226 protein-coding genes, 4 tRNA genes and 5 pseudogenes (2 of these 235 cut by a window edge) are annotated in these 224,811 nt (G+C 65.1%); 128 read left to right on the top strand and 107 right to left on the bottom strand.

The annotated features are described in order from the left end of the window. Window positions 1-658, top strand: partial view of a heme biosynthesis protein HemY gene (locus ACEN98_RS25140; RefSeq protein ID WP_413387599.1) — the 3' portion only. Its footprint begins 539 nt before the window's first position; only the last 658 of its 1,197 coding nucleotides appear in the window; the start codon falls outside the window, past its left edge; the stop codon is at window positions 656-658. 3 nt (window positions 659-661) lie between these two features. On the opposite strand, the gene ACEN98_RS25145 is transcribed toward ACEN98_RS25140, so the two are convergent. Next, window positions 662-853 carry a hypothetical protein gene (locus tag ACEN98_RS25145; protein WP_413387600.1) on the bottom strand — a complete coding sequence of 64 codons (192 nt, stop codon included), beginning with the start codon at window positions 851-853 and terminating at the stop codon, window positions 662-664. Between the two features lie 275 nt (window positions 854-1,128). On the opposite strand from ACEN98_RS25145, the gene ppa reads away from it, so the two are divergent. After that, window positions 1,129-1,665 carry an inorganic diphosphatase gene (ppa, locus tag ACEN98_RS25150; protein WP_413339843.1) on the top strand — a complete coding sequence of 179 codons (537 nt, stop codon included), beginning with the start codon at window positions 1,129-1,131 and terminating at the stop codon, window positions 1,663-1,665. 61 nt (window positions 1,666-1,726) lie between these two features. Here ppa and ACEN98_RS25155 read toward each other — a convergent pair whose 3' ends face one another. The 10 genes from ACEN98_RS25155 to ACEN98_RS25200 all read right to left on the bottom strand — a co-directional run bounded on the left by ACEN98_RS25155 (window position 1,727) and on the right by ACEN98_RS25200 (window position 12,589). Then, window positions 1,727-3,184 (bottom strand): PA domain-containing protein, encoded by a 1,458-nt coding sequence (locus tag ACEN98_RS25155; protein ID WP_413387601.1) that lies wholly within the window; start codon window positions 3,182-3,184, stop codon window positions 1,727-1,729. Beyond that, on the bottom strand, window positions 3,171-3,560 hold the full coding sequence (locus tag ACEN98_RS25160) for a post-PEP-CTERM-1 domain-containing protein (RefSeq protein ID WP_413387602.1): 390 nt from the start codon (window positions 3,558-3,560) through the stop codon (window positions 3,171-3,173). The genes ACEN98_RS25155 and ACEN98_RS25160 overlap by 14 nt, the downstream gene beginning before the upstream one ends. A 13-nt stretch (window positions 3,561-3,573) precedes the next feature. Then, entirely contained in the window at window positions 3,574-4,236 is a 663-nt protein-coding gene (locus tag ACEN98_RS25165) for a choice-of-anchor J domain-containing protein (protein ID WP_413387603.1), read from the bottom strand. Between the two features lie 225 nt (window positions 4,237-4,461). Next, a complete protein-coding gene (locus ACEN98_RS25170; RefSeq protein WP_413387604.1) occupies window positions 4,462-5,532 on the bottom strand; it encodes a branched-chain amino acid ABC transporter permease in 1,071 nt (356 codons plus the stop codon). A 1-nt stretch (window position 5,533) separates the two neighbouring features. Continuing rightward, the gene (locus tag ACEN98_RS25175; RefSeq protein WP_413387605.1) at window positions 5,534-6,556 is read right to left on the bottom strand and encodes a branched-chain amino acid ABC transporter permease; all 1,023 of its coding nucleotides are present in this window, start codon (window positions 6,554-6,556) and stop codon (window positions 5,534-5,536) included. Window positions 6,557-6,563: 7 nt separating this feature from the next. Further along, window positions 6,564-7,289, bottom strand: a complete 726-nt coding sequence (locus tag ACEN98_RS25180) for an ABC transporter ATP-binding protein (protein WP_413387607.1) — start codon at window positions 7,287-7,289, stop codon at window positions 6,564-6,566. Between the two features lie 22 nt (window positions 7,290-7,311). After that, on the bottom strand, window positions 7,312-8,073 hold the full coding sequence (locus ACEN98_RS25185) for an ABC transporter ATP-binding protein (protein ID WP_413387608.1): 762 nt from the start codon (window positions 8,071-8,073) through the stop codon (window positions 7,312-7,314). Between the two features lies 1 nt (window position 8,074). Continuing rightward, entirely contained in the window at window positions 8,075-9,268 is a 1,194-nt protein-coding gene (locus ACEN98_RS25190; RefSeq protein WP_413387609.1) for a substrate-binding domain-containing protein, read from the bottom strand. A 44-nt stretch (window positions 9,269-9,312) separates the two neighbouring features. Further along, entirely contained in the window at window positions 9,313-10,203 is an 891-nt protein-coding gene (locus ACEN98_RS25195; protein ID WP_413387610.1) for an alpha/beta fold hydrolase, read from the bottom strand. A 91-nt stretch (window positions 10,204-10,294) separates the two neighbouring features. Beyond that, on the bottom strand, window positions 10,295-12,589 hold the full coding sequence (locus ACEN98_RS25200) for a TonB-dependent receptor (RefSeq protein ID WP_413387611.1): 2,295 nt from the start codon (window positions 12,587-12,589) through the stop codon (window positions 10,295-10,297). Between the two features lie 344 nt (window positions 12,590-12,933). Here ACEN98_RS25200 and ACEN98_RS25205 point away from each other — a divergent pair, with 344 nt between their 5' ends. Together ACEN98_RS25205 and ACEN98_RS25210 are read left to right on the top strand one after the other, a co-directional pair. After that, entirely contained in the window at window positions 12,934-13,854 is a 921-nt protein-coding gene (locus tag ACEN98_RS25205; protein WP_413387612.1) for a LysR family transcriptional regulator, read from the top strand. Beyond that, window positions 13,851-14,438 (top strand): GNAT family N-acetyltransferase, encoded by a 588-nt coding sequence (locus tag ACEN98_RS25210; protein ID WP_413387613.1) that lies wholly within the window; start codon window positions 13,851-13,853, stop codon window positions 14,436-14,438. The genes ACEN98_RS25205 and ACEN98_RS25210 overlap by 4 nt, the downstream gene beginning before the upstream one ends. A gap of 25 nt (window positions 14,439-14,463) precedes the next feature. Here the strand turns inward: ACEN98_RS25210 and ACEN98_RS25215 are convergent. Continuing rightward, a pseudogene (locus tag ACEN98_RS25215) lies at window positions 14,464-14,787 on the bottom strand (CbbBc protein); the annotation flags it as partial. Between the two features lie 81 nt (window positions 14,788-14,868). On the opposite strand from ACEN98_RS25215, the gene ACEN98_RS25220 reads away from it, so the two are divergent. Beyond that, window positions 14,869-15,135, top strand: a complete 267-nt coding sequence (locus ACEN98_RS25220; protein WP_413387614.1) for a hypothetical protein — start codon at window positions 14,869-14,871, stop codon at window positions 15,133-15,135. A 64-nt stretch (window positions 15,136-15,199) separates the two neighbouring features. Here ACEN98_RS25220 and ACEN98_RS25225 read toward each other — a convergent pair whose 3' ends face one another. Continuing rightward, a complete protein-coding gene (locus ACEN98_RS25225) occupies window positions 15,200-16,345 on the bottom strand; it encodes a GNAT family N-acetyltransferase (RefSeq protein WP_413387615.1) in 1,146 nt (381 codons plus the stop codon). Between the two features lie 27 nt (window positions 16,346-16,372). Here ACEN98_RS25225 and ACEN98_RS25230 point away from each other — a divergent pair, with 27 nt between their 5' ends. After that, window positions 16,373-18,427: an NAD(+) synthase gene (locus tag ACEN98_RS25230; RefSeq protein WP_413387616.1), complete on the top strand. Its 2,055-nt coding sequence runs from the start codon at window positions 16,373-16,375 to the stop codon at window positions 18,425-18,427. 44 nt (window positions 18,428-18,471) lie between these two features. Continuing rightward, window positions 18,472-18,810 (top strand): P-II family nitrogen regulator, encoded by a 339-nt coding sequence (locus tag ACEN98_RS25235; protein ID WP_036236923.1) that lies wholly within the window; start codon window positions 18,472-18,474, stop codon window positions 18,808-18,810. 116 nt (window positions 18,811-18,926) lie between these two features. On the opposite strand, the gene ACEN98_RS25240 is transcribed toward ACEN98_RS25235, so the two are convergent. The 5 genes from ACEN98_RS25240 to trxB form a co-directional block, all read right to left on the bottom strand. Further along, a complete protein-coding gene (locus ACEN98_RS25240) occupies window positions 18,927-19,532 on the bottom strand; it encodes a trimeric intracellular cation channel family protein (RefSeq protein WP_413387617.1) in 606 nt (201 codons plus the stop codon). 25 nt (window positions 19,533-19,557) lie between these two features. Further along, window positions 19,558-21,000, bottom strand: a complete 1,443-nt coding sequence (locus ACEN98_RS25245; RefSeq protein WP_413387618.1) for an ATP-binding protein — start codon at window positions 20,998-21,000, stop codon at window positions 19,558-19,560. Next, window positions 20,961-21,473: a hypothetical protein gene (locus tag ACEN98_RS25250; protein WP_413387619.1), complete on the bottom strand. Its 513-nt coding sequence runs from the start codon at window positions 21,471-21,473 to the stop codon at window positions 20,961-20,963. Before ACEN98_RS25250 ends, ACEN98_RS25245 begins: the two co-directional genes overlap by 40 nt. A gap of 155 nt (window positions 21,474-21,628) precedes the next feature. Further along, entirely contained in the window at window positions 21,629-22,294 is a 666-nt protein-coding gene (locus ACEN98_RS25255; protein WP_413387620.1) for a Smr/MutS family protein, read from the bottom strand. Between the two features lie 49 nt (window positions 22,295-22,343). Continuing rightward, window positions 22,344-23,297, bottom strand: coding sequence for a thioredoxin-disulfide reductase (gene trxB, locus ACEN98_RS25260; protein WP_413345516.1), 954 nt, complete (start codon window positions 23,295-23,297; stop codon window positions 22,344-22,346). 189 nt (window positions 23,298-23,486) lie between these two features. On the opposite strand from trxB, the pseudogene ACEN98_RS25265 reads away from it, so the two are divergent. The 4 genes and pseudogenes from ACEN98_RS25265 to ACEN98_RS25280 form a co-directional block, all read left to right on the top strand. Next, window positions 23,487-24,107 (top strand): annotated as a pseudogene (locus ACEN98_RS25265) (DNA translocase FtsK 4TM domain-containing protein); the annotation flags it as partial. A gap of 465 nt (window positions 24,108-24,572) precedes the next feature. Continuing rightward, a pseudogene (locus tag ACEN98_RS25270) lies at window positions 24,573-26,120 on the top strand (DNA translocase FtsK); the annotation flags it as partial. A 102-nt stretch (window positions 26,121-26,222) separates the two neighbouring features. Then, window positions 26,223-26,813 (top strand): outer membrane lipoprotein chaperone LolA, encoded by a 591-nt coding sequence (lolA, locus tag ACEN98_RS25275; protein ID WP_413389085.1) that lies wholly within the window; start codon window positions 26,223-26,225, stop codon window positions 26,811-26,813. Window positions 26,814-26,889: 76 nt separating this feature from the next. Beyond that, a complete protein-coding gene (locus tag ACEN98_RS25280; RefSeq protein WP_413387621.1) occupies window positions 26,890-28,197 on the top strand; it encodes a replication-associated recombination protein A in 1,308 nt (435 codons plus the stop codon). Here ACEN98_RS25280 and ACEN98_RS25285 read toward each other — a convergent pair whose 3' ends face one another. Continuing rightward, window positions 28,198-28,731: a DUF421 domain-containing protein gene (locus tag ACEN98_RS25285; RefSeq protein ID WP_413387622.1), complete on the bottom strand. Its 534-nt coding sequence runs from the start codon at window positions 28,729-28,731 to the stop codon at window positions 28,198-28,200. It lies immediately after the preceding gene. Window positions 28,732-28,856: 125 nt separating this feature from the next. Here ACEN98_RS25285 and serS point away from each other — a divergent pair, with 125 nt between their 5' ends. The 4 genes from serS to ACEN98_RS25305 all read left to right on the top strand — a co-directional run bounded on the left by serS (window position 28,857) and on the right by ACEN98_RS25305 (window position 32,999). Beyond that, complete coding sequence (gene serS, locus ACEN98_RS25290) at window positions 28,857-30,152, top strand: serine--tRNA ligase (protein WP_413344082.1); 1,296 nt, start codon at window positions 28,857-28,859, stop codon at window positions 30,150-30,152. A 74-nt stretch (window positions 30,153-30,226) separates the two neighbouring features. Next, window positions 30,227-30,316: transfer RNA gene (locus tag ACEN98_RS25295), tRNA-Ser, on the top strand. Between the two features lie 327 nt (window positions 30,317-30,643). After that, complete coding sequence (locus ACEN98_RS25300) at window positions 30,644-31,984, top strand: glycoside hydrolase family 5 protein (RefSeq protein WP_413387623.1); 1,341 nt, start codon at window positions 30,644-30,646, stop codon at window positions 31,982-31,984. Window positions 31,985-32,003: 19 nt separating this feature from the next. Beyond that, window positions 32,004-32,999, top strand: coding sequence for a 2-hydroxyacid dehydrogenase (locus ACEN98_RS25305; protein WP_413387624.1), 996 nt, complete (start codon window positions 32,004-32,006; stop codon window positions 32,997-32,999). A 58-nt stretch (window positions 33,000-33,057) separates the two neighbouring features. Here the strand turns inward: ACEN98_RS25305 and ACEN98_RS25310 are convergent. Then, a tRNA-Ser gene (locus ACEN98_RS25310) sits at window positions 33,058-33,147 on the bottom strand. A 262-nt stretch (window positions 33,148-33,409) separates the two neighbouring features. On the opposite strand from ACEN98_RS25310, the gene ACEN98_RS25315 reads away from it, so the two are divergent. The 3 genes and pseudogenes from ACEN98_RS25315 to ACEN98_RS25325 all read left to right on the top strand — a co-directional run bounded on the left by ACEN98_RS25315 (window position 33,410) and on the right by ACEN98_RS25325 (window position 34,345). Beyond that, window positions 33,410-33,880 (top strand): hypothetical protein, encoded by a 471-nt coding sequence (locus ACEN98_RS25315; RefSeq protein WP_413389086.1) that lies wholly within the window; start codon window positions 33,410-33,412, stop codon window positions 33,878-33,880. Further along, a pseudogene (locus ACEN98_RS25320) lies at window positions 33,774-34,094 on the top strand (autoinducer binding domain-containing protein); the annotation flags it as partial. The gene ACEN98_RS25315 and the pseudogene ACEN98_RS25320, both read left to right, overlap by 107 nt. Beyond that, window positions 34,028-34,345, top strand: coding sequence for a response regulator transcription factor (locus ACEN98_RS25325; protein ID WP_413389087.1), 318 nt, complete (start codon window positions 34,028-34,030; stop codon window positions 34,343-34,345). The pseudogene ACEN98_RS25320 and the gene ACEN98_RS25325, both read left to right, overlap by 67 nt. A gap of 107 nt (window positions 34,346-34,452) precedes the next feature. On the opposite strand, the gene ACEN98_RS25330 is transcribed toward ACEN98_RS25325, so the two are convergent. Together ACEN98_RS25330 and ACEN98_RS25335 are read right to left on the bottom strand one after the other, a co-directional pair. Continuing rightward, window positions 34,453-35,451: an SLAC1 anion channel family protein gene (locus tag ACEN98_RS25330; RefSeq protein ID WP_413387625.1), complete on the bottom strand. Its 999-nt coding sequence runs from the start codon at window positions 35,449-35,451 to the stop codon at window positions 34,453-34,455. A gap of 111 nt (window positions 35,452-35,562) precedes the next feature. Then, a complete protein-coding gene (locus tag ACEN98_RS25335; RefSeq protein WP_413387626.1) occupies window positions 35,563-36,519 on the bottom strand; it encodes a methyltransferase in 957 nt (318 codons plus the stop codon). A gap of 195 nt (window positions 36,520-36,714) precedes the next feature. Here ACEN98_RS25335 and ACEN98_RS25340 point away from each other — a divergent pair, with 195 nt between their 5' ends. The 5 genes from ACEN98_RS25340 to ACEN98_RS25360 all read left to right on the top strand — a co-directional run bounded on the left by ACEN98_RS25340 (window position 36,715) and on the right by ACEN98_RS25360 (window position 41,751). Further along, window positions 36,715-36,897, top strand: coding sequence for a hypothetical protein (locus ACEN98_RS25340; RefSeq protein ID WP_413344471.1), 183 nt, complete (start codon window positions 36,715-36,717; stop codon window positions 36,895-36,897). 36 nt (window positions 36,898-36,933) lie between these two features. Then, window positions 36,934-37,803, top strand: a complete 870-nt coding sequence (locus tag ACEN98_RS25345) for a neutral zinc metallopeptidase (protein ID WP_413387627.1) — start codon at window positions 36,934-36,936, stop codon at window positions 37,801-37,803. Window positions 37,804-38,022: 219 nt separating this feature from the next. Beyond that, the gene (locus ACEN98_RS25350; RefSeq protein ID WP_413344467.1) at window positions 38,023-39,207 is read left to right on the top strand and encodes a zinc-dependent alcohol dehydrogenase; all 1,185 of its coding nucleotides are present in this window, start codon (window positions 38,023-38,025) and stop codon (window positions 39,205-39,207) included. Window positions 39,208-39,216: 9 nt separating this feature from the next. After that, window positions 39,217-39,783, top strand: a complete 567-nt coding sequence (locus ACEN98_RS25355) for a hypothetical protein (protein WP_413387628.1) — start codon at window positions 39,217-39,219, stop codon at window positions 39,781-39,783. A gap of 201 nt (window positions 39,784-39,984) precedes the next feature. Next, the gene (locus tag ACEN98_RS25360; protein WP_413387629.1) at window positions 39,985-41,751 is read left to right on the top strand and encodes a M4 family metallopeptidase; all 1,767 of its coding nucleotides are present in this window, start codon (window positions 39,985-39,987) and stop codon (window positions 41,749-41,751) included. A 12-nt stretch (window positions 41,752-41,763) separates the two neighbouring features. Here ACEN98_RS25360 and ACEN98_RS25365 read toward each other — a convergent pair whose 3' ends face one another. The 3 genes from ACEN98_RS25365 to ACEN98_RS25375 form a co-directional block, all read right to left on the bottom strand. Beyond that, window positions 41,764-43,986 (bottom strand): alpha-galactosidase, encoded by a 2,223-nt coding sequence (locus tag ACEN98_RS25365; protein ID WP_413387630.1) that lies wholly within the window; start codon window positions 43,984-43,986, stop codon window positions 41,764-41,766. 67 nt (window positions 43,987-44,053) lie between these two features. Further along, window positions 44,054-44,764: a M23 family metallopeptidase gene (locus ACEN98_RS25370; RefSeq protein WP_413387631.1), complete on the bottom strand. Its 711-nt coding sequence runs from the start codon at window positions 44,762-44,764 to the stop codon at window positions 44,054-44,056. Window positions 44,765-44,785: 21 nt separating this feature from the next. After that, the gene (locus tag ACEN98_RS25375) at window positions 44,786-45,769 is read right to left on the bottom strand and encodes a L,D-transpeptidase family protein (RefSeq protein ID WP_413387632.1); all 984 of its coding nucleotides are present in this window, start codon (window positions 45,767-45,769) and stop codon (window positions 44,786-44,788) included. A 105-nt stretch (window positions 45,770-45,874) separates the two neighbouring features. Here ACEN98_RS25375 and ACEN98_RS25380 point away from each other — a divergent pair, with 105 nt between their 5' ends. Both ACEN98_RS25380 and ACEN98_RS25385 read left to right on the top strand, forming a co-directional pair. Next, window positions 45,875-46,174: a 2Fe-2S iron-sulfur cluster-binding protein gene (locus tag ACEN98_RS25380; RefSeq protein WP_413387633.1), complete on the top strand. Its 300-nt coding sequence runs from the start codon at window positions 45,875-45,877 to the stop codon at window positions 46,172-46,174. A gap of 229 nt (window positions 46,175-46,403) precedes the next feature. Then, window positions 46,404-47,321, top strand: a complete 918-nt coding sequence (locus ACEN98_RS25385) for an alpha/beta hydrolase (RefSeq protein WP_413387634.1) — start codon at window positions 46,404-46,406, stop codon at window positions 47,319-47,321. Window positions 47,322-47,385: 64 nt separating this feature from the next. Here ACEN98_RS25385 and ACEN98_RS25390 read toward each other — a convergent pair whose 3' ends face one another. Beyond that, a complete protein-coding gene (locus tag ACEN98_RS25390) occupies window positions 47,386-48,279 on the bottom strand; it encodes an alpha/beta hydrolase (protein ID WP_413387635.1) in 894 nt (297 codons plus the stop codon). Between the two features lie 96 nt (window positions 48,280-48,375). On the opposite strand from ACEN98_RS25390, the gene ACEN98_RS25395 reads away from it, so the two are divergent. Continuing rightward, window positions 48,376-48,555 carry a hypothetical protein gene (locus ACEN98_RS25395; protein ID WP_413342671.1) on the top strand — a complete coding sequence of 60 codons (180 nt, stop codon included), beginning with the start codon at window positions 48,376-48,378 and terminating at the stop codon, window positions 48,553-48,555. A 22-nt stretch (window positions 48,556-48,577) separates the two neighbouring features. Further along, window positions 48,578-48,739, top strand: coding sequence for a hypothetical protein (locus ACEN98_RS25400; RefSeq protein ID WP_413342669.1), 162 nt, complete (start codon window positions 48,578-48,580; stop codon window positions 48,737-48,739). Between the two features lie 62 nt (window positions 48,740-48,801). On the opposite strand, the gene ACEN98_RS25405 is transcribed toward ACEN98_RS25400, so the two are convergent. After that, on the bottom strand, window positions 48,802-49,008 hold the full coding sequence (locus ACEN98_RS25405; protein ID WP_413342667.1) for a hypothetical protein: 207 nt from the start codon (window positions 49,006-49,008) through the stop codon (window positions 48,802-48,804). Between the two features lie 159 nt (window positions 49,009-49,167). On the opposite strand from ACEN98_RS25405, the gene ACEN98_RS25410 reads away from it, so the two are divergent. Continuing rightward, window positions 49,168-49,305 (top strand): hypothetical protein, encoded by a 138-nt coding sequence (locus ACEN98_RS25410; protein WP_181158819.1) that lies wholly within the window; start codon window positions 49,168-49,170, stop codon window positions 49,303-49,305. Window positions 49,306-49,374: 69 nt separating this feature from the next. Next, a complete protein-coding gene (locus ACEN98_RS25415; protein WP_413387636.1) occupies window positions 49,375-49,737 on the top strand; it encodes a hypothetical protein in 363 nt (120 codons plus the stop codon). 82 nt (window positions 49,738-49,819) lie between these two features. Here the strand turns inward: ACEN98_RS25415 and ACEN98_RS25420 are convergent, their stop codons facing one another. The 3 genes from ACEN98_RS25420 to ACEN98_RS25430 form a co-directional block, all read right to left on the bottom strand. Further along, the gene (locus ACEN98_RS25420; RefSeq protein WP_229470454.1) at window positions 49,820-50,032 is read right to left on the bottom strand and encodes a hypothetical protein; all 213 of its coding nucleotides are present in this window, start codon (window positions 50,030-50,032) and stop codon (window positions 49,820-49,822) included. 130 nt (window positions 50,033-50,162) lie between these two features. Then, entirely contained in the window at window positions 50,163-52,994 is a 2,832-nt protein-coding gene (locus ACEN98_RS25425) for an EAL domain-containing protein (protein ID WP_413387637.1), read from the bottom strand. Between the two features lie 94 nt (window positions 52,995-53,088). Then, window positions 53,089-53,868: a fused MFS/spermidine synthase gene (locus tag ACEN98_RS25430; RefSeq protein ID WP_413387638.1), complete on the bottom strand. Its 780-nt coding sequence runs from the start codon at window positions 53,866-53,868 to the stop codon at window positions 53,089-53,091. A 77-nt stretch (window positions 53,869-53,945) separates the two neighbouring features. On the opposite strand from ACEN98_RS25430, the gene ACEN98_RS25435 reads away from it, so the two are divergent. The 8 genes from ACEN98_RS25435 (at window position 53,946) to ACEN98_RS25470 (ending at window position 62,556) form a co-directional block, all read left to right on the top strand. After that, on the top strand, window positions 53,946-54,221 hold the full coding sequence (locus ACEN98_RS25435; protein WP_413387639.1) for a hypothetical protein: 276 nt from the start codon (window positions 53,946-53,948) through the stop codon (window positions 54,219-54,221). A 7-nt stretch (window positions 54,222-54,228) separates the two neighbouring features. Then, window positions 54,229-55,401, top strand: a complete 1,173-nt coding sequence (locus ACEN98_RS25440) for a GGDEF domain-containing protein (RefSeq protein ID WP_413387641.1) — start codon at window positions 54,229-54,231, stop codon at window positions 55,399-55,401. Between the two features lie 151 nt (window positions 55,402-55,552). Further along, the gene (locus ACEN98_RS25445) at window positions 55,553-56,497 is read left to right on the top strand and encodes a hypothetical protein (protein ID WP_413387643.1); all 945 of its coding nucleotides are present in this window, start codon (window positions 55,553-55,555) and stop codon (window positions 56,495-56,497) included. Window positions 56,498-56,581: 84 nt separating this feature from the next. Continuing rightward, window positions 56,582-57,373, top strand: a complete 792-nt coding sequence (locus ACEN98_RS25450) for a substrate-binding periplasmic protein (RefSeq protein WP_413387645.1) — start codon at window positions 56,582-56,584, stop codon at window positions 57,371-57,373. Between the two features lie 40 nt (window positions 57,374-57,413). Next, complete coding sequence (locus tag ACEN98_RS25455; RefSeq protein ID WP_413387646.1) at window positions 57,414-60,596, top strand: response regulator; 3,183 nt, start codon at window positions 57,414-57,416, stop codon at window positions 60,594-60,596. Between the two features lie 45 nt (window positions 60,597-60,641). Further along, window positions 60,642-60,887 carry a hypothetical protein gene (locus ACEN98_RS25460; RefSeq protein WP_413387647.1) on the top strand — a complete coding sequence of 82 codons (246 nt, stop codon included), beginning with the start codon at window positions 60,642-60,644 and terminating at the stop codon, window positions 60,885-60,887. Then, window positions 60,887-62,032, top strand: coding sequence for a two-component system response regulator (locus ACEN98_RS25465; RefSeq protein WP_413387648.1), 1,146 nt, complete (start codon window positions 60,887-60,889; stop codon window positions 62,030-62,032). The genes ACEN98_RS25460 and ACEN98_RS25465 overlap by 1 nt, the downstream gene beginning before the upstream one ends. Window positions 62,033-62,091: 59 nt before the next feature. Then, a complete protein-coding gene (locus ACEN98_RS25470) occupies window positions 62,092-62,556 on the top strand; it encodes a hypothetical protein (RefSeq protein ID WP_413387649.1) in 465 nt (154 codons plus the stop codon). Window positions 62,557-62,563: 7 nt separating this feature from the next. Here ACEN98_RS25470 and ACEN98_RS25475 read toward each other — a convergent pair whose 3' ends face one another. Both ACEN98_RS25475 and ACEN98_RS25480 read right to left on the bottom strand, forming a co-directional pair. Next, complete coding sequence (locus ACEN98_RS25475) at window positions 62,564-62,872, bottom strand: hypothetical protein (protein ID WP_371762533.1); 309 nt, start codon at window positions 62,870-62,872, stop codon at window positions 62,564-62,566. Window positions 62,873-63,089: 217 nt separating this feature from the next. Next, complete coding sequence (locus ACEN98_RS25480) at window positions 63,090-63,737, bottom strand: ABC transporter ATP-binding protein (protein ID WP_413387650.1); 648 nt, start codon at window positions 63,735-63,737, stop codon at window positions 63,090-63,092. A 351-nt stretch (window positions 63,738-64,088) separates the two neighbouring features. On the opposite strand from ACEN98_RS25480, the gene egtD reads away from it, so the two are divergent. The 4 genes from egtD to ACEN98_RS25500 are packed head-to-tail and all read left to right on the top strand — an operon-like array spanning window position 64,089 to window position 68,407. Continuing rightward, a complete protein-coding gene (gene egtD, locus ACEN98_RS25485) occupies window positions 64,089-65,057 on the top strand; it encodes an L-histidine N(alpha)-methyltransferase (RefSeq protein WP_413387651.1) in 969 nt (322 codons plus the stop codon). 10 nt (window positions 65,058-65,067) lie between these two features. Next, entirely contained in the window at window positions 65,068-66,291 is a 1,224-nt protein-coding gene (gene egtB / locus ACEN98_RS25490; protein WP_413387652.1) for an ergothioneine biosynthesis protein EgtB, read from the top strand. Next, window positions 66,288-67,217 (top strand): YihY/virulence factor BrkB family protein, encoded by a 930-nt coding sequence (locus ACEN98_RS25495; protein ID WP_413387653.1) that lies wholly within the window; start codon window positions 66,288-66,290, stop codon window positions 67,215-67,217. The genes egtB and ACEN98_RS25495 overlap by 4 nt, the downstream gene beginning before the upstream one ends. After that, window positions 67,217-68,407, top strand: a complete 1,191-nt coding sequence (locus ACEN98_RS25500) for a glycosyltransferase (RefSeq protein WP_413387654.1) — start codon at window positions 67,217-67,219, stop codon at window positions 68,405-68,407. Before ACEN98_RS25495 ends, ACEN98_RS25500 begins: the two co-directional genes overlap by 1 nt. 71 nt (window positions 68,408-68,478) lie before the next feature. Here the strand turns inward: ACEN98_RS25500 and leuA are convergent, their stop codons facing one another. Continuing rightward, the gene (gene leuA / locus ACEN98_RS25505; RefSeq protein ID WP_413387655.1) at window positions 68,479-70,167 is read right to left on the bottom strand and encodes a 2-isopropylmalate synthase; all 1,689 of its coding nucleotides are present in this window, start codon (window positions 70,165-70,167) and stop codon (window positions 68,479-68,481) included. A 481-nt stretch (window positions 70,168-70,648) separates the two neighbouring features. Between leuA and ACEN98_RS25510 the strand changes: the two genes are divergently transcribed. Further along, window positions 70,649-71,293, top strand: a complete 645-nt coding sequence (locus ACEN98_RS25510) for a DUF1906 domain-containing protein (protein ID WP_413387656.1) — start codon at window positions 70,649-70,651, stop codon at window positions 71,291-71,293. Window positions 71,294-71,301: 8 nt separating this feature from the next. Here ACEN98_RS25510 and selD read toward each other — a convergent pair whose 3' ends face one another. Both selD and senB read right to left on the bottom strand, forming a co-directional pair. Beyond that, entirely contained in the window at window positions 71,302-72,357 is a 1,056-nt protein-coding gene (gene selD, locus ACEN98_RS25515; protein WP_413387657.1) for a selenide, water dikinase SelD, read from the bottom strand. A 13-nt stretch (window positions 72,358-72,370) separates the two neighbouring features. Further along, on the bottom strand, window positions 72,371-73,342 hold the full coding sequence (gene senB / locus ACEN98_RS25520; protein WP_413387658.1) for a selenoneine biosynthesis selenosugar synthase SenB: 972 nt from the start codon (window positions 73,340-73,342) through the stop codon (window positions 72,371-72,373). A gap of 39 nt (window positions 73,343-73,381) precedes the next feature. Here senB and senA point away from each other — a divergent pair, with 39 nt between their 5' ends. Continuing rightward, on the top strand, window positions 73,382-74,596 hold the full coding sequence (gene senA / locus ACEN98_RS25525) for a selenoneine synthase SenA (RefSeq protein WP_413387659.1): 1,215 nt from the start codon (window positions 73,382-73,384) through the stop codon (window positions 74,594-74,596). Between the two features lie 62 nt (window positions 74,597-74,658). On the opposite strand, the gene ACEN98_RS25530 is transcribed toward senA, so the two are convergent. Both ACEN98_RS25530 and ACEN98_RS25535 read right to left on the bottom strand, forming a co-directional pair. After that, window positions 74,659-76,230 (bottom strand): DEAD/DEAH box helicase, encoded by a 1,572-nt coding sequence (locus ACEN98_RS25530; protein ID WP_413339071.1) that lies wholly within the window; start codon window positions 76,228-76,230, stop codon window positions 74,659-74,661. 379 nt (window positions 76,231-76,609) lie between these two features. After that, window positions 76,610-77,983, bottom strand: coding sequence for a transglycosylase SLT domain-containing protein (locus tag ACEN98_RS25535; protein ID WP_413387660.1), 1,374 nt, complete (start codon window positions 77,981-77,983; stop codon window positions 76,610-76,612). A gap of 428 nt (window positions 77,984-78,411) precedes the next feature. On the opposite strand from ACEN98_RS25535, the gene ACEN98_RS25540 reads away from it, so the two are divergent. Further along, window positions 78,412-78,981 carry a DUF1415 domain-containing protein gene (locus tag ACEN98_RS25540; protein WP_413387661.1) on the top strand — a complete coding sequence of 190 codons (570 nt, stop codon included), beginning with the start codon at window positions 78,412-78,414 and terminating at the stop codon, window positions 78,979-78,981. A gap of 55 nt (window positions 78,982-79,036) precedes the next feature. Next, window positions 79,037-79,306 carry a DUF1289 domain-containing protein gene (locus tag ACEN98_RS25545; protein ID WP_413389088.1) on the top strand — a complete coding sequence of 90 codons (270 nt, stop codon included), beginning with the start codon at window positions 79,037-79,039 and terminating at the stop codon, window positions 79,304-79,306. Here ACEN98_RS25545 and ACEN98_RS25550 read toward each other — a convergent pair whose 3' ends face one another. Continuing rightward, window positions 79,307-79,813, bottom strand: a complete 507-nt coding sequence (locus ACEN98_RS25550) for a DUF1993 domain-containing protein (RefSeq protein WP_413387662.1) — start codon at window positions 79,811-79,813, stop codon at window positions 79,307-79,309. Between the two features lie 226 nt (window positions 79,814-80,039). On the opposite strand from ACEN98_RS25550, the gene ACEN98_RS25555 reads away from it, so the two are divergent. From ACEN98_RS25555 to ACEN98_RS25575, 5 genes are all read left to right on the top strand, one after another. Further along, window positions 80,040-81,233: a XylR family transcriptional regulator gene (locus tag ACEN98_RS25555; protein ID WP_413387663.1), complete on the top strand. Its 1,194-nt coding sequence runs from the start codon at window positions 80,040-80,042 to the stop codon at window positions 81,231-81,233. Between the two features lie 111 nt (window positions 81,234-81,344). Then, window positions 81,345-82,517 (top strand): helix-turn-helix domain-containing protein, encoded by a 1,173-nt coding sequence (locus ACEN98_RS25560; protein ID WP_413387664.1) that lies wholly within the window; start codon window positions 81,345-81,347, stop codon window positions 82,515-82,517. Between the two features lie 321 nt (window positions 82,518-82,838). Continuing rightward, entirely contained in the window at window positions 82,839-85,874 is a 3,036-nt protein-coding gene (locus tag ACEN98_RS25565) for a TonB-dependent receptor (RefSeq protein WP_413387665.1), read from the top strand. Between the two features lie 78 nt (window positions 85,875-85,952). Further along, on the top strand, window positions 85,953-87,599 hold the full coding sequence (locus tag ACEN98_RS25570; protein WP_413387666.1) for a DUF5597 domain-containing protein: 1,647 nt from the start codon (window positions 85,953-85,955) through the stop codon (window positions 87,597-87,599). 16 nt (window positions 87,600-87,615) lie between these two features. Beyond that, window positions 87,616-89,163: an alpha-N-arabinofuranosidase gene (locus ACEN98_RS25575; RefSeq protein ID WP_413387667.1), complete on the top strand. Its 1,548-nt coding sequence runs from the start codon at window positions 87,616-87,618 to the stop codon at window positions 89,161-89,163. Between the two features lie 6 nt (window positions 89,164-89,169). On the opposite strand, the gene ACEN98_RS25580 is transcribed toward ACEN98_RS25575, so the two are convergent. Further along, window positions 89,170-91,773 (bottom strand): glycoside hydrolase family 3 C-terminal domain-containing protein, encoded by a 2,604-nt coding sequence (locus ACEN98_RS25580; protein ID WP_413387668.1) that lies wholly within the window; start codon window positions 91,771-91,773, stop codon window positions 89,170-89,172. Between the two features lie 253 nt (window positions 91,774-92,026). On the opposite strand from ACEN98_RS25580, the gene ACEN98_RS25585 reads away from it, so the two are divergent. Together ACEN98_RS25585 and ACEN98_RS25590 are read left to right on the top strand one after the other, a co-directional pair. Continuing rightward, on the top strand, window positions 92,027-94,384 hold the full coding sequence (locus ACEN98_RS25585; RefSeq protein WP_413387669.1) for a WD40/YVTN/BNR-like repeat-containing protein: 2,358 nt from the start codon (window positions 92,027-92,029) through the stop codon (window positions 94,382-94,384). 65 nt (window positions 94,385-94,449) lie between these two features. Next, complete coding sequence (locus tag ACEN98_RS25590; RefSeq protein WP_413387670.1) at window positions 94,450-95,028, top strand: hypothetical protein; 579 nt, start codon at window positions 94,450-94,452, stop codon at window positions 95,026-95,028. Between the two features lie 47 nt (window positions 95,029-95,075). On the opposite strand, the gene galA is transcribed toward ACEN98_RS25590, so the two are convergent. After that, window positions 95,076-97,931, bottom strand: a complete 2,856-nt coding sequence (gene galA, locus ACEN98_RS25595; RefSeq protein ID WP_413387671.1) for a beta-galactosidase GalA — start codon at window positions 97,929-97,931, stop codon at window positions 95,076-95,078. A gap of 11 nt (window positions 97,932-97,942) precedes the next feature. Further along, window positions 97,943-100,243 carry an alpha-L-fucosidase gene (locus ACEN98_RS25600; RefSeq protein ID WP_413387672.1) on the bottom strand — a complete coding sequence of 767 codons (2,301 nt, stop codon included), beginning with the start codon at window positions 100,241-100,243 and terminating at the stop codon, window positions 97,943-97,945. A 276-nt stretch (window positions 100,244-100,519) separates the two neighbouring features. On the opposite strand from ACEN98_RS25600, the gene ACEN98_RS25605 reads away from it, so the two are divergent. After that, window positions 100,520-103,678 carry an EAL domain-containing protein gene (locus ACEN98_RS25605; protein ID WP_413387673.1) on the top strand — a complete coding sequence of 1,053 codons (3,159 nt, stop codon included), beginning with the start codon at window positions 100,520-100,522 and terminating at the stop codon, window positions 103,676-103,678. Next, window positions 103,647-105,974 (top strand): molybdopterin cofactor-binding domain-containing protein, encoded by a 2,328-nt coding sequence (locus tag ACEN98_RS25610; RefSeq protein ID WP_413387674.1) that lies wholly within the window; start codon window positions 103,647-103,649, stop codon window positions 105,972-105,974. Before ACEN98_RS25605 ends, ACEN98_RS25610 begins: the two co-directional genes overlap by 32 nt. 32 nt (window positions 105,975-106,006) lie before the next feature. Here the strand turns inward: ACEN98_RS25610 and ACEN98_RS25615 are convergent, their stop codons facing one another. Continuing rightward, window positions 106,007-106,435 (bottom strand): thioredoxin family protein, encoded by a 429-nt coding sequence (locus tag ACEN98_RS25615; protein ID WP_413387675.1) that lies wholly within the window; start codon window positions 106,433-106,435, stop codon window positions 106,007-106,009. A gap of 62 nt (window positions 106,436-106,497) precedes the next feature. Between ACEN98_RS25615 and tsaB the strand changes: the two genes are divergently transcribed. Genes tsaB through ACEN98_RS25635 form a run of 4 tightly spaced genes read left to right on the top strand, consistent with a single transcriptional unit; the run spans window position 106,498 to window position 109,562 of the window. Then, window positions 106,498-107,247 (top strand): tRNA (adenosine(37)-N6)-threonylcarbamoyltransferase complex dimerization subunit type 1 TsaB, encoded by a 750-nt coding sequence (gene tsaB / locus ACEN98_RS25620; RefSeq protein ID WP_413387676.1) that lies wholly within the window; start codon window positions 106,498-106,500, stop codon window positions 107,245-107,247. After that, a complete protein-coding gene (gene rimI, locus ACEN98_RS25625; protein ID WP_413387678.1) occupies window positions 107,244-107,705 on the top strand; it encodes a ribosomal protein S18-alanine N-acetyltransferase in 462 nt (153 codons plus the stop codon). Before tsaB ends, rimI begins: the two co-directional genes overlap by 4 nt. Further along, window positions 107,702-108,637 (top strand): uracil-DNA glycosylase, encoded by a 936-nt coding sequence (locus ACEN98_RS25630; RefSeq protein WP_413387679.1) that lies wholly within the window; start codon window positions 107,702-107,704, stop codon window positions 108,635-108,637. Before rimI ends, ACEN98_RS25630 begins: the two co-directional genes overlap by 4 nt. Then, on the top strand, window positions 108,621-109,562 hold the full coding sequence (locus tag ACEN98_RS25635) for a DUF1853 family protein (RefSeq protein WP_413387680.1): 942 nt from the start codon (window positions 108,621-108,623) through the stop codon (window positions 109,560-109,562). The genes ACEN98_RS25630 and ACEN98_RS25635 overlap by 17 nt, the downstream gene beginning before the upstream one ends. A gap of 179 nt (window positions 109,563-109,741) precedes the next feature. On the opposite strand, the gene lplT is transcribed toward ACEN98_RS25635, so the two are convergent. Further along, window positions 109,742-111,004: a lysophospholipid transporter LplT gene (gene lplT / locus ACEN98_RS25640; RefSeq protein ID WP_413340052.1), complete on the bottom strand. Its 1,263-nt coding sequence runs from the start codon at window positions 111,002-111,004 to the stop codon at window positions 109,742-109,744. Between the two features lie 137 nt (window positions 111,005-111,141). Here lplT and alr point away from each other — a divergent pair, with 137 nt between their 5' ends. The 16 genes from alr to ACEN98_RS25720 all read left to right on the top strand — a co-directional run bounded on the left by alr (window position 111,142) and on the right by ACEN98_RS25720 (window position 128,621). Beyond that, entirely contained in the window at window positions 111,142-112,254 is a 1,113-nt protein-coding gene (alr, locus tag ACEN98_RS25645) for an alanine racemase (protein ID WP_413387681.1), read from the top strand. A 10-nt stretch (window positions 112,255-112,264) separates the two neighbouring features. Continuing rightward, on the top strand, window positions 112,265-113,644 hold the full coding sequence (radA, locus tag ACEN98_RS25650; protein WP_413387682.1) for a DNA repair protein RadA: 1,380 nt from the start codon (window positions 112,265-112,267) through the stop codon (window positions 113,642-113,644). Window positions 113,645-113,730: 86 nt separating this feature from the next. Continuing rightward, the gene (locus ACEN98_RS25655; protein ID WP_413387683.1) at window positions 113,731-114,051 is read left to right on the top strand and encodes a PilZ domain-containing protein; all 321 of its coding nucleotides are present in this window, start codon (window positions 113,731-113,733) and stop codon (window positions 114,049-114,051) included. Between the two features lie 509 nt (window positions 114,052-114,560). Then, window positions 114,561-115,604, top strand: a complete 1,044-nt coding sequence (gene pstS / locus ACEN98_RS25660) for a phosphate ABC transporter substrate-binding protein PstS (RefSeq protein ID WP_413340059.1) — start codon at window positions 114,561-114,563, stop codon at window positions 115,602-115,604. A gap of 194 nt (window positions 115,605-115,798) precedes the next feature. Then, entirely contained in the window at window positions 115,799-116,731 is a 933-nt protein-coding gene (gene pstC, locus ACEN98_RS25665) for a phosphate ABC transporter permease subunit PstC (RefSeq protein ID WP_413389089.1), read from the top strand. Next, window positions 116,731-117,585, top strand: coding sequence for a phosphate ABC transporter permease PstA (pstA, locus tag ACEN98_RS25670; RefSeq protein WP_413387684.1), 855 nt, complete (start codon window positions 116,731-116,733; stop codon window positions 117,583-117,585). The genes pstC and pstA overlap by 1 nt, the downstream gene beginning before the upstream one ends. A 25-nt stretch (window positions 117,586-117,610) precedes the next feature. Then, window positions 117,611-118,417, top strand: a complete 807-nt coding sequence (gene pstB, locus ACEN98_RS25675) for a phosphate ABC transporter ATP-binding protein PstB (RefSeq protein WP_413340069.1) — start codon at window positions 117,611-117,613, stop codon at window positions 118,415-118,417. A gap of 183 nt (window positions 118,418-118,600) precedes the next feature. Continuing rightward, the gene (gene phoU, locus ACEN98_RS25680; protein ID WP_413387685.1) at window positions 118,601-119,305 is read left to right on the top strand and encodes a phosphate signaling complex protein PhoU; all 705 of its coding nucleotides are present in this window, start codon (window positions 118,601-118,603) and stop codon (window positions 119,303-119,305) included. Window positions 119,306-119,308: 3 nt separating this feature from the next. After that, window positions 119,309-120,001 (top strand): response regulator, encoded by a 693-nt coding sequence (locus ACEN98_RS25685; protein WP_413340064.1) that lies wholly within the window; start codon window positions 119,309-119,311, stop codon window positions 119,999-120,001. A gap of 13 nt (window positions 120,002-120,014) precedes the next feature. Further along, window positions 120,015-121,307: a phosphate regulon sensor histidine kinase PhoR gene (gene phoR / locus ACEN98_RS25690; RefSeq protein WP_413340066.1), complete on the top strand. Its 1,293-nt coding sequence runs from the start codon at window positions 120,015-120,017 to the stop codon at window positions 121,305-121,307. A gap of 73 nt (window positions 121,308-121,380) precedes the next feature. Next, window positions 121,381-122,319, top strand: coding sequence for a patatin-like phospholipase family protein (locus ACEN98_RS25695; RefSeq protein WP_413387686.1), 939 nt, complete (start codon window positions 121,381-121,383; stop codon window positions 122,317-122,319). A gap of 43 nt (window positions 122,320-122,362) precedes the next feature. Next, entirely contained in the window at window positions 122,363-122,770 is a 408-nt protein-coding gene (locus tag ACEN98_RS25700) for a heme-binding protein (RefSeq protein WP_413387687.1), read from the top strand. 396 nt (window positions 122,771-123,166) lie between these two features. Continuing rightward, the gene (gene carA / locus ACEN98_RS25705; RefSeq protein WP_413339243.1) at window positions 123,167-124,330 is read left to right on the top strand and encodes a glutamine-hydrolyzing carbamoyl-phosphate synthase small subunit; all 1,164 of its coding nucleotides are present in this window, start codon (window positions 123,167-123,169) and stop codon (window positions 124,328-124,330) included. Between the two features lie 10 nt (window positions 124,331-124,340). Beyond that, a complete protein-coding gene (gene carB, locus ACEN98_RS25710; RefSeq protein ID WP_413387688.1) occupies window positions 124,341-127,571 on the top strand; it encodes a carbamoyl-phosphate synthase large subunit in 3,231 nt (1,076 codons plus the stop codon). Between the two features lie 125 nt (window positions 127,572-127,696). After that, window positions 127,697-128,170, top strand: coding sequence for a transcription elongation factor GreA (greA, locus tag ACEN98_RS25715; RefSeq protein WP_036234141.1), 474 nt, complete (start codon window positions 127,697-127,699; stop codon window positions 128,168-128,170). Between the two features lie 10 nt (window positions 128,171-128,180). Beyond that, complete coding sequence (locus ACEN98_RS25720; protein ID WP_413387689.1) at window positions 128,181-128,621, top strand: DUF4149 domain-containing protein; 441 nt, start codon at window positions 128,181-128,183, stop codon at window positions 128,619-128,621. A 51-nt stretch (window positions 128,622-128,672) separates the two neighbouring features. Here ACEN98_RS25720 and yhbY read toward each other — a convergent pair whose 3' ends face one another. Beyond that, window positions 128,673-129,140, bottom strand: coding sequence for a ribosome assembly RNA-binding protein YhbY (gene yhbY, locus ACEN98_RS25725; protein WP_413387690.1), 468 nt, complete (start codon window positions 129,138-129,140; stop codon window positions 128,673-128,675). A 43-nt stretch (window positions 129,141-129,183) separates the two neighbouring features. On the opposite strand from yhbY, the gene ACEN98_RS25730 reads away from it, so the two are divergent. The 5 genes from ACEN98_RS25730 to ACEN98_RS25750 all read left to right on the top strand — a co-directional run bounded on the left by ACEN98_RS25730 (window position 129,184) and on the right by ACEN98_RS25750 (window position 134,470). Further along, complete coding sequence (locus tag ACEN98_RS25730; protein ID WP_413387691.1) at window positions 129,184-129,831, top strand: RlmE family RNA methyltransferase; 648 nt, start codon at window positions 129,184-129,186, stop codon at window positions 129,829-129,831. 346 nt (window positions 129,832-130,177) lie between these two features. After that, the gene (gene ftsH, locus ACEN98_RS25735; RefSeq protein WP_036234132.1) at window positions 130,178-132,055 is read left to right on the top strand and encodes an ATP-dependent zinc metalloprotease FtsH; all 1,878 of its coding nucleotides are present in this window, start codon (window positions 130,178-130,180) and stop codon (window positions 132,053-132,055) included. A gap of 73 nt (window positions 132,056-132,128) precedes the next feature. Beyond that, window positions 132,129-132,971, top strand: a complete 843-nt coding sequence (gene folP, locus ACEN98_RS25740; protein ID WP_413387692.1) for a dihydropteroate synthase — start codon at window positions 132,129-132,131, stop codon at window positions 132,969-132,971. An 18-nt stretch (window positions 132,972-132,989) separates the two neighbouring features. Beyond that, entirely contained in the window at window positions 132,990-134,330 is a 1,341-nt protein-coding gene (gene glmM, locus ACEN98_RS25745) for a phosphoglucosamine mutase (protein WP_413387693.1), read from the top strand. A 63-nt stretch (window positions 134,331-134,393) separates the two neighbouring features. Beyond that, window positions 134,394-134,470 (top strand) — tRNA-Pro (locus tag ACEN98_RS25750). Between the two features lie 148 nt (window positions 134,471-134,618). Here ACEN98_RS25750 and ACEN98_RS25755 read toward each other — a convergent pair. The 46 genes from ACEN98_RS25755 to ACEN98_RS25980 form a co-directional block, all read right to left on the bottom strand. Then, complete coding sequence (locus ACEN98_RS25755; protein WP_413387694.1) at window positions 134,619-134,768, bottom strand: hypothetical protein; 150 nt, start codon at window positions 134,766-134,768, stop codon at window positions 134,619-134,621. Further along, complete coding sequence (locus ACEN98_RS25760; protein WP_413387695.1) at window positions 134,765-135,271, bottom strand: hypothetical protein; 507 nt, start codon at window positions 135,269-135,271, stop codon at window positions 134,765-134,767. Before ACEN98_RS25760 ends, ACEN98_RS25755 begins: the two co-directional genes overlap by 4 nt. Then, entirely contained in the window at window positions 135,268-135,723 is a 456-nt protein-coding gene (locus ACEN98_RS25765) for a glycoside hydrolase family 73 protein (protein ID WP_413387696.1), read from the bottom strand. Before ACEN98_RS25765 ends, ACEN98_RS25760 begins: the two co-directional genes overlap by 4 nt. Further along, window positions 135,713-135,958 carry a hypothetical protein gene (locus tag ACEN98_RS25770; protein ID WP_413387697.1) on the bottom strand — a complete coding sequence of 82 codons (246 nt, stop codon included), beginning with the start codon at window positions 135,956-135,958 and terminating at the stop codon, window positions 135,713-135,715. The genes ACEN98_RS25765 and ACEN98_RS25770 overlap by 11 nt, the downstream gene beginning before the upstream one ends. Further along, window positions 135,955-136,203, bottom strand: coding sequence for a hypothetical protein (locus ACEN98_RS25775; protein WP_413387699.1), 249 nt, complete (start codon window positions 136,201-136,203; stop codon window positions 135,955-135,957). The genes ACEN98_RS25770 and ACEN98_RS25775 overlap by 4 nt, the downstream gene beginning before the upstream one ends. A gap of 11 nt (window positions 136,204-136,214) precedes the next feature. After that, window positions 136,215-136,619, bottom strand: a complete 405-nt coding sequence (locus ACEN98_RS25780) for a hypothetical protein (RefSeq protein WP_413387700.1) — start codon at window positions 136,617-136,619, stop codon at window positions 136,215-136,217. A 127-nt stretch (window positions 136,620-136,746) separates the two neighbouring features. Then, window positions 136,747-138,864, bottom strand: a complete 2,118-nt coding sequence (locus tag ACEN98_RS25785; protein WP_413387701.1) for a tail fiber domain-containing protein — start codon at window positions 138,862-138,864, stop codon at window positions 136,747-136,749. Between the two features lie 12 nt (window positions 138,865-138,876). Continuing rightward, complete coding sequence (locus ACEN98_RS25790; protein ID WP_413387702.1) at window positions 138,877-140,952, bottom strand: hypothetical protein; 2,076 nt, start codon at window positions 140,950-140,952, stop codon at window positions 138,877-138,879. Between the two features lie 3 nt (window positions 140,953-140,955). Continuing rightward, window positions 140,956-142,275: a hypothetical protein gene (locus ACEN98_RS25795; protein WP_413387703.1), complete on the bottom strand. Its 1,320-nt coding sequence runs from the start codon at window positions 142,273-142,275 to the stop codon at window positions 140,956-140,958. Beyond that, a complete protein-coding gene (locus ACEN98_RS25800) occupies window positions 142,275-142,895 on the bottom strand; it encodes a hypothetical protein (protein ID WP_413387704.1) in 621 nt (206 codons plus the stop codon). The genes ACEN98_RS25795 and ACEN98_RS25800 overlap by 1 nt, the downstream gene beginning before the upstream one ends. Before the next feature lie 4 nt (window positions 142,896-142,899). Further along, window positions 142,900-143,436 carry an aspartyl/asparaginyl beta-hydroxylase domain-containing protein gene (locus tag ACEN98_RS25805; protein WP_413387705.1) on the bottom strand — a complete coding sequence of 179 codons (537 nt, stop codon included), beginning with the start codon at window positions 143,434-143,436 and terminating at the stop codon, window positions 142,900-142,902. Next, window positions 143,433-143,837, bottom strand: a complete 405-nt coding sequence (locus ACEN98_RS25810) for a cupin domain-containing protein (protein WP_413387706.1) — start codon at window positions 143,835-143,837, stop codon at window positions 143,433-143,435. Before ACEN98_RS25810 ends, ACEN98_RS25805 begins: the two co-directional genes overlap by 4 nt. A 127-nt stretch (window positions 143,838-143,964) precedes the next feature. Then, entirely contained in the window at window positions 143,965-144,300 is a 336-nt protein-coding gene (locus tag ACEN98_RS25815) for a hypothetical protein (protein ID WP_413387707.1), read from the bottom strand. Window positions 144,301-144,303: 3 nt separating this feature from the next. Next, the gene (locus ACEN98_RS25820) at window positions 144,304-144,999 is read right to left on the bottom strand and encodes a hypothetical protein (RefSeq protein WP_413387708.1); all 696 of its coding nucleotides are present in this window, start codon (window positions 144,997-144,999) and stop codon (window positions 144,304-144,306) included. Continuing rightward, window positions 144,992-146,395 carry a packaged DNA stabilization protein gene (locus tag ACEN98_RS25825; RefSeq protein ID WP_413387709.1) on the bottom strand — a complete coding sequence of 468 codons (1,404 nt, stop codon included), beginning with the start codon at window positions 146,393-146,395 and terminating at the stop codon, window positions 144,992-144,994. The genes ACEN98_RS25820 and ACEN98_RS25825 overlap by 8 nt, the downstream gene beginning before the upstream one ends. A gap of 3 nt (window positions 146,396-146,398) precedes the next feature. Continuing rightward, a complete protein-coding gene (locus ACEN98_RS25830) occupies window positions 146,399-146,695 on the bottom strand; it encodes a hypothetical protein (RefSeq protein ID WP_413387710.1) in 297 nt (98 codons plus the stop codon). A 12-nt stretch (window positions 146,696-146,707) separates the two neighbouring features. Next, entirely contained in the window at window positions 146,708-147,115 is a 408-nt protein-coding gene (locus ACEN98_RS25835) for a packaged DNA stabilization gp4 family protein (RefSeq protein ID WP_413387711.1), read from the bottom strand. Window positions 147,116-147,117: 2 nt separating this feature from the next. Beyond that, complete coding sequence (locus ACEN98_RS25840) at window positions 147,118-147,414, bottom strand: hypothetical protein (RefSeq protein ID WP_413387712.1); 297 nt, start codon at window positions 147,412-147,414, stop codon at window positions 147,118-147,120. 17 nt (window positions 147,415-147,431) lie between these two features. Continuing rightward, window positions 147,432-148,646: a hypothetical protein gene (locus ACEN98_RS25845; protein ID WP_413387713.1), complete on the bottom strand. Its 1,215-nt coding sequence runs from the start codon at window positions 148,644-148,646 to the stop codon at window positions 147,432-147,434. 4 nt (window positions 148,647-148,650) lie between these two features. After that, on the bottom strand, window positions 148,651-149,118 hold the full coding sequence (locus ACEN98_RS25850; protein ID WP_413387714.1) for a hypothetical protein: 468 nt from the start codon (window positions 149,116-149,118) through the stop codon (window positions 148,651-148,653). A 2-nt stretch (window positions 149,119-149,120) separates the two neighbouring features. Beyond that, window positions 149,121-149,420, bottom strand: coding sequence for a hypothetical protein (locus ACEN98_RS25855; RefSeq protein ID WP_413387716.1), 300 nt, complete (start codon window positions 149,418-149,420; stop codon window positions 149,121-149,123). Next, window positions 149,420-149,818 carry a hypothetical protein gene (locus ACEN98_RS25860; RefSeq protein WP_413387717.1) on the bottom strand — a complete coding sequence of 133 codons (399 nt, stop codon included), beginning with the start codon at window positions 149,816-149,818 and terminating at the stop codon, window positions 149,420-149,422. The genes ACEN98_RS25855 and ACEN98_RS25860 overlap by 1 nt, the downstream gene beginning before the upstream one ends. After that, complete coding sequence (locus tag ACEN98_RS25865; RefSeq protein ID WP_413387718.1) at window positions 149,815-150,114, bottom strand: hypothetical protein; 300 nt, start codon at window positions 150,112-150,114, stop codon at window positions 149,815-149,817. Before ACEN98_RS25865 ends, ACEN98_RS25860 begins: the two co-directional genes overlap by 4 nt. A 76-nt stretch (window positions 150,115-150,190) precedes the next feature. Next, entirely contained in the window at window positions 150,191-151,465 is a 1,275-nt protein-coding gene (locus ACEN98_RS25870; RefSeq protein ID WP_413387719.1) for a P22 phage major capsid protein family protein, read from the bottom strand. Window positions 151,466-151,619: 154 nt separating this feature from the next. Further along, a complete protein-coding gene (locus ACEN98_RS25875; RefSeq protein WP_413387720.1) occupies window positions 151,620-152,519 on the bottom strand; it encodes a hypothetical protein in 900 nt (299 codons plus the stop codon). Between the two features lie 93 nt (window positions 152,520-152,612). Beyond that, window positions 152,613-154,769, bottom strand: coding sequence for a portal protein (locus tag ACEN98_RS25880; protein ID WP_413387721.1), 2,157 nt, complete (start codon window positions 154,767-154,769; stop codon window positions 152,613-152,615). A gap of 332 nt (window positions 154,770-155,101) precedes the next feature. After that, the gene (locus ACEN98_RS25885; protein WP_413387723.1) at window positions 155,102-155,416 is read right to left on the bottom strand and encodes a hypothetical protein; all 315 of its coding nucleotides are present in this window, start codon (window positions 155,414-155,416) and stop codon (window positions 155,102-155,104) included. Beyond that, the gene (locus tag ACEN98_RS25890) at window positions 155,413-155,583 is read right to left on the bottom strand and encodes a hypothetical protein (RefSeq protein ID WP_413387724.1); all 171 of its coding nucleotides are present in this window, start codon (window positions 155,581-155,583) and stop codon (window positions 155,413-155,415) included. The genes ACEN98_RS25885 and ACEN98_RS25890 overlap by 4 nt, the downstream gene beginning before the upstream one ends. A gap of 26 nt (window positions 155,584-155,609) precedes the next feature. Continuing rightward, window positions 155,610-156,839 (bottom strand): PBSX family phage terminase large subunit, encoded by a 1,230-nt coding sequence (locus ACEN98_RS25895; protein ID WP_413387726.1) that lies wholly within the window; start codon window positions 156,837-156,839, stop codon window positions 155,610-155,612. Further along, complete coding sequence (locus ACEN98_RS25900; protein WP_413387727.1) at window positions 156,836-157,129, bottom strand: hypothetical protein; 294 nt, start codon at window positions 157,127-157,129, stop codon at window positions 156,836-156,838. The genes ACEN98_RS25895 and ACEN98_RS25900 overlap by 4 nt, the downstream gene beginning before the upstream one ends. Before the next feature lie 90 nt (window positions 157,130-157,219). Continuing rightward, entirely contained in the window at window positions 157,220-157,393 is a 174-nt protein-coding gene (locus tag ACEN98_RS25905) for a hypothetical protein (RefSeq protein WP_413387728.1), read from the bottom strand. Further along, entirely contained in the window at window positions 157,393-157,623 is a 231-nt protein-coding gene (locus ACEN98_RS25910) for a hypothetical protein (protein ID WP_413387730.1), read from the bottom strand. Before ACEN98_RS25910 ends, ACEN98_RS25905 begins: the two co-directional genes overlap by 1 nt. Window positions 157,624-157,732: 109 nt before the next feature. After that, entirely contained in the window at window positions 157,733-158,311 is a 579-nt protein-coding gene (locus tag ACEN98_RS25915) for a recombination protein NinG (protein ID WP_413387731.1), read from the bottom strand. A 1-nt stretch (window position 158,312) separates the two neighbouring features. Continuing rightward, window positions 158,313-158,555 carry a hypothetical protein gene (locus tag ACEN98_RS25920; RefSeq protein WP_413387733.1) on the bottom strand — a complete coding sequence of 81 codons (243 nt, stop codon included), beginning with the start codon at window positions 158,553-158,555 and terminating at the stop codon, window positions 158,313-158,315. A 50-nt stretch (window positions 158,556-158,605) separates the two neighbouring features. Then, on the bottom strand, window positions 158,606-158,908 hold the full coding sequence (locus ACEN98_RS25925) for a hypothetical protein (protein WP_413387734.1): 303 nt from the start codon (window positions 158,906-158,908) through the stop codon (window positions 158,606-158,608). A 126-nt stretch (window positions 158,909-159,034) separates the two neighbouring features. Beyond that, window positions 159,035-159,241: a hypothetical protein gene (locus ACEN98_RS25930; protein WP_413387735.1), complete on the bottom strand. Its 207-nt coding sequence runs from the start codon at window positions 159,239-159,241 to the stop codon at window positions 159,035-159,037. 2 nt (window positions 159,242-159,243) lie between these two features. Next, window positions 159,244-159,822 carry an endonuclease domain-containing protein gene (locus ACEN98_RS25935; RefSeq protein ID WP_413387736.1) on the bottom strand — a complete coding sequence of 193 codons (579 nt, stop codon included), beginning with the start codon at window positions 159,820-159,822 and terminating at the stop codon, window positions 159,244-159,246. Continuing rightward, window positions 159,819-160,592 carry a hypothetical protein gene (locus tag ACEN98_RS25940; RefSeq protein ID WP_413387737.1) on the bottom strand — a complete coding sequence of 258 codons (774 nt, stop codon included), beginning with the start codon at window positions 160,590-160,592 and terminating at the stop codon, window positions 159,819-159,821. Before ACEN98_RS25940 ends, ACEN98_RS25935 begins: the two co-directional genes overlap by 4 nt. Continuing rightward, a complete protein-coding gene (locus ACEN98_RS25945; protein WP_413387738.1) occupies window positions 160,582-161,427 on the bottom strand; it encodes a hypothetical protein in 846 nt (281 codons plus the stop codon). The genes ACEN98_RS25940 and ACEN98_RS25945 overlap by 11 nt, the downstream gene beginning before the upstream one ends. A gap of 1 nt (window position 161,428) precedes the next feature. Further along, window positions 161,429-161,686 carry a hypothetical protein gene (locus ACEN98_RS25950; RefSeq protein ID WP_413387739.1) on the bottom strand — a complete coding sequence of 86 codons (258 nt, stop codon included), beginning with the start codon at window positions 161,684-161,686 and terminating at the stop codon, window positions 161,429-161,431. Then, window positions 161,683-162,174, bottom strand: a complete 492-nt coding sequence (locus tag ACEN98_RS25955; protein ID WP_413387741.1) for a hypothetical protein — start codon at window positions 162,172-162,174, stop codon at window positions 161,683-161,685. Before ACEN98_RS25955 ends, ACEN98_RS25950 begins: the two co-directional genes overlap by 4 nt. Then, on the bottom strand, window positions 162,171-162,506 hold the full coding sequence (locus ACEN98_RS25960) for a hypothetical protein (RefSeq protein WP_413387742.1): 336 nt from the start codon (window positions 162,504-162,506) through the stop codon (window positions 162,171-162,173). Before ACEN98_RS25960 ends, ACEN98_RS25955 begins: the two co-directional genes overlap by 4 nt. Beyond that, window positions 162,503-162,709, bottom strand: coding sequence for a hypothetical protein (locus tag ACEN98_RS25965; protein ID WP_413387743.1), 207 nt, complete (start codon window positions 162,707-162,709; stop codon window positions 162,503-162,505). Before ACEN98_RS25965 ends, ACEN98_RS25960 begins: the two co-directional genes overlap by 4 nt. 1 nt (window position 162,710) lies before the next feature. After that, a complete protein-coding gene (locus ACEN98_RS25970) occupies window positions 162,711-162,908 on the bottom strand; it encodes a hypothetical protein (RefSeq protein WP_413387744.1) in 198 nt (65 codons plus the stop codon). 72 nt (window positions 162,909-162,980) lie between these two features. Further along, a complete protein-coding gene (locus ACEN98_RS25975) occupies window positions 162,981-163,235 on the bottom strand; it encodes a hypothetical protein (RefSeq protein WP_413387745.1) in 255 nt (84 codons plus the stop codon). A 126-nt stretch (window positions 163,236-163,361) separates the two neighbouring features. Then, a complete protein-coding gene (locus tag ACEN98_RS25980) occupies window positions 163,362-163,598 on the bottom strand; it encodes a transcriptional regulator (RefSeq protein WP_413387746.1) in 237 nt (78 codons plus the stop codon). 35 nt (window positions 163,599-163,633) lie between these two features. Here ACEN98_RS25980 and ACEN98_RS25985 point away from each other — a divergent pair, with 35 nt between their 5' ends. The 3 genes from ACEN98_RS25985 to ACEN98_RS25995 all read left to right on the top strand — a co-directional run bounded on the left by ACEN98_RS25985 (window position 163,634) and on the right by ACEN98_RS25995 (window position 165,452). After that, window positions 163,634-164,068 carry a hypothetical protein gene (locus tag ACEN98_RS25985; protein ID WP_413387747.1) on the top strand — a complete coding sequence of 145 codons (435 nt, stop codon included), beginning with the start codon at window positions 163,634-163,636 and terminating at the stop codon, window positions 164,066-164,068. 651 nt (window positions 164,069-164,719) lie between these two features. Continuing rightward, complete coding sequence (locus ACEN98_RS25990; RefSeq protein ID WP_413387748.1) at window positions 164,720-165,058, top strand: hypothetical protein; 339 nt, start codon at window positions 164,720-164,722, stop codon at window positions 165,056-165,058. Between the two features lie 31 nt (window positions 165,059-165,089). After that, window positions 165,090-165,452: a hypothetical protein gene (locus ACEN98_RS25995; RefSeq protein WP_413387749.1), complete on the top strand. Its 363-nt coding sequence runs from the start codon at window positions 165,090-165,092 to the stop codon at window positions 165,450-165,452. On the opposite strand, the gene ACEN98_RS26000 is transcribed toward ACEN98_RS25995, so the two are convergent. Further along, window positions 165,442-165,696: a hypothetical protein gene (locus ACEN98_RS26000; RefSeq protein ID WP_413387750.1), complete on the bottom strand. Its 255-nt coding sequence runs from the start codon at window positions 165,694-165,696 to the stop codon at window positions 165,442-165,444. The genes ACEN98_RS25995 and ACEN98_RS26000 overlap by 11 nt on opposite strands. Before the next feature lie 195 nt (window positions 165,697-165,891). On the opposite strand from ACEN98_RS26000, the gene ACEN98_RS26005 reads away from it, so the two are divergent. From ACEN98_RS26005 to ACEN98_RS26120, 24 genes are all read left to right on the top strand, one after another. Next, a complete protein-coding gene (locus tag ACEN98_RS26005) occupies window positions 165,892-166,521 on the top strand; it encodes a hypothetical protein (protein WP_413387751.1) in 630 nt (209 codons plus the stop codon). After that, window positions 166,518-166,865 (top strand): hypothetical protein, encoded by a 348-nt coding sequence (locus ACEN98_RS26010; RefSeq protein WP_413387752.1) that lies wholly within the window; start codon window positions 166,518-166,520, stop codon window positions 166,863-166,865. Before ACEN98_RS26005 ends, ACEN98_RS26010 begins: the two co-directional genes overlap by 4 nt. After that, entirely contained in the window at window positions 166,862-167,056 is a 195-nt protein-coding gene (locus tag ACEN98_RS26015; RefSeq protein WP_413387753.1) for a hypothetical protein, read from the top strand. The genes ACEN98_RS26010 and ACEN98_RS26015 overlap by 4 nt, the downstream gene beginning before the upstream one ends. Before the next feature lie 37 nt (window positions 167,057-167,093). After that, the gene (locus ACEN98_RS26020) at window positions 167,094-167,396 is read left to right on the top strand and encodes a hypothetical protein (protein ID WP_413387754.1); all 303 of its coding nucleotides are present in this window, start codon (window positions 167,094-167,096) and stop codon (window positions 167,394-167,396) included. Then, on the top strand, window positions 167,393-167,542 hold the full coding sequence (locus ACEN98_RS26025) for a hypothetical protein (RefSeq protein WP_413387755.1): 150 nt from the start codon (window positions 167,393-167,395) through the stop codon (window positions 167,540-167,542). Before ACEN98_RS26020 ends, ACEN98_RS26025 begins: the two co-directional genes overlap by 4 nt. A 109-nt stretch (window positions 167,543-167,651) precedes the next feature. Beyond that, complete coding sequence (locus tag ACEN98_RS26030; RefSeq protein ID WP_413387756.1) at window positions 167,652-167,831, top strand: hypothetical protein; 180 nt, start codon at window positions 167,652-167,654, stop codon at window positions 167,829-167,831. A 7-nt stretch (window positions 167,832-167,838) separates the two neighbouring features. Then, window positions 167,839-168,417 carry an ERF family protein gene (locus tag ACEN98_RS26035; RefSeq protein WP_413387757.1) on the top strand — a complete coding sequence of 193 codons (579 nt, stop codon included), beginning with the start codon at window positions 167,839-167,841 and terminating at the stop codon, window positions 168,415-168,417. Next, entirely contained in the window at window positions 168,414-168,917 is a 504-nt protein-coding gene (locus tag ACEN98_RS26040; protein WP_413387758.1) for a siphovirus Gp157 family protein, read from the top strand. The genes ACEN98_RS26035 and ACEN98_RS26040 overlap by 4 nt, the downstream gene beginning before the upstream one ends. Window position 168,918: 1 nt before the next feature. Next, the gene (locus ACEN98_RS26045; RefSeq protein WP_413387759.1) at window positions 168,919-169,380 is read left to right on the top strand and encodes a DUF1367 family protein; all 462 of its coding nucleotides are present in this window, start codon (window positions 168,919-168,921) and stop codon (window positions 169,378-169,380) included. Window positions 169,381-169,392: 12 nt separating this feature from the next. Then, complete coding sequence (locus ACEN98_RS26050; RefSeq protein WP_413387760.1) at window positions 169,393-170,604, top strand: hypothetical protein; 1,212 nt, start codon at window positions 169,393-169,395, stop codon at window positions 170,602-170,604. Next, entirely contained in the window at window positions 170,597-170,887 is a 291-nt protein-coding gene (locus tag ACEN98_RS26055; RefSeq protein ID WP_413387761.1) for a hypothetical protein, read from the top strand. Before ACEN98_RS26050 ends, ACEN98_RS26055 begins: the two co-directional genes overlap by 8 nt. Further along, window positions 170,884-172,158, top strand: coding sequence for a hypothetical protein (locus tag ACEN98_RS26060; RefSeq protein WP_413387762.1), 1,275 nt, complete (start codon window positions 170,884-170,886; stop codon window positions 172,156-172,158). The genes ACEN98_RS26055 and ACEN98_RS26060 overlap by 4 nt, the downstream gene beginning before the upstream one ends. Then, window positions 172,155-172,487: a hypothetical protein gene (locus tag ACEN98_RS26065; protein ID WP_413387763.1), complete on the top strand. Its 333-nt coding sequence runs from the start codon at window positions 172,155-172,157 to the stop codon at window positions 172,485-172,487. The genes ACEN98_RS26060 and ACEN98_RS26065 overlap by 4 nt, the downstream gene beginning before the upstream one ends. After that, a complete protein-coding gene (locus tag ACEN98_RS26070) occupies window positions 172,480-173,211 on the top strand; it encodes a hypothetical protein (RefSeq protein WP_413387764.1) in 732 nt (243 codons plus the stop codon). Before ACEN98_RS26065 ends, ACEN98_RS26070 begins: the two co-directional genes overlap by 8 nt. Then, window positions 173,208-174,191 carry a hypothetical protein gene (locus ACEN98_RS26075; protein ID WP_413387765.1) on the top strand — a complete coding sequence of 328 codons (984 nt, stop codon included), beginning with the start codon at window positions 173,208-173,210 and terminating at the stop codon, window positions 174,189-174,191. Before ACEN98_RS26070 ends, ACEN98_RS26075 begins: the two co-directional genes overlap by 4 nt. Next, window positions 174,188-174,589, top strand: coding sequence for a hypothetical protein (locus tag ACEN98_RS26080; protein ID WP_413387766.1), 402 nt, complete (start codon window positions 174,188-174,190; stop codon window positions 174,587-174,589). Before ACEN98_RS26075 ends, ACEN98_RS26080 begins: the two co-directional genes overlap by 4 nt. A gap of 82 nt (window positions 174,590-174,671) precedes the next feature. Then, window positions 174,672-174,860, top strand: a complete 189-nt coding sequence (locus ACEN98_RS26085) for a hypothetical protein (RefSeq protein ID WP_413387767.1) — start codon at window positions 174,672-174,674, stop codon at window positions 174,858-174,860. Window positions 174,861-174,862: 2 nt separating this feature from the next. Beyond that, window positions 174,863-175,063, top strand: a complete 201-nt coding sequence (locus ACEN98_RS26090; protein ID WP_413387768.1) for a hypothetical protein — start codon at window positions 174,863-174,865, stop codon at window positions 175,061-175,063. After that, complete coding sequence (locus ACEN98_RS26095; protein WP_413387769.1) at window positions 175,044-175,457, top strand: hypothetical protein; 414 nt, start codon at window positions 175,044-175,046, stop codon at window positions 175,455-175,457. Before ACEN98_RS26090 ends, ACEN98_RS26095 begins: the two co-directional genes overlap by 20 nt. Further along, a complete protein-coding gene (locus ACEN98_RS26100; protein ID WP_413387770.1) occupies window positions 175,454-175,753 on the top strand; it encodes a hypothetical protein in 300 nt (99 codons plus the stop codon). The genes ACEN98_RS26095 and ACEN98_RS26100 overlap by 4 nt, the downstream gene beginning before the upstream one ends. Before the next feature lie 8 nt (window positions 175,754-175,761). Beyond that, window positions 175,762-175,965, top strand: coding sequence for a DUF4224 domain-containing protein (locus ACEN98_RS26105; protein WP_413387771.1), 204 nt, complete (start codon window positions 175,762-175,764; stop codon window positions 175,963-175,965). Window positions 175,966-176,009: 44 nt separating this feature from the next. Continuing rightward, window positions 176,010-176,996: a tyrosine-type recombinase/integrase gene (locus tag ACEN98_RS26110; RefSeq protein ID WP_413387772.1), complete on the top strand. Its 987-nt coding sequence runs from the start codon at window positions 176,010-176,012 to the stop codon at window positions 176,994-176,996. A gap of 74 nt (window positions 176,997-177,070) precedes the next feature. Continuing rightward, window positions 177,071-177,147 (top strand) — tRNA-Arg (locus tag ACEN98_RS26115). A gap of 89 nt (window positions 177,148-177,236) precedes the next feature. Beyond that, complete coding sequence (locus ACEN98_RS26120; RefSeq protein WP_413387773.1) at window positions 177,237-178,172, top strand: MBL fold metallo-hydrolase; 936 nt, start codon at window positions 177,237-177,239, stop codon at window positions 178,170-178,172. Window positions 178,173-178,176: 4 nt separating this feature from the next. On the opposite strand, the gene ACEN98_RS26125 is transcribed toward ACEN98_RS26120, so the two are convergent. Continuing rightward, complete coding sequence (locus tag ACEN98_RS26125) at window positions 178,177-179,406, bottom strand: family 1 glycosylhydrolase (RefSeq protein ID WP_413387774.1); 1,230 nt, start codon at window positions 179,404-179,406, stop codon at window positions 178,177-178,179. Window positions 179,407-179,647: 241 nt separating this feature from the next. Between ACEN98_RS26125 and ACEN98_RS26130 the strand changes: the two genes are divergently transcribed. The 7 genes and pseudogenes from ACEN98_RS26130 to ACEN98_RS26160 all read left to right on the top strand — a co-directional run bounded on the left by ACEN98_RS26130 (window position 179,648) and on the right by ACEN98_RS26160 (window position 189,471). Next, window positions 179,648-181,741 (top strand): TonB C-terminal domain-containing protein, encoded by a 2,094-nt coding sequence (locus tag ACEN98_RS26130; protein ID WP_413387775.1) that lies wholly within the window; start codon window positions 179,648-179,650, stop codon window positions 181,739-181,741. Between the two features lie 304 nt (window positions 181,742-182,045). Further along, window positions 182,046-182,288 (top strand): annotated as a pseudogene (locus tag ACEN98_RS26135) (DUF1565 domain-containing protein); the annotation flags it as partial. Window positions 182,289-182,315: 27 nt separating this feature from the next. Continuing rightward, window positions 182,316-183,176: a choice-of-anchor Q domain-containing protein gene (locus ACEN98_RS26140; protein ID WP_413389090.1), complete on the top strand. Its 861-nt coding sequence runs from the start codon at window positions 182,316-182,318 to the stop codon at window positions 183,174-183,176. 240 nt (window positions 183,177-183,416) lie between these two features. Then, a complete protein-coding gene (locus ACEN98_RS26145; protein WP_413387776.1) occupies window positions 183,417-184,520 on the top strand; it encodes a polysaccharide biosynthesis/export family protein in 1,104 nt (367 codons plus the stop codon). A gap of 59 nt (window positions 184,521-184,579) precedes the next feature. Continuing rightward, window positions 184,580-186,862, top strand: coding sequence for a polysaccharide biosynthesis tyrosine autokinase (locus tag ACEN98_RS26150; protein ID WP_413387777.1), 2,283 nt, complete (start codon window positions 184,580-184,582; stop codon window positions 186,860-186,862). Between the two features lie 2 nt (window positions 186,863-186,864). Further along, the gene (locus tag ACEN98_RS26155; RefSeq protein WP_413387778.1) at window positions 186,865-188,208 is read left to right on the top strand and encodes a lipopolysaccharide biosynthesis protein; all 1,344 of its coding nucleotides are present in this window, start codon (window positions 186,865-186,867) and stop codon (window positions 188,206-188,208) included. Next, a complete protein-coding gene (locus ACEN98_RS26160; RefSeq protein WP_413387780.1) occupies window positions 188,209-189,471 on the top strand; it encodes a glycosyltransferase in 1,263 nt (420 codons plus the stop codon). 27 nt (window positions 189,472-189,498) lie between these two features. Here the strand turns inward: ACEN98_RS26160 and ACEN98_RS26165 are convergent, their stop codons facing one another. Beyond that, a complete protein-coding gene (locus tag ACEN98_RS26165) occupies window positions 189,499-190,698 on the bottom strand; it encodes an acyltransferase family protein (protein WP_413387781.1) in 1,200 nt (399 codons plus the stop codon). 275 nt (window positions 190,699-190,973) lie between these two features. Here ACEN98_RS26165 and ACEN98_RS26170 point away from each other — a divergent pair, with 275 nt between their 5' ends. The 4 genes from ACEN98_RS26170 to ACEN98_RS26185 are packed head-to-tail and all read left to right on the top strand — an operon-like array spanning window position 190,974 to window position 194,713. After that, window positions 190,974-192,206, top strand: coding sequence for a glycosyltransferase family 4 protein (locus ACEN98_RS26170; protein ID WP_413387782.1), 1,233 nt, complete (start codon window positions 190,974-190,976; stop codon window positions 192,204-192,206). A 41-nt stretch (window positions 192,207-192,247) separates the two neighbouring features. Then, complete coding sequence (locus ACEN98_RS26175; RefSeq protein ID WP_413387783.1) at window positions 192,248-192,844, top strand: sugar transferase; 597 nt, start codon at window positions 192,248-192,250, stop codon at window positions 192,842-192,844. 4 nt (window positions 192,845-192,848) lie between these two features. Continuing rightward, window positions 192,849-194,042, top strand: coding sequence for a DegT/DnrJ/EryC1/StrS family aminotransferase (locus tag ACEN98_RS26180; RefSeq protein ID WP_413387784.1), 1,194 nt, complete (start codon window positions 192,849-192,851; stop codon window positions 194,040-194,042). Further along, on the top strand, window positions 194,039-194,713 hold the full coding sequence (locus ACEN98_RS26185; protein WP_413387785.1) for a membrane-associated phospholipid phosphatase: 675 nt from the start codon (window positions 194,039-194,041) through the stop codon (window positions 194,711-194,713). Before ACEN98_RS26180 ends, ACEN98_RS26185 begins: the two co-directional genes overlap by 4 nt. Here ACEN98_RS26185 and ACEN98_RS26190 read toward each other — a convergent pair. The 11 genes from ACEN98_RS26190 to ACEN98_RS26240 form a co-directional block, all read right to left on the bottom strand. After that, the gene (locus ACEN98_RS26190; RefSeq protein ID WP_413387786.1) at window positions 194,710-195,870 is read right to left on the bottom strand and encodes a right-handed parallel beta-helix repeat-containing protein; all 1,161 of its coding nucleotides are present in this window, start codon (window positions 195,868-195,870) and stop codon (window positions 194,710-194,712) included. The genes ACEN98_RS26185 and ACEN98_RS26190 overlap by 4 nt on opposite strands. 50 nt (window positions 195,871-195,920) lie before the next feature. Next, window positions 195,921-197,030, bottom strand: a complete 1,110-nt coding sequence (gene wecB / locus ACEN98_RS26195; protein ID WP_413387787.1) for a non-hydrolyzing UDP-N-acetylglucosamine 2-epimerase — start codon at window positions 197,028-197,030, stop codon at window positions 195,921-195,923. A 38-nt stretch (window positions 197,031-197,068) separates the two neighbouring features. Further along, window positions 197,069-197,809, bottom strand: coding sequence for a hypothetical protein (locus tag ACEN98_RS26200; protein WP_413337668.1), 741 nt, complete (start codon window positions 197,807-197,809; stop codon window positions 197,069-197,071). 35 nt (window positions 197,810-197,844) lie between these two features. Then, window positions 197,845-198,540 carry a hypothetical protein gene (locus tag ACEN98_RS26205; RefSeq protein ID WP_413387788.1) on the bottom strand — a complete coding sequence of 232 codons (696 nt, stop codon included), beginning with the start codon at window positions 198,538-198,540 and terminating at the stop codon, window positions 197,845-197,847. After that, entirely contained in the window at window positions 198,512-199,642 is a 1,131-nt protein-coding gene (locus ACEN98_RS26210) for a glycosyltransferase family 4 protein (RefSeq protein WP_413387789.1), read from the bottom strand. The genes ACEN98_RS26205 and ACEN98_RS26210 overlap by 29 nt, the downstream gene beginning before the upstream one ends. 25 nt (window positions 199,643-199,667) lie before the next feature. After that, on the bottom strand, window positions 199,668-200,807 hold the full coding sequence (locus ACEN98_RS26215; RefSeq protein WP_413387790.1) for a DegT/DnrJ/EryC1/StrS family aminotransferase: 1,140 nt from the start codon (window positions 200,805-200,807) through the stop codon (window positions 199,668-199,670). Between the two features lie 31 nt (window positions 200,808-200,838). Next, window positions 200,839-201,447 (bottom strand): acyltransferase, encoded by a 609-nt coding sequence (locus ACEN98_RS26220; RefSeq protein ID WP_413387791.1) that lies wholly within the window; start codon window positions 201,445-201,447, stop codon window positions 200,839-200,841. Window positions 201,448-201,449: 2 nt separating this feature from the next. After that, window positions 201,450-202,511 carry a Gfo/Idh/MocA family protein gene (locus tag ACEN98_RS26225; RefSeq protein ID WP_413337680.1) on the bottom strand — a complete coding sequence of 354 codons (1,062 nt, stop codon included), beginning with the start codon at window positions 202,509-202,511 and terminating at the stop codon, window positions 201,450-201,452. A gap of 11 nt (window positions 202,512-202,522) precedes the next feature. Continuing rightward, window positions 202,523-203,851 (bottom strand): nucleotide sugar dehydrogenase, encoded by a 1,329-nt coding sequence (locus tag ACEN98_RS26230; protein ID WP_413387792.1) that lies wholly within the window; start codon window positions 203,849-203,851, stop codon window positions 202,523-202,525. Window positions 203,852-203,902: 51 nt separating this feature from the next. Then, complete coding sequence (locus tag ACEN98_RS26235; RefSeq protein WP_413387793.1) at window positions 203,903-205,909, bottom strand: polysaccharide biosynthesis protein; 2,007 nt, start codon at window positions 205,907-205,909, stop codon at window positions 203,903-203,905. Window positions 205,910-206,293: 384 nt separating this feature from the next. Beyond that, window positions 206,294-207,289 (bottom strand): N-acetylmuramoyl-L-alanine amidase-like domain-containing protein, encoded by a 996-nt coding sequence (locus tag ACEN98_RS26240; RefSeq protein ID WP_413387794.1) that lies wholly within the window; start codon window positions 207,287-207,289, stop codon window positions 206,294-206,296. Window positions 207,290-207,481: 192 nt separating this feature from the next. Here ACEN98_RS26240 and ACEN98_RS26245 point away from each other — a divergent pair, with 192 nt between their 5' ends. The 7 genes from ACEN98_RS26245 to ACEN98_RS26275 all read left to right on the top strand — a co-directional run bounded on the left by ACEN98_RS26245 (window position 207,482) and on the right by ACEN98_RS26275 (window position 214,171). After that, a complete protein-coding gene (locus tag ACEN98_RS26245; protein WP_413387795.1) occupies window positions 207,482-210,430 on the top strand; it encodes a TonB-dependent receptor in 2,949 nt (982 codons plus the stop codon). 297 nt (window positions 210,431-210,727) lie between these two features. Continuing rightward, window positions 210,728-210,895: a hypothetical protein gene (locus ACEN98_RS26250; protein ID WP_371762599.1), complete on the top strand. Its 168-nt coding sequence runs from the start codon at window positions 210,728-210,730 to the stop codon at window positions 210,893-210,895. Window positions 210,896-210,929: 34 nt separating this feature from the next. Next, complete coding sequence (locus tag ACEN98_RS26255; RefSeq protein ID WP_413387796.1) at window positions 210,930-211,094, top strand: hypothetical protein; 165 nt, start codon at window positions 210,930-210,932, stop codon at window positions 211,092-211,094. Between the two features lie 146 nt (window positions 211,095-211,240). Further along, the gene (locus ACEN98_RS26260; RefSeq protein WP_056128071.1) at window positions 211,241-211,615 is read left to right on the top strand and encodes a LiaF transmembrane domain-containing protein; all 375 of its coding nucleotides are present in this window, start codon (window positions 211,241-211,243) and stop codon (window positions 211,613-211,615) included. Then, on the top strand, window positions 211,605-212,312 hold the full coding sequence (locus tag ACEN98_RS26265; protein WP_413387797.1) for a LiaI-LiaF-like domain-containing protein: 708 nt from the start codon (window positions 211,605-211,607) through the stop codon (window positions 212,310-212,312). Before ACEN98_RS26260 ends, ACEN98_RS26265 begins: the two co-directional genes overlap by 11 nt. An 11-nt stretch (window positions 212,313-212,323) precedes the next feature. Then, window positions 212,324-213,424, top strand: coding sequence for a sensor histidine kinase (locus ACEN98_RS26270; protein ID WP_413387798.1), 1,101 nt, complete (start codon window positions 212,324-212,326; stop codon window positions 213,422-213,424). A 3-nt stretch (window positions 213,425-213,427) separates the two neighbouring features. Continuing rightward, on the top strand, window positions 213,428-214,171 hold the full coding sequence (locus tag ACEN98_RS26275) for a LytR/AlgR family response regulator transcription factor (RefSeq protein WP_413387799.1): 744 nt from the start codon (window positions 213,428-213,430) through the stop codon (window positions 214,169-214,171). A 99-nt stretch (window positions 214,172-214,270) separates the two neighbouring features. Here the strand turns inward: ACEN98_RS26275 and ACEN98_RS26280 are convergent, their stop codons facing one another. The 3 genes from ACEN98_RS26280 to ACEN98_RS26290 all read right to left on the bottom strand — a co-directional run bounded on the left by ACEN98_RS26280 (window position 214,271) and on the right by ACEN98_RS26290 (window position 219,038). Further along, window positions 214,271-216,532, bottom strand: a complete 2,262-nt coding sequence (locus tag ACEN98_RS26280) for an ATP-dependent DNA helicase (RefSeq protein WP_413387800.1) — start codon at window positions 216,530-216,532, stop codon at window positions 214,271-214,273. Continuing rightward, window positions 216,529-218,184, bottom strand: a complete 1,656-nt coding sequence (locus ACEN98_RS26285; RefSeq protein WP_413389091.1) for a VRR-NUC domain-containing protein — start codon at window positions 218,182-218,184, stop codon at window positions 216,529-216,531. Before ACEN98_RS26285 ends, ACEN98_RS26280 begins: the two co-directional genes overlap by 4 nt. Before the next feature lie 110 nt (window positions 218,185-218,294). Beyond that, a complete protein-coding gene (locus tag ACEN98_RS26290) occupies window positions 218,295-219,038 on the bottom strand; it encodes a hypothetical protein (RefSeq protein WP_413387801.1) in 744 nt (247 codons plus the stop codon). Between the two features lie 57 nt (window positions 219,039-219,095). Between ACEN98_RS26290 and ACEN98_RS26295 the strand changes: the two genes are divergently transcribed. From ACEN98_RS26295 to ACEN98_RS26310, 4 genes are all read left to right on the top strand, one after another. Further along, window positions 219,096-219,935: a M15 family metallopeptidase gene (locus ACEN98_RS26295; protein WP_413387803.1), complete on the top strand. Its 840-nt coding sequence runs from the start codon at window positions 219,096-219,098 to the stop codon at window positions 219,933-219,935. Between the two features lie 99 nt (window positions 219,936-220,034). After that, window positions 220,035-223,790 (top strand): type VI secretion system membrane subunit TssM, encoded by a 3,756-nt coding sequence (gene tssM, locus ACEN98_RS26300; protein WP_413389092.1) that lies wholly within the window; start codon window positions 220,035-220,037, stop codon window positions 223,788-223,790. Continuing rightward, complete coding sequence (gene tagF / locus ACEN98_RS26305) at window positions 223,787-224,776, top strand: type VI secretion system-associated protein TagF (RefSeq protein ID WP_413387804.1); 990 nt, start codon at window positions 223,787-223,789, stop codon at window positions 224,774-224,776. Before tssM ends, tagF begins: the two co-directional genes overlap by 4 nt. Further along, window positions 224,776-224,811 carry the start of an OmpA family protein gene (locus ACEN98_RS26310; protein WP_413387805.1) on the top strand. 750 nt of this gene lie beyond the right edge of the window, so only the first 36 of its 786 coding nucleotides appear in the window; it begins with the start codon at window positions 224,776-224,778; the stop codon falls past the right edge of the window. The genes tagF and ACEN98_RS26310 overlap by 1 nt, the downstream gene beginning before the upstream one ends.

The raw sequence follows: 224,811 nt of genomic DNA on the forward strand, positions 1-224,811 counted from the left end.
CAGCGGCCAGCGCCATATCCACGCGCTGCAATGGGCCATGAAGGCCAACCAGCAGGCGCGCAACTGGCCCGAGGTGCTGCGTCTGGTGCGCATCCTCGACAAGCGCAACGCCTTGCACCCCGCGCTGTCCGCGCGCCTGCGCGAATTGGCCTACGACGCGCTGCTGTCCGAAGGCGGCCACGACGCCGAATCGATCCGCCGCGTGTGGGCCGGCGTCCCCGCCGGCGACCGGGTGAAACCGACCATCGCGGCGCGTGCCGCGGCTGCCCTGAATGCGCGCGGCCTGCACGACGACGCCCGCGGCATCGTCGAGGATGCCCTGAAAGCCGGCTGGGACGAGCGCGTCGTGCGCGCCTACCGCGAGGCGGCCGGTCCGGAAGGTTCGGCCACGCTGCTGGCGCAGATCGAAAATTGCGAAACCTGGCTGCGCGCCCATCCGAACGATCCGGAACTGGAACTGACGCTGGGTTCCCTGTGCCTGCGCCAGAAACTGTGGGGCAAGGCCCAGCGCTACCTGGAGCAGGCGCTGTCCGACGCCACCGAGCCGCACATGGTGCGCGAAGCCCACCTGAAACTGGCGCAGCTGCACGAGGCGCTGGGCCAGCGCGAAGAGGCCGACAGGCATTACCGGTTGTGCGCGCTGGCGACGGTGCTGTGACCGTCACGCGCGGTGTGCGTCGCGCTTGCCGCGCACGATGATCACGGCCATGTGGCCCGGCGTGCCGATGCTGTTCGCGACCGGGACGGCCGGCGTTGCCCGGGCATCCGGGAGGCGGTCGATGACGATCGATCCGGCGCCGGCGATGGCCAGTGTCGCGATGAAGATGGCTTCCATGTGTTTCTGGATGTTCATATCGTTCCCCTCGGGTTGGTGACGCGGGCGGCTGCCCCGTCGACGACCATCCAGCAGGAGGCGTGCCATCCCGCGATCGGGGGATTCCCGTGGCAAAAGAGGCCTGCCGGGGCGGGACCCCGCCAACACTGTGCTGCCGTGTGTGTGGGCCGGACCAACAGACTGCCTGTTGCGGCGGGCATTTCGGTGCTTACGCGACCTTGTGCGGCGCACAAGCCCAAGGCGATTCGTTATAATCGACCTTTTATTGTTTCCCCAGCAACCAAGGACTATCCATGAGCCTGAATAACGTCAACGCCGGCCGCGATGTGCCGAACGACTTCAACGTCGTCATCGAAATCCCGATGAACGCCGACCCGATCAAGTACGAAGTGGACAAGGAATCCGGCGCGATCTTCGTCGACCGCTTCATGGGTACCGCCATGCACTACCCGTGCAACTACGGCTACATCCCGAACACGATCGCCGACGACGGCGACCCGTGCGACGTGCTGGTCATCACCCCGTTCGCGCTGATCCCGGGCGTGGTCGTGCGTTGCCGCGCACTGGGCGTGCTGAAGATGACGGACGAAGCCGGCGGCGACTCGAAGATCCTGGCCGTGCCGGTCGAAAAAATCCTGCCGGTCTACGCGCACCTGCAAAAGGTCGAAGACGTTCAGGAACTGACCCTGCGCCAGATCCAGCACTTCTTCGAGCATTACAAGGACCTGGAAAAGGGCAAGTGGGTCAAGGTCGAAGGCTGGGAAGGCCCGGACGCGGCCAAGGAAGAGATCCTCGCCGGCGTGAAGAACCACGAGTCGAAGGGCGCATAACTCCCGCCCCTCCGGACGCAAGGGCCGCCACCCCGGTGTGAGCGGCCCTTTGTCGTTTACGTCACCACCCGATGTCGCGCAGCAGCGGGTAGGTCAGGTCGCGCGGCGGCGTCACTTCGTGCGTCAGGTCGGTGTTGATCGCCGGTTCCATCAACTGGTTCGGCTTGGCCTCCGTCGTGTAGTGCGACACGGTCGAGCCCGGCGAGTACGTGGTCGGCGTGTACATCAGGATGCGGCCCGCGCCGTCCGTGCCGGCCAGGCGCGTCGTGTCGAGCCCCAGGCCGGCCACGACGCCCGATTGCGTGCGCGAGCGGCGCTCCAGCGCTGCCTTCAGCCGGATGCCGTCGGCCTGCGTGATGCGCACGGACGGAATCGTGATGCTGGCGTCGTTGCCGCTCATGCCGCCGACGTCGCCCGGCTGGTTGTCCGCCACGACCATGCCCAGCGCACCCGCCGCCTGCACGTTGCGCGCCTTGGTGACGAAGTCGCACGTGCCGCGGTCCACGAGGGCGATGTTGCCGCGCACGGCGAGGCGGTTCACCGCATTCAGCGGATCGCAGGCGAGGCCCGTGCCGGCGGACTGATCGACGACGGGCATCAGCTGGCCGGCGACGGGCGGATTGGACAGCGGCGGGCCGAACGACGCATCGCCCACTGCATAGTTGCCCGCGGCGGTGCCGGCGGCGGCGCCGCTGACGGCCAGGTTCGAGACCGGGTCCAGCACCTGCGGCACGGCCGCCGTCACGATGGGCCCGTTCCAGGACAGCCCGCGCCACGACACGGCCGACGCGGCGCGTTCGGCGTCCGTCATTTCCACCCACAGCTTGCCCGTGCGGTTGTTCAGCAGGTAGTAATCCCAGATCGACGGGATGCCCTGGATCTCGGCGCCCGTCTCGTCGTCGGTGAACGTCTGGAAGCCGAGGCCGTGCGCGAATTCGTGCAGCAGCACCGTGACGAGGTCGATCTGGCTGCCGAACTGGTCGTCGAGGCCGAGGTAGAAGCCGGAGCCGGGCAGGCAGTCGGGGAACAGCCCGAGGCGCGAGTTGAAGCGGGCGATGATGTGCGGCTCGCCCGGCGTCGCAACGTCCTGGCCCGCCAGCTTGCTGGCCAGGGCGCTCGGATACCACGTCGACGTGCGCGGCGCGCCGGGGAAGTCGGACCAGACCTCGTTGGCGCCGGCCGCGCCGAGGACGGCACTCGTGGCCGTGCACGACAGCGGCTCGAACGACGCGCCGATGCGGATCGGCACGCTGCTCGTGAGCGTCGCGCCCCAGATGTCGGCCGCGCGCCGGAATGCGTTCAGGCGCTGCTCGCCAAGCGTCGTGCCGGTATTGCCGCCGACGGGCGCGACCGGGGTGGCGTCGTTGAATCCGACGCCGGGCGCGTTCAGGTTGACGATCACGATGGTGGCCGCGGCCTGGGCCGGGGCGGCCGCGCCGAAGGTGAATGCACAGGCGGCAGCGATGCCGGCGAGGGCGCCAAGGGCCCGTTGCAGGCGCGACGATTCAACGGCTTTCATGCTTCGGCTCCCCGTGGATGTGGTCCGGGTTGTGGTCCAGTGTCTGGCCCTGCACGCATTCGCTCGTCAGCTTGCCGTCGGGACCGCGCGTGACGACTTCGTAGACCATGCTTTTCTCGCCGAGGCGCACGCCGCGCGAGCCGTCGCGGCGGCTCATCGTACCTTGCGCGCGGGGTGCGGCGAGGCCGGCGTTGGCCGGTGCCCTGGCGCGCAGTTCCTTCAGCTCGTCGGCCGTCGGCGCGCGCAACTGGCCGGTCTGCGGATCGCGCACGACGACCATGCCCTCCTGGCCCGCGGCCCTGGCGTGCATCGAAAAGGCCGCCAGCACGCACAGGGCGGCCAGCGTGCCGATGGTGAGCAGTTTTTCCTTGGACATGGCTTCCTCCGGTTCAAAGGCGTGACTGGCGGCGCAGCAGGGTGATCATGCCCAGGCCCAGCGCCAGCATCATCCAGTGCACGGGCTCCGGCACCGCCGTCACTACCGAGACCGTATCGAGGCCGACATAGTTCAGGGTATCGGCCGGTCCCAGGTAGCGGAATGCGAAGCGGCCGTTGCCGCTGTTCGTGATGGTCGCCGTGAACTGCTGCCAGTCCGTCGGGTAGCCGGCCGTGCCGCCGATCGTCGTCAGCAGCGTCGTGAAGTCGGCCATGTCGGTGCCCGTGCCCGCCGCGTAACGCACTTCGAGCAGGTCGTTGAAGCCGGGCAGGGCATCGTGCCGCGTGTAAAAGCTCAGCACCGTGGTGCCGGACAGGTCGAGCACCGGCGTGATCAGCCAGTTGTCGACGCTGCCGCTGCCGTTCGCGGCGCTGAGGAAGTTGGCGGCCGCATAGGCGTCGGGCGCGCCGGACTGGGCGGGGAACAGCGCCGGGTTGCCCTGGAACCACGCGCTGCCGGCCGGCACGCTGTGGTTAACCTGGGCCCATCCGGCAAGGCCCGCCACGTCGTCGAATCCTTCGTTGAGCACTTCGACCCCGGCCGCCCGCGCGGTCGTCGCGCCCAATGCGGCCAGCGACAGCGCGGCTGTCGCGAACAAGGTTTTTACGGGTTTCATGGAAGCCCTTTCATGAAATATGAATGGGCCCATCTTATGAGTCGGATGATAACGACCCTTGATTTTAAGCTAACGAACAGCCTGGACAAAACGGAGGTACCGATACGCGGTCCGGGCGGTGGTGTGTGGAGGGACTTCGGAGCTGCATCGTGGGAACGGGGAGCCGACTCCACGCTATTGCGACCGTAGTCGGTGGGCATCCCGTGCCCACCGACGTAGTGTGATTCAGCGTGCGCGACGGCGCATCCGCAGCTTGCCGACGATGCCGATCGGGAAGAAGTAGATGGAGAGGATGAACAGCATGCCGAGCCACAGCATCCAGCGGTCCGGATGCAGCGCGGCGGCCAGCAGCGGGGCACCGGACAGCATCCCGGAGGCCTGGCCCATCAGGGTCTTGAGATAGTTCTGCGCGAGGATGAACAGCGTGGCGCCCACGACCGCGCCATACATCGTGCCCATGCCGCCGATGACGACGATGAGCAGGATGTCCGTCATCACTTCGAAGCCGAGGCTCGTCTTGGGGCCCACGTAGCGCAGCCACAGGGCCATCAGCGCGCCGGCCAGCGCGGCCACGACGGCGCCCAGCACGTTGGCCCAGATCCGGTAGACGACGGTGCGGTAGCCGAGCGCCTCCGCGCGGAACTCGTTTTCGCGGATCGCCTGCAGCACGCGGCCGAACGGCGAGTTCACGAGCCGCAGCAGGAACAGGAACAGCACGAGGCAGCCCGCGAACACGACGTAATAGGTGACCAGCTTGCCGTCGACGCTGCGCCCGAACAGGTCGTTTTCCATCAGCGTGAAGCCCGGCGACAGGACTTCCGGCACGCTGAACGTGCGGCCGTCCTCGCCGCCCGTGAAGTCGGACAGCTGCGACGCGAGCACGGAGAACGACGACGCGACGGCCAGCGTGATCATCGCGTAGAAGATGGCGCGCACGCGCAGGGCGAACAGGCCGATGACGAACGCAAGGACCACGGTCAGCGCGAGCGCGGCGACGATGCCCGTGACGATGGCGCCCCACGTCGGCTCGTCCACGCTGGCCAGTGCGATGCCGACGCCGTACGCGCCGATGCCGTAGAACATCGTGTGGGCGAACGAGACGATGCCTGTATAGCCGAGCAGCAGGTCGTACGACGCGACGAGCACGATGTAGACGCAGATCGTGGCCGCCGTGTTCAGCGGGCGCGCGCCGGAAAAGAGGAACGGCGCGAACAGCAGGCCGAGCAGGATGACGACGAGGAGGGCGGTCAGCGCGCGGCTGCGCGGCAGGTCGCCGGAGAGAAGCCGGGTCAGCATGTCAATGACGTCCTTTCGAGTACAGGCCGGCCGGGCGCCACAGGAGGACGGCGATCATCAGCACGATGTTCGAGACGAGCGCCACCTTCGGCGCCAGGAAGCCGGCGTAGTTGGCGACGAGCGCGATCAGCAGGGAGCCGATGAAGCAGCCGCCGACGGACCCCAGGCCGCCGATGATGATGACGATGAACGTCAGCACCATGATCTCGCTGCCCATGTGCGCCACCAGCGTTTCCTTGTACAGGCCCCACATGACGCCGCCGAGGCCCGCCAGCGCGGAGCCGGCCGCGAACACGCCCACGAACAGGCGGCGGATGCGGTAGCCCAGCGCCTCGACCATCTCGCCATTCTCGACGCCGGCGCGGATCAAGAGGCCGATCTTCGTGCGGTTCAGGGTGACGAACATCGCGGCGAACACGACGACGCCGACGACGACCGCCAGCAGCCGGTATTTCTCGATGGCCGCCTCGCCCAGGAACACGGCGCCGCGCAACGCGGCCGGCAGCGGCAGGGCGATCTGCTCGGCGCCCCAGATCACGTTGATGAGTTGTTCGGACACGATCATGCCGCCCATCGTGATCAGGATCTGTTTCAGGTGCTGGCCGTAGACGGGCATGATGACGACCCGTTCGAACGCCCAGCCGAGCAGCGCCGTCACGACCATCGCGAGGAGGACCGCGAGGCCCAGCACGCCGAGGTTGGCGAGCAGTGAATCCATCTCGAGCCAGCCGCGCATCGGCAGCAGCACGAACGTCGCGGTGAATGCGCCGACGGAGACGAAGGCGCCATGGCCGAAGTTCAGCACGCTCATCAGGCCGAACACCAGCGTGAGGCCGCTGGCCATGATGAAGATCATCATGCCCATCGCGAGCCCGGCCACCGTCAGGGTGACCCAGGTCGGCAGGCTCATGCAGGGCAGCGCCGCCAGCACGACGGCCGGCACGAGCAGCAGCGGGGCGAGGTCGCGCCGTGCCGCCGGCAGCGGGGTGTCCGCCTGCTGCGCAATAGGTAAGGTTGCACTCATCGTTGTCCTATTGGTGGGAGTCGAGCGACAGGCCCAGCAGGCGCTGCTGCAAGGTCTCGTCGTGTGCCAGGTCGTGCATCAGGCCCGCGTGGACAACACGGCCGTCGTCCATCACGCTCACGCTGTCGCCCAGGGTGCGCACGAAGTTGAAATTCTGTTCGACGAGCAGGATGGTCGTGCTCGTGTCCTTGAGGTCGCGGAATGCCGCCATCAGGCTTTGCACGATGGCGGGTGCGAGGCCCTTGGTCGGCTCGTCCACGAGCAGGAGCTTCTTCGGCTCGACGATGGCCCGGGCGATGGCCACCATCTGCTTCTGGCCGCCCGACAGATTGCCCGCCGGGTAGTTCCAGAATTTCTTCAGCGCGGGGAAGAAGCCGCAGATCCAGTCCACGCGCGCCGCGTCCAGCGGGCCGTTGCGCGCGGCGAGATACAGGTTCTCGCGCACCGTCAGTTCGGAAAATACGGCCATGCTTTCCGGGACGTAGGCGATGCCGGCGCGGGCGATGTCGGGCGTGGACAGCTTCGTGATGTCGCGGCCGTCGAACGTGATCGTCCCGCGGCTGGCCTTCCATAGGCCCATGATGGTGCGCAAGGTCGTCGTCTTGCCGGCGCCGTTGCGGCCCAGCAGCACGGCCAGGCCGCCGCGCGGGACGACGAGGTCGACGCCCTGCAGGATGTGGTACTGGCCGATGTGGGTGTGGACGCCGGACAGCGTGAGGATGGGTTCGGTCATGGGCAGTTTCGTTCTCAGCGTGTCATGCGGGTTCGGGGGTGCCAAGATAGGCCTCCTGCACGATTTTCGATTGCATCACCTCGGCCGGCTGGCCATCCGCCACCAGGGTGCCGTTGTGCAGCACGACGATGCGGTCCGCGAGCGCACGCACGACGTCCATCTTGTGCTCGACGAGCAGGACGGTCCGGTTGCGCTCGGCCTTGACCTGGTGGATCAGGTCGAGCACGACCGGCACCTCGTCCACGCTCATGCCGGCCGTGGGCTCGTCGAACATCAGGATGGACGGTTCCAGCGCGAGCAGGATCGCCACCTCCAGCTTGCGCTGGTCGCCGTGCGACAGCGTGCCGACGAGAGAGGCTCGCTTGCCGCTCATCGACACGCGCTCGAGGTAGTGTTCGGCGCGCTGGATGACTTCCTTGTGGCCGAACCACAGCGACAGCATGCTCATGCCGATGCCGGCGCGGCTTTGCACCGCGAGCCGCACGTTTTCCAGCACCGTCAAATGCGGGAACAGGTTCGTCAGCTGGAACGCGCGCCCGACGCCCAGGCGCGTGCGGCGCGCGGGCCCAAGCCGGGTGACGTCCTGGCCACCCACGAACACGCTGCCGGAGGTCGCGGGGAGCTGGCCCGAGACGAGGTTGAAGTACGTCGTCTTGCCGGCGCCGTTCGGGCCCACGATCACGGTCAGCGTGCCCGGATAAAACTCGGCCGTCATCGCGTTGACGGCCACGTGGCCGCCGAAGCGGATGGTCAAATCGCGCGTGGCGAGCGAAGGCGCGGCCATGTCAGCGTTTGTTCCGCACGGGCAGCGGCAGCTCGCTGGCCGGGATTTCGCGCACCAGTTCCAGCAAGTCCCATTCGTTCTTCTGGTCCTTCTTGATGCGGAAGTGGTACATCGGCTGCAGCGCCTGGTGGTCTTCCTTGCGGAAGGTCATCGTGCCCTTCGGCGTCTCGAACGACATGCCTTCCATCGCCGCCGCCATCTGGTCGCCGTTCCCGGACGGGACTTTCTGCAGCGCCGCGACGACGGCCGCCGCCGCCGCCATGCCGCCTGCCGTGAACATGTCGGGCGGCACCTTGTAGCGCTTCGTGTGCTCGGCCACGAGCCAGTCGTTCATCTTGTTCTTCGGGAAGCCGTAGTAGTAATTGATCGTGCCTTCCGTGCCGGCGTACGCCTTCCACGTCTTCATCACGGGCAGGATGTTGCCGCCCGGGGCGAGCGAGATGCCGTAGCGTTCCGGCTTCATGTCCGCGATCTTGTTCATCGGGTTCGGGCCGGCCCAGACGATCGCCAGTACGCGCGGCTGCGGCTTGTCCTTCAGCGCGTCGAACAGGCGCTGCGTGGGCGCGGTGAAGTCCGTCGCGGCGGCCGGCGCATATTCCTCGTGCACGACGTTCGCCTTGCTGCCCGTGGCGGCCAGTGCTTCCTTGCCGGCCTTGATGGCGTCGCGGCCGAACGCGTAATCCTGCGCGAGGAATGCGACGCTGCCGTTCTTCAGCGTCGACGCGGCGGCCAGCGCATCCTGCATCGAATTGCGCGCGGTGCGGAAGATGTACTTGTTCCACTTGGCGCCCGTGATCTCGTCGGCCACGGCCGGCTCGACGATCAGCACCTTTTTGTATTCCTTCGCGACGGGCAGCATCGCGAGCGCGGCGCCGGACGACGTCGTGCCGACGGCGATGTCGGCCTTGTCGTCGCCATAGGCTTCCGCCAGCAGCGTGCGTGAGAGATCGGGCTTGCCCTGGTCGTCCTTGACGATCACCTTCAGCTTGCGGCCGTTGATTTCCATCTTGCCGCCGGTGAGGTATTCGAGGCCCAGCATGAAGCCGGTCTCCGTTTCCCTGGCATACGATTCCAGCTGGCCCGTCTTGCCGGCGATGAGGGCGACTTTCAGGTCGGGGGCGGCGAGGGCGGAAGCGGTCGCCGTCAGGGCGAAGGCGGCGAACAGGGCGAAGGGCAGGGGTTTTACGTATTTCATCTCGTCTCCTTGAGATGGTGGGCACGGGGTGCCCACCCTACTTTTTAGGGTACTTGGGCCAGGAAATCCAGGATCGCATCGAGTGCGACGGGTTCCGTCAGCATCGGCGCATGGCCCACGTTCGGGACTTCGACGCAGGTCATCGTCGACGCCGCGCGCCGCATCCAGGCGGCCTGGCGTTCTTCGAGCAGGTCCGACAGCGTACCGCGCACGAGCAATACGGGGCGTTCCTGCGCGAGCTTGCGGAACGCCATCCGCAGCGGCAGCGACGTCGGCCTGAGTTTACCGGTTTGCAGCGCGATCGCAATATTCGGGTCGTAGCGCGGCGCCAGCCGGCCGGCGGCGTCCGGGGCGAAGGCGCGGCGCGCCCATTTGTCCCAGTCGGCATCGACGTTGTCCGGGAAGGCGCACGCGTTGATGGCGCGGACGTAGCCGGCGGCGGCGGCCCACGAATCCAACGTAGCCGTCCGGCCCGCGTAGCCGGCGATGCGTGCCAGGCCTTTTTCCGAGATCACGGGGCCGATGTCGTTGATCACGGCGGCGGCGATCAGGTCGATGTGCTTCGCGGCCAGGGTCATCGTGATCAGGCCGCCCATCGACGTGCCGACGAACACGGCGCGCGGGATGTGCTGGTCCGCCATGAACCGGGCGACGTCCCCGGCGTACACGCTCGGCGTGTAGTTGTCGGGATTCGGATCGCGCTGCGACTCGCCGCGGCCGCGCATGTCGAGCGCCAGCACGCGCCGGCCCTGGCGCGCGACGATCGGTGCGAACTCGTCGAAGTCGGACGCATTGCGCGTCAGCCCGTGGATGCAGATCACGGGCAGGCGGACTTGGTCGGCGTCCGCCGCCGGTGCGCCGGCCGCCGCGTAGTCCCGCGCATGCAGCGCGAGGCCGTCGTTGCTCGTATAGCGGATGGAGGTGTAGTTGGCCACGCTGGCGATATCCTGTCGTTCGATGTCCGGTAGTGCGGCGGATGCCGGTGTGGGCGCGTGGCCGGGCGGGCCGGCCACGCGGTGGGGCGAGTCAGAAGCGGTACTCGATCGTCCCCTGCACGGTGCGCGGCGCACCGTAGAAGGCCGTCAGCGTGCCTTCGTTGCCCAGGGTCGGGAACAAATAGCCCGCCGTCTTGTAGTGCACGTCCGACAGGTTCTTGCCGTGCAGGCCGGCGCGGATCTTGCCGTCGGCGCGGGTCCAGACGATGCTGGCGTCGTACAGCTTGTACGCGTCCTGGTCGATCACGGACGGCGTCTCGAACTGGTACGTCTGGCCGCGGTACGACGCGCTGCCGATCAGCGACAGGCGGCCGTTGTAGCCCGCCAGCGGCATCGGCACCTCGTAGGTGGCGCGCAGGTTCGCCGAGTTGCGCGGCGTGTTCTGGAAGTGGCGCTGGTCGGCCACGTTCACGCCCGCCACGATGTACTCGTTGTACTTGGCGTCGATGTAGCTGTACATGCCGGACAGCGAGAATTCCTTCGTCAGGTGGGCCACGGCCTCGAATTCGAAGCCCTTGATCTTGGCCTTGCCGGCGTTGGTCGTGAGGCCCGCGAAGCTGTCGTCCTTGCCGTCGCCGTTCGTGTCGATGGCCACCGAGCCCGGGATCTGCACGTCCTTGTAGTCGCTGTAGAACACGGCCGTGTTGGTCGTGATGCGGCCGCCGTTGAACGAGGATTTCAGGCCCAGCTCATAGGTGCCGATCGTCTCGGGCTTGTAGCCGGCGCGGGCCTGCGCCAGCGAGATCTTCGTGCCGACCACGTTCGTGCGCGGATCGAAGCCGCCGCCCTTGAAACCCTTCGAATACGACGCGTACACGTTCTGCGACGGCGTCGCCTTCCAGCCCAAGGCGATGCGTGGCGTGAACTTCTTGTCCTCGCGCGACAGGTCGCGCAGGTCGGTGTCGGTGCGGAACAGGATCGCGCCCGGGTTGCCCATCTCCGGCGTGCCTTTCATGCCCAGGTAGATCTGGCGGTAGATGTCGGCGTCGCGCTTGTCCACCGTGTAGCGGCCGCCCAGCGACAGCTGCAGCGCGTCGGTCAGGTTGTAGCTGCCGTCGGCGTATGCGGCCCAGGCCTTCGTGTCGATGCTGCCGCTCGTGAAGGTGCTGGTCGGGACGGCGCCGGCGAGGATCGTGTCGAACTTGTTGTACGCGTTCGCGTCGATGTAGTAGACGCCGGCCACGCCCTGGATCTTCGGACCCGTGTAGGTCAGGTTGAATTCCTGGCTGAACTGGCGGTTCGTGTACAGCGCCGGCACTTCCATGTCGACGACGGGCAGGGAATCGAAATCGATCGGCGCCCACGATTTATCCTGGCGCTGCGCGGTGATCGACTTGAACGTCAGCTCGGGCGACACGTTCCACTCGACGGTGGCGGCGACGCCGTGCTGGCGCACCGACTGCTTGTGACCGAGGGCCGTCAGCATCTCCGCATTCGTGTCGTACACGTTCGACAGGATCGGCGCGCCGCTCGTGCGGCCGACGATGAGGCGGTGGCCGTTCTTCGGATGCGAGTCGTCCTGCGTGATGTCGCTGGCGAGGCGGATGAACAGGTCGGGCGTCGGCGTCCATTCGGCCGACAGGCGCGCGGCTTTCAGGTCCTTGTCGTAGTTCGGCGAGCCGTCGAACAGGTTCGTGCCGTAGCCGCCGTGCTTGAAGCGCGCGACCGTGCCGCCCACGCGCAGCTGCTCGTTGACGGGCGTGCTGGCCGTGATGACCGCGTCGCGCTCCTGGTAGTTGCCCAGGGTGCCGCGCAGGCGCACGTCCGTCTGCGGGGCCAGCTTGCGGGTGACGTACTTGACGGCGCCGCCGATGGTGTTGCGGCCGTACAGCGTGCCCTGCGGGCCGCGCAGCACCTCGATGCGCTCGACGTCGTAGATGTCGGCCACGGCGCCTTGCGGACGGGCGAGATAGACGTCGTCCAGGTAGATGCCGACGCCGGATTCGAAGCCGGCCAGCGGGTCGGCCTGGCCCACGCCGCGGATGAACGCGGTCAGCGTCGAATTGGTGGCGCGCGACGCCTTCAGGGTGGTGTTCGGCAGCGCCGTCGCCAGGGCGACGACGTCGGGGACGGCCTGCTTCGACAGCTGGTCGGCGCTGAACGCAGTAACGGACACCGGAACATCCTGCAGCGTTTCCTCGCGCCGGCGCGCGGTGACGACGACTTTCTCGATCGTGCCTTCCGGTGCAGTGACGACACTGCCGGCGGCACCGCTGGCGGCACCCGTGTCCTGGGCGTGCGCGGCGCCGGCGGCACCGCCGGACAGGACGAGCAGGGCGGCAGCCGAGCGCTGGATCAGCTGCTGTTTCTTCTTGCTAAGACGCATTGAGGTCTCCTGATTTTGTTGTGGTGTCATGCGTTCAGTCTTCGCATGCATCACAGTGTGCCTCGGATGAATTTGGCTGAAAAGACAACGCCGCGCCCACAGGGTGTGCATTTATGCACAACGCCGCGGGACGTCCCGTGAGGGGCGGCGCCAGAGGGCGCGGCGTGTCGCGACGTCCGGAAAGCGGGTTTGCTGTGCATACGCAAGCGCTGTTCCGAAAACGTTGCAGCGGCAATGTGCACTGGTGCACAATATGTCACCTTGATATCAAACAACGGTTCCCGAAAAAGCCGCAGCGAATGGCGATCCCATGCGTGGCGGGTCGGAGAATGGGGGAGACGGACATGCACAGCCTGCCGGAATGGACGGACCTGCGGTTTTTCCTGGAGCTGGCGCGCGCCGGCACCCTGTCCGGGGCGTCGCGCCGCCTGGACGTGGAGCACACGACGGTGGCGCGCCGCATCGATCGCCTCGAGCAGCAACTGGGCACCACGCTGTTCGACCGTTCGCGCGAGGGCTACGAGCTGACGGAGATGGGCCAGGCGCTGCTGCCGCACGCCGAAGCGATGGAAGGCGCGGCGCTCGCGGCCACCGAGCAGCTGGGCGGCGCGGAGGTCGCGGCGGCCGGCGTCGTGCGGCTGGGCGTGCCCGAGGTGTTCGGCACGCGGGTCGTCGCGCCGCTGCTCGTGAAGCTGTTCGAGGATCATCCGGATCTGTCGATCGACCTGCTGGCGCTGCCGCGCTTCGCCAACCTCGCCAACCGCGAGGCCGACCTGGGCGTGATGCTCGACCCGCCGTCGACGGGGCGGTACATGGTCACCCGTCTCGCCTCCTTTCGATTTTATTTGTACGCGGCGCCGACCTACCTGGCGAAGCACCCGCCGATCCGCACGCACGCGGACCTGGAGCGCCACGACTTCGTCGACTACGTGCAGGACCGCCTCGCGAGCCGCGAGCTGTCGTACCTGAACGAGCTCGGATTCACGCCGCGCCGCCGGCTGTGCTGCTCGGGCATGACGGCGCAGATCGAGGCGGCATCGCTGGGCATGGGCCTCATGATGGCGCCGCCGTACGCGGTGCCGGACGACGGCCGCCTCGTTCCCGTACTGCCGGGCTTTTATGCCGAGCGCTCGTTCTGGCTCGCGGCACCGACGGACCTGTACCGGCTGCGCCGCGTGAAAGTCGTGTGGGACCTGCTGCGCGACCTGGCCGACAACAATCCGACACTGTGGTGGCACAACGGCGACATGGGGGAGGCGGCATGAACGCGACGACGATCCGCGGCTACATCGAGACCGACCGCGCCGCGGTCAACAAGGTCGCGCTGGCCGCGTTCGCGCAATACGCGGGCGACTACGACGACTGGCCCACGTTCAGCGCGGGCATCGGCCGGATGGCCGACCTGGCCGCGGACGGCGACCTCCTCGTGGCCGAGCGTGGCGGCGTCGTCGCGGGGGCCGTCGTGCATGTGGGGCCGGGACGGCCGCGCAGCGCGATCTATCCGGACGACTGGTCGGTGATCCGCATGCTGGTCGTCGACCCGGCGGCGCGCGGCGGCGGCATCGGCCGCGCGCTCGTCGCGGCCACGCTCGAACGGGCGCGGCGTACGGACGCGCCGGCCGTGGGACTGCATACGAGTCCGATCATGGCGACGGCGCTGCGGCTGTACGAATCCATCGGCTTTCTGCGCGAGCACGACCTGCCGCCCAACCGCGGCGTACCGTATGCGCGTTTTATGCTGCCGGCCGCACACATCCCCGCGGCGCTGGTCAAGCTGGGGACGGCGTCATGCCATCGACACGTCGTTCCCGCGAAGGCGGGAACCCAAGGTTCGCCAGCTTCGCGATAGCGCGTGCAAATTGGGGGGCGACAGTTCATGTGCCGCGGGCCTGGTCCGCCGGATGCAGCGGCACAGGTATCGACTTCGACGTCGGCGTGCCCGCGCCCACGGCCACGCTGTCCAGCGGCACGAGGGGATTCGTCTCCGGATAGCAGGCGCCGACGCAGCCGCGCGGGATGTCGTATTCGACGAGCAGGAAGCCGTCCGCGCGGCGTTCGATGCCGTCGCTCCACACGCTCGCGAAGTCGACCTTGTCGCCCGCATCCAGTCCCAGCATCGCGAGATCGTCGCGGTGGATGAACACGACGCGGCGCATGCCGAACACGCCGCGGTAGCGGTCGTCGAGGCCGTAGATGGTGTGACGGCGCCGGAAGTCGTCGACGGCGGCACGTGGCAGCGCATGTACGACACGTAGGTCGCCGACCGCCACGGCTTCGACGTGCGCGAGCGCATCGCGCAGGCGGGGAGCCTGCGCGCGTGGCAGGCCGTCACGGACCGCATGCTGTCCGCGATCGAGAAGGGCTACTGGAAGCCGGACGATGCGACGCGGCGCCGGCTGCTGGCCGGGAACGCACGCGCGGTCGCGGAAGCAGGTGCCGCGTGCGGATCGGATTCGTGCAGCCGCGCGACGCAGACGTTGCAGCCGCTGCTGGCGGGACGGGCGCTGGCGAGGGCGTGGCGCCGGCGCGGTGTCCTCGAACTGTGACATGATGCGTCGGCTTGGTGGGCACGGGGTGCCCACCCTACGGCAACGTCAACGTTCGCGTCTTCTAACGCGCTTCGGTCCGGAACGGGCTCCGGTCGTTGAGTTCATCGATGTAATCGTCGATGCCGCCGGCCTCCCGTTCCAGGAAGCGCGCGACGGCGTCAAGGAACGACGGGTGCGCGAGCCAGTGCGCGGACCACGTCCGCGTCGGCAGGAACCCGCGCGCCATCTTGTGCTCGCCCTGCGCGCCGCCTTCGAACACCTGGATGCCCTGTTCGATGCAGAATTCCAGCGGCTGGTAATAGGCCGTCTCGAAGTGCAGGCAGGGCACGTGTTCCAGCGCCCCCCAGTAGCGGCCGTACAAGGTGGTCTTGTCGTGCACGACGAGCGATGCCGCGATCGGGTGGCCGTCCCGTTCCGCGATCACGAGCAGCAGGTTGTCCGGCATCGTCTTGCCGATGCGGCGGAAGAAGTCCAGGTTCAAATAGGGCTTCGAGAAGTGTTCGGAATAGGTGTTGCGGTAGCAGCGCGCGAAGAACCGCCATTCCTCGTCCGTGATGGCCGGACCGCGCACCCGGCGCAACGTCACGCCCGCCTCGCGCACCTTGCGCCGCTCGGCGCGGATGTTCTTGCGCTTCTTCTGTTCGAGCGTGGCGAGGAACTCGTCGAACGTGGCGTAGCCCGCATTCATCCAGTGGAACTGCACGCCGCTGCGCAGCAGGAAGCCGGCGTCCGCCAGCTGCTTCGCCTGCTCGTCCGGCGGGAACAGCACGTGCGTGGACGACACGTCCGTCGCCTTCTGCGTTTTCACGAGCACGTCGACGAGGGCCGCCCGCGCGGGCGCATCGCGCGCGAGCAGGCGCGGGCCGCTCACGGGCGTGAACGGGATCGCGGACAGCAGCTTCGGGTAATAGTCGAGCCCATGCTCCTGGTAGGCGTTGGCCCAGGCCCAGTCGAACACGTACTCGCCGTACGAATGGCCTTTCACGTACAGGGGCAGGGCGGCGGCCAGGCGCTCATCCTTGTCATACAGGGCGATGTATTGCGGCTGCCAGCCCGTCTCCGGCGTGGCGCTGCCGGATTCGTGCAGGGCGTGCAGGAAGGCAAAGGACAGGAACGGGTTCGGATCCTGCTGCAGGGCCACGAGGGCATCCCAGTCCGCCTGCCCGATCTCGGACAGAGAAGAAACGATATGCGTGCGATAATTCAAGATGACTTCCGTGAGCTGTTGAGACCTATGGATAAGCGATTCTTCAACCTGTATTCCCATGATTTCGCGCGCGTGGCCGTCGCCAGCCCGCGTTGCAAGGTTGCCGACCCGGCGTTCAATGCGCAGGAAACGATCCGCCTTGCGCGTGAAGCCGCCGAGAATGGCGCCGTGCTGGCCGCGTTCCCCGAACTGGGGCTGTCGGCCTACACGTGCGACGACCTGTTCCACCAGCGCGCGCTGCTCGACGCCGTGCTGGACGCGCTGGCCGAGGTGGTCGCCGCATCGAGCACTCTGCCGCTGGCCCTCGTCGTCGGCGCGCCGCTGCGCGTCAACCACGTGCTGTTCAACTGTGCCGTGGTCGTCGCAGGTGGCCGCATCCTGGGTGTGGTCCCGAAAAGCTACCTGCCCAATTATGGCGAATTTTATGAAAGTCGGCAGTTCAGTCCCGCGGACAACGCGGCCGTCGACCGGATCACCTTGCTGGGCCAGGACGTGCCGTTCGGTCCCGAACAGATCTTCGAGCTCGAGAATCAACCGCTGTTCCGCTTCCATGTCGAGATCTGCGAAGACGTGTGGGTGCCGATCCCGCCGTCCTCGTACGCCGCGCTGGCCGGCGCGACGGTGCTGGTGAACCTGTCGGCGTCGAACGTCGTCGTCGGGAAGAGCGGCTACCGGCACCAGCTCGTGTCGCAGCAGTCCGCGCGTTGCCTGGCGGCCTATCTGTACACATCGGCGGGCCGCGGCGAATCGACGACGGACATGGCGTGGGACGGCCAGTCGCTGATCTACGAAAAGGGCGACAAGCTGGCCGAGTCCGGGCGCTTCCTGGCCGACTCGCACATCATCTTCGGCGACGTCGACCTGGAACGCCTGTCGGTCGACCGCATGCACACGACGACGTTCGCGCAATCGGTGCGCCGCCACGCGCATGAGGTCGAAAAATTCCGCGTACAGAAATTCGCCGTGCCGCTGCCAGTCGACCGGGACCTGCCGCTGGCCCGCCTCGTCGAGCGCTTCCCGTACGTGCCGGCCGACGGCCGCCGCCGCGACGAGCGCTGCACGGAGGTCTACAACATCCAGGTGCAGGCGCTCGTGCAGCGGCTGCAGTCGTCCGGGCACCAGAAAGTCGTCATCGGCATCTCCGGCGGCCTGGATTCGACACACGCGCTGCTCGTCTGCGCCAAGGCGCTGGACAAGCTGGGGCTTCCCCGCACGAACATCCTCGCGTACACGATGCCCGGCTTCGCGACGAGCGAACGCACGCTGCGCCAGGCGCGCGAACTGATGCGCGTCGTGGGCTGCACGGCGCACGAGATCGACATCCGCCCCAGCTGCATCCAGATGCTGAAGGACCTCGGCCACCCGTATGCGGAAGGCGCGGAACAGTACGACGTCACGTTCGAGAACGTGCAGGCGGGCGAGCGCACCAGTCACCTGTTCCGTCTCGCGAACCACCATCATGCGATCGTGATCGGCACGGGCGATTTGTCCGAGCTGGCGCTGGGCTGGTGCACGTATGGCGTGGGCGACCACATGTCGCACTACAACGTCAACGCGAGCGTGCCCAAGACGCTCATTTCCCACCTCGTGCGCTGGGTCGCGGACACGAAGCAGATCGGCGACACGGGCTCCGACGTCCTGATCAACGTGCTGGAGACGGAGATCTCGCCGGAGCTGGTTCCGGGCAAGGTGGGGGAGGCGAACAAGCCGGCGCAGGTGACGGAAGACTTCATCGGTCCGTACGAGCTGCAGGATTTCAACCTGTACTACACGCTGCGCTACGGCTTCGGCCCGGCGAAGGTCGCGTTCCTGTCGTGGAGCGCGTGGCAGGATCGCGCGGCCGGTCCGTGGCCGGAAGGCGGCAGCCCGGCGCGCAACCAGTACGACCTCGCGGCGATCAAGAAAAACCTCGGCATCTTCCTGTGGCGCTTCTTCAAGACGAGCCAGTTCAAGCGCTCGTGCGTGCCGAACGGGCCGAAGGTCGGCAACGGCGGCTCGTTGTCCCCGCGCGGCGACTGGCGCGCGCCGAGCGACTCGGAAGCGACCGTGTGGATGGACCAGCTGGCGAGGATTCCGGACTGACCGGGCACCATGCGATAATCCCGGGAAATTTTTAGGAGATAAACATGAAACAGATTACCTGCGTGATCAAGCCGTTCAAACTGGACGAAGTGCGCGAGGCGCTGGCCGAAGTGAACGTCACCGGCCTGACCGTCACGGAAGTGAAGGGCTTCGGCCGCCAGAAAGGCCACACGGAACTGTACCGCGGCGCCGAATACGTGGTCGACTTCCTGCCCAAGGTGAAGATCGAAGTGGTGGTCGACGATGCGCTGACCGAGCAGGTCGTGGATGCGATCATCAAGGCCGCGCGTACCGGCAAGATCGGCGACGGCAAGATCTTCGTGCAGGAAGTGGAGCAGGTGATTCGTATCCGTACGGGCGAGACGGGGCCGGACGCCGTATAACGTCGTCCCCGCGAAGGCGGGGACCCATACTGAAGCTCCGGCAATCGATACAGTCATGCAGCGTTGGGCGTATTCTGAGGCTCAGCATGGATTCCCGTCTGCGCGGGAAGGACGCACTAGCGCCCCACCCGCATATCGAACCTCCACGCCACCAGCCGGAACACGACGATGAACATCGCGCTGGACCACAGCGCGAAATCGTGCGGGAAGCCGTTCATCCCCAGCAGCAGGAACATCCAGTTGCCGAGGAACGCGCAGATGGCGTAGGGCTTGCCGTCCCTGAACACCATCGGCACTTCGTTGCAGACGATGTCGCGCATCACGCCGCCGAAGATCCCCGTGATCACGCCCATCATCGAGGCGATGAACAGCGGCATGTGCGCGTCCAGCGCGGACGACACGCCCGCCACGGAAAACAGCCCCAGGCCGACCGCGTCGGCGATGACGATCAGCCGTTCCGACACGATCTGGCGCAGCGTGCGGATCAGCGGCGTCGCGACGAGGGCCAGCACGAAGATCAGGATCGCGTATTCCTGGTGGATCACCCAGAACAGCGGCCGTTTATCCAGCAGGATGTCGCGCAGGGTGCCGCCGCCGAATGCGGCGATGAAGGCCACCGTGAACACCCCCACCACGTCCATGCGCTTTCTCCGCGCCTCGATGAATCCCGAGAACGCGCCCACCAGGATCGCAACGATTTCAATGACGGTGATGAGGTGCATGCGGGAGGAGAGGGCCCGGGCCGCGTCAGCTGGCGTTCGGTGCCAGCGGCAGGCGCACGGCGAAGATCACCTTGCCGCCCTCGTGGCGGTAGTCGATCTCGCCCTCGTGCTCGCGCACGATCTGCTGGGCGATGTACAGGCCGAGCCCCATGCCCGTGCGGTTGCGGGGATTGTTCAGCGAGCTGCGCTTGAACGGGTTGAACAGGGCGGCCTCCGTCTCCGCCGGGATCGGCGCGCCCGCGTTCGCGATTTCCAGCACGGCAAGGCCAAGACCGGGACCGTCCCGTGGCGCGAGGCGGATGGTAATCGGCTGGTTCGGTTCGCCGTGGTGGCGGGCGTTGGACAGCAGGTTCGAGATCACCTGGCCGAGCCGGCCGCCATCCGCCAGCACGAACGCCGGCCCGGCGGTGTGCAAATCGTAGATGATGGTCGGATAGGCGAGACGCGCTTCCTCGACCATGTCGCAGGCGAGGGCCGCCAGGTCGACGGGCTGGAGGTCGATGCCGAGCGAGAGGCCGCGGTCGATGCGGCTCATGTCCAGCACCTGGCCGATCATGCGCTGCATGCGGTTGCTGGACGACTGGATGCGCTTGCCCAGCGTGCCCTTGTTGCCGCCGCCGTCCGTGCGTTCGAGGACCATGCCGGCCATGTTGATCGAGTTGAGCGGGTCGCGCAGGTCGTGGCCCAGCATGCCGACCCATTTGCCGAGCCGGGCCTGGATCGCGTCCGGCCACTCCTTCACGGACGTCCGGGTGACGGTGTCGTGCGGCTCGGCCGGCAGCGACGCGACGATGGCTTCGCCCAGCGCCTGGTCGACGCCGCGGCACACGACGCGCCCGTACTGGCAGGCGACGAGCGCCTGCGCATGCGTGGATTCCAGCAGGCCGTCGCCATGCTCGACGAGGGCTTCGAGCGGGTCTTCTTCCAGCAGCAGCGATTCGACGAGGCTCGTGCGCACCTTGGCCGCGTGCTCGACCAGTTCCGCGTCCTCGCGCGCCTCGATGCCTTGCACGGTCGAGGCGATCACCTGCGCGAGCACGTCGGCCGCCATCCGCACGGAGTAGGGCACGCGCTTCGGCGCCATGTGGTGGCACGCGATCAGGCCCCACAGGCGGCCGTGGATGACGATCGACACGCTCATCGACGCGCCCACGCCCATGTTCTGCAGATACTCCACGTGGATCGGCGACACGCTGCGCAGCACGGCGAAGCTCATGTCGAGCGGCGCGCCGCCTTCCGCGCCGAGCAGCGGCACGGCGTGGTAGCCGACGTCGGCGATCATGCGCAGGGTGTTCAGCACGTACAGGCGGCGCGCCTGCGGCGGAATGTCGCCGGCCGGGTAGCGCTGGCCGAGGTAGGGCACGAGGTCGTCGCGGCGTGCCTCGGCCACCACATCGCCCGAATCGTCGCCGCGGAAGCGGTAGGCCATCACGCGGTCGAAGCCCGTGAATTCGCGGATCTGGCGCACGGTGGCCTCCAGCAGGCCGTCGATGCTGCGCTGGCGGCGCAGGCGGTCGATCGACGAGTGCCCTTGATCGCGAACTGGGCCACTTCCGCCATGCTGGCCTCGCGCGTCTCGAATTCGACGAGCACGCGCCGCATGTGCCCGTGCACGACGCAGTCGTATTCGCGCCCGCCGATGGACAGGGCCGCCACCGTGGCCGGCGCGTCGCCGTCCTCCATCGTGGCCAGGCATTCCTGGATGAGTTCAGTCACCGCCCCCGGCAGCCCGAGCGTGCCGAAGGGTTGTCCCAGCGCGGGTTCGTGGTCCATGACGGTGGCGATGTTGGTGCTCCAGCCTTCGACGCGCCCGGCGTCCGACAGGAAGAGCAGGGCGCCATGCGGCTGGATGAAGCCGGGGATATGGATCGGCTCGTCCGCACAATTGTGCAGGCCGACCCGCTGCGGCGCTGCCATCGGTACCGGGCTACTGGACTTCACTCGCTCATCCTTATGCTGGCAGCACCACCTCGGCACTACGTCGTATGCATCTTACCCGTTTCGTCAAATCGGCGCGTATTTCTGACAATAAAACATGCCAATATGGCCATGGTTTAACGGATTTATTCTACGACTTGACAGTGGGAAAGAGTACTTCAATCCAGCAGTGCGGGGCGCAGGAGGACGATCAATGCGCCATTGCCCCCGTCGGCCCGGTTCGCGACGCAGAACGCGACCACGTCGTCCGTCTGCACGAGCCAGCTGTGGACCATGCCGCGCAGGACCGGTTCGCCGCCGGCCGAACCATAGCCCACGCCGTGGATGATGCGCACGCAGCGGATGCCGCGCCGGGTGGATTTGCGGAGATAGGCGTCGACGTGGCGGCGCGCCAGGTCGCGTGTGAGGCCGTGCAGGTCCAGCTCGTCCTCGACGGGCCAGTGGCGCTTGCGCAGCTTTTTCACCACGTCCGGGCCGACGCCCGGCGCCGACCAGCTGAGGGACGGATCTTCGTCGAGGAGGCCGTCCACGTCGAACTGGTCGGACAGCATCGACTCGCGCAGCACGGCGGCCGTTTCTTCTTCCAGGGTGCGGGGACGCGTGGGCAGGGGCTGGCCGCGCGTTTCGAATTCGTGCATCGGGCGCCACACGTAGCGGTCCGACTCGGGCATCTTGACGACGTCCGTGACGGCCGTGCGGAATTCGACGGCGTGCTCGCGCGCGATGCGCTCGCGCTTTTCCCGCTCGGCCTTTTCGATGGCGCGCAGCCTTTCGTCTTCCTTGAGCTTGTCGCGCAGGGATTTCAGTTCAGCGAAGTCCTTCATCGCCATAAAACCTCATCTAGATTCGCCGGGTTGCCCCGGAAACCCGGCGTTACTCCAGGGCTTCCAGGTAACGCTGGGCATCCAGCGCGGCCATGCAGCCCGAACCCGACGACGTGATCGCCTGGCGGTACACGTGGTCCTGCACGTCGCCGGCCGCGAACACGCCCGGGACGTTGGTCGCGGTGGCCATGCCTTCGCTGCCGCCGCGGGTCTTGATATAGCCGTTGTGCATGTCGATCTGGCCTTCGAAGATGCCCGTGTTCGGCTTGTGGCCGATCGCCACGAACAGGCCGTGCACCTTGAGCTCCTTGGTCGAACCGCCGTCCGTCGATTTCAGCTGCAGGCCGGTCACGCCGCTCTGGTCGCCCTTGACCTCGTCCAGCGTCTGGTTCAGTTCCAACACGATCTTGCCTTCTGCGACCTTGGCCATGAGGCGGTCGACCAGGATCGGCTCGGCGCGGAACTTGTCGCGGCGGTGGATCAGCGTGACCTTCGTCGCGATGTTCGACAGGTACAGCGCTTCCTCGACCGCGGTGTTGCCGCCGCCGATCACCGCCACTTCCTGGTTGCGGTAGAAGAAGCCGTCGCAGGTGGCGCAGGCGGACACGCCCTTGCCCATGAATTCCTGTTCGCTGGGCAGGCCGAGGTATTGCGCGGAGGCGCCGGTCGCGATGATCAGCGCGTCGCACGTGAACTCGTGCGAGTCGCCTACCAGCCGGATCGGCTTCTCGTTCAGGTAGGTCGTGTGGATATGGTCGAACACGATCTCGGTATTGAAGCGCTCGGCGTGCTGCAGCAGGCGCTGCATCAGTTCCGGACCTTGCACGCCCAGCGGGTCGCCCGGCCAGTTCTCGACGTCGGTCGTCGTCATCAGTTGACCACCCTGCTCGACACCGGTCACCAGCATCGGACTGAGATTGGCGCGCGCGGCGTACACGGCAGCGCTGTAACCGGCGGGGCCGGAACCGAGGATCAGGACTTTGGCATGTTTGCGAGTGGTCATGTGTGAACTTCTTCTATTGGATGATGCCCGGAAAGTGGGGCCGGGCAGTGCGGGAATCAAGAGGCGTCGAACCCGCGATTATAGTCGATGATGCAAACAAGCATGAATCGTGGGGCCATCGCGGCGCTATATCGCTTAGAATGGTCATCTTTGGGGAATTGTTACCCGGCAGTACCGTTTCACACCGCAATGAGCAAGAATAGTCCATCGACGAGCACGACCTATACTCACAAGCCGCGACCGCCCCGCCAGCCGCTGCCGAACCGGCTCGTGCGCCTGTTGTCGGAGGCGCGGTGGCTGGCCACGGCCGTCGCGCTGTTGTATTTCGTCCTCATTTTGCTCAGCTATAACAAGGCCGATCCGGGCTGGTCGCACGAGAACGCCGTCGCCCACGTCGCCAACCTGGGCGGCCGTGCCGGCGCCTGGCTGGCCGACTTATTGTTATTCATCTTCGGCTTTTCCGCCTGGTGGCTGTGCGTCTGCTTTACGCGCGCCGTGTGGAAGGGCTATCGGCGGCTGCACACCCGGTTCATCGTCCAGGAAGCGGAACAGGAGCCCGAGCACCAGGGCGAGACCCTGATCCGCTGGATCGGCTTCGTGCTGATGTTCGCCGGCAGTGTGGGATTGGAATACCTGCGCATGTGGTCGCTGAAAGTCGAGCTGCCGCGCGCGGCCGGCGGGGTGCTGGGCCAGCTGATCGGCCATTCCGCCCACACCGCATTCGGTTTCACGGGCGCGACCTTGCTCCTGCTGCTGCTCTTCGGCCTCGGTTTTTCCTGGTATTTCCAGGTGTCGTGGCTCGCGGTGGCCGAGCGCATCGGCGAATCCGTCGAGACGACCTGGGACTGGTTCCGCCTGCGCTACGAAGACCGCGAAGACCGCCGCTACGGCGAAGTGGCCGCGAACAAGCGCGATGAAGTCGTCGTGCACGAGCGCGCCAAGTACGTGGAAAAACACGCCGGTTCGCCGGTCCGCATCGAAACGCCGCGCGACGACGACTTCGACGAGGCACAGGACGCCGCGCCGCCGGCGCCGGGCTTCCTCGCGAAGATGAAGGCGAAGGTGAAGGCGCGCGGCGAAGCGAAGCTGGCACGCGCCCGCGCCGAGCCGCAGATCGACGATGCGGAGGCGCCAGCACAGGTGGCCATGGAACCGTCGTTCGACGAGCCGGACGAGGCGCCGCGCGCACCCGCGCCCGTAAAGGCGCCGCTGCCGCCGGCATCCGCGCCCAACCCGTCGCCGATCAAGATCGAACCGGCGATGACGAGCGTGCCGCGCTCGGAACGCGCCGAAAAGGAGCGCCAGTCGCACCTGTTCGAGGTCCACGGCGACAGCACGCTGCCGCCGCTGGCGCTGCTGGACGAGGCGCCGCCCGTCCAGGAATCCGTCGCCGTCGACACGCTGGAATTCACGAGCCGCCTGATCGAGAAGAAGCTGTCCGACTTTGGCGTCGAGGCGAAGGTCGTGGCCGCGTATCCGGGCCCGGTCGTCACCCGCTACGAAATCGAGCCGGCGACGGGCGTGAAGGGCAGCCAGATCGTCAACCTGGCGCGCGACCTGGCGCGTTCGCTGTCGCTGACGTCGATCCGCGTCGTCGAGACGATCCCCGGCAAGAACTACATGGCGCTCGAGCTGCCGAATCCGAAGCGCCAGATCGTGCGCCTGACGGAAATCCTCGGCTCGAAAGTCTATGGCGACAGCGCGTCGAGCCTCACGGTCGCGCTGGGCAAGGATATCGCCGGCAAGCCGGTCGTCGCCGACCTCGCGAAGATGCCGCACCTGCTGGTGGCGGGTACGACCGGTTCCGGTAAATCCGTCGGCATCAACGCGACGATCCTGTCGCTGCTCTATAAAGCCGATCCGGCCGACGTGCGCCTGATCCTGATCGACCCGAAGATGCTGGAGATGTCGGTGTACGAGGGTATTCCGCACCTGCTGGCGCCGGTCGTCACGGACATGCGCCAGGCCGGCCACGCCCTGAACTGGGCCGTGAACGAGATGGAGCGGCGCTATAAACTGATGTCGAAGCTGGGCGTGCGCAACCTGGCCGGCTACAACGGCAAGATCCTTGACGCGGCCAAGCGCGAGGAACACATCCCGAATCCGTTCTCGCTGACGCCGGACGCGCCGGAACCGCTCGATAAACTGCCGACGATCGTCATCATCATCGACGAGCTGGCCGACTTGATGATGGTGGTCGGCAAGAAGGTCGAGGAGCTGATTGCCCGTATCGCCCAGAAGGCGCGCGCGGCCGGCATCCACCTGATCCTCGCGACGCAGCGTCCGTCCGTGGACGTCATCACGGGCCTGATCAAGGCGAACATCCCGACGCGTATCGCGTTCCAGGTGTCGTCCAAGATCGACTCGCGCACGATTCTCGACCAGATGGGCGCGGAAACGCTGCTGGGCATGGGCGACATGCTGTACATGCCGCCGGGCACGGGCCTGCCGATCCGCGTGCACGGCGCGTTCGTGTCGGACGACGAAGTGCATCGAGTTGTAAAACATCTCCAGTCCACGGGCGAACCGAATTACATTGAGGGCATCCTCGAAGGCGGCGTGGCTGAGGATGGCAGCGGCGGCGGTGCCGACGGCGCGCCGGCGGGCGAGGGCGGCGGCGAGTCCGACGCGATGTACGACCAGGCCGTGGCCGTGGTGCTGAAGAACCGCCGGGCGTCGATCTCGCTGGTGCAGCGCCACCTGCGCATCGGTTACAACCGCGCCGCACGCCTGCTCGAGCAGATGGAGCAAAGCGGCATCGTGTCGCCGATGCAGTCGAACGGCAACCGGGACATCCTGGTGCCGGCAACGAACGCCGAGTGACGTCACGCAAACGTCCGCATTCAGCCAGCGTGTGAACGGCCGCGTCGCCAGCGTATAAAAAAAGGAAACCGATAAGTGAACATCAAGCTGAAGACTACTCTGATGGCGGCAACCCTGCTGATCGCCGGCGTGGCCCACGCCACGGCGCTGGACCAATTCAAGACCTTCGTGTCGGGTACGAAATCCGCACGCGGCGAATTCACCCAGACGCAGGTCATGAAGACCAAGACCGGCAAGACGTCCAGCGGCACCTTCGTGTTCGCGCGCCCCGGCAAATTCATCTGGACGTACCGGAAGCCGTACGAGCAACTGCTGCAGGCCGACGGCGAGACGCTGTACCTGTACGACAAGGACCTGAACCAGGTCACGACGCGCAAGCTGGGCGGCGCGCTGGGCAGCTCGCCGGCCGCGATCCTGTTCGGCAGCAATGACCTGGACAAGAATTTCACCTTGGCCGAAGCGGGCACGCACGACGGCCTGGAATGGCTGAACGCGACGCCGAAATCGAAGGACACGACGTTCGAACAGATCGGCATCGGCCTCAAGGACGGCTTCCCGCAGGCGATGGAGTTGAAGGACAACTTCGGCCAGACCGTGCTGCTGAAATTCACGAACGTCCAGCGCAACCCGGCGCTCGGCGCGCAGACGTTCAAGTTCGACGTGCCGAAAGGCGCGGAGGTCGTCAATCAGTAGACCCCGTGCAGTAAGCCACTTGCGCTTTCAACGCGCCGGCCATACATAGGCAGGATGAACTATAACAACGCAGCCCATGGATGACCTTTTCAAGACCGAACCCGCCGCCCCGCTGGCGGAAAGCCTGCGCCCGAAGACGATCGCCGAGGTGATCGGCCAGAGCCATTTGCTGGGCGAGGGCAAGCCGCTGAACCTCGTGTTCAAGTCGGGCCGGCCGCATTCGATGATCCTGTGGGGCCCGCCGGGCGTCGGCAAGACCACGCTGGCGCGCCTCACGGCGAACGCGTTCGACTGCGAATTCATCGCGCTGTCCGCGGTGCTGTCGGGCGTGAAGGACATCCGCGCCGCCATCGAGCAGGCCGAGCACTACCTGGCGTCCGGCCACCACACGATCCTGTTCATCGACGAGATCCACCGCTTCAACAAGTCGCAGCAGGACGCGCTGCTGCCGTTCGTGGAGTCGGGCCTCGTCACGCTGATCGGCGCGACGACGGAAAACCCGTCGTTCGAAGTCAACTCGGCACTGCTGTCGCGCTCGCAGGTGTACGTGCTGAAGGCGCTGAACGACGACGAGATGCGCCAGTTGCTGGAACGCGCGCGCCAGCAGGGCGGCCTGGCGCACCTGCAGTTCGACGACGTCGCCGTGCAAACGCTGATCGGCTACGCGGACGGCGACGCCCGCCGCTTCCTGAACCTGCTGGAGCAGACGAAGACATCGGCGGAGACCGCGCAGACGATTCACATCACGCGCGAATTCGTGGAAAACGCGCTGACCCTGAACGCGCGCCGCTTCGACAAGGGCGGCGACAATTTCTACGACCAGATCTCCGCGCTGCATAAATCCGTGCGCGGCTCGCATCCGGACGCCGCGCTGTACTGGCTGTGCCGCATGCTGGACGGCGGCGCCGATCCGAAATACCTGGGACGGCGCATCGTCCGCATGGCGTGGGAAGATATCGGCATCGCCGACCCGCGCGCCATCCAGCTCGCGAACGATGCGGTCGAGACCTACGAGCGCCTCGGGTCGCCGGAGGGCGAACTGGCGCTGGGCCAGGCCGTCATCTACCTCGCCATCGCCGCCAAGAGCAATGCCGGCTACAACGCGTTCAATGCCGCGATGGCGTTCGTGCGCAAGGACAAATCGCGCGAAGTGCCCGTCCACCTGCGCAACGCGCCGACCAAGCTCATGAAGGAACTGGGCTATGGCCACGAATACCGCTACGCGCACGACGAGCCGCATGCGTACGCGGCCGGCGAAACTTATTTGCCGGACGGCATGCCGGAGCCGGGCTGGTACCAGCCGGTGCCGCGCGGGATCGAGGCGAAGATCGCGGAAAAGCTGGCGTGGCTGCGCAGCCTGGACGACGACGCCCGCACTGACTGACTACAACCCGCGGCGCGGCTGGCTGTCCGTGCCGCCTTCGTCGCGCGCGCCGCGGCGGCGCAGCACCGTCAACTGGCCGTCCGGCTCCAGCCAGGCGCGGCGGACCTGGGCGACGTCCTCGACTTCGTGCTCGTGCAGCATCGCCCGCAATTCCTCGTCGCTGATCAGCTCGCGGCGCAGCGCGGCGTCCTGCTTGACGCCATCCTTGATGATGCAGATCGGCGGCGCCAGCGCGAAGCGGCGGAAGCGGGGAAAGCGGTAACTCAGCCAGTTCAGGCCGTAGCTCCAGCCGATGATGGTGCCGATCAGCAGGAAACCGTCGACGATGGAGAGGTAGTCGCCGGCCATGGCGTTCTGGGCGGCGTCGGCGATGATCACCAGCACGAGCAGGTCGGACAGGCCCAGCGCCCCGGCGTCGCGCCGCACGACGAAGCGGAACAGGCAGAACAGGAAAAGATAGGTCAGCGTGCCGCGCACGAACAGTTCCAGCGGCGGCAAGCTGAACGTAAACAGCGATTCCCAGTCGACATCCATGGACGGCCTCCTGGCCATTGGACTGTCGTGCATGCCCAAAAGATCGGCGCGCGGATGAGGACATGCGCCGCCTACGACTTGGTACAATTGCGGTTTCGATATCCCACCCTGCGACAATCCCGACAATGATAGACATTCAACTCCTCCGCAAAGACATCGACAACGTCGCCGCACGCCTCGCGAGCCGCAAGTACCAGCTCGACGTCGCCGGCTTCAGCGCCCTCGAAGCCGAGCGCAAGGCGATCCAGACGCGCACCGAGGAATTGCAGGGCAAGCGCAACTCGCTGTCCAAGCAGATCGGCATGCTGAAAGGCAAGGGCGAGGACACGAGCGCCGTGATGGCGGAAGTGGCCGGCATCGGCGACGAGCTGAAGGCCAACGAAACCGCGCTCGCCCAGGTGCAGGACCAGCTGGCGCACTTCATGGCCGCGATCCCGAACCTGCCGCACCCGTCGACGCCGGTGGGCCAGGACGAGTCGGGCAACGTGGAAGTCCGCAAGGTGGGCACGCCGCGCGCCTTCGATTTCGAAGTGAAGGACCACGTCGACGTCGGCAGCCCGCTGGGCCTCGATTTCGACACCGCGACCAAGCTGACGGGCTCGCGCTTCGCCGTGATGAAAGGCGGCATCGCCCGCCTGCACCGCGCGCTGGCGCAATACATGCTGGACACGCACACGGGCCAGCACGGCTACACCGAGTGCTACACCCCGTACATGGTCAACGCCGATTCGCTGCGCGGCACGGGCCAGCTGCCGAAGTTCGAGGAAGACCTGTTCGCGGTGAAAAAGGGCGGCGCGGAAGGCGAGGGCGAGAATTTCTACCTGATCCCGACGTCGGAAGTGTCGCTGACCAACATGGTGCGCGACGAGATCGTCGCGCTTGACACCCTGCCGATCAAGATGACGGCGCACACCCCGTGCTTCCGCTCGGAAGCGGGCAGCTACGGCCGTGACACCCGCGGCATGATCCGCCAGCACCAGTTCGACAAGGTCGAGCTCGTGCAGATCGCGCATCCGGAACAGTCGTACGACGCGCTGGAAGAGATGGTGGGCCAGGCCGAGACGATCCTGAAGAACCTGGGGCTGCCGTACCGCGTGATGCAACTGTGCACGGGCGACATGGGCTTTTCGGCCGCGAAGACCTATGACCTGGAAGTGTGGCTGCCGGCGCAGAACACGTACCGCGAGATCTCGTCGCTGTCGAACTGCGAAGATTTCCAGGCCCGCCGCATGCAGGCCCGCTTCCGCAACGCCAAGGGCAAGCCGGAACTGCTGCACACGCTGAACGGTTCGGGCCTGGCCGTGGGCCGCACGCTCGTCGCCGTGCTGGAGAATTACCAGCAGGCGGATGGCAGCGTCGTGATTCCGGAGGTGCTGCGCCCGTACATGGGCGGGCTGGAGCGACTGGCACCGGCGGCGTGATCAAATAGCCCTTCCGTTTTCGCGTGAGGCCGTCTATAATGCGGCCTCACGCGAATACAAGCGACCGGTTACCAGGAGAGGTGGCAGAGTGGTCGAATGTACCTGACTCGAAATCAGGCGTACGGGTGACCGTACCGTGGGTTCGAATCCCACCCTCTCCGCCAGAACAAACAAGGCCCCACCGGGGCCTTTTTTGTTTTGGCGGAGAGAGCAGGGCGCCTGCGCGCCCTGCGCGGTGGGATTCGAAGGGCTGGCCTTGCAAGGCCAGCCCTCTCCGAATCGCCCATCTGCCGTCCGCCTTGCGGACGGCCCCGCGCGCCGAGGGCGCGCGCTGCAAAGCGGGCAAAGCCCACAAAGCCCGCGCCGCTAACACAGCCTCCAAAAATCCTTCAACAATCTGCATATTGTTAGCATTTTCCCGCCAATAGCTATCCTCAAGGCATAAGATTTTTCTACCCTGCAGGTTTATTAGAAATACCTGGGGGAGATCCATGAAAGCCTTGTCCACGCTGTCCGCCGCATTGCTCGCGGCATTGCTCGTCGGTTGCGGCGGCGGCGGCGGTTCCGCATCGCCGGCGACCGCACCGGTTGCCGTGACGCCCACACCGGCGCCTGCACCGGCGCCAACGCCGACGCCGACGCCGACGCCGACGCCCACGCCGACACCCACGCCCGCACCGACCGCAGGCACCTACCCGAGCTACAACACGAATCCCATCCCGGCCGACAGGTCGGGCATGTCGCACGACGCCCAGCAGATCGCGGCATCGATCCGTATCGGTTTCAACATCGGCAATACGATGGAAGCCATCGGCGGCGAAACGGCCTGGGGCAATCCGCTGATCACGAACGAACTCATCCAGACCGTCAAGAAAGCCGGCTTCAACGCGATCCGCCTGCCCGTGGCGTGGGACCAGTACGCGGACCAGAAGACGGGCCAGATCAGCGCCACCTGGCTCGCCCGAGTGAAACAGGTTGTTCAGTATTGTGTCGACAACGATATGTACGTTCTGGTCAACATCCACTGGGACGGCGGCTGGCTGGAAAAGAACATCACACCCGACAAGAAGGATGCCGTGAATGCCAAGCAGAAGGCATACTGGGAACAGATCGCGACCACGCTGCGCGATTTCGACGACCACGTGATGTTCGCCAGCGCCAACGAACCGGCGACGGGCAACGAGCAGAATACCGACGTGCCGACGCTGAAAACGGCAGTCGCCGTCCTGCAGAGCTATCACCAGACCTTCGTCGACGCCGTGCGCTCCACCGGCGGCCGCAACGCCTACCGCGTGCTGGTCGTGCAGGCCCCGGAGACCAACATCGACCTGCTGGTGAAATACATGCCGACGCTGCCGGCCGACAAGGTCGCCGGCCGGATGATGGCCGAGATCCACTTCTACGCGCCGTTCAATTTCGCGCTGATGAACAAGGATGAATCCTGGGGCAAGCAGGCCTATTACTGGGGCGCGGGCAACCACTCGACGACGGATACCGACCGCAATCCGACGTGGGGCGAGGAAGACTACGTCGATGCCCAGTTCGCGAGCCTGAAGACGGCGTTCGTCGACAAGGGCATTCCGGTCCTGCTCGGCGAATTCGCTGCCCAGCGTCGCACGAACCTGACGGGCGACTCGCTGGCGCTGCACCTCAAGTCGCGCAACTACTACCACACCTACGTCGTCAAGAAGGCCCGCGCCAACGGCGTGCTGCCGTTCTTCTGGGACGTCGGGGCACCGGACGACCAGTCGGGCAGCATCTTCGACCGCCGCACGTACCAGGTGCGCGGCCAGGCGACACTGGATGCGTTGATGGCGGGCCTCGCTCCCTGATTGCGCTAGACTGGCGGTCATGAAAACCGCCATCTTCAGTGCCCGTCCGTACGACAAATCGATGCTGTCGGACGCCAACCGGGAAGCCGGCCACGACCTGCGCTTCCTGGAAGACCGCCTGACGCCGTCGACGGCCGCACTCGCGACAGGCTGCGCGGCCGTCTGCGTCTTCGTCAACGACGCGGTCGACGCAGAGGTCCTCGCGCTGCTCGCCCGGCAGGGCACGCGGCTGGTGGCGACGCGCTCCACCGGCTACAACCACATCGACGTCGCCGCGGCGGAACGGCTCGGCATCGCCGTCGTGCGTGTGACGGACTATTCGCCGCACTCGGTGGCGGAATTCGCGGTGGGCCTGCTGCTGGCCGTCAACCGCAAGATCGCCCGCGCGAGCGCCCGCACGCGCGACGGCAACTTCGACCTGCACGGCCTGATGGGCTTCGACCTGCACGGCAAGATCGTGGGCGTGATCGGCACGGGCAAGATCGGCACGATCTTCGCCCGCATCATGACCGGCTTCGGGTGCACGGTGGTCGGCCACGACCGCTACCCGTCGCCCGCCTTCGAGGCGCTGGGCGGGCGCTACGCGAGCATCGACGAACTGCTCGACTGCAGCGACGTCGTCTCGCTGCACTGCCCGCTGACGGAAGAGACACGCCACATCGTGAACGCGGCATCGCTGGCGCGGGCGAAGCGGGGCAGCATCCTCGTGAACACGAGCCGCGGCGGGCTGGTCGACACGGAGGCCGCGATTGCCGCGCTGAAGACGGGGCATCTGGGCGGTCTCGCGATCGACGTGTACGAGCAGGAAGCGAGCCTGTTCTTCCAGGATCTGTCGTCGACGATCATCACGGACGACGTCATCCAGCGGCTGGTGTCGTTTCCGAATGTGATCGTCACCGGGCACCAGGCGTTTTTCACGGTGGAAGCCATCGGACAGATCATGCGGACGACCATCGAGAGTTTGACGGCGTTCGAGCAGGGGAGGGAGTTGGTGAACCGCGTCCCGCTCGGCTGAGCGCCTGCTCTTCCGCCAAAAGAAAAAGGCTCCCGATGGGAGCCTTTTCTTTGAATCCTGGCGGAGAGGGTGGGATTCGAACCCACGGTACGGTCACCCGTACGCCTGATTTCGAGTCAGGTACATTCGACCACTCTGCCACCTCTCCTGGTAACTTTTATCATGCGGTCGTTTCGCGTGAGGCCGAATTATAGACGGTGGGTAAGAGAATCGCAAGCGTCGCCTGTGTGTCTTGTTAGCGCAAAGTAGTAATGTCCCCTAGCATTCGTCGTAGGGGAGGATGGGATAGTGATAATGATGACGGCCAAGGATGTGTTGCGCAGCCAGGTGATGGCCAAGTACTGGAGGGGAAGCTGGATTAGGCGAGCGCGGCGGGAAGGCTGGGCATCAGCGTCCGGCAAGTCAAGCGGCTGAAGCGGCGGATGCTGGACGGGGGAACCGAAGGCTTGTTGAGCCGGAAGCGCGGCAAGCCGCTGGAACGCGCCCAGCTCGACCGGTTCTTCGCGACGTACCCGCACGTGCGCGAGCGCTGGATCGCACTCGATGCGGTCGTGTTTGCCGAATTCATGCGCGCGCGGCTGCACGTCCTCGAACGCCTGGCGCATGCCCACATGATGCGCCTGTCCGGCGGCGCGCCGGTATCGCGGGTCGTCGTGCGATCGAGCCACACGGTCACGTTCGACGCGGCGTTCTTCGATGCGCCCCGCGCGGCGGACCAGTGGGACAACCTGGCTCATGCCCTGCTCACGCCCGAATTCGGTCGCTCCGGTGGCCGTGCTGGACGTCGTCGATGCCGGCTTTCCGAGTGGGTTCGTCGACGGCATCGTCGACGGCCGCGGCCGCATCGCGAGTCCCGTGATCCGCCGCTGGCTGATGGATGACGCGCCCGTCGATTTCGACGAGGCCGCGCGCGCCGCATTCGTCGAGCCGGAGGATGCCGCGTGGCTCGCGTTGTTCCGCCGGCATGGCATGCGCAACATGATGGCCCACGGCGTCAAGGACCTGCACGGCGGCGCGACCCGTTACTTTTGCTTCGCGGGCGTGCCGGACGGCGGGGAAGAAAAGATTCGGCTGCCGCAGCTCATCGTGCCGCACCTGCACGCGGCGCTGCGCACGCACTACCGCCTCAAGGTCCGCGCGCGGGACGTCGATTTCGACGAGGCCGCGCGCGCGAAGTCCTGCAGCTGGTCTGCGTCGGCAAGACCAACGCGGCGATCGGCGCCATCCTCGGCATCAGTCCGTGGACGGTCAAGGTCCATGTGCGCAACTTCATGGCCAAGCTGAACGTCTCGACGCGCGGGCATGCGGCGGCGATGGCGATGAAGAACGGCCTTGTGAGCACCTAACTTTTGATCCGTCGTCCCCGCGGAGGCGGGGACCCAAGTTCTGCCTGCATCGCGATAACGCGTGCATATTGGGCCCCCGCCTGCGCGGGGGCGACGTGTGAGGCTATCTAACTCAGTTCACGAAGCCGACCGCGCACGATGCCGGCCAGCGTCTGCACCGCGAACACGGCGATGACGAGCGTCGCGATGCCGAGGATGAGCAGTGCAATGCCATCCATCACCGGGCTGTCTACCACCGCCGCGTAGCGCAGCGCGGTCACGGCCGAGGCGGCGAGCGGGAAGCTGGCGGCCCACCACGCGACGCGGAACGGCGAGCAGGCCGGCAGGTGCACGAGGCGCGCCAGCAGCACCGGCAGCAGGAACAGATTGACCATCACGAGCCCCTGGGCGAACGCGTCGACGCGGCCGAACGTCGTCGTGTACGCCGAATAGCCCACCGCGAACGGCGCCAGCAGGATCAGCAGCGACGGCTGCAGCGCGGGCGCCAGCGGGTCTTCCGTGATCAGGCGCGACAGCAGCATCGCCAGCAGCGGCAGCGCGAAGAACAGGCCGACGGCGAGGCCGAACACCATCACGCCATGCAGGCCGTCCCAGCGCAGCACGGGCGCGGCCAGCGGGATGTCGAGCATGCCCACGACCGGAACGATCCACGCCGGCGCCACCTGGGCCGGCGTATGGCGCACGGACAGCCAGCGGGTGACGATGGCCCACGCGAACACGGTCATCCCGACGGCGCCCAGCACCCACGCGAGGCGCGCCAGGCCCAGGCTGACGTCGGCCAGCAGGAACGGCAGCAGCAGGAGGCTGATGAGGGGCGTGCCGAACAGATTGCCGCCGACCGGATGGGAGAACTCGGCACGTACCGTGGACCATCCGGCGGCGGCCTTGATGCCGTAGGCGATGGCCAGCACGGCGAAGGTGCCGATGGCGAGGGCGCCGATGGCCTGGCCGATCGCTGCCGGCACGCCGAACGCCTGGTACGCGAGACGCCAGGCGAGGGCCAGGCCCGTGAGGCCCATGACGGCGCCGAACAGGCCGACGGGCAAATAGGACAGGGTGGCCGGAACGGCTGGCGCGGCGGCGGCAGCGGGGCGTGCGGCTTGCATGGTATGCCTCCTCGTGATCGTGCTGAGGAGGTCATTCTGGAGGCGCGGGCACCCGGCCGCCATGCCCGGATGCGGCAGCGTTTTGTCCGATCGTCTCAACCGTGCAGGATCTTACGCGCGCTTGACGGCGTGCAGCCACACGGCCGCGATGCGCTCCACCTGCTCGTAGCCTTCGCAGCCCAGCTGGCCGCCGAAGACGTCCGGGTCGAGTTCCTCGTACGACCAGCCGTCCGTGTCGGCATCGAGGCGGTCGCGGATGGCGGCGAGGAACGGATCGGCGCCGTCGACGATGGCCACGCCCGTGTACAGCAGCAGGCTGCCGCCGGGATGCAGCCGGTCCAGCGCCGCGTGCACGATGCGGATCGACAGTTCGGCGCCGTGCGTGCCCCCGCCGTGGCGGTACGTCAGCTCGTCCGGATCGAGGATGTACGGCGGGTTCGACATGATGAGGTCGAAGCCGCCTTCGATGCCGTCCAGCAGGTCGCTGTGGCAGGGCACGACGTTGTGCGCCCCGTTCAGGCCCGCGTTGACTTCCGCGAGCGCCAGCGCGGCCGGGTTGATGTCGGCCGCGTAGACGGTGGCGTCGGGACAGCGCAGCGCCAGTTCGATCGCGCCCGGGCCGGCGCCGGCCCCGATGTCGACGGCGCGCCGCACCGCGCGGCGCAAGCCCCCGTGCGCACCGAGGACGCGCTTGAGGGCGCTCGTGTAACGGTAGGTGTCGGGACCGAAGAACACGGCGTCCTCGTCGGAAGTGGGCCAGGCCGAGTGGAAGTACAGGTGGTCGCCGATGGTCGAGGCGCGCACGCCGGCACGCCAGCCGTCCGCGCCCTCCGCAACCGCCAGGCCGGCCGCGCGCAGCTGGCCGGCCATGGGCTCGGGCAGCACGCCGGCGCGCCAGGGCCGGCTCCAGCCGAACACGCCGCGCAGGTCGAGGGCCCAGGCATTTTCCGGGCGATTGTTGACCCGGCGGTGCGTGGCGGGGGTGACGGTCACGAAACGGTAGCCGGTGGCCTGTAGACTGCGGCCGAGCGCGGCCAGCGCGTCGTGGTGGGCGAAGGTGGGGGTCATGCGCGCAAGCATGCGCGTTGCCTGTGCCCGCGTCCGTACGGGAGCGCACGGAGACGTGGACAGGCCGTCATGCACGCCGGGTCTGCCATATGGCATGATGCGGCTTATGTGAAAGTTCGAACAGATGCGGCCGCGCGCCGTATGCACAATGGACGGACTGATGCAGGAAGCGTGGCCCTACAGACGAGGATGACCATGAAGACGACGCCGGACGTAACCATTCGCGAGCGACTGGAGCGTGAGGTCCAGCGGGAACGCCACGAACGCCTGCTGCACGACGAAGAGCGCGCCGGCCTGGCGGTGGACGACGAGTTCCGCCTCAAGGATGCGCGCGAAAACATGGGGTCGGTGAAGATCAGGCGTGCCAAGGAGCGCTGACGGTCCTCCGGCTCGACAACAAGCAAGGAGAACATCATGCGTTGGGAAGGCGACAGGCAGAGCGACAACATCGAGGACCGCCGCGGCGGTGGGGGCGGCGGCGGATTCGGCATCGGCGGCGGGACCGTCGGCATCGGCACGATCGTCGTGGCACTGATCGGCTCGTGGTTCTTCGGCGTGTCGCCGTCCACGATCCTGAGCCTGCTGTCGGGCGGCTCCCCGGCCCAGGTCCAGCAGGCGCCGGCGCATCCGCCCGCGAACGACCGCGAGACGCAGTTCGTGCGCACCGTGCTCGGCTACACCGAAGACACGTGGTCGCAGATCTTCCGCGCCAACGGCGCGACGTATTCGCCGCCGCATCTCGTGCTGTACTCGGGCCGCACGCCGACCGGCGGTTGCGGCACGGGCCAGTCCGCCGTCGGGCCGTTCTATTGCCCGGCCGATCGCAAGGTCTACATCGACCTGACGTTTTTCCGCATGATGCAGCAACGCTTCAAGGTGGGCGGCGAATTCACGCAGGCGTACGTGATCGCGCACGAGGTCGGCCACCACGTACAGAACCTGCTGGGCATCTCGGGCAAGGTCGACAGCGCGCGCCAGCACCTGTCGGAACGGGAGGCCAACGCGGCGTCCGTGCGGCTGGAACTGCAGGCCGACTGCTTCGCGGGCGTGTGGGCCTACCACACGAACCAGGCCAAGCAGATCATCGAACAGGGCGACGTCGAATCCGCGCTGAACGCGGCGAGCGCCATCGGCGACGACGCGCTGCAGCGCCAGTCGCGCGGCGAGGTCGTGCCGGATTCGTTCACGCACGGCACGTCGGCCCAGCGCGTGCGCTGGTTCAAGCGCGGCCTGGAGACGGGCTCCGTCGAGCAGTGCAATACGTTCGAGGCGCGCCAGCTCTGACCCGCCTCCGCCTCCGGACAACGGCCGCCGCGTGCGGCCGTTTTCGTTCGTAAAATCAATAAATTTCCTTTTAAAAACAAAGCACTACGAAGCCTCGAAAAAAGCGTTCCGAAACCCCTGTTCGTTTCCGTGCGCCTATCGCCTTCCTTAGCGTTTTGACATACCTTGTTGTCAAGCGCTCGTCCGTTACGGCGAGCCGTCATCCAATGAGGAGGAATTATGCTGGCAATGAATTACCGGGGACCGTATCGCGTCCGCGCCGATTACAAGCCCGATCCCGTCATCGAACATCCGGGCGACGCCATCGTGCGCGTGCTGCGCTCCTGCATCTGCGGGTCCGACCTGCACCTTTACCACGGCATGGTGCCCGACACCCGCGTGGGCCATACGTTCGGCCATGAATTCGTCGGCGAAGTCGTGGACGTGGGCCGCGACGTGCAGACGCTGAAGGCCGGCGACCGGGTATTGGTGCCGTTCAACCTGTTCTGCGGCTCCTGTTTCTTCTGCCAGCGCGAACTCTTCGGCAATTGCCACAACACGAATCCGGAAGCGACGGCCGTCGGCGGCATCTACGGTTATTCGCATACGGCGGGCGGCTACGACGGCGGCCAGGCCGAGTACGTGCGCGTGCCGATGGCCGACGTGGGCCCGTATCCGATCCCCGACGACCTGCACCTGGACGACGCCGTGCTGCTGACCGACGCTCTCCCGACGGGCTACCAGGCCGCCGAGATGGGCGACATCCAGGAAGGCGACACGGTGGTCGTCTTCGGCGCCGGCCCCGTCGGCATCTTCGCCGCGAAAGCCGCGTGGCTGATGGGCGCGGGCAGGGTGATCGTCGTGGACGAGGTCGAGTACCGCCTGGAATTCGTCAAGCGCTTTGCCCAATGCGAGGTCGTGAACTTCCGCGAAGTGAACGACATGGCGGAGCACATCAAGAAGATGACCGACTGGATGGGCGCGGACGTCACCATCGACTGCGTGGGCGGCGACGCGGCCGGTTCCATCGCGCAGACGCTGACGGGCCGCCTGATGAAGATGCAGGCCGGCGCCTCGACCGTGCTGCACTGGGCCATCAACAGCGTGCGCAAGGGCGGCAACGTGTCGATCGTGGGCGTGTACGGCCCGACGTTCAACGCGGTCCCCATCGGCAACGTGGTGAACAAGGGCCTGACGATCCGCGCCAACCAGGCGAGCGTGAAGCGCCACCTGCCGCGCCTGATCGAACACATCCGCGCAGGCCGCATAAACCCGAAAGAAATCATCACGCACCGGGTGCCGCTGGAAGAGGTGGCGGACGCGTACCACATCTTCTCGAGCAAGCTCGACAACTGCATCAAGCCCGTCCTGATCCCGCCGTCGGCGCGCGAAGTCCAGGCCGTGAACGCCACCGCACTGCATTGAGGAGACGCCATGGAACACCAACATCACCATCATGACAGCGACGTGGACCACGTGCATGCGCATCCGCTTCAGGGCGACATGGCCGAAGGCCCGCGCCGTCCAGGCCGCGAGGAGTTGTCGCACATCGAGGGCTGGGGCGCCGACCTCGACCGCAAGAACCGCCCCGCCGTGCCGATGGAACGCACGCCGCCGCGCTTCATCCATGCGCACGACGGCAAGCTGCCGCAGCAGCCGGAAAACGTCGAGGTTCTCGTGTCGACCGAACGGCCCGGCATCACGCCGATCTTCGGCACCGCGCAGCCGCCGACAGGCCTGTCCGGCATGATGCGCCGCCTCGCCTTCAAATGGTCGGAAAACGACCTGCGCCATTGGCTGCTGCTGCTCGCGGCGGACCGCGTGAACGTCGTCGAGGGTATCGGCGAAGACCTCGCCCACGGCAAGGTACCGAACGTGCTGGGCGAAATGGGCATCAAGGCCGAGTGGGAGCACAACCGGGCCGGCCTCGTGAAGAAGGCGGTGCTGGCCGGTGCCGTCGTCGGCACGGCCGTGTACCTGCTGCGCCGGCGCGAGCGCTGATGCGAACATAGGGCTGGCTCTCCGAGCCCTACGCCTGACGCCAACAAACTGCATGCCCCACGCGTGGGCACAGGGTGTCCACCCTACAGACCGCCTCACGGCAGCCGCAAGGCGCCGTGGGGCTCTTTGCGCTTGAGCAAATTCCTTTAAGCGAGCTCGGCCACACTGCATCGGTGTGTCCGCTCAATGAAAGGAAATCTCATGAACAAGCGCAAGATGTTGCTGGCGTCGTTCGGCGCCCTGTCCCTGGCGGTCGTCGTGCCCGCGGGCGCGGCCGGCCCCGGAACGATGAGCCCGGCGGTTGCCGCGTCCCCGCAGCTGGACGCGGCGCTGCTGGCCCAGCTGGACGCGCGCCGCGCCGCGCGCGGGCAGGATGCGCGCTACGGGTATGCGATCGTCGCGCGGCATCCCGGCACGCAGGGCACGCAGGTCGCGCGCGTGGCCCATACGTACAAGAACCTGCGCATCTTCGGCTTCGAATCCGTGCTCGTGCTGGATGCCAACGGCAAGATCCTGTCCGAATCGGATTCCGAGCAGCGCGCCAACTTCGTGAAGGCCGCCGCCGCCGGGCCGGGTTCGGATTTCAGCGTCGTGCCCGCGATCTCGTCGAAGGCCGCGATCGATGCGGCGCTGGCCTCGCTGGGCGCTTCGGCGCGCCACGAGACGCCGCCCAGCGCGGAGCTGATCATCTGGCCCGCGATGCGCACGGAACGCGTGCCGGACGCGCGCGACAAGCAGGAGCAGGAGCTCAACGCGCTCGACGTGCGGGAAGTCGTCGACCACTACGAACTCGCCTACCTCGTGCACACGCGCATGGTCGTCGGCGACAAGCCCGTGTACCACGACACCATCGTGAGCGCGCGCGACGGCGCCATCCTGGCGCAGTGGAGCATGCTGCAGACGGTGGTCGGCGTGGGCCACAGCCAGTACAACGGCGACGTGCCCATCAACACGACGCTCGCCGAGGGCAAGTACAGGATGATCGACGACACCCGCGGCACGGGGGGCACGTTCGGCGCGATGGCGATCACGAACGCGAACCATGGCACGAGCGCGGGCAGCGTCTACGTCAACGATACGAACACGTGGGGCGACGGCAAGCAGTACGTGAACGGCGGCTCGACGACGAACGCGAACGGCCAGACGGCCGCCGTGAACGCGATGTGGGGCCTGATGAACACGTACGATGCGATGAAGAACGTGTTCAACTGGCTGTCGCTGGATGGGCACAACACGGCCACGTACATCGCGGCGCACGTCAACACGGCATACGACAACGCCTATTACAGCGACACGTGCCGCTGCATGTTCATCGGCGACGGCTCCAGCTTCAACAGCCTGGGCTCGATCGACGTCATCGGCCACGAGATGGGCCACGGCGTGACGGCCGCCACGTCGAACCTGACGTATTCGGGCGAATCGGGCGGCCTGAACGAATCGTCGTCGGACATCAACGGCGAGGCCGTCGAAGCGTATGCGCGCGGGGGCGGAAAGGGCGACAGCATCCCGCTCACGGGCAACGACTGGGTGCTGGGCAAGGAGATCAGCAAGTCGGGCACGCCGCTGCGCTGGATGTACCGCCCCAGCAAGGACGGCAGCAGCCCGGACGCCTGGAACAGCTCGATCAAGCGCCTGGACGTGCACTACAGCAGCGGCCCGAACAACCGCATGTTCTACTTCCTCGCGCAGGGCTCCAGCGCGGACAAGGCCGGCGATTATTACAGCAAATACCTCGTCAAGACGCCGGCCGCGATGACGGGCGTCGGGCTCGACAAGGCCTACCGGATCTGGTTCAAGGCGAACACGACCAAGTTCACGTCGAGCACCAATTACGCGGATGCGCGCGCCAGGATGATCGAGGCGGCGGGCGAGCTGTACGGCAAGAACAGCAAGGAAGCCATTGCCGTGCAGCGGGCGTACGCCGCGATCAACGTGGGCGCGGACGTGGACGAAGCGCCGGGGCAGTAAAGACGCACCTCGTCAGGCGGCTTCCAGGACAATGGCCGCGGCCTGGAAGTCGCCGGCGAGGTTGGGCTGGATCCCCTGTCCCATCCAGTAGGCGCCGCTCGCCTGTTTCGGTGTGCGCGGCGCCACGCCGCCTGCGATGGTGCGCAGCGCATACGTCTTCCGTGGGTCGAGCCCGCGCAACCGGATATGGGGCGCCGGATTGCGCATGCCGCCGGAGTGGAGGAAGGCGAAGAGGACCGCCTGGCTGCCGTCCTGCGCGACCGACAGCGTCGCCGACCGTGCCGAGCCGCCCTGCGGCGATATCAACCGGTATAAATTGCCTTGTTGGACGGTTACGCGAATACGCTTGTACTCGGCAATCAGGCGCTTCGCTTGCGCGAAGTCGTTCGCGCTCCAGTGGTTCAGGTTCGCGCCGACCCCGAGCGACCCCTGCATGGACGACAGAAACCGGTATTCCAGCGACGTGGCGCGCTTGTTGACCCAGTTGGGCGAGTCGGTGACCCATGCCATCATGATCGCCGGCGCATAGGCACGGCTGAAGCCATCCTGGATCAACAGCCGGTCGTACGGATCGGTATTGTCGGACACCCAGACCTCGTCGGTCAGGGCCATGATGCCGAGATCGACCCGGCCGCCGCCGCTGGCGCACGATTCGATCTCGACCTTCGGGTGGCGCCGGCGCAGCTCGCCGAGCAGCTTGTAGAGATTGTCCACGTACGTCACGTACAGGCGTTGCTGCTCCGCGGGCGGCACCTGCGGCCAGCCCGGTTCGGACCAGGCGCGGTTATGGTCCCACTTGAGAAAGGCGATGTCGTTCGCGCCGAGCAGCCCGTCCAATACCATGAGAAGGTGGTCGTACACGTCCTTGCGCGCCAGGTTGAGCACCAGCTGGTCGCGGGCTTCGGAGCGCGCGCGTCCCGGAAAATGGATGACCCAATCGGGATGGGCCCGGTACAAATCGCTGTCCGGATTGACCATCTCCGGTTCGACCCACAGCCCGAATTCCATGCCCAGGTCATTGACGCGTTTGATCAGTGGCGTCAGCCCGTTCGGGAATTTCCTGGTGTTGACGACCCAGTCGCCCAGGCCCGCTTTCGAACTGTTGCGCGCGCCGAACCAGCCGTCGTCGACGACGAAGCGTTCGATGCCGATGCTGGCGGCCTTCTCCGCGAGCGCCATCTGGCCCGCTTCGTCGACGGCGAACTCGGTCGCCTCCCACGAATTGTAGAGAACGGGCCGCGGACGGAGCGCCGGCGCGCCCGGCAGGATCCGCGTGCGCTGGTAGCGATGGAACAGGCGCGACGCGCCGCCGAAACCGTCATTGGAAAACCCGGCATGGAACACGGGCGAGGAGAGGCGTTCGCCGGGCTTGAGCCGATACGCGAAATCGAAGGGGTTGTAGCCGGCGGTCACGCGGACGCCGCCGAGCGCATCCATGTCGACACCGATGCGCCACGCGCCGCTCCAGCCCAGTGCGCCGAACCACACGGGGCCGGACTCTTCTTCGGTCATGGCCCGGCTCAGCGCGATCCACGGGTTGGCCTGGTGCGACGTCACGCCCTTGCGGCTCTCGATCACCGTCGCGCCGGGACCGACCGGGCGGGTTTGCAGCGCGAACTCGCCGGCCCAGCGCCCGGTCAGGTACGACACGCGGTAATCGTCGTCGTAAGGCAGGTTGATGCTGGCCGCCGCCATCTGGTCGACCTGGATCCAGCCGTCCGTCCGGTTCTCGACGACGGCACTGCGCGTCAGGATGCCGGTTGCGGCCTCCATCGCATAGGCGAGCGTGACGTGCACGGCGCGACTGACGTCCTTGAGCCTGACCACGAGGCGTTCGCCGTCGAGCTGGTGGTCGACGTAGCGCAGGTCCAGGTCGCGCACGCCGTCGGGGAAGGTGACCTTCAGGGCCGGCTCCACCGTCAGGCCCGCGCCGAAGCCGGGATACTCGAACGGCGTGACGGTGATCGACGTTTCGTTGCTGGAGTTCTCAGCGACCGGCACCGGCGCCGGCAGCGGATCGCCCGGGGCCAGCGCGCTGCCCCAGTACATGGTCTGCAGACGGCCATCCGGGTTGACGCCGAACGCATAGGTGACGGCGCCGCCGTCGAGACGAAAGACGCGTGCCGCGTCGTCAATGGTGGGGCGCGCCCGGGCGGCGTTGCCCATGGTGAGTCCGGCAAGTCCGCCCAGCATGCCCATGCATACGGCGCGACGGCGTCGATCGATCTTCTTCATAGTCTCCTCAGCCAGCGATTTTGTTCATCTTATCGCAATGGCCGAGGAGTGGTCGAAAAGCAAAACTTCAGGGCTGCAGCAACGGATACGGATTGACGGGCGTTCCCTTCCACCACTGCTTGTCGGGCGTCAGCTCGAACACGGCGAAGTGCAGGTGCGGCGCGTTCGGATCGGCATTCCCGGTCGCGCCCACATAGCCGATCAGGTCGCCGCGCCTGACCTGCGCGCCTTCCTGCAGGCCGTCCGCATAGCGGTCCAGGTGCGCATAGTAATAGGCATATTTTTCGGTCGGATCGAACTGGTACACGGTCAGCCCGCCCGGCTTGCTCGTGAACAGCTTCACGATCTTGCCGTCCGCCACCGCGACCACCTTCGTGCCCTTCGGCGCCATGATGTCCAGCGCTTCGTGGTGGCGTTCGGTGCCGCGCGGCTGGTCGTACGTGTCGGCGAGCCTGGAGAACGGCATGCCGTCGACGGGCACGAGCAGCTTGCCCGGCGGGACATTTGGCGCGGGGGCCGTGCCCGCTGCGGCGGCGGGCGTGTCCGGCGCGGCGGGACGCAGCGGCAGGTCGAGTTCCGTGAGGTCGGGCATGACCTGCGGCGCCGGCGGCAGCTTGCCGTCGATGCCGCTGGCGGGCGGCGGCGGCGCGGGCAGGGCACCCGTGTTCGCGGCCACGGCCGGTGCGGTGGCGGGTTCGTGGGGCATCTGGCGCAGCCAGACGAACAGGCCGCCGGCGCCCACCAGCACGCCGAGCAGGAAGGTCATCAACCATCTCATCGCCGTCTCCTTTGTTTCGGTTCAGTCTTGCAGCACGACCTCCGTGCCCGCCTGGACGAGGCCCGCCACTTCCGATGCGCTCCAGTTCGTCAAGCGGATACAGCCGTGCGATTCGCTCTTGCCGACCGAGGCCGGCACCGGCGTGCCGTGGATGCCGTAATGCGGCTTGGTCAGGTCGATCCACACGACGCCGACCGGGTTGTTGGGGCCCGCCGCGACGGTCGTCTTCTTGTCGCCCGGCTTGGCGTCCCAGAACAGTTTCGGGTTGTAGTGGTAGGTGGGGTTGCGGTGCACGCCCTCGATTTTCCAGTTGCCGATCGGCAGAGGATCGTGTTCGCTGCCGCTCGACACGGGATACTGGGCCAGCACGGTGCCGCCGGCGTCCTGCAGCTGCAGGATGCGGGCCTCCTTCGACACGACGACGCGCGCTGCCGCCGCCAGCGCCGGGGTGCCGACGACATTCGGCACGACGATCTGCTCGCCGGCGCGGCCCAGGTCCTTGCCGGGGTTGAGTTTTTCCAGCAGAGCCGGGCTCGCGTGGAATTTCTCGCCGAGACCTTCCGCCGGCGTGGCGTAGCCGAGCGTGGGTAGCTTGGCCTTTTCCATCATGTCGTCCGGCACGGGGCGGAACGGGCCCGCGACGTCGGTGTCGGCCAGCGTGTAGGTCAGCAGGGTCGGCGTCTGGTCGATGTTCAGCGCGTTCCATGTGGCGTCGTCGAGCTTGCCGGTCGGATTCAGGCCGCGCGCCTTCTGGAAGCCGGCCAGCGCCTGGCGCATGTTGGAGCCGTAGGCGCCGTCGATTTCGCCCGGCGAGAAGTGGGCGCGGTCGAGCAGCACCTGGGCGCGCAGCAGCCGCTCGAATTCGGCCGCCTGCGCGGCGGCCGGCTCGGCCTGCGTGGCCGGGGTGGCGGCGGCCGGCTGCGCCTGCGGTTGCGCGGCGCCCGCCGGACCGGCGAGGCCGGCCAGCAGGGCGATCAAAAGGGGAATGCGGGTCGTTTTCAACATGGTGTCCTGCCTGAAATTGCGTTGGCTTCAGGTTAGTGCCGCGCAAGACGGGACTCTGTGCGGGAACGAACCCAGCTTCGTCGGGCCGGCGGTACAATCCGCCGCATGACCATGTTGACCATCACCCTGCAGCCGTCCGGCTGGTCCTTCGACACCGACACGGAGACGACGGTGCTGCACGCCGCCGAACGGGCCGGCATCGACCTGCCCAGCTCCTGCCGCAACGGCACGTGCCGCACGTGCATCTGCCGCCTCGCGCGCGGCACGGTGCGCTATCTCGTGGAATGGCCGGGGTTGTCCCTCGACGAAAAACGCGAGGGCTATATCCTGCCGTGCGTCGCGGTCGCGCAGGACGATCTCGTGGTCGACCAGCGGCTCGCGAAGAAGATCGTGTTTCCCGACTGAGAGCGCCCGGCACAGCTGCAGACCTGCTTCGATAGCAACAGCCTCATGCACTCGGCTGACCAACGTTCGCTATCGGGCCAGGAACTGACCGATTGCCAGGCCGGTACCGGTAACTCATCACGTAGTCCGCTCGGTTCGTCACACGCCTGCCCACTGAACCCCTATCTGATACACACTTCCCGCACAGCCCGGGAAGGGGCGCAAATGTAAATCATTCAAGGGGAAGGCCGTGCGTACATGTTTCTTGATAAGTCTAGTTGTTTTCTTGATAGGCTTCGCGTCTGCCCAAGCTGCGACCTGGCAGCCGTCGCCGGGACATGTGCAGATTGATATTTGGCCTGGTGCAATCCCCAATGCGGTGGCTACCCAGCAGCCGGAAGCGGTCGTCGCTGCGACGGGACACGGTGGATGGGCACAGATCAATGACGTGAGCAATCCAACGATGACCGTGTACTCGCCGAAGGGCGTGAACACCGGAGCCGCTGTCATCGTATTTCCCGGTGGAGGATTCCGAGTCCTGGCCATTGACCTGGAAGGGACGGAAATCTGCGACTGGCTGACATCACGCGGGATTACCTGCGTATTGCTCAAATACCGCGTCCCCGGAGGGAACGACTACTGGGATGAGAAATGTCGATGCAGAATCTTTCCAAAGATACCGCTTGCGCTGCAGGATGCGCAGCGGACCATCAAGCTCGTGCGGTCGAAGGTAACCGAACTGAACCTGAACCCGCGCAAGATCGGTGTCATCGGCTTCTCGGCCGGGGGCTATCTGGTCGCCCAAACCAGCAACATCGTTGCGTCTGCCTACGCGCCAGTCGACGCCGTGGACAAGTTAAGCAGTCGCCCCGACTTTGCTATTGCGCTTTATCCGGGTCACCTGTGTCGCTCTGGAACACTCGAACCAGGCATTCGCGTGACGAAGGAAACACCGCCCACATTTCTATTGCAAGCCTGGGACGATCCGGTCGACCCTATCTGCAATAGCACGCTGTATGCCCGGGCGCTGAATCAGGCGGGCGTACCGGCCGAGGTTCATCTTTTTGCAAAAGGAGGGCACGCCTTCGGTCTTCGGGAGAAAGACCATCCTTTAGCAGCTTGGCCTTCGTTGGTGGAAAACTGGCTCAAGGAAATCGGCGTCCTATAAGTTAGCAAAATCGATGGCGGCTTCGGGCGATAACGGACACACGCTGCGGCCATGGCAGGCCGCGTCAGCGCGCGTCCGGGCCCAGCGCCGACTCGATCGCGCGCAGCACGCGCGGCCACGCGCCCGACGTCGCCGCCACCTCGTCGTAATGGCTGGCGCCCGGCAGGATCACGACCTCCGCGCTGTCGCCGGCCGCACGCGCGCGGGCCGCGAAGTCGTGCGCGACGCGCGGGGGCGAGATCGTGTCCAGTTCGCCGGTGACGAGGATCGTATGGCTGCCGTTCGGCATCAGGTCGCCCGCGTTCGTGTCGGAGAACACGTCCGGCCGGCCCTCGCCGGGCGTGCCGGCCAGTTCGGCGGTCTCGCGGCCGCAACTCGTCTTCAGCAGCGCGGCTTCGCGCCGCAGGTCGGCCAGGCCGCCCAGGCTGACGACCTGGCGCACGGGGACGATGTCCTTGCGGTACAGCGGACTCGACGCGGGGATGCGGGGCCGTGCCGCCAGCCATTGCACGAGCTGGCCGCCGGCCGAGTGCCCGACGGCCACGAGTCGGCCGAGGTCGAGCGGATGTTCCCGGGCCGTGCGCGCGAGCAGGTCGAGGGCTGCGTTCATGTCCTGGTAGGTGCCTGGGTAGCCGCCGCCGGCCTCGTCGACGCGGCGGTATTCCACGTTCCACACGGCGATGCCGCGCGCCGCCAGTGCCCCCGCCACGTTGCGCAGCTGCGTGATGCCGCCGAATTCCTTCGTCCAGCAGCCGCCGTGCACCAGCACGGCCACGGGGAACGGTCCCGTGCCGGACGGCAGGAACAGTTCGGCGTACTGCGACGGCGCGGCGCCGTAGCGCAGGGTGGCGGCGGGCGCGGGACCGGACAGGGCCAGGTAGTCGTCCAGCGTCATCGGGGCGGCATACACGGTAGAGGTCATGGCGAGAGTGAGCGCAAGGGCAGCGAGGCGTGTCATGGGCTCGACTATACCAGCCCCGCACGATTGAAAACCCGCCGCGATCTTCCATGCTAGGCTGCACACAACGTCAACCGCAACCATAGGGAGATCATCATGACCCAATCGAAATCCACAGGCAGCCAGAACAAGCAGTCGGGTAACCAGTCCGAGGAAGACGTCCAGAAACAGAAGGCGGGCGTCAAGGAGAAAAGCAGCCACGACCACATGTCGACCGTGAAGGCCGGCAAGGACAAGGGTGCGGGCGGCGGCGCCAAGCAGAAAGAAGGCCGTTGAGCCCGTTCGCCGGAGAAAATCGATGAGTTTGCCGGAACACGCACATTCCACGCCGGACCCCACGACGCCCGACCCGGAGCTGCCGCCGCCGCAGCCGAGTCCGGATCCGGACGACGTACCGGCGCCGGCGCGCGCACCGGTGAAGGAGCCGGATGCGCCGGAACCGCCCATCAAGGCGGAATAAGCAGGTGAAGGGAACAGGATGGGGCGGACCGTCGTGTCGCCCCATCCTTTGTCACGAGAGGGTCAGGCCTTGCCTGGGGCGGTTTGCTGGTTACCGGCCTGGCCGGCGTCCTGCTTGTTACCCTCATTGCTGCCGCGCTTGGGGATGTCGCGAATCATCTCGTCCGTTTCATGCTGGCCTGGCGAGCGCTCCCCGCTGCCGATGTCCGCTTCGTGCAAATTGGGCGGGGCGTCGGCGCCCGGATCCGGTTTCGGAATGTCGGTTCTCATGGTGTGCTCCATTGCGTTGTCGTGTTGGCGCAATACTAACAGTCCATGTCCGGCCCCGGCGCGCAATAGGATCGCCGATTGTGTACGTTGGCGCACATATATCTTTTAGGAACTTTTTAATAATAGGCTTGAGGCCAACGACTCTCGGAGGAGAAAAGCATGAGCACCACCCTGTACAACAAGATTCCGCTGGGCCGCGGCCCGCTGCTGGGGTCGCACAAGATGCACGCGGCCGTGGCGCTGGGTGTCCTGGCGGGGGCGGGCCTCGTCTGGGCCGCCGTGCGGGCGTTGCGCTGAAGGCCAGACAGGTTGCCGGGACGGCCCGTCGCCGTTACCATGGCGGGCTTGTTCTCTTGGAAAGTGGTAATGAAGAATCTGAAACTGACGGGCGACGAATACGATGCGCTCGAATTCATCCGGCGCGGCGCGAAGACCGACCGCGTCAATGCCTGTGTCGGGCGTAACGCAAAGCGCCTGTCGGGCCTGAAGCTGATCCAGTACGCGAAGAACGGGAGCCTGGCGCTGACGCCGCAGGGGACGGAACTGCTGTTCCTGCGCCGCTGCGTGCAGGCGCTGCGCGCGCTCGAGGCGGACCCGGCGGTGAATGTGGATGACGATGTCGCCCAGTTCCTCAGCCGCAAGTCGCACATTGCGGCGCGGGCCGAGGGCGGGTTCGAATTGACGGAACGTGGTCGCGAGTCGTTGGCAGATATCTCTGCCCAGGAGTAGGGTCGGCACGCCTGTGCCCACGCGGACGCCACGTTACGCGTGGGCTCGGGGAGCCCACCCAACGTATTGCCGACGTCGCGTATTAATTGGTGCGGCGGCGGTTCGGGTACACCAGCGCCCGTACCGCGATCTCCGCCGGCACGCCCATCGCCGCGAGGAATTCCGCGGCGCGCTGCAGCCCCAGCGTGGGAACGGACGCGACGGCCTGGTTGACGAGGTCGCGCGTGCGCATGTCGGTGCGCGGCCTGCGTTCCGCCAGGGTGGCCGTGGCGGTGTCGATATTCAGTTCAGTCATCATCTATGCTCGGTGAGTGTATTGCTAAAGAATCACGGAGTATTGTATGAGAACGATATTGATTAAGCCACAGGAAATTGCACGAAATCTCGCACTTGTCATGCAAACTTAAAGCGGATTCGAGATTTCTTCAGGCGGCGGCCGTCTGCGGCTCGTCTTCCGGGGCCGTCAGGCCGCGTCGCTGGCGTAGCAATTGCTCGAATTCATGGGCCGGGAGCGGCTTCGAGAAATAATATCCCTGCATTTCGTCGCAGCCCTGGTGGCGCAGGTAATCGAGCTGTTCGGCCGTTTCGACACCCTCGGCGATCACGGACAGGCGCAGGTTGTGCGCCAGCGCGATGATCGAGGCGACGATGGCGGCATCGTTGGCGTCGTGCGTGATGTCGTTGACGAACGAGCGGTCGATCTTCAGCACGTCGATCGGGAAGCGCGACAGGTACGAGAAGCTGGAGTAACCCGTGCCGAAATCGTCGATCGACAGGTTCACGCCCAGCGATTTCATGCGGTGCAGCAATTCCACGGCCGGCGTGACGTCGCTCATGAACAGGCTTTCCGTCAGTTCCAGTTCGAGGCAGGACGGATCCAGGCCCGTGTCGTCGAGCACGGCCTCGATGCCCGGCAGCAGGTCGGCCGCGCCGAACTGGCGCGCCGACAGGTTCACGGCCACGCGCAGCTTGCCCAGGCCCGCATCGTGCCAGGCCTTGTTCTGGGCGCACGCGGTGCGCATCACCCAGGCGCCGATCGGCACGATCAGGCCCGTGTCCTCGGCGATGCCGACGAAGCGCGACGGCGGCACCATGCCCAGTTCCGGATGCTTCCAGCGGATCAGCGCTTCCATGCCGACGATGCGGCCCGTCTGCAGGTCGACCTGCGGCTGGTAGTGCAGCACGAATTCGTTGCGTTCGAGGGCGTTGCGCAGCGCGCTCTCGATGCGCACGCGCTCCAGCGATTCCTCGTTCATGGCCGGCGTGTAGAACTGGAAGTTGTTGCGGCCCAGTTTCTTGGCGCGGTACATGGCGATGTCCGCGTGCTCGATCAGGTTCTCGGACGGCGTGCCGTCGCTCGGGAACGCGGCCACGCCGATGCTGCAGGTGACGAAGAACTCCTTGGTGCCCAGCATGACGGGCTGCGCGACGGAGTCCATGACGCGCTGCACGATGTCCGGCGTCAGCGGCTGGTCGTGATGCTCGGACAGGATCACGACGAATTCGTCGCCGGACAGGCGCGCGACGGTATCCGTGTCGCGCAGCGACGAGCGCAGGCGCGCCGCGACCGTCATCAGCAGGACGTCGCCGGCCTTGTGGCCCATGCTGTCGTTGACGTACTTGAAGCGGTCCAGGTCGATCAGCATCACCCAGACCTGGTGGCCGCTGCGGGTGGCGTACGCGACGGCCTGGCCCAGGCGGTCCTGCAGCAGCGAGCGGTTGGGCAGGCCCGTCAGCACGTCGTGCTGGGCCACGTGGTGCACGCGCTGCTCGGTGACCTTGCGCGCCGTGATGTCGCTGCCGGTGCCGCGGTAGCCGGTGAAGCGCCCCGTCTCGTCGAACGTCGGCTGGCCGTTGATGCAGAACCAGCGTTCCTCGCCGTTGTCGTCGACGACGCGGTATTCGAGGTTGCGGAACGGCTCGTGCGCTTCCAGGGTGGCGACGTGGTCGCGGCCCAGTTCCGTGTCCGTCAGCGCCGGCACGTAATCCCAGCGGCGGCGGCCGAGCACGCGCTCGGTGGCGATGCCGGATTTTTCCGTGAAGTCGCCGGTGACGTGGGTAAAACGGAATTCCTCGTCCTGTTCCCAATACCAGTCGGATGACATGGCGACGAGCTGGCGGAAGCGCTGCTCGCTTTCCTGCAGCGCTTTTTCCGTGCGCTTGCGCGCGAGGACGTCGTCGATCAGGCGCTGGTTCGTCAGCTTCAGGTCGGCGGTGCGCTCGCGCACCAGTTCCTGCACTTTCCGCGCGCGCTCGCCGGCCGCCTGCACGAAGGCGCACAGGAGCAGGGTCGACAGCACGCCGCCGGTCAGCAGCAGGGTCGAGCCGAGATGGTCGGCCAGCCACGGGCTGGGCGCGGCGATGGCTTCCACGGTCCACGACTGGCCGCCGACCGTGAAGGTGTTCAGGGCGCGGCCCGTGTAGCCGCCCGACAGCAGCGGGACGGGCGATTCGGACGCCGTCACGTCGCGGCTCGCATAGGCGAGGCGGGCCGGATCGGCGCGGCCGCCGCCATAGAATTTCAACTGGATGCTGTGGTCGTCCAGCAGGCCGGCCCTGGCCAGCGTGGCATTGGCGAGGGTCGGCACGGAGACCACGGCGGCGGTGTCGCCCAGCAGGCGGCCGCCGCGGGCGTACACGGGCATCAGCACTTCGAAACTGGGGGCGCCCGGTGCCTGGGCGATCTGCAGCAGGCTGGTGAGGGCGGCACGGCCGCTCGCCTGCGCCCGCCCGAGGGCGTCCATGACCTGGCGGTTCTGGCTGACGTCCAGGCCGAGGGCGGCCTCGTTACCCTGCATGGGTTCGAGATAGTCGACGACGTGGTAGCGTTCGCGCGCCGGCGCCGCCACCCGCGCGGGGCCGCGCATCTCGCGCACCACGAGGTCGGGCTGGAACTGGCGCAGGTCCGCTTCGAACGCGGCGCGGTCGGCGGCGTCCACGACGCGGTGGAAATTGAAGGCGCGGATGTACGGATTGCGCTGCAGCAGCGGCGTCGTGAAATCGTGGAACTGCGCGCGCGTGACCGGTTGCACGGTCGTGAACAACTGGTTGGTGACGTTCAGCACTTCGACGGCATCATCCATGCCCTGGCGCAGGGCAGCCACACGCACACCGGTTCCCTGTTCGAAGGCCAGCGCCTTGTTGTCGTATTCGAGACGGCTGACGGCAACCGCCAGCACCGCGGTTGCGGCCAGGCCGCCGGCCAGCGTGAGGCCTGCTGCGAGCGTGAGCGAAAACGGCAGTCGGCGACGCGACATCCGGGGTTCCCTATGCATGAAAGATGAGAGCTTGCCCTAAGGCATGAAGAAGCATCAGTTTGTCACAGAAACTCTAGTTTCCGCAAACAAATTGTCACAAGCGGGACCGCGTAGCGCGAAGGTGTGGTAGGGCCAAAACAGATCGCGATGCGATCCAGGCAAGGATGGCTCGAACGGCTAGCCGATTCAATAATCCCAGGCCGATTCCGCGCCGGCGCCGCAGCGCCGTCAGGCGGCGCAGGACGGCATCCGCAGGGGCGTGCAATGCATACACGATGCGGTTGTTGCCCGCGACCTTGTCGAACCAGCAGGTGTGGCCGGCGAACACGGTATCGAGCGCGTCCATCACGTCCGGGTAGCGCGGATCGTACGTGAAGACGTTGGCCACGAGCACGCCGCCGGGCCGCAGCGCGTGACGGCAGTCCGTATAAAAGGGCGTGTCGGCCAGCCTGGGCGGCAGCCCGCGCGCGTCGAAGCCGTCGACCAGAAGTACATCGGCCGAGCCGGGATGCGCGGCCAGCCACTCGGCCGCGTCGGCCTGGACGACCGCGAAGCGCGCGCTGTCGGGCGGCACGTGGAAGGCGTCGCGCAGGGCGATCACGTCGGCGCGGAGTTCGATGACGGTGATGTGCGCGTCGGGAAAATGGCGGTGGCAGAACTTGGCCAGCGAGCCGCCGCCGAGCCCGACCATCACGATGCGGGCGGGAGCCGGCGCGAACAGGACAAACCCCATCATGGCGCGCAAATAGGCCAGCACGAGGGCGTCGGGCCGGGCCAGCAGCATCTCGCTCTGGATGTCGCCGGGGACGAATTCGAGCGTCCGGCGGCCCCGGCGCGTACGTACGAGCGGCGGGGTGGGGCTGTTGTGAGGCATGCCGTCAAGTATAGGTGAACTTGTTGCGGTCGATAGGTTTCTGATAAGCTGGCCGTTGCAGCCCATGCGGAGACCTCATGTTCCTGGACCACCCGACCATTACCGCCACCAACAGCCAGACCGAGCCGGACCGCATCGAGCGCCTGGATCGCGTCTATGGATATGCGATGGCGCTGGCGGACGTGGACGGCAACCCGGGTTTCGTCGAAAAGCTGACCCAGATCCACGACCATAAAGGGACCCTGATCGTGTTCTGGCACGAGCAGCCCACCGAGGCCGAACGGGAGTACTGGGCGCGTGCCTGGTCCAGCCGCGTCGGCGACGGCACGACCGCGGTCGTGCACGAATGCTGAGGTGACGATGGACGCGACCACGATGGTCCTGGCACTGGCACTCGGCAACCTGGCCTTGTGCGCCACCCTGTTTTTCTTCGAACAGTCCGGCCATGCCGGCCGTCCGGCCGTGCCGACGTGGGGCTGGTCGCGCCTCTACCAGGGCGCCGGCTGGCTGCTGCTGGCCATCGGCGCGGCGGGCGTCGTGCCGGAAGGCCTGGCCTTGCCCATTGCCTACGTCCTCGTGTTCACCGGCGTGGCCTGGGAATCCGGTGCCGCGTGGGAACGCGCCGGCCGCCTGCGCTGGCGCCGCGCCACGCTCCCCGCGCTGGGACTGGCGGTCGCCGCCTTCCTGCTGTGCTGGCTAATCGACCCGATCGGCCTGCGCGCCGTGGCCGCGTCCCTGGTCCTCGGCGGCTTTTATTTGTCGCTCGCGGCGGCGCTGGCGCGCGGCTGGGCGGCCGCATCGATGCTGCAACGCTTCCTGGCGCTGGCGACGACCGTGCTGGCCGTCGTCGTGGGCGCGCGCGGGGCGCTCGTGCTGCTGGCGCCCGAGGGCTGGGGCTGGATGACGAGCGATATCCTGCGCCAGCTGCACTCGGGCGCCCTGTATCTGCTGGCCCTCGTCGGCGGCTTCGGCTGGCTGCTGCTGGGCCGCGAGCGCGAACAGGCCGAGCTGGCGCGCCTGGAAATCAACGACCCGCTCACCGACGTGCCGAACCGGCGCGGCTTCTTCCAGGCCCTGGCCCCGTGGATGGCGCTGGCGCGCCGTCCCGGCCAGCCGACCGCGCTCGTCGTGTTCGACCTCGACCAGTTCAAGCGCATCAATGACGGCTACGGCCACCCGGCCGGCGACGTCGTGCTCGCGCACCTGATCAATACGTGCAAGCGCCAGTTGCGCGACAGCGACCTGCTGGGCCGCCTGGTGGGCGTGGAATTCGCGATCCTGCTGCCGCGCACGAACCTGGACGATGCGGCGATGGTCGCCGAGCGCATGCGCACCGCGATCGAAGCGGAGCGCGTCAAGACCGAGCGCGCGATGATTTCATTGACGGCCAGCTTCGGCGTCACGACGATCCGCCCCGACGACAGCACCGTCACCTTGCTGGCCCGTGCCGACGAGGCATTGCGGGTGGCCAAGAAGGCCGGGCGCAACCGGGTCGAAGTGGCGGCAGCCGTACTGGCGCCGGTAGAAGAATGAACGCCCCCGCGCCGGGGCGCGTACGAACACCCGTGTCCGCCATGGCGCCTTGTGCGCGCATGGCTTATGATGATGTGATCAACGATGCTCCTGTCATCGATCCGTCATCCAGCCCCGCTATCGTGGCGCCGTTTTCGACTTCGGAGTCTGCATGAGCACCACACCTCCCATTCACGCCGCACTCGTCCTTGGCTCGGACAGTTTCCGCCTGCTCGTCGGCACCGTCGAGGACGGCGCGCTGCGTCCCCTCGACAGTTTTCATGCGCCGCTGCGGCTGGCCGCCGCGCTGGACGCGCAGGGCTGCCTGAGCCCCGAGGCGATGGACAGCGCCTTCGACTGCCTGCGTACGATCCGCGCGCGCCTGTCCGACCATGCGCTGGCCGCCGTGCGCGTGGTCGCCACGTCGACCCTGCGCATGGCCCGCAACAGCCACCTGTTCCTGCCGGCCGCGCAGCAGCTGCTCGGCCATCCGGTGCACGTGCTGACCGGCGAGCAGGAAGCCGTCCTGACGTATCTCGGCGTGGCCGACGGCACGGCGCACGAAAGCGCGGCGCACGAAAGCGATACGCGCACGCTGGTGCTGGGGATCGGCGGCGGCTCGACGCAGCTTGCGCTGGGCACCGGGCGCCACGTGCAGAAGGTGGCGTCGCTGGGCCTGGGCACGTCGCGGCTGGCACTGACGTTCTTCAGCGGCGGGCGCATCGACGCGGTGTCGTTCGCGGCCGCGATCGCCTCCACGCGCGCCAAGCTGGGCGACGAGACGCCCGCGTTCGGCCCCGGCCGGCGCGACCGCGCGTGCGGCGCGTCCGGCACGATCCACACCCTGGCGCGGCTGCTGGCCGACAACGACCTGGCCGGTCCCATCACGCGCGCCCGGCTCGAGTCGCTCGCGGCGCGCGCGCTCGGCCAGGGCGGCGGCGGGGCGCCGCTGGCCGGCCTCGGTCACTTGCGCCTGCGCGACGTGACGGCCGCGCTGGCCATCCTGCTGGGCCTCATGGAAGAGCTGGAGATCGAGGAACTGGAGGTGCCGAAGACGGGGCTGCGCGCCGGCGTGCTGGCCGAGTTGCGCCACGGCCGCGCCGCGCTGGCGGCTTGACGGTCCAGGTAGGTTTTGACGGCAAGGTCTGGCATACTGTTGTCTGTTTTTAATCATTCTTGCCGCCGCCGCCCTACCCAAGCCATGCTGCGCTTCCTTCGCCACGGATCGATCGCCTGCTGTTTGCTCGTCGGCGCGCCGTCGTTCGCGGCGGGCACCGTGTCCCTGTGTTTCGAACGCCAGGAAGTGCTGCCGTGGCGCACCCTCGACGGCGGCGGCCTGAATTTCGAGCTGCTGGCCGAAGTGGCGCGGCGCCTCGGGCTCACGCTCGATTACCAGAGCATGCCGTGGAAGCGCTGTCTCGCGCAGGTCAAGGCGAACCAGGTCGACGGCGCCTTCGCCGTCAGCTTCAGCCGCGAGCGCCTGGCGCTGGGCGCCTATCCCGGCGTGAAAGGCGGCGATGGCCTGGCCGATCCGGCCCGGCGCATGCACGTCGACCGCTACGTCCTGGTGCGCCGCAAGGGCGGCAAGGTCGACTGGGACGGCAAGCGTTTCGCCAACGTGGACGGCCGCATCGGCTTCCAGCTCGGCTACTCCGTCGGCGACTTCCTGCGCGCCCAGAACGTGCCCGTGGACGAGGGCAGCCAGCAGGCCGACGAACTGGTGCAGAAGATGCTGGCCGGCCGCCTCGTGGCGGCGGCCCTCGGCGGCGGCGACGCGATGCGGCTGATGCGGTCGGCGTACGCCACCCAGATCGAAATGCTGCCCGTGCCGCTGGTCGAGAAGCCGTACTACCTGCTGCTGTCGCACGCCTTCGTCGCGCAGCGGCCGGACCTCGCGGAACGCATCTGGAAGACGATCGAGGACGTGCGCACGAGCCCCGCCTACCGCCGCCGCGAGCGCGAGCTGACCGGCCATCCGGGAGGCGGTCATTAATCCGCTGATCTCCACTGGCGCGCGCCGCCCGGGAGGCCTGGTGCGCGGCCTGGTCGACAGCTGGCGCCAGAACATCGTGTTCCGGCTCGGCGCCGGCATCGTGCTGGCGGTAGCCCTGTCGACGACGGTGTACACGACCTGGGTGATGCATTCGCTGCACCGCGAAGCGAGCGCGCGGCTGGGGGAACGGGTCGAACGCCAGGCCAACGTGGTGTCGCACGCGCTGGCGCGTCCGCTGTTCGACATCAACAGCGCGGCCGTGTCCTCGGTCGTCGATGCGCTGGGCGGCACGCCGGAAGTGATCATGCTGCGCGTGCTGGCGCCGAACGGCATGGTGCTCGCGTCGCTCGGCTCCGGCGCGGACGAGGAGGGCGCCGAACGGGTCCAGCAGAAAGTCGTGTACCACGACGGCAACCGCGAATACCTGGTCGGCTCGATCGACCTTGCGATCTCGCGCCGCCAGATCGACGCGGACCTGCGCCGCCAGATCATCCAGACCGTGCTGGGCAACCTGATCCTCACGCTGGCCATCACCCTGTGCGTGCTGCTGATCGGCCGCCGCATGACGCAGCCGTTCGCCGACATCCAGGAAGCGCTGGAAAAGCTGGCGCGCGGCGAGACCGACATCCACTTGTCCGGCATCGGCCGGCGCGACCAAATCGGCCGCCTGTCCTCGGCCGTGCGGAGCTTCCGCGACACGTTGAACCGGCTGCGGCGCGCCGAGCAGGTGACGAACGGCCTGCTGCGCGAAAAGAGCGTGATCGAACAGCAGCTGCGCGACCTGAACGAAGACCTCGAACAGAAGATCGCCGCGCGCACGCGCGAGCTGCTGGACTCGATGCGCATGGCGCAGGGCAGCCAGGCCAAGCTGCAGGCCATCGTCGACACGGCGCTGGACGCTGTCGTGCGCATGGACCGGCAAGGCCGCATCGTCGGCTGGAACGCGCAGGCGGAAAAGATGTTCGGCTGGAAGGGCGAGGAGGTGCTGGGCCGCGATCTCTCCGAATGCATCGTGCCGGAGCGCCACCGGGCCGCGCACCGCAACGGCCTCGCGCGCTACGAACGGAGCGGCGTGGGCGGGGTGCTGGACAGCCGCATCGAGACGTATGCCCTGCGCCGCGACGGCGTGGAATTTCCGATCGAGCTGGCCATCACGCGCGTCCAGCTGGCCACGAGCGACGACTACGAATTCTGCTCGTTCATCCGCGACATCTCCGAGCGGCGCGAGCGCGAACAGTCGCTCGTCGCGGCCAACGTGCGCGCGGAGGCGGCGAACGTGGCGAAATCCGAATTCCTCGCCAACATGAGCCACGAGATCCGCACGCCGATGAGCGCGATCATCGGCATGGCCTACCTCACGCTGCGCACGGAGCTCTCGCCCAAGCAGCAGGACTACGTCGGCAAGATCCACCGCGCCGCGCTGTCGCTGCTGGGGATCATCAACGACATCCTCGACTTTTCCAAGATCGAGGCGGGCAAGCTGGACGTCGAGCACATCCCGTTCTGCCTGGACGACGTGCTCGCGAACGTGGCCAGCGTGACGAGCCAGAAGGCGGCCGACAAGCACCTGGAATACCTGTTCCACGTGCCGCACGCGATCCCGCGCATGCTCGTGGGCGACCCGCTGCGCCTGGGCCAGGTCCTCATCAACCTCGTCAACAACGCGGTGAAATTCACGCCGGCGGGCGAGCTGGAACTGTCGTGCGTGCGCCTCGACGATCCGGCCGCGGACCGCTTCCGCGACGGTTACGCGACGCTGCGCTTCGCCGTGCGCGACACCGGCATCGGCATGAGCGAACAGCAGCAGGCGAAACTGTTCCGCGCGTTCAGCCAGGCCAACGGCAGCACGACGCGCGAATACGGCGGCACCGGCCTGGGCCTGTCGATCTCGCAGCAACTGGTCGGCCTGATGGGCGGGCGCATCGTCGTCGCGAGCAGCCCGGGCAAGGGCTCGACGTTCCACTTCGACCTCGACTTCCCCCTGTCCGGCGAGCCGGAACGCGTGGCCGTCGCGCCGCCGGAACTGGACGGCGCGCGCCTGCTGCTCGTCGACGATTCCGACGTCGCGCGCGAGATCATGAGCGAAGCGCTGCAGACGCTGCCGCTGCGCGTGGATCTCGCCGCCAGCGGCGCCGAAGCGGAAAGCGCGCTGCTCGCGGCCGATGCGGCCGGCGACCCGTACCGCGTCGTGCTGACGGACTGGCAGATGCCGGGCATGAACGGCATCGAACTGGCGCGCCGCATCGCCGGCAATCCGGCGCTGCGCCATCCGCCGTCGACCGTGCTCGTGACCGCGTTCGGCCGCGAGGAAGTGCAGAAAGAAGCGGAAGCGGCGGGCATCCGCGGCTTCTTGTGCAAGCCGATCGGCCAGTCCGCCCTCGTCGACACGCTCGTCGCCCTGTTCGCGCCGCCGCGCGTATCGAATGCGCGCAGCAGGTTCGAGACGTCGGGCGACCACGCGGCGCGCGTGCTGCTCGTCGAGGACAACCAGGTCAACCAGGAGATCGCGCTGGAACTGCTGCAGGCGCAGAACATCGCGGTGGACGTCGCCGCCACCGGCAACGAGGCGCTGGACATGCTGTACGAAGGCGGCCCGCAGGCCTACGACCTGGTGCTGATGGACCTCGAGATGCCGCAGCTGGACGGCCACGCGGCCACCGTCGAGCTGCGCAAGGATGCGCGCTTCGACAAGCTGCCGATCGTCGCCATGACGGCACATGCGCTGGCCGAGATCCGCGAGCGCTGCCTGCGCGAGGGCATGCAGGACTACATCACCAAGCCCGTCGAGCCGGAGAAGCTGTACGCCACCCTGGCGCGCTGGATCGGCCAGGCCGTGCCGCCGCCGCTGTCGGCCGGCGGTGCCGTCGTGGCGGACGGCCCGACGCTACCCGGCCTGTCGACCGTGTCCGGCATCGACTCCGCGTACGGCCTGCGCCACGTGGCCGGCAACGTCGCGCTGTACGTGCAGCTGCTGGACCGCTTCCGCGCCGCCCAGCGCGACGCGGGCGCCCAGATCCGCGCGGACTACCAGGCGCGCCGCCTGCGCCAGGCGGCCGCGCGGGCGCACACTTTGCGCGGCGTGGCCGGCAACATCGGCGCGCGCGAGCTGCAGACGCTGGCGCAGTCGGTGGAAGAGGGCCTCGGACTGGCGGCGCCCGACCGCGGCCGTCTCGCGGCCGGCGTGCGCGCGCTGGAAGCGGCCGTCGATGCGACCATGGAATAGCTCGACCGCTATTTTGCCCGCGCCGCCATCGCCCCGCCGCCGCCCGTGCCGCCTTCGGTCGCTCCCGATGCGGACGACGCCGCGCTCGACGCCGTGGCCCAGCTCGACCAGCTGCTGGCCGAGTACTCGGGCGATGCCATTGACTACTTCGAGACGGTGCGCGCGCGCCTGGCCGGCGTGCTCGACGCCGAGCACATGGCGCGGCTGGAGCAGCACCTGTCCCGTTACGAATTCGAAGAGGCGCGCCAGCAGTTGCCCGCCGCAACCCGCCCCGATACCGCGGAAACCTGATGAACATTGTCACCACCGAAAAGACGAGCACGAGCAACAAGGACAAGCCGACGATCCTGATCGTCGACGACACGCCCGACAACATCATGCTGTTGTCGCGCCTGCTGAAGGACCGCTACAACACGAAGGTCGCCAACAACGGCAGCCTGGCGCTGCAGATCGCCCAGTCCACGCCCGGACTGGACCTGATCCTGCTCGACGTGATGATGCCCGGCCTGGACGGCTACGAGACGTGCCGCCAGCTGAAAGCGAACCCGGTCACGGCCGACATCCCCGTGATCTTCCTGACCGCGAAGAACCAGGTCGAGGACGAGGCGATGGGCCTGTCGCTGGGCGCCGTCGACTACATCGCCAAGCCGATCAGCCCCCCGATCCTGTTTGCCCGCGTGGCCACGCAACTGACGCTGCTCGATGCGCGCCGCCAGCTGCAGGCGCACAACGAAAACCTGGAAAAGCTCGTGCAGGACCGCACGGCGCAGCTGGCGCTGATGCAGGAAGCGATCATCATGGCCATGGGCACGCTGGCCGAGACGCGCGACAACGCGGCCGTGACCAAGGGCGACCACCACATCCGCCGCACGCAGCACTACGTGCGCGCGCTCGCGCGGCACCTGCAGCACCATCCGCGCTTCGCGGCGGACCTCACGGACGAGAACATCGAGCTCCTGTACCGCTCCGTGCCGCTGCACGACATCGGCAAGGTCGGCATCCCCGACCGCATCCTGCTGAAACCCGGTGTGCTCGACCGGGAGGAATTCGAGGTCATGAAGCTGCACGCCGTGTACGGGCGCGACACCATCATGCTCGTCGAGAAGCACATCGGCGGGACCAACGGCTTCCTGATGTTCGCGCGCGAGATCGCCCACTCGCACCAGGAGAAGTGGGATGGTTCCGGCTATCCGGACCGCCTGGCGGGCGAGCAGATCCCGCTGTCGGCGCGCCTGATGGCCGTGGCCGACGTGTACGACGCGCTGATCTCGCGCCGCGTGTACAAGCCCGCGTTCACGCACCAGCAGGCGCTGGAGGTGATGCGCAAGGGCCGCGGCACGCATTTCGATCCGGACGTGCTGGATGCGTTCTTCGAGATCGAAGGGCAGTTCGCGGCGATCGCGGAGGAGTTCCGCGACGCGGAGCCCGAGGCCTGATCTTCCGGAAAACGGCTAAATGATATATATTGTTTGGCTTGTTTGAAGATGGAGGTCCCATGGCGAGGACGACGGCGGCGAAGACGCCCGTAAAGACGGCCGCGAAGCCCGCGGCGACGAAGGCGGCCGCGACGAAGGCCGCGCCGGCGAAGAAGGCGGCCATGAAGAAGCCGGCTGCCGCGCCGGCCAAACCGGTGCGCGCGAAGGCCGCGCCCACGCCGGCGAAGGTGGCGCGCGAAGCCGCGCGTGCGGTCGCGGCGCCGGTGAAATCCACGCGTGCCAAGGCCGCGCCCGCACCGGCCACGCGTCCGCACCTCGTGCGCGACAGCTTCACCATGCCGGAGCAGGAATACGCCGTGCTCGCCACCGTCAAGCAGGCCTGCCTGAAGGCCGGCTTCGAAGTCAAGAAGAGCGAGCTGCTGCGCATCGGCGTGGCGCTGCTCGGCCAGCTCGACACGGCGTCGCTACGCGCCGTGCTCGGCAGCCTGCCCCAGCTCAAGACCGGCCGTCCGCCCGGCGAATGAACCACGTTCAGTGATGGGTCGGCGGCGGCTCCGTGCGCGCTTCCGCCGTCAATTCCTTCAGCTCGCGGATCGGGATATTCGACTTCTCGTGCATCCGCAGCAGGATCGTGGCGCCGACGTTCAGCTTACGGTGCCGGATCTTGCTGATGATGGGCGGCTGTACCTCCAGGACGCGGCACAGTTCCGCGTCGTTCTTCAGCTGCATTCGTTGAATCAATGTGTCGAGCAATTTGTTCGGAACAAAACTCGACGGCTCCATGGCCCGGGCGCGATGCATCGCCTCGAGCAACTCCTGTTTTTTCTGCCGTACGCTCATGAACTCCTCCGCCTTGGGGTTGTGTTCAAGACAGATCGACTGTTTTGGAGAGTTGCAGGGTCCGTCCGGCTCATCCCCCGCCCGAACGGAATCCAGCCCGACCGATTTGTTGATGACTTATGCCTGGTGGGTTTGTTGGAATGCTACTACGGAGTTGACAATTATGACGCACTGTTCATGACTAAAACGCCATAAGATTCGTCTTTCTTGCGGGAACTTACGCTAATTTCAATCCGGCACGGGTCAACACGAAGGTCCGGTCGGCCAGCGCGGCGGCCGCATGGGAGTGGGTGACCATGATGGCGCCGGCGCCGCTGGCCTTGATCTCGGTGCGCAGCAGGTGCAGGATGCCGTCGGCCGTGTCGGGGTCGAGGTTGCCGGTGGGCTCGTCCGCCAGCAGCAGGGCGGGGCGGTGCACGAGGGCGCGCGCGATGGCCACCCGCTGCAGCTCGCCGCCGGACAGCTGGCGCGGAAAATCGGCGCCGCGTCCCCCGAGGCCCACGGCGTCGAGCATCTGTGTGGCGCGGGCGGGGTCGGGGCGGCCGTTCAGCAGCAGCGGCAGTGCGACGTTCTGCAGCAGCGTCAGGTGCGGCAGCACGTGGAAGGCCTGGAAGATAAAACCCATGCGCGTACGGCGCAGCCGGGTGGCGGCATCGTCGTCGAGCGCCGACATCGGCGTCCCATCGACGCGGACTTCGCCGCTATCGGGCGCGTCGAGTCCGGCAATCAGGTTCAGCAAGGTGGACTTGCCGACGCCCGACTCCCCCATGATCGCGACGAACTCGCCGGGTTCGAAGCGGTGCGACAGCGCCGCGAGCACGGCGCGGCCGCCATAGGATTTGCTGAGATTGACGAGTTCGAGCATGGAACGCCGATTGACAAAACCACTACTCTAGCACGCCCCCCAATTCGGGGTCAGAGCACATTCTTGCCAAAATTCGGGGTCAGAGCCCGGTTTCGAGAAATTGTGCTACGGACGACGACGCGTCCACACATGCGCGAAACGGCTTGATCGGGACGGCCCGCAGCGTTCGAAACCCGAATTTTATGCCATATCAAATTGTGCTCTGACCCCGAATTCGCCGAAAAATGTGCTCTGACCCCGAATTCTTGCAGGGTAAGGGCGTGCGTGCGGAATCGCGGAATCGCGTATCATGGCCGGAACGGCAACATTCGAGCCGGCCGCACGGTGCGGCCGCACCACCGAGGACACCCGATGCTGAACGCGACATCGCCCGCAGTGCCCGTAGTAAACAACGATGGATTGCACGTACCCGCCGAGCTGGCAGAAAGCCTGACGGCCCGCCAGGCCTGGATCTCGCCCAAGTTCCTGTACGACCCCCTGGGTTCGAAGCTGTTCGAGGCGATCTGCGAATTGCCCGAGTACTACCCCACGCGGACGGAAGCCGGCATCTTCGACCTGCACGGCCCCGAGATCGCACGTACGGTCGGCACCGGTGCCACGTTGATCGACCTGGGTGCCGGCAATTGCGCGAAGGCGGCGAACCTGTTCCCGCTGCTGCAGCCGCGTCAGTACGTCCCCGTCGACATTTCGGCGGAATTCCTGGCCGATGCCGTCGAGCGCCTGCGTCAGCGCTTCCGCCATATCGAGATGCGCCCGCTCGGCATGGATTTCTCCGGCAGCCTCGAGCTGCCCGACAGCGTGCGCGAGGAGCGCCGCCTGTTCTTTTATCCCGGTTCGTCGATCGGCAATTTCACGCCCGACGAGGCGCGCGATTTCCTGCAGCGCGTGCACGCGCAGTGCGGGCGCGACGGGGGACTCCTCATAGGCATCGACCTTGCCAAGGAGCACGCCGTTCTGGACGCGGCGTACGACGATGCGCTGGGCGTGACGGCCGCGTTCAACCTCAACGTGCTGCGCCACGTGAATCGCCTGCTGGGTGCCGACTTCGACATCCGCCAGTGGCGCCACCGCGGCTTCTACAACCCGGCCCAGGGCCGCGTCGAGATGCACCTGGAAGCGCAGACCGTGCAGCAGGTGACGTGGCGCGGCGGCGGCCGCCGGTTCGCGGCGGGCGAGTGGATCCACACGGAAAACAGCTACAAATACCGCCAGAGCGACGCCGTCGGCCTGCTGGCCCAGGCGGGCTTCGCGGCCACGCGCGTGTGGACGGACCCGAAACAGTGGTTCGCCGTGATCTACGCGCGCGCACTATCGCATTGAAGGAGCCGCGATGGGAGCCTCCGAACACCGCCTGTCCACCGCCTTCGAACACGTGCGGCAGCGCACGCTGCACCTGGCCGAACCGCTGACGGCCGAGGACTGCTGTGCCCAGTCGATGCCAGACGCGAGCCCGATCAAATGGCATCTGGCGCACACGACGTGGTTCTTCGAGACCTTCATCCTCGAGCCGCGCGAACCCGGCTTCCGGCCCCATGACGCGGCGTTCCGCGTGCTGTTCAACTCATACTACAACGGCGTGGGCGCGAAGCATCCGCGCGCGCAGCGGGGCCTCTTGACGCGGCCGACGCTGGCCGAGGTGCATGCCTACCGGGCCGCCGTCGACACCCGCATGCTGCGCCTGCTGGCTTCCAGGCCGGACGACGCCGAACTGGCCGCCCTGGTCGAGCTGGGCCTGCAGCACGAGCAGCAACACCAGGAACTGATCCTCACGGACGTCAAGCACCTGCTGTCGCGCAATCCGCTGTACCCGGCCTATATCGATTCTCCGCTGCCCGCTTCGGGCCCGGTGGAACCGCTGGCCTGGATCGATTTCGGGGGCGGCCTCGCCGAGATCGGCCACGCCGGCGAGGGCTTCGCCTTCGACAACGAAAGCCCGCGCCACCGGCAGTACCTGCAACCGTTCGCGCTCGCGTCGCGCCTCGTGACGAACGGCGAGTACCTCGAATTCGTCGAGGCGGGCGGGTACCGCGATCCGGCGCTGTGGCTGTCCGACGGCTGGGACCTCGTCGCGAACGGCACGCTGGACGCGCCGCTGTACTGGGGCGGCGACGGCGACCGCCGGCGCGAGTTCACCCTGCACGGCCTGCAGGCGCTGGACCTGGCGCGGCCCGTCACCCACGTGTCGCTGTACGAAGCCGACGCGTACGCGCGCTGGCGCGGCGCGCGCCTGCCGACCGAAGCGGAATGGGAATTCGCCGCGCGCGACACCGCGCTGACCTGCGGCGACCTGCATCCGCGCGCGGCGGGCAGCAGCGGGCTCGCGCAGATGTTCGGCGAGTGCTGGCAGTGGACCGCGAGCGGCTACGCGCCTTACCCCGGCTTCGCCCCGGCCGCGGGCGCGATCGGTGAGTACAACGGCAAGTTCATGGTCAACCAGTACGTGCTGCGCGGCTCGTCGTGCGCGACGCCCCACGGCCACGCGCGGGCCAGCTACCGCAACTTTTTCCCGGCCGGCGCGCGCTGGCAGTTCACCGGGATCAGGCTCGCGCGATGAAATCGGCGCGCGGCCTGCGCCTGCGCGTGCTGAACCGGCGCGCCAATGCGTGGATCGTCGCGCACCCGCTCGACTTCACTCTGCAGTGCGTGCGCGCGTTCCGCGCCAACCAGGGCCTGCTGCTGGCGGGCGCCGTCGCCTATTACGCGCTGCTGTCGATCGTGCCGTTCCTGATGCTGGTCGTCGTCGTGCTGTCGCACTTCATCGACCAGGTCAACCTGCTGCTCACCTTGCGCCGCTACCTGGAACTGCTCGTGCCGGGGCAGTCCGGCTCGATCGTGGCGGAGGTCGCGCATTTTCTCGACACGCGCGACCTGATCACGTGGGTGCTCGGCTTCACGATGCTGTTCTTCAGCTCCCTCGCGTTCACCGTGCTGGAAAACGCGATGAGCGTGATCTTCGTGCACCGCGTGGCCGTGCGCCGCCGTCACTTCCTCGTGTCGGCCGTGCTCCCGTACTGCTACATCCTCGCGCTGGGCTTCGGCGTGATGATCGTGACGCTCGTCGCCGGCACGCTGCAGGTGATCGGTTCGGAGAGCGTCGAACTGTTCGGCCACACGTGGTCGCTGCACGGCGTATCCGGCGCGCTGCTGTACCTGCTGGGGCTCGTGGGCGAGATCCTCGTGCTGACGTCGATCTACCTCGTGATGCCGGTGGGACGGCTGTCGCTGTCGCATGCGCTCATCGGCGGCGTGACGGCCGCGCTGCTGTGGGAAGCCGCCCGTCACGTCCTCGTGTGGTACTTCACGACGCTGTCCAAGGTGAACCTGGTGTACGGCTCGATGAGCACCGCGATCGTCGTCATGTTCAGCCTCGAGATCGCGGCCAGCCTGCTGCTGTTCGGCGCGCAGGTCATCGCGGAATACGAGCGCGTGGGACAGAAGGGACAAGGAGAAGATCCGCAGCCGATGCGGACGGCGCCCTGATGGCCAACATCGTCTTTTGCTGGGAACTCGGCGCGGCGCTCGGCCACGCCGGCCGCCTGAAAGCGCTCGCACGACCGCTCGTCGCGCGCGGCCACGCCGTGTCCTTCGTGCTGCGCGACCTCGTGCACACGCGCCGCCTGCTAGCCGGGACAGGGGTTCCGGTCTACCAGGCGCCCCTGTGGCTGCACCGCGTGGAAGGGCTGCCGCCCGGCGAGGCGAGTCTCGCCGACATCCTGCTCGCCTGCGGCTGGCTCGACGCGGACGCGATGGCGGGCATCGTCGACGGCTGGCGCCATCTATTCGGCGCGCTCCAGGCTGACGTCGTCGTGGGCGATTACGCACCGGGCGCACTGCTGGCCGCGCGCAGCCTCGGGATCGCGAGCAGCGCCGTCGGCGCCGGCTTCCAGATTCCGCCTGCGGCACCGCTGCCGCCGCTGCGCGACTGGGAAGCGGTCCCCCAGGCGCGCATGGCGGCGACCGAGGCACGCGTGCTGGCGACCGCCAACGCCGTGCTGGCCCGCCACGGCGCGGCGCCGTACGCGCGCGCGGCCGACCTGCTGCGGGGAGACATGCCGCTGCTGTGCACGTGGCCGGAACTGGACCCGTGGGGCCGCGCGGAGACGGATGCGCGCTGGTTCGGCCCCACGATCGGCGGCGCCGGCGCGGGCGTGCCGGCCTGGCCGGAAGGCGCCGGTCCGCGCGTGTTCGCCTACCTGCGCGGGCCGCATCCGGAGCATGGGGCGATGCTGGAAGCGCTGGCGCGCGCCGGCTGCCACACGCTGTGCTACCTGCCCGACGTGGCGGCGGGCGCCGCGCCGCCGTACGCGCATCCGCTGATCGCGTGGGCCGCGGGGCCGGTGGCATTGGACAAGGCCTTGCGCGAGTCGGCCTTCGCGGTCTGCCATGCAGGCGAATCGACCGTATCGCAGTCTCTGCTGGCCGGCGTGCCGTTGCTGCTGCTGCCGCGCACGGCCGAGTCCTTCCTGACGGCGCGGCGCGTGCGCCGGCTGGGTGCCGGTATCAACGTGAACGAGATGGCGCGCCCGCTGGACTGGGATGCCGTCGTGGGGCGGATGCTGGAGGGGAGCGGCTTGCGCGTGGCGGCGCAAGCATTTGCGCGGCGCCACGCGGCGTTCGATGCGGACCGTCAGGCGGAAGCAATTGCCGACGTGCTGGAGACGCTGCCATAGGGTGGGCGCCCTGTGCCCACGCGTGACGCCAACATCATGCCGGCGTTCGCGTGGGCGGAGCGCCGGCCACCCTACGCAGCCTGCTGCGGCGCCTGTTCCGCGTTGAGCGCCAGCTGGCGGTTCACCGCCGACAGCACGGCCTTGAACGACGCGGTCACGATATTGCTGTCGATGGCGGCGCCGAACAGCGTGGGGCCGTTCGCGAGGCGCAGCTCGACGTAGCAGGCGGCGCGCGCATCGGCGCCCGAGCCGATCGAGTGCTCGTGGTAGTCCATCAAACGGATGTCCAGGCCGAGCGCGTTGACGAAGGCGTCGATCGGGCCGTTGCCGGTGCCCTGGTGCGGTTCCGTCACGCGGTTGTGCTGCACGGTCGTGTCGATCTGCACGCGCTCCTCGCCCTCGCTGTTCTCGACCAGGCGGTGCGAGACGTAGCGGTAGGCGGCGTTTTCCTGGTTGAAGTACTCACGGTCGAACAGGGCGTGGATGTCGGCGGCGGCGACTTCGCGGCCGGTGGCGTCGGCATGCTTCTGCACGACGCGCGAGAATTCGATCTGCAGGCGGCGCGGCAGTTCGAGGCCGTATTCCTGCTCGAGCAGGTAGGCCATGCCGCCCTTGCCGGACTGGCTGTTCACGCGGATCACGGCGTCGTAGCTGCGGCCCAGGTCGGCCGGGTCGATCGGCAGGTACGGCACTTCCCAGATGGCGTCCGCCTGCTGCTTCGCGAAGCCCTTCTTGATCGCGTCCTGGTGCGAGCCGGAGAACGCGGTGAACACGAGGTCGCCGACGTACGGATGGCGCGGGTGCACGGGGATCTGGTTGCATTCCTCGACCAGCTGGCGGACGGCATCGATGTCCGAGAAGTCCAGGCCCGGGTGCACGCCTTGCGTATACAGGTTCAGCGCGAGGGTGACCAGGTCGACGTTGCCGGTGCGCTCGCCGTTGCCGAACAGGCAGCCTTCGACGCGGTCGGCGCCGGCCATCACGGCCAGCTCGGCGGCGGCGACGGCGGTGCCGCGGTCATTGTGCGGGTGCACGCTGATCACGAGGTTCTCGCGCTGCTTCAGGTTACGGCACATCCATTCGATCTGGTCGGCGTAGACGTTCGGCGTCGCCGCTTCCACGGTCGACGGCAGGTTGACGATCACCTTGTTGTCCGCGCTCGGCTGCCATACGTCGACGACGGCGTCGACGATGCGCTTGGAGAAATCCAGTTCGGTCGTCGAGAACGATTCCGGCGAGTATTCGAGGCCCCACTTCGTGTCCGGATGCTGGGCGACCAGTTCCTTGATCAGCTTCGTGCCGTTGACGGCGATCTGCATGATTTCGTCCTGGTTCATGCCGAACACGACGCGGCGGAACACCGGCGCGACCGAGTTGTAGACGTGGACGATGGCCTGCTTCGCGCCGACGCACGACTCGACGGTGCGGCGGATCAGTTCTTCACGGGCCTGCGTCAGGACAATGATGGTGACGTCGTCCGGGATGCGCTTTTCCTCGACCAGCATGCGCACGAAGTCGAAGTCCGTCTGCGATGCGGACGGGAAGCCCACCTCGATTTCCTTCACGCCGATCTGCACGAGCTTTTCGAAGAAGCGCAGTTTCTTTTCCGGGCTCATCGGCTCGATCAATGCTTGGTTGCCGTCGCGCAAGTCCGTGCTCATCCAGACCGGCGGCTTGTCGATGATGCGGTTCGGCCACTGACGGTCGGCCAACGGGACGGCGGGGAAGGGGCGGTATTTGGCGGAAGGGTTGGTCAACATGGCGGTGCTCCTGATTATCAAATGCTGGTGAAGGTGTCGTTTCGATCGTTGTGGCGGGGGCTGCCGGACGGGCCACGGACGCTAGGCCCGGCAACCGATCGGTAGTTTTAGCGAGCGAAACACCACACGTGCGCCGGCAGACAGCAGGATAGCTCCGGCGGAAATAACAGACAGCGTGGATGTGGTAGTGGCAAACATCGGTACAACTTTCCTTGGGCTACGAATCCGGCAACCTTGGCCGGGCGGGACAGCGGCGATTTACGCGCGTAGTAGCAGGGCTGCCGGCGTTAGCGCGCGGGCAAGCGATAGGGAAGTCGACAGAGGCAGAGGGGAGAACATTTCTCCACTCTAAGTGAATTTTGTTTGGCGTGTCAAGCGTTTCGTGTGTTGTCGTTTGGTCACCACGCTTTTTGCGAACAATCAACTTCTCCGGATGCGCCGAGTGTCACAGTACGCGCTTCATGTCGCCAGGGAGGACACCATGCCCGTACTGAAAGGTCTCGACACGACGATGGAACTGACGCGCCACGCCCAGGCGCTCAAGGAACAGGGCTACGCGTTCGCGCTGCGCTACTACAGCCACAACGCGGCCAAGAATTTGTCGCTCGGCGAGGCGCGGGCGCTGACGCAGGCGGGACTCGCGCTCGGCGCCGTGTGGGAAACGGGCGGCACCCGCGCCGGCTTCTTTACCCGCGCGCAGGGCCTGGCGGACGGCGCGGCGGCCTTCCGGATGGCGCGTGACGTGATCGGGCAACCGTTCGGCTCCGCGATCTATTTCGCGGTCGACTACGATCCGACGCAGGCCGATCTCGACGGCGCCGTCAGTCATTATTTTACCGGCGTGCACGCGGCGCTGTACGTGGCGGCGGAAGGCAAGCCGTCGTACCGCGTGGGCGTGTACGGCTCGGGCCTGTGCTGCGGCACGCTCGTCGAGCGGGGCCAGGCGGCCCTGTCCTGGCTGTCGCAGTCGACCGCCTTCGCGGGCTCGCGCCTGTACGCGGAACAGAAGCGCTACGACATCATCCAGCTGCTTCCGGCGCGCATCCCGGGTGCCGACGGGATCGTGCTCGACATCGATCCGGACGCGACGCATCCGGACCGCGACGGCGGCTTGTTCATGGTTTAACTGAGCGTTCAGCCGACGACGACTTTCGGCGCGCCCGCCGCCATCGACCCGATGACGGCCGCATCGCCGAAGCCTTCGCGGCGGAACAGCGCCAGCACCTCGTCGACGCTGTCGGGGGCGCACGAGACGAGCAGGCCGCCCGACGTCTGCGGGTCCGTCAGCAGCACGCGCTGCGTGTCCGTGATCGCGCCGCCCAGTTCGACGTCATGGCCGTATGCATCCCAGTTGCGGCCCGACGCACCCGTGAAATAGCCGCCGTGGGCCAGCGCCTCGACGCCCGGCAGCAGCGGGATGTTCGCCATGTCCAGCTGCGCCGTCAGCTGCGCGCCGCGCGCCAGCTCGAGCAGGTGGCCCAGCAGGCCAAAGCCGGTGACGTCCGTCAGCGCGTGCACGCCGGCCAGTTCCGACAGGGCCTTGCCCGGCTTGTTCAGCTTCGTCGTGTTCGCGACCATGGCGGCATAGCCGTCCGCATCCAATTGATCCTTCTTCAACGCGGCCGACAGCACGCCCACGCCCAGCGGCTTGCCGAGGACGAGCACGTCGCCCGCGCGCGCATCCGCGTTGCGCTTCACCTTCGACGGGTGCACGAGGCCCAGCACGACGAGGCCGTAGATGGGTTCCACGGAGTCGATCGTGTGACCGCCCGCGATGGGGATGCCCGCTTCCGCGCAGATCGATTCGCCGCCCTGGATGATCTTGCCGATCGTCTCCAGCGGCAGCTTGTTGATCGGCATGCCGACGAGGGCCAGCGCCATGATCGGCGTGCCGCCCATCGCGTACACGTCCGAGATCGCGTTGGTGGCGGCGATGCGGCCGAAGTCGAACGGATCGTCGACGATCGGCATGAAGAAGTCGGTCGTCGCGATCAGCGCCTGCTCGTCGTTCAGCTTGTAGACGGCCGCGTCGTCGGCCGTCTCGATGCCGACCATGAGCTCTTTCGGCACGGGGAAGCCGCTCGACTTCTTCAGGATCTCGGACAGCACGCCCGGCGCGATCTTGCAGCCGCAGCCGCCGCCGTGGGAGAACGACGTCAGTTTGATGGGTTGGTCGGCGGATGTGTTCATACGGTGCTCTTTTTTAAACTTGCGTTGATCTGAAGAGAAGATTATCCACCAAGTCGAGCAGGCGTGCTCGCTCGGCGGCGGGAGCGAACAGCGCCGCGCGCGCCGCGCACTGGCGGCGCAGGCGCGCGGCGAAGCGCGGGTCGGTCGCGCTGCGTTCGATCAAACGGGCCAGCGCTGGCGCATCGCCGGGTGCGAACAGACCCGCGTAGTCGCCGCCCAGCATGCCGACGTTGCCGGAGATGTTCGATGCAAGCACGGGCACGCCGCTCGTCACCGCTTCGATGATGACGTTCGCGCCGCCCTCCATGCGCGATGCGATGACCATCGCGTGGCAGCGCCGCAGCCGGCGCCGCGTCGCCATGTGGGGCAGGGCGCCGAGCCAGCGGTAAGTGGAGGTCGCGTCCTGCGTTTCCTGCGCGCGGCGGCCGAGGTCCGGGTCGAGCGCGGCGCCGATGTGCACGAGGCGCACGCCCGGCGTGCCGACGAGGCGGGCCGCATCCATGAACGTCTGCGGATCCTTTTCGACACGCAGGTGGCCGATCATCGCGACGTCGAGCGGCATCCGTGGCCGGGCGGCACGCAGGCGCGGGGCCGACTGGTAGATCACGTGCGTCTTTGCGCGCACGGCGTCCGGCAGTTCGTCCAGGCCGCGCGGCTGCAGCACGACGAGCGCGTGCGCGCGGGCGAGCGAGGCCTGTGCGCTGGCCTCGTCGCGGATGTCGCGGTACAGGTCGGTGCCCGTGAGGACGAGCAGCGTGGGCCGGTCCGGGTGCGCGTCGTCGAATGCTGCCAGCGCGGCGGCGGACCGGCGCGCGTGCAATGCGATCAACAGGTCGGGTACCGCGTCTCCGTCCTGCCAGCCGGGACCGATCGTGACGCGGTAGTCGCGCGCGAGGTGGCGCCGCCAGCGGCTGGCGGTCTGCCAGTTGCCGTTGTTTTCGCGGGCGGATGCGGGGCTGACGATGTGGATGTGCGCTCGGGGCATCGGTAGGAATCGGAGTCGGGATTGGTCGTACAATGATGCATGACCGTCAATCAAGCATCGTTCCGCCACGCGGGACCCAGGGAACTGGCCGTCGCATTGCAGGATGCGCGGCATTATACGCTCGCGCTGTTCGAGGCTCTCGCGGCCGCCGGCTACGACGACGCGGCCCGCGTGCCGCGCCTGCCCATCGTGAATCCGCCGTTGTGGGAACTGGGCCATACGGCCTGGTTCGCCGAATGGTTCGTGCTCCGCGGCGCGCTGGACAGCCGGCCCGGCGCCGCCAGCGGCCACTCGCTGCTGGCGCGCGGCGACGACTGGTTCGATTCCGGCACCGTCCCGCACAGCGCGCGCTGGACGCTCGACCTGCCGCCGCCGGGTGCGGTGAAAACCTATTGCCACGAGGTGCTCGACCGCATCCTCGACCGCCTCGCGCACGAGGCCGACGACGACCTCGCGCTGTATCCGTACCGTCTGGCACTGGCGCATGAGGACATGCACGGCGAAGCCTTCCTGTACTCCCTGCAGACGCTGCAGTCGCGCGGCACGCCGGCGCCGGCGGGTGCGCTGGCGCCACGCGCGCAGTCGACGGCCGCGGGCCGGGCAGGCGAGATCGCGTTCCCCGGCGGGGCGTTCATGCGCGGCGGCGACCAGTCGAGGGGCTTCGTGTTCGACAACGAGCGCAACGCCGCGCTCGTCAGGGTGGCGCCGTTCGCCATCGACGCGGGACTCGTCAGCACGGCCGCCTACCTCGACTTCGTGCACGACGGCGGCTACGAACGTTCGCCGTACTGGACGGAGGCGGGCCGCGCGTGGCTCATGACGCAGGAGCGCTCGGCGCCGCGCTATTGGGCGCGCGAAGGGGAGGATTGGTACACGGTGCGCTTCGGCCGGCCGGTCGCCCTCGACCTCGCGGAACCCGTGCGCCACGTGAATTTGTACGAAGCGCAGGCCTGGTGCGCGTGGGCGGGCCGCCGGCTGCCGACGGAAGACGAGTGGGAATACGCGGTGGGGTCGAGCCAGCCGGGCTTTGCGTGGGGGCAGCTGTGGGAATGGACGGCGTCCGCCTTTCTGCCGTTCGCGGGCTTCGAGGCGGACCGCTACCGCGATTATTCGGCGCCGTGGTTCGGCACGCGCCAGACCTTGCGCGGCGCGTCGTTCGCGACGCCGGCACGGCTGCGCTCGCCTCACTTCCGCAATTTCTTCACGGCGGAGCGGGACGATATTTTTTCCGGATTCCGCAGCTGCGCCTTATGAACAAAATAAGCAAAACCCCCGGCACCTTGCGATGCCGGGGGTTTCGTTATGCCTGCTGACGCTTAGCGGTCGCCGAACGTACGACGAGCCGAGTCGGCCGAGCGCGGATGCGCGCCGAAGGCCGGGCGTTCGCGGCGCTGGCCGCCTTCGCTGCGGAAGCCGCCTTCACGGCGCTGGCCCTGGTAGCCGCCTTCGCTGCGCGGGGCGCCTTCGGTGCGGAAGCCGCCTTCGCGACGCTGGCCTTGATAGCCGCCGCCTTCGGTGCGCGGTGCGCCTTCGCTGCGGTAACCGCCTTCGCGACGCGGTGCGTCACCGCGGTAGCCTTCACCGGCCGGCTTGTGGAAGCTGCGCTGGCCCGGCTTGGCGTTGGCATTACGGCCGTCGCCCGGTTTCCAGCCCGGACGGGCGCCCGAACGGGGTGCCGCCGAACGCTTCGGCTCGAAGCCTTCCACCACGTCGACCGGAATGGTCTGCTTGGTGAAGCGTTCGATACGGCGCACGTTCATGCTTTCCGCGTGGTTCACGAGCGAGACTGCCGTACCGTTGCGGCCGGCGCGGCCCGTGCGGCCGATGCGGTGCACGTAGTCTTCCGGGAACTTCGGCAGGTCGTAGTTGACCACGTGGGTGATCGACGGCACGTCGATGCCGCGCGCGGCGACGTCGGTTGCCACCAGCACGCGCACCTGGCCGCGACGCATGCTGTCCAGCGTGCGGTTGCGGGCGCCCTGGTGCATGTCGCCATGCAGTGCGGCAGCCGCGAAGCCGGCGATGTTCAGGCGGTCGGCGATCATGTCGGCATCACGCTTGGTCGCCGTGAACACGACGGCCTGGTCCATGGTCTCGTCGCGCAGCAGGTGGTCGAGCAGGCGGTTCTTGTGCGACAGGTCGTCGACGAAGTGCACCTTCTGCGTGATGTTCTCGTGGCGGTTAGCCGCGCTCATGATCTGGATCACCTGCGGGTTCCTGGTGATGCGGCGCGCCATGTTGCCGACGACGCCATCCAGCGTGGCCGAGAACAGCATGGTCTGGCGCGATTCCGGCGTCGCGGCGACGATCTTCTCGATGTCGTCGATGAAGCCCATGTCCAGCATGCGGTCGGCTTCGTCGAGCACGAGGATCTCGAGCTGCGAGAAGTCGATCTTGCCCGACTCCATGTGGTCGATCAGGCGGCCCGGGGTCGCGACGAGGATTTCCGGATTCTTGGCCAGCAGTTGCATCTGCTTCGGATACGGCATGCCGCCCAGGATCGAGACGGCGCGGATGCGGCGCATGTGCGCCGTGTACTGTTCCGTCGCGGTGGTCACCTGCAGGGCCAGTTCGCGGGTCGGGGTCAGGACCAGCATTTTCGGCTGGGCTGCCTTGAAACGGACGCGCTCGCCACGGGCGCGCGTCGATTGCGCTTCCTGTGCGGGGGTGCGACCGGCCGCGGCGGGTTCGGTGTTGGCGAACTTGTTCAGGGCGGGCAGCATGAACGCTGCCGTCTTGCCCGAACCGGTTTGGGACGAGACCAGCAGATCGCGGCCCGCGATCGCCGCCGGCACCGCCTGCTCCTGCACCGGGGTCGGCTTTTCGTAGCCTGCTTCGGTAACTGCCTTGACGATGGACGCGTGTAAGCCTAGTGCTTCAAAACTCATTGTTTATTTACTTTCGGTATGGATCAGTGAGCGTCCACGCTATTCGGAGCGGAACGCGAAATAGCAACGCGAGCCAACAATACGAAATGACTCTGAAACGAAAGAAATTTCGGCACAAAAGCTTTGCGCCGGGACGGTGCCATTTTCGGCACGCAGGGCGGGAGGGCTTTATGAAAGGACATCCTTCGTGGATGCCAGGGCTTGCGTAGCTGCTAGTTGTACTACTGTCGGTGAACTGCCGCGGAAGTCTTTTCAAACGCGTTTATTGCAGCGCACAACCAACACTATACCGTACTTTTGAAGAGCGTGCACGGCATGCGTCGAGTTGTGCGCGTATTGACGGGCCGTGAGCCCGTCGCGTGGTCAAAATGACACGATATCAACGGCGCTTGCGGCCGTTGGCGTTGACGGCCGGCTTGGAGCCCCGCGACACGCGGCTCTTGATCTCGGCTACCGCATGCGCGGCGCTGGCCTTGAAGCGCTGGGCGCCGGACAGCTTGCGGCCGCTGCGGCCGCTGCGGCGCGACTCGCCGCGGTCGGCTTCCAGCATCATCGACGCGTTCTCGACGATGCTTTCGGCGATGTCGTTGCTGGCGGTGGCACTGGTCTTCGGCACGAGGATGGTCGAGCCGGCCTTCAAGCGCATCTGCGGCGGGATATTGTTGGCCTGGCGGATGACTTCCGGGGTCGTGCCCAGTTTCGCGGCCAGCGAAGCGATGCTTTCGCGGGCCGACGTGATCTTGTGCGTGGTCCAGGTGGACAATGCGCGGCCCCATTGCGCGAGGTTCAGGTTGAACTTCTCGGCGTTTTCCTTCGGCAGCAGGATCTTGGTCGATTCGCCAGTGATCACGGGCTTCTTGAATTGCGGGTTCAGGGCCTTGAATTCGTCGACGGACATTTCCGCCAGCTGGGCGGCCACGGCCAGGTCGATATCGGACGTCTTGTCGACGGCGACAAAGTACGGCGTGTTGTCGATCGTCGGCAGCGCGACGCCGTACTGGGCCGGATTGGCGATGATGTTCTTGACGGCCTGCAGCTTCGGCACGTAGTTGCGGGTTTCCGCCGGCATCAGCTCGGCCAGGCTCTCGAAGTCGGTCGGCTTGCCCAGCGCGCGGTTCTTCTGGATCGCCTTCTGCACATTGCCTTCGCCCCAGTTATAGGCGGCGAGGGCCAGCTGCCAGTCGCCGAACATCGTGTACAGGCGTTGCAGGTAGGTGAGGGCGGCGTCGGTCGAGGCGAGTACGCCGCGGCGCTCGTCCTTGAACATGTTCTGCTGCAGGTTGAAGTCGCGTCCCGTGCCCGGCACGAACTGCCAGATGCCGGCCGCGTCGGCGTTCGACAGGGCCTGCGGGTTGAACGCGGATTCGATCACGGGCAGCAGGGCCAGTTCCGTCGGCATGCCGCGCTTTTCCAGCTCCTGCACGACGTGGTACAGGTACAGCGACGCGCGGCCCGAGGTGCGCGTCAGGTAGTCCGGACGGCTCGCGTACCACTGCACGTGCTTGGCGACGAGGGCGTTGTCGATGTCGGGAATGGCATAGCCGCTGCGGATGCGGGCCCACAGGTCGGGGTCCTTGTAGTCGTCGGACTTGGACGGGGCCGGGGATTGCGGCAGGATCGCCTTGGCCATGGCGGCCGCGCTGCTGCTGCTCTGGGCGATCGGGCTCGGGGCGCTGTCGGCGGCGTGGCTGATCGCGGAGACGGACAGGAGCGCGATGGCCAGGGCGTAAGTGGAGCGAGTCGTTTCGTTCATAGCTTTCCAGTGTTGCGTCCAGGAACGGCAGGACTGACGAGTGAAGTCGGAGTGTACGGACCAGTTACCGAGTCAGTCAAGAAGTATGTCGGCGCAGTTACAAAAAATCTTGTCTACTCTTTTTGCTAACGCAGGCACCCGTTATGACGATATATGCGGGGGTATGGTTCCGCCGATCTCGACTTTGACTGACGAGGATCAAGCGTTTTTATATATACCCCTGGGTGTATATGAAATTTCCAAGAGGAAAATCGGTGCTTTCACGAGCCCGGTATTGTCAAATTTGTACCTGGACTTCATGGACTGCCGGGTAATACCAGCCTGTCTTTCAAGTTGGTCCGGCTGGTCGGATGCTCCATGAGAGGACGCAAAAAGCGTACAATTGCCGTCTCCGCAGGACGCGGTTTTGTATTTTTTGAAAGTAAGAAATGAGCACTCCCAACGAGAACGTGGACGATGACGCCGTCATCGCCGCCACCCGGCGCTGGGTCGACCGCGCCGTGATCGGCCTGAACCTTTGTCCGTTCGCGAAGGCGGTGCAAGTGAAGGACCAGGTGCGCTATGTCGTCGCGCATGCGCGCACGCCCGAGTCCCTGCTGGACACGCTGATGGACGAGCTGCAGCTGCTGGCCGACACGGACCCGGAACAAGTCGACACGACCCTGCTGATCCACCCGTACGTGCTGCAGGATTTCCTGGACTTCAATGAATTCCTCGACGTCGCCGACGCCGCCGTCGAAGACATGAGCCTGGACGGCGAGCTGCAGATCGCCAGCTTCCACCCGAACTACCAGTTCGCGGACACGGACCCGAACGACATCGAGAACTTTACGAACCGTTCGCCTTACCCGGTGCTGCAGCTCTTGCGCGAAGACAGCATCGACCGCGCCGTGGAAGCGATCCCCGATGCGGCCGAGATCTTCGAGAAGAATATCGAGACCATGGAAAAGCTCGGCCATGAAGGCTGGGACAAGCTCGATGTCGGCCCCGCTCGTTGATGCACAGGGAGCACCGCTCCCCGAGGACGAGAACACGGTGCCCGCGTCCTCGTCCGTGCGACTTGCCGGGGCGCTCCCGCAGCGCCCTGTCGCGGCGCTCCCGCAGCGCCCTGTCGGGGCGCTCCCGCAGCGCCCTGTCGGGGCGCTCCCGCAGCGCCCCGACACCCCCTGCGTCGCGGTCTGCTCGACCACCTTCGACGACATCTGCCGCGGCTGCGGCCGGACCGTCGTCGAAGTGGCCCACTGGGTCTCGATGACGGCCGAGCAGAAGGAAGTCGTGTGGCAGCGCATCCTGGCGCAGGGCTACCCGCGCCGCAATACCTGATCAGAACGTGCCGACGAAATCCCGCTTGCCGATGTCCAGCCCGTTATGGCGCAGGATGTCGTACGCCGTCGCGGCGTGGAAATAGAAGTTCGGCAGCGCGTAGTGCAATAAATAGACCTGGCCCTTGAACTGGCGCTGGTTGGCGCCCGTGCCGATCGTCACGTCGCGGTCGCCGCCGGCATCCACCGCCTCGCGCGCCACCGTGTCCAGGAAGGCCAGCGTCTTTTCCAGGCGTGCCTGCAGGCCCGCGAAATCCGTCTCCACATCGTCGTACCGCGGCACCTCGGCGCCCGCGAGGCGCGCGGCCGCGCCCTTGGCGAAATCCGTCGCCAGCTGCACCTGGCGCACGAGCGGGAACATGTCCGGGAACAGGCGCGCCTGCAGCAGCGCGTTCGGATCCAGCTTCTTCGCGTCCACGTGCGCCTCGGCCTTCGTCAGGATGGCGGACAGGCTGCCCAGGATCTGGCGGAACACGGGGACCGAAGCCGTGTACAGGGAAAGTGTCATCGATGCCTCCTCAATATATAAAGAGCCCGATGATAGCAAGCCTGCATCGTTGCTGCTTGGCGCCCGCAAATAACACTTTTGGCATGTAAAACTTCAACTATTCGTATCCTCATAGGAGTCGATTAAAAAAATTCTACAGGGAACAGCGCACTCGAAAAGATACTTTGGGACATTGCCGGATTGAAAAGAGACGTCCAGCCAGGACGCAACATGGAGACCGTCGCCAATGAAGTGCCCAAAAACACATCGCATTGCTTTGTTATTTGATGCCAACCAGGCGTTCGCCCGGGAGGTCATCGGCGGGATCGCCGCTTACCTGTCGAGCCGGCGTACATCGTGGGAATTGTTCATCGAAGATGATTTTCGTGTGCGCCTGTCGAGTCTTGCGCGCTGGCAAGGTGACGGCATCATCGCCCACTTCGACGACCCGGCCGTGGCCGCGGCGCTGGCCGACAGCCGCGTGCCCGTCGTCGCCGTCGGGGGCTCGTACGCGAACGAGGCCGATTATCCGGCCAACGTGCCGTATGTCGCGACTGACAACTTCAAGCTCGTCAACCTCGCCTATACCCACCTGATCGACGTCGGATTGCGTCAGTTCGCCCTGTTTTCCCTGCCCGACGGGACGAGGCACCCATGGGCGCTCGAGCGCGAAAAGGCGTTCCGGTTCCTGATGCAGCGCGACAAATTCGATGTCGAGATCTTGCGCGGAGAGGGTGCCTGCAGCTGGGAGGAGGACGTCGCGCAGCAGGTACGGTGGCTGCAGAGTCTGCCAAAACCCATCGGGATCATTGCCGCCACCGATGCCCGCGCGCGCCAGTTGCTGCAGGCTTGTCAGTTTGCCAATATCGCCGTACCGGAACAGGTCGCCATCATCGGCATCGACAACGATCCGCTGGCACGCATGCTGTCGTGTATCCCGCTCAGCTCCGTGATCCAGGGCTCGAACGAGATCGGCCGCACCGCGGCCCGGATGCTGCATCAGCTGCTCGAAGGGACGTATCTGGAATGCTCGCGCATCCTGGTGCCGCCCGCCGGCATCAACGTGCTCACGTCGAGCAGCCACCAGCCCGTCAAGAACCCCCGCGTCATGCGTGCCCGGCATTTCATCCGCCAGTATGCCTGCCAGGGCATCAAGGGCGACCAGGTCGCCGATTACGTCGGCGTCTCGCGCTCCACCCTCGAAACGTATTTCCAGCAGGAACTGGCCTGCAGCGTGCACGACGAGATCCTGCGCTTCAAGCTCGATGCCGCGACCGCGTTGCTGGCGGAAGGGGATTGCAGCGTGGCCGAGGTGGCGCAGCGTTGCGGCTTTACATCGATGCAATACCTGTTCGCCGTGTTCAAGCGCGAGCTCGGTTGTTCGCCGCGGGAGTACCAGCAGCGCGTGGCGTCGCGGCAGGAGGCCGCGCTGCAGGCTTGACGCCTGCGCCACCCGGCGCGCATCTCGACAAATCCATGGGCGACCTGTCATTATATTGATGTGGCCGCAAGACGGCCGCCAGGCCCATATTTGTCGAGGTGGCAGCAGGTAATGCAGAGTTTCTACAACAAGGCGCTCGCCGGGCTGCTGGGTCTCGTGGTGGCGAGCGTTCTCATCGGCTATGCCTGTGTCCGCAGCACCTGGATCCGGCTTCCGCTGCTGCCCGCCGCGGACAGCGGCCTGGCGTGGCGCGCCGAGCTCATGGCCGACTCGGCCGTGGGCGGGCGTTCGACGGCCAGGCTGATCGACGACACGGCCACGCTGAGCTTCGAGTTCACGTCCGTCAAGGCGGCCGCGTATCCGTTCGTCCACGCGGAATTGGCGTTCCGCGACCGCGCCGGCAAGTTCACGCACGTCGACCTGTCCCGCTACAGCGCCGTGGAGTTCGACGTCAACTGCGCGCCGGCCAACACGCTGGCGTTCGGCCTCGTGATGTTCGATGACCAGGTATCGGTGCCCGGCCAGTTCGATACCTATCGCGCCCCGTACACCTATTTTTTCTGCAACAAGAAGGGCGAACACGTCGAGCTCGACCTGGCGCGCCTGCGGACCGACCAGTGGTGGTTCGACAGGTACGGGCAGAACCTCGCGCGCCAGGAACACACGCTGACCCGGATCGCGAAGCTCTCGTTCGGCAGCACGTTCCAGAGTCCCTACGGCGTGCTCTCGAAAGTCCAGGTCAGGAACCTGACGCTGACCGGGCGCGACATGCGCTACCTGTACCTGTTCGCGGCGTTCATGGTCGTCGCCTGGCCCGGTTATGGCCTGTGGTTCTTCCGCCGCCATACACAGGCATTGCTGGCGGAAGTGAAGGACAAGATGCGGCGCGACATTCCCCTGGTCGCCTACCAGCAATTGTCCCAGGACCTGCACCGCGACAAGGAGCAGAGTGCCATCCTGCGCTTCATGGCGACGGAATACGTCAACCCGGAACTGGATGTCGAGACCACGGTGAACGCGCTCGGCATCAGCCGCAACAAGATCAACGAGATCCTCAAGGCGGAGCTGGGCTTCACGTTTTCCACGTACCTGAACAAGCTCAGGTTGACGGAGGCGGCGCGCCTGCTGGGCGCGAAGGAGGACACGAGCGTGGCGGAAATCGCGTATGCCGTGGGCTACCGGAACGTCTCGTACTTCAACAAACTCTTCAAGGAAGAATACGGCTGCACGCCGAAGACCTTCCGCAAGCTGCGCGACAGCGCACCGGAATCCGCCGGGCCGTAACGCGCCCGCTCCCACGGATTTTCACCAGCCGATTGACGGATTTCGTTCTGGCGACGCCGGGCGGCGGTTCGTAGAATGCATTGGTGGCTCGCGCATCGTTCCGTCGTTCGATGCGCAGCATCATCTCCTCCCGCGTTCAAGTGGGTTAGGGACGGCTTCGGCCGTCCCTTTTTTTTCGCGCGCGCCCAGGCGCGCCGTGTTTTCGTGGGTCGCTTGACGGATTTCGAAATTGCTGGGGGCAGGGGCGGCTATCAGAATGCATACGATCGCCGCGCGTGCTCGACGGCGACGACATCCAAGACAACACGGAGACTTGATAACGTGAACAATACCAGGAAAACAGCGATCGCCATCGGCGTCGCGCAGCTCGCCCTGATGGCGGGCGGCGCCGCGCTGGCGCAGACCGAACCGACGACCGTCGTCGTGTACGGACAGCGCGCGGCGCTCGATTCGGCGCAGAATATCAAGAAGAACGCGGACGAAATCGTCGACTCGATCGTCGCCGACGACATCGGCAAGCTGCCGGATAAATCGGTGACGGAAGTGCTGCAGCGCGTGGTCGGCGTGAGCATCGACCGCACGATGAACCGGGTCGACCCGCAGCAGGGCGTGGGCGACAGCGTCAACCACTACGCGGCGGAAGGCACGGGCGTGTCGATCCGCGGCCTGGGCGCCGGGCAGGTCCGGTCGGAGTTCAACGGCCGCGACGCGTTCTCCGCCAACGGCGGCCGCGCGCTGAGTTTCGAGGACGTGCCGCCCGAGCTGATGGCCGGCGTGGACGTGTACAAGAACCCGTCCGCCGAGCAGATCGAAGGCGGCATCGGCGGCCTGGTCAACCTGCGCACCGCGCTGCCGTTCGATTCCAAGGGCCGCAAGGTGGCGTTGTCGACCGAGGTCTCGCGCTCGTCGCTGCGCCAGAAGACCGCGCCGCCGTCGGTGTCCGGCCTGTACTCGGACCGCTGGGACACGCGGTTCGGCCAGGTCGGCGTGCTGATCGACCTCGCGCATTCGAAGATCGCGAACCAGAGCGACAGCCTGTCGATCGCCCCGTACAGCTCGCGCGACGACCTCGTGCCCGGCAAGCGCGTCTGGGTCACCCCGTCCGCGAGCTGGGGCCAGAACACCTTCGACCGCACCCGCGACGGCCTGTATGGCGCGCTGCAGTGGAAGAAGGGCGATTTCAGTTCGTACGTGACGTTCCTGCGTTCGCGCTACAAGCAGCACTCGGACGAGCATTCCTACTTCGGCGGGACGAACCCGGCCACCTTGTCGCTGGATCCGGGCGCCACGTACGACGCCAACGGCGCCCTGCTGACCGGCACGCTGCACGACACCACCAACAGCGGTCCGGGCTTCGGTACGGGCCTGGGCTTCGGCACCGATGCGCGCGCGAGCGGCCGCACGTCCGACACGCGCGACGTGTCGTGGTCGGGCACCTGGCGCGCCAGCGACGCGTGGACCCTCAAGGCCGACCTGCAGCACGTGCAGGCCACGACGGACGGCTACGACAATACGGTGGGCCTGGGCGGCTGGGTGCCAGGCCAGACGGTCGACCTGCGCGGCGGCATGCCGACGATCTCGTTCGACCAGGCGTCGCGGGCATACCTGGCCGATCCGTCCCACTACTACTGGGGCTTCACGCAGGTGCACCATGACGTGGCGAAGGCGCAGATGAACACGGCGCGCCTGGACGCCAAGTACACGTTCGACCATCCGATCCTGAACGACCTGCGCTTCGGCGTGCGCGTGACCGACCGCTCGGCGGTGACGCAGTCCACCCACGATTCGGAATGGGTCCAGATCTCGCAGGGATGGGCGGTCGGCAACCAGTCGTGGCAGCCGCTGGCGCAGTTCGCCGGCCTGGGCGACCCGCGCTTCGCGCAGGGCTTCGGCCTGCACCAGTTCAAGAACTTCTTCGGCGGTTCCGCGGCGTCGCCGGCACCGGTGATCGTGCCCGATGCGTCGCTGGCCAACTCGGTCGATGCCGTCAACAAGCTGCACGACTACTACACGACCCTGTGCAACGAAGCCAACGCGACCGGCCGCAACAACGATTGCAGCTACAAACCGCCGAAGTTCGGCGATGCGATTGGCCTGAACGACCAGCACGAACGCACGCAGGCGGCCTACGCCCAGCTGCGTTTCGCGTTCGACAAGCTCGCGTATCCCATCGACGGCAACGTCGGCGTGCGCGTCGTGCGCACGAATCCGAAGTCGATCGGCTACACGCTGTTCACGCCGCCCAACAAGCCGCTGCTGCCGGGCGTGCCGGACATTCCGGCACAGTCGGAGAAGCAGACGTTCGAGAGCACCTACACGCGCGTGCTGCCGAGCCTGAACCTGAAACTGAAGGTCAGCGACGAGCTGCAGTTCCGCCTCGGGCTGTCGAAGGGCATGTCGCGTCCGGACTTCTACCTGCTGCAGGCCTACACGACGCTGGGCATGGACATCAAGACGCACACGCCGCCCGGCGACGACCAGAAGCCGGTGGTCGACTCGATCGCGTACAACGGCCAGCTGCGCGGCAATACGTCGCTCCGTCCGGTCATGGCCACCAACCTCGACCTGACGGCCGAGTACTACTTCGGCCGCGCCAGCTCGGCGACGTTCGGCGTCTTCAACAAGCGGCTGAAGGACGTCATCATCGCGCAGACGACGGTCTACCCGCTGAAGGACGTCACCGGAACGACCCACGACTTCATGGTCACGGGTCCCGTGAACGGCATGGACGCCCGCGTCAGCGGCGTCGAGGCGGGCTTCCAGACCTATTTCGACAAGCTGCCGGGCCTGTTCTCGGGTCTCGGCGTGTCGAGCAACTTCACGTACATCGACAGCAGCACGACGTACCACAACCCGGTCAACGGCACCTGGTGCACGCCGAAGGACACGCTGATGGCCAACATGGTCCGCAACCTGCAGGGCTGCGACACGGACGGCAGGGTGTTCGGCGACATGCCGCTGGTGGGCCTGTCGAAGAACTCGTACAACGTGGCGCTGCTGTACGACAAGGATGCGGTGTCGTTGCGCCTGGCGTACAGCTGGCGCTCGAAGTACCTGCAGTCGACCAACTCGTGGGGCACGGCCGGCAACGATGGCATCGACCGCAACCCGGACAGCCCGAACTACGGCCAGGGTTACTCGGTCAACTACGGTCTGCCGACGTGGGGCGGCGCATACGGCCAGCTCGACCTGGGCTTCCAGTACAAGTTCACCGAGCACCTCCGCCTGGGCGGCCAGGTGGGCAACCTGACGAACCAGGTCTACCGGCAGTACATGCAGCAACAGGTCGGCATGAAACTGCACAACGCCTTCTACACGGGCCGCACGTTCAGCGCCCAGATGAACTACACGTTCTAAGCACGCCGCCGCAAAACAGGCCTCCCCGACCTTTGCCGGTCGCGGGAGGCCATTTCATTCAACCCGACGGATCCACGTATGAAAAAACGCTCCAATCACCTGCTGGCCACGCTCGTCCTGATCTCCACCCAGGCGCTGGCCGCCGCCCCGATCCCGCGCCTGGTCCAGCAGGACGGCCACCATGCGCTGCTGGTCGACGGCAAGCCATTCACCATGCTGGGCGTGCAGGCCCACAATTCGAGTAATTATCCGAATGCGCTGCCCAAGGTCTGGGCCGCCGTCAAGGACGCCCACGCCAACACGCTCGAGATCCCCGTGGCGTGGGAACAGATCGAGCCGGTGGAGGGCAAGTTCGACTTCGGCTACGTCGACACGCTCGTGGCCGAGGCCCGCCGCAACGGCGTGCGCCTCGTGCTGCTGTGGTTCGGCACCTGGAAGAACACCGGCCCCGCGTACACGCCCGAATGGGTCAAGTTCGACGACAAGCGTTTCCCGCGCATGCTCGGCCGCGACGGCAAGGCCAGCTACTGCCTGTCGCCGCTGGGCGAGCAGACCCTGGCGGCCGACAGGAAGGCGTTCGTCGCCCTGATGCGCCACCTGAAGCAGATCGACGAAGCGCAGCGCACCGTGATCATGGTGCAGGTCGAGAACGAGGTCGGCACCTACGGCACCGTGCGCGATTTCGCAGCGCGGGGCGAGGCGGCGTTCCGCCAGCCGGTGCCGGCGGCCGTCCTCGCGCGCAAGAAGCCGCCCGTGCCCGGCGCCGCGAGCGGCACGTGGTCCGAGGTGTATGGCCCGTATGCCGACGAATATTTCCACGCCTGGGCCGTGGCCAGCTACATCGAAGAGATCGCGAAGGCGGGACGCGCCGTGTACGACCTGCCGATGTTCGTCAACAATGCGCTGCGCGATCCGCTCGAACCGCTGGCACCGTGGAAGGGCAACTTCGCCAGCGGCGGTCCGACGTACGACGTGATCGACATCTACAAGGCCGCCGCCCCGCACATCGACGTCGCCGGTCCCGACCTGTACGCGCCGCAATCGAACAGCGTGGCGGCGACGCTGGACAAGTTCCAGCGCCCGGACAACGCGCTGTTCGTGCCGGAGATGGGCAACGCGGCCACGTATGCCCGCTATGTCTACCGGATCCTCGGCGCCGGCGCGATCGGCGTGGCGCCGTTCGGCATCGACTACGCGGACTACAGCAATTATCCGCTGGGCTCCAAGCGCACGGACAAGAGCATGGTCGAGCCGTTCGGGACCATCTATGCCGCGTTCGCGCCGCTGGCGCGGCAGTGGGGGCGATGGGCGCTGGAGGGCCGCACGGCCGGCATCGCGGAAGGCGACGACCGCAAGCCGCAGTCGCTGGTGCTCAAGGACTGGGGCGTCTCCGCCTCGTTCCGCGAGTGGCAGTTCGGCACGATGGGCAAGGACGCGAAGGAAGAAGACTACCCGCCCGGCACGGCGGCCCCGAACGGCGGCGCGGCGTTCGCGCAGATCGGCGCCGACGAGTTCATCGTGATCGGACAGCACGTCCGCCTGCATTTCTGGCCCACCGGCGCCAATGAGGGCAAACGCTCCATGTTCGCGCGCGTGGAGGAAGGGCAGTTCGACCCGCAGGGGCGCTGGATCATGGAACGCAACTGGAATGGCGACCAGGTCGACCATGGTGTCAACCTGCCGTCGCGGCCCACGATCCTGAAGATCCGGCTGCGCGCGTATTGAAGAGGGAGTGCTCGTCATGAAGATCATTCGCATGGGCGCGCTGGCCGCCAGCATGTGGGCATCCGCATGCGCCGCCGCGCAGGTCGGCATCACGATCGACGCGGCCAAGCCGGGCCCCGTCATCAGCCGCTACGTGTACGGCCAGTTCGCCGAGCACCTCGGCACCGGCATCTACGGCGGCCTGTGGGTCGGTCCCGACTCGACGATCCCGAACACGCGCGGCTGGCGCAACGACGTCGTGGCCGCGCTGAAGGCGCTGCACGTACCGCTCGTGCGCTGGCCCGGCGGCTGCTTCGCCGACCAGTACCACTGGCGCGACGGCATCGGTCCGCGCCGGGAGCGCCCCGTGCGCATCAACACGAACTGGGGCGGCGTCGACGAGGACAATGCCGTCGGCACGCACGAATTCTTCGACCTCGTCGAGCAGCTCGGCGCGGATGCCTACGTCAACGGCAATCTCGGCACCGGCACCGTGCGGGAGATGGCGGAATGGATCGAATACATGACGGCGGACGGCTCATCGAGCCTCGCCCGGCTGCGTGCCCGCAACGGCCACCCGGCGCCGTACAAGGTGGCGTTCTTCGGCATCGGCAACGAAGCCTGGGGCTGCGGCGGCAATATGCGGCCGGAGCAGTACGCCGACGCCTACCGCCGCTACGCGACCTTCCTGCATCCCAGCGGCGACACGCAATTCATCGCGGCCGGCGGCCACGACGAGGATACGAGTTGGACGGAGTACCTGAGCCAGCACATCGGCGGCTGGGGCGTGCGCCCCCACGGCATCTCGTTCCACTATTACACGTCGCCCGGCGCGGACGCGAACGGCAAATATGGCGCGACCGGCTTCGACGAAAGCCGCTGGATCCATACGCTGAGCGAGACGCGCCGCATGGAAGGGTTCATCGCCGCCAACGTCGCGAAGCTGGACAAGCACGACCCGCAGAAGAAACTCATGTTCGCCGTCGACGAATGGGGCACCTGGTACGACGCGGAACAAGGCAGCAAGCCGGGCTTCCTCCAGCAGCAGAACTCCCTGCGCGACGCGCTCGTCGCGGCCCTGAACTTCAACATCTTCCACGCCCACGCGGACCGCGTGCGCATGACGAGCATTGCGCAGATGGTGAACGTGCTGCAGGCCATGGTCCGCACGGACGGCACGAAGATGGTGCTGACGCCGACCTACCACGTCTTCCGGATGTACGTGCCGTTCCAGGATGCGGTCTCGGTGCCGGTGACGCTGGCGCACAATCCGCTGTACACGTTCGGTGCCGATGCGATCCCGGCCGTCAGCGCGTCGGCGGCGCGCGGCAAGGACGGCAAGCTGTATCTTGCCCTCGTCAACGCGAACCCGCGCGAGGCGGCCGACGTCACGGTCGACGTGAGCGGCACCGCCGCACGCGGGGCGGCCGGTGCCGTGCTGACGGCGGCCGCGATGGACGCGCACAACACGTTCGCAGCGCCCGATGCCGTCAGGCCCGCGCCGTTCCAGGCCGCGGCCCGGGACGGAAAACTGGTGCTGTCCCTGCCAGCGAAGTCCGTCTTGGTCGTCGCCGTGCAGGAGTAGCGCGCGTCAGAACGACGGCAGGTTGCGGCGGCCCTTGACGCCGAACTTCAGCGCGACGCCCGCGGTCCGCGGGCCAGGCTGGCCGCCGCCGATCCACACGGTGGCGTGGCCCGGCTCGACGCTGCGCTTGCCGGCCGCGTCGACCGTGCTCAGGGCCTTGCCGTCCAGGTCGAACGTCAGCCGGCGCTTCTCGCCCGGCTGCAGCGTGACGCGGGCGAAGCGGACGAGCGTGCGGTTGGGCGCCCCGGGCCGCGGCCTGGCGACGTAGACCTGCACGACTTCGTCCCCGGCGCGCGGTCCGTCGTTCTTCACGTCGACGGCGACCTTGACGGCGCAGCCGGCGCACACGGCCCTTGGCGCGGGCGCGGCGAGCTTGTACGAGAACTGCGTGTAGCTCAGGCCATGGCCGAACGGGTACAACGGCTCGCCCTTGAAGTACTTGTACGTCCGGCCCTGCATGCCGTAGTCCTTGAACGGCGGCAGGTCGGCGGCGGATCGATAAAAGGTCACCGGCAGGCGGCCGGCGGGGCTGAAGTCGCCCGCGATCAGTTCGGCCACGGCCTGGCCGCCTTCGCCGCCCGGATACCAGGCCTGGATGATGGCCGGCACGTGCTTGTCGGCCCAGTTCAGCGCCACCGCGCTGCCGCTCATGTTGACGAGTACCAGCGGCTTGCCGAGCGCCCCCAGGCGTTCGAGCAGCGCTTCCTGCGGCGCGGGCAGGTCGAGGCTCGTGCGGTCGCCGCCCGCGAAGCCCGGCGCGTTGACCGACATCTCCTCGCCCTCCAGCTGCCACGTCAGGCCGCCCGCGAACACGACGAGATCCGCCGCGCGCGCCGCTTCCAGGGCGGCCGTGTCGTCGAAGCTGGGCCGCGTCCACTGCAGCTTCTGGTCGCCGTCCCAGCCGGCCTGGCGGGCCTCGATCTCGATCCGGTACACCTTGCCGGCCGCGAGTTCGACCGGCGTGTTCGACGTCGGCCAGGCGATGTCCCACAAGTCCGTGACGAGGCGTCCGTCGACGCGGATGCGATAGCCCTGGCCGCCTTTCAGCCGCAGGTGATGCGGGCCGGTTTCGAAGGCGCGCAGGTAGCCGCTCCAGCGCGTGGAGGTCTTGCGCTCGACGTTGTCCGGCCAGCCCCAGCGGAACGTCGCCTGCGCACTGGTCGTGACGGCGGCCGGCGCGCCCGCCAGGTCGAGGTTGTCGAACCGTTCCGTGCGCACGCCGGGCTGGGCGCAGCCGGCGTCCAGGCACAGCGCGTCCGCCGGCACGTCCTGCAGCGGCGGCGCGACCCAGCCCGTGCCTTCCACGAACGTGACCTGCGCCTGCGGGAAACGGGCGCGCAGGCCGGCCAGCACGGTGATCGGCTTCGACGGGGTGCCGCTGTAGTTGCCGACCAGCGCGTCGACGCTGTCGGCGTTCGGGCCGATCACGGCGATGCGGCGCGGCGCCGTTTTGAGCGGCAGCAGGCCGTCGTTCTTCAGCAGCACGAGCGACTGGCGCGCCGCTTCCAGGTTCAGGCGGCGGCCGGCCGGGGTGTCGTAATCCTTCGCCGTGATGCCGGCCCAAGGGCGCGGCGCATCGAGCAGGCCGAGGCGGATGCGCGCTTCCAGCAGGCGCAGCACGGCACGGTCGACGTCGGCCTCGGCCAGGAGGCCCTGCTGCACGGCGCGCACGGTCGTGGCGGGCGTCGCCGTGGGGCTGTTGCCGAATTCGCACATCACGTCGGTACCGGTCTTGATCGCGACCGCGACGGCCCGCTCCGGCGTGTCGACATAGCGGTGCGCGCCTTCCGAGTGGATGTCGGCGATGGCGCCGCAGTCGGACACGACATGGCCCTGGAACTTCCACGCATCGCGCAGGAGGTCCTTGAGCAGGGGAGCGCTGGCGCAGGCGGGCAGGCCGTTCACCGCGTTGTACGCGCACATGAGGGACAGCACGTGCCCCTCGGTGACGGCGGCGTGGAACGCGGGCAGGTACGTTTCCGTCAGGTCGCGCGGGGAAGGATGCACGTCCTCGCGGTGGCGGTCGGCCTCCGGCCCGCTGTGCACGGCGAAGTGCTTGACCGTCGCCGATACCTTGGGGGCGCCCGGGTCGGCACCCTGCAGGCCGCGGATGTAGGCCACGCCCAGGCGCGACGTCAGGTAGGGATCCTCGCCATAGGTTTCCTGGCCGCGGCCCCAGCGCGGATCGCGGAAGATGTTCACGTTCGGCGACCACACCGTGAGGCCGCGGTACATGTCGGCGCCGCCGTCGGGATGCACGGTTTCCAGGTACTTCGCGCGGAACTCGGTGCCGACGGTGTCCGCGACGCGTTCGGCGAGCGCGGCGTTCCACGTGGCGGCCAGGCCGATCGCCTGCGGGAACACGGTGGCGTTGCCGGCGCGAGCGACGCCGTGCAGGCCTTCGTTCCACCAGTTGTAGGCCGGGATGCCGAGCCGCGCGATGGCGGGTGAAGTGGATTGCAGCTGGCCGGCCTTTTCGTCCAGCGTCATGCGGGCCAGCAGGGCGTGCGCGCGCGCGGCGGGATCGGCCTGCGCGGCCAGGGCGGGCAGGGACAGCGTCAGGGCGACCGCCGCGGCAAGGGCGGTCCGGGAGAGATGTCGAGGTGTCATGGGCGTAGGTGATGGGTTGGCGCGCGGATGCTAACACCGGTGCGGCCGCGCGCCGGCGTCGTCCGGCGCCGCTGGTGAAAATTCTGCCGGCGCTGCGGAATTTCATGTCGCGCCGCGTGCACGCTCCGGGATTTCGTGGCTGGCCTGAGGGTTTTCGAAATTGCCGCCGTATGGACAGTCTCACAGAATGTATCGAATCCGGGCGGGTGTGCCCGCTGCCGGTACGACATCACATCATTCTGGAGACACAAACATGCACAAGATGCGACTCATCGCCTTGGCCGGCGTCGTGGCGGGCCTCGCTGCCGGCTGCGGCGGCGGCAACGCCGATCACGGCAGCGGTCAAACCGTCCTGGCGGGCACCATCGGATCGGCCACCCCCACCATCAAGCCCGCCCGCTTCGCGAGCGTGAAGTTCGGCGGCGGCGGCTACGTGCCGGGCCTGATCTTCCACCCGACCAGCCCGGACGTGCTGTATGCGCGCACCGACGTCGGCGGCGCCTACCGCTGGGATGCGGCCACCTCGTCCTGGACCGCGATCACGGACATGTTCGGCCCCGACGAGGGCTTTTACCACGGCAGCGAAACGATGGCGCTCGACCCGAACGACGACCAGCGCGTCTACATGAGCGCCGGCATGTACAACTGGGCCAGCAGCACCGCGCGCCTGTACATTTCCACCGACCGCGGCAGCCACTGGACGCACGTCGACCTGCCGTTCCCCGCGGGCGGCAACAACCAGGGCCGCGCGATCGGCGAACGGCTGATGGTCGACCCGAACGACTCGAGGATCCTGTTCTACGCCACGCGCACGGCCGGCCTGTGGAAGAGCATGGACCGCGGCCAGACCTGGAACCAGGTGACGTCGCTCTCGCCGCTGACGATGACCCAGGCGCAGATCGACACGACCTACTGGAGCAGCCCGGTCGGCATCGAACAGGTGATCTTCGACACCGATACCAAAGGTACAGGCACCGCCACGCAGACGATCTACACGGCGGTGGCGCCCGATTACGCGGGCATGGCCGGCCTGACCGCGGGCCTGTACAAGACGACCAACGGCGGCGCGTCGTGGACCAGCATTCCGGTCCCGGCCGACGTGCAGGGCTACATCATCCCGCACATGGCGCGCGCGAAGGACGGCATGATGTACGTGGCGTTCACGAAGGGCGAGGGTCCCGGCGCCGGCGGCCCGTGCCGGCTGTACAAGTTCGACGGCACCCACTGGACCCTGCTGAAAGGCTACGACGACACCCAGTGGTCCAGCTTCGGCATGGGCGGCCTGTCGGTGTCCGGCACCGGCGCCAACACCCGTATCGCGCTGGGCGTGACCAACACGTGGGGGAACTGGGTCGGCATGCCGGCCGTGCAGATGTCCGACGACGGCGGCGCGACCTGGCGCGAAATCGCCAACCTGATGCCGCGCAACCCGACCGATGGCGGCTACTCCGGCTGGGTGGACGACGTCGAGATCGACCCGAACAATCCCGACCGCGTCCTGCACGTGACCGGCGGCGGCGTGTGGGAGACCCGCAACGCGTCGGCCGCGCAGCCGACGTGGAACTTCATCGTCAGCGGCGTCGAGGAAGTCGCGACGAAGGCCCTGATGGCCCCGGCGCCGGGCGCCGGCTACTCGCTGATGCGCGCCGGCCTCGACATCGGCGTCACCGTGCAGACGGAACTCCTCAAGTCGCCCACGCGCACCTCGGGCAACTGGTTCGGCAGCGCATTCGGCATCGACGCCGCATGGTCCGACCCCAACTACATCGCCGCCATCGGCGCCGGGTCGTACGACTACCCGGACATCGTCGGCGCCTACTCCACCAACGGCGGGGTAAGCTGGAACAAGTTCGCGACCAACCACCCGGACGCGAAGGCGCACCAGTCCGAAACGGGCAGCATCGCGGTCACGAAGGCCGGCAACGCGGTCTGGGCGCCGGCCGAGTCGGTACCGGCGTGGACGGCCGACAACGGCAACACGTGGACCTACACGAACCTGCCGGCGCTGCCCCGTATGAGCGTGTCGCGCGGCTATAAAGTCGTGGCCGACCGCAAGAACCCGAACAAGGTCTATGCGTACGACTCGGGCGGCGCGTGGTGGGCGCAATGGGGCGGCGCGGCGCACTTCTACACGTCGACGGACGGCGGCCGCACGTTCACCGAGAGCGCCACGTTCAAGAACATTGCCGCGTTGAACCAGTTCGGACAGACCTCGATCGCCGTCAACCCGAACGCGGAAGGCGACATCTGGCTGGCGGACGGGTTCAGTATCCTGCACTCGACCGATGCGGGCGCCAACTGGACCAAGCTAAACGTGACCCAGTCGGTTCCGAACCCCAGCAACTACTACGAGCCGAAGATCTATGGCGCCACGTCGATCGCCCTCGGCAAGGCCCCGGCGGGCGCCAAATACTCGTCCTCGATCTATATCGTGGGCGTGATCAACGGCCAATGGGGCTTGTATCGCTCGGATGACGGCGCCGCCAACTGGACCCGTATCAACGACGACCAGCACCAGTACGCCGGCATCAGCAACCTCGCGGCCGACCAGACCGTGCCTGGCCGCGTGTACTTCGCCGGCGCCGCCCGCGGCGTCCTGTACACCTACTGACGCAACGCCGGTCCCGCGTGTCGGACACGGGACCGGCCTCTATTCGAATACCTGGAGACATCTACATGAAACTGAAAGCAATCCTGGCCGCGCTCGCACTGGGCGTCGCGGCCGCCAACGCCGGCGCGACCGTCCTGACGTTCGACAGCCTGACCGAGATGATGTACGGCGACGGCTTCCCGCTCGCCGCCAACATGCACTATGACGGCACGAACCTCGTGTACGAGGAGTCGGGCTACCGCCTGACCCTGAACGCGCCGGGGGCGGACGCCGGCGCGGCCCACGTCGGCGACGGCACGTTCGACCCGCAGACGTACAACTGGCACGACGGTTTCGAGAACGGCGCCGGCACCTTCGTCACGCTGACGCGCATCGGCGGCGGCCTGTTCGACCTGCGCGGCTTCGACTACTACACGACCGGCAGCGCGCTGTCGACCGACGGCAACCCGCAGGCCTTCCTGGAGGGCGGCGGCACCTGGGACACGGCGCTGAACGCCATCACGGAGCTGCGTTTCACGTCGGGTGCGGTCAATGCGCTCGCCAACGTCGACGTGGAAGCGTCGGGGACCGTGCCGCTGCCGGGCACCTTGCCGCTGCTGCTGGGCGGCGTGGCGGCCTTCGGCCTGGCGCGCCGCCGGACCTGATCCGGGGAGCGGGATGCAAAGCGGAGGCTGTGTGCCTCCGCTTTTTTTTATGGCGTACCCGGTTCGATCGTCACGTCGCCCGTCAGGCCGGACGGCTGGCCCGGCTGTGCCTGGACCAGCACGGTGAGCGTGCGCCAGCCCGCACCTTTGGGCACCGCCAGGGTCAGCGGGCCCGGTTCGTATGCCGTCTTCTCGCCCAGCCTGACGCCGTCCAGCCACACCTCGGCCTTGCCGGCGATCTCGCGCATGACGAGCCGCGCATGGCCGTCGTTGCGGTCGCTGCGCAGGCCGAACGCGACGCGGTAGCTGCGCCACGGCAGCGCGTCGGGCGCCTGCTTCAGCGGCGGTTCGCCCCAGCCCCACGTGTTCATGTCGTTGTCGGCCAGGACGCGGTTCGGGTCCGGACGGTCGGCCTGCGGCGGCGACGTGCGCCACGGCGCCGGGCGCACGAGCGGCTGCGCCTCGGCGACGGCGGGGATGGGCGCGACGGCGCGCACGTCCAGCGCCAGTGCGGCGGATTGCAGGCCGTCCGCGTGCGCACGCAAGGTCAGCGGACCCCGGCCGGCGCGGCGGCTTTGCACGATCACCTGGGCGAGGCCGTTGTACAGGTTGCGCTCGGGCGCCTTCTCGGACTCGTGCGAGTTCGGGTCGCCGTTGCCGACGCCGATGATCGCGCCGGGGCCGGCAACGTCGAACGTCACGTGCAGGTTGGCGTCGGGGACGGGACGGCCCCGCGCGTCGACCGCGCTCACCGTCACGGGCACGGCATCGGCGCCGTCGCCGGCCAGCGCCGGACGGTCCGGCGCCAGCACGAGGCGGGCGGGGGCGCCGCTCGTCTCGACCTGGTCGCGCCCGACCACGGCGCCATCCTTCAGCGCCACGGCTTCGAGCCGCCCCGGCGCATACGGCACCTGGAACGTGGCCATGTCGAACGGATCGACGTCCTGCTCGCCGACGACGGCGCCGTTGAGCTCCAGGCGCACGCGCGGCGCGTTGGTCGCGACCCGCACCTTGACCGGCTGTCCTTCCTTGCCGGCCCAGTTCCAGTGCGGCATGACCTTGACGACGGTGCGGTCCTTCAGCCACAGCGCCTGGCGGAACCAGTACGCGTTCTTCGGCAGCGCGCACAGGTCCATGATGCCGAAGAACGAGCCGGCGCTGGGCCACTCGTGCGGCGTCGGTTCGCCGCGGTAATCGAGACCGGTCCACGCGAAGCTGCCCGCCAGGAACGGGCGGGCGCTGATCTGCTTCCAGCTGCCGCGCTGCGTCTGGCCCCACTGGGCCGCGTCGTCGTCATAGCTGGCGACGAGGTGTTTGTCCTGGTCGGTCGTGTATTCGCCGCGCGACATGAAGGCCGACGTGTCCTCCGAACTGAACACGGGCTTGTGCGGGTACATCTTGTGGAAGCGGTCGTATTCCCACACCTGGTAATTGATGCCCGCCACGTCCAGCGCCTGCACGGCGCTCCTGGCGGCGAACAGGCCGCCGTGCATCGCGGCGGTGACGGGGCGCGTCGTGTCGAGTTGCTTGATGGCGCCGGCCATCCGGCGCGCCATCTCGTAGCCGATCTCCGTGCCCTGCAGCGTCTCTTCGTTGAAAATCGACCACAGGATGACGCTCGGACGGTTGCGGTCGCGCTTCACGAGCCAGGTCAGTTGCTGCATGTAGTCGGGCGACGTGTTGAAGTTGCGGTTCTCGTCCATCACGAGTAGGCCGATGCGGTCGGCGATGTCCAGCACTTCGGCCGCGGGCGCGTTGTGCGCGAAGCGGATCGCGTTCACCCCCATCGATTTCAGCTGGCGCAGGCGGAATTCCCAGATCGAGTCGGGCACGGCGACACCGACGCCGGCATGGTCCTGGTGGATCGCCACGCCCTGCAGTTTCGTGGGCTGGCCGTTGAGGAAGAAGCCGCGGTCGGCGTCGAAGCGGATCGTGCGGAAGCCCGTGTGCGTCTCGGCGCGATCCAGCTCGCCGGTCGCATCGCGCAGCACGGCGCGCACGCGGTACAGCGCCGGCCCGGCCAGCGTCCACGGCTGGGGATTGCGTATGGCCAGGGCCAACCGCGTGCTGGCCCTGCCGAGCGCATCGACCTGCACGGGCGCGCCGGCGTGCGCGACTTCATGGCCGGCCGGATCGAGCAGGCTGACTTCCAGGCGCGCCTTGCGTGCGCTGTCTGCGCTGCTGTCGACGTCCACCGTCACGGGCAGCGTCCAGCGGCCGTCCTTCCGCACCGGATTCGCGTGGATGCCGTCGGTGGCGATGTGCATGGCGTCGCGCTTGACGAGCCAGGTGTGGCGGTAGATGCCGGCGCCTTCGTACCACCAGCCTTCCATCACTTCGGCGTCGACGCGCACGGCGATCGTGTTCGGCTCCGCGCCGTAGCGCATGTACGGCGTGATGTCGATGTAGCGGCCGTTGTAGCCCGACCAGTTGCGGTTCACCACGATGCCGTTGACCCACACGGTGCTGTGCGTGGCGACGCCGTCGAACTGCAGCTCGATGTGCCGTCCGCGGTCGGACGCCGGCAGGGTGAAGTAGCGCCGGTACCAGCCGATGCCGCGCGCGCGGTAGCCCTGCGACTTGTTCTGTGCGGCGTCGAACGGGCCTTCCACCGCCCAGTCGTGCGGCAGGTCGACCCGGCGCCATCCTGAATCGTCGTAGTCGGTATTGGCCGGGCCCTGCGCCTCGCCCGCTTTGGCATTGAGGTAGCTGGCGCCATGGCCCTTGATGGCCGGCAGGGGCACGTCGCCCTGCAGGAAGCGCCAGCCCGCATCCAGCGACAGTCGCTCGCGCGGGGCAGCGTGGGCGGGTTGCAACGTTGCCAGCAGCACGGCGCAGGCGGTGAGCAGGCGGTGGAGGACGGCGCGCATCCAGGCGCCGCGGTGGTCGTGGCCGGTCATCATGCGGGCTGCGCTCAATCGGCGTCGGCGGGAATGACGGACAGCTCGGCCGCGCTGGCCGAGCCGGAGCGCCACACATCGTCCAGCACCGTGAAACGGAAGAAGCGGGCGGCGACCGGCGCGAAACGGGCCGTCTGCAGGTCGGGGTTGTTGTGGACGTTCGCGAACGTGCCCCGTTCGACGGCGGCCTGCCAGTGCGTCCCGTCCGCGCTCGTCTCGAAGCGGTAGTTCACGGCCGTCCCCGCCACCTGCCCGTCCTGCCGCGGCAGGTAGGCGAGGCCCGCGATGCGGTGGGATTGGCCCATGTCGACCTGGATGGACCGGCCGCCGCCCCACGGCGTCTGCCAGAACGTGGCGGGATCGCCGTCGACGGCGAGTGCGGCCGCGTGGCCGGCATCTTCGGCATCCGCCGCCACGACCGTGAAGCCGCGCGGCGACAAGCCCGTGAAGTCGCGCACGCCGACGACGCCGAGCCGCCCGCCGGGCAGCAGGCGCGCCGCCTTCACGATGCCGCTGCCGGGCATGGCCAGCGGCGCGCGGTACACGGGCGACGCGGCCGTCGGGGCCGAGCCGTCGACCGTGTAGACGATCGTGCCGCCGGCCGGATGGTCGAGCCGCACGGCGCCGGCGGCGTCGCGGTCGGCGATCGTGGGCGGCAACAGGTCTTCCGATTGCTTGTACAGCCCGATCTCCGCCAGCGTCGGCTCGAGGCGCGCGCCCGTGATGCGCACGCGCACGCGGTCCGTCGTCACCGGCGCGCGCAGCCGGATCAGGCGGCGGTGGCCGACCGTCGTCGTCACGTCGGCCGGGTGGCGCGCGGGCGCGGTCCACGCCGTGCCGTCCCACGTCTCGATCTCGAACGACTCGATGCGCTGGCCGCGCCGGTCCACCGCTTCCTGCAGCGACACGACGTCGAAGCGCGTGCGCCGGGGCAGGGTCAGCGTGAGCGTGCCGTCGCTGCGCCCGGGCGCCGCCTCCCACCAGGTGTCCAGGCTGCCGTCGAGGACGGCCGGGGCGGCATGGCGCGGGGCCGCGTGGTCGGCCGTCACGCGCGCGCCGCGTGCGAGGTTGACGGCGAACGTGGCGCGCACGATGGCGCCCAGCTGGCCCAGCGTCGCGACCTGGTCGTCGGGCACGAGGCCGCTCTTGTCCGGCGACAGGTTCAGGATCAGGTTGGCGTTGCGGCCGATCGACGAATAAAAGATGTCGACCAGCTGCGTGACGGGACGGGGCCGCTTGTCGTGCGCCCAGAACCACTGGCCGTTCGCCAGCAGGGTCGCGTTGGTCTCGGCCGGGTACCACCACAGGTGCGATCCCGGCTTGAGCTGCGCCCGGCTGCCGAGGTCCGCGCCCTGCATGTCGGGCCACTGGAACGCGCCGGGGGCCGTGGGCAGTGGAATCACGCTCCATTCGGTGGTGCGGCCGTAGCCGCTTTCCGTGCCGACCCAGCGCACGTCCGGCCCCTTGCCCATGATGACGGCGTCCGGCTGCAGCTTGCGGATCAGGTCGTACCAGGCCGCGTAGTCGTAGGTCTCGGCCACGCTCGGGTCGGGATTGGCGCCGTCGAACCACACTTCATGGACCGGTCCGTATTCCGTCAGCAGTTCGTACAGTTGGTTCAGGAAGTAGCGGTTGTAGTCGTCGACCTCGTACGTGAACACGGGCCGGCCCGGCGGCGGGGTGCGCCCCTGCGCGGGGTCGCTCTGGAAGCGGGCCGGGTCGGTCGGGATCGTCGAGCGGCGTTTCGCGCTGCCGTTGCCGTAATAACCGGCCGGGTTCGCGGCGTTGGTCTTCAGCTGGTACAGGTCGGCCGGCGACAGGTAGATGCCGAGCTTGACGCCGGCGCCGCGCGCCGCATCGGCCACCTCGCGCACGAGGTCGCCCTTGCCGCCGCGCCAGGGACTCGCGGCCGACGAGTGATTCGTATAGCGCGACGGCCACATCGCGAAGCCGTCGTGGTGCTTGGCCACCAGCACGAGCATCTTGCCGTCGAGCTGTTTCACCGCGCGCAACCACTGGTGCGCGTCCAGTTGCGTGGGATTGAACAGGGCAGGGTCTTCCTTGCCGTTGCCCCATTCCACTTCATTGAACGTGTTGACGCCGAAGTGCAGGAAGAACGTGCGCTCCAGCCGCATCCAGGCGGACTGGTTGGGGCGGGGCAGGGTTGTCGCGGCCTTGGCGACGATCGTGGCGGGGGTGTCGTCCGCGGCGATGACGTGTTCCGTCGCATAGGGAATGGGGGCGCCGTGCGCAGCGGCGCAGGCGAGCGCGAGGGCCAGGCCGAGGCAGCCTTGTGGGTGTCGAGGTGGGAGCATGATGTGTCGGTGTGATAAGTGGCGTATCGATTTTGTGATCGGCCGTATTACGCTTGCAATCGCGAAATCCCACAACCGGCATGGAAAATTACGTAAATCCGCGTCGCCAACGTGGCAACCAGGTAACGGTTACCGCTATCACCGTGCGCGCACGCCTAAAAAGGTGTGACGTACGGCAACTGTTGCGTGCATAATCAAAAAAAACATTAACTTATTGATTTACCACAGAAAGATGTCGTATCAGCCACAGGCTGACCGGCACCGCATCTCTCCGCCATGTCCTTCCTGTCCCGTGTCGCCCTGTCCGCGTTACCGTCGCGCCTCGCGCGGCTGTACGGCCGCTCGCTGTACGCCGCGCTGCTCGTGCTGGTGGCCGGCGGCCTGGCGATACCGGCCGTCGTGGGCGGCTACCTCATGATCGGCGTGCAGGAACAGCATGCGGCGCGCCGCGAGCTGGACGAGACCCTCCAGCGCAATGCCGACATCCTCGCCCTCGGCATGCAGGAATCGCTGTGGAACATGAACATCGACGCGGCCCGCTCGCTCGTCGATTCGCTGATGGGCGACCCGGCCGTCGTGCGCGTGCATGTGGGCGCGCAGGCGGAGGGCGATTTCATCGACCGCCGCGCGGCGGCCGCGCCCGGCGGCCACGTGCTGCGCGCCGAGCGCGAGGTCGTCGTGCACGGCCAGCCGATCGGCCACGTGACGGTCGAGATGGACGACAGCCTGAGCCAGCAATCGCTGCGCGCCAAGCAGGTGCGCTACGCGCTGGTGCTGGCTGTGCAGCTGGGCGTGTCGCTGCTGCTGATCCTGATGCTGCTGCGGCGCCGCCTGCTGGCGCCGCTGGGCACCCTGATGAGCTTTTCCGATCACCTGGCGCGCGGCCAGTTCGACGCGCCGCTCGCGCTGTCCACGAACGACGAACTGGGCCGGCTCGGCGGCCAGCTGGAGCACATGCGTATCGCGATCGGCGACCTGTTCCAGGACATCGCGCGGCGCGAGGAACGCTTCCGCACCATCGTCACGCAGGTGCCGGGCGCCGTGTTCCGTGCCCGGCCGGGTGGGCCGATCGACTTCGTCAGCGACGCCTTCGAAGACATCTCCGGCTATCCAGCGGCTCACTTCATCGGCGCGCACACGGACCGCTGGGCCGACGTCATCTGCCCGGAAGACCGCAAGATGCAGCGGCACCTCGTCAAGGAGGCCGTGCTGGCCGTGCGGCCTTACGAGATCGAATACCGCATCACGGACGCCGCCGGCATCGAGCGCTGGGTGCTGGAGAGCGGCCAGCCGGTCGGCTTCGACGGCAACGCCGCGTTCTGGATCGACGGGATCATCTCCGACATCAGCGAGCGCAAATACAACGAGATGCGCATCGAGGCGCTGCTGGCCGAGCAGGGCGCGGTGCTGGACAACGTCATGTTCGGCATCATGTACGTGCGCGAGCGCCGCGTCGTGTCGACCAACCGCCGCTTCGACGAATTGTTCGGCTACGGCGAGGGCGAGCTGCAGGGCGATCCGATCGGCGTGCTGTTTCCGACCGTCGAGGATTACGTGCAGGGCATCGACGCGGCGGAACCCGTGCTGGCGCGCGGCGGCGATTTCGGCGACGAGCGCCAGTTCCGCCGCCGCGACGGCAGCCTGGTGTGGTGCACCGTGAGCGGCCGCGCGCTCGACCCGGAACGCCAGGACGACGGCAGCATCTGGGTGTTCGCCGACATCACGGAGCGGCGCCAGACCGAGGAAAAGCTGCGCCTGTCGGCCACCGTGCTGGAACACATCGCCGACGGCGTGATGGTGATCGACCTGCACGGCAAGATCGTCGCGACGAACCCCGCCTTCACGCAGATCACCGGGTACACGGAGAGCGAAGCGGTCGGCACGCATTCGAGCCTCACGCGCCTGGCGAGCCACGACGCCGGGTTCTCCGAGGCGCTGTGGACCGACCTGGCGGAGACGGGGTTCTGGCGCGGCGAACTCCTGAACCGCCGCAAGAACGGCGAGACTTACCTCGAGTGGCTGACCGTGTCCGCGGTGCGCGACGATGCCGACGCCGTCACGCACTACGTCTGCGTGTTTTCCGACATCACGAAGGTCAAGGAATCGCAGGACAAGCTGGACCACCTGGCGCACCACGACCCGCTCACGGGCCTGCCGAACCGCCTGCTGTTCCACGACCGCCTGCAGCACGCGATGGTGCGCGCGGCGCGCAACAACCGCCAGCTCGCGGTGATGTTCATCGACCTCGACCGCTTCAAGACCGTCAACGACACGCTCGGCCACCACGTCGGCGACGAGCTGCTGAAACAGGTGGCGGGCCAGCTGGCCGGGTGCCTGCGCGACGGCGACACGCTGGCGCGCCTGGGCGGCGACGAATTCATCGTGCTGCTGGAAGACGTCGACGGCGCCCACGGCGCGCGCCAGGTCGCGGAAAAACTGATGCAGCTGTTCGAGCGGCCCGCGCTCGTGTCGGATTACGAACTGTTCGTCACGGGCAGCGTCGGCATCAGCCTGTTCCCGCAGGATGCCGTCGACATGAACGTCTTGATCCGGAATGCCGACGTGGCCATGTACCAGGCCAAGGCGCGTGGCCGCAACGGCTACCAGCTGTATGCCCCGTCGATGGATGGCGACGGCGCCGAGCGCCTGCGCATGGAAGGTCTGCTGCGCCGTGCGATCGAGCGGGGCGAGATCCGCCTGCATTACCAGCCGCAGGTCGAGATCGAGACGGGCCGCCTGATCGGCGTCGAGGCGCTCGTGCGCTGGCACAGCGCGGAACTGGGCCATGTGCCCCCGGTGCGCTTCATTCCGCTCGCCGAGGACATCGGCTTCATCGGCCAGCTGGGCGCGTGGGTGCTGGAAGAGGCATGCCGCCAGGTGGTATGCTGGGAGACGGCCGGGCTGTACGTGCCGAAGGTGGCGGTGAACCTGTCCGGCCGCCAGTTCGACCGCGGCAGCGTGGCGCCGCTCGTCGCGCGCGTACTCGCCGACGCTGGCCTCGCGCCGCAGCGGCTGCAGCTGGAGGTGACGGAGTCCGTGATCATGAATACGGGCGACGCGCTCCAGTACATCAACGACCTGCACGCCCTGGGCGTGGAACTGGCGATCGACGATTTCGGCACTGGTTATTCGTCGCTCGCGTACCTGAAGCAGCTGCCGGTGCAGACACTGAAAATCGACCGCAGCTTCATCAAGGACATCGCTGCCGACAAGGACGACGAGGCGATCGCGGTCGCCATCGTCCAGCTGGGCAAGAGCATGGACCTCGCCGTGATCGCGGAAGGCGTGGAGACCGCCGAGCAGGCGGCCTTCCTGCTGCGCCACGGCTGCCGGCGCGCGCAGGGCTATCTGTACGGCCGGCCGGTGGAGCCGGCTGAATTGTTGGAGACATGGAGGCAGGACGATGCGGGACACGGGCGGACCAGGTTCGGATAAGGAGGACGGTGGTCCTGTACGCACCGTGCGCAGGGGCCGGCGCCGGTTCCTGCTGGGCGGCTTGGCCGCGGGCACGGCGCTCGTCGTCGGCTGGGGCGTCGCGCCCCCGCGCCAGCGCCTGCGCGCGACCGGGCCGGCTGCCGTGCACGATGCCGGCACCATCGCCCTGAACGGCTGGGTCGCGATCTCTCCCGACGGCACCATCGACGTCGTCGTCCCGCGCAGCGAGATGGGGCAGGGCGTGCACACGGCGCTGCCCATGCTGCTGGCCGAGGAACTGGACGCGCCGCTGGCAGCCGTGCGCGTCGTGCAGGCGCCCATCGACAAGATCTTCGCCAACCTCACCGTCCTGCGCGACACCCTGCCGTTCCATCCGGACGATGCCGGCAACTTCCAGCTGGGTGCGCGCTGGGTCGCGGGCAAGGTGGCGCGCGAGCTGGGCATCATGTTCACGGGCGGTTCGACGAGCGTGAAGGATGCGTGGCCGACGATGCGGACGGCCGGCGCCGTCGCGCGCGCGATGCTGCTGCGCGCGGCCGCCGAGCAGTGGAAGACGACACCGGAGACGCTGTCGACGCGCGACGGCATGGTGCTCCATCCTGACGGACGGCGCGCGCCGTACGGCCTGCTCGCGCAGCGCGCGGCTGCGCTGGGCGGCGACATCGATGCGGACGACGTCCGCCTCAAGACGCCCGCGGACTTCCGCCTGATCGGCAAGCCGGTGCCGCGGCGCGACGCGCCATCGAAGGTCAACGGGCGCGCGGTGTTCGGCATCGACGTGCGGCCGGAAGGCCTGCTGTACGCGGCGCTGCGCATGGCGCCCGTGCTGGGCGCAGGTGTCGCGGGGTTCGATGCGGGCAAGGTGGCCGCGCTGCCGGGCGTCGAGCACGTCGTCGACGTATCGTCCGCGCTCGCGCCCTTGTCCGGTGCGGGCGCCGGCGTCGCGGTCGTGGCGAAGGGCTGGTGGCAGGCGCAGCAGGCCGCGCTGGCGCTGCCCGTGCAGTGGACCGCGAGCCCGCATGCCGCGTTGTCGAGCGAGTCCGTGTTCGCCGGTTTTGCGAAGGCGCTCGATGAAGAATCGGGCCACGCGTATTTCGAGGCCGGCAGCCAGGACGCGGCCGAACTCGCGGGCACGCGCATCGTGCGGGCCGAATACCGCGCGCCCTTCCTCGCGCACGCGACGATGGAACCGCAGAACTGCACGGCGCAGGTCCTGGACGGCAAAGTGACGCTGTGGTCGCCCACGCAGGTCCCGAGCATCGCGGTGGACGTGGCGGCGAAGGTCGCGGGCGTCGCGCGCGAGGATGTGACCATCGAGGTGACGATGCTGGGCGGCGGCTTCGGCCGGCGCCTGGAGACGGACATGGTGGCGCAGGCCGTCGCCGTGGCCATGCGGACGGGCGGCCGCCCGGTGCAACTGCTCTGGACGCGCGAGGACGACACGGGCCACGACGTCTACCGCCCGGCCGCGCTGGCCCGGTACACGGCGCACGTCGGCGCCGACGGGCGCGTGCTCGCCTGGGACAGCAAGCTCGCGAGCGGCGCCATCGGCCACCAGTACTTCGCGCGCAACCTCGGCCTGCCCGGCGTCGGTCCGGACAAGACGACGGCCGAGGGCGAGTACGACCTGCAGTACGCGATCGCGAACCGCCGCAGCCGCCACGTGACCGTCGACAGCGTCGTGCCGATCGGGTACTGGCGCTCCGTGGGCCACTCGCACAATGCGTTCTTCAAGGAGAGCTTCGTGGACGAGGTGGCCCATGCGGCGGGGCAGGACCCGGTCGCGTGGCGGCGCGCGCTGCTGAAGGACCATCCGCGCCACCTGGCCGCGCTGGACGCGGCGCTCGCGCGTGCGGGCACGCCGGCGCAAGGCCGCGCGCACGGCGTCGCCGTGCACCAGTCGTTCGGGACCGTGGTGGCGCAGGTCGCGGAAGTGTCGGTGCAAGACAAGGAGATCCGCGTGCACAAGGTCGTGTGCGCCGTCGATTGCGGCCTCGTCGTCAATCCGAACATCGTCGCGCAGCAGGTCGAATCGGGCGTCGTGTTCGGCCTGTCGGCCGCGCTGGCGGGGGAGATCACCTTCAAGGACGGCCAGCCGCAGCAGACGAATTTCGGCGATTATCCCGTGCTGCGGATGGCGCAGGCGCCCGAGGTGGAGACCGTCATCGTACCGAGCGCGGAACCGCCGGAAGGCATGGGCGAACCCGCGGTGCCGCCCGTGGCGCCGGCGGTGGCGAACGCCGTATTCAAATTGACGGGCCAGCGGTTGCGGACATTACCGTTGCGACTGCCGTAGGGCGGCACCCCTGTGCCCGCCCCACCCGCTACCTAATCATCGGCGTTGGCGAACAGCGTGCGCAGGTTGCACTCGCGCTGCCATGCCTGCCGTTCCGGCGTGGAGGCCGCCTGGCGCGTGAGTTCGTCGCCGCTCAACTCCGCCTGCGCCTGGATCAGCCGGTCCGCGACTTTCGGATCCGGCAGCATCGTGCCGAAGAACGCGACGGCATCGCCGCGCTGCACGAGCAGCGTGGGAAAATTTTCGACGTCGAGGTCGCCGACGACGTCGGCCTGGTCTTCCACGTCGATCCAGACGAACGTCTTGTCGGGATGGCGCGTGGCCAGGCCGTCGAACGCGGCGCGGTAGGACGAGCAGGTGCCGCACCAGGCAGCGCACAGGCAGGCGACGATCCAGCCGTCGCCGTGGAGGGCGGCGGCAACCTGGTCGCGGGTATCGGGATCGAGGGTCAGACTGGACATGGGCGCGATTCTACAACGGTTCCGCGCTTTTGGCTGGCCGGGCCGCCGGGTTACAATACGCCATGCCTATCATCCTCGCCATCGAAACCTCGTCCGAGCTGGCGTCCTGCGCGTTATTGAACAGCGCGGACGGCGCGGACACCCCCGGATTGCCCCGCGTATTGACTCGCGTATTGACCCGCGAATCGTCCGGCGTCCGCACGCATTCGCAGTCCGTCCTGCCCATGGTGCAGGAACTGCTGCGCGACGCCGGCATCGCGCTGGCCGACTGCGACGCCATCGCGTTCGGCGCCGGTCCGGGTTCGTTCACGGGCGTGCGCACGGCGTGCGGCGTGGCGCAGGGTCTCGCGTTCGGCGCCCGCAAACCGGTGCTGCCGCTGGTGACGCTGGAAGCGATGGCCGAGGCGTGCCGCGCACGCACGGGCGCGTCCGACGTGCTCGCCGTGCTGGATGCGCGCATGGGCGAAGTCTATTGGGCGCAGTACCGCTGGACCGGCGCCTGGCAGGCCGTGCGCGCGCCTGCGCTGAGCGCGCCGGGCGCCGTCGCGCCGGAGATGGTCGAAGGCTTGACTGCCTGCGGCAACGGGTTCGCGGCGTATCCGGAAGCCTTCGCGGATGCGCCGTTCGTGGCCGGTGCGCACAGCGACATCCTGCCGCATGCGCGCGAATTCGCGGTGCTGGGCGTGGCCGCGCTGGCGGCGGGCCGCGCGGTGCCGGCCGACGAGGCGCAGCCGCTCTACCTGCGCAACAAGGTCGCGTACACGAGCGCGGAACGCCAGGCCATCAACGCGGCCAGGGCGGAGGCGCGATGACCGACGCCGCGCACCTGGAACTGCGCCCGATGGTCGTGGGCGACGTCGACGAGGTGCATGCCCTCGAATGCAGCGTGTTTCCGCATCCGTGGAGCCGCGCGAATTTCATGGACTCGCTCGCGAGCGGCTACGATGCCTGGGTGCTGCGCGAGCCGGCGGGCGCGCTGGCCGGGTATTTCCTGCTGATGTATGCGCTGGACGAAGCGCACCTGCTCGACGTGGCCGTCGCGGCGCCGCTGCACGGACGCGGCGTCGGGCGCTACCTGCTGGACCGCATCGCGGCCAGGTCGCGGGCAGAGCGCATGGCGTCGATCCTGCTCGAGGTGCGGCCGTCCAACACGCGCGCACTCGAGGTGTACCGGCGCTACGGCTATGAAGAGATCGGCCGCCGCAAGGGCTATTATCCCGCGCACGAAGGGCGGCGCGAGGATGCGATCGTGATGAGGTATGTGTTATGAACGGTGTCAGCGAACGCGACGCCATCTTCCTGAACGAGATGGGCCTCGGGCCGCTGTGGCAGTTGCGCACGGCGCCGCCGCGCGAGGTTGCCCCGCAGCCGACGCCGCTGCAGCCGGTGGCGCAGTCGGCGTCCGCGCTGGCGCCGGTCGTCGCGGCCGTCGTCGAACCGCCCGCGCCGGTCGCGCGTCCGCCACGGCCCGCGCCGGCGGGGCCGCGTCCGCCCGGCCCGACGCCGCTGCAACCGGTCGCGCAATCCGTATCCGCGCTGGCGCCGCCGGCCGACCACGATTCCGCCTGGGACGATGCCGCGTTGCCGAGCGATGCGACGCCGGAAGAAATCGCGGCCATGGACTGGGACCAGCTCGCCATCGCCATCGCCGCGTGCCGGCGCTGCAGCGCGTGCCGCGAAGGGCGCGCGCCGGTGCCGGGCACGGGCGCGAAGCAGGCGCGCTGGGTCGTCGCGGCCGGCGCCACGACGGCTGCCGATGAAAAGGCGCGCGTCCCGCTCGCGGGCGATTCCGGCAAGCTGCTGGACAATATGCTGGCCGCCGTCGGCATGGGCCGCGAGCGCGACGTCTACGTGACGAACCTCATCAAATGCCGCCCGACGACGCCGAACGGCGGCGAGCGCGCGCCCACGCCGCAGGAGGCGGCCGCGTGCCGTCCCTACCTCGAACGCGAGGTGGCGTTGACGGGCGCGGAGACCGTGCTGACCCTGGGCCAGATCGCCGCCAACACCTTGCTGGGCCGCGCGCTGCCGGAGCCGCTGGCCGGCGCGCGGGGCGGCGCTCACGCGCTGGAGACGGGCGGACGCACGGTGAACCTGGTGGCGACCTTGCATCCGGGCGAACTGCTGCGGCGCGGTGCCGACAAGGCCCTCGCGTGGGCCGACTTGTGCAGGGCAAGGAACGCCCGTGCGCGCTCAGGCTGACACGTACCAGGCGCTGTTCGAACGCCGCTGGCGCCATCTGCGGCGCGCGCGGGTGCGGGCGCTGGCCTGGCTGCTGGACGCCCCGGACCTGCTCGACATCCACGACCCGCACTGGGAAGGCCGCATCGCGACGCTCGGTCCGATGACGGAAGCCACGGCGCGCTGGCTGGCCGAACTCGATGCCGATCCGGCGCCGCTGGACGCGGCACTCGGTTCGAAGATGTATACGCGCCTCGGCCTGTACGCGGAAAAGCTGATGGCCTTTTATTTCGCGCACCAGGGCCGCCTCGTCGCGCACGGCCTGCAGGTACGGGCCAGCCGCAACGACACCGTCGGCGAGTTCGATTTTCTGCTGGATGCGGGCGAGGGTGCCGAACACATCGAGTTCGCCACCAAGTTCTACCTGCTGCAGGGCGATGCCGCGACGGGCTTCGACACGTTCGTCGGTCCGAACCTGGCCGACAGCCTGGGCCGCAAGATGCGCAAGGTGTTCGAGCGCCAGCTCGAGCTGGGCCGCCACCCGGCCGCGCAGGACGTATTGCCGCGGCCCGTCGTCGCGGCGCGCGCGCTCGTCAAGGGCTGGCTGTTTTACCCGCGCGGCACGTACCAGGCCATGCAGGGCATCACGGCGGGCCACTGCCGCGGCTTCTGGTGCGCACTGGAAGAACTCGACGCCTTGCCCGGCGATCGCTTCCTGATCCTGCCGCGCCTGCAATGGCTGCCGCCGTTCCGCGCGCAATCGGCGGTGTGGATGCTGGACAAGGCCCAGCTGGCCGCGGAACTGGAAGACCACTTCATGGCGTCAAGCGCACCCGTGCTCGTGGCGCTCGTGCGCGAAGAGCCGGACAACATCGTGGAAGTCGAACGGGGCTTCATCGTCCCGAACGACTGGCGCGACCGCGCCAACGCCCGCCTGCACCCCTGACCGGGGTCAGACCTCAAGATTCGGGGTCAGAGCACATTTCGGCGCACTGTCTTTTCGGCATTGTTTGACGCCGCGCGCCCGCATGCAGGCCCTCGCGCGATCACGGCTTGCGCATCGCTGCCCGTACCGATCAATTTCTCGAAAAAGTGCTCTGACCCCGAATTGCCGAATTGGCTGGATCAGTGCTTGTGCTCGCCGATCAGCGCGAGCGAGTCGTGCTCGCGCTGGTTCGCCGCATGGCGGCGGCCGATCAGCCACATGATGCCGGCCAGCGACATGCCGAACAGGACGATGATGACGTCCAGGTCCAGGCTCAGCGTGATCATGATGGCGTACAGCGCCAGCATGGTGAGGATGGAGAGGTTTTCGTTGAAGTTCTGCACGGCGATCGAGTGGCCGGCGCTCATCAGCACGTGGCCGCGGTGCTGCAGCAGGGCGTTCATCGGCACGACGAAGTAGCCGGACAGGAGGCCGATGAGCAGCAGCAGCACGACGGCGATCGGCAGCGAATACACGATCGTCATCGAGGTCACGACGAGGCCCATGATGATGCCGAGCGGGATCACGGTCAGCGACTTCTTCAGCGGGATCATCTTCGCCGCCATCGCCGCGCCGATCGCGGACCCGATGGCGACGACGCCGATCAGCCCCGTCGCCTTGTCGAGGGACATGTGCAGCGAGCGCTTGGCCCATTCCAGCACGATCAATTGCAGCGTCGCGCCGGCGCCCCAGAACAGCGTCGTCACGGCCAGCGAGATCTGGCCCAGCTTGTCTTTCCACAGCGTGGCGGAGCAGTCGGCGAAATCGGCGATCAGCTTGGCCGGATTGCGTTCCTGGTGCTCGTAGCGGGCGCCGGTGTCCGGGATGCGCAGGTTGAAGCCGGCCGCCAGCGCGTACACGCCGATCAGCACGGCGAGCTGGGCCTTGGTCGAGGAGTTGATGCCGGTGTCGATATAGGGCACGTCGAGCGTCATCAGCCAGGCGCTGCCGTGGGCACTGACGAGGGCGCCGCCCATGGCCGCGCCGAGGATGATGGACATGACGGTCAGGCCCTCGATCCAGCCGTTGGCCGCGACGAGTCGTTCGGCGGGCAGCAGCTCGGTCAGGATGCCGTATTTGGCGGGAGAGTAGACGGCGGCGCCGAAGCCGACGACAGTGCAGGCGATGAGGGGGTGGGCGCCGAAGAAGATCAGGCAGCAGCCGAAAACCTTGATTAAATTGGCGGTGAACATCACCCGTCCCTTGGGCATCGAATCGGCAAACGCGCCGACGAATGGTGCCAGGAGGACGTAGAACAAGACGAACGACAGCTTCAGCAGCGGAGTAAGCGAAGCCGGGGCTTTCATCGCCGTTAGCAGACCGATCGAGACAAATATCAGCGCGTTGTCTGCCAGCGACGAGAAGAACTGCGCCGCCATGATGGTATAAAAACCACGGTTCATTCGAAAGGTTCAAAAAACTGGATGGGTTGCTTTATACCATGAAAGACCGGTTCGCCCAAGGAATCGACAATATGGCATTTCACTGCCGGGAGTAAAATAAACCTTTCGTTCTCAGCCGCCGCCCCCATCTGAAAGCCATGCCACGTCCCCTGCACGCCACCATCCACCTCGACTCCATGCAGCACAATCTGGCCCGTGCGCGCGCCTGTGCGCCGCAGGCGAACGTCTGGGCGGTGGTGAAGGCGAACGCGTACGGACACGGCCTGGAACGGGGCATGCGCGGCTTCGCGCAGGCCGACGGCCTGGCCCTGATCGAAACGGAAGGCGCGCTGCGCCTGCGCGAGCTGGGCTGGGCGAAGCCGATCCTCTTATTAGAGGGAATCTTCGACACGTCGGACATCCCCTTGCTGGCTGAACATAATGTCAACAGCACGGTCCATTGCATCGAGCAGGTCAAGATGCTGGAGTACACCCAGCTCTACCGTCCCATCGACGTGCACCTCAAGATGAATACGGGCATGAACCGCCTCGGCTTTCAGCCGGACGAGTTCGCGGCGGCCTACCAGCGGCTGCGCGCCATCCCGGGCATCCGCAACATCACGTTGATGACGCATTTCGCGAACGCGGACGAGCTGGAGCATCCGCGCCTGTCGATCGGCGAGCAGGTACGCCGGTTCCGGCTGGGCGCGGACGGCTTGCCGGGCGAGCGCAGCCTGTCGAATTCCGGCGGGGTGCTGCACACGGCGGAGCTCGTCCAGGAATTGCAGAGCGACTGGGTGCGCCCCGGCATCATGCTGTACGGCGGCACGCCTGGTGGCCGCTCGGCCAAGGACTACGGGCTGTTGCCGACGATGACACTGAAATCCGAAGTCATCGGCATCCAGCACCTGGAGCAGGGCGACAGCGTGGGCTACGGCAGCCGCTTCCAGGCGGACCGCGCGCTGACGGTGGGCATCGTCGCCTGCGGCTATGCGGACGGCTACCCGCGCCATGCCGAGCACGGCACGCCCGTGCTGGTGGACGGCGTCCGCACGACGCTCGTCGGCCGGGTGTCGATGGACATGATGGCCGTCGACCTGTCGCCCATTGCGAACGCGCGCGTGGGTAGCAAGGTCACCCTGTGGGGCGACGGTCTCCCGATCGACGAGGTGGCGCATGCCGCCGGCACGATCGGCTATGAATTGATGTGCGCCGTGGCGCCGCGCGTGCGCGTGGCCGAGGCGCCGCTCGGGTGCGATCCCATTTTATAACCAAGGAATCATGGCTAAACCCCGTACCAGTTTCGTCTGCAGCGATTGCGGCAGCGTCGCCAGCCGCTGGACCGGCCAGTGCGCCGATTGCAAGGCCTGGAACACGATGACCGAGCAGGTCGAGACCGCCGGCCTGAATCGCATGTCGCAAACGCCGCACATGCATAAGAGCCTTGCGCAAACGGCCCCCGTGCTGTCGCTCGCCGACATCGAGGCGATCGACGTGCCCCGCTTCGGCACCGGCATCGACGAATTCGACCGCGTGCTGGGCGGCGGCCTCGTCGCGGGCGGCGTCGTGCTGATCGGCGGCGACCCCGGCATCGGCAAGTCGACCTTGCTGCTGCAGGCGCTGGCGAACCTGGCTGCGGCGCGCAGCACGCTATATGTGTCCGGCGAGGAATCCGGCGCCCAGATCGCCCTGCGCGCGCGCCGGCTGCAGGTCGAGGCGAAAGACCTGAAGCTGCAAGCCGAGATCCAGCTGGAAAAAATCCTCGGCACCATTGCCGACCTCAAGCCGGAGGTCGCCGTCATCGACTCGATCCAGACCGTGTACTCGGATGCGCTGACGTCGGCCCCCGGTTCCGTCTCGCAGGTGCGCGAATGCGCGGCGCAGCTCACGCGCGTGGCCAAGCAGACGGGCGTGACGATCATCCTCGTCGGCCACGTGACGAAGGAGGGCGCGCTCGCGGGGCCGCGCGTGCTGGAGCACATCGTCGACACCGTGCTGTATTTCGAAGGCGATACGCAGAGCAGCTTCCGCCTCGTGCGCGCCATCAAGAACCGTTTCGGCGCCGTCAACGAGCTGGGCGTGTTCGCGATGACGGAAAAGGGCCTGAAGGGCGTGTCGAACCCGTCCGCACTGTTCCTGTCGCAACACGACAACCAGGTGCCCGGTTCCTGCGTGATGGTGACGCAGGAGGGCACGCGGCCGCTGCTGGTCGAAGTGCAGGCGCTCGTCGACGCGAGTCATTTGCCGAACGCGCGCCGGCTGTCCGTCGGCCTGGAGCAGAACCGCCTCGCGATGCTGCTCGCGGTGCTGCACCGCCATGCCGGCATTGCCGCGTTCGACCAGGACGTGTTCATCAACGCGGTGGGTGGCGTCAAGATCACGGAGCCCGCGGCCGACCTGGCCGTCCTGCTCGCGATCAATTCGTCGATGCGCAACAAGGCGCTCCCCCGCGGCCTCGTCGTGTTCGGCGAGGTGGGCCTGGCCGGCGAGATCCGTCCCGCCCCGCGTGGGCAGGAGCGTTTGCGCGAAGCGGCGAAGCTGGGCTTTTCCGTCGCCGTGATCCCGAAAGCTAATGCGCCGAAGCAAAAGATCGAGGGGATGACCATCGTGGCCGTCGAGCGGATCGATGAAGCGTTCAGCAAGCTGCGCGAGCTCGACTGATCACCGTAACGTGAATAGCGGTAACACGCAAGATTATCGTTTGCACCTATAATGCCCCTCGTTTTTAAAAGATTCACAGGCTTATCGTGGCAATAGATCAGAGGCAATCCGCACGCAAGATCCTGAAGGTGCGGGCAGTCCTGGCGATGGAGGGCCAGCCCCCCGTCCAAGGACGTACATCCGACATCGGCTCCAATGGCGTCAGCATTACCGTGCCGCATCCGCTGCAGACGGGGCAGACGGGCCAGGTCGGCTTCGACCTGCTCGTCGACGGCACGCCGTTTCCCCTGCATGCGCGCGTCAAGGTGATGTATTGTATTTTCAGCAATGGCGAGTTCAAGGCCGGGTTGCAGTTCATGAACCTGGACCTGGCGGCGATGAGCCAGGTGTCACGCTTCCTGCGCTGATTCATTGGCCGGTTGACAAGAAAAGCGGCGGGTGCCTTGGGCCCCGCCGCTTTTTCTTTGATGAGACCTCTGCGGCCCCCAATGCTATTCGTGATAGCGGTCGTGCAACCTTTGTGAACTGCCGATGCCTTCGGAAATCACCCCATACAGCACGAGGACGACCATCCCGGTCAGCATACCTGTAATGAATAACATACCGTTCGAACGCCGTTGAGCGCTCCCTCCCCCATCTGTCATTCGAGATTGTAGGACTACTCCTCCATACTGCATGAACACTTTCAAATTAGCATAAGAAAAAGTATTTACAAGGCGCTTTTTCTCGGCTTCGGAAGAGGGTAGAACCGTAGATTGTGACAGCGGTCGAAGGGCTGTGTGACATGTCATTTCGGGCGGTCACATTATGCGCCGCGCATGTCATATGGCCGGACTGGCCATGTCATAAAGCCGTCATATTTCCTCACTACACTGCGCAGCATCAACCGTGTCACACCTAACCAAAGGACCTTGATATGCGCATGAAGCAACTGCTGGCAACCATCATCATCGGCACCACCGCCGCGTTCGCGAGCACCGCGACCCTGGCTGCCGACATCACCGGTGCTGGTTCCACCTTCGCCTACCCGATCTATTCGAAATGGGCGGAGATGTACAAGAAGACCAGCGGCAACGGCCTGAATTACCAATCGATTGGCTCCGGCGCCGGCATCAAGCAGATCAAGGCCAAGACCGTCGATTTCGGCGCATCGGACATGCCGCTGTCGGTCGAAGACCTGAACGAGGCGGGCCTGGTGCAGTTCCCGACCATCATGGGCGGCGTCGTCGCCATCGTCAACCTGGACGGCGTGGCGCCGGGCCAGCTGAAACTGACCGGTCCGGTCATCGCCGACATCTACCTGGGCAAGATCGCCAAGTGGAATGACAAGGCGATCGCCGCGCTGAATCCGGGCGTGAAGCTGCCGGCCGAAGACATCACCGTCGTGCACCGCGCCGACGGCTCGGGCACCTCGTTCCTGTTCACGAACTACCTGTCGCAGACCAACCCGGACTTCAAGGCGAAGATCGGTGCCGGCACCGCCGTGAAATGGGCTGTCGGCGTGGGTGGCAAGGGCAATGACGGCGTCGCCGCCAACGTCCAGCGCATCAAGGGCTCGATCGGCTACGTCGAGTGGGCATATGCCAAGAAGAACAAGCTGGCCCATACCCAGCTGAAGAACCGCGACGGCAATTTCCTGCAGCCGGACGACGACGCGTTCAAGGCCGCCGCCGCCAACGCCGACTGGGCCAAGGCACCGGGCTTCGGCGTGGTGCTGACCGACCAGCCCGGCAAGGCCGCATGGCCGATCGTCGGTGCGACGTACGCAATCATGCACAAGTCGCAAGCCGATGGCGCCAAGGGCAAGGAAGTGCTGAAGTTCTTCGACTACGCGTTCAAGAACGGTGCTGCCGCCGCCGCTGAACTGGACTACGTGCCGATGCCGGCTGCGACCACCAAGCTGGTGGAAGACGCCTGGAAGGCCAACCTGAAGGATGCTTCGGGCAAAGCGCTCTGGTAATTGAGCAATACCCGACACGTGGGTAGCGCCGCTCCCACCTCCCGGCGCGAGGTCGGGCAGGTGGGAGTGGCGCGTTTTTGCTTCTAGGTAATAAATTGGACAAACACATGAACGCACACCCCGCGCTCGCCGCCGACGAGGCCGGCCAGGCCGCGTTGCAGGAAGAAGCCCGCAACGTCGCACTGCGCAATACCATGCGCGTGCAGCGCATCCAGGACTTCATCTTCCACAAGGTGACCCTGTTGTTCGCCGCCAGCGTCCTGATCGTCCTCGTGGGCATCATCATTTCCCTGGCGATCGGCGCGGCGCCTGCGTTCCGCGAATTCGGCGCGTCCTTCCTCACCACCAACGAGTGGGATCCCGTCAACGACAAATTCGGCGCGCTGATCGCCATCACGGGTACGCTGGTCACGTCGATCATCGCGCTGCTCGTCGCCTTTCCCATCAGCTTCGGCATCGCGCTGTTCCTCACCGAGATCTGCCCGGCCTGGCTGCGCCGCCCGATGGGCATGGCCGTCGAACTGCTGGCCGGCGTGCCGTCGATCATCTACGGCATGTGGGGCCTGTTCGTGTTCGCGCCGCTGTTCGGCGACACCATCCAGCCGTTCCTGAAAGAGACGCTCGGCGTGCTGCCGTTCATCGGGCCGTTCTTCCAGGGGCCGACGATGGGCCTGGGCCTCCTGACCGCCGGGATCATCCTTGCCGTGATGATCATCCCGTTCATCGCGTCCGTGATGCGCGACGTGTTCGAGATCGTGCCGGCCGTGCTGAAGGAATCCGCATACGGCCTCGGCTGCACGAAATGGGAAGTCGTGCGCAAGATCGTGCTGCCGTACACCCGCGCCGGCGTGGTCGGCGGCGTGATGCTGGGCCTCGGCCGCGCGCTGGGCGAGACGATGGCCGTCACGTTCGTCATCGGCAATGCCAACGACATCAAGCTGTCGCTGTTCGCGCCGGGTAATTCGATTTCCTCGACGCTGGCCAACGAATTCGCCGAAGCCAGCTCGCAACTGCACGTGTCCGCGCTGTTCGCGCTGGGCCTGATCCTGTTCGCCATCACGTTCATCGTGCTGTCGGCCGCCAAATTGATGCTCGTCGGGATGTCCCGCAAGGAAGGGGTGAAGTAATGGATGCCGTTGTCAATTCCGTGTATCGGCGCCGCCTGCTGGGCCATCGCATCGGCATCGCGCTGTCCGTGCTGGCGATGGCCGTCGGCCTCGGCTTCCTGCTGTGGATCCTGGAGACCCTGCTGGTCAATGGCTTCGGCGCACTGTCGCACACGCTGTTCACGATGGACACGCCGGCGCCGGGCAGCCCGGGCGGCCTGCGCAACGCGATCGTCGGCAGCCTCATGATGGTAGGCCTGTCCACGGCGATCTCGACGCCGGTCGGCATCCTGGCCGGCATCTATCTCGCCGAGTACGGCCAGAACAACAAATTCGCCGCCGTCACGCGCTTCGTCACGGACATCATGCTGTCGGCGCCGTCGATCGTGATCGGCCTGTTCGTGTACGCCCTGTGCGTGGCGCGCTTCGGGCATTTCTCCGGCTATGCGGGCACGATCGCGCTGTCGCTGATCGCGATCCCCGTCGTCGTCCGCACGACCGACAACATGCTGCACCTGGTGCCGAACAGCCTGCTGGAAGCGGCGTTCGCGCTGGGCGCGCCGCGCTGGAAAGTGGCGACGATGGTGCGCCTGCGCGCCGTGAAGGCGGGCGTGGTGACCGGCGTGCTGCTGGCCGTGGCCCGCATCGCCGGCGAGACGGCGCCGCTGCTGTTCACCGCGCTGAACAATCAGTTCTTCAGCCTCGACATGAAACAGCCGATGGCCAACCTGCCGGTGGCGATCTACCTGTTCGCGATGAGTTCGTACGAAGACTGGCGCAGCCTCGCCTGGGGTGCCGCCCTGCTGGTGACGTTCAGCGTGCTGCTCCTGAATATCCTGTCGCGGACCCTGTTCCGCCAAAAGAACCCGCAATAAGTTGACGAAGATCCCAGATCCCATGATGACCCAGACCCTGTCCACCCCGTCGCAAACGACGCAAGGTTCGAAGCCCAAGACCAAGACCATCGAGATCTCCGGCCTGGACTTTTATTACGGCAAGACGAAGAGCCTGAAGAACGTCAACCTGGACGTCCACGACAAGCAGGTCACCGCATTCATCGGTCCGTCGGGCTGCGGCAAGTCGACCTTGCTGCGCACGCTGAACCGCATGTACGACCTGTACCCGGGCCAGCGCGCGGAAGGCGCCATCCTGTACCGCGGCCGGAATATCCTGGAGCCCGGTGTCGACGTGAACATGCTGCGCGCCAAGATCGGCATGGTGTTCCAGAAGCCGACGCCGTTCCCGATGTCCATCTACGACAACATCGCGTTCGGCGTGCGTCTGTACGAAGACCTGTCGAAAGGCGAGATGGACGAGCGCGTGGAATGGGCGCTCAAGAAGGCCGCGCTGTGGACCGAAGTGAAGGACAAGCTGAACAAGAGCGGCCTGTCGCTGTCCGGCGGCCAGCAGCAGCGCCTGTGCATCGCGCGCGGCGTCGCGGTGAAGCCGGACGTGCTGCTGCTGGACGAGCCGACGTCGGCGCTGGACCCGATCTCGACGTCGAAGATCGAGGAACTGATCAGCGAACTGAAGGGCGACTACACGATCGCCATCGTCACGCACAACATGCAGCAGGCCGCACGCTGCTCGGACTACACGGCGTACATGTACCTGGGCGAACTGGTGGAATTCGGCGAGACCGACCAGCTGTTCCTGAACCCGGTGCGGAAAGAGACCCAGGATTACATCACCGGCCGCTTCGGTTGAGCGAGGGGAGGCTCTCCAACCTACTGCGCGTTGCAGGGCCGGCCTGCGATGCTCGCCGTACCGGATGTACGGCTGCGCTTCTCGGCCACCCCTGCCGCCGCTCGCTACGGTTGTAGAGCCCCCCGAAAAGCTAACGATACGCCAGTCAAGTTAAAATTACGATATTCAATAGGAACCGAAAACATGGTAGGCGAGCACTCTTCCAAGCAGTACGACCAGGAACTGGAAGCGATCCGGTCGAAAGTGCTGCTCATGGGCGGCATGGTGGAAACGCAGTTCGACGAGGCGGTGAATGCGTTCCGCGTCGGCAACACCGAGCAGGCCGACAAGGTGGTGGCGGACGACCACGCCGTCAACCAGCTCGAAGTGCAGCTGGACGACGCCTGCAGCCACCTGATCGTGCGCCGCCAGCCGGCCGCCAACGACCTGCGTACGATCATGGCGACGATCAAGGTGATCACGGACCTCGAGCGCATCGGCGACGAGGCCGCCAAGATCGCCCGCACGGCCAAGAGCCTGCACGAGCGCGGCATGGTCAGCTTCAACCACTACGAGACGGTGCGCACGATCTCGCGCGCGACGGCCGACATGCTGCACGACGCGCTCGACGCGTTCGCGCGCCTGGACGGCAAGGCTGCCGTGCAGATCATCGCCCAGGACGACGTGATCGACCACGAGTTCCGCACCATCATGCGCAGTACCATCACGTTCATGATGGAAGACCCGCGCACGATTTCGCCGGCGCTGGACGTGCTGTGGGTGGCCAAGGCCATCGAGCGCATCGGCGACCACGCCAAGAACATCGCCGAGTACGTGATCTACGTCGTCGAGGGGCGGGACATCAGGCATAGCAAACCACAAGCCGTCGCGGCTGGCGGAGAAGGGTGATCGATGGCGGCCAACACGAGCGTCCTGATTGTCGAAGATGAGCCGGCGATCGTCGAACTGGTGAGCTATTCGCTGCGCGAGACGGGCTGGGAGATCCGCACGGCCGCCAACGTGGCGGCGGCCTGGGATTCGATCGTGCACGGCAGGCCCGACCTGCTGCTGCTGGACTGGATGCTGCCCGACCAGAGCGGCCTGCGGTTGCTGTCGCGCCTGCGCGGCGACCGCGATTTCCAGGACATCCCCGTCATCATGCTGACGGCGAAGAGCATGGAAGAGGACAAGATCGCGGGGCTCAATACCGGCGCCGACGACTACGTGACGAAGCCGTTCTCGCCGCGCGAACTGGTGGCCCGCTCGAAAGCGCTGCTGCGCCGCAAGAGCCCGCACCTGGCCGAGGCGCCGCTGTCGGCCGGTCCGGTCATGCTCGATCCGGCCAGCTGCACGGTCACCCTGGACGGCCGCCAGCTCGATATGGGCAATGCCGAATACCGCCTGCTGAAATTCCTGATGGCGCACCGCGAGCGCGTGTTCTCGCGCAGCCAGCTGCTCGACAAGGTGTGGGGCGACGCGGCGGCCGTCGAGGAACGCACGGTCGACGTCCACGTCCTCCGGCTGCGCAAGGCGCTGAAGGAAGCGGAAAAGCTGATCAAGACCGTGCGCAGCGTGGGCTACATGCTGTCCGAAAAAGAAAAATAGAAAGGTCGCCCGCTTGAATCCTCGCGTCATGTTCTGGGTCCCGGCGTTGCTGCGCCTGGGCCTGATGCTCGCGGTCGCCGGCATTGCGTGGTGGCTGCTGGGCCCTGTCTCCGGGCTGGCGCTCGCGCTGCTCATCACCCTCGGCCTGCTGATTTCCCAACTGGCCTACCTGCACAAGCTGGGCGAATGGCTCGACGACCCGCAGAGCACGAAGCTGCCGGACGGGTGGGGCGCGTGGACCGACGTCTTCGCGCGTTTGTACCGCCTCCGCCGCGACGACGAACGCAACCGCGACGAGCTGACGGAATGGCTCGCGCGCTTCCGCCAGGCCATGCACCTGCTGCCGGAGGGCGTGGCGATCATGGACGACGTCCTGTTCCTCGAATGGTGCAACCCGGCGGCCGAGCGCCACCTGGGCCTCACGCTGGAACACGACAAGGGCCGGCGTGTGACGAACCTGATCCGCCACCCCGAATTCATCGACTACCTGATCCTCGGCCGCTACGAACAGCCGCTCACCCTGTCGATCCGCGGCCGCAAGCTGATCGTGCAGATCATCCCGTTCGAGAACCGCCGGCAAATCCTCGTCACCCACGACGCGACGGACACGGACCGCATCGAGGCGATGCGCCGCGACTTCATCGCCAACGCGTCGCACGAGCTGCGCACGCCGCTGACGGTGATCGTCGGCTTCCTCGAGATCGCGCTCGCGGATCCGGGCCTGGACGAGAAGACGCGCACCGCGCACCTGATGCTGATGACGGAACAGGCGCAGCGCATGCAGCGGCTGATCGAGGACATGCTCACCTTGTCGCGCCTCGAATCGGACGAGTATCCCCTGAAGCGCGAGCGGGTGGACGTGCGGGCTCTCGTCGAACAGGTGGCGAACGATGCGCGCGCGCTGTCCAACGGCCGCCACGAGATCGACTTCGCCGTCGACGGCCCGGACGTGATGGGCAGCAGCGAAGAGCTGCGCAGCGCGTTCGGCAACCTGGCCAGCAACGCCGTGCGCTACACGCCGCAAGGCGGGAAGATCGAGCTGCGCTGGCTGCGCGGCCCGAACGACTTGCGCTTCGAAGTGATCGACAACGGCATCGGCATCGACGAGCAGCACATCTCGCGCCTGACGGAGCGCTTCTACCGCGTCGACAAGAGCCGCTCGCGCGAGACGCAGGGCACGGGCCTCGGCCTCGCCATCGTCAAGCACGTGCTGCTGCGCCACGGCGGCAAGCTCGCGATCCGCTCGGTGCCCGGCAAGGGCAGCGTGTTTACGGCCACGCTGCCGAATACGTCGCTGCCGGGTTAATCGTCCGACCATCATCTTACGCGGCGCTTAAACCGGGGGCGGCAAACGGGCGGGATCGGGTTACAATCTCGGGATGACCTTCTCCCGACGTTCCCTTCTTGCCACGCTCGGCGCCGCGGCACTGCTCGCGGGCTGCGGCTCCACGCCCACGCAGCCGGCCGCCCCGGTGGCCGCCACGCCGGCGCCCCTTCCTCTGCGTCACGTGAAAATCGCGCTCGCCCTCGGCGGCGGCGCCGCGCGCGGCTTTGCCCACATCGGCGTGATCAAGGCCCTGGAAGCCCAGGGCATCGTGCCCGACATCGTCGTCGGCACGAGTGCCGGTTCCGTCGTCGGCGCGCTGTACGCGTCCGGCTACAACGGCTTCCAGCTGCAGAAGATCGCCCTCGACATGGACGAGACGACGATCTCCGACTGGGCCATCCCGTTCTTCAGCAAGGCCCCCGGCGTGCTGAAAGGGGAGGCGCTGCAGACCTATGTGAACAAGGCCGTGCACAACCAGCCGATCGAAAAACTGAAGATTCCGTTCGGCGCCGTCGCCACCGACCTGAAGACGGGCAAGCCGATCTTGTTCCGCCGCGGTAACACCGGCATGGCCGTGCGCGCGTCGTCGTCCGTGCCCGGCGTGTTCCAGCCGGTCGTCATCAGCGGCCGCAGCTACGTCGACGGCGGCCTCGTCGCCCCCGTGCCCGTTCGCTTCGCGAAGGAAATGGGCGCCGAATTCATCATCGCGGTTAATATCTCCAGTGCGACCGAGGCGCAGGCCACCGCGAGTTCCGTGGACGTGCTGATGCAGACGTTCACCATCATGGGCCAGCGCCTGAACCAGTACGAGCTGAAGGATGCCGACGTCGTCATCACGCCCGCGCTGGGCACGATGGGCAGCGCCGACTTCACCGGCCGCAACCTGGCCGTGCTGGCCGGCGAGCAGGCCGCGGCCGGCGTCATGGCCGACCTCAAGGCCAGGCTGAGGGCCAAACAGGGCACGCCGGCCCCGCTGTCGGCCGCGCGCTGATCGCAGACCTTTTTTGTAACGCCACACGAAAGAAAGACTCAAGATGCAAACCAAGCCCGTCCTTACCCTCGAAGACATCAAGAAGATCGCCGCCGGTGCCGAAGCCGAAGCGGTCGCGAACGGCTGGAAAGTCGTCATCGCCATCTGCGACGACGGCGGCCACCCGCTGTGGCTGCAGCGCCTGGACGGCGCCGCCCCCGTGTCGGCCCACATCGCCCCGGCAAAGGCGAAGACGGCCGCGCTGGGCCGTCGTGAGTCGAAGATCTACGAGGACATGATCAACAACGGCCGCGTGTCGTTCGCCCGCGCGCCGGAGCTGGACGGCATGCTGGAAGGCGGCGTGCCCATCGTCGTCAATGGTGAAGTCGTCGGCGCCGTGGGTGTGTCGGGCGTGAAATCGGCGGAAGACGCGCAGATCGCCAAGGCCGGTATCGCCGCGCTGGGCTTGTAATTTACGTTTACGTCATGGCGGGGGGCGTGGGGCGACATAGCGGCGCGCCCGCCCGCCGATTTTTTTGTGGTCTGTAGCCTGGGCACCTGCGCCCACGCGTGCGTCGGCGTGTCGCGCACTGCCGCGCGGGCTCGGGGAGCCCGCCCTACGCGCCGGATTCGATATGTGAATGGATTTCCAGCGAGTATTTAGACGAAAACCGAAGGCAAGGCGATTGCCGGCCGATATAAATCACGCTATAATTCAGAGGTTTAGCCATCACTTATCTGCCGTAGCGACTACCCACCCAAACCTCTATCTAGCGACCTGTGACACTGGGCGAGATGCATGCCCACACCCCCTGTCCGGGCCGGTCTGACGTGGCGCAGCCTACGGCAACTTTATCGGGAGTTGCCCTTGCCGCCATTTTTTTCTGGCCCAGCCGTTCCAGCCATCCTCGCTCTGGCAGACGGAACCATTTTCAAAGGATATTCGATCGGCGCCGCCGGTCACACCATCGGTGAAGTGGTATTCAATACCGCCATCACCGGGTACCAGGAAATCCTGACCGACCCCAGCTATTCGCGTCAGATCGTCACGCTGACGTACCCCCATATCGGCAACTACGGCATCAATGCCGAAGACGTCGAAGCCTCGAAAGTCCACGCCGCCGGCCTGATCATCCGCGACCTGCCGCTGCTGGCCTCGAATTTCCGCTCGACCCAATCGCTGGCGGACTACCTGAAGCAGGAAAACGTCGTCGCCATCGCCGGTATCGACACCCGCAAGCTGACCCGCATCCTGCGCGAGAAGGGCGCCCAGAACGGCGCGATCCTGACCGGCACGCAGGGCAATGAGCCGTCGGAAGCGCAGGCGCTGGAGCTGGCGCGCTCGTTCCCGGGCCTGAACGGCATGGACCTGGCGAAAGTGGTCTCCGTCAAGGAACCGTACACCTTCGACCAGACCGAATGGAAGCTGGGCGAGGGCTACGGCAAGCAGGAAAACCCGCAGTTCCACGTCGTCGCGTTCGACTACGGCGTCAAGCGCAACATCCTGCGCATGCTGGCCGAGCGCGGCTGCAAGATCACCGTGCTGCCGGCGCAGGCCACCGCGGAAGAAGCCCTGGCGCTGAACCCGGACGGCATCTTCCTCGCCAACGGTCCGGGCGACCCGGCCGCCTGCGACTACGCGATCGCCGCGACGAAGAAAGTGATCGACTCGGGCATCCCGACGTTCGGCATCTGCCTCGGCCACCAGATCATGGCGCTGGCCTCGGGCGCGCAGACCGTCAAGATGAAGTTCGGCCACCACGGCGCCAACCACCCGGTGCAGGACCTGGATTCGAAGCAGGTCATGATCACGTCGCAGAACCACGGCTTCGCAGTGGATGCCGCGACCTTGCCGGCCAACTGCCGCGTGACGCACGTCTCGCTGTTCGACGGCTCGCTGCAGGGCTTCGAGCGCACGGACAAGCCGGCATTCTGCTTCCAGGGCCACCCGGAAGCGTCGCCCGGCCCGACGGACGTCGCCTACCTGTTCGACCGTTTCATCAGCAAGATGCAAGCCCACGCCAGCAAGTGAGAAGAAATAAATGCCAAAACGTACTGATATTAAAAGCATCCTGATCATCGGCGCGGGCCCGATCGTCATCGGCCAGGCGGTCGAATTCGACTACTCCGGCGCCCAGGCCTGCAAGGCGCTGCGCGAAGAAGGCTACAAGGTCATCCTGGTCAACTCGAACCCGGCGACCATCATGACGGACCCGGAAACGGCCGACGTCACCTACATCGAGCCGATCACGTGGAAGGCCGTCGAGCGCATCATCGACAAGGAGCGTCCCGACGCGATCCTGCCGACGATGGGCGGCCAGACCGCGCTGAACTGCGCGCTGGACCTGCACCGCCACGGCGTCCTCGACAAGTACAAGGTGGAACTGATCGGCGCCACGCCGGAAGCCATCGACAAGGCCGAGGACCGCTTCAAGTTCAAGGAAGCGATGACGAAGATCGGCCTCGGTTCGGCCCGTTCCGGCATCGCCCACTCGATGGACGAAGCGCGCGCCGTGCAGCGCGAACTGGGCTTCCCGACCATCATCCGTCCGTCGTTCACGATGGGCGGTTCGGGCGGCGGCATCGCTTACAACGAAGAAGAATTCGAAGCGATCTGCAAGCGCGGCCTGGAAGCGTCGCCGACCTCCGAACTGCTGATCGAAGAATCGCTGCTCGGCTGGAAAGAGTACGAGATGGAAGTCGTCCGCGACAAGAAGGACAACTGCATCATCGTCTGCTCGATCGAGAACCTGGATCCGATGGGCGTGCACACCGGCGACTCGATCACCGTCGCGCCGGCACAGACGCTGACGGACAAGGAATACCAGATCATGCGCAACGCGTCGATCAACGTGCTGCGCGAGATCGGCGTCGACACGGGCGGCTCGAACGTGCAATTCTCGATCAACCCGAAGGACGGCCGCATGATCGTCATCGAGATGAACCCGCGCGTGTCGCGTTCGTCCGCGCTGGCATCGAAGGCGACCGGCTTCCCGATCGCGAAGGTTGCGGCGAAACTGGCCGTCGGTTTTACGCTGGATGAGCTGCGCAACGAGATCACCGGCGGCGCGACCCCGGCCAGCTTCGAGCCGTCGATCGACTACGTCGTCACCAAGATCCCGCGCTTCACGTTCGAGAAATTCCCGACTGCGGACAAGCACCTGACGACGCAGATGAAGTCCGTCGGCGAAGTGATGGCGATGGGCCGCACGTTCCAGGAATCGTTCCAGAAAGCGCTGCGCGGCCTGGAAGTCGGCGTCGACGGCCTGAACGAAAAGACCCGCGACCGCGAAAAGATCGAGGAAGAACTGGGCGAGCCGGGTCCGGAACGCATCTGGTACGTGGGCGACGCGTTCGCACAGGGCTTCACGCTGGAAGAGGTGCACAACCTCACCAAGATCGATCCGTGGTTCCTCATCCAGATCAAGGAAATCGTCGACATCGAACTGTGGCTGGATCACCAGAAGCTGGAAAGCCTCGACAAGCCGACGCTGTACAAGCTTAAGCAGAAGGGCTTCTCGGACCGCCGCCTCGCGTTCCTGATGCAGACGACGCCGGAAGCCGTGCGCGCCAAACGCCACGAGTTCGGCATCCGTCCGGTCTACAAGCGCGTCGACACCTGCGCCGCCGAATTCGCGACCAATACCGCGTACATGTACTCGACGTACGACGAAGAGTGCGAGTCGAACCCGACCGACAAGAAGAAGATCATGGTGCTGGGCGGTGGCCCGAACCGCATCGGCCAGGGCATCGAGTTCGACTACTGCTGCGTGCACGCGGCCCTCGCGATGCGCGAAGACGGCTACGAGACCATCATGGTCAACTGCAATCCGGAGACCGTGTCGACCGACTACGACACCTCCGACCGCCTGTACTTCGAATCGCTGACCCTGGAAGACGTGCTGGAAATCGTCGACCTGGAAAAGCCGGAAGGCGTGATCGTCCAGTACGGCGGCCAGACCCCGCTGAAGCTCGCGCTGGATCTGGAAAAGAACGGCGTCCCGATCATCGGCACGTCGCCGGACATGATCGACGCGGCCGAAGACCGCGAGCGCTTCCAGAAGCTGCTGCAGGACCTGGGCCTGCGCCAGCCGCCGAACCGCACCGCGCGCACGGAAGCCGACGCGCTGGCGCTGGCGTCCGAGATCGGCTATCCGCTCGTCGTGCGTCCGTCGTACGTGCTGGGCGGCCGCGCGATGGAGATCGTCCACGAGCAGCGCGACCTCGAGCGCTACATGCGCGAAGCCGTGAAGGTGTCGAACGATTCGCCGGTGCTGCTGGACCGCTTCCTGAACGACGCGATCGAAGTCGACGTCGACTGCATCTCGGACGGCGAGACGACGTTCATCGGCGGCGTGATGGAACACATCGAGCAGGCCGGCGTGCACTCGGGCGACTCCGCGTGCTCGCTGCCGCCGTACTCGCTGTCCCAGGCGACCATCGATGAACTGAAGCGCCAGACCTCGCTGATGGCGAAGGCGCTGAACGTCGTCGGCCTGATGAACGTGCAGTTCGCGATCCAGCAGTCGGAAGTCGACGGCCAGACCGTGGACACCGTATATGTGCTGGAAGTGAACCCGCGTGCCTCGCGTACCGTGCCGTTCGTGTCGAAGGCGACGGGCCTGCAGCTGGCGAAGATCGCCGCGCGCTGCATGGTCGGCCAGACGCTGGCACAGCAGGGCATCACGAAAGAGATCGTCCCGCCGTTCTACAGCGTGAAGGAAGCCGTGTTCCCGTTCGTGAAATTCCCGGGCGTCGACACGATCCTCGGCCCCGAGATGAAGTCGACGGGCGAAGTGATGGGCGTGGGCACGACGTTCGGCGAAGCGTTCGTCAAGTCGCAGCTGGCCGCCGGCATCACCTTGCCGACGACGGGCCGCGTGTTCCTGTCGGTGAAGGGTTCGGACAAGCCTCGCACCGTGAAAGTGGCGCGCGACCTCGTCGAACTGGGCTTCTCGCTCGTCGCGACGAAGGGCACCGCGGCCGTCATCGCCGCCGCCGGCATCCCGGTCACCCCGGTCAACAAGGTGATCGAAGGCCGTCCGCACATCGTCGACATGATCAAGAACCACGAGATTGCGATGGTGGTGAACACGGTCGAAGAGAAGCGCAGCGCCATCGCCGACTCGCGTACGATCCGTACGTCGGCACTGCAGGCGCGCGTGGTCACCTATACGACCATCGCCGGCGCCGAGGCGGCCGTGCAGGGCATGCGTCACCTGGACGAGTTGCGGGTGTACGATTTACAAGGCCTGCATAAAACCTTAAACTAAGCGGCGATGCGGTAACATAGCAGCACCGCTTAGCAGTACCCAAGACCACAGAGTTCGCGCGGCTTGCGCCGTGCGGCTCTGTGGTTTTCACTTGGTACGTCCGCAAACACTGAGAACAGAATACGATGAACACTCCATTGACCAAATTCGGCGCCGAGAAGTTGAAGGAAGAGCTGCACCAGCTCAAGACCAAGGAACGCCGCAACGTGATCGATGCGATCGCCGAGGCGCGCTCGCATGGCGACCTGTCGGAAAACGCCGAATACGACGCCGCCAAGGAGCGCCAGGCCTTCGTCGAGGGCCGCATCGCCGAGCTGGAACAGAAACTGTCCACCGCGCAGATCATCGACCCGGCCACGCTGGATGCGGAAGGCCGCGTGGTGTTCGCCTCGACCGTCGACCTCGAAGACCTCGACAACGGCCAGAAGGTCACCTACCAGATCGTCGGCATCGATGAAGCCGACCTCAAGGAGAACAAGGTCTCCGTCACCTCGCCGATCGCGCGCGCGCTGATCGGCAAATACGCCGGCGACGTGGTCGAAGTGCAGGCCCCGTCCGGTCCGCGCGAATACGAAATCCTGGAAGTCCGTTACGTCTAAGTTCGCCACGATGCTTGCCAATGCGCGCCTGCTGCTGGCCGCCCTGTGGGCCGGCAGCGTGTGGGCCGTCAGCTACCTGGCCGCGCCGAGCGCCTTTGCCGTGCTCGACAGCACGCAGGCCGGCAATGTCGTCGGCGTCATGTTGACGCGTTCGGCCTGGGTGGCGATCGCGCTCGCCGTGCCGCTGACGCTGCTGACGTCGCGTGCGGCGGATGTCGACGCGCGGCGCAAGCGCTGGCTGTATGCGCTGATCGCCGGCATGCTGGCATGCAGCCTCGTCGTCTACCTGGGCCTGCAGCCGATGATGGCGGCGATCCGCGCAGCGGCCGGGCCGGCCGGCGTGCGGGCGTCGCCGCAGTGGGGGACGTTCGCGGCGCTGCACGGGGTCTCGCAGGTGTTGTACCTGGCCGAGAGCATCCTTGGTGCGCTTCTTGTTGTGAAGGCCCGCTGAGGCATAAAAAAACCGGGGTAGCGGCCCCGGTTAATTTTTGGTGAACACGGCTTATTTCAGGGCCGTCTTCTTGGTGCTGGCCTGACGTGGCTTGGCCCGTTTGATGTTGCCGCCTTGCGTGACGCGCTCGTTACCTTTCAGCAGGACCTTGGTTACGGTCGGCTTCTTGGTGCCGCTCGGGCTCGGCTTGACGATGGTAACTTCGCGCAGGCCCTTGCCGGCCTTCGTCGAACGTTCCTTGACGTCATCCTTCTTCGGGCGGTACAGCACGAGCAGCTTGCCGATGTGCTGGACCGGCGCGGCGTCGAGTTCCGCGCAGATGCGTTCGTAGATCGCGATGCGTTCTTCACGGTCGTCGCCGAACACGCGTACCTTGATGAGGCCGTGTGCGTCGAGGCTGGACGCGATTTCCTTCATGACGGCCTCGGTCAGGCCGTCTGCGCCGATCATGACGACAGGATTGAGGCCGTGGGCTTCCGCACGCAGCGCTGCACGCTCGACCGGTGTAAGTTTGATCATGATGTTATTTTGAGATACCTATTAAAAGCAGTATTTTACGCGAATGGCCAAGAACAAATTCAATAAAAACTGGATCCACGATCACATCAACGATCCGTATGTCAAATTGGCACAGAAAGAGGGCTATCGGGCCCGTGCGGCCTACAAGCTGAAGGAAATCGACGAAAGCGAAAAGCTCATCAAGGCGGGCCAGGTGATCGTCGACCTCGGCTGCACGCCCGGCAGCTGGGGCCAGTACACGCGGCGCAAGCTGGCCGGCGGCGAGGAGGGCGGCATCAAGGGCACGATGATCGGCCTGGACATCCTGCCGATGGAGCCGATCGCCGACATGCATTTCATCCAGGGCGATTTCCGCGAGCAGGAGGTGCTCGACGAGCTGGCGGGCGTTCTCGAAGGCCGCATGGCCGACCTCGTGTTGTCCGACATGGCGCCGAATCTGTCCGGTATTCCGTCGGCGGATGCGGCGCGCATGGAGGATTTGATCGATCTCGCTATTGAGTTCTCTCAAATGCACCTCAAACCTTCAGGGGCATTGTTGGTGAAATGCTTCAAGGACATGGGATTCACCCAAGTCCTGGAGAAGTTCCGCACCGAATTCAAGGTCGTCAAACAGATCAAACCGAAGGCCAGCCGCGACAAATCCTCGGAAATTTTCCTGCTGGGGCGTGGGTTGAAAAATCCGGCCGCCTGAAATTGCGAAAATCGACGGAAACGCCCTTGATTTCCTGCAGTACAACCGCACATCAGCAAAGGACAGCCACGTCTGTGTGCATGATGGCTGCGCAACGGAAATAAAAACCGGCTATAGTGGAGAAAAGGGAACCTTGAAAAACCGTCGCGAGCGGCCGCAATGTTGTGTGAGAAGCGCAGCTGTACGAGAGTACAGCGAGCATCGCAGCACGACAGTGCAACGTGCAGCAGGTTTTTCAACGTCCCCGAAGGCACTATGGCGGTCGTGCGTGGCACGGGCTGCTTATTGCGGTAAAATCTGCCTTTGAAAAAATGGGAAAAGATGCGTTCGCATCAGAGGAGTCTTCGTGAATAATATGTTTTCCAAATCCGCCATCTGGGTGGTCGTCGCGCTGCTGTTGTTCATGCTGTTCAAGCAGTTCGACAACCACAGCGTCGCGGGCGGCAGCAAGACCATTGCTTATTCCGAGCTGCTCGATGACGTCAAGGCGAAACGCATCAAGGACGTCGTGATCGAAGGTTCGAGCATCACCGCGACCCGTACCGATGACACCAAGGTCCGCACCACCGCGACCATGCTCGACCGCGGCCTGATCGGCGACCTGCGCGACAACAACGTGCGCTTCGACGTCAAGCCGCCCGAGGAACCGTCGTTCCTCCAGCAAGTCTTCATTTCCTGGTTCCCGATGCTGCTCCTGATCGGTGTCTGGGTGTTCTTCATGCGCCAGATGCAGGGCGGCGGCAAGGGCGGGGCGTTCTCGTTCGGCAAGTCGAAGGCGCGCATGATGGACGAGACGAACAACACCGTCACGTTCGCCGACGTCGCCGGCTGCGACGAAGCGAAGGAAGAAGTGGGCGAGATCGTCGATTTCCTGAAGGATCCGACCAAGTTCCAGAAACTGGGCGGCCGCATCCCGCGCGGCGTGCTGATGGTTGGTCCCCCGGGTACCGGTAAGACGCTGCTGGCCCGCGCCATCGCCGGCGAAGCCAAGGTCCCGTTCTTCTCGATCTCCGGTTCGGACTTCGTCGAGATGTTCGTCGGCGTGGGCGCGTCCCGCGTGCGCGACATGTTCGAGAATGCGAAAAAACACTCGCCGTGCATCATCTTCATCGACGAGATCGACGCCGTCGGCCGCCACCGTGGCGCCGGCATGGGCGGCGGCAACGACGAGCGCGAACAGACGCTGAACCAGCTGCTGGTCGAGATGGACGGCTTCGAGGCATCGTCGGGCGTGATCGTGATCGCCGCGACCAACCGTGCCGACGTGCTGGACAAGGCGCTGCTGCGTCCGGGCCGTTTCGACCGCCAGGTGATGGTGGGCCTGCCGGACATCCGCGGCCGCGAGCAGATCCTGAATGTGCACATGCGTAAAGTGCCGATCGGCACCGACGTGAAGGCGGACATCCTGGCGCGCGGCACCCCGGGCTTCTCCGGCGCCGACCTGGCCAACCTCGTCAACGAAGCCGCGCTGTTCGCCGCGCGCCGCAGCAAGCGCCTGGTCGAGATGAGCGACTTCGAAGACGCGAAGGACAAGATCTTCATGGGTCCGGAGCGCAAGTCGATGGTCATGCGCGAGGAAGAGCGCCGCAACACCGCGTACCACGAGTCGGGCCACGCGGTGATCGCCAAGCTGCTGCCGAAGGCCGATCCGGTGCACAAGGTCACGATCATGCCGCGCGGCTATGCCCTCGGCCTGACCTGGCAGTTGCCGGAGCACGACAGCCTGTCCGGCTACAAGGACAAGATGCTGGAAGAGATCTCGATCCTGTTCGGCGGCCGTATCGCCGAGGAGATCTTCGTCGGCCAGATGTCGACCGGCGCATCGAACGACTTCGCCCGCGCGACCAAGCTGGCCCGCTCGATGGTGACCCGTTTCGGCATGTCGGAAAGCATGGGCGTGATGGTCTACGAGGATGATCCGAACGAAGGCTTCTTCGGCGGCTCCGTGAAGACCATCTCCGAAGCGACGCAGCAAAAGGTCGATGCCGAGATTCGCAACATCCTCGACACGCAGTACACGCTGGCCCGTCGCCTGCTGGAAGAAAACCGCGACAAGGTCGAAGTGATGACGAAGGCGCTGCTCGAATGGGAAACCATCGATGCCGACCAGATCAACGACATCATGGCCGGCCGCGAGCCGCGCCCGCCGAAGTCGGTGGTCCTGACCAAGCGCACGCCTCCGAGCGACAGCGGCGTCGCCCCGAACGCGACCGCCCCGGCCTGACCAGCGCGGTCTCTCCTCGAAAAGGCACCCCGAGCGGGTGCCTTTTTATTCTTTATTCCGTTGGTTTTTCGTCATGCGTCAATACCTGCAGTGCGGCCGTTTCGGCTATAACCTCGCCCAGCGCCCGCTGGTCATGGGCATCCTCAACGTCACCCCCGATTCCTTTTCCGACGGCGGCCGCTACCAGGGCCTCGAATTCGCCGTGGAGCGGGCCGAACAAATGATCAAGGACGGCGTCGACATCATCGACATCGGCGGCGAATCCACGCGGCCGGGCTCGCCCAGCGTCCCCATCGACGAAGAACTGCGCCGCGTCATGCCGGCGATCTACGCGTTGCGCGAACTGGGTTATCCGCTGTCGATCGATACCTGCAAGCCCGAGGTGATGCGCGAGGCGATCATCGCGGGCGCCGACATGATCAACGACATCAACGGCTTCCGGGCGCCCGGCGCGATCGAGGCCGTGAAGGACGGCGACTGCGGGCTGTGCGTAATGCATATGCAGGGCACCCCGCAGGACATGCAGGCACAGCCCGAATACGTCGACGTGGTGGCCGACGTGATCGCGTTCCTGCGCGAGCGGATCGATGCGCTGCTGGCGGCAGGTGTGGCACGCGAACGCATCACGATTGATCCCGGATTTGGTTTTGGGAAGAGTGTCGAGCATAATTATGCTTTGCTCCGGAGCATAAACCGCATGGAAAGCGAACTGGGCCTGCCCGTATTGGCGGGCCTGTCGCGCAAATCGATGATCGGCGCCGTGACGGGCCGTAGCGTCGAGCAGCGGTTGGCCGGCAGCCTGGCCGGTGCGCTCGCTGCGGTAGCGCAGGGCGCCCGGATCGTACGGGTCCATGATGTGGCAGAGACGGTGGATGCGCTGAAAGTCTGGCAAGCGGCCACTACGAATAATCAATAGATGAAGAGAATTTAATTAATGGCACGCAAATATTTCGGTACCGATGGTGTACGCGGCCTGGTGGGCGAGTCGCCCATCACCCCTGACTTCGTGATGCGCCTGGGCTATGCCGCCGGCAAGGTGCTGGCCAAGGACAAGGCCGGCACCAGCGAACGTCCCACGGTCCTGATCGGCAAGGACACGCGCATTTCCGGCTACATGCTGGAAGCGGCGCTGGAAGCCGGTTTCTCGGCAGCCGGCGTCGACGTGATGCTGGCCGGTCCGATGCCGACCCCGGCCATCGCGTACCTGACGCGCGCACTGCGCCTGCAGGCGGGCGTCGTGATTTCGGCCTCGCACAATCCTTTCCAGGACAACGGCATCAAGTTCTTCTCCGGCCATGGCACCAAGCTGCCTGATGCCGTCGAGCTCGAAATCGAGGAGATGATCGACCAGCCGATGGGCTGCGTGTCGTCGGAAAAGCTGGGCCGGGCCACGCGCCTGCGCGACGCGCAGGGCCGTTACATCGAATTCTGCAAGAGCACGTTCCCGAACGAGCTCGACCTGCGCGGCCTGAAAATCGTCGTCGACTGCGCCCACGGCGCCGCCTACAACATTGCGCCGCACGTGTTCCATGAACTGGGCGCCGAAGTCATCGAGCTGGGCACCAAGCCGGACGGCTTCAACATCAACGACGGTGTCGGCGCGACGGCACCGAAGGCGATGGCGGCCGCGGTCGTCGAGCACGAGGCCGACCTCGGCATCGCGCTGGACGGCGACGCCGACCGTTTGATCATGTGCGACGCCAAAGGCCGCCTGTACAACGGCGACGAGCTGCTGTACGTGATGGTGCGCGCGCGCATGGCGACCGGCCCGGTGGCCGGCGCCGTCGGCACCCTGATGACCAATATGGCGCTCGAAGTGGCGTTCAAGGACATGGGCATCGGCTTCGCGCGCGCGAAGGTCGGCGACCGCTACGTGCTGGAAATGATGCAGGACCGCGGCTGGCTGCTGGGCGGCGAAGGCTCGGGCCACCTGCTGGCACTGGACAAGCACACGACCGGCGACGGCATCGTGTCGGCACTGCAGGTTCTGACCGCGCTCAAGCGTTCCGGCCAGGGCCTGGCCGAGTGCTGCAGCGACCTGACGCTGTATCCGCAGACCCTGATCAACGTGCGCGTGCAGCCGGGTACCGACTGGACGAAGAACGCGGCTGTCGTGGCGGAGAAGGAAAACGTCGAGCGCGAACTGGGCGACAATGGCCGCGTGCTGATCCGCCCGTCCGGCACGGAACCGCTCGTGCGTGTGATGGTGGAGGCGAAGAACGCGGAACTGGCCGAGTCGATGGCCAAACGCATCGCCGCGCGCTTCGAAGTCTGACCATCCGCCGGGGCGAGCCCCTTCATTGACGCCTCCCTCCCGGCGGGGTATGATCGTCCCAATCGGAGTGTAGCGCAGCCCGGTAGCGCACCTGCTTTGGGAGCAGGGGGTCCAAGGTTCGAATCCTTGTACTCCGACCACCGTTTGCAAACGGGCTGTCCTCGACGGCCCGTTTTCATTTATGAAGCCATACTGCCCATAGCTCAGTTGGATAGAGCATCAGCCTTCTAAGCTCATATAGAAATGCGTCAACCATGCGGGTTTCGGCGCATTTCTCGCTCCGCAATTCTACTGTTCTGACTGCTTCTTATGCCCCGCAGAATTTGCCGTTTCTGGCGTTTGCGGAGCATTTTCAGGCGGCACGATGACGATCTGACCGTCGACAACCTGCATGACCAGCTCGGCGGACGCGGGCGTGATGACGTGGTAGTCGGTCATTTCGCGTTCACGGCCCGGCAGGCTTCGTTCCGCTCGACGACTTCGGCGTATCGTGACACGAGGCCTGCAATTGCTGCTCCGTAGCCGAGAACGTCAGCAGCAGCCTCCGGCACAAGGTCCGGTCCGCCTCCGTCAACTGCAGGCGCGCCGGAAGCGGATCGATCTTCGGGCGCGGCGCCGGACTGTACGGTACTGGTTGCGGGGCAGCGCAGGCGGTCAGTGCCAGCGCGCACGCGGCGCTGAGCAGCTTCGAGGTTCGATGCATATTCCTGTTCCTTTCGATAAGCGTCAGCGTCCTTCGCGGCGAGCAGCGTGCGCAGCTCGTCTTCGGTCTGCTGGTTGAGGTAGGCGTCGCGGTCGTGCTGTTTCTTGCCGGCGTCGACAGCAGCCGCATATCCGGCTTCGTATCGCTCCGTGCCGTAGTGGTGGATGCCGAACCATGTGCCGACAGCGAGCAGCACGGCCAGCGCGACGGCGATGAGCAGGCGTTCGAGCGCGGTCACGAATGCACCTCGTCATAGAAGGCAAGATTCCGGAAGCGCATGATGTCGATCAGCTTCTTCGCGTAGTCCGGGTCGGTCGCGTACCCGGCCGCCTGCAGAGCACGCGCCCAGCCCGGCCCGGTCGTCTCCTTGAAGCACGCCGCATAGCGCGGGTTCTTCAGCAGGAACTGCGCGTGGTCAACCATGCTTTCCAGCCAACTCGAGTAGCGCCGGAACTTGTCGGGCATGGCCACGCTCTTGTCGTTCAGGTGCTCATGCGTGCCGAACGTGACGGTCGTCCCGGTCCACGATTTGTCCGCCTTGATGCCGAACAGGTTGTTGCCGATCGCGCGCGCGCCCCACGACGACTCGAGCGCGGCTTGGGCGAGGATGACGGATGCCGGGATCCCGGTCTTGCGCTGGCAGTCCTGCGCGGCTTGGGCCAGCATGCCGATGAATGCGCTAGGCGGCATGATTCTCCTTCGCTGCCTTGGCAGCCGCACGAGCACCGTGCACGATGTTGTAGACGACGAGGGCCAGCCCGACAGCGCGGAATACGTTCGCCGGCAGGTACGGTGCCAGATCGGGCAGGTTGTCGCGCAGGGCGGATACGATGGAGTCGGCAAACGGATATGCCGCCAGCAGTACAGCGTTCATCCAGACGGTGAACGATTTACGCGCGGCCCGGATGTGGTCGAGGATGCTCATGCGATTTCCTTCTCTTCGTGCGCACGTTCGCGCCAGGCTTTCTCGAGCCGGATCAGTTGGATGCCCAGCACGACGAGGGCCGTCACGATGCCGACGGCCATGGAGGCGACCGACAGCCATCCTTGGATCGCCTCCATTTTGGTAGCGGCGCCAATGGCTGTCGTGCTCGCGGCAACGGCTGCGGCCATCTTCGGATTGCTCGCCGCGGCCTCAATCGCGGAGCGTACGTTTTCGGGTTCTTGCATGGTTTTTTCTCTCAAGGATGGTGGCTGCCGCTGAAATGATCACGATGACGAACCAGATCGAGCCAAGGAAGATCAGCATGGCGGTCGGGAATAAAAAGTCGAAGCAGTTGGGCATACGTCAGCACCCACATGAAGCAGTTGTAAAAGGTGGGCGAGACATATGCGACGTACAGAAGCCAGCCAGCGAAATTCCCGACGATCGACGCCAGCAGCAGCCGCTGCGCATCCGCGCATAGCCGGCCATGAAGCAAGGCGGGCGCGGCGTACAGCAAAAGAAGATCCAGTAGCGCGGCGCTGCCGTGAAACATCAGCATGCCTTCGGGCGTATTGGGCAGATGGCCCGTTGCCCATGCATGCCCGTACATCGCTAGCAGAATCGATGCCCCGGCAAGGCAGCGTGCGCGCCACGAGTTCATTTCTTCTTCGTCGGCGTGGTTTTCTTCTGCTGCTCGGTCGGTGGGCGTTGCTTGCCGCCGCCCGCGCCGGTTGCCATAGTCGATTTCTTCATGTGTGTTTCCTTTCGTGGTGGGTGTGGGATGTGGACTACGCTGCAGCAGCCTCGATGGCGGCCAGCTTCAGTGAGAAGAGTTCGTCGTAGCGGACGCCGTACCGGTTGCCCGCCGGGCGCGCCACCTGGACGATCACGCCTTCTTCGTCCACGATTTCCGGCAATGCCTCCCACTCGTCGTAGCAGAGCAAGCCGTACGCGAACGCATCGAGGCCCTCGGCCTCAAACGCTTCCTTGACCTGCTGGGCGATCACGCCGAAATGCCAGCGCGCGCCGTCCCCCTTGGCTTGCACCGCATCGTTGAACTTGAACTGAACGAGATTGACCCGCCGGACTGCGCGTATGGCGGCTTGGTTGATGTCCTGAACTTGCTGCTTTTCGCGTCCATCGGACGTGTTGATGGCGCCCGTACCGGCGTACACAGTTTTGAAACGGAAGGTCGCCCCGCCGAGGTCAGTTGCGTTGTCCTGGCGCGCGAGCAGCGCCGACGAGGACAGCGATAAGATGTCCGTGCCGGCCGCTGTTTTCCAGAAATGAGAGTCGGTCTGGTACGACAGCGTGGCCCCCGCAGCGGTCGCGGCGATAATGTTCGATCCCGCGCGGGTAAAAGTCAGCGTTGCGCCAGAGGCCTCTAACTGGATATTGCCGACAGTGCCGTAGAACGTCTCGATGCCGGTCGAGCTAAAACGTTTCTTCGCTGCGCCGTTCAGCTGTAGCTCCAGCGCCTTGGCGCCGGCATTATCCGGGTCAGCGACCAAGTCGACGAAGCCGGGATAGCCGAACGTCAGGCGGGCGGCGAGATTGGTCAGCTTCGCGACGTTGATCGCGCCCGGGAGGCTGCGGTGCATCTTGTATTCGGAGGCATCGGGCGGCCGGTTGTGCGTGAAGCCGATCAGCGATACCGCTTCCGGCGCCGTGGCGATCGGGCCCACAGCGGCGCCCGAGCTTTCACCGTAGCCGCCGATCAGGCGAATATTCGCTGCGGCCGCGCTGGCCGGCACATAGTTCAGCAGCGTTCCGGTCCACAACTCCCAGAAGCAACTGATGAAGTCGATTTCCGTGGCAGCCTGGATGTAGATCGAATTCGTCGCGCGCAGGAATTTGCAGTTCGTGAACGTGGTCCGGGTCGTGCGGTTGTTCGCGCCCGTCGGATCTGGACGAAACCACACGTCGTACGTACCGCTGACGTTGGTCATTACGTTCGTGAAATGGTGGTAGAAGCCGCCAGAGTCCGAGCCGCCAACGGTCGGCCCCGGCTGCAACATGATCTGGTGCGTGCAATTCGAGATAAACGCGTCGCGCACGGTCTGGTACGACTGGCTCGTGAACGTAGTGGTCTGCGTGATGCTCTCGGGGACGCCGCCGTAACCGACCACGGAGGCAAGGTTATTGCCGTCGATCTGTAGGTCGCGCACACCCGAGAACAGACGCGCGTTTCGCACGACCATCATCGTCGCTGAGTTGGCGCGCAGGATCGTTCCAGCGCCTTCGCCCTCGATGATGATGCCGTTCGCGGTCGTGGTCACGCCGCCCGTGCTCGGGATCAGGATGCCGTCCTTGAAGCTGTCGCCGCCGGCCTTGCCGTCGAGGCGGTAGCCACCAGCAGGCACGAACAGCCGGCCGCCCCCGCGCGAGACAAGATAGGTCATGGCTGCGGAAAACGCCCCCGTCATGTCGAGCGAGTATGTGTACGCGGCTGCATCCGTGCGCTGGGCATCCGTCATGAAGTCGGTGACACTGACGCGTTCCCGGCTTTTATCCTGCAACGTGCGAGCAACTGCGCCGACGCCGGACTGGATGAACCCGATCAGGGAAGATCCTGCTGCTTTCGCGAGACCGACAACGTATGACGCAATGCTGAAGTCATCCGACGTCGGCGCGTAAAACACCGTTCGGCCTTTCGAGTCGATGACCGTTTCTGAATAAGAGCTGTCGTAGAACACGTTCGCCGGAGCGTTCGAGTCGTTGACGATGTAGCCGTTCAGCGTGCGCGCGGGCTGAGCGACGGGCAGCGTGCCGGCCGCGTCCCAATACACCGTGACAGGATGCGTGATCGGGTCTTGGTCCGGCTCTCCGAAGTAGACGGAGCCGTTACTCAGCGGCTTGCCGTCGAGGCCGGTGTAGGTCTTGAAGGGTTGTTCGACTGGGAGCATGCGGATCCTCGATCAGTGCAGGGTTGCGCCAGTCGGGCGGGCCGCCGGCGGGTTGTTATTGGCGGCAGCACGGCCACGGGTTAGCGCGATTTCGATGCGCTTTTGCAGTTGGCGGTTTTTCACCTGTTTCGACAGGACGCGAAGGGTCGACAGGACGGGGACAGGAAGGCCAGTCATCGAACCTGTGACGCCCGCCTCTGCGAACGCCGCAAGCAGCACCGAGGCTGTGTTGGATGTGTTCACGGCGCCCGGCGGCGTGGTGTAGATCACCTTCGCCAAGTCGTTCAGATCGCGAAGATGCTGAGCGCCTTGCTTGCCGAAGATGGTTTGCAGACGGCCATCGGCATCGAGGCGTTTGATGGCCTTGTCCAGCTTGGGAACGGAGAGGATCACGTTGCCCCGCTGATCGGTCGCGGTGTTCGCGAACGCCTGATCTTTAATCCAGTTCATCGTCTCGCCCTGGAGATCGCGCCATGCCTGCTGGCCAGCCTGCACAACCTCGGGCGGCGCATCCTTGCCATGGGTGAGCGCGCGACGAACAGCGCCGACATCCTCGCGGCTGGCATTCAGGATGGAGTGCTCGAAGACGTCAGCGATTGCGACCTTGCGGTCTGCCATGCCCTTCTTCGTGTTGAGCAAGGATGCGACCACGCCACGGTCCTCGTACTTCTTCGCGAGGTTCTCGCGCAGCCGGCGAGCCTGGCGGTATTTAGGGCCGATTACCGGTTCCGTCGCGCTATCGATCGCGCCTTTCAAAATGGCCGAATTGCGAATATTTGTCGGCTCATAATCGGTTGCGTTGCCGATGGCGCGGCGTAGGAGCTCCGCATTCCTGACGGTGGTCGGTTGCGCCACGAGGTTGCCGTCCGCATCCTCAGTCGCAGCACCGAGACGGATCGCGCGCTTGCGGGCGACGTCTAGCAGGGGCGACACAGCAGCATCAGGCGCGCTATCGTTCAGGTACTGGATGGCAGCGTCGAGAGTCACGGGCGCCGCGCCTTCGGCGGACTTCTCGGCGGCCTTGTAGGCGACTCGGACGCGCGTCTTGTCGTAGTCGAGACCGGCTCGCAAGCCGCTATCGACCGATCGACCCGTAGCGGCGAGGTCGGGCGTTTCCTTTCCCGTCTGGTCAACGAGGTTGTCGAAATGCTTCAGTACCTGTTCGTTCTGGTCTGACCAACGTTCACGGAGGGCCGCGCCTTGTTCGCCTTTGCCCGTCTCCTGCTCGAAGCGCAGCTGATTTTGATCGCGGGTAGCTTGACCCAGCGTCAGATCGACGCCGACCTTGTCGGCTACCTGCTGCCGCTGCGTCGCCATGTCCGTGCCTGCGGCGCCCATGCTACCGCGCGTGCCGGGCGTCGGCGTTGGATCAGGGTTGCGGCCGAGGGTGCGCTCGATACGCGCGGCGATCTCGGGCGAAGTTTGTCGGATGCGCTCAACGGCGCCAGTCGCAACGTTCTTCGCCGCTGATCCTGCACGAGCCACGGCCGGCGCAGCGACGTCACGTGCGCTCGATGCTGCCGCGCGCGTGCCTGCGCTGACGGCTGCCAATTCCGGCATAACAGTTACCGGCAATACCGTATTTAATGCCTCTCCTACACCCTGCGTGTATTCCTGTCCTGCCTCAGTACGCGGCTGATAGGTGAGAGCAGTTGCACCATCGCCGGCAGCCTGTTCGATCTTGGAAACCCCCTGTGGCGTACCGAATTCGCCGGTGGCGACAGCACCGGCAAGCCCTCCTAATGCGCCGCCTACCATGCCTAGCGTGCCGCCCGTCGCGCCGGTAGCAAGCGATAGAGCCGTCTCGCCGACGCCTTTGATCTTGTCGACGAGGGACGAATCCGGCTGTGTCGGTTTCGGCTCGCGGATAACGTTACCCTGCGCATCTACCTGCGGTACGCCGGCCATACGAGGGTCAGCCGGCGCAGCCTTTGGCTGGCTCAAGTGGCCGATGATTTCGCTATCGGAATATCCCGCTTTCCGCGCCCCGGCAATGTCAAACTTCGACTCGCTTGCAAGGTGATCGGCGATCTCCACGTCGGAATAGCCTGCCGCGCGTGCGCCCTCGACATCGAATGGTTTGGCCATAGGTCAGCCCCCAAAACTGGAAAGCGGGGGGCGCGAATTACTGGCTGCCGGCGTGTTTGGATTGCCGAGCTGGACGCCAAAGCGCTTGCTGATCGTACCGCGACCGGTTTTTAGCAGGCGTTGCGCTTCCTTGAGGTTGGCGATGATCTGGGTGTCCGATTGCCTAAGGCTGAAGTTCTGGAAGGCAGACTGCAGCTTTTCGCCCTCTGCATTAGAGAGCGCACCCATACCCTTGATGTTAGGGATCTGCGACAGGAAGGCTTGCGAACCCAAAGTCTCAACCAGGGCTTCTAGGTCGGCAACATCCCCCTGCATTGTCGGCAGACGTGAATCCAATGGCCCAGCGGCGGCGCGCAGCAAGGACGTTCCCCTGCCGGTTCCCTTGCCGTCCTTCTTTTCTTCAGCGACAGCAAGGATGCGATCGATGTTGTTCAGCATGTTGTCGATGCTGCCGGCTGCGCTTTCGGCGTCAGCAACCTTCGCACGCGCCTTGTCGCCGAATTCCTGCTGCGCTTTCTGGAGCTGCAAGGAAAGCTCCTGCTGCTTCAACTGGTTGTTCTCCCGCGCGATCTGCGCGTTCAGGTAGCCGATCTTGGTCTGGTCACGTTTGAACTGGTTGTCGGTGCGGATGCCTTCGAGATCGAGCAGTGCCTTTGTGTCTGCGTACTTCGCGGTGACAGCGTCCGTGGTCGCCTTGGATTTGGCCGAGTCAGCGCCGGAAATGGCTGCGTCAGCGTCGGCTTCGCCCTTGCGTACGAGGCCGGGCTGCAACTCGTCAGCGCGTCGTTCGCCGCCCAGATCCTTGAAGGCAGCGGCGAATTTATCCGGGCCAAGGGCGCTTGCCAGCTGCATCCCAATGATGGTCTTCGCCTGCGCTGGGTTGTCGTGCACCATCTTGGCAAACTGTTCTGCGCCGGCGGCGCCTTGCTCGTTGCCGCTGTTCCGCAGTGCTGTAGCGCGTTCAGTCAACAGCTTTTCCGCGACATCGGGCTGCCCGTTCAGCACGGCTGCATATACCTGAGAGGCATGGTCGACGTGGGCCTGCTGCTGCGCGGGCCCGACAACATCAGATGCGCGCTTGAGCTGCTCGCTCAGCGCGGGGTACTTCACCATGAGGGCGCCAATCGCCGACGGCGTCGGGTTCTGGCTCAACGCCTGCAGATCGCCCTGCATTTGCTGCTGCTGAAGAAGTGCGGCCTGCTTCTGTTGCTGCTGCGCGCGCACATCGTTGATTGCAATGCCGTTCTTGAGCCCGGCAAGAAAACTGTCGCCTGGTGAGGGTAAGTTCGCAAATGCGCTGGTGTAGTCGTACGGTTCGGGCATTAGAAGGTCCCTCCCAGGTAGGCGCCGAAGGTGTTCGTCAGTCCATTGATCAGTTGGCCGTTCGCCCTTCCATTGGCGAGCGCTGCACCCGCCTGCGCCGAGCCCTGCTGGCCCAACAACTGGGTAACGTTATTGCCAGTCGCTAGTCCGGCGTTACCGACTCCGGCTGCCGCGTTTTGCCCAAGGCTGGTCATGCCACCGAGCCGTGAATACTGCTGATCGATCAGTTGAGCCAGTAACTGCGGCTGAAACTGCCCCAGGGCCGCCTGCACGTTCCCGCCACGAAGGCCGCCGGTAGCGGAGGCGTTCGCCAGAATGGCATCCTGTCCGGACTGGCTCAGCGCCTGATATTGCGGCGATGTCTGGATGCCGCTGATAGCTGCCTGCTGGGCCGCTGTGCCGTTTGTGCCGAGCAGGTTCTGCTGTGCTCCAAGCGCGCCAGTGCCGGCATTCACGTACGGCGACAGCAGTTTCTGTACCTGATCGAACTGCCGATGTTGCTCATCGATGCCAGCTTGTGATGCTTGCGTGCTTGCGTTTGCGGCACTACTTGCCGCGTCTTTCTGGCTGTCCGCCGCGAGGTAGGTACCCACTGCGGCCGCCGCATATCCCCATGGCATAGGGCTACTCCTTGTCGGTTTTAATGCACACGATCAGCGTGATGCGCTCGTGCGTGGTCGGGTTGGTCACCCAGTGCAAATACGAGTTGTCGAACCAGAACAGGTCGCCGGGTGCGGTGACGAGCTGCTCACCTTCGAAGCAGAAGGCTTGACCTGGGGCAGCCGCAATCTGGATCGCGAACTTGTCGTAGTAGCGCGCATGCCAGCCGTGGTCGACATGCGGCTTGCACTCGGCGCCTGGCGGGATGCGCGTGATTAGTACCCCGCCGAGGCGGTCACCGTGCACCGCGGCCATGAGTGGATAGACCAGTTCGCGCAGCGGCAGGCATTCAGCCGCCGGATACCAGATAGCGTCGTGGTCGGCGTCGCCGTTCGCGCCGGGCGGCGCGAAGCGGGCCCAGATGTCGGACAGGCCGTGGTGCGGCGAGTCGATGCTTGCGGTGCGGGCGGTATGCTGGTCCCACAGGTGCGGGTTGGCCGCCAGGGCCGCGCGGATCGGCTCGACGTTCAGGCCCGAGGCCAACAGGCGAATTTTGTTCACGCCAAGCCCTCGGCGATGGCCAGCATCTGTGCGGCGTCCGGACGCTCGATTAGCACCTCGTCGACGTGGGCCGGATCGGTTTCGTCGGTAGCATGGATGCAGAACCAGACGACGTCGGTCAGCGCTTTCACGCCGTGATGTTGGTGCGCGCGGATGGTGAGCAGCTGCGGCGCGTGCGCGATGGTACGCTGGCCGTCGACTTCGACTTCCACCATACCCGCCGCCAGCAAGGCGAAGTGGTCGTAGTGGTGACGGTGCTGGACCAGAATCGATCCAGCGGGGAACGAGGTTTCCTTCGCGTACAGGCCGTCTGCGAAGTGGTGTGCGAGCTCGACCTGTTTGCGAGTAGGGATTCGTGCCTGAGAGGCCAGGTCTTGCGATGTGCCGGGGTCCAGCAGCATGATTTCTCCCGTTCGGGGTTCATGGCCGCTGGTAGCCTGGACTCAGCTACTGCCCAAGAAACGGGCAGATGCTGAATTATAGAAATATCCTATGAGAAATTGCAATCAGGATAGAAAGGATTCATGACTATGTGAACTTGCGGCCACTTGCGCGCACCTTGATCGTGCTCGCGGTGGGGCAAGTGACGGTCAGTTTCCCGCCGCTGGCGATGGTGTGACCGACAATATCGGGGAAGGGCCACGAGGCGCCGACGACGAGCGCTTTCGCGAACGTCTGCACCGACGTGCCATCGGGCGCGAACAGTTGCGCGGTCGCGGTTGCGGTAACAGCACCTTCGTTCGTGCACGTGAGCTTGTCGACGGCGGTTACGCACTGGTCGGACAGGTAATAGGCGCCGACGCTGGCCGTGGCGGTAGCGGCGGCGAATGTGCCTTCGATGAGGACGGCGGGGGTCGTGGTCATGGGTCAAACTCCTTTTGCAGTGTTGGCGGCCTTGAGCGCATTCGCTAGCGTGATGCACGAGGCTAGATCGGTGGCATTCGCCGGATATGCGGACGCGGTGCCGAGGCTATCCGCGACGGCGGCATGTAGGTTCGCGACAAGCGTCGTGCTCGCGACGACGAGCGGCGCCGTGCCGGTAGCAACGGTGGACGTGATCTGGTTCGAGACGGTCAGTGCTCCTGTGATGGTCACCAACTGCGTTGCCAGTTCGATCAGCTTCGCGCCCGCGATCGCGATGTCGAGCACATCGGGGGCACTGCGGTAGAGGCCAGACGATGTATCGCCGCCCAGCGTCAGACTCGGTGCGGCCACTGTGCCGGCATCGAAATTGGCCGTGCCGCCGGTGATCGCGACGGAGTCGTGGTTCTGCGCGCTGATCGTTCCCAAGTGCGTGCGCGGCGTCGTATCGTCGCTGTCGACCTGCGGAACCTGCGCCGGCATGGTCTCAAGCCGCGAAAGCGCGTCGACGAGCAATGACAGCAATGCGGCATTACTCTGCGCCACGGCTAGAGCAGATCCGGCAAGGGCGTTCGCTTCCTCGATCGTGGACGGGAACGTGTCGCCGACATCATCGAACACTTGCTCAAGCGCGATCACGGCGCGCTGATTGCCCTGTGCGATCTTGGCGAGAACGTCACGACTCAAGTTCAGCTTAGGCATTCAGCGGCTCCAATTTTGCCTCCAGTCGGGCGACGGCGATATGCGCGTCGCTCGTGCCCCGGAATTTCTGGATGCGCCAGTTGCGCATGCTGCCTTGACCGATCCACACGAGGCGCTTCGCTCTCTGACCTTGACGCCCGGCCTTGATGGATCGCTCCAGGCTCCACGTCTCGCCATCCAGCGAGTACGATGTCCAGATGACCGGATCGGCGCCGAGCGGAACTCGCCCGGGCAGCGCGACAAGCTCCAGTTCGTGGAAGATCGCACCCATGCCGGCGTTGTAGAGGATGCTCGTACCGAACTCCCAGCCGACGACTTGGCCGTAGTGCGTCGAGACAGTTTCGTCCAGCTCCCCCAGCGCGCCTGACGTCGGGTCGCCGCACAGCCAGCGGTCGTAGCACCACACGAAGTTGCGCGCACGGTACTGCGCCGGCGACGTCAGGCCGGAATCGACCGTGAACCATACCGGCTCGCCCAGCACGGCCGATGCGGCGCCGTCGTACACCAGCGTCTGATCGGGCAGATGTAGGTAGAGCAGCTGGTGATTTTTCGTGACGCGTGTCTCCATGACCGATGCTGCAAGTTGCGCTTCGGTGTAGTCGAGCAGTAGCGTATCGATCTCGCCAGTCGACACCTTTTGCGATGCCGCGTTCATGCCGAGCCAGATGGCCGGAGGTTCGCCACGGCCGCCGCCAAGGAATGCAATCTGATCGCCGTACAGCGCGACGCAATGCGTGCCGATGGCGCCGCGGTTGATTTGCGCGCCCTCGATGCGGCTGAACGGGAAGCCCAGTCCTCCGACGTTCTCGAACATCTCGATCGTGTACCTGTTGACGGAGTAGACCTCGCCGGCTCGTGTCTTGAGGTTGCGCTTGATCGGGTCCGGATCCGCCTCGCTGCTGCCGTACTTGAGCGGGTTCACGGACATTGGATCATTGAGATCTGTGACGACGTTCGATGTGCCGTCCGTGGTCATGAAGTAGCCGCCGACCCAAATCACGTCCAGCGCTTCGCCTAAGTCTGCGTCGCTTACCTGGGTCAATGCTGACCCGTTCCAGTAATACAGGTTGCCGCCGCCGGCGATGGCAAGGCGATCAAAGGAGTAGTCCATGCTGACCGAGCCATATCCGGCAATGGCGCCCAGCGCGGTAACCACCCCGTTCGACTCGATACGCACGAGTTTGCCACCCATCACGCGATAGCAATGGCCATTCCAGTTGATCGCCCCCCGATCCACGCCCGGCCCGGTGCCGATCTGAGTGATGCCATCTGCCGGGCGCAAGTAGCCCGCGCTGATGCCCTGCGCGCGGGGCACGGGGATCATATTGCGCGGGTACTTGGTCCTGAAATCCGGACCTTCGTCAGCCACGATCCCGCTCAGGATTGGGATCTGCATGGCTTAGAAGCCCTCGCCCGACATCACGTGCAGCGTCGTGCCGGTCGCGGAGATGTGCGACAGCTTGTCGTCGCCCATGGCCTTCGTGATGACGACCTGTGCGCCGGCGGGGACCGGGTAATCGGCCGTGGTGGCGGTGAGCGTGCCCGTACCGACGCGCACGTAGCAGACGTTCGCGCCGAGGTTCGTCAGGATCAGTTGCTTGCTGCCGGGCGTCAGCGTAGCGGTTGCGGCGCCGGCCGCCGGGGTCAGGACTTGGCCGGTACCGTAGCCTGGTTGAACGGGTGCTTTGATGGTCATGATGAGTCCTCGTTAGAAGCAGCGCCACGGCTTGTTGCCGGCGCCAATGAGCGGGAGGCCGGACGACTGGCCAATAGGGGTAACGGCGACGCCGAGCAGGGCGTTATAGCCGCGAGTGGCTGCCGCGATGGTCTGCGGCGTCAGCGTCTTGCCGCGACTGGATGCCAGATTCACGGCGAGGTTCATGTAGACCGGCCGATTCGCGCCGTCCGGGATGCCCGAATCATCAGCGATGTTCGAATCGTCGGGCGTGGCCGGCAACGCGTAGCCGATCGAGATACCCTGATCAGCCCACTCAGCCATCATCGAATCGAGCGTACGCAGCGCGCTTTCGAGCGTGTCGGCGTCCAGGTCGAACACGACGTGCGCGAGGGCCAGTTCGCCGAATGCCGCTTCGATAAGCTGCTGCTTGGTCCACATGATCAGCCTTTCAGTGCGGCATCGACCATCGCCGACAGTTTTTCAGTCGGGATGTTGCCAGGGTAGGACAGGCCCAGCTCGTCCGCTTTGCGCTTCAGTTCGTCGCGCGTCGGCGGGGCGTTGTCTGCGGCATCCTGCAATGCAGCCTCGTGCGCGGCCTTCGCTTCGGTCGTGGTCAGGTACCAGCCGGCGGCGAGCGTCGCCTCGATCTGGTCGTCATTGACGATCGTGTAGTCGAAGCGGCCGCCGTGGATTTCGTGCGGACCCGGGGCTTTGTACAGCATGGTCGTGTTGGACATGGTTCCTCCTGTGGTGATCAGTGTCGAAGCAAATGCCTCGGGTTCTTGGGTAATCGGATGAAGAAATCGGGTGCGGCGGGCGGCGTGCCAACGTAACCGCCGGCCGCGAACGTGGCACCGTCGAGAGTGCTGGCAAAGGAGCCGGATGCATTCGCATTGACGGCGCCTGACGCGGCCAGCGTCGCCCCGTCCAGCGTCGAAGCCAAGGCGCCACGGTTCGTGACTGCACCGCTCGCGACCATGCTTGCGCCCCCTAACGTGCTGGCGAAAGCACCGACGTTCGTGACGTTTCCTGTGGCCGCCATCGATGCGCCAGCCAGCATGCTCGCGATCGTGCCGGATGGAGCATTGCCGACGGTTCCCGATGCAGTGAACGCGGCGCCGCTCATGGTCGAGGCGAACGCACCTTGCGCGATGATCTGCCCAGTGGCGACGAAAGTCGCGCCATCCAATGTTGCGGCCAGGGATCCGGTCGCATCGGACGCCGAAGTGGTGGCGTACCAGAGGCGCCGCGAAGGAAGCTTCCAGAGTTGCCATGGATTGGCGCACAGGGACAGCATTTCGGCATCGGCCAACGTGCGTGACCAGCCGAGCACCATGGCCAGCCCACCGGTAGTCCATCCGCCGGCTGTGCCGCTTGCTCGCGCGCCTATGCCGACTGGCAACGCTGTAGTCGGCGCGATTAAGTTCGTTGGGGTGGCCGTTGCAATCTGGCCGTTCTGGAATGCTGCCGTGCGCGTCGCACTTGCGGTCGCACCCATTCGCACGCCACACATCAGTTCTGCCGTCGTCAGGGAATTCGGCATCACCGGCTGACCGGTAACCGCTGCACTGGTGTTGAACGGGATGAAATCAACTTTGTTTCCGCTGAGGCGGAATTGGAAATAGCGCGGGCCGCCATTGTCCATGTCGATCGCGTTTTGGGTAACGCCGGCCGACGCGGTCGCTACCGCGAATAGGCTGTAATTCGTTGTCGTCAGACCATGATTGCCGATGATCTGATATGCACGGCTCGTGCTGGAGTTGGACTTCGCTCCGATCCCTGCGGCCGTTGCCACCGGCGTCGCGCCAGCATATGGAATGTTAGATTGCCCATTGACGCAGAAACCAAATGCAAGCGCGCCGTGCACAAACGCGAACGCAAGAGACTGGGCGATTTGGTTCGACCAGTCGATCTGCACAGCCCCCTGAGGCTGTTGCGTGTAGCAGGATGACACGAGCAGGGACAGCATCGGCTTACGTGAGGTCGCCGCTCAGGTCGAGCGTGTACACGTCGTTGCCCGACGAGGCGAATGCGGCGCCGCTGTCGTTCTTCACGATCAGCTTCGTCGCATAGGGCAGCACGCCGCCGTGAGCATTCGCCAACGAGAACTTCTTGCGCTGCAGCGTAGCGTTCGAGTTGAGCGGCAGCACGCCGACGAAAATCAGGTTCGGCTCGTCCGTCGTGGTCGTGCCGCTGGTCGGGCCGGTGTCGAAGTTCGTGCCGTCGAGTGATGCCTGCGCGAACAGCACGGCCTGCTTGTTGCCGGACACGGTGCCGGGTGTGACAGCCAGTTCAACGAAGCATTCCAGCGGCACCTTGCCGCCGCTGTTGTGCGTTATCGTGCCAACGGCGACATAGGTCGCGCTGGCAAGGCTGTTGAGTGCGGCAGCGGCGCCGGAGAGCTGAGTGCGAGAGCCTTGAGAGATTTTCGCGGTCGTCATGGTCAGCTCGCGAACACGTCAACCGCAGCATCCACCGCAGTCTGTACGGTGGCATCCGTAGCACCGATGATCTGCGCAAGGGTCACACCCGCGTTCTGCGCGAGCACCGCCCATACCATCCGGTTGCCCTCGGCCTCGGGGTTGGCATAAACGGCTTTTGCCCAAGCCATGCGGGCCGCATGGTTCGTCGTGCCAGTGGCTTCGGTGCGCACCTTCTCGGCCGCGATGACGCACGCCACGCGCACCTTCTGGCGCAGCATGTCGTTAGCCGATGCGTTCAAGAGTTCTACATAGGTGGCCATTACGGATTCCCTTCCGTGAGAACAGCGCTCGTGCACGAGACCTGCACGCCGGACGTGATCGTGGTGGTATTGAGGATGTAGTCGGCGCCGGACGTGCCCACGCTGCAGTCCGCGACGAATGCGCCAGTGGAGTCGACGATGCGCCCCCACGTTGCCGTGCCGGTCGCGCCGGCAGTGGCCGATGTGATGGCGGAGAAGGTCAGCGTGCCGCCGGATGCTGACGGAGCGGACGGATACGACAGCGTGAGCTGCGCGAGCAGGTTGGTAGCGGTGCCGCCTGTCGCCGGCCGCGTGCCGTCGTAGACACGCAGGAAGCCAGCAGCGCCGCCGGCATCGATCGCCGTCTTGATCTGGTTGAGACGGTTGTTCCGCGTCGTGGTGTTGAGGCCGAGCGTCATGCTTCACCTCCCAGCTGCGCCTTGACGCGGGCGCACCACGTCAGCGCGGCATTGCGTGCCAGTTCTCGCGAATCAGCACGACCGCGCTCTTCGTTGACGGCGCCATTGTCGGCGTACACACGTGCGTGCCACGACCATTTGCCGTCGGCGTCCGGCGCGTCACCGACGAAGTACTCGTGATGCACGCGGCTACCTGGCGCCAGATTGGTATCGATCCGCACCGGCTCCGGCGCAGCTTCGGTCGCGGCCTTAGCCTGGCCGGCGAACATGTTCTTGAAAGTGCCGAGGATTCCCATGGCGATCCTAAAAAAACGACCCGCACGAGGCGGGCCGCAAAGCCCGGATAAACCGGACGGAGGAGACAACGGAGAATTACGTCTGCGAAAAAAGTTCGATCCCCGACATTTGGGGTTGCAAGTTGCAAAGGCCGTAAAAAACGTCCCAGCGGTACTTGGTCGACAGATCACCGATCGCACCCTGGCGCGCCATGGTCACGGTAATGCCGTTGTCGGTGGTGGCCGACATGACCGACATGCCCGAGTCCTGCGCCGGCTGGTACTTGCCCGGGATGATCTCGAAGGCTTCGTCTTGCCAGAACGGCGCGACGACGCTCGACACGGTGTTCAACCACGTGATGGCGGCGCCGCTGGCCGGCGTGGCGGTCACGTTCTTGTACTGCAGTTCCGGATCGGTCGGCGACGAGTCGGCAGCGATGATCGGCGGCGAGATGGTGACGACGCCCGAGCCACCCGCACCGGACACGATGGCCGTGACGCGGAAGGTCTTCAGGTTGCCGGTATCCTGCTTGGTGATGTGGTGAACTTCGTTGACGCCCGCGATGGTGAACGCGTCGCCCACCTTCACGGTGCCGCTGGTGACGGCGATGGTCAGGTTCTGGAAACGGTTGTCGACGTTGCTGATCTCGCCGGTAGCCGCGGTGCTCGTGGCCTTCGGGACGTAACGCTGGTTCGCGCCGTTGACGGTCACGGTCACGCCGGCAGCAGCGGTCAGGCGGTAGCCGTAGTCCAGCTTGAACGTGTCGAAGTTGGCGATCTGGCCGACAGCGGCCTTTTCGTACGCCGTCAGAGTCTTGCCCGACAGGGTTTGACGGCCGGCGAGGTTCGACGCCATGCTGTTGTAGTGGTTCGACGGCAGGCACAGCTTGCGGCCGTCCATCTGCACGCCCACGCGGTTGAACGCGTCGTCGATGGCCGCGACGTCGTCGTAGCCGGATGCGGCGGTCGTGCGCTTGATCACGACGGTGCCGGTCAGGGCCGCGAGGTTCGAGCAGTCGACGTTGATGTCCGATGCCAGGCGCTGCATTGCGGCCTTGCCCAGCCGCTGCTCTTGCAGCATGTCGCGCAGTTCGGTCGCGGACAGCGTCAGCGGGACCGAGTGGCTGTAGCCCAGCGTCGCCGGGACGGACAGTTGCGTGTAGTTTCGGTTGAAGTTGGCCGACTGGTCGATGCCGGTGAACGATTGCGCGACGTACGGCATCGGGCGCCAGAACGTATTGCCGGTGCGCTCGGCTTCGGTGCCGTCGAAGGTCTGCTTCTTGAACAGCTTGGAGATGATGCCGGCGTCCTGAAAGCCCTCCAGGGCCATGTCGAACGCTACCTTTTCCTCTTTCGAGAACGAATTTGCCATGATGGCTCCATGAAAACGGTTGAGTGAATTGCGCTCTGTGCGCGTGCTACTTCGCTCATCCGTTTCCGGCCGGACGGGGGCCTTTCATGTGCTGCAACTGCCCGTAGGTGGGCGAATCCTTGGTGACGCGCTGACGTGCGCGGCTTACGGCTGCTTACGCGGCTTGTGCTGCTTTACGGCGCTGCTCATCCTTGTACGCGATGATCTTCGTACGGTCGCCGGTACGATCTGCCTCGGCTTCGAGGCGTGCCAGCGTGCTATCGATGGCGGTTGCGGCGCCTGCGGTACTGCGCACCTTGTTTTCCGGTGCCGGCGGGGCGTTGCGGGGCTGAACTTTCAATTGCGTCTCCAGTTTTGCGACGGCGAACGCGAAATCGATCGGATCCTTGATGGCCGCCAGTTCCTTCGCCTTCGCCGGGTTCTTGCCGACGGCGTAGACCATCAGTTCCGGCTTCGGCAGTTTCAGGATGATCGCCTGTTGCGTTGCGCTCATCGTCGACGTCACCAGATGTTCGGCGTCGTCGAAGTCGGAGACCTTGAGCGATGCCTTGGCCGTCTGGTACGAGGTCAGCTTCGAATTCCATGCGGCCTGTGCTGCTTCCTGTTCTTCGCGCTGCTTGGCGGCCATCTCGTCCGCTTTGCGCTTCGCGTCGTTCCAGGCGAGCAGCTTTTCGCCGTAGGCTTCGGCGTCGAAATCGCAGGATTCCAGAGTCGGCTTTTCGCCAACCGGATCCACTTTCGGCGCCTCGGCCGCTTGTCGTGCTGCGACGGCCTGCTCCAGTTCGCGGTTGCGCTTCTTCAGCTCGCGAGCCTCCTTGCGCAGTTCCTTCACCCATGCGGGCGCCGGCTTGCCGTCCACTTCATCCTCGGGCGCGGGCGGCGCTTCGTCGCCAATGGTGATGACGACTTCGCCATCATCTTCGGCTTGGGCAGCGAGCTCGGCCTGCTGCTCACCTTCGGGCGTCTCGCCCTCGGCTTGCTGTTCGTCGGCCTGTGCCTGCGTGTCGTCCAGTTGCTCGTCCTGCACTACCTCGCCTGCGTTGTCGATGTCCATCAGAATCCTCGTTACTCACCGATAGGCCCGGTGGATGCCATTGGGCAAAATGATAGGCAGAAACTATCCTATCTGCAACGAAGATCAAAGGATTCAGGAAGGTTGTTGCGCATCTGGCGTTTCGCTCTGCTGTGCCGCCTGCTGGGCGGCCTGCTGCGCCGCTTGCTGGACCTGATGGGCAAGCTGAGCCTGCGCCATCTGCTGGCCGTCCACGTGCTGCACGATCGACAACGCGTGCGCTGCCTGATCCTGACCGATGCCGGCGAGAACCGCGATTGCGTCGGCGCGCGCCTTCTCGGTCTGTGCTTCGGTGAGCGCGGTCTTGGCCTGCGAGGTCTGCGCATCGGCTGCGGCCTTCTGCGCGGACGCCAACAGGAACTGGCTTTGCGGGTCCGGCGGCGCGCTGGCGGCTTGCTGCTGCTCGGCCATCAGTTCCTGCTTCTCGTCGTCGGTCGGCGCGATGACGCCCATCTTGACCAGCTTGCGACGGTAATACGTGCGGATGTCGCTCATCCCTTCGCCTTCGAGGTTCATCAGGATCATCGACGTCACGATGGTCATCGTCTCGGGGTCTTGCGTCATGCCGAGGATGCCGGTCAACTCGCGCACGAGTGCAGCCTTGCGGCTCACCGACGACGGGCCGACGTCCGGAACCACATCGAACTTGGCCTTGCTGAGATCGTTGGCGAGGTAGCGCTCGCCCGTCTCCTTGTTGATCATCGGCTTCATCAGCTCGACCGTGCCGGTCTGGTCGCCGTGGTCGATGGTCTTCATCTTGCGGCCTGGCTCGTGCAGCAGTTCGGATGCCATCGATTGCCAGATCTCGCCCATGCGCTTGACCGACTTCTTGAAGTTGTCGAGGTAGATGAACACTTGCATATCCAGGCGCTGCTGGATGAGCTCGACGGCTTTGCCCGACTGGTTCGGCTGCAACTGCTCGCCGGCCTGCTGGTTGCCGAGCATGTCTTCGAGCGCCTGCGCGGCCAGCTGGGCGAGGGCGGCCATTGCCGGCGGCATGTTCGGCGCCTTGGTGTAGCCGATCGGTGCGATGATCTGCTGGCCGCTCACCGTGTCCACGATGGGGTTGATCAGCAGGTAGGGATACTTCTCGATTGCGTCCTGTGCCCACATTTCCGCGTGGCCGTTGATCTGCTCGGGCGTGAGAATCGGCTTCTCGATGTCGAACCGGCTCGCCATCTCGGCAAGCCACGACTTGATCATGTTGTCCAGCACCTGAGCGTCGCGAGCCAGGCGCACATGACCCTGGCAACGCTCGATGCCATCGACGAACCAGCGCTTGCCGTAGAACGGAACGACAGGAATGCACGTGCCGGCGATGTAGCCCTCGTCCGACAGGATCCGCGCGCCGTTCATGATGTACTTGTGGACCTTGCGCACCTTGCGGCGCTTCTCGCGCATCCAGCGGAAACCGCGTGCCTCCAATTCGGCGCGCTTGTTCGGTTCGTCGTCAAGCTCCTTTTGCGTGACCTCCATCTCGTCAGGCTCGTCGTCACCGAGTGCCAGCCCACGGAAGAAGTGCACGAGCTCCGATTTCTCCTCGACCTCGTAGACCTCAGCGATCCACACGACGTCGGGCGTCACCCAGTCGAACATGTTGCGCGTGATGAACTGCGGCATGCTCGTTGGCGATTCGTCATACTCGTTCTCGTAGTCGTCCCGCGTCATCGACGACAGCACGTAGCAGCGGCGCGCGTCGGCTTTGTCGTACCGCTTGCCGTCCAGGCTGAAGAACACACACGAGTCCGCCTCGTAGATCGGCTCGATAGCGATGCGCTGGCGGTCGTCGTCGTCGTCAAGCTCGTCCTCATACCGCGCGCGCAGCCGGATCGCACCCATGCCGCCGCTCGTTCCTTCCTCGAAACAGTTGTCATAGGCTTCCTGCGCGCCCGAGTCCTGCTCGTCGGCGCGGAACAGCCCGTCGCACGTGTCGGCCAGTTCATCAGCCTGCGAACCGTCCTTCGGCACGAAGTCCACCGTGATCCGGTTGTTGCGGTACTCGTTGATAATCCGCAACACAGCAAGGTGAGTCTTGTTGAACTCGAAGCGCGGCTTGTTGGCAAACTGATCACCAACCGGGCCTTCCCACTGTGCGCCCGGAATCGAGTAGAAGCGGCGGTCGCTCAGGCATTGGATGCGCGTGTCCCGCGTCGCACACTGTATGGCGTCGAAGTCGCGCAGGAAGAAGTCGTGCTTCGCGCTCAGGCGCTCGGCGTTGCTGGGTCGGCTCATAGCTGATGCCTCTCGGAATGAATTTCCGATAGTCTACAGCTATGGATTGCGGAGGAGAAATAGAACTGAAAGGATTGGCGGAGTGTTTTTCAACTCACCGGCCGTGGCATACACCTGCGACCGACTACATCGCCACACGACTGCCGACTGCGGTTTGACCCGCAAACCCACGTAATTCCGTGGTGACAATCAGCATGCGTGTGGCGCCTGAACTTACATCAGGCTCCCGATTGACGGTCGGGTAGCTCGGGGTGGCAATCCGAGCAGTTGGCGGCCTCGCCAGCGTGCAGTCAACAGTATGCAGTGATTGCGCCGCGTTTACAAGCAATGGATTACATGGCCTTCCCGGTCTTGGCTGCGGCCTCGATGATGATAGGCGGAGGCGGCTTCATCGCCTCAATGTCGACTAGCGCCTTGATTATTGGTGCGGCAAGCATTTGGTATTCTTGTTGCAAGTTTTCCAGCATCTCACGCAACTGACGCTCGCTCTTCATGGCCATCTCATCGACGCCCAGTTGCCGTGAGGTGACCTGTCGCTGGCGTGCGGCCTGCTCTGCCTCGGTCGAGCCCATGTCGGCCTGACTCTTGTATGGGTAGAAGTTGCCGTCTCGCCACTCACCCTTGCGGAATGGATTCTCGTCGTTCATCGTGCGGCCTCGAACAATTCGCGCTGGAACTCCATGCTCCGCTCAACGGCCTCCACGTAAGCGCGCGTAATGCGTTCATTTCGCAGCTCTACCTGCCGCAGCACATGCCAGCGGTATAGCAAAGCCATCGCGACCACCAAGAGCGGCCAGATCATCAGAAATCCCATCATCCCTCCGTTGTAATCCAGCCATTCTACCGGCGCCTGAACGGCGAGGCTACTGGGATGGGCGTGGATGCTTGCGGCTTCTTCAGCGCCTGTGCTCGGCGTGCTCCCTCGCACGCGTAGCGCAGCGCGTCGATCACGTGGTTGTCTTTGTCGGCCAGCTTCGGCAGAACGAGGCCGGTCAGCTTATCCGTCTCGTACTTGTACAGCGTCAGCTCGTCGATCAGGTGCTGGCAGCGAGGGTGCACAACGATATCGAACGACTTCAGCCACTCGATGCCGTCTTCGAGGCTGCCCGGGCCTTTCACGGCCGGCATGATCTTCGGGAAGCCGTTCTTGCGCATGTGGCTGATCGTCTCCGGGCGCGCGCTGTCCGCAGTTAGTGGCCACTTCTCGCTGTCGGGAACGGTCATAAACAGTTCCGGCGTATCGACGATCTCGCAGCCGACGCGATATGCCTCGTATGGCACGTACAGCTTTCGGCCGATGATGTAGCACTGAATCAGCACGGTCGGGTCGACAGAGAACCCCCAGTCGGCGCCTTGGCGCAGCACGGCGGTCGGATCGACGTCGAATTCCTCGATGCTCCAGTTCTTGAATACGCGGGCCTCGCTGTTCTGCTCGTACTTGCCAAGCCACACGTGCGCGTACTTGTCCGGGTCGCGCCGCTTGTCGTACTCCATCTCGTCGCGCAGCACGTCGGGGAACCACGGATTCTCGGTGTAGTTGACCTCAACGACGGTCGAGTTCGGCGGCGGGTTCGCGCAGCGAAGCAGGGCGTCGACAGGATCAGTTGCCTCGCGCGGGTTCCACGTGAACCAGATTTCCGAGCCGGGCTTACGGATCGTAGGGCGCAGCAGGTCGAGTGAGCGCTGACTGAGCGACTGAGCCTCTTCTACCCATGCGACGTCGAACCCTTCCAGCGACTTGATCGAGTCGGCCGTGTGATTCTGCATGCCCTGGAAGATGATCTGCCCACCGTTGCGCGACTTGATCTTTGCGTCCTGCACCTCGAAGTAGGCGCCGGCATTCAGCGATTCGATCTTGCCTTCCAAGAGCTTCTTGACCGATTGCGCGAGCGACTTCTGGACCTCACGCACGCAGACAGCATCCGTCTTGGTCATCAGCGACCGCTCAATCAGCATCTCGCCGAAGAAGTGGGACTTGCCCGAACCTCGGCCACCGTGCGCGCCCTTGTATCGCGCCGGCTCAAGGAATGGCAGGTAGATGCGCGGGGTCTGTATGTCGAGAACGGTCATTTCTTGGGGACGTCGACAACCACACGGCGAATCTCGGCGATCTGGACCGGGCCACCGTCCTCGCCGGTCACCTGCAACGGCAGTAGCTTCGGATAGATCGTGCCCCAAAACACGCGCTCGTTCTGCGGTTCTTCCTGCGCCCATGCGACGAGACGATCAGCGCCGCCCAGCTTCTCAGCGGCGAGCGCGATCGCCTCCTTGGCGGTACGCGTTGTCTTATTGGGCATACCTTTTGGGCGACCCGGGCCGGGAGGCAGGTTTTTTCCCGTTTTTTTAACTGGATCGCTCATGTGTATGAATCTGACAAAAGGTGTGGAATGTGTCTCAATTTTGCCGCCAGTCAACGCGCGTAGGAAGTTTCATGAGCTTGCCGTCGTCGGTCATAGTCCGAGCGCGGCGAACGGGTTGGCAACAGGGCGCGGCGGAACGGGCTGGCCTTTGCGGCGATGCCACTCGACGCGGTATTTCTCCTTGCGCTTGCCATAACGCATCGGGTCGGCCTGGATGCGCGCGTAGACCTCGGCCGGCGTCTTGGTGAAGGTGCTCTTGGCCATTACGCGTCCTCCCGTTGCATGTTGGTCATGTCTGAGCGGATACGCAACAAGCTGCCCATAAGTTCAAGACTACGGCGCCCATCGTCGATCGAACGATGATAGGAGGCCCAGCCATGTGCAGCGACAGCTAGCAGTTCATCACGCGAGAGAGTTTCAACTGGAACGCCGAGCACCGACAGGGCGGCGGCTAATTCGAGGCCTTCATTCACGAAGTCTGCCGGAAGGTTCACGCTACGTCCTCCCGTTGCAGATCGACCATCCCTACGCGGATGAAGCTGCCGGCGAGCCAGCCGACGAGCACGGAGGCGGCGAGCCAGAGGATGCCGATTACGATTGGTTTCATGCTTGCTCCTTCAGTGCGCGCAGCTTGGCTGCGTAATGCGCCTTGATTGCCTTGGAGTCCTCTATGGTGTACTTGGCCGGCGCGTGCTCTTGCTCGAGAAACGCGACGCGCTCGGCGCCGATGCGAGCGATCAAGCCGAGGCGGTACTCGACCACGTTGCCGCTCTTGTGCTGATTGCAGGGGACGCATTGCTTGTGACAATTGTCTTCGTGGAAACGCAGCGCTGGCTGTGCACCGACCGAGCGGTAATGCCCCGCGTCATAGGCGCCCGTATGGAATCGGCCGCAGCTGATGCACGGCAGATGCGCGTCCCGTTCCCGAATGAATTTGTTGAATGCGGCCTGCGCGGACTTGAGATGGTCGCTACGCGTCTTCATGGCCTGCTTGCGGTCGCGGGTCTGCTTCGCGTCCAGGCGCTGGCGTTCGGCCGCTGCGTGGATGGCGGCGCATTCCGGGCCGCAGACCTTGTGACCCATGTTCCGGGGCTGGAAGCGGTTGGCGCAGCCCTTCACGGCGCATTTGCGCATGCGCTTGGGGGAAATGGTGCCGGAGCGGTTAAGGGCGGATCTCAGCATGTCACGCTCCCTTGCAGCCCATGTGCGTCTTACCGTCAGCGGCGATGCGCGGGACCATCGCATGACGACGGTACAGGTACTGGCAGCCCGTGGCGTTGTCCGTGATCGGATCGACGCCGCTGATTCCGTTCGGCGGGTCGGTGTCATCACGCATGCCACAGCCGCCGATCATCATCGGCACCATGCCTAGGGCGACGATCCAGCCCCACGAAGTCTTGTTCATCAGGTCGCGTATCTTGTTCATCTCAGGTTCTCCCTATCGTTGTTGTGCCGCCCGGCGGCCGGGCGGGGTGGTTAAGCTTTCGCCTCAGCCTTGTCGAGCTTGATGCGGCGGACGTCGAGCAGGGCATGCTGCTTTGCCAAGTACTCACCACGCGCCGCGATCTGAGCGCGACCCCATGCGATTGCGTCCTCCTTGCTGGCATGCATCGCTTCGGGGCGGTAGATCTTTCCCGCCTCCGTGACATCGCCGTAATCCGTGATCGTGGACCAGCCACATTTCCTCACGACCGTGACTTGCTTCACGATGTAGGCCGGCGACAGCACCCACACATCGCGGGGATATTGGCGTTGCTGGGCTTTGGATTTGGACTTCATGTGTTCTCCTTGTGGTTATCTGCGCTCTCGCGCGAAATGGTCTCTATGCCCTCATCCCCACGCCCAGCCGGGGCATGAGCATGGAGAAGTGCAGGGCGGCGATGCGTTCGTAGGCTTGCTGTTTTGTCATGTCGTCGTCTCCTTTTGTTGTTCCGCCCACCGCTTCCTGCTCGCCTCGTCCTTCGCCCGGTTGAACAGAGGGCATGCCTCGTTGGTGTCGTCGTGTCGCCTGAACTTCTCGAAGCCGTCGCAGTAGCCGTGGCCTTGAGGTGCGTTGCGGCCGGTGACGGTGAAGCGCTGGCACAGGGGGCAGGGGGTGGGAGGGCGGTTCATGGTTAGCTCGCGATCGGCCGCACGAACATGCCGGCGTCGACGAACGGACATGACTGGCCGTAGTGGATTACGCCGATAGCCTTGACGATCCCTTCAGACGTGTTGGCATACCAGTCGCGCGCGTGCGGGCCGACGATGCGAAGCGCCTCTTCCATCGAATAGTCCCGCTCGCACTTCTCGTGCAGTAGATCCAGCGGCGGTGTCACGAGGCGCTTGCATACGCGGCCGGGAATGCGGTAGATCGTCCAGCCGATTTCCTTCAGGCGGGCATCACGCTTCGCATCCTTTTCCGCGTCGTGCCACTGAGCCCCGTCGCACTCGATCGCGATCTTCTTAAACGGGTCAGCAAAGTCCAGGAAGTACTGCAGCGCCGGGATCTGCGGGTAGAAGGGCAGACAGGTGCCGCGAATGTCGCACCAGACCGAATACTCGATGGGTGTCATATCGGTGGTGAAGTCCAGACGATATGGGTCGAAGTGACAGCGTCCGGTTTCCTCGTAGACGGCCATCATGCGCGGCAGTTCGGTCTTGTAGTGCTCACGGATGCGCGCGAAACGCTGGCCCAGGGATTCGTTTTTCATGCTTTCTCCTGCGTGTTCAACAGTTGGCCGTAACGAGCCTCGGGATGTGCGGCCAGGTAGTCGCGCACCTTCTGGTCAAGCGCTTCGCGGCGCGCACGCTCGGCCTTCTCTTCTTCAGCCAATTGGGCTTCGTACTGCTCGGCCGCTTGCCGGTTCTTGTCTTCCATCTGCGCGAGGGCTTCATGGAGCTTTTTCAGTCCCTCGGGCTTTTCAGCGGGCAGGCCAGATTCGTTCGGCAGGGCCAGATGTGGCTGCGGCCCTGCGAGCAGGCCGGCGACGATTGCCTTCTTGACGGCGATCGCACGGCGCGAAGCGTCCCACCCGGCCGACACGGACCACTGCGCCGGCTTGTTGGCCGCGCGGGCATCGTCGACGAGGCGCTTGTAGGCATCCTTGAACGCCATGCGCGCGCCGATCTCGTCACCGGTGGCCAGCAGCGGGCGGGCCAGATTGAACGCCTCGGCCATCTCGCTCGTCCAAACGACGGTTTCGTGCTCGTCCTGGCTGGTGATTGCCACGGCCCACGCTTCGTTTTCGTCCGGGCGGCCGTCCAGCAGCTTGCAGCGGGCGACGATCCCGTTCGGCACAGGCGCGAAGTCCGGGCGGTCCATGCGGTAGGCTTCGAACGCTTTGCGGACAACGGCTGGTTCGAACGGCGAAAGCTGCTTGAACCAGGTGCCGATTTCGGCCTTCTCGGGCAGCGGCTTGCCGTACCCGGCCAGCACGTCGGCCAGCAGCTTGGCGAACTGGGGCAGGTCTTCAGGACGCATGGTCCACCTCCGGCATTTCGACGTCGATCACGTCGGGGTCTGTGTGCACGTCCTTGGCCATCAGCTCGGCAAGGATGCGGGCGTTACGGTCCTCGATGCTCTCCGGCCCAGTGGTCCGCTTGCTGGCCAGTTCGATGAACATGTCGATGTGCTCGGCGTCGCGCAGGATCAAGTCGAGCCCGTTGAACTTCCGGTGGCGGTCGTTCTGCCCCATGTGCCAGATGCTGCGAGAACAGCCCAGGATCGCTTCGCAGACCTGACGAGGCTCGTAGAGCTTCAGGGCGTTGACGATCGCCTTGCGGCGCTTGTCGTCCAGCTTGGAGCCAGGCGAGTTCATCGTTTTTTGCCAGTAGGCGAACACCTCACCGACGACATCGCGGTCGGGCGACGCAACGCGACGCTCGACATGGGTTTGTTCCTCCGGTTCTTTCCCTTCCTCTCCTTGATCCTTGATCCCTTCCTCCGACGACACTTCGAGAGGCTTCGCGACGATTCGCGAGGATTCGTCGAATGGTGGGATTTTCGACTTGGAAGGCTTGTCGATCTTCTGGTGAATCAACCAGTTACAGAGCTGCACGTAGCTCTGCGTGCCCGACTTGTAGCGGACGATGCACCCTTCGTCTTCGAGCTCCTTCAGCCAGCCATCGATCAGTGCCGGTGCGTCGTCGTCGTAGGGAAAAAGAAGGCTCGCGAGCATTCGCGAATTTCCGCGAAGCCTCCCCTCATCGTCGGCAATTGTCCAAAGCTGGATGAAGGTCAGGCGCGCATCCCTCGATACGTTTCCCATACTCTCCGACTGCGGGAACTCAGGTTTGATAGAACGGATACGGGCCACGTCAGTGCTCCTTGTCCAACAGGTTTGCCTGGCGCGGGTCGATTTCCTTTGCCACGTACACGACGCCGTCGTCTTCGCAGTGGGGCATATCGGCCCGCAGGGCGATTTCTACGGCACGGTTGCATGCGGACAGGGGCTGGCCGTCAAAGAGGCAGCCACGGCACGTTTTGCCGGCGCGGGTGGTGAATTGGATGCTCTCGACAGTCAGCGGATCGCCACGACGGCCGAGCCACTTCTGGACGCTGATCAGACCGTTCATGCAGCCTCCTGATACACGTTGCCCTCAGCGAGGCGCTTGTAGATCGTGTTCATCGCCGCGGTGACTTCCCAGCTCTTGGCGATCACCATCTGCTGGTCGTGGATCTGCAGGGCGGTTTCGATCTCGCGCAGCGCCTGGCCATCGAGGCGGAAGTTGCCGGACTTGGCGCTTCGGATCTTGGCGCGGAAAGCACCGTCGAGGGCGGCGACCAACTGCTGCTCGTATTCGGCGCCGATACCTTTCTCGCACAGGACGAGGCCGACGTTCAGCGCGCAGGCGACGCATGACCACGATTCCTCGTTGGCGTCACCAGCACGCAGGTTCTCGAACGAGAGCCAGTAGGCGACGCCGAGGTCCGTGACCTGATCCGGCTTGAGGGTGGATGCGTTCTCGCCGCGTGCGTGGCACATGGCGATGGCGACGAGGCCACCATGGTGCGAGACCGGGCGCGGACGATATTGCTTACGGGGGTTCTTCGAGCGACTCATTTGGATTCCCCTGCTTGGCCGAACAGGGCCGCGACGAGGTAATCGCGACGGTTGTTCGGCTCGTGCTTGGTGATGGGTTGTTGTGCAGCGGTGGCGTCAGTCTTCGGCGCGGGGCCGGAATGCCAGAGGTAGTAGTAGCCGGCAGCGCGCTTGATGCCGATGCGCTCGCGGTGGACCAACTGTTCCTCTTCCAGGCGCGCGAGACAGACACGGATGGAAGAGGACGGGTAGCCGGTAAGACGCTCCAGTTCGTCGACGACGCGCGGAGCGGTAGACAGGCAGTCTTGCACTGCCCGCTGGATATCGGTGACAGGGAAGCGGCGCGCTGTCATGGCGGCGTCATCCCAAGAGCAGCGATCAGCATCTGTTCGGCGCAGACCTGCGCGCGGCGCTGCAGCCAGCCCTCGCGCCAGTCGGCAATGGCCAGGGCGCTCGGGTTCATGTTGTGGTCGTCGATGGTCAGGCCACGATCGTACGCATCAGCTCCGCGCTCGCGCATGACCGAGGGGGTGACAGGTTGGATTGATTCATCCATGTCAGCGCCCCTTCTCGCCGGCCTTGCGGTAGTGCTCGACCGCTTCGGTCAACTCGTTGATGCTGACCTTGTACCGGCCAGCTGCACGTGCCACCTTGTCCGCCGGCGCAGCCTGCATGGCCTTGCGACGATCCGCCCAGGTGCACGCTTTCGCGATTACCTTGGTTGCTGCCTTGTTTTCAGGTGATAATGTGTCCATTCGTTTATCCTTTTCAGGCCCGGTCTCCCTCCGGGCTATTTTTTTGCCTCTTCGTGGCGCAGACGGAAGCCATTAAAGATTTCTCCGTACGCCACCCTTTGCGCCACCCGCACGACTGGCCGGGCGCCCCATACCCCGACAACCTCCGGATTCTTTCGGCTTGCCCGGGGGCATACCATGGCGTTGCAATTCGGCATTGCCGAGGTTCCGGTACCACGTCGAGACTCCGATTCCGAGCGCCTTGCAGAGCGCCTTCGCGGCGTTCTTTTCGGCCTCGTTCACGCAGACCTCAATCGTGTCGATGCGGGCTTCAGGGTTGTAAAACATGGTGTTTCTCCTTGGTGTTGCGGGTTACGTTGGTCAGCCTTGCGGCCGGCGGGTACTGCTGTTGCTAAATGGCTTCTTCCTGCGGGCAACTTTTTTGGCGCGCGGAAGAGGGTGTTCGGGTTATTGCTATGGAGATGCGTGATGGACGATCAGCTCGGGCCAAATGCGTGGCCAGTCGTTGGGTTTGAGGTCTTGGCGAGTGACGGCACCGCCAGTCTTCTGCCAGATCTCAACGCAGCGTTCCGGTGAAATAGGAGCCTGTCCATTCGCCATCTGAGACAGGTATGAAGGGGAGACGCCCAAGTCGGCAGCCAGTGCTGCAGCGCGTCCGCGTTCGGCTGAGATGTAAGTTTTGAGGTCCATGTCAGCAGTTTAGTAAGTGCTAAACCACAAGTCAAGTGAATACTAATTTAGAAATCTCTAAACTGTTGCGGATGGACATTACGGAAATTCGTAGGGAGAACCTGCGTCGCTGGATTGCTGAGCACGGCACCCCGGCTAAGGAGCGCAGTCTGTTCTCGCAACTGAAGGCCGACGGGTCATTCGGCGAGCGGGTTGCGCGTCGCCTTGAGGAGCAGTACAGGATGGGGGCCGGGTTCTTAGATCAAGAGCCCGATGGAGAGGACGGAACTGAAAAAAAGGTTGAGCAGCCGACGGGATGGGATGTGATTGCGGCCGAGAGGTCGGCCGATGAAATGCTCAAGAAGGCTGCTGAGATGATTGAAATATACCGCCTAGCCGGCCCCGCCGACCGGGATCGGATCGACTACGCCTTTTCCGAGGCCAGGAAGAACCTGGGCGCCGGCGACAAGGCGAAGCCGCGGACGCGCTGATTTACCGGCTCGCTCAAACTCGTTCCGCAGCACCCCCCGGACGTAGTTTTGAGCTTCTGCATCTAGTGCTTTAAACATCATATCGAACTCTTTGTCCAGCCTCATCATGGTCCCCTCCAAGTCCAGAACGCTAAACAACTGTACACCCATACAGTTGTTTTTTCCAGTGTCCGACAACGAGGTTTGCCACTTTTACACCTGTGAATCGATCTGCATTTTAGATCGACACAAACGTATTTACGCAAGGCGTTACGGCACGCCATGATGCCGAAGGATGAGGAATATATTGAAAAATATCGGGTTTGTGTCGGTCTTTCTACTGGCGGGCTGTGCCAGCAATTCTGGCGTAATCGCTACGGGCGGAGATACATATATGGTTTCGCGGCAAGCCGCTAGCGGGATTGGCGGCTTAGGTAATTTAAAGGCGGAAGCTTACGGCGAAGCGGGGCAATTTTGTGGCGCGAAGGGCCTAGTTCCGCAAGTGCTTCAAGAAACGGAGTCGAAGCCACCATTTATTCTCGGCAATTATCCAAGGGCAGAGATTCAATTTCGCTGTATTACGAGAGAAAGTCGGCCGCCCATTTCCTCGTTCGATAAAAAATAATCCCCGCCCTAGCCGGAATTTTCATTAACGAAACTTGCGAGGCTTATTTGGATTCCTTCGACGAGAGCATTTACGAAAAGCTGGGCGAGGGCTTGGCTTATCAGGTATTTTGGTCTGATTTTGGCGAAGCACCTCTACTATCCCTTCTGTCGCGGCACGGATGCGCTGCCGAGCATCCCGAACAAAGTCGGGCTCTTCTGTGCTATGCGTTTTCGCAAACCCTGCGCGTGCTTCGCGCAGAAACTCAATTTCCTTTTCAGCCCGATATGCCGCCGGACGCTGCGAAGATTGCCGGGGCTGCTTTTCATAAGACATTTCGTCACCTTGAAGAAGAGTTTTGGAGAAAGGCGGCAGTGTTGTCGCCTGAGTTAGTACCGGCTAAATAATCCCCGCTCGTGGCGGGGAATGGAGATAGATATGGATCAAGGTAGCCATGTGCTTGCTGATGATGTGCTAGGTTTTTTGTTGTCGTACGATAGTCAAAATAACTTATTTCATTTCGATTTCGATATTGGATCGAAAACCCGCGCAATATGGATTCCAGTGGGCCTGTTGTCTCAAATAGGCGTGCTTGCTAAAGATTGGAGAAATTTAGGTCAGCATTCACCCATACGGCTAAAAGCAGGCTCAGAGCAAGCCCCCATTTTAATTAAATTGAGAGCCCAATCCACAACAGATGATGGCGCAATGCTTCATTTGGAAACGCAGTCTGGCAGAATCGTTGGCTTAAAATTTCCTCCAATAGTATGGAGAGAATTTTTGACAGCACTTAGAAAATGACCAGCACACGCCCATTTGGCAAAGGAATCGGAATGGCCTTCTTTTCGGGGTTAGCGTCAAGCGCAGCCATCGCTTGATCCCAATGCTTCTGTCGCGTCTCTTCTGGAAGCCCATCTAGTACAGCACACAACTGCTGCTTTTCTTCATCGGTATTGACTGGGAAGCGCTGCACATCACCATTCGGCATTTCCAGCAGCAGCGCCAAGTCATCGCTGTCCCGCGCGTCCTGTACCAACTCTTCCATCTCATCCTCCCCGCCGCGCACGACGCGGCTTTTTCACGCCCTGACGCCGGGCCGGCGCGCCCGAGGTAGTCGGGCTAAACAATTTTCGCACATCACTTTAGTAAATGCTTGACTTTGAGTTTAGTAAGCACTAAAGTAACTCCATCGCAACCGGCCCGCAGGCAACAGCCTCAGGGCACGAACCTTGGAGAAGCCGTGTACACGACCCTGAACAAAATCCGCGAACACTCGCCGTGCCACGAAGGCTGGACGAAGCTGCTGCGCGCGCTGAACAAGACCAAGGCCGACGACGAGCCGGTCAGCATCACGCAAATCCTCGACAGCAACGGGCTTGACGACGCGTTGTGGTGCCTGCGTGCTGTCGAAGGCCATGACCGTGAGATTCGCCTGTTCGCTGTGTGGTGCGCACGTCAGGTTGAGCACCTGATGACCGACGAGCGCAGCAAGAACGCACTGAACGTCGCGGAGCGTCACGCGAATGGCGAGGCAACGGACGAAGAACTGGCCGCTGCCTGGGACGCTGCCAGGGACGCTGCCTGGGCCGCTGCCTGGGACGCTGCCAGGGACGCTGCCTGGGCCGCTGCCAGGGCCGCTGCCTGGGACGCTGCCAGGGACGCTGCCTGGGCCGCTGCCTGGGACGCTGCCAGGGACGCTGCCTGGGCCGCTGCCAGGGCCGCTGCCAGGGCCGCTGCCAGGGCCGCTGCCAGGGCCGCTGCCAGGGACGCTGCCAGGGACGCTGCCAGGGACGCTGCCGAACAAGCACAAGAAGCCGAGCTGCGCCGTATCTGCGCGCGTACCGAGTCTCGCGCAGCGGAGGCCGCATGAACGCCCGCATGTCCCTCGAAGAGGCCCGCGACGCGAAGATCGCCGAGCTGCTCGAAAAGAACGCTGCCTACACGAAGGCCCTGATCGCAGCTGGCGACAAGGCCGCGATCCGCGAAGTTGGCGACTGCGTTACCGACTACCTCGCGTTTGCCTACGACGACCTGAACAAGCTCGTGACCGGCGAACTGACGTTCATCCAAGTGCGCGACAAGGTGATCGAGTCGGATGCGGAAAACCTCGCGATCAAGCAGGTCGAGCGCATGGAGCAGGTGCGCGAGGAGCAGGCGCGCTGGGCACGTCTCGAGCGCATGGCGTGGGATCGGACGATCGGGGTGCTGATATGAGCGCCATGACCACGACGCGGAGCCTGGAAGCGCTGAGCAGGTGCATCCGCGCCGCTCGCAACACGCAGCACAGCCACACCGACAACTTCACAGAAGGGCTGGTCGCCGGGCTGGACATCGCGCTGCGGGCTGTCGAGAGCGAGCTGCAGCTTGCCCGCGATATCGAAGCGGCACAGGCACCGCACCAATAAACCAACCGCCGGCGGCGCCGGATCAGAACGAGGAGCAATGATGGATGACGTATCGACGCTCGGCCCGCTGTGGGTCGGCCAGTTGCGGAAGGAGGTCGCCGCGCGCCGCAATCGTGCGGCCGAGAGCCTGATGACGGTAAATCAGGACGGCGCCTACGCCGAACAGCACCGGATGCTGATCGAGGCCGCAAATACGATGCTTGCGGCGCCGGATCTGCTGGAAGCCCTGCAGGCGCTTCTGCCCGATGCGGTCGGCAACCACATCGGCGGTCCTGACACGCAAGCGCGCATCGACGCGGCCCGCGCCGCCATCGCCAAAGCCACCGGGAGCGCCGCATGATCGCCGCCCGCTTCGCTCGCCGCAGCGTAATGGACCGCCTGTTCCTGGACGGTATGTCGTGGACTGACAAGCACCCTGGCGTCATGTTCGCCGCGCTGGGCGCCCTGATCGTGCTGGCCGGCGTGCTGGAGGCTCAGTTCCCATGATCCGCCACACCGCCGCAGCCCTCGTGTTCCTGCTGGCCTTCCTGTTCATCTTGGCGGAAGTGCAGCAGCTGGATGAGATGAACGAACCGACCCCTATGTGGAGGCCCTGATGAACAACGCAGACGCAGCCGACGCGCTCAAGCAGTACGAAGAGATGGCACGGCGCCGGACCCTGTGGCCGCCGATGCCGGTCAAGCCGGCGACTGGCGAACCCTGGCGCCCGGTGATGACCGAGCAGGAACGCCAGCAGCACGAGCAGTACGTACGAGAGAACAACCTACCATTCTGAGGCAACCATGTCGGACAAAGCAAAAATCTACGGGGCATTCGTCAAGGCGCAGAAGGAGTTCGCGCCCGCCCTGAAAACGGCCACGAACCCGGCTTTCCGCAGCCGCTACGTCGACTTGTCGGGATGTGTAGAAGCGGTGCTCGATGCGCTGAACAATAACGGCATTGGCCTGATCCAGCGCACCTACGAGGACATGACGGGCGTGACCGTCGAGACGGTGTTCATCCATGAATCTGGCGAGTGCCTGGAGGGTGGGCGCCTGCATGTCCCGGCATCGAAGCAAGACCCGCAAGGCTACGGATCCGCGCTGACCTACGCCCGCCGCTATTCGCTAATGGCCGCTTGCGGCATCGCTCCGGAAGACGATGACGGTAACGCAGCCACGAAGTCGACCCGCGAAGCAAAACCGGACAGCATGGGCCTTGCTAACGCCGTGAACGCGATTAAAGGCGCAGCGACGGTCGACGACATCGCGAAGCACCTGAAAGCTGGCGTCGCCATGTACCCGAATAGCAAAGAGGCGCTCCAGAAGCACGCCAGCGAGCGCAAAGCACAACTGACCCAACAACTCGCGGAGCAAGTATGAACGGACTCTCTCTCTACACCATCGCCCAGGAACACCGCGCAATGGTCGAACGCTTGATGGACACACAGGACGACGCGCAGGCGATCGCGGACACCATCGAGGCCGAATCGTATCCGCTGGAGGTCAAGGCACAGAACGTGGCCTACGCGATCAAGAATCTCGACGCGACCGCCTCCGCGATCAAGTCGGCCGAGGCGGAGATGGCCGCGCGCCGCAAGGCGATCGAGAAGCGCGTCGAGCACCTGCGCGAGTACACAAAGACGTGCATGGAAGTGGCCGGCGTGACGAAGATCGAGTGCCCGCACTTCGCGCTGGCGATCAAGAAGAACCCAGTCGCCGTCGACGTGTTCGAACCCGCCCTGATCCCGGCCGAGTTCATGAAGCGGCCCGAGCCGCCACCAGCTACGCCGGACAAGGCTGCGATCAAGGCTGCGTTGCAGGACGGCCATGATGTGCCCGGCGCGCTACTGGCACAGGGCACCCGACTGGAGATCAAATAGCATGAAAGAGCTCGTCTTGACCAAAGCACCCGGCGGCGCGCTGATCCCGGCGGATCCGCAGGCGGCAGAGTTCATCGGCAAGTTGAAGCTGGGGCAGGGTGTCACCGCGGCGATCAAGCGGCACCGTAACCCGGCGCACCACCGCAAATACTTCGCACTGCTGAACGTCGCATTCGACGCGTGGGAGCCGGTTGAAGCGACCTACAAGGGCCAGGTCGTCGGCAAGAACTTCGACCAGTTCCGCAACGATATCGTCGTACTCGCCGGCTTCTACGAAATGGCCGTGAATCTCAAGGGCGAGACGCGCCTGACGGCCAAGTCGATCAGCTTTGCAAGCATGGATCAGGACGAATTCGACGCTCTGTACAACGCGACCTGCAACGTGATCCTGCAACGCATCCTGATCAACTACACCCGCGACGACCTGGACGCGGTAATCGATCGCCTGATGGGCTTCATCTGAAAGAGAGACAGCATGAGCAACCGAGAATTCACCGCGCAGCGCACGATGCTCGCCAACGCGTTTGCTACGGCCGGCGCAGAACTGCTGGAGTACATGGGCGTGTCGAGCGCATTGGCCGCGATCCCGAACACCGAGCCGCCGCAGTACGTCGTCGCCGGTACGCTGCAGATGATCGCAAAAGCGCTGCCTCCAGTCTCCGCAGCAGAGAAGCAGACCGCCGATCTGACGGATGAGCGCGCGATTTACGATCTGGCCGCCGAGCATGAGGCGAACCGCAACGGCTTGTACGGCCCGGTCACTTTCGACGCAACCGGACTCGTTGACTTTGCTCGTGACATCGAGCGCGCTGCGATTGCCGCGTACCTCGCTCGCCAGGCGCAGGCCGCTCCAGCAGTACCGGAACAGGTGCCCGCGATTGGCCGGCTGCTGGATGAGTTCTCCGCGCTGCCGGTCCTGTGGGGACTGAACGAGCCGGGCGCACTGGTGCGCCACTCGGACGTGTTCAAGATGCTCGTGGCGGCTGGCAAGACCTACCTCGCCGCTCCCAGCGCAGCAGCACCCGCTGCGCCCGAGCAGGTGCAGGACTCGCAAGGCAACCGGACCTACATGGACGACAAGCAGGCGCACGGCTGGGCGTGGGGACAGGTCAAGCGTGATGTCGGCACCAATGGATGGACCGTCGGTGAGCACTTCAACTACTTCGGCTTCTTCCTGCACGGCTGGCGGTACGGCAGGCAATACGAGCGCCAAGGCACGACCGCCGCCCCCGCATCGCAGGAAGGCGCCCATGCAGCGCTTGAGGCGCAGGCCGAGGAATGGTCGTATAGCACCGACGAGGAACGCTACCACGACCCGGAGCCGTCGCGGCTGGCAATCCTTCAGCACGCGTTGGCTGAGGTTGAGGCGGCCGATGATGGCGCGAGCCAGTTCTGGATCGGACGAAATGTGCGGTTCACCGGCAAAGGCAATGCAGGCGTGATCATCGATGGCCTGAAGGAACAGGCATACGACGAGTGCGGCGAGTTCGCCGAGACGTACCTTGAGGACGTCACCCCGGCAGAGGAAGCGGAACTTGAATCGCTCGTGACGGACTGGGCGCGGCGCGTCGACCGCTCCAACTTCTGGACCGTCTCAAACACGGAGTGTTTCACCATCGAATCGGCAAAAGCCGAGATCGAGCGACTGACCCCGGCCAGCGCAGAGAGGAGCGGCGATCATGAGTAAGCGCCAATACCCGCGCCAAGCTTGGGTGCTGCTGCCGTCCTTCAAGCCGAAGGAACTCACGATCACCCAGCGGTCCCATCCATACAGCTCCATGTTCGAGAGTTGGGATTTGGCTTCGGACGGCAAGTCTTATCACTTTGAAAAGCTGCATCCGAATAAAGACGCCGCTATCGCAGCGGGCCGTGACCTGATCGAGAAGGCGCGTGCCAACATCGCCAAGCGTCAGGAAACCATGAACAAACGCATCGCCGCGCTCGACAAAGCCGAGAAGGGATCGAAATGAACCAGACCACTACCGCAGGCATCGACCTGGACAAGCTGGAAGCACTGGCGCGCGAGCTACGTGGCGTGAACGTGTTCACGAAAGAGCATTTCGCGCTGGCAGATAAAGTCACGTCAGGCGCGCTCCAACTGATCGACCTCGCCCGCCGCGCAGAGCCGAGCGTTACCGAAGCGACGAACGAGCGCGCACTTGATAAAACTGTTGATGAACCGAGTAAGTTTGTGTTGGGCTTCTGGATTGAGGATGGCTGTATCGAATTCACCAAGGGCGACTTTAGTACGCTCAAGGACGGCACATACCACGTCGTTACAGCGCCGGTTCTCGCATCGCCCGCAGTCAGCCAGAAGGACGGGGCGGCTGTCGAGCCGATTGGCTATGTGTCGCGTGAGCAGATGGAGTGGCTGGAGCGCAAGGGTGAAATTAACAGCCCGAGTGTGCAGCTTTGGAAGGGTAAAGTACCGCTTGATGCCATGCCTGTTTACGCATCCCCTGCGGCCACCACGGCAAGCTCACAGCAAAGATGCTACGGCGCGACGAGGGCGGACCAGCAGTGCCCGTGCGCGACCTGTAGCGCCGAGAAGGACGCCACGGCAAGCGTTAGCTTCGCCAGTGATGGGAAGTTTCTCAACCTGCTTTCGGCGCACCAAGCAGCCGAACTGGCGTGCGATCAGGACGGCAGCGATAACAACCGAGAGGCGTCGAACGAAGCGTGGGAGGCGCTGATTGCCTATCTCGATAGCTGCGCCCCAGCACCCAGCCGGGATGCTGCGCTGGATAGATTGGTTTGCAAAGTGGCACGAGAGAACGGACCCGCAATCCCTATCGAAGCCGCCCGCGCTATTGTCGCAGCCCTCGCCCGCGCACCGCTGCCCGCTCAAGAGAACTCGAACGAAGCGCTTGCGGGTAGAACCGTATCCGTCGACGTCAGCACCTGCGACGATGACGCCGGCAATCGGATTTTTGCGGAATTGACCGGCGAGACCGGATCGGACGGCACGACCCTGATCGCCATCGAGACGTCCCGGAACTTCGCCGCTCCAGCGCAAGCAGGCGATGCGCGGGATGCTGCGCTGTTTCGCAAAGTCGTAGAGCTTGGCATACAGCTTCATTTCGAGGGCGGCGACGGTGAGGATGACGCCGTGTGGGTCAATTGCCTGATGAAGTGGGCCGATGGCGACAGGCTCGGCGCGACCCGCGAGTTGGTCGAGCAGGAAGCCAAGAATCTCGCCGCCATGTCCGCATCCCAAGGCAAGAAAGGAGGTGTCGCGTGAACCTGATCCCAATCACTGGCTACGGCCAGATCCGTACCGGCGACGTATTGTTGGTCAAGCGCAGCAACGAATTCATCGCGCCGGTAGAGGTCAAGGACGTGCTGGAGCCCGGCACCGAGCAGGAGGAAATCATCTTGTCGAAGACGAAGAACGTCTACTTCATCGTGCGCAAATTCCTCGCTGGCGAATCGTGGATCAAACAGTGCGCCAAGCTTGTCGACGGGCGCCTGTACTCGATCACCAACAACCACCGCGACATTACGTGCTACAGCGATGACCGCGCAGCCAAGGCGGCATCTCACGACACGCAAGGAGAGAAGAATGGTTGATTTGAAGATGGAAACCGAGCGCGCTGCGCCGTGCCCGTGGTGCGGAGAAGTGCCGGACGTGAGCAACGACGCTTCATTCCGCCTCACCGATGGCGTGAAGTACGGTGCTCTGCAATGCTGCATAGTCGGGCCGGAAGTGCGCACCGATTACAAGGATGTGCCCCACTGGAAAGCGAAAGCCATCGCTGCATGGAACGATCGCCGCGCCTCCCCTGTAGTGGGAGATGACGGCCTGCCGCCGCCGGACGTGCACGCATCTGGCGACATGTTCGGGGCGCCGACCGCATACAGCGCGGCCAAGGTACGCGACGCCATCGCAGCGGATCGAGCAGCGCGCGCCAACTCTCCGGAAATTCCGGATGGTTGCGCCCAGCAGCAGACGCAGAGCATCGATACACCAGAGTTCCAGGCAAAGGTCGGCCATTGGCTGTCCGCGCGGGAGTATTACCAAAGCGAGGATGCAGAGCAAGTGCAGTCGGCATGGGTCGCCCTCATCGCCTACATCGACGGTCGCACCGCTGGGGCAGCGCCAGAGGGCTGGAAACTGGTGCCGATCGAGCCGACGATGGATATGGCCAAGGCGGGCGCGAAGCACACCGCGATCGTAGAAGGCGAAGAAACCGAAGCCACAACCTTTCACGAGGCAATTGGGCGCGCTCTGTACGCGTGGCAGGACATGCTCGCTGCCGCTCCTTCCCCTCAACAAGGAAAGGAGGGAGCGTGAAAACGGTCCGTATCACGCAGATCGACGGTGCGCTGCCGAATGTTGCTCTGATGCGCCTGGCGCACTGGCACAAGGCGCGGGGCGACCGAGTAAACATCACCCGGCACATCGAGCGCGACCTGTTCGAGCCTGATGGCTACGACGTGGTTTACGGCTCGTGCATCTTCTCGTTCAGCGCCGGTCGGCTGGATCGTTTTATGAAGCAGTGGCCGAATGCCATCGTCGGCGGCACCGGGACAGGATCTGGCGCGACGATCGAGCAACTGATCGGCGACTACCATTTCTACGACTACGAGGGCTATGACGACTTCACCGCATCAATCGGCTTCACGCAACGCGGCTGTCGGATGAAGTGCAAGTTTTGCGTGGTACCGCAGAAGGAAGGCAAGAACCGCTCGGTTGGAACCATTGCCGACATCTGGCGCGGCGATCCGTACCCGAAGCATATTCACTTGCTCGACAACGACTTTTTCGGCCAACCAAACTACAGCGATGTCGTGGACGAGATCCGCGAAGGCGACTTCAAGGTGTGCTTCTCACAGGGTATAAACACTCGGCTCATCACCGACGATGCCGCCGCCGCACTCGCCACGATCAAATACAGCGACACCAAGTTCTCTCGCCGCCGACTGTACACGGCCTGGGACAACCTGAAGGACGAAAAGGTGTTCTTCACCGGCGTAGAGCGCTTGGCGAAAGCCGGCATTCCGCCAACGAACCTGATGGCCTACATGTTGATCGGATTCGACCCGCTGGAGAACTGGGACCGCATCTGGCACCGCTTCAAAAAGATGGTCGCGCTCGGCATCGATCCATATCCGATGGTCTACAACGAGAAGCGCGTCGACCTGAAATGTTTCCAGCGCTGGGTGATAACACGGACCTACAAAAGGACGCCCTGGGATGAATACCGGCGCGAAACGAAAAGCGAAGAAAGCACAGCGGCGTATATGAGAACAAAAGAACTGGAGCCCGCATGACCATCGACACCGACAAGCTCAAGGCGCTGGCACTGGTGGCAACTGCTGGACCGTGGCGAGAATGCGGGCATGATCGCGGCGGATGCAGCTGCGGTCAAATATGGTCCACCGTGGCCGATATGCCTGTCGCGCAATCCGAGCGCGGCGACGAGGAAATAGGAAAGATATCCGATCACGTCGTCAAAGCCAATGCCCGCTACATCGCCGCTGCTTGCCCCGCTACTGTGCTTGAACTGATCGCCGAAGTCGAGCGGCTGCGGGCAGATGCGGCACGCTATCGCTGGCTGCGGGACGACTGCCCGGATTTTGAGGGTATGACGTCAGCGTGGCTGTACGACGACTTCGACAAAGTTATCGACGCTGCTATCGCAGCCAAGGAGCCGCCATGTGGGCCCTGACCATCTGGCGTCTCATGTGGGAGATTCTCATGGACCTGCCGCAGTGCAACTGCAACAGCAATCAAGGACGATGGGAGTGCACATGCAGGAAGCAATGAATCAGCGCGGTACCGATCGACGACGAAGCGTGTCGTCGTACTTCACCAGCCCGACACACGACCGGCGCCGGCTGGACTACGAGCGCCGCAACAGGACGACCGTGCGACCGATGCCGCTGGCGATGATGTTCCGAGGCGACAGACGCAGGTTCGAGGAATCGGGGATGGAATGACAATGAACGAGATGCCAAAAAAAGGAACCATAGAACGTATTGTTCTAGACAAGCTGTTGGAAGCTGGTGATCAAGGCGTAACGCATTTCGATTTCTACCCGCCGATATCTGAGGCGCAGTTGGCTCAGGCAATTGAGAACTTGAAGAACGGGGCATTCGAGGTAGAGGACAACAGGATGACGCATGGATACCCATACCACTAAGACATGCTCCAAGTGCAAGCAGAACCTGCCCTTGAATATGTTTGGTGTCCACAAGCAAAAAAAGGATGGATTAAGGGCGTGGTGTAAGCCATGCAATCAAGCAGACACTAGGCGTTGGGGTAAATCGAATCCAGAAAAGAAGGCAGCAGGTAGGAAAGACTGGGCAGAAAAGAATCCTGACCGATGGAAAGCAATGAAGCTTGAATCTCAACACCGTAATCGTGCATCAAGACTGCCGAAGCAACGAGTCTTGGCGAAACAAAAGAGCGAAGCACTGAGCGATAACTATGTTCTAACTGCGCTAAGGATCGATAGAAATCTCGTCAGCAAAGAACTTATTGATCTAAAGAGAGTGCAAATAATGATTTATCGTTATATAAGGGGCCGTAAATGACCACAATCACCGATATCCGTAACGATCTCATCAACGTGTTCAACAAGCTGCGTGACGGAACCATGGAGGCAAAAGATGCAGTAGAGATCAACAACACGGCCGGAAAGATCATTGCATCGGCCAAGGTGCAGTTGGCGTATGCTGCGCTGAAAGGCGAGACCCCCAACATCCCGTTCCTCCAATCTTCCGAGCCGGTTAGCAGTGTGCCAGCGCTTCCAGCCGAGGAAAGGGCCCCTAAACATCTTGATGCCCCCGCTCCTTATACTTCTCGGCGCGTGTCCGGGACCAGATACTGAGGTGAACTATGGCCATGTTTTTGACGCCTGATGAGTTGGCCGAGTTGACCGGCCGCAAGATCAAGTCGAAGCAGATCGAGGCGCTGCGCCGTATGGGCCTGCCGTTCCACGTTAACGCATCGGGCAAGCCAGTGGTGCCGTCATGGGCAGCGCAAGGACGGGCGGCGATGGAAGCGCCCAAGGCAGAACTGCCGGTGTGGATTGTAAAGTGATAATGGGAAGAAAACCGACGACTAACGCTAACCTGCCGCCGCACATGCGCAAGCGTGTGCAGCGCAGCGGGAAGGTGTACTACTACTTGGACACTGGCGCAAAGCCACGCAAGGAAATACCGCTGGGCGATGATTATTTTCTCGCGCTGAGGAAGTACGCCGAGCACCAGTGTTCCAAGCGACTTGACTCACCTACATTCGGTGACGTCATAGAACGATACGTGGCTGAAGAGCTACCGAAACTCGCGATTAGTACGCAGCGCACGCATAAGGCCGATATGAACCATCTTCGGGAGTCGTTTGCGAAAGCGAAGCTTGAGCAACTTCGGCCCATCAGTATCCGAACCTTCCTCGACAAGCATGCCGACAAGCCTACGACGGCAAACCGATGTAAGCGCCTGTTCTCAACGCTTTGGAACCATGCTAGAGGATGGGGATATACGGATGCTCCGAACCCCTGCATCGGGATCGAAGGACACTCGCTGAAGAAACGTGAGGTGTATGTTACCGATGAGGTGTACGACGCCGTGCGCGCTTGTGCGAGCGAAGCACTTCGAGAGGCGATGGACTTTTCATACTTTACCGGCCAGCGCCCGGGCGACGCGCTCAAGGCGCGTATGGATGACATCGAGGATGGGACGCTATCGATCGACCAAGGAAAGACCGGCAAGCGCCTTCGGATCGCCATCGTTGGCCAGCTCGCGGACTTGATCGCGCGCATCCAAGTGCGCAAGGCTGGCCACAAGACCGTGCACGCACAGATCTTGATGGTACGCGACGGCCAGCCGATGACGAAGCAGATTCTGCGCGATCACTTCGCGAAGGCCAAGGAGGCGGCAACCGAGAAATATCCCGAGCTGGCCAAGGCCATCAAGGAATTTTGGTTTTACGACCTTCGGGCGAAGGCTGCGGACGATACTTCTGCCGAGCGAGGCGAACAAGCGGCGAGCGATCTGCTTGGTCATGACAGTGTTAAAACGACCCAGAAGCACTACTTGCGGCGTGGTAAAATCGTGCGGCCGGTGAAATAGTTTGCGGAGCGCTCCGCAAAGCGAACATTTGCGGACATCAGTAGACTTACATAAAATCTATAAAAATCAACGTACTGCCCATAGCTCAGTTGGATAGAGCATCAGCCTTCTAAGCTGAGGGTCGCTGGTTCGAACCCAGCTGGGCAGGCCATCCCCCATCCTTTCGTTGACTGCAGGCTAGCGAACGCCGGCGTGCAAACCCCCATGCTAGTCTTGACTCGACAATGGCAAGGAGGCGACATGGTGATGGTCCGGGCGGTGTTGACGATGATGATGTTCCTGTCGGGTTGCGCGGTCGCACACGCGCAAACGAAGGCGCCCGAATCCGCCACGCTCGCGCTCAGGCTGCCACCGGCGGGCGCGCCCGCTGAAGCGAACGGCACCGTCCAGTTCATCGGCACCGCGACGGTGCTGATCCGCTACCAGGGCTTCACGATCCTGACGGATCCCAATTTCCTGCACAAGGGCGACCACGTGCACCTCGGCTACGGCATCACGTCCGAACGCCTCACGAATCCTGCCCTGACTCTCGAACAGTTGCCGCCGATCGATCTCGTCGTGCTGTCGCACTTGCACGAGGATCACTTCGACAAGCTCGTGCAGGAAAAACTCGACAAGAACATTCCCATCATTACGACCAAGTCGGCGGCGAACAAGCTCAAGGACATGGGCTTCCAGCGCACGTTCGGCCTGTCGACGTGGGACCGGATCGACGTCGAAAAAGGCGAGGCCCGGCTGCGCATCACGGCAGCCCCGGGCCGCCACGGCAAGGCGGGCATGCAGGCGCTGCTGCCCTCGGTGATGGGATCGGTCCTCGACTTCGGCCCGAACACGGCGGCCCCGGCCTATCGCATGTATGTCAGCGGCGATACGCTGATTTACGACGACCTGAAGGCGATCCCGCAGCGGTTTCCCGGTGTCGATCTGGCCCTGCTGCACCTGGGCGGCACGCGCATCCTGGGTGTCTTCAAGGTCACGATGGACGGCAAGGACGGCGTGACCCTGATGCAGATCGTCCAGCCGAAAAAGACGATTCCCATCCATTACGACGACTACGACGTGTTCAAGTCCCCGCTGTCGGACTTCGCACGGGAAGTGAAAGCGGCCGGACTCGACCAGCAGGTCGTTTACCTGGCGCACGGCGATACCTACACGTTCGGGCCCAGCGAACACTAATCGATTACTCGCGCTCTTCGGTGCGCGGCGCCAGGGTTGCGTCGTCGTCGAATGGCCAGCCGCTCGGCGGCGGCACATGGCGCTGGAATTCGTGCGGCATCACGATCGGCACTTGCAGGCAGACGCTTTGCGTCGGCAGCACTTCCATCCACGCGCGCACGAGCTCCTTGTAGGCGATGCCGACGGGACGGATCTTGCGGTTGAGATCGAACAGGCCCAGCGCATTGACGTTGCCGTTGTTCTCGCGCAGGGCCGTGTCCCAGTCGACCTGGTCCGTCAGCGAATACCAGGTGAACCCGACGAGCGGCACGCCGTTGTTGCGCACGCGCAGGACGTTCGCCCACTCCTTGCGCAGCCAGTGCACGGCCTCGTCGCCGCGCGGCCCTTCGCACAAGTTCGTTTCCGTGTGCATCACGGGCAGCCGGTAGCGGTTGTAGTACTGGTGCGTGATGACCGCATAGCCGAAAATCTCTCCCGCCGCCCGCGTCAGCCCGTCCGCCGACACATAGTGCTCGTTGGTCTGGTAATAATCGTTGCCCATGATGCAGTGGTGCTTCAGATTATTGTTCAGGAAGAAGTGATACTCCTCGCGCGTCATGCCGTTGTCCATCATGTATTCGTACATTTCGGAATCGACGCGGCGGCCGTAATTCAGGTCCAGCGACAGGAAGCGGCGGGCGTTGTACAGCTCGGCGGGGCCGATGGCGGACGGGCTTTCGGCGTGAAAGTATTCCGTCGATTCGCTTTGTACGAACAGGGCGTCCGGACGCACTTGCAGGATCGCATGCATGGCCAGGATGTTTGCCTTGACGAGGTTCTTCGTCGCCGTGACGAAGCCGCGGTCCGTCGTCAACTGCTCGTTCCACCAGCCGTACAGGGCGGAGAAGAGGGCGCAGATCGACATCTCGTTGATCGGCGTGTACAACTGCAGCCACGGGTAGCGCCGCGCGAAGGTGCCGGCATACTCGGCGAACAATTCGGGAAAATCCGGATTCTGGAAGTTGCCGATCCAGTCGGGCACGCCGAAGTGGCACAGGTCGACGATCGATGCGATGTTGCGCTGGCGCAGGTCGTTGAGCGCCAGGTCGGCGAATTCCCAGTCGTAGCGCTTGGGCCCGAGCCACGTCTTGTGCAAGGGCGGCCCGTAGCGCAGGACTTTCAACCCGAGTTCCTGCACGAGGTCGAAGTCCGTGCGCCAGTATTTGTAGTGGCCGCACTTTTCCATCTCGTCCATACGCACGCGACCGTTGTCGATCGTGGGGATGCTGTTTTCGATACCCGTAGCGAAAATAAATCCTGGCGACATGCGAACCTCTGGCTGCTGATCGGTCCAATTCATTGTAGCCGGGATTGCAAACAGCGTTCCGAACCGTGCGCGCCCCCATTTGCGCGCGCCCCCTTTACTGTCGCGTGTAAGCTGTGCTATCAATACAGCAACATTTCATTTCTTCATCTCCTGACGCGACACGACCAGCATGCCCAATGCCACTGCGGTACGACCTGTGCTATCCAATGATGCGTCCGAGCGCAGGCTGGCAATGGGCGTGCTGGTTTCCCTGCTGCTGCATGCCCTCGTACTGTCCCTGCAGTTCGGCATTCCCGGGTTACGGCCGGGACCCGGCGGTCCGATATCGGTCCGGCTGACGACGCCAGCGGTGCCTGCGCCGGCCCCGTCGCCCGTGCCACCGCCGCCGGTACCTGCGTTGCCGCCCGCCGCAGCCGCACCTGCGCCCGCCGCAGCCGCAGCCGCACCTGCGCCCGCCGCAGCCACATCTGCGCCCGCCGCAGCGGCGCCGCTGCCCTTTCCGCCGAAGCAGCCGGCCACAGCGCGCCACGGTTTCACGGTCGTCGATCCCGTCGTGCCGGTACCGGCGCCCAAGGCACCGGCACCCACGCCCGCGCCGCCGCCGCGGCGCGTCGTCAAACGCCGCCGCAAACCGCCTGCCACGCGCGTGGCCGACGGATTGCACACGCGGGTGATCGCTCAGGAAACCCATCAGGACAACACGTTCGACGTGCCGCTGCCGGCTGTCGAGCCCGATCCCGTGCCAGACCCGGTGGCCCGCGCCGAGCCGCCGGCCGAGGCCGATGCACCCGTCGAGGACGATGCGATGGCGCAAGAATCCGCACGGGCCGAGCGCGCCCGCGTGGCGGAAGAACGCGAGCAGGAGCGGGCGCTGCGGCGCGAAGCGGACGAAGCCCGCCTGCGGGCCGAGGCCGAGGACAGGCTGCGGGCCGAGGCCGAGCAGCAACGCCAGCGTCTCGCCGAGCAATCCGCGCAATACGAGACGGCGCTGGCCGGGCAGCGCGCGGCCGAGGAAGCGCAGGCGAGGGTACGCCAGGAAGAGGAAGAGCGGCGCCGGGAAGAGCAGCGCCGCCTTCGGCAGGCCGAGCAGGAGCGGGCGCAGCAGCTCGCCGAGCAGCAGCGTATCCGGCAGGCGGAGCAGGAAACGGCACAACAGCTGGCTGAACAGCAGCGTATCCGGCAAGCCGAGCAGGAGCGGGCACAAGAGCTGGCCGAACAGCAGCGCATTCAGCAAGTCGAGCAGGAGCGGGCACAACAGCTGGCCGAACAGCAGCGCATTCAGCAAGTCGAGCAGGAGCGGGCACAACAGCTGGCCGAACAGCAGCGTATCCAGCAAGCCGAGCAGGAGCGGGCACAACAGCTGGCCGAACAGCAGCGTATCCGGCAAGCCGAGCAGGAGCGGGCACAACAGCTGGCCGAACAGCAGCGTATTCAGCAAGCGGAGCAGGAGCGGGCGCGGCAATTGGCCGAGCAGCAGCGTATCGAGCAAGCCGAGCAGGCGCGCGCGCAGCAGTTGGCCGAGCAACGCCGCGCGGAGGAGACCGTCCGGCAACAGCTGGCGGATCAGGAACGGGCCCGCCGGCTCGCTGAAGAAAGGTCGCGCCAGGAACATGCCCAGGCCGAACAGGCGGCACGGCGCCAGGCGGAAGAGAACGCCCGACTGGCCCAGGAGCAGGCCCGCCAGGCACGCGAGCGTGCCGTTCCCGACGCCGCGGCACCGGGCCCCGCGCGCGCAGGCGCGGACGGCGGCAGCGGCGATGGCGCCGGGCGCGGCAACGGCACGTTCCCGCGCGGCGCGCTGGGCAGCGACCTGGCCTCGCGTGCGCGCGAGATGACGCGCGGCATCGACATCCTGAAACCCGTGCCGCGGGCCGTGCAGCCCGCCGAGGACGCGGCACGTGCCGTTCGGCGCGCCCTGGCCGAGGCGGCGCGCCACGACATTCCGCTGCGCATGTACATGGACAGCGTGCGCCAGAAAATCGAGCGTAACGCCGTTCTGAGCGACGCCCAACTGTCGGCCGACGTGGTGCGCACCGATCCCATCGTCAGCGTGGCCATCCGGAGCGACGGCAGTGTCGAGGACGTGACCATCCTGCGCTCCAGCGGCCGAGCCGACATCGACGACTTCGTGCGCCGCATCGTGCGCCTGAACGCGCGTTACTCGGCGTTTCCGCCGAACGTCGCGGCGAACTACGATGTGATCGAACTGCGGCGCGTGTGGCGTTTCGCAGGTGCCCTGCGGCTGATGGAAGAGATGCGCTGACCTCCGTGGTCGGCGCGGCCACAGAGCCGCGACCAATCCTGTTCTCATTCGAACGCTGAAGCATGCGACATGTTTCAGCGTTCATGTCGCTCGTCCAGCATTCCCACCGTCCAGCCCTTCAGCGACCGTCCCACGCCTGCGTCACGGGATAGCAAACAATAAATGAATATCCTCCTAAGAAATTTTTCGCAGGGGAAATTTCTTTGTATTGTTTGTTACTCCTAAAAAATTTTTCTGCAAATTCATTGAACTTAGGAAGTTTCCACGCCTCAAAGCTACTCCTTTCACTTGTTGAGGCAGTTAAATGCAAAACGCAGTCAAGCTTGTTCCGAACGTTCGTATCAACCTGTTGTCGTGCTTTGGCGCTGTCGCGTTGCTGGCAGTCGGTGGGAGCGCAGTTGCAGCCACTAACATCTACGTATCGCCCACGGGCTCCGATTCCAACCCAGGCACGCAGGCAGCGCCAGTGAAGACGATCACGCGTGCGGACGCGCTGGCAAGCGCTGGATCGACGGTCCACGTTGCCGCTGGTACATATTATGTGTCGGCACCTTCCTTAAGCAATGCCGGCATCGTGACCCGGAAGAGCGGCACCTCGAGCGCGCGTATCCGCTTCGTGTCGGATGTGAAGTGGGGCGCCAAGATCGTCGTGTCGGGCACCGGCATCACGTGGGACTCGCGCGGCAGCTATGTCGATATCGACGGCTTCCAGATCACCGGCTCGGGCCGTCACGGTCTCCTGGCTTCGGGGGCGTACCTGACGTTCAAGAACAACTACATCCACGATCTGACGGTCAGCGGCGGCTGCAACGGCAGCGGCGGCGCAGCGATCGACACGTATGGTCCGGTCGGTAACGTCCTCATCGACCGCAACGTGGTTCGCAACATCGGTTATCGCTATATCGGCGCATGCAATACGATCCAGGGCATCTATATCGCCAATGCCAACAACGTCGTCACGAACAATATTGTCTCGGGCGTTGCAATGGCCGGTATCCAGCAATGGCACGGCGCCACCGCGTCGACGATCGTCAACAACACGTCGTTCCACAACAAGATCGGTATCCTGCTGGGCCAGGGCGACGCGGGCACCACGACCGGCTCTGCCAACAACTACGTCGCCAACAATATCGTCTACGACAACCGTGCTTACGGCGTGATCGAAATGGGCAAGATGGGCGGTAACAACCGTTATGCCAACAACCTGGTCGCACGCAGCGGCACCAGCTGGAAAGTGAAAGGTTCCGTGTCCGGTTCGATTTCGTCGGATCCGCTGTTCAGGAATTACCTGGCGAACGGCACCGGCGACTACCGCGTGTACAGCAGCTCGCCCGCAATCGACCGCGGCACGTCGGCCAAGGCACCGGTGATCGATTTCGCAGGCGTGGCCCGTCCGCGCGGCGCGGCAGTCGATGTCGGCGCTTACGAGTACTGATCGCACCGGCTTACGCTGATCCGCTCATCTCGCACTAGCGAGAACGATACCCGCATCGAAGTTCGATGCGGGTATTTTTATTTCCCCGCCGCCTATACGCACACTCGCGGGCAAACTGTTGCCGCTGGCGTTAATGCTGACCTGAGCCTGCCGTTTGACGTGCGCCAAAGCCATTCCGGGTAGCGGGCTTACCCTGACTCGGATCGCCAGGGGTTGGCAGCACATTCCGACAGGCAAATCATGAGAGCTTCCTCTACGCAATTTATGGCGGCCGCCTTGCTGGCGCTCGCCTTAGGCGGATGCGCCCCCGTTATCCAGTTCCGCTCGCAGGACAAAGCGGGGACCGACGAACCCGCGCCGCCGACAGAAATGATCACGGAACAACTGATCACCGTGGAACGGCAGCAGCATCAGGACGTGGCCAACCAGGGCCTGGACGAGCTGCTCGTGCAGAATCCGGCGCCCTACGCGATCGGCAGCGGCGACGTGCTGTCCATCGTGGTCTGGGACCACCCTGAACTGGCCGGGACTGCCGTAAACGCGTCCCCTGGCGCACCCGATCCCAGCGGAGCGAACGCGGCGCCGCCGGGTTTCGTGGTCGACCATCTCGGGCGCATCCAGTTTCCGCTCATCGGCCTCGTGCCCGTCGAGGGCCTGACCGAGGAGGAGGCCCGCGCGGTCCTGACGAAGAAACTTTCCAGGTATCTTGCGGGCCCGAACGTCACGTTGCGGGTCCAGTCCTACCGCAGCAAGCGCGTGTACATCGACGGCGAGGTCAAGGCACCCGGCCTGCAAGCCATCAACGACATCCCGATGACCCTCGTCGAGGCGCTCAACCGTGCCGGCGGCCTGCTGCCCACCGCCGACCAGAGCAGGATCGTCCTCGAGCGCAGCCAGCAGCGCTACCGCGTCAACCTGCGCGACCTCGTGCAGAAGGGCATCAATCCCGGACTGGTCATGCTCAAGCCGGGCGACGTGGTCCGCGTGCAATCGCGAGACGAAAGCAAGGTCTTCGTTTCCGGCGAGGTCATCACGCCCAAGGCGCTGACGATGCACGATGGGCGCCTCACGCTGAACGAGGCGCTCGGCGAGAGCGGCGGCATCAGTCCGCTGAGCGGCGATGCGCGGCAGGTCTACGTGGTGCGCAAGACGTCCGGCCGGACCCGCGTGTTCCGGCTCGACGCCCGCGAGGCCAGTTCGCTGGCGCTGGCCGAAGGCTTCGAATTGCAGCCCAAGGACATCGTCTACGTGGCAGCGACGCCCCTGGCTAACTGGAACCGGAACCTGAGCCTCCTGTTTCCGGGCGCACTGACGTCGGCCGTCAGCGCCACCACGCGGCCCTGAAACCCGCGCACACGAACGCACGCTTGATCACGCACACGGAACCCTGCAGGAGCATGACCATGAGCACCCTCGGCGAGTCGCATTCCCTGACACCTGTGGTCCATACGCCGCCTATCATCAGTGTCCCTTTCGATCCGCGCGCGACAGCGGGTGGGGCAGACGACCCGCCTTTCGACCTCAAGAGCCACCTGCACACACTCTATGACAGCCGCTGGCTGATCGGCGGAATCACGGCCCTCATCACGCTGACAGCCGTACTGTACGCGCTGCTTGCGATGCCGGTGTTCGAAGCGGACCTGCTGATACACGTCGAGGAGGAGAGCCCGAACGCCACGAAGAACATCCTCAGCGAAGCGTCGTCGCTGTTCGAGACCAAGAAGGCAGCCATCGCCGAGATGGAGTTGCTGCGCTCGCGGATGGTCGTATCGCGCGCAATCGACAACCTGCAGCTGTACATCGACACGCAGCCGAAGTATTTCCCTGTCGCCGGATTCTGGTTCGCCAACCAGAACAGCGGCGCGCTGTCCGAACCGGGACTGTTCGGCTACGGCGGCTATGTCTGGGGTGGGGAAAGGGCCGAAGTTTCGCTTTTCGAGGTACCCGAGGCCTGGCTGGGCCGCGAGTTCGCACTGACGTCATTGGGGAGCGGGCGCTTCCGTTTTTCCGGCGGCGGGCAGCGCACCGTTTTCGACGGCATCGTCGGCCAGCGCTACCGCGTACCGACGCCGGAGGGGACCATCGAGCTGAAGGTCGATCGGATCCAGGCGAAGGCCGGCGCGCGTTTCCGCCTGCGCCGCATCTCGAGGGTGGCCATGATCCAGGCGATCCAGAGCGCCCTCGTGATCTCGGAACAGGGCAAGCAGTCCGGCGTGATCGAGGTCAAGCTGCAGGGCGAGAATGCCCAGCGCACCTACGCGGTCCTGCGCGAGATCGGGCGCGAGTACATGCGCCAGAATCTGGCGCGCAAGACCGAGGAAGCGGAAAAGTCGCTGGCCTTCCTGAACCAGCAACTGCCGATCCTCAAGCGCCAGCTCGAGCAGGCCGAAGACCGTTACAACCAATTCCGCAACACCCACGGCACCGTGGACCTGCAGGAAGAGGCCAAGGAAATGCTCGCGCAGGCGGCAGCGACGCGCACCCGCAGCCTCGACCTGATCCAGAAAAAAACCGAATTGCTGGGACGCTTCACGGAAGACCATCCGATCATCGCGACCATCAATCGCCAGCGCAAGGAAGCCCAGGCGGAAATCGATGAAGTCAACGCGCGCATCAAGGCCTTGCCGGCACTGGAGCAGGAAGAAGCGCGACTGACCCGGGACATCAAGGTCAGCACGGACCTGTACACGGCACTGTCGAACACGGCCCAGCAGTTGCGACTGATTTCGGTGGGCCGGGTGAGCAACGTGCGCATGGTCGATGAGCCGGTGCCGCCCGAAAAGCCGCTCAAGCCGAACCGTCCCTTGATCGTCGCGCTCGCGGTGGTCACGGGGCTCTTGCTCGGCACCATGGTCGCGTTTGCACGCAATGCGATGAAGGGCGGCATCGACGATCCGCAGAAGATCGAGCGCTTGCTGCATGCCCGTGTGGTCTATGCCACGATCCCGCACAGCAGCAACCAGGACAAGCTGATGCACAAGGCGCGGGGCGGCATGGAGCCCATGCCTCTGCTGGCCCGTGTCATTCCCGGGGACGCCGCCGTGGAAAGCCTGCGCAGCTTCCGGGCTGCCCTGCAGTTCGCGATGCCCCACTTCAGGAACAACATCGTCATGTTCGCCGGGCCGACCCACGGCCTCGGCAGGTCCTTCGTGCTGACGAACTTCGCAGCCGTGATGGCGGCCAGCGGCAAGCGGGTGTTGCTGATCGATGCGGACTTCCGCAGCGGCCACCTGCACCGCTACTTCGGCGTCAGCCGCGACCAGGGATTGTCCAAGGCCATCAATGGATCGATGCGGATCGAAGACGTCGTGCACCACGAGGTCTTCGAGAATCTCGACTTCATCCCGACGGGCCCGTTGCCGCCGAACCGCTCGGACTTTTTGCTGCACGTGAATTTCAGCACGTTACTCGAAGCCGCCGGCGCCAACTACGACCTGGTGCTGATCGACACGCCGCCAGTCCTGCTGGCCTCCGACGCCCTCATCATCGGCAATCACGCCGGTGCCATATTCCTCCTCGCGCGCGCGCGCGTCACGACCGACGCCGAGATCACGGAATCGATCAAGCGCCTGAATCATGCAGGCCTTTCGCCGCGCGGGGTGCTGTTCAACGACATGGCCTTGCGAATTGGCGCCGGTCGTACGCAGTACATCGACGAGGCGGCGCAGCTGGGCTACTCGGCCTAGCGATGAAGACCATGATGCGAAGCCTGTTTGCAGCGTTCTCATTGGGGCGATCCCCGGATTCGCACTTGAACCTGTCTGCCACCATAGGTGCGACTGTCGCCCGCCAGATCCTGTCAGGTTCCCTGTACTTTGCCGGGATGTGCATCACCGCGCGGTTGCTCGGGCCGGCGGGTAACGGGGTGCTGGCCACGGCGATGCTGCTGCCCCAGGCGCTGTACGCATTTCTCAACCTCGGCATGGGTGCGAGCCACGTGTACCACCTGAGCTCCGGTTCCGGCAATCCGCGGCAGATGCGCGCCGCGAACTGGTTTCTTGCAGCCCTGCTATGGGTGGTCGTCGCGCTGGTACTGGCGGCCGGCAGCGAGCAACGAATCGCCCGTTACCTTCCCGGCATACACAAAGGCCTGGCCTTGTATGCCAGTCTCCTGTTCCCGCTGCTGCTGCTGGCAGGATGGTCATCGTCGATGATCCGGGGCCAGCGTGACTATCACACCTACAACAGAACGCTGTTGATCCACCCGTTCATTTTTTTCGCCGCGGTTGCCTTATTGGGGCTGACCGGCAGCGTCAGCGTGGCGGCCGTCGTGACGTGCCACATCATCGGCCAACTGTCGCTCTGGCTGATGAGCGAAGCGCGGCTCGGGAAAATCGCGCCTGGCGCCACCGGCCAGTACCGGTTGCGCGCTGCGGTTGCGTTCGGGCTGCGCGCTCACGTCAGCAATGTCATCACCTTTCTTAACTACAGGCTCGCGTTGTATCTCGTCAGCTTCATGTTGGGCGCCACCGCGACTGGATTCTACGCATTGGCGGTACAGCTGGCGGAGATGCTGTGGCTGTTCTCGGGCGCCGCGTCGTCGATCGTGTACCCGGAGTCGGCCGCCAACAGCAGGTCTCCGGAGGCGCTGGAAGCCATGGTGACGAAAGTTGCGAGACTGGTCGTGCAGGTGACGTTAGCCGGCGCGCTGGCCGCTGCCGCCATCTCGTCATTCGCGATCCCGCTCGCATTCGGCAAGGATTTCCGGGGCAGTGTCGCACCGTTCATCATTCTGCTGCCCGGGATCGTCACCTGGAGCTATATGAGCATCATCTCGAATGCCCTTGCCGGGATGGGATTTCAAAGAGTGAATATCCAAGGCGCTATCTTGTGCCTGGTGATCAATGCCATCTGCGGCGTCCTCGCCATTCCAGTCATGGGAACGAGCGGCGCGGCACTCGCGTCGACGGTCGCGTTCTCGATCACTGCCCTTTATACCGTGGTCATGTACAGGAAGATCATGGCCGCGAAGCGGGCGGAGGCGAGTGGCGCGCGCACCGATGTCGAGACCTTTGTCGATGGAGACGAGTGAATGAAACAGGAACGCATACTGGTGGTGACCACATCTTACCCTTACGGCCGGAATGAAGCCTTCATCAAGGCCGAGCTGGAATATCTTGCCCAGTGTTTCGTGCATGTCGAACTCGTGCCGGGTTTCTACTCGCGGGACGCCGCGCCGCGCCCGACCTCGCTACCGGTCAACCTCGACTACGCGAATGCGCGTTGGGGCATGCAGCGACGCTTCATGCTGGTCAGTTCATTCTTGGGAGGACTGTGGCGCTACGCGTGGCTCGACGATGCGCGGCGTGTCATGCGCGGCGCGCACCGCTGGGAGAACGTAAAGGAATTGGCGCGCGCCCTGTACCGCGCCCGCCTGTTCGAGCGCTTTCTCGTCGAGCAGGTTCAGTACGCGAACAAGAAAATCGACATCGTTTATTTTTACTGGATGTTCCCGGAAATCGCTGGCGCGATCCGTTTCCGGAATGTGTACCAGCCCTCGCTCAAGGTGGTGTCGCGAGCCCATCGCGGCGACCTGTACGAGGACAAGCGCAGCGGTGGGTATGCAGGCTTGCGGCAGGGGGTGTTGGCCGGGATCGACGCTGTCTTCAGCATTTCCGACCATGGCCGGGCCTACGTGGCGCGCGAGCATCCTGCGGCGGCACGCAAGTGCTTCACCGCGCGCCTCGGCGTGGATGACCCCGGGTTCGAGAATGCGCAGCCGCACGAGGAAGCGCTCTCCGTCGTCTCGTGTTCCTTCGTCGTGGAGGAGAAGCGCCTGCATCTCATCGTCGATGCGATTGCGCACCTGCTGGAGGCAGCCCCATCGCTGAGTGTCCGGTGGACCCATATCGGGGACGGCGGGCTGTTCGAGGAGCTCCAGGCATACGCACAGTCGAAGCTGGGGGGAATGCGCGCCGAGGTCGTGTTCACGGGCTATCTTGCGCAGGAAGACGTGATGAAGCTGTACCGGGAGCAAACCTTTGATGTATTCATTAACGTCAGTTCGAGCGAAGGGATCCCTGTCAGTCTCATGGAGGCGAGTTCGGTCGGCATTCCGATGGTGGCAACCGACGTTGGCGGCAACAGCGAAATCGTCAATGAAAGCAATGGCATCCTGATCCCGGCCGATCCTGACGTCGCGACCATCGCCAGTGCGCTGGCGCGCTTCCGGGACAGGGCGTCGGCTGTGGCCTACCGGACGCGTGCGCGCGCCGATTGGCAGGAAAAATATAGCGCCGCCCACAACTACCCGCAGTTTGGCCAATCCCTGGTCGACATCGCGTCCCGTCCCTGAATGCGCGCGCCGAGCCGTCCGCGGGCTTCAATCGGCGCGAAAGGTCGGTGCGACGGGCGTGCGGGCAGTGCGCTGCAGCAGCATGCGCTTGAGCAGCCGCCGAATCTGGTAAGTGTGCGATTCGAACAGCCGGTATGATAAATAGGCACCCACAAGCAATGTGGCAAGCATGGCCAGATAGATCGCGAAGTGCAGCGGCTCGTGCGGCGACAACTCGCGCAGCCCCCAGCGCTTCAATGTCCAATGCTGCAGCAGGCCGATCAGCGGCACGTGCACAACATAGAGGCTGAAGGAGAATTCCGCGAAGAAGGTGCCGATCCTGCTCAGGCGCGGCCGCAGCCTGGACGTTGCGGCGGCCTTGAATTGCAGGCTCGACAAAAGCACCAGGAATACCAGGCTGCACCCGAGATCCGGCAGGAGGTTGGCAAGGGTGAACGCGTTCATGTCGCCAGTCAGCCGGTAATACGCCCACAGCGCGGCGACCAGTATCAACCAGCCCGTGCGCTGCCCGGTGCTGCACTCGATCCGGATCCGCGAAAATGCCACACCCAGCAACCAGATGCCGAAGTAGCCGACGATCGCGGCGGGCAACAGGGCTGCCAGCACGAGAAGCGTGGCACCGCACGCTACGCGCAGGGCGCGGCCAGGTGCGCGCAACAGCACGACCAGGAGCGGGAACAGGATGTAATACCAGGTCTCGTTGGCGAGGCTCCAGAGCGGGAAGTTGCCGCCGAACGCAGGCACGGCGATGGTTTGCAGGCCGACCAGGTTGGCGCCGAACACCACGGCGGAGTAATCGTTGGCAGGATGAAAATCGATGTCTTGCGCATCCACGATCCCGGTGGCGAAGCCGAACAGCAGTGTCAACACGAAGGTCGGCACCAGCACCGTCCACAGACGTGTTACACGGTCGATCCCATAGCCGACAATCGCATCGGGCTGCCGGATCTTGTCCAGCAGGCTGCCCCCCACCAGCCAGCCGCTGATGACGAAAAACACCAGTACCGCATGGTGCGCAAAGCCGGTAGCGAACGTGAATCCTTTGAACCAGATCGATGGATCCACGACCGTACGCAAGCTCGGGTACACATCCGCGCGCAGGTGCGCGGCAGCAACCTCGATAGCCGCAAGCCCGCGCAACAGCGAAATCACGACCGAATGCCAGCAGTCGTCGCCGGCCTGACTGTGTGCCTGGAATGTGATCCTAGGCATTTTATTGATTGCCATGATTCATTTCCTTTTGGGAGCTATGCGATCGGTTCTCTATCGGACGATATCGATGCCGGCACCAGCGTTATTGATGCTGCATAAAGCTAAATCACATCAAAACACGAGAAAATACTTCGGCGCCGACTTTTTAAGTTCGCTCAATGGAATAGAAGAAAAACTCGGTAAATACTTGGATTGGTTACGATTGATGTTAATCAGTTTGTGCGGTCTTAAAAATATGATAATCGCACCTGTTGTTCAATCGTCGTGCTGGATTGCCGGGTGTCGAAACGATGCACATTCTCTACGTCAATCATTATGCGGGTTCGCCGTACTATGGCATGGAGTATCGGCCGTATTACCTGGCGCGAGAATGGGTGCGCATGGGGCACAATGTGCAGATTGTTGCAGCTTCCCAATCTCACATCCGAAGCCGGCAGCCTCGGCTCGCAGGCCAAAACCGCCTGAATGAAACCATCGACGGTATTCAATACACGTGGCTCGAGACGCCGGAGTATTGCGGTAACGGCATTGGACGGGTGCGCAATATGGCATCCTTCGTCAGCCATTTGTATTTCGAGAGCAAGCGAATTGCGGCATCGTTCAAGCCGGATGTGGTCATTGCGTCGAGCACCTATCCAATGGACATTTGGCCCGCGCGCCGGATAGCAAAATTGGCCGGTGCGAAACTCGTCTTCGAAATACATGACTTATGGCCGCTGACGCCAATGGAACTCGGGCGGATGTCGAAATGGCATCCCTTCATCATGCTGGTGCAAGCAGCAGAGGATTATGCCTATCGTCATGCGGATACGGTCGTATCAATGCTTCCGAAAGTGCATGACTACGTGGAATCCCGCGGGGTAACGCGTGACAGATTGCACATCGTCCCGAATGGCGTCGATCCGCGGGAGTGGACGACAGGTGGCGCCGAACTCCAGGCAAGCGTCGAGGTGGCACTTTCCGCTATCAGGGATGCGGGAAACTTCGTGGTTGGCTACGCAGGCACGCATGGCGTATCGAACTCGCTGCACACCTTGCTTGATGCCGCAGCACTCATGCGCGACGACAAAGTGGTTTTTGTGCTGGTCGGAGGCGGTCCGGAAAAAGCGGGCTTGCAGCGCCGGGCGCAGGCAGAGGAGTTGCAAAACGTTCGTTTCATCGATCCGGTTGCCAAGGAGCAGATTCCGGCCCTGCTTCAACGCTTCGACATCGCGTATATCGGCTGGCAACGCCAATCTCTCTACCGTTTCGGTATTGCGCCAAACAAACTGATGGATTACATGATGGCTGCCCGCCCGGTATTGCATGCCGTCGACGCGGGTAACGATCCGGTCGGCGACGCAGGCTGCGGATTGACGGTCGCACCGGAAAATCCGGCAGTCGCGGCGCAGGGCATCCGGAATCTGCTGGCTTTGAGTCCCGGCGAGCGTCAAGCCATGGGGCTGTGCGGCAAGCGCTTTGTCATGGATAACCATGTTTATCCAATCCTGAGCGAACGTTTTCTGGCTGCCTGCAGTGCCTGAAAGGCAGGCCATGCGTATAGCCGATCGACGAGGTGAATGAAATGTCAAAAGCCGACATTTTATTTAAAAGAGCATTTGATATCGTTGCATCGCTTGCGGGATTGCTGTTGCTCGCGCCAGTCATACTCTTATGTTGGTTGGTCGCTGCGATTGAAACCCGAAGCAATGGTTTTTTTATACAAAAGCGCATTGGGCGCCATGGCCGCATCATCCGCGTTTGCAAAATCAAGACCATGTATCCGGGCGACACCCGGCGCAGTCCCATCGCATCAAGAAATCTCGCTTCGATTTCGCAATCCGGTCGCTTTCTCAGGAAATATAAACTCGATGAATTGCCTCAACTGTTTAATGTTCTGGCTGGAAGCATGAGCTTTGTCGGCCCCAGGCCGGATGTGCCTGGGTATGCAGACCGTCTGCAGGGTGAGGACCGCATCATTCTCTCATTGCGGCCAGGAATTACCGGTCCGGCATCCATCAAGTACAAGGATGAGGAGGCCATATTGGCGTCGATCGACGATCCAGAGACGTATAACGACCGGATCATCTGGCCCGACAAGGTAAAAATAAACCGGGAGTATTTCAATAATTATTCCCTGCTGCGCGATCTGCGCTATATTTTTTATACCATTTTCGGATAAGGTCATGAGTACTTCATGCGCTACCTGGCCAAGCTTCTCACTCGAGGAAGCAACCGCTGTCAAGAATGTCATCCTGTCGAACAAGGTCAATTATTGGACGGGCACGGAATGCCGGGAGTTCGAAAAGGAATTTGCGGCTTGGGTCGGAACCCGGTACGCCGTCGCGCTATCGAACGGTACGCTCGCGCTGGACGTGGCTCTCAAGGCACTCCGCATATCGCCGGGCGACGAAGTGATCGTGACGCCAAGGACCTTCCTGGCGTCCGCGAGTTGCATCGTCAATGCGGGCGCGGTTCCTGTGTTCGCTGATGTGGACCGGGACAGCCAGAATATTACGGCCGAGACCATCCGGGCCGTGCTGACACCACGTACCAGGGCCATCATCTGCGTGCACCTGGCGGGCTGGCCGTGTGACATGGACGCTATCATGGAGCTTGCCGAGGAACGCGGCATCTTCGTGATCGAGGATTGTGCCCAGGCCCACGGCGCGCGCTACAAGGGCCGGATGGTGGGAGGCATCGGCCACATCGGTGCCTGGTCGTTCTGCCAGGACAAGATCATGACCACGGGCGGGGAGGGCGGCATGGTGACCACCAATTCCCGCCAATGGTGGACCACCATGTGGTCGTACAAGGATCATGGCAAGTCGTGGGAGGCCATGTACGAACGTCAGCACCCCCCCGGCTACCGGTGGGTACACGAGTCCTTTGGTACCAATTGGCGGATGTTGGAAATCCAGGCCGTTATCGGGCGTATCCAGCTCCAGCACATGCCCATGTGGACGACCCGGCGGCAGGCGAATGCATCGAGGATCGCTGCTACATGCCGGGAATTTGCGGCATTGCGGGTACCCGTCGTGCCGGCTGACGTGCAGCACGCCTTCTACAAGTTCTACGTGTTCGTGGAGCCCGAGAAACTGGCAGGCGGCTGGACGCGTGACCGGATCATCGAGGAAATCTCTGCAAGAGGTGTCCCGTGCGTTCAAGGCACGTGTTCCGAACTCTATCTGGAGAAGGCCTTCGATAACACAGGCTATCGCCCGACGTACCGGTTGCCGGTCGCGAAGGCGTTGGGCGAGACAAGCCTGATGTTCCTCGTACACCCGTCGCTGAGCGAGCAGGATATGCAGAAGACTTGCCGGGTCATCCGGGAAGTCATGACCGTGGCGGAAGGCGCAGCATTGCCGACGAGTCCATGATGGCGTGGATGCATGTCATCGATATTGGCCATACGGCGGTGATGGTGCCAACGGCGGGTGCGATCGCTGTCTGGCTCATCTGCGGCCGGGCGTGGAAGCTGGCGTCATGCTGGTGCCTGATCTTTGCCGCAGGCCTGGGGTTGGTGGCCCTGTCCAAGATTGCCTTCCTCGGGTGGGGACTGCATGTGCCTTCGCTTGGTTTCAAGGCGCTCAGCGGTCACGCGTGGCGGACCGCGGCAGTACTGCCCGTTCTGTTGTTCGTCCTTCTGCAGGGCGCCCCTGACCGCTGGCGCGAACGCGGATTCGCGGCCGGTGTGGCGTTCAGCATTGGTCTCGGCGCACTGCTCATTCTTTTCAGGTTCCACACGGCTTCGGAGGTTCTTGCGAGCCTGGTGCTCGGCGTCGCTGCCGGCCGTGTGTTTGTACGTCTGTCGGCGACACTGCCGGCGCCCGGTGCAAATCGCCAGACCGTGGCGATGAGCTTGCTTGCTTTCTTTTTTATCTGCAGTTTGAAGCCCTCCACGATCAACCACCGGCTGGTCGACGTCGCGCTCTATTTCTCCGGGCGTGAACAGCCTTATCGATGGACCGGCGGGGTGGACACATGTGCCGCTCGGCAGCCGCGAGCATTGCAAGGTGCGTCGAAAGTGGGCTTGCACAGTCCCGGTTAATGTCCGGCAGCCCCAATACTGTATGCCCCGAGCTCTGCTCGCGTTTCGTGGGAAGAAGCGGTGGCGTATTTGCGGATGGCTGGCGAGCTTTTCCGCAAACGATAATCGCCAGTGCCGTCAGCCTGATAATTCACGAATTCGGGATCAGCTGAGATGGTGCCGCTGATGTGGCCGGCCGCGCGCACACTGGTTCCGCTCAAATACACCAGGTTATCGACATAGCGGTTGTTCGCGCCGACCTTGCCGGCTTCGATAATGCCGTAGGTCATGTTGTTGTAGACGATATTGTTTGCGACGTAATTGTTTTCTGAACCGTTCGGCAAGGTGCCGGCGTCTCCGCCGCCGATGAGTATGCCGATTTTGCAGCCGAAGACTGTGTTGTGCACAATGGTTGAATCCGTGGCGCCATGCCACTGTTGAATGCCTGCCAGCGCAACACCGGACACGATGTTGTCGACGACCGTATTCTTCGGGTTGGCGATGTAGATCCCCTGCACCGTGTTGCACTTGCCAATCATCGATTGGCCAATATTCCTGACCACGTTCCCTTTGATCAATACCTTGCCGTCACCACCGTTGGTATCGATCGCGGCGCCGCCATTACCGGTGCATCCGCCGCTGACCGTCAGCTCGTGAATGAAGTTATTCGCGATCGTGAGATTCGTGCCGTCTGCTAGTATGCCGTGCCGCCCGGTGCCGCTGATGTCGAAACCTTCGATATCGACATGGCTGCCTTTTGAATGCCAGGCGATTCCGGTTCCCACCACAATGATTTTTGCGCCCCATTTGACGTCTGATACGAATTTGAGCCGAGCGGAGGAGGTACCGCTGCGCAGCGTGCTGATGCCTGCGCTGTCCGCGCGTGGCGCATAGACCCTGTACTCGCCGGGCGCCACATGGATCGTGTAGCCGGGAGCGGCGGCGGCATCTGCTCGTCCGATCGTCAGGAAGGGCGCGTCTTTCGTTCCAGGGTTCGAGTCGGCACCATGGGGGGCCACATACAGCTGTCTGGTGTCGGCACAGGAGGCGAGCAGGGCAGCCAGGCTGATGATTGAAACCACGCGCGCAGCCACTTGAAGCTGCACGTCGCCGCCGGCCCGGGCTTCGTGGCGGTTCGGCACATGGCGTGGCTTTTCGTAGGGTATTGACTCTCTCATGCGTACCTCCGTGGTGTCCGCCGACGGCGCGCTGGTACGGCGTCGGTGGTTCAGGCAAGCTCGTCCGATAGACGTTTTACGATCCGCGCCGCCGCGTCGCCCACGCCATAAGGGGTAATGTCTTGACCGGTAAGTCCAAGGCTGGCTTGCAGGGCATGCAGCACGGAAGCGACATCGACTGGTGGCGCCAGCCGGTTCCATCCAGCGTCCACCAACTCCGTCCACTCGGTCTCATCCCGTAAGGTCACGCAGGGAACACCATAGAAGAAGGCTTCCTTTTGGACGCCACCGGAATCGGTAGCGATGATCGCAGCGTATTTCTCCAGCTGCACCATCGGCAGATAGCCCAGTGGATCAAGCACGATCACCGCGTTTTGCAAGGCCTTCAATTTGCCCTGTTTCGCGAGCGTGCTGCGCGTACGGGGGTGCAGGGGCAGTACCACGTTGATATCGCTGGCGAAACGTGAAAGGGCGTCGACTATCGTTGTCAGCCTGACGGGATCGTCGGTGTTCTCTGCCCGGTGTATGGTGGCCAGGCAATACTCGCCTGCCCGGATACCGTGCTCTTCCCGCAGCCGCCCCAGTACACCCCCGTCGGGCGTGACCCGTGCGCCATGCCGAAGCGCGACATCGAGCATGACGTCGCCGACCTGATGAATACGATCGGCACTGGCGCCTTCGTTCAGTAAATGGACGCCCGCCTTATGGTTCGGCGTGAAGAGCCAGCGCGATACCCGGTCCGTAAGGATACGGTTGACCTCTTCCGGCGATCTCATGTTGAATGAGCGCAGACCTGCTTCGACGTGCGCGACCGGCATATGGAGCTTGACCGCCGCCAATGATGCTGCAAGTGTGGAATTGGTATCGCCATATACCAGGACGGCATCGGGCGTCTCCAGCAGCAATATATTTTCAATGTCGATCAACATACGTCCAGTCATGTCGCCATGGGTGCCGCCGTGGATCCCGCACTGATAAGCGGGCGGCTTCATGCCCAGATCGGCAAAAAATACATCCGACATGTTGGCGTCGAAGTGCTGGCCGGTGTGTACGACGGTCTCGCGAAGTTGGCCGGATTCGGCAAGGACGGCCGAGACCGCACTCGCCTTGATGAATTGGGGGCGAGCGCCGATCACTGTGACGATTTTCTTTGTATTCATGGGCTTTCTTTGCTTACCGGTTGAATGCGGGGTGCCGCTTACCACGTCACAGCTTCATAAAAGCGGAAAAGATTGTCCTTGGTGTTTTCCTTCCAGTTCGTTTCGAATTGCCGCGGGTGGGTCACGAGGCACAGGCTGCGGTGTGCGGAGACCACGTTCAGGGGCGAGGTCGGCCAGTAATATTGTGGAGGCGGCCGGTCCACGATATACATGTCGATATGGTCGAGCAGGTTGCGGTCGTAGGCCTCGCACTCGATGCCACAGTCTTCGCGCAACTGCTGGTCCGCGAGGATTTCCGTATTGTTCACCTTCAGGCGGCGGTTCGCGAAGTCCCCATGGCCGGCAACGGTGCGGAGCTTTTTTCCAAGCTGCTGTTCGAGCCACTGGAAGTTCTTGCGGAAGACATGCCTGATTTCCGGGAGTCGGTCGCGCACGAGGGCAGGATCCTTGATCTTGTTCTTCTTGGCGAAAGAGGCCACTTCTTCGTAGTGGTAGCTGGCCTCGCTGCCGTAATCTTCGATTTCACGCATCAGGCCAAAGTCAAGCGTGGACAATCTGAAGTAGTAGCTCGCCTTGACGCCATACTTCTTTTCCATCTCAAATAATTTCCTGGTCGTGCGCAGGTCCGTATCGATGTCGTGCCGATGCACGATGAATGTCGAGGTCGCCGAGACGCCGGCCCGCGTACGGTCGAGGAAATCGCGGATCGAGGTCTGGAGGTAGCCGGCATCCCTGGCGGCACAAATCAGTTTTTCGTGCGTACGCAGGCGCGACGGCATCCCGTAATCGCTATAGATACGCCTTAGTAATGGAGTCATTGGAGTGAATATTTTGCGCGATAGGGTTCGAAACCGAGCATCGTCTTGAAGGTCCTGAGCCCGGGACTGGCACCAAAGAACGTGTCATACATGAGGTAGCCGTAGGCGTGGCTTTCGATCATCCGGCAGATAATTTCCGTTACCATCAGGTGCATGGCGCCGTCATTGTTGCGCAGGCCAAGCAGGCGGTCGAAGGCGACAAAATTGCCGAAAAACCCAATATCACTGTAGGCTGCCAATTTCCCGGCGGAGTTCAACACACCGAAATATTTGTAGTTCTTCTCCGGGCTGAAGTGCGTCTGTTGTTGCCGGTATGCGTCGGCCATCGGCCGGCCCTGGCGCTGATCGAGCGAGGTGTTGATTTCATGGATGTCCTCGACGAACACGTTCCTGTCGATCTCGACGACCGAGTAACCACGCGACCTGGCTTTCCTGGCGTAGTATCCCGCCGAGTTACGCCCTTTCATGTTCGCCATATACTCGTCGGGGTCCGCAAAGCGCTTCAGGTCGACGAGCGCCGCACCTAACGATTTATTCTGGAAGATCCTGTACCTCGGGTGAGGCTTCGTGAAATGGGCGTGCATGCGCCGTACGCTATCCGGGTTCAGGTTCAGGCGGAATTCGAGGCGTGCGACAGGAAGCTTGCTGATGTCGAGGGCCAGGTTAAACAGCTGGGACAGCTTGCTTGTCATGGGATATCGCTCCGTAGAAGTCGGTCAGCCTGTTTGCCTCGACAGTCCAGTTGTACTTTTCCAGCACGGCCCGGCGGCCGTTTTCGCCCATCGCCCTCGCGGCCTGCGGATGGGTCACGATGTAATCTATCGCGGCTGCGATCGCTTCGGGATCGAGCGGGTCGACGCAGATCCCGCATCGATTGCCTTCGATGATGTCGCGCCAGAGCGGGAAATTCGAGGCGATCACGGGAATACCGGACGACATGTACTCGAACATCTTGGTCGGGTGGGAATCCAGGTGGTTCGGCAGCGGATGGAACGTCACGATGCCTGCGATCGAACGTTTCAACACGTCGCGCACGCCCTGGCGGTCGAGGAACCCATGGGGATTCACGCGGCGCCATCCAGGGCTCGCCTTCACTTCCGCCTCGACCGAGGGTTCGGAAAATGTCCCCACCAGGTTCACCCGCGCCGTCGAGGCCAGCAATTCGCCCGCCTGGACCAGCTCGCGGATGCCGCGAATACTGCCGATACCGCCGACATAGCAGACCTCGGCCTCCTTGTTTTCCCAAGCACCGTCACCGTCGAGTTCTCCCTCCATGGGGAAATTGTTCACATCGACAGTCAGAGGATGAATCTTGAGAAAATTTTCTCTAATAAAAGGAGTTGCCGTGATGATCCCGTCGAAGCGCGAGCAGGCGTGACGCTCCACGGCCAGATAGGCGGAGGACAGCAGCCTGCGCGAGAGCGGTCCCAGGTAGGGCTTGCCCAGCAGTTGGCGCGCAACATCTTCATGCGAATCGAAGATCACCTTCTTGCCGCGTCGCTTGAGCCGCAATCCCACGGGGAACAGCTCGGGATCGTGCAGTTGATAGATATCGGCATCGAGAGCAATTGCCTTGTCGCCGACGCGGCGCGTGGTCCGCAGGATGCGCTTGACGCGGCCACCCGGGAGGCCGACGTCGGCGATCGCTACCCCGTCCAGCTGGTCGTCGCCCAGACCGTCGGCGACGACCAGCGTCACGTCATACCCGTGCGCGACCAGGGTCCGACACTGCTTGATGAAGATACGCGTGTCGTTGCGAGGATGGGCGGACGTGAGATGAACGACCTTGCACATTGTGGGGCATCCTTTGGTGAACGGCCTACTCCGGCAATGCCACGGGTTCCGCGCTGCTGCGCCGGCTGATGTCGGCCGCGTCCAGCAATACCGTTGCAACGTGTTGCGCACTCGCCGTCGACAGGTACGGGCCCATCGGCAGGCTCATCACTTTTCCGGCCATCTCGACGGCAACGGGGCAAGCGTCCGCCGCGCCCGGCGATGCATAGGCAGGCTGGCGGTGGATGGGGACGGGATAATGGATGGCGGTCGGAATTGCGGCCCGGTGCAGCGCCGCCTGCAGCGCATCGCGCTGTTCCACGATCACCGTGTACTGGGCGTAGACGCTGGTCCGGTCGTCCCGCCGGCCGACCGGACGAACCCCCATGTCCTTGCCGAGCAATAGCGCATCGTAGGCGGAGGCGGCGCGCTGGCGCTGCTGCAGTTCCCAATCGAACAGCTCAAGCTTGGCCAGCACGATCGCGCACTGCAGGGTGTCCATGCGGCCGCCGACGCCGATGCGCGTGTGCACGTAGCGCTTCGACTGGCCGTGCACGCGGATTTCACGCATGGCCTTGGCCAACTCGTCGTCACTGGTGAACAGGGCGCCTCCGTCACCATAGCAGCCGAGCGGTTTGCTGGGAAAGAAGCTGGTGCAGCCGATGCCGGAGAGGTTGCAGCTCTGCCTGCCGCGGTAGGTGGCCCCGAAGCTCTGGGCGGCATCCTCGATGACGGTAAGGCCGTGGCGCACGGCAATCGCGTTGATCTCGTCCATGTCGGCCGGCTGCCCGTACAACGACACGGGGATGATCGCCCGGGTACGCGCCGTGATCTTCTCTTCGATCAGCGCCGGCGTGAGATTGCAGGTGACCGGATCGATATCCCCGAACACCGGGATCGCGCCGAGCAGCACGATGGCCTCGGCGGTGGCAATGAACGTGAACGGGGTGGTGATCACTTCGTCGCCGCGGCCCACGCCGAGCGCCATCAACGCAATCAGTAGCGCTTCCGTGCCCGAGGCCACGGTGACGCAGTGGCGGGCGCCCGTAAACTGGGCCAGGCGCGCCTCGAGTTCGGCCACTTCGGGACCCATGATGTACTGGCCATGGTCGAGGACGGCCTGGATGCGGCCGTTGATCAGGTCGCGCGATGCCTGGTATTGGGACTTGAGGTCGATGAATTCCATGGTAGTCGGTCCGTTCGCGAGTCGGGGCGGTTCAGAGTCGGGAGGGGGCGGAAACGAGGCTGCAGACGCTGTCGACAAGGACGTACGATTCGCCGGTGTGCGGGCAGACCGCCTCGCCGTTGCCGGCCGTGGGCAGCGGCAGGCGTTCGCCGAAACGGCTGATCCAGCCGACCTGGCGCGCCGGCACGCCGGCCATCAAGGCGAAGTCGGGCACGTCGTGCTTGACCACGGCGCCGGCGCCGATGAATGCGTACGCGCCGATCGTCACGCCGCAGACGATGGTGGCATTGGCGCCGATGCTGGCGCCGCGCCTGACCAGCGTGCGCCGGTATTGATCCTTGCGGACGATGCCGGAACGCGGGTTGTAGACGTTCGTGAACACCATGCTGGGGCCGCAGAACACCTCGGCCTCGAGCGTCACGGCGTCGTAGACGGAGACGTTGTTCTGGATCTTGACGCGGTCGCCGATGACGACGTCATTACCCACGAAGACATTCTGGCCGAGCGAGCAGCCGGCGCCGATGCGGGCGCCGCCGCAGATATGCGCGAAGTGCCAGACCCGGGTGCCGGGCCCGAGCACAGCGCCATCGTCGACGATCGCGCTCGGGTGGACGTCCCTGCTGTCGATGGGAGCATTCATGATCAGTACTCCAGCGGCAGGGCCACGCGCTTGCCGTCGCGCGCCGATTTATAGGCGGCGATCAGTACTTCGAGCGACTTCAGCCCTTCGCGTCCGTCGGTCTCGGGCTCCGCTTCGCCGCGCAGCACCTTGATCACGTTGTCGTAGTACAGCGGGTGGCCAAATCCGTAGACCGAGGTGGTTTCATAGCTGGCGTCGCGCACCCTGTCGTCGTCGGGATCGGGGGTGGCAAATTCCCATTGCTGAATCTCGTTCACGGCCACCCCGCCGATGCGCACCGTGCCGTGCTCGCCCAGGATAGTGATCGACCCTTCGAGGTTGCGCGGGTAGGTCAGCATGGTAACGTTCATCGAACCCAGGGCGCCGTTGCGCCAGCGCAGGCTGAGTACCCCGGTGTCCTCGACCTCGATGTCGCGCGCCAGGGTGGCGGTATAGGCCTGCAGGCTCTCGACCGGGCCGACGATCCAGTCGATCAGGTCGACATAGTGGCTGGCCTGGTTCATGAAGGCGCCGCCGTCGAATTCCCAGGTGCCGCGCCATTTGGCGCTGTGGTAGTACTCGGGCGGGCGGGTCCAGAACACGTTCAGGTTGACCATGTAGATGCGGCCGAAGCGCTTCTTGTCGACGGCCAGCTTGAGAAGCTGCAGGGTGGCGTTGCGGCGGTTCTGCTTGACCACGAACAGGCGTACGCCGGCGGCGTCGGCCGCGGCCACCATGCGCTTGCCGTCCTCCCAGCGGGTCGCCATCGGCTTTTCCGTCATCACGTGGCGGCCGCTGTTGGCGATCTGGATCGACTGCTCGGGGTGCAGGCCCGAGGGCGTGGTGACGACGACGATGTCGGCGTCGGCGCGGCGCAGCATCTCGTGGAGGCTGGCGTAGCCTTCGGCGCCGGTCAGTCCGACCGCGCGGTCGAGCGCACGCGGGTCGACGTCGCATATGCCGACCAGCTCGGCGCGGTCCTGGTGTTTGCGCAGGGCCTCGAAGTGATTGTTGGCGATGCGGCCGCAGCCGACCAGCGCGAAGCGGATCTTGCGGTCCTGGATGGGAGCAGGATAGTGGCGCATCATGACGGTCCTCAGGCTTTCACGACGTTGGGTAGCGCGGCGAGGTAGACGCCGCGCGTGTCGACGATGAGGCTGGCGTATTGCCGTACGAGGTCATAGTCGAAGGCGGAGTGTGCCGTGGCCAGGAGTACGACGTCATAGGACGCGATGCGCTGCGGGGTGAGTTCGACGCTTTTCAGGTCGAAGTGGTGTTCGCGCATGCGTGGAAAGACGGGCACGTGTGGGTCGGCATAGTCGACGACGGCGCCTTTGTCGCGCAGGATTTCCATCAGTTCGACCGAAGGCGATTCACGCATGTCCTCGACGTCTTTTTTGTAGGCGATGCCCAGCACCAGCACGCGGCTTCCCATCACGGCTTTTCCGCGCTGGTTGAGCGCATCCGTGAGCTTGCTGACGACCCAGTGAGGCATGTCGCTGTTGATTTCGCCGGCGAGCTCGATGAAACGCGTGTGCAGCCCGTATTCGCGCGCTTTCCACGTCAGGTAAAACGGGTCGATCGGGATACAGTGCCCACCGAGGCCGGGGCCGGGGTAATAGGGGGTGAAGCCGAACGGTTTCGTTGCGGCTGCGCGGATGACTTCGTGGATGTCGATCTTCATGCGGTCGGCGATGATCTTCATCTCGTTGACGAGACCGATGTTGACGGCACGGTGGATGTTCTCGAGCAGCTTGGTCAGCTCCGCCGCGCGGGTCGAACTGACCGGGACGACGCGGTCGATGGCCGCGCTGTACAGGGCGACTCCGGCTTCGAGGCAGGCCGGCGTCACGCCGCCGCAGACCTTGGGTATCGTACGGGTGTGAAAGTCGGGATTCCCCGGGTCTTCGCGTTCGGGAGAAAAGACGAGAAAGATGTCGCGTCCGATCACGAAGCTGCGCGATTCGAGGCGCGGCTTGAGTTCCTCTTCAGTCGTACCCGGGTATGTGGTGCTTTCCAGCGACAGGACCTGACCTGGCCGCATGAACGGCAGCAGGGCTTCCGTCGTCTCCAGTACGAAAGAGAGGTCGGGTTCGCGATACGGGTTGAGCGGCGTCGGCACGCAGATGATCAAGGCATCCGGCTCGCCCGCGCGGGTGAAATCGGTGGTCGCTTCGAAGCCCTGGCTGCGCGCCTGCGCGATGTCGGCCGCAGGGACGTGGTTGATGTAGCTTTCACCCCTGTTGAGGCGTTCGACCTTGCTGCCGTCGATGTCGATCCCGAGTACGCGGAAGCCGGCTTCGGCATAGCGTAGCGTCAGTGGCAGGCCCACGTAGCCCAGGCCGATAATGCCAATGAGGGCAGTGCGCTCACTCAGACGGGCGGTGAGCTGTTCGAGATAAGCCGGTTTGCTTTCGTCACGCATGTGGATCCTCGTCGAACTGGTTGGGTAAAAGGGGCGTTCCGGTTGCCGCGCCTAGATCCGGAACGGCACGAATTTCTTGATCAGGGCCAGCCGTTCCTGCGGCGCAGCGATGGGGGCCGGCGCGGCCACGGCCGGTGCCGGGACGGGGACCGGTGCAGCCTCTTCGGCGTGCCGGCCGGGGTTGTACTCGGTCACGATGGCCTTGACCATGCCTTCGATCAGGCCGCGTTCATGCGTGTCGCAGGCCATCATGAGGCAGTTGATGAAGGTGTCCAGCACGCTCGGCCGCAAGGCATTCTCTTTCATGCGCATGATGCGCGGATGTTCGCTCGGGAATACGACGCCGTCGGTCAGCAATTCCTCGTGCAGCTTCTCGCCGGGGAAGAGGCCGACATAGTCGATCTCGACATCCCCGCCCGGATTCTGCGGCGTCTTCTCGGTCAGGCCGGACAACGCGATCAGCGTCCGTGCGAGGTCCAGGATACGTACTGGCTCGCCCATGTCGAGCACGAACACGTCGCCGCCCTTTGCCATCGCCCCTGCCTGGATCACCAGCTGGGCCGCCTCGGGAATCAGCATGAAGTAGCGCGACACGTCGGGGTGTGTGATGGTGACCGGGCCGCCTCGTGCAATCTGACGCTGGAACAGCGGAATCACCGAACCCGACGACCCCAGCACATTCCCGAAGCGGACCATGCAGAACGTCGTGTCCGCGCCGGGTCGCGCGGCCGCTGCCTGAAAGATGAGTTCTGCGATGCGCTTGCTGGCGCCCATGATGTTGGTCGGACGCACCGCCTTGTCGCTCGAAATCAGCACACAGGTTTCGACGCCGTGTCTTGCCGCCTGCGTGGCGATCACCTGGGCGCCCATCACGTTGTTGCGCAGGCCTTCGACGATATTCGTTTCCACAAGAGGAACGTGCTTGTACGCGGCGGCGTGGTAGATGGTGTCGACGCGGTTGTCGCGCAGGATGCGTTCGATCAGGTCCGCATTACAGACAGAGCCGAGATGCGCGTCCACGGGGACGTCGGGAAAGCGATTGGCCATCTCCTGGCGGACCGTGTACAAGGCAAATTCGGAGTGGTCGAGCAGATGCAGCCGGCTTGGCCTCAAGGTGGCGATCTGGCGACAGAGTTCGCTGCCGATGGAGCCGCCTGCGCCCGTGACCATGACGTTTTTTGCGCGTACGCAGAGCGCAAACAGGTCGAGGCGCGGCGGCACGGGCGCGCGGCCGAGAAGGTCTTCGAACTTCAGGTCGCGGATGCTCTCGCGCGGCGTGACCTTGTCGTCGCCAAGGTCGACGAGACGGCTCAGGATCTTGGTCGTGATACCGGCCTGGGCCAGCCGCTGCATGATGTCGCGCAGGCGGCCGGGGGCCACGGCCGGGATGGCGATCACGATCGAGCGGATGCCCATTGCATTGACCGTTTCCACCAGACGATCGGTGTGAAAAACGCGGAGGCCGCCGATCGTGCGTTCACTGAGCGCGCGTTTGTCATCGAAAAAGCAGACAGGGCGATATTCGTCACTGTTGCGCATCGTTTGCGCCAGCTGCGCCCCGGATTCGCCGGCGCCGTAGATTGCCACCACCTCCGACGTGCCGCGCTGGTTCCCGTTCAGGTTGCGCAGCAGATTGCGCACTCCGATGCGCGATGCCATGACATACGAAAAAGCGATAAACCAATAAATGGCCAAAGCACTGCGCGGAAAATTTGCTTCGTTCACCGAAAACGTGATGGTGTATGCGCAGAGAACGGCAATCGCCAATGCCAGGCCTGTCGCGCTCAATAGACGCTGGTCGATGAAACGAATCACTGCGCGATAAAGATCCGAAATGGAAAACGCCGCTATCGTGACGATTGCTACGAGAACATAAGAACCCGGCCCGAAATGGGAGGCGAGTTTCAAATCGCCGCCGCGCAGGAGCATCGCGCCCAGGAAACAAAACGGCAGTGCGATCAGATCGGCCGTGATCATCAGCGCGATTTTTGACGTGCGGTGCATGGACACCATCCGGGAGCAGATTCGGCGAACGAATACTTGGTTGAGCTTGGGCATGATTCTGAAGCATTGCGTGAGTTGATGAATGCAAACTTCCAAAGTTTGAGACAAGCACTGGTATCCCGGAAAAGCGAATTCAAAATTTATATTTATTCGTGGATAAATTGTTGTTTGTTATTTTGATGAGCAGGTCTATTTATTATCTCGATACACATCGATAAAGATTTGACCATGCTCAACCGGCAATAGGGAATTCTTTTTGGAACCCATAAACGGTAACATTGGGAAATTAATTCAAGGAATATTTCCCTTTATTTTTCAATTGGAATTCGCGACGATTCGAAATGTAATACGGGGCTGGCTGCAAGGCGGAAGGCAGCAAATGAAGGGGGATGGAAGAGGGGCGTCCATCACGCGTGATGGACGCCGTGGAGGCGGGATTCAGGCGCCGGCAGGACGGCCCGGGCGCGGCTGCGGTGCCATCGGCGGCACCACGATGTCATCGTTCAGGCGCAGGAACTTGAAGCCGGCGAGCACCTGGCCGTTCTTGCCCGCCTGGCGGTTGCGTTCCTCGCGCGCGGCGGCGCGGGCCATGTAGGACTCGAACGTTTCCTCGCGCACCTGCGGCTCGGAGGAATGGAGGAAGTGGCGCTCGCCGTCCGGCCCGAGCACGACGAGCCCCACGTGCGAAGCCCAGAACTGGCCGTCGCGTGTCGAGATCACGTTGACGAGATCGCCTTCGCGCAGCTGGCCCGCGATGGCCGTCACGCGGTCCTTCGGCACGTAGGCCTGGCGGCTCGTCTCGACGGGGATGCTGGCGTCCGTGTGGTGGCGCGTCTTGAGGAAGCGGGCGCGGTCGATCGTCATCGTGTACGCCGGGCCATCCGGGCCGGCCAGGTCGGCGCTGATGTCCGTCACGAGCCAGCGGTTCGCCACGTTCCAATCCATCTCCGTGTAGTGGTTGCGCGTGGCCACGCCGACGACGCCGTCGCGGTAGCGGATGCGCTGCAGCATCCAGAAGAATTCTTCCCACGACTGCGACAGGGCCATCGCGTAGGTGTGCTCCGCGAACACGACGCAGTCGCTGTGGTCCAGGCTGAACATCGGCAGGTCGTCATGGACCTGGTACGGAAATTCGCCCAGCAGGTTCAGGCGGTACGGCTGGCCGAGGTTCTTGCGGCCGATGGCGGCGATGCGCTTGCGCAGGTCGGGCTCGGCCTCGTGCACCCAGGCGATGTAGCGGCCAGCTTCGACGGGATGCATGCGGAACAGTGGCTTGCCCAGGATCGTCTCGAGCGGCTCCGTGGCCGCAGCCTGCGCGGTCGGGCTGGGTTCGGCGGCGGCCGGCGCGGCAACCGGTGTGGCGGCGGGCGGCGTCGCGCAGCCGGCAACGAGTATGGAAAGCAGGAGCGCGGGCAGCGCGCGGACAGGAGGCATGATGGGTCTCGATGGATAAAACGCTACGCTAACCCGGCCGCACGGTGCCGTCAAAAACAATTGCAGTCCGAGCATTCCTTTTAGTTATAGATTGTTCAACAGTAATCATTATCCAACCGCTGTGTCATCAGTCAATACTGAGCGCGAGACCGGGAAACACCGGTCCCGACGATGACTACAGAGGAGAGAGAAATGATGAAACAGAAGCCGCTCGCGGCCGCTGTCGCATTGGCATGGCTGGGCGTGGCGGGTACGCCCGCGCTGGCCCAGAACGACGCCGGCAGCACGCCGATGCAAACGGTCGAAGTGACGGGCATCCGCGCGTCGATGGCGAAGTCGCTGGCCGTCAAGCGCGACGCCACCGCCAACGTCGAAGTGATCACGGCCGAGGACGTGGGCAAGATGCCGGACAAGAACCTCGCCGATTCGCTGCAGCGCCTGCCCGGCGTGGCGGTGCGGACCGACTACGACGAAGCGGAAAAGGTGGCGATGCGCGGCACCAATCCGGACATGTCGCTCATCGTGTTCAACGGCCACACGGTCAGCAGCGGCGACTGGTACATCGCCGACCAGGCATCGAGCAGCCGGTCCACGAGCCTGTCCCTGATGCCGTCGTCGGTCCTGAACCAGGCCATCGTGTACAAGACGTCGCAGGCGAACATCGTCGACGGCGGCCTCGCGGGCACTATCAACGTCACGACGCGCAAACCCCTGGCGCAGAAGGAGCGCCTGTCGGGCGTGGCCAGCGTCGGCGCCAGCTACGCGACCCTGCCGGGCAAGACGGCGCCCGACCTGAACGCGTCCGTGAACTGGAAGAACGAGGCGGGCACGTTCGGCTTCATCCTGCAGGGCTTCGCGGAAAAGCGCTACATCCGGCGCGATTCCGCGTCGCGCCTCGCATACGGCACGAGCAGCGGCTGGGACGTCATCAACACGACCACCATGAAGGGCATCACGGACGCGTCGCTGGCCGGCAGCGGCTACAAGGCCGCGGACCTGAACGGCGTGCGCCTGCCCGGTTCGATGAGCACGGAATTCGTCGAGGGCGTGCGCGACCGCAAGGGCGGCATGTTCTCGCTGGAGTTCAAGCCGAACCAGGACGTCGACGTCACCGTCACAGGCTTTACTTCCACCTTGAAGGCACCGAACTACGGCCGCCTTAAAGCCGGCGCCATGTACAGCATGCTGCTCGGGAAAGCGTCGCTCGCCGACGGCGCCACCGGCGCGACTGCGCCGAACACCGTGGGCGTCCAGGGGCAGCAGGTGTTCGCGTCGATCCGCAATCCCGTCATCGTCACCGAGACGACGATGTACGGCGACCAGCTGCGCGTGCTGAAAAGCGCCGACATCATGTTCCCCGACGGGACGCCGCCCCAGTACATCGGCAACTCGGAAGGCTTTTATCGGCAGGGCGCGCGGGCCACCAGCTCCTTCCTCGACCTGGACGGCAAGTGGCGCGTGAACCAGGACCTGACGCTGAAGACGCTGCTGTCGACGACGCGCGGCGTCGGCAAGACGGACTACGACCAGGGCCTGACCTATGCGAGCTTCGGCACGGGCGTGTCGTACGCGCTGGCCGGTGTCGACAACGCGCCGTACGTGAAGTACTACGGCACCGGCGCCAAGCCGGACCAACTGGTGGTGCGTACGATCTCCGGCCTGAAGACGACGGACCGCGAGACGAGCGGCCAGGTCGACGGCGAATGGCGCGTCGACAACGGCTGGGTCCAGTCGGTCGAAGGCGGCGTGCGCTACGCCGACCACCACCGCGAGAGCGCGCGCCGCTACCCGGCCTATCACAACCGCGACATCACGATCGGCGCGCCGACCGGCACGATTCCGTGGCCGTCCGACTTCGGCGCGGGTCTCGACGGCCCGGCCGGCTGGGACAACACGGGCTACACGTTCGACCCGGCGGTGCTGATGGCGTATTTCCAGGGCGCGACCAAGGCGACGAGCGACCAGTACGAGCGCCGCATCGCATCCGAACTGCACATGCGCGAACGCCAGGGCGCGGCCTATGTGATGGCCAACCTGGAAGGCGAGCGCTGGTCCGGCAACGTGGGCCTGCGCTTCGTGCAGACGCGTATCAACGCCGACATCCCGACGCCGATTCCGGCCGGCGTCTGCCTGCGTGCCGCACCCGGCCAGCCGGCGATTCCGTGCGCGGCCTATCCGGATGCGATCACGACGTCGGGCGACCTGCAGCCGGTCTACGACAACGAGCCCTTCAAGAACAACACGGGCAACACCTACTATTTCATCAAGACGGACCGCCGCTTCAACAACTGGCTGCCCAGCATGAACGTGCGCTACGAGCTGACGAAGGACCAGATCCTGCGTTTCGGCGCGAGCCGCACGGTGGGCCGCCAGAACTACAACCTGCTCGGCGCCGGCTTCGGCTCGCCGACGTGCGATGCGCAGGGATGCCGCGTGACGGGGCCGAACCCGGGCATCAAGCCGCTCACGTCGGACAACCTCGATGCGTCGTGGGCGTGGTATTTCTCGCGCCGCTCGATGGTGGGCGTGGACCTGTTCTACTCGCGCATCCAGGGCTATGCGAAGACCGGCACCACGGGCGGCGCCACGATCGACCTGTGGGATTCCGCGGCGCAGGCGATGAAGACGTACACGGTCCAGACGTCGGAGCAGCAGGGGGCGCACATCGCCGGCCTCGAACTGTCGTACGAACAGCCGTTCGGCACGACGGGCTTCGGCTTCACCAGCAACATCAGCCGCGCGCGCACGAAAGTCGACGACGGCCGGCCGATGGTCGGCGCGTCCGAATGGGCCGCGAACCTGGGTGGCTATTTCGAGAACGACAAGGTGTCGCTGCGCCTCGTCGCGAACTACCGCAGCGAATACGTGAACAGCTCCACGGCGCCCGCGCCGACGGCGAACAGCCAGGGCCTGTACAGCGTCAATGGTGTCATGATGCCGACCGCGCCGACGATGGCCGCGCCGGTGACGACGCTGGCCTTCAACGCCAGCGTCAACCTCACGCCGCAGTTGCTGCTCACGTTCGACGCGACGAACCTGACGAACGTGAAGCGCGCCTACTATCGTTACAGCGAGGAGGAGCAGCAGAAGCTGGACGTCAGCGGCCGCCAGTTCTACGTGAACCTGAAATACCGCTTCTGACGTCATCGCCAGTGGGTGCAAGGGGGCCGCGGCCCCCTTTTTTGTTGCATTTCTCGACGCCGCGTAGGCCTCTTTGAAGGTGGCCTGTAGGACTGGAACTCATGGGGACGCACAGTGTGCGGCATCTAACGGTTACGACCCGGGCGGACTCGCTACGATGGAGGCGTCGAGTGAGGCACCAAGCGATCTTCCGCAGGTGGCCAACCACCTCGACAGGTCAGCCGGTCGCCTCGAGGACCGGCACCAATTTCGAAGCCGGCGGCAAGCGCGCCGGCTTCAACGGAAGCGGAGGTTGCCATGACCACGACGACGACGAACCACCCCCCCAAGCATCTCGTGCGCGAGTACCTCGAGCGGCGTTCGAAAGACCCGAAACCGCCGCCGACGCCGGAAGAAATCCGGCGCCAGCTGGGGTGGGGCATGCTGATGCCGTCGGACGACCGGATCGGCGCCTCCCGCTCCTGAACCAGTTTCACCGTCACCGAACAGGAGAAGCATCATGACCGCCAAGATCGGCAGCAAACACGTGGCCCAGCACCGCGGCAAGAAAGAGCGCGAGGAGATCCACAAGATGAACGTCGCGCGCGAAGCCCTCAAGATTGCCGCTGCCCGCGCCAGGTACCGCAACCAGCAGAAGGGGTTGCGTCCGCAGGCCGCGGCCTGATTCATCCGCTTTCCGAAGGGCCCGCCATGGCGACATGGCGGGCCCTTCGCCATTCACCGGCAAAGCGCCGCCATTGGCCGAAAAGCACTTCCACCCGCGCGCCGACCTCCGTTATCGTGTCGACATTCGATCATTATGGAGGAAACATGAATAGCGAAGCGTCCTACCACCTGCGGCGCCAGGTGTTGTGGGGCCTGGTCCTGGTGGGGCTGGGCGTGGCCTTCCTGCTGGACCAGATGGATGTGTTCGACGTCCGCTCGCTGTGGCATTATGCGCCGCTGCTGCTGGTCGTCGTGGGCATCAACCAGACCATCGGCTACCCGAGCGCCCGCGAATTCTCCAACGGCCTGTGGACCGTCTTCATCGGCCTGTGGCTGTTCGCCGTGCTCGAGGGCCTGTGGGGCCTCACGTTCGGCAACAGCTGGCCCCTGTTCATCATCATCAGCGGCATCACGATGGCGATCCGGCCGATCGCCGAGCGCCGCTTCGGCCAGAAGGGAGGGGACGGCCATGGAAAATAACACGAACCGCGCGTCGAGCCAGGTCGTGCTGGGCCTGCTCGTCGTGGGCATGGGCGTCCTGTTCCTGCTCGATAACCTCGACATCCTGAATTTCCGCCATGCGATCGGGTTCTGGCCGCTCGCCTTCATCGTGGCCGGCTGCGTCGCGCTGTTCGGCAACGGGACGCGCAGCGGCCGCAGCGGCAATTACATGGGCGGCGTGCTGATCGCGGTCGGCCTCCTGATGATCGTCAGCCGCATGGGCTACTTCACCATCAGCTGGGGCACGCTGTGGCCGCTCGTGATGATCGCGCTCGGCGGTCTCGTGCTGTACCGCTCGCTGGGCCCGGGGCGGGTGGCGCGCGAAGGCGTTGCCGCAGGCGCGAGTCCGGACAACGTCGTCGACATCGTCGCCGTGCTGGGCGGTTTCGAGCGGCGCGTCGGCACGCAGGACTTCCGCGGCGGCGAGATCACGGCCGTGATGGGCGGCTGCGCGCTCGACCTGCGCGACGCGTCCATCGTCAAGGAAGCCGTGATCAACATCTTCACGGTTTGGGGCGGCATCAACATCAAGGTTCCGCCCGACTGGACCGTCGTCCTGAACGGCACGCCCGTGATGGGCGGCTTCGCGGAAAAGACGGCCCGGCCGCCCGACGCCAGCAAGCGCCTCGTCATCACCGGCTACGCCATCATGGGCGGCGTGGAAGTGCGCAACTAAAGGCGCGGCCAGTGCACGGTATTTTTGCGAGCTGGCGCGCGGCGGCGCTCTACCTGCTGGCCTGGCTGATGCTGGGCCTGCTGCTGGCGGTCATGCTGGCCGTCAGTGGGGCGGGCTGGGGGGCGAGCGTGCTGTTCGCCGTGCCGCTGGCGCTCTGGTTCGCGTACGCGGCGGGCTTTTCCGCCTACTACGTGTGCCGCGCGTACCCGCTGGGACGGCGCCGTCCGCTCGCCATCGCCGCCGGCGTGGGCATGACGGCGGCCTGCGTGGCCGCGCTGTGGTGCGGCATGGGCGCGGTCTGGAACAGCCTGCTGGCCGCGCTGGCGCCGGACGCTTACGTGCCCGTCGCGAGCGGCCCCGTGCTGGCGTCGATGTTCGGCCTCGGCCTGATCCTGTACGGCCTGGCGGCCGCCGTGAATTACCTGCTGATCGAGACCGAACGCGTGCGCCACCTCGAGACGCAGCGCCTGGAGATGAAGCTGATGGCCCAGGATGCGGAGCTGCGCATGTTGCGCGCCCAGGTCGATCCGCACTTCCTGTTCAACAGCCTGAATTCGATCAGCGCGCTGACGTCGCTCGACCCGGCGGCCGCACGTGCCATGACCGTGCAGCTCGCCGAGTTCTTCCGGCACACGCTGGGCCTGCGCGCCGACCGCAAGGTGACGCTCGACCAGGAACTGCAGCTCGTGCGGCATTTCGTCGCCATCGAGCAGGTGCGCTACGGCGACCGGCTGCGCTTCGATGCCGCCATCGATCCCGCCGCCGGCCAGTGCCTGCTGGCGCCGATGCTGCTGCAACCGCTCGTGGAGAACGCGATCAAGCACGGCATCGGCCAGATGATCGAGCCCGGCCTCGTGCGCATCGAAGCGACGCGTGCCGGATCGATCCTGCGCATCCGCGTGGAGAACGACGTCGACCCCGACAGCGTCGACGGTGCCGCTTCGGCACGCGGCACGGGCCTGGGCCTCGTCAACGTGCGCCAGCGCCTCGCGGCGGACCATGGGCATGAGGCGAGCGCGCACTGGATGCGGCGCGACGGCCGCTTCATCGTGGAGCTCGCACTGCCGGCCGTGACGGCCGACGAACCCCAACCCGAACTCGAAAGGACCTGACGCATGCGCGTGATCATCGTGGACGACGAACCGCTGGCGCGCGCCGTGCTGCGCGAGCATCTCGGGCTACACCCCGACGTGGAGATCGTCGGCGAATGCGCCAACGGCTTCGAGGCCGTGAAGGCCATCGCGGAGCTGGCGCCCGATCTCGTGTTCCTCGACATCCAGATGCCCAAGCTGGACGGCTTCGAAGTCGTCGAGCTGGCCGGCGCGAAGGCGCACTACGTATTCGTCACGGCGTACGACCAGTTCGCGTTGCGGGCCTTCGACGTCCACGCGCTCGACTACCTGCTGAAACCGTTCACGCGCGAACGCCTCGCGCAGGCGCTGGCGCATGCGCGCGAACGCCTCGCCGCGCCCGCGACCGAGGGGGAGGCGGCGATGCGCGCGCTCGTGAGCGATGCGCGGGCGCGCCACCAGCCGATCGAGCGCGTGCTGATCCGCGACGGCGCGCGCGTGCAGGTCATCCCCGTCGCGCGCATCGACTACATCGAGGCCCAGGACGATTACGTGGCCATCTGCTCGGAAGGCCGCCAGTGGCTGAAGAACCAGCGCATGGCCGAACTGGAAAGCCAGCTCGATCCGCAGGCCTTCCTGCGCGTGCACCGGTCGTACATCGTCAACCTGGGCACCATCGCGCGCATCGAGCCGACCGGGAAGGACGGTCACTGCGCGGTGCTGAAGTCCGGGGCGCGCATTCCGATCAGCCGCAGCGGTTATCAAAAGGTCCGCGACCTGATGCGCTAGCGGTTGATTCAGGGCGGCCATGGCGTCGTTGCAGCGCCGCGCCGTGCAACCGCACTGTCTTCGTCGCCGCGCCTGGCCCTGTCCACCCTGAATGAGTCGCTAGAAGGCGGCCTTGTCGACGTGCCACCAGGCGGGCAGCAGCGCCCGCACGTCGGGCCGCGCGAAGCGGTCGTCGATCAGCCATACGACGCCGCGGTCCTGCTCCGTGCGGATCACGCGGCCCGCCGCCTGCACGACCTTCTGCATGCCGGGATAGAGATAGGTGTAGTCGTAGCCCACGCCGAACATCGCTTGCATGCGCTGGCGCAGCTGCTCGTTGACGGGGTTTACCTGTGGCAGGCCAAGGGTCGCGACGAAGGCGCCGATGAGCCGCTCGCCGGGCAGGTCGATGCCTTCGCCGAACGAGCCGCCCAGCACCGCGAAGCCGATCCCGCGGCCGCCCGCGACGAAGCGCGCGAGGAAGTCCGCACGTTCCGGTTCGCTCATGCGGCGCGCCTGTCTCCATGCGGGGATGTCGGGATGGTCGCGCTCGAAGCGGTCCGCCACCTGCTGCAGATAGTCGAAGCTGGAAAAGAACGCGAGGTAGTTGCCGGGCTTTTCGTGGTACTGGTCCGCCATGAGGGCCGCGATCGGCGCGAGCGAACTGGCCCGGGCCTGGTAGCGCGTCGAGATGCCGTGCGCGACGTGCACGTCCAGCTGGCTCGCGGTGAACGGGGAGTCGACGTCGATCCACGCGGTGTCCGCCGGCATGCCGAGCAGGTCGGCGAAATAATGCCAGGGGCTCAGGGTCGCGGAGAACAGCGTCGTTGAATGGGCGTACGCAAAGCGCGGACCGAGGAAAGATGCGGGGACGACGTTGCGGATGCAGAGGGTCGTGTTGCGCTCGTCCTCGCGCGAGACGTCGAACAGCGAATGCGCGCCGAACGATTCCGCGAGCCGGCCGAACTGCAGCGCGCCGAAATAAAAATCCTGCAGTTCCGGGTCGAGCGGTACGGGGAACGCGGCCATGTGCTCCGTGATGGCGCTGGCCGCGCCCTGCAGCGCGTTGAGGAATTTGTCGGGCAGGCCGTCCAGCACCTGGTAGGGCAGGGGCGCGGACTTGCTCACGTCCGTCCACGCGCGCTTGACCTTGTCGAGCGGCTTGTGCAGCACGGGCGGTGCGACGGCCCGTGCCGCGCGCAGGTCCGCGCGTTGCAACGTCGCCGTGTACATCGAACGTGCGCGGGATACGAGGTTGTGCGCCTCGTCCGCGAGCACGCTGACCTTCCAGCCGCGTTCCAGCGCCAGCGCGTACAGCATCGCGCCGCCGTCGAACCAGTAGTTGTAGTCGCCCACGACGACGTCGCTCCAGCGCACCATCTCGCTGCCCAGGTAGTACGGGCAGACGCCGTGCGCGAGACCGATCTCGCGCAGCGCGGCGCGGTCGAGCATGCCCGCGTTCGCCGCCGCTTCGCGCGCGGCCGGCAGGCGGTCGTAGAAGCCCTGGGCGAGCGGGCACGAATCGCCATGGCAGGCTTTGTCCGGGTGCTCGCAGGCCTTGTCGCGCGCGCTCAGCTCGAGCACGCGCAATGGCAGCGTGCCACCGGATTTGAGTGTCGCTGCGGCGTCCAGCGCGAGCTGGCGTCCCGGCGTCTTCGCGGCCAGGAAGAACACCTTGTCGAGCCCCTGGCCGGGCGCCGCTTTCAGCACCGGGAACAGGGTGCCGACGGTCTTGCCGATGCCGGTCGGGGCCTGCGCGAGCAGGCTGCGCTTGCCGGCATTGGCGCGGAAGATGGCTTCCGCGAGCTGGCGCTGGCCGGGGCGGAAATCGGCATGGGGAAAGCGCAGCGCCGTCAACGCGGTGTCGCGCGCGCCGCGGTGCGCGAGTTCCTGTTCGGCCCAGGCGACGAAGCGGCGGCACTGGTCTTCGAACAGCGCGGCGAGGTCGGCGCGGGTGCGGGTCTCGCGCAGCACGGTTTCCTGCTGGGTGCCGATGTCGAAGTAGACGAGAGCCAGGTTGACGTCGTCCATGCCGAGCTCCTCGCACATCAGGTGTCCGTAGACGCGCAGCTGGGCCCAGGCCAGGCGCAGGTGGTTGTCGGGGATGCGCGCGAATTGGCCGCGGTACGTCTTGACCTCTTCGATCAGGTTGCGGTCGGGGTCGTAGCCGTCGGCCCGCCCGCGCACGTGCAGCGGGCCCCAGTCGCCCGCCAGCGTCACTTCGCTGCGGTAGTTGTCGTCGCGGCGGGATGCCACGACGGCATGGCCCGCGATGCCTTCCTGCGCCGTGGGCGACGGCGTGAAGCGCAGGTCGAGGTCGCCCTGCTTGGCCGTGAATTCGCACAGGGCACGCACGGACACGACGTAGCGTGCGTCGTTCATGCGGCGGCCTGCTCCCATTGCAGGTAGCACACCGTGACCGGCATGCCGTGCTCGGCGCAGTAATCGATCCAGCGCAGCTGGTTGTCCTGCAGGCGGTCGCCCGGGCCCTTCACCTCGATCATGTTGTAGCGCTTTTCTTCAGGCCAGAACTGGACCAGGTCGGGGAAGCCCGTGCGGTTTTCCTTCACGTCCTGCAGGATGCGGCGGAACCACAGTGCCAGGTGCGCCGCCGGGATGCAGTCCAGCGCCAGTTCGATGATGCCGCGATCGAGCCAGTCCCACGCGACGAACGGCGATTGCAGGCCTGCCTTCTCGTCGTACGTCGCCAAGATGGCGGCGCGGTGGCGGCCGTCTTCCAGCAGGGCGAGGCAGGCCTCGAAGTCGTCCTTGCGGCGCTGGTAGAAGTCGGCCGCGAACAGGTCGGCCGGACCGCGGTGGAACGGGTGGAAGAACGCGCCCGGGATCGCCGCGAAGATCGCGCGCCAGCACAACAGGCCGAACAGTGTGTTGGCCAGCGTGTTCTCGACGTAGAAGACAGGCGCGTCGGCGCGCGCCAGATGCGCCAGCACCACACCTTCGACGCGCCATTCGCCGCCCGGCAGCGGCAGGCTCAGGTCGAGCCGCGCGGCCGGCGTCGCGCGGCGCGGCGGGCCCTTCGGGTGGCCCAGCTTGCGTGCCAGGCGCGGGCCCAGGCGCAGCAGGTGCTGGCGCTCCGCCTCGCTTTCCGGGGCCTGTTGCGCCGTCTCGAACAACGCATAGGCTGCGTCGAATTTCTCGTGCTTTTCCAGCACGCGGATCGCCCGTCCGCGCGCACCCGGATAGCGGCAATCCGCGTACACGGCATACGCATTGTCCCAGTCCCGCTCTTTTTCGAGCAGTTGGCCAAGCTGGAACAGCAGACGTTCGCGCCGGCTGTCGAGCCAGTCGTTGCCGAATGCATGGCGGGGCAGGTCGGCCAGCACGTCCAGCGCCGCCTCGCCCGCGTAGTAGCGTTCCTTGCACGCGTGCAGCTGCAGGTAGTGGTCGATGTCGTGGCGGGCCCGGAAGCCGCGCGACGCCGGCGAGAATTCGACGCGCTCGTAGCGGAACAGGCCGAGGTCGGACAGCACGAACTCCGTCCAGTCCTGCGAGAGGTTGCCGAAGAAGATGAGGCGCAGGCGGTCGCACAGCGGTTGCACGAGCAGGCGCAATGCGAGGTCGTCGCAACTCCGGTGCCAATGCGAGAACGGGCGCTCTACCTCGTGCGCGGGATCTGCGCGCAGCGCTTCGAGCTGGTCGGCCTTGCGCGCGCTCTTCTGCGCGCCCGTCAGGCGGAACGCCTCGGCCAGTTCCGGCTTGGACAGCAGGTCGAACAGCTCGTCGAGCGTCAGTACGGGATCGGACTCGACCCAGCCGCTGGGCAGCAGCGCCTCCGCCGCTGCGCGCGGGCAGCCGATCTCCGCGTAGTTGAGCTTGCTCGCCCGGAACAGGGTGCCCTTGCGCATCACCATCCGCACGAACAGGGCGCGGGCCGGTTGCGGCAACTGCGGGAAGGCGGCGATGAACGCGTGTTCCTCGTCGATGAGGAGGTCGGGGTAGCGCTCGGCGATCCAGTCCAGCACGCGCTGGAAATTATCCAGATAATAAAACTCGTTTTCCAGGACTCTGATCATCGTCATACCGCGCCAACTGTACTTTTGTACAGTATAACGGTGCCGGCGACGATGGCCCAGCAGTTTTGCTGTGGTTACAGCCCGCGGCGTGGTCTTCCGCGCAGGCCGCCCTATTGTCGGGGTGGCATGCGTGGGCCGCACGGCTTGTCGGCGCACGCCGCGGTTCCCGCGCCATCGGCCGCCTCCTTACGGGTGCCGGTGTGCTGGAGGATGGCCGAGATCAGGGCGACGTCCGTATCGACCCCGGCCGTCGACGGCGTCGTCCTGGCGGCGCTCGCGGTCCGCTTCTGGCGCGGCGGCGCCGGGTCCGCATGGGCCAGCACCCGGGATGCGGTCGTCCGGGACTCCGGATGCGGCCGTGCATGAGGAACGGCCGGCGTGGCGGGACGCGTGACCGGATGGCGCGACGGGGCAGACGAAGGGGGCGCCGTCGTACTGGCCGGGGCACGTCCGGCCACGTCGGACACTGCGATGGCGGTGGCAGGCTGGGGCAGATCGATGATGACGGCGCCGCGCGCTGGGACGGCTGCCGCAGGTGTCGCGTACGCAGTGGGCGCCGGCATGGACACCGGACCGTCCGCAGCCAGCGTGGCGCGCGTGCCTGGCACGTCGACGGGCGTGCTGTCGGGCGCAGGCGTCGCGCCGCGGACGAGCCACGCGATGACGACGAGCAGGGAGCACGCCAGCACACCGGCGGCGCCGTACCAGACGACGGCCGGCAGGGCGCGGAGCCGGCGCCCGGGTGCCTGGCCGTCGAGCATGGCAAGGATATTGATTTCGCTGGTCGCCCGGCGCGACGACGACATCAGGTTGGGACGTCTGGAGCCGGGTTGATTTTCATCTGTAGGGCGCACCGCATTACTCCTAAGATTGGAAAACTAATTCCAATTAGAAACAAACGGGAGAAGCCGATGCTGATCTTCCTCGCATTCTTGTACTTTTGCCTGGCTTGCAGCGTCATTTGGCTCGCCCTGTTCCCGGGGGGACGGGCCTCGGTGCTGCAGGTGCTCGGCATGCTGCAGCGCCGCTTCCAATGGCGCGTCGGGGGCTGGCAGCGCAGCGGTAATGCCACGCTGCGGGCGTCCTGGTCGGGCGCGCGCGGCGTGTGGTACGACGGCCGCAGGCTGCTGCGGCGGCACTGGGCGTGGTTCGCCGTCGGCGTGCCGCTCGTGCTGATCCCGACGCTGCTCGCGTTGCTGATGCGCCGGCCCGACATGCTGCCCGACTACGAGCCCACCGACACCGTCGTCGATGCCCAGGTGGCCGCGTTGCTGAAGGGCGAGCAGCTGGTGCCGCCGGCTGCATTGCCGCCGCTCGCGTTCGGCACGCGCGAAGTGGAACTGGTGCGTCCGATGCTGGTGGACGCCAGTCGCAACTGGGGGCTGCTGCGGCCGGAGTTCAGCCAGCGCCTGCTGTTGGTGTTCAAGATCATGAAGGAGAAGTACGGTTACGAGATGGCCTTGCTGGAGGGGTACCGCAGTCCGGCCCGTCAGGACATGCTGGCCGGCATGGGTTCCCAGGTGACGAACGCACGTGCATTCCAGAGCTGGCACCAGTACGGGCTGGCGGCGGACTGTGCGTTCTGGCGGGACGGCAAACTCGTGATCTCGGAAAAAGACCCCTGGGCCATGCGTGGCTACCAGCTCTACGGCGAGGTCGCCGAATCGCTGGGCCTGACCTGGGGTGGGCGCTGGACGATGATGGACTTCGGCCATGCGGAGTTGCGGATGCGCGGGGTGATGCGGCGCTGATGGCGGATGGTTCCCGGAGCGTTGTCTCACCTCAAATTTTCGACAAGGAAATAGTGCCAGTATTGCCGATGGTATTCACCAACCTTCCGAACGAACATGATGGCCCGACTCTGGCAGTTCCTCACCGACAGACGCGTTTTGGCCGTGATCGGCATCGGCGTGCTTGCAGCACTCGTGCTGCTGGGCGCGGATTCCCTCGACGTGGCCCTCATCTGGGCCGCACTGCTGGGCCTGCTCCTCCTGTGTGCGGGAGGGATCGCCTGGCTCATCCGGGCCTGGCTGCGCAAGCGCGCGGCCAGCCGGCTGGGCGAAGCGATCCTGACCGGCGCGGAGACCGACGGCAAGGCCCAGGCGGCGCGCAACGACGCGGCCGTGCTGCGCAAGGGCATGCTGGAAGCCATCAACACGATCAAGACTTCCAAGCTGGGCCTGACGCGCGGCGCCGCGGCGCTGTACGAGTTGCCTTGGTACATGATCATCGGAAACCCCGCGGCCGGCAAGAGCAGCGCGATCAAGCATTCCGGGCTGACGTTCCCGATCCCCGGCAGCAAGGCGGTCCAGGGCGTCGGGGGCACGCGCAACTGCGACTGGTTCTTCACGACTGATGGCATCCTGCTCGACACGGCCGGGCGCTACTCCGTATTCGAGGCGGACCGCGCCGAGTGGTTCAGCTTCCTCGACCTGCTGCGCAAATACCGGTCCCGTGCGCCGATCAACGGCATCCTGATCGCCGTCAGCGTTGCCGAGCTGGCTGGCGGGAGTCCCGAGACTTCGATCGAACTGGCGAAGAGCCTGCGCACGCGCGTGCAGGAACTGACCGAAAGGCTGGGCGTCCACGCGCCCGTGTACGTGATCTTCACGAAGGCCGACCTGATCGCCGGCTTTGCCGATTTTTTCCACGGCTGCGAACTGACCGAGCGCGAGCGCGTCTGGGGCGCGACCCTGCGCTACAACCGGCGCAGCACGCCGCAGGACGTGCTGGCATTCTTCGACCAGCATTTCGATGAATTGCACGACGGCCTGAAGGAGATGAGCGTGGCCAGCATGGCGGGCAACCGCAGCACCGCGCTGCGCCCTGGCGTGTTCACGTTCCCGCTCGAATTTGCCGCGCTCAAGCCCCAGTTGCGGGCCTTCCTCGCTACGCTGTTCGAGGAAAACACGTGGCAGTTCAAACCCGTGTTCCGCGGCTTTTATTTCACGAGCGCCCTGCAGGAGGGCCGCGTGGAGAACCAGTCGGCACGGCGCGTCGCGGGACGGTTCGACCTGCAGCTGCGCCCGTTGGGCGAGAAAGCGGGCGACGACGCCGCGCCCGGCGCGGAACAGTCGGGCTTCTTCCTGCTGCAGCTGTTCCGCAAGGTGATCTTCGCCGACCGCGACCTGGTCAAGCGCTATACGAGCCCGGCCGCCACACGCGTGAAGATCGGCGCGTTCTTCGCCGCCACCCTGCTGCTTGGCTGTGCGCTGGGCGGCTGGAGCTGGTCGTACATGGGGAACCGGCAGCTGGTCGCGAACGTCAGGGCCGACCTGGACAAGGTCATGAAGCTGCAGGCCGGCCGGACCGATCTGCAGTCGCGGCTGGAAGGGCTCGACATCCTGCAGGACCGTATCGAGCAGCTCGACAAGTATCGCCAGGACCGTCCGTGGGCGCTGGCGTTCGGCCTGTACCAGGGCGAGGCGCTGGAGCGCAAGCTGCGCGACGAGTATTTCGCCGGCGTGCGCGAAGTCATGGTGCAGCCGGTGGCGGGGGCGCTGGAGAACCTGTTGACGGAGATGAACGCGAACGCCTCGCAGCTCGACCCGACCGTGCGGGCGACGCCGGCCGCCAAACCCGGCCAGCCCTACCAGGACGTATCGGCCACGAACGTCGGCGACGCCTATAACGCACTCAAGACTTACCTGATGCTGGCGGACAAGAGCCATGCCGAACCCGGTCATCTGAACGACCAGCTGACGCGCTTCTGGCGCGGCTGGCTGGAAGCGAACCGGGGCACGATGCCGCGCGAGCAGATGATCCGCAGCGCCGAGCGCCAGTTGACCTTCGTGCTGGCCCATATCGACGACCAGGCGTGGCCCCAAATCACACCCAAGCTCAGCCTGCTCGACACCGCTCGCGAGAACCTGCGCCGCGTCGTGCGCGGCACGCCCGCGCGCGAGCGCGTGTATGCCGATATCCGCACCCGCGCCTCGACGCGGTTCCCGGGCGTGACGGTGGCCCGCATCGTCGGCGAACAGGACCAGGCGCTGGTCGTCGGCAGTTACGCCGTCGGCGGCGCGTACACCCGCGACGCGTGGGAAAAATTCGTGCAGGGCGCGATCCGCGAAGCGTCGATGCGCGAACTGCAGAGCAGCGACTGGGTATTGAAAAGCGTCGCCAAGGACGATCTCACGCTGGAGGGCAGCCCGGAGCAGATCCAGAAAGCCCTCGTCGAGATGTACAAGACCGACTATGCGCGCGAATGGAGCAAGTTCGTGCAAGGCGTGACGATCGCCGACCTCAATGGTTTCGACGCCAGCGTGCAGGCGATGAACCGCCTCGGCGATCCGTTGACGTCGCCCTTGGCGAAAGTGCTCAAGACTGTCCACGAACAGACGTCCTGGGACGACCCCACGCAAGCCCGCGTCGACACCGTCAAGCTCAAGCGGGGGCTCGCAGGCTGGTTCCGCGAAGTGGTGCTGCGGCAGGCACCGAGCGAGGCGCGCCAGGTGGCCGATGCGATGGGTCCGCTGCCGGTGGGAGGCGTGCAGGCGGCCGGCCCGGTCGGCCGCGAATTCGCCGGCGTCGCGCGCCTGGTCGGCGTCAAGGAAAAAGATGCGTCGCTGATGACCGGCTACCTCGATGCGTTGTCGAAGCTGCGCAGCCGCCTGAACCAGTTGAAGAACCAGGGCGATCCCGGCCCCGGCGCCAGGCAGCTGATGCAGCAGACGCTGGAGGGCACTGGTTCCGAGCTGGCCGAAGCGTTGAAGTACGTCGACGAACAGATGCTGACGGGGATGACGGATACCCAGAAGCAGATGCTGCGCCCGCTTCTCGTGCGGCCGCTCGTGCAGACGTTCGCGATGATCGTGCTGCCCTCGGAATCGGAGATCAACAAGACGTGGCAGGCCCAGGTCGTCGAGCCGTTCCAGAAGACGCTGGCGGCCAAGTATCCGTTCGCGCCGTCGGCCCAGATCCAGGCCACGCCGGCCGAGATCGGCCAGGTGTTCGGTCCGGACGGCGTCGTCGCCAAATTCGTGGGCACGACGATGGGGCCGCTGGTCGTGCGTCGCGGCGACGTGCTCAGCAGCCGCACCTGGGCCGACATCGGCATCACGCTGGCGCCGCAGGCGGTCAGTGGCTTCCCCGGCTGGGTGGCGCCGTTATCGGCCAATGGCGTGGCGGCCGGCGGCGGCCCGCAGACCGTATTCCAGCTGCTGCCGCTGACCGCGCCCGGCGTCACCGAATACACGATCGAGATCGACGGCCAGCAACTGCGCTACCGGAACACGCCGCCGGCCTGGGTCAACATGGTGCATCCCGGCCCGCAGGGCAGCAGCGGTGCGAAGATCAGCGCCGTGACGTTCGACGGCCGCACGGTCGAACTGTTCAACGAGGCGGGCGAGTTCGGGCTGCAGAAGATGATCGAGGCGGCGGCCAAGAAGCGCCTCGATGCGGGTACGCACGAACTGCGCTGGAATGCAGGCAACGTCTCGGTGGCCGTCAACCTGAAGCGCGTCAGCAGCACGGACACGTCCGCCGGGAACGCCCAGGCCGGCCAGGGCTTTCGCGGCCTGCGCCTGCCCGACGCCATCGTCGGCCGCGCAGGTGCGGTCGGCGCCGGCGGCACCGGCCCGACGCTTGCAGGAGCGGCGCAGTGAACCGCGCCCCGAACCGGGCCGCCCAGCGCGCGCCCGCCGTGAGCCGCATCGGCTATTTCGGCAAGATCCCGGCACACAGCGACTTCGTGAAGCTGGCCGACGACCAACCCGTGATCGGCATGCTGGACGACTGGATCGCGCAGGTCATGACGCGGCTGCCGTCCGATGCGCGCTGGAAGCTGAATTACGATGCGATGGCCCCGGCCAGCTTCGCATTCGTGGGGCCGGACCGGCGCCATGCCGTCGCCGGCCACCTCGTCGCCAGCCACGACCGCTCGGGGCGGCGCTTCCCGTTCCTGATGATGCGGACCGTCGACCTGCCCGACCCCGCCGGCTTCGTCGCGCGCTGCCCGCTCGCGTTCGCGCCGTTGTGGGATTACCTCGAGGGCATGGCGTCGCAAATACTGGGCAGCACCGACCCGAGCGCCCACCTGCAGGCGATCGCGGACGCACCCGTGGCGTTGGGCGAACACGACGTCGCGGTGGACAGCTATCTGGCCCTGTCCACCGTCGGCGAACTGACGGCGCAGCTGGAACTGGAGGTCAACCGGATGATCCTCGGGCTCGGCCTGCTGCTGCAGCCCGTGATGCGCAGCCGTCCCGCCAGCCTGCACAAGAGCCTCGTGCTGCCGCTGCCGCGTGAAGGTTCCCAACGCTATGCGGCGGCCGCCTTCTGGCTGGAACTGGTGCTGCCGTTCATCCGGCGCAGCGGCTTCGACCTCGCGCTGTTCGTCACCCGCGTGCGCGAGCATCCGGCGCTCGTCGTCGGCTTCGGCGGGGCGGCGGCCGGTACGCTGCATGCCCTGATCGATCCGATCGTCGCCGCCGACCAGCAGGTGCACCTCGCGGACAATGCCTGGATCGACGAGCAGCTCGGCCTGGACGTCGACGTGCGTGCGCTGGCCAGCTACCTCGAGCAGCCGGCGTTGCCCCTGCGGCTCGCGCACGAACTGTTCCTGAAAACCTTTATCGGAGCCGCGCCGTGATGCCGAAGACATTGATCCTTTACGCGGCCATTGCG

The sequence above is a fragment of the Massilia sp. CT11-137 genome (genome assembly GCF_047302885.1).
Taxonomy (GTDB): Bacteria; Pseudomonadota; Gammaproteobacteria; order Burkholderiales; family Burkholderiaceae_D; genus Telluria; species Telluria orientalis.

Coding starts and splice junctions, on each gene's coding strand:
- ACEN98_RS25855 (WP_413387716.1), bottom strand. CDS start 149,420: ATGGCCACCTATGTAGAACTCTTGAACGCATCGGCTAACGACATGCTG.
- ACEN98_RS26225 (WP_413337680.1), bottom strand. CDS start 202,511: ATGCGCCACTATCCTGCTCCCATCCAGGACCGCAAGATCCGCTTCGCG.
- ACEN98_RS25240 (WP_413387617.1), bottom strand. CDS start 19,532: ATGCACCTCATCACCGTCATTGAAATCGTTGCGATCCTGGTGGGCGCG.
- tsaB (WP_413387676.1), top strand. CDS start 106,498: ATGCCTATCATCCTCGCCATCGAAACCTCGTCCGAGCTGGCGTCCTGC.
- ACEN98_RS26060 (WP_413387762.1), top strand. CDS start 170,884: ATGAACCAGACCACTACCGCAGGCATCGACCTGGACAAGCTGGAAGCA.
- trxB (WP_413345516.1), bottom strand. CDS start 23,297: ATGACCACTCGCAAACATGCCAAAGTCCTGATCCTCGGTTCCGGCCCC.
- ACEN98_RS25190 (WP_413387609.1), bottom strand. CDS start 9,268: ATGAAATACGTAAAACCCCTGCCCTTCGCCCTGTTCGCCGCCTTCGCC.
- carB (WP_413387688.1), top strand. CDS start 124,341: ATGCCAAAACGTACTGATATTAAAAGCATCCTGATCATCGGCGCGGGC.
- folP (WP_413387692.1), top strand. CDS start 132,129: ATGCGTCAATACCTGCAGTGCGGCCGTTTCGGCTATAACCTCGCCCAG.
- ACEN98_RS26050 (WP_413387760.1), top strand. CDS start 169,393: ATGAGCAACCGAGAATTCACCGCGCAGCGCACGATGCTCGCCAACGCG.
- ACEN98_RS25830 (WP_413387710.1), bottom strand. CDS start 146,695: ATGACCATCAAAGCACCCGTTCAACCAGGCTACGGTACCGGCCAAGTC.
- ACEN98_RS25360 (WP_413387629.1), top strand. CDS start 39,985: ATGAACAAGCGCAAGATGTTGCTGGCGTCGTTCGGCGCCCTGTCCCTG.
- ACEN98_RS25415 (WP_413387636.1), top strand. CDS start 49,375: ATGAAGAATCTGAAACTGACGGGCGACGAATACGATGCGCTCGAATTC.
- ACEN98_RS25210 (WP_413387613.1), top strand. CDS start 13,851: ATGAACGCGACGACGATCCGCGGCTACATCGAGACCGACCGCGCCGCG.
- ACEN98_RS26125 (WP_413387774.1), bottom strand. CDS start 179,406: ATGGACGAGATGGAAAAGTGCGGCCACTACAAATACTGGCGCACGGAC.
- ACEN98_RS26190 (WP_413387786.1), bottom strand. CDS start 195,870: ATGAGAGAGTCAATACCCTACGAAAAGCCACGCCATGTGCCGAACCGC.
- ACEN98_RS25610 (WP_413387674.1), top strand. CDS start 103,647: ATGCGGGACACGGGCGGACCAGGTTCGGATAAGGAGGACGGTGGTCCT.
- ACEN98_RS25465 (WP_413387648.1), top strand. CDS start 60,887: ATGAACATTGTCACCACCGAAAAGACGAGCACGAGCAACAAGGACAAG.
- ACEN98_RS26200 (WP_413337668.1), bottom strand. CDS start 197,809: ATGCCGTCGCGCCTGCGTACGCACGAAAAACTGATTTGTGCCGCCAGG.
- pstS (WP_413340059.1), top strand. CDS start 114,561: ATGCGCATGAAGCAACTGCTGGCAACCATCATCATCGGCACCACCGCC.
- ACEN98_RS25755 (WP_413387694.1), bottom strand. CDS start 134,768: ATGACCGACTACCACGTCATCACGCCCGCGTCCGCCGAGCTGGTCATG.
- ACEN98_RS25345 (WP_413387627.1), top strand. CDS start 36,934: ATGCGTTGGGAAGGCGACAGGCAGAGCGACAACATCGAGGACCGCCGC.
- ACEN98_RS25435 (WP_413387639.1), top strand. CDS start 53,946: ATGTTCCTGGACCACCCGACCATTACCGCCACCAACAGCCAGACCGAG.
- ACEN98_RS25540 (WP_413387661.1), top strand. CDS start 78,412: ATGAGCACTCCCAACGAGAACGTGGACGATGACGCCGTCATCGCCGCC.
- ACEN98_RS26170 (WP_413387782.1), top strand. CDS start 190,974: ATGCACATTCTCTACGTCAATCATTATGCGGGTTCGCCGTACTATGGC.
- ACEN98_RS25560 (WP_413387664.1), top strand. CDS start 81,345: ATGCAGAGTTTCTACAACAAGGCGCTCGCCGGGCTGCTGGGTCTCGTG.
- ACEN98_RS26040 (WP_413387758.1), top strand. CDS start 168,414: ATGAACGGACTCTCTCTCTACACCATCGCCCAGGAACACCGCGCAATG.
- ACEN98_RS25530 (WP_413339071.1), bottom strand. CDS start 76,230: ATGAGTTTTGAAGCACTAGGCTTACACGCGTCCATCGTCAAGGCAGTT.
- ACEN98_RS25925 (WP_413387734.1), bottom strand. CDS start 158,908: ATGAAGTCCAAATCCAAAGCCCAGCAACGCCAATATCCCCGCGATGTG.
- ACEN98_RS25305 (WP_413387624.1), top strand. CDS start 32,004: ATGAAAACCGCCATCTTCAGTGCCCGTCCGTACGACAAATCGATGCTG.
- ACEN98_RS26145 (WP_413387776.1), top strand. CDS start 183,417: ATGAGAGCTTCCTCTACGCAATTTATGGCGGCCGCCTTGCTGGCGCTC.
- egtD (WP_413387651.1), top strand. CDS start 64,089: ATGCTGAACGCGACATCGCCCGCAGTGCCCGTAGTAAACAACGATGGA.
- ACEN98_RS25285 (WP_413387622.1), bottom strand. CDS start 28,731: ATGGATGTCGACTGGGAATCGCTGTTTACGTTCAGCTTGCCGCCGCTG.
- ACEN98_RS26215 (WP_413387790.1), bottom strand. CDS start 200,807: ATGGAATTCATCGACCTCAAGTCCCAATACCAGGCATCGCGCGACCTG.
- ACEN98_RS25845 (WP_413387713.1), bottom strand. CDS start 148,646: ATGCTGTCCCTGCTCGTGTCATCCTGCTACACGCAACAGCCTCAGGGG.
- ACEN98_RS26110 (WP_413387772.1), top strand. CDS start 176,010: ATGCGCAAGCGTGTGCAGCGCAGCGGGAAGGTGTACTACTACTTGGAC.
- ACEN98_RS25395 (WP_413342671.1), top strand. CDS start 48,376: ATGACCCAATCGAAATCCACAGGCAGCCAGAACAAGCAGTCGGGTAAC.
- ACEN98_RS25440 (WP_413387641.1), top strand. CDS start 54,229: ATGGACGCGACCACGATGGTCCTGGCACTGGCACTCGGCAACCTGGCC.
- ACEN98_RS26105 (WP_413387771.1), top strand. CDS start 175,762: ATGGCCATGTTTTTGACGCCTGATGAGTTGGCCGAGTTGACCGGCCGC.
- ACEN98_RS25835 (WP_413387711.1), bottom strand. CDS start 147,115: ATGTGGACCAAGCAGCAGCTTATCGAAGCGGCATTCGGCGAACTGGCC.
- selD (WP_413387657.1), bottom strand. CDS start 72,357: ATGAACACATCCGCCGACCAACCCATCAAACTGACGTCGTTCTCCCAC.
- ACEN98_RS25880 (WP_413387721.1), bottom strand. CDS start 154,769: ATGAGCCGACCCAGCAACGCCGAGCGCCTGAGCGCGAAGCACGACTTC.
- ACEN98_RS26130 (WP_413387775.1), top strand. CDS start 179,648: ATGCCCAATGCCACTGCGGTACGACCTGTGCTATCCAATGATGCGTCC.
- ACEN98_RS26000 (WP_413387750.1), bottom strand. CDS start 165,696: ATGGAAGAGTTGGTACAGGACGCGCGGGACAGCGATGACTTGGCGCTG.
- ACEN98_RS25405 (WP_413342667.1), bottom strand. CDS start 49,008: ATGAGAACCGACATTCCGAAACCGGATCCGGGCGCCGACGCCCCGCCC.
- ACEN98_RS25500 (WP_413387654.1), top strand. CDS start 67,217: ATGGCCAACATCGTCTTTTGCTGGGAACTCGGCGCGGCGCTCGGCCAC.
- ACEN98_RS25350 (WP_413344467.1), top strand. CDS start 38,023: ATGCTGGCAATGAATTACCGGGGACCGTATCGCGTCCGCGCCGATTAC.
- ACEN98_RS26265 (WP_413387797.1), top strand. CDS start 211,605: ATGGAAAATAACACGAACCGCGCGTCGAGCCAGGTCGTGCTGGGCCTG.
- ACEN98_RS26015 (WP_413387753.1), top strand. CDS start 166,862: ATGAGCGCCATGACCACGACGCGGAGCCTGGAAGCGCTGAGCAGGTGC.
- pstA (WP_413387684.1), top strand. CDS start 116,731: ATGGATGCCGTTGTCAATTCCGTGTATCGGCGCCGCCTGCTGGGCCAT.
- ACEN98_RS25400 (WP_413342669.1), top strand. CDS start 48,578: ATGAGTTTGCCGGAACACGCACATTCCACGCCGGACCCCACGACGCCC.
- ACEN98_RS25960 (WP_413387742.1), bottom strand. CDS start 162,506: ATGACAGCGCGCCGCTTCCCTGTCACCGATATCCAGCGGGCAGTGCAA.
- ACEN98_RS26260 (WP_056128071.1), top strand. CDS start 211,241: ATGAATAGCGAAGCGTCCTACCACCTGCGGCGCCAGGTGTTGTGGGGC.
- ACEN98_RS26240 (WP_413387794.1), bottom strand. CDS start 207,289: ATGCCTCCTGTCCGCGCGCTGCCCGCGCTCCTGCTTTCCATACTCGTT.
- ACEN98_RS25600 (WP_413387672.1), bottom strand. CDS start 100,243: ATGCTCCCACCTCGACACCCACAAGGCTGCCTCGGCCTGGCCCTCGCG.
- ACEN98_RS25850 (WP_413387714.1), bottom strand. CDS start 149,118: ATGACGACCGCGAAAATCTCTCAAGGCTCTCGCACTCAGCTCTCCGGC.
- ACEN98_RS26160 (WP_413387780.1), top strand. CDS start 188,209: ATGAAACAGGAACGCATACTGGTGGTGACCACATCTTACCCTTACGGC.
- ACEN98_RS25335 (WP_413387626.1), bottom strand. CDS start 36,519: ATGACCCCCACCTTCGCCCACCACGACGCGCTGGCCGCGCTCGGCCGC.
- ACEN98_RS26010 (WP_413387752.1), top strand. CDS start 166,518: ATGAACGCCCGCATGTCCCTCGAAGAGGCCCGCGACGCGAAGATCGCC.
- ACEN98_RS26055 (WP_413387761.1), top strand. CDS start 170,597: ATGAGTAAGCGCCAATACCCGCGCCAAGCTTGGGTGCTGCTGCCGTCC.
- ACEN98_RS25200 (WP_413387611.1), bottom strand. CDS start 12,589: ATGCGTCTTAGCAAGAAGAAACAGCAGCTGATCCAGCGCTCGGCTGCC.
- ACEN98_RS25255 (WP_413387620.1), bottom strand. CDS start 22,294: ATGAAGGACTTCGCTGAACTGAAATCCCTGCGCGACAAGCTCAAGGAA.
- ACEN98_RS26150 (WP_413387777.1), top strand. CDS start 184,580: ATGAGCACCCTCGGCGAGTCGCATTCCCTGACACCTGTGGTCCATACG.
- ACEN98_RS26210 (WP_413387789.1), bottom strand. CDS start 199,642: ATGTGCAAGGTCGTTCATCTCACGTCCGCCCATCCTCGCAACGACACG.
- leuA (WP_413387655.1), bottom strand. CDS start 70,167: ATGTTGACCAACCCTTCCGCCAAATACCGCCCCTTCCCCGCCGTCCCG.
- ACEN98_RS25770 (WP_413387697.1), bottom strand. CDS start 135,958: ATGAGCATCCTCGACCACATCCGGGCCGCGCGTAAATCGTTCACCGTC.
- ACEN98_RS25965 (WP_413387743.1), bottom strand. CDS start 162,709: ATGGATGAATCAATCCAACCTGTCACCCCCTCGGTCATGCGCGAGCGC.
- ACEN98_RS26120 (WP_413387773.1), top strand. CDS start 177,237: ATGGTGATGGTCCGGGCGGTGTTGACGATGATGATGTTCCTGTCGGGT.
- ACEN98_RS25445 (WP_413387643.1), top strand. CDS start 55,553: ATGAGCACCACACCTCCCATTCACGCCGCACTCGTCCTTGGCTCGGAC.
- ACEN98_RS25475 (WP_371762533.1), bottom strand. CDS start 62,872: ATGAGCGTACGGCAGAAAAAACAGGAGTTGCTCGAGGCGATGCATCGC.
- rimI (WP_413387678.1), top strand. CDS start 107,244: ATGACCGACGCCGCGCACCTGGAACTGCGCCCGATGGTCGTGGGCGAC.
- ACEN98_RS25940 (WP_413387737.1), bottom strand. CDS start 160,592: ATGCGTCCTGAAGACCTGCCCCAGTTCGCCAAGCTGCTGGCCGACGTG.
- ACEN98_RS26095 (WP_413387769.1), top strand. CDS start 175,044: ATGGATACCCATACCACTAAGACATGCTCCAAGTGCAAGCAGAACCTG.
- ACEN98_RS25570 (WP_413387666.1), top strand. CDS start 85,953: ATGAAAAAACGCTCCAATCACCTGCTGGCCACGCTCGTCCTGATCTCC.
- ACEN98_RS25430 (WP_413387638.1), bottom strand. CDS start 53,868: ATGCCTCACAACAGCCCCACCCCGCCGCTCGTACGTACGCGCCGGGGC.
- ACEN98_RS25235 (WP_036236923.1), top strand. CDS start 18,472: ATGAAACAGATTACCTGCGTGATCAAGCCGTTCAAACTGGACGAAGTG.
- ACEN98_RS25370 (WP_413387631.1), bottom strand. CDS start 44,764: ATGAGATGGTTGATGACCTTCCTGCTCGGCGTGCTGGTGGGCGCCGGC.
- ACEN98_RS25980 (WP_413387746.1), bottom strand. CDS start 163,598: ATGGACCTCAAAACTTACATCTCAGCCGAACGCGGACGCGCTGCAGCA.
- ACEN98_RS26275 (WP_413387799.1), top strand. CDS start 213,428: ATGCGCGTGATCATCGTGGACGACGAACCGCTGGCGCGCGCCGTGCTG.
- ACEN98_RS26280 (WP_413387800.1), bottom strand. CDS start 216,532: ATGAACGACGCACGCTACGTCGTGTCCGTGCGTGCCCTGTGCGAATTC.
- ACEN98_RS25510 (WP_413387656.1), top strand. CDS start 70,649: ATGCCCGTACTGAAAGGTCTCGACACGACGATGGAACTGACGCGCCAC.
- phoU (WP_413387685.1), top strand. CDS start 118,601: ATGGTAGGCGAGCACTCTTCCAAGCAGTACGACCAGGAACTGGAAGCG.
- pstB (WP_413340069.1), top strand. CDS start 117,611: ATGACCCAGACCCTGTCCACCCCGTCGCAAACGACGCAAGGTTCGAAG.
- ACEN98_RS25450 (WP_413387645.1), top strand. CDS start 56,582: ATGCTGCGCTTCCTTCGCCACGGATCGATCGCCTGCTGTTTGCTCGTC.
- galA (WP_413387671.1), bottom strand. CDS start 97,931: ATGATGACCGGCCACGACCACCGCGGCGCCTGGATGCGCGCCGTCCTC.
- ACEN98_RS25550 (WP_413387662.1), bottom strand. CDS start 79,813: ATGACACTTTCCCTGTACACGGCTTCGGTCCCCGTGTTCCGCCAGATC.
- ACEN98_RS25340 (WP_413344471.1), top strand. CDS start 36,715: ATGAAGACGACGCCGGACGTAACCATTCGCGAGCGACTGGAGCGTGAG.
- glmM (WP_413387693.1), top strand. CDS start 132,990: ATGGCACGCAAATATTTCGGTACCGATGGTGTACGCGGCCTGGTGGGC.
- tssM (WP_413389092.1), top strand. CDS start 220,035: ATGGCCCGACTCTGGCAGTTCCTCACCGACAGACGCGTTTTGGCCGTG.
- ACEN98_RS26255 (WP_413387796.1), top strand. CDS start 210,930: ATGACCGCCAAGATCGGCAGCAAACACGTGGCCCAGCACCGCGGCAAG.
- alr (WP_413387681.1), top strand. CDS start 111,142: ATGCCACGTCCCCTGCACGCCACCATCCACCTCGACTCCATGCAGCAC.
- ACEN98_RS25380 (WP_413387633.1), top strand. CDS start 45,875: ATGACCATGTTGACCATCACCCTGCAGCCGTCCGGCTGGTCCTTCGAC.
- ACEN98_RS25885 (WP_413387723.1), bottom strand. CDS start 155,416: ATGAACGACGAGAATCCATTCCGCAAGGGTGAGTGGCGAGACGGCAAC.
- ACEN98_RS26250 (WP_371762599.1), top strand. CDS start 210,728: ATGACCACGACGACGACGAACCACCCCCCCAAGCATCTCGTGCGCGAG.
- ACEN98_RS25905 (WP_413387728.1), bottom strand. CDS start 157,393: ATGGCCAAGAGCACCTTCACCAAGACGCCGGCCGAGGTCTACGCGCGC.
- lplT (WP_413340052.1), bottom strand. CDS start 111,004: ATGAACCGTGGTTTTTATACCATCATGGCGGCGCAGTTCTTCTCGTCG.
- ACEN98_RS25410 (WP_181158819.1), top strand. CDS start 49,168: ATGAGCACCACCCTGTACAACAAGATTCCGCTGGGCCGCGGCCCGCTG.
- ACEN98_RS25375 (WP_413387632.1), bottom strand. CDS start 45,769: ATGTTGAAAACGACCCGCATTCCCCTTTTGATCGCCCTGCTGGCCGGC.
- ACEN98_RS25685 (WP_413340064.1), top strand. CDS start 119,309: ATGGCGGCCAACACGAGCGTCCTGATTGTCGAAGATGAGCCGGCGATC.
- ACEN98_RS25470 (WP_413387649.1), top strand. CDS start 62,092: ATGGCGAGGACGACGGCGGCGAAGACGCCCGTAAAGACGGCCGCGAAG.
- ACEN98_RS25955 (WP_413387741.1), bottom strand. CDS start 162,174: ATGAGTCGCTCGAAGAACCCCCGTAAGCAATATCGTCCGCGCCCGGTC.
- ACEN98_RS26070 (WP_413387764.1), top strand. CDS start 172,480: ATGGTTGATTTGAAGATGGAAACCGAGCGCGCTGCGCCGTGCCCGTGG.
- ACEN98_RS25780 (WP_413387700.1), bottom strand. CDS start 136,619: ATGAACTCGTGGCGCGCACGCTGCCTTGCCGGGGCATCGATTCTGCTA.
- ACEN98_RS25630 (WP_413387679.1), top strand. CDS start 107,702: ATGAACGGTGTCAGCGAACGCGACGCCATCTTCCTGAACGAGATGGGC.
- ACEN98_RS25950 (WP_413387739.1), bottom strand. CDS start 161,686: ATGAACGGTCTGATCAGCGTCCAGAAGTGGCTCGGCCGTCGTGGCGAT.
- ACEN98_RS26025 (WP_413387755.1), top strand. CDS start 167,393: ATGATCGCCGCCCGCTTCGCTCGCCGCAGCGTAATGGACCGCCTGTTC.
- ACEN98_RS26235 (WP_413387793.1), bottom strand. CDS start 205,909: ATGCCCAAGCTCAACCAAGTATTCGTTCGCCGAATCTGCTCCCGGATG.
- ACEN98_RS26155 (WP_413387778.1), top strand. CDS start 186,865: ATGAAGACCATGATGCGAAGCCTGTTTGCAGCGTTCTCATTGGGGCGA.
- ACEN98_RS25930 (WP_413387735.1), bottom strand. CDS start 159,241: ATGAACCGCCCTCCCACCCCCTGCCCCCTGTGCCAGCGCTTCACCGTC.
- ACEN98_RS25875 (WP_413387720.1), bottom strand. CDS start 152,519: ATGGACATCGACAACGCAGGCGAGGTAGTGCAGGACGAGCAACTGGAC.
- ACEN98_RS25920 (WP_413387733.1), bottom strand. CDS start 158,555: ATGAACAAGATACGCGACCTGATGAACAAGACTTCGTGGGGCTGGATC.
- ACEN98_RS26165 (WP_413387781.1), bottom strand. CDS start 190,698: ATGGCAATCAATAAAATGCCTAGGATCACATTCCAGGCACACAGTCAG.
- ACEN98_RS25915 (WP_413387731.1), bottom strand. CDS start 158,311: ATGCTGAGATCCGCCCTTAACCGCTCCGGCACCATTTCCCCCAAGCGC.
- ACEN98_RS26285 (WP_413389091.1), bottom strand. CDS start 218,184: ATGATCAGAGTCCTGGAAAACGAGTTTTATTATCTGGATAATTTCCAG.
- wecB (WP_413387787.1), bottom strand. CDS start 197,030: ATGAATACAAAGAAAATCGTCACAGTGATCGGCGCTCGCCCCCAATTC.
- ACEN98_RS25815 (WP_413387707.1), bottom strand. CDS start 144,300: ATGACCACGACCCCCGCCGTCCTCATCGAAGGCACATTCGCCGCCGCT.
- ACEN98_RS25860 (WP_413387717.1), bottom strand. CDS start 149,818: ATGACGCTCGGCCTCAACACCACGACGCGGAACAACCGTCTCAACCAG.
- ACEN98_RS25535 (WP_413387660.1), bottom strand. CDS start 77,983: ATGAACGAAACGACTCGCTCCACTTACGCCCTGGCCATCGCGCTCCTG.
- ACEN98_RS25865 (WP_413387718.1), bottom strand. CDS start 150,114: ATGGGAATCCTCGGCACTTTCAAGAACATGTTCGCCGGCCAGGCTAAG.
- ACEN98_RS25900 (WP_413387727.1), bottom strand. CDS start 157,129: ATGAGCGATCCAGTTAAAAAAACGGGAAAAAACCTGCCTCCCGGCCCG.
- ACEN98_RS26185 (WP_413387785.1), top strand. CDS start 194,039: ATGATGGCGTGGATGCATGTCATCGATATTGGCCATACGGCGGTGATG.
- ACEN98_RS25280 (WP_413387621.1), top strand. CDS start 26,890: ATGGATGACCTTTTCAAGACCGAACCCGCCGCCCCGCTGGCGGAAAGC.
- ACEN98_RS25160 (WP_413387602.1), bottom strand. CDS start 3,560: ATGTCCAAGGAAAAACTGCTCACCATCGGCACGCTGGCCGCCCTGTGC.
- ACEN98_RS25175 (WP_413387605.1), bottom strand. CDS start 6,556: ATGAGTGCAACCTTACCTATTGCGCAGCAGGCGGACACCCCGCTGCCG.
- senA (WP_413387659.1), top strand. CDS start 73,382: ATGACCGTCAATCAAGCATCGTTCCGCCACGCGGGACCCAGGGAACTG.
- yhbY (WP_413387690.1), bottom strand. CDS start 129,140: ATGATCAAACTTACACCGGTCGAGCGTGCAGCGCTGCGTGCGGAAGCC.
- ACEN98_RS25300 (WP_413387623.1), top strand. CDS start 30,644: ATGAAAGCCTTGTCCACGCTGTCCGCCGCATTGCTCGCGGCATTGCTC.
- ACEN98_RS25825 (WP_413387709.1), bottom strand. CDS start 146,395: ATGCAGATCCCAATCCTGAGCGGGATCGTGGCTGACGAAGGTCCGGAT.
- ACEN98_RS25840 (WP_413387712.1), bottom strand. CDS start 147,414: ATGTCCAACACGACCATGCTGTACAAAGCCCCGGGTCCGCACGAAATC.
- ACEN98_RS25975 (WP_413387745.1), bottom strand. CDS start 163,235: ATGTTTTACAACCCTGAAGCCCGCATCGACACGATTGAGGTCTGCGTG.
- ACEN98_RS25810 (WP_413387706.1), bottom strand. CDS start 143,837: ATGCTGCTGGACCCCGGCACATCGCAAGACCTGGCCTCTCAGGCACGA.
- ACEN98_RS25390 (WP_413387635.1), bottom strand. CDS start 48,279: ATGACACGCCTCGCTGCCCTTGCGCTCACTCTCGCCATGACCTCTACC.
- ACEN98_RS25615 (WP_413387675.1), bottom strand. CDS start 106,435: ATGTCCAGTCTGACCCTCGATCCCGATACCCGCGACCAGGTTGCCGCC.
- ACEN98_RS25995 (WP_413387749.1), top strand. CDS start 165,090: ATGGATCAAGGTAGCCATGTGCTTGCTGATGATGTGCTAGGTTTTTTG.
- senB (WP_413387658.1), bottom strand. CDS start 73,342: ATGCCCCGAGCGCACATCCACATCGTCAGCCCCGCATCCGCCCGCGAA.
- ACEN98_RS25785 (WP_413387701.1), bottom strand. CDS start 138,864: ATGCTCCCAGTCGAACAACCCTTCAAGACCTACACCGGCCTCGACGGC.
- ACEN98_RS25425 (WP_413387637.1), bottom strand. CDS start 52,994: ATGTCGCGTCGCCGACTGCCGTTTTCGCTCACGCTCGCAGCAGGCCTC.
- ACEN98_RS25355 (WP_413387628.1), top strand. CDS start 39,217: ATGGAACACCAACATCACCATCATGACAGCGACGTGGACCACGTGCAT.
- radA (WP_413387682.1), top strand. CDS start 112,265: ATGGCTAAACCCCGTACCAGTTTCGTCTGCAGCGATTGCGGCAGCGTC.
- ACEN98_RS25800 (WP_413387704.1), bottom strand. CDS start 142,895: ATGCCATGGGGATATGCGGCGGCCGCAGTGGGTACCTACCTCGCGGCG.
- ACEN98_RS26090 (WP_413387768.1), top strand. CDS start 174,863: ATGAACGAGATGCCAAAAAAAGGAACCATAGAACGTATTGTTCTAGAC.
- ACEN98_RS25585 (WP_413387669.1), top strand. CDS start 92,027: ATGCACAAGATGCGACTCATCGCCTTGGCCGGCGTCGTGGCGGGCCTC.
- ACEN98_RS26230 (WP_413387792.1), bottom strand. CDS start 203,851: ATGCGTGACGAAAGCAAACCGGCTTATCTCGAACAGCTCACCGCCCGT.
- ACEN98_RS25480 (WP_413387650.1), bottom strand. CDS start 63,737: ATGCTCGAACTCGTCAATCTCAGCAAATCCTATGGCGGCCGCGCCGTG.
- ppa (WP_413339843.1), top strand. CDS start 1,129: ATGAGCCTGAATAACGTCAACGCCGGCCGCGATGTGCCGAACGACTTC.
- ACEN98_RS25330 (WP_413387625.1), bottom strand. CDS start 35,451: ATGCAAGCCGCACGCCCCGCTGCCGCCGCCGCGCCAGCCGTTCCGGCC.
- ACEN98_RS26030 (WP_413387756.1), top strand. CDS start 167,652: ATGAACAACGCAGACGCAGCCGACGCGCTCAAGCAGTACGAAGAGATG.
- ACEN98_RS26020 (WP_413387754.1), top strand. CDS start 167,094: ATGATGGATGACGTATCGACGCTCGGCCCGCTGTGGGTCGGCCAGTTG.
- ACEN98_RS26180 (WP_413387784.1), top strand. CDS start 192,849: ATGAGTACTTCATGCGCTACCTGGCCAAGCTTCTCACTCGAGGAAGCA.
- ACEN98_RS26245 (WP_413387795.1), top strand. CDS start 207,482: ATGATGAAACAGAAGCCGCTCGCGGCCGCTGTCGCATTGGCATGGCTG.
- ACEN98_RS25765 (WP_413387696.1), bottom strand. CDS start 135,723: ATGCCGCCTAGCGCATTCATCGGCATGCTGGCCCAAGCCGCGCAGGAC.
- ACEN98_RS25170 (WP_413387604.1), bottom strand. CDS start 5,532: ATGCTGACCCGGCTTCTCTCCGGCGACCTGCCGCGCAGCCGCGCGCTG.
- ACEN98_RS25365 (WP_413387630.1), bottom strand. CDS start 43,986: ATGAAGAAGATCGATCGACGCCGTCGCGCCGTATGCATGGGCATGCTG.
- ACEN98_RS26220 (WP_413387791.1), bottom strand. CDS start 201,447: ATGAATGCTCCCATCGACAGCAGGGACGTCCACCCGAGCGCGATCGTC.
- ACEN98_RS25145 (WP_413387600.1), bottom strand. CDS start 853: ATGAACATCCAGAAACACATGGAAGCCATCTTCATCGCGACACTGGCC.
- ACEN98_RS26100 (WP_413387770.1), top strand. CDS start 175,454: ATGACCACAATCACCGATATCCGTAACGATCTCATCAACGTGTTCAAC.
- ACEN98_RS25590 (WP_413387670.1), top strand. CDS start 94,450: ATGAAACTGAAAGCAATCCTGGCCGCGCTCGCACTGGGCGTCGCGGCC.
- greA (WP_036234141.1), top strand. CDS start 127,697: ATGAACACTCCATTGACCAAATTCGGCGCCGAGAAGTTGAAGGAAGAG.
- ACEN98_RS25205 (WP_413387612.1), top strand. CDS start 12,934: ATGCACAGCCTGCCGGAATGGACGGACCTGCGGTTTTTCCTGGAGCTG.
- ACEN98_RS25870 (WP_413387719.1), bottom strand. CDS start 151,465: ATGGCAAATTCGTTCTCGAAAGAGGAAAAGGTAGCGTTCGACATGGCC.
- ACEN98_RS25730 (WP_413387691.1), top strand. CDS start 129,184: ATGGCCAAGAACAAATTCAATAAAAACTGGATCCACGATCACATCAAC.
- ACEN98_RS25555 (WP_413387663.1), top strand. CDS start 80,040: ATGAAGTGCCCAAAAACACATCGCATTGCTTTGTTATTTGATGCCAAC.
- ACEN98_RS25935 (WP_413387736.1), bottom strand. CDS start 159,822: ATGAAAAACGAATCCCTGGGCCAGCGTTTCGCGCGCATCCGTGAGCAC.
- ACEN98_RS25420 (WP_229470454.1), bottom strand. CDS start 50,032: ATGACTGAACTGAATATCGACACCGCCACGGCCACCCTGGCGGAACGC.
- ACEN98_RS25970 (WP_413387744.1), bottom strand. CDS start 162,908: ATGGACACATTATCACCTGAAAACAAGGCAGCAACCAAGGTAATCGCG.
- ACEN98_RS25795 (WP_413387703.1), bottom strand. CDS start 142,275: ATGCCCGAACCGTACGACTACACCAGCGCATTTGCGAACTTACCCTCA.
- ACEN98_RS25720 (WP_413387689.1), top strand. CDS start 128,181: ATGCTTGCCAATGCGCGCCTGCTGCTGGCCGCCCTGTGGGCCGGCAGC.
- ACEN98_RS25695 (WP_413387686.1), top strand. CDS start 121,381: ATGACCTTCTCCCGACGTTCCCTTCTTGCCACGCTCGGCGCCGCGGCA.
- ACEN98_RS26085 (WP_413387767.1), top strand. CDS start 174,672: ATGCAGGAAGCAATGAATCAGCGCGGTACCGATCGACGACGAAGCGTG.
- pstC (WP_413389089.1), top strand. CDS start 115,799: ATGCGCGTGCAGCGCATCCAGGACTTCATCTTCCACAAGGTGACCCTG.
- ACEN98_RS25700 (WP_413387687.1), top strand. CDS start 122,363: ATGCAAACCAAGCCCGTCCTTACCCTCGAAGACATCAAGAAGATCGCC.
- lolA (WP_413389085.1), top strand. CDS start 26,223: ATGGCGGCAACCCTGCTGATCGCCGGCGTGGCCCACGCCACGGCGCTG.
- ACEN98_RS25890 (WP_413387724.1), bottom strand. CDS start 155,583: ATGGGATTTCTGATGATCTGGCCGCTCTTGGTGGTCGCGATGGCTTTG.
- ACEN98_RS26045 (WP_413387759.1), top strand. CDS start 168,919: ATGAAAGAGCTCGTCTTGACCAAAGCACCCGGCGGCGCGCTGATCCCG.
- ACEN98_RS25180 (WP_413387607.1), bottom strand. CDS start 7,289: ATGACCGAACCCATCCTCACGCTGTCCGGCGTCCACACCCACATCGGC.
- serS (WP_413344082.1), top strand. CDS start 28,857: ATGATAGACATTCAACTCCTCCGCAAAGACATCGACAACGTCGCCGCA.
- ACEN98_RS25790 (WP_413387702.1), bottom strand. CDS start 140,952: ATGGCCAAACCATTCGATGTCGAGGGCGCACGCGCGGCAGGCTATTCC.
- ACEN98_RS26035 (WP_413387757.1), top strand. CDS start 167,839: ATGTCGGACAAAGCAAAAATCTACGGGGCATTCGTCAAGGCGCAGAAG.
- ACEN98_RS25775 (WP_413387699.1), bottom strand. CDS start 136,203: ATGCAAGAACCCGAAAACGTACGCTCCGCGATTGAGGCCGCGGCGAGC.
- ACEN98_RS25575 (WP_413387667.1), top strand. CDS start 87,616: ATGAAGATCATTCGCATGGGCGCGCTGGCCGCCAGCATGTGGGCATCC.
- ACEN98_RS25605 (WP_413387673.1), top strand. CDS start 100,520: ATGTCCTTCCTGTCCCGTGTCGCCCTGTCCGCGTTACCGTCGCGCCTC.
- ACEN98_RS25820 (WP_413387708.1), bottom strand. CDS start 144,999: ATGCCTAAGCTGAACTTGAGTCGTGACGTTCTCGCCAAGATCGCACAG.
- ACEN98_RS26295 (WP_413387803.1), top strand. CDS start 219,096: ATGCTGATCTTCCTCGCATTCTTGTACTTTTGCCTGGCTTGCAGCGTC.
- ACEN98_RS25165 (WP_413387603.1), bottom strand. CDS start 4,236: ATGAAACCCGTAAAAACCTTGTTCGCGACAGCCGCGCTGTCGCTGGCC.
- egtB (WP_413387652.1), top strand. CDS start 65,068: ATGGGAGCCTCCGAACACCGCCTGTCCACCGCCTTCGAACACGTGCGG.
- ACEN98_RS25185 (WP_413387608.1), bottom strand. CDS start 8,073: ATGGCCGCGCCTTCGCTCGCCACGCGCGATTTGACCATCCGCTTCGGC.
- ACEN98_RS26080 (WP_413387766.1), top strand. CDS start 174,188: ATGACCATCGACACCGACAAGCTCAAGGCGCTGGCACTGGTGGCAACT.
- ACEN98_RS26205 (WP_413387788.1), bottom strand. CDS start 198,540: ATGACAAGCAAGCTGTCCCAGCTGTTTAACCTGGCCCTCGACATCAGC.
- ACEN98_RS25155 (WP_413387601.1), bottom strand. CDS start 3,184: ATGAAAGCCGTTGAATCGTCGCGCCTGCAACGGGCCCTTGGCGCCCTC.
- ACEN98_RS25895 (WP_413387726.1), bottom strand. CDS start 156,839: ATGACCGTTCTCGACATACAGACCCCGCGCATCTACCTGCCATTCCTT.
- ACEN98_RS25580 (WP_413387668.1), bottom strand. CDS start 91,773: ATGACACCTCGACATCTCTCCCGGACCGCCCTTGCCGCGGCGGTCGCC.
- ACEN98_RS25495 (WP_413387653.1), top strand. CDS start 66,288: ATGAAATCGGCGCGCGGCCTGCGCCTGCGCGTGCTGAACCGGCGCGCC.
- ACEN98_RS25230 (WP_413387616.1), top strand. CDS start 16,373: ATGGATAAGCGATTCTTCAACCTGTATTCCCATGATTTCGCGCGCGTG.
- ACEN98_RS26175 (WP_413387783.1), top strand. CDS start 192,248: ATGTCAAAAGCCGACATTTTATTTAAAAGAGCATTTGATATCGTTGCA.